This window comes from Companilactobacillus sp. HBUAS56275 (genome assembly GCF_036913655.1).
GTDB lineage: Bacteria > Bacillota > Bacilli > Lactobacillales > Lactobacillaceae > Companilactobacillus > Companilactobacillus pullicola.
Genome location: NZ_JAYKKK010000003.1, coordinates 1 through 230,686, shown reverse-complemented (window position 1 = coordinate 230,686; position 230,686 = coordinate 1). Strand labels below are relative to the sequence as shown.

Below are 230,686 nucleotides of genomic sequence, written 5' to 3'. Positions count from 1 at the left end.
TTTCGCGTGGCTTGAATATTGTTCAAATGACTATGAATGAGGCCTACGGACTAGATGTGAACAATTTGTTTGCGGAACAAACCTTTGTAAATTACGTAATCCGTCGTGCCTTAGCGTTTTTAATGACATTGATGTTATTGATGATTGGTGTGATGGCAATTGTAACGTTTACATTTGGACAAATATTTTTAAATTGGCTGATTCCATTGCTACGTATAAAGTCAACACTTTTAGATGTCTTTATGCGTTGGAAATGGCCCTTTGCTATTGTTATAATGTTGATGATCGTTTTTGCTTTGTATTATTTTTTACCTAATATTCATCTTAAATTTTATTACATAATAACGGGATCGATTATTACCAGTATTGGTTTGCTAGGCTTGTCGCAGTTATTCTCGTACTATTTGAAATATTTTGGATCAGCCTGGGATAACTATGGAACGATTGGTGCCATTATTGTGTTTTTGTTGTGGGTGAATATGTCAGTGACAATCTTTTTATTTGGGAATGCCGTTAACGTTGGTTTTGCCGAAGGATATGGCGGTCCATTTTTGAGGAGAAACACTGGTAAGTTAACTAGTTATCTGAAATCGCACGAAAAGGAGAATAATTGATGAAAGTAAGAAAAGCAATTATACCAGCAGCAGGATTGGGAACAAGATTTTTACCAGCAACAAAGGCTTTAGCTAAGGAAATGCTACCAATTGTTGATAAGCCAACAATTCAATTTATCGTTGAGGAAGCTAAGGCTTCAGGTATTGAGGATATTTTAATTATTACTGGTAAGAATAAGCGTTCTATTGAAGACCACTTTGATGCTGTACCAGAATTGGAACAAAACCTTGAGGCAAAGAACAAGACAGAACTATTGAAAGTTGTTCAAGACACTACTAACTTAGGTGTTAACTTGTACTATAGCCGTCAAGCACATCCAAATGGGTTAGGTGACGCTGTTGCTCAAGCACGCTCATTTATTGGTGACGAACCATTCGTTGTTATGCTAGGTGACGATTTGATGAAGGACAAGGTTCCTTTGACAAAGCAATTGATCAACGACTATGACAAGACACATGCTTCAACTCTAGCTGTCATGAGAGTGCCAGAAAAAGACGTTTCTAAGTATGGTGTTATTGATCCTGAAGGCGAAACAGCCCCAGGACTATACAATGTTAAGAAATTCGTTGAAAAGCCAAAAGTTGAAGATGCCCCAAGTAATTTAGCTATTATTGGACGTTATTTATTAACACCAGAAATTTTTGATCTATTAGCAACACAAACACCAGGTGCCGGTAACGAAATTCAATTGACTGATGCAATTGATCGTATGAATAAGACACAACGTGTATTTGCTCATGAATTCAAGGGTCAAAGATATGATGTTGGTAACAAGTTTGGCTATGTTAAGACAAATATTGAATACGGTTTGACTCACCCCGAAGTTGAGGGCGAATTGAAGCCATATATTTTGGAACTTGCTAAGAAGCTTCAAGCAGAAGACAAACCTAGCAAGAAATCAAGCAAATAAATTAACCAAGTAATAGACAGTCATTAGCGACTCTGAAACCAAAGAGTTGTTTGTGGCTGTTTTTGTTATGGTAAAAAATTGGGAATTCATAATAATCTTTTTTATTAAGTAAGACTAGAAACTCCCAGTTTTTAAGTCCATGTAATTTGTTGGATGTTTTCAAAACAATTGAATCATCAATTATTTCAATATCAACAACGGCTAAACGCTGATCACCATCTTCAACGAAAATACGATTGTTCTTTTTAAAATCATTTAATAATAAGATTAAATCAATAGTACGCATAAGAATTCTCCACTAAATAATTGTTTTTATTGTTCAATTAAATTATTATGTAAGCTTAAGGATATTTTGGTTCTTGCTTAGTTTGATTGTAGCTGATATCAACTGAATTGGTTGAGGATGCCCGTCGGTAGTAGAAAATCTGTGGGCCTCTGGAACGTGGTGGACACGGCTTGAAGCTAATAATTTTCCACTTCGTGAAAAATCATGGATCTCCAAGTCCGGTCTTCTACTAACCTTGCTTCGCAAGCTAAGTAGAATTTCACCACTTAGGGCCCACGGATTTTCTACTACCGACTGTATTTCTGTTTCTACTGATATTGGTTAAAACTGCAGTATTTAGACAGTTTTTAATTTAGTGTAATGGGAAAAAGATTATGAACTTTATTCTAAGAGACGAACTGTCAGATATATGAGAATATATGACGCTCTCAGTGAATACCAATTTTACTATCTAAAATTTTAAAAGTATATAAATGATAGAACAACACACTAGTCCGGAGCAGCAAGCTCGATTGGTCTCAGCCGTGAAATTATACTTAGCGATTTATCGCTTAGTATAAGACCTGTATTTGAGACAATTGTGGTTTTCAATTGGCTCAAATCAGTGTCCACAGCGTTCCAGACCAATCGAGCTTGTTGTGGAGGACGGCATCTTAAACAAGAACCGATATCTTACCAAGTTTGAAGGGAAATAAAATATGGATCCAATTGTAATTATAGACGCAAAGAGAACTGCTATTGGCAAGTTTCGTGGTCAATACGCCAAGATGACTGCAGTTCAATTAGGAACACAATTAGTTAAAAAATTATTGGATAGGAATCAAGTTGACCCTAAAAAAATCGATCAATTCATTTTTGGAAATGTATATCAAGCTGGTATGGGTCAAAATACTGCTAGACAGATTGGTTTGAACGTCGGTGGTCGAGTAGATTCAACGGCCATGACTGTCAATCAAGTTTGTGGTTCCGGAATGAAAGCTATCTATGAGGGCATTGCTGCAATCACAATGGGCAATGCTGAAATCGTTGTTGCTGGTGGCGTAGAAAGTATGTCTAATGCACCTTTCTATGCTCCACGAACGGGCAAGATGGAAGTTAGTCCAAAGCTTTCCGATACTCTATTCAATGATGGTTTAAATGATGCCTTCAATAATTTACCAATGGGTATTACCGCAGAAAACGTGGCCAAAAAATTCCATATTAGTCGTGAGCAACAAGATGAATTTGCTTACAATTCTCATCAAAAAGCTCATCAAGCAGAAAGTAAATTAGCTAAAGAGATTATTCCTATCGAAGTTGATGGTGAAGAAATAACAACTGACCAATCAATTCGTCCTACAACGACTCTCGAACAAATGGGACAATTAAGAACTGTTTTTGACAAGCAGGGGACTGTAACAGCGGGAAATTCTTCTCCAATCAATGATGGTGCTGCGGCAGTTATTTTGATGAAGCAAAGCCGCGCTGATGAATTAGGTTTGACGCCGGTAGCCGAGATTACTGGTTATACAGAAGTCGGAATCGATCCTAACTATATGGGCTATGCTCCATATTATGCTGTAAATAAGTATTTTGACCGTTACAAGACTGGTTTAGAAGATTTTGATCTATATGAAGTCAATGAAGCTTTTGCTTCTCAGGCAGTTGCTGTTAGTCGTGATTTGAACTTGCCAATGGATCGTTTGAACATTTATGGTGGTGCAATTGCCTTAGGACATCCATTAGGAGCTACAGGAGCACGTATGATTGCAACATTGATAAATTCCTTACAACAAGAGAAAAAACAAACAGGCCTAGCCTCACTATGTATTGGTGGCGGTATGGGTATGGCAATGGGTATAAAGTTAATATGAAAATCTATGAAATGACGAATGAAGAAAGAATTAAGCTATTAGTTCAAGAGGGTTATCTGACATCTGAACAAGCTGAATTGTTACAGAGTCGTCAGACAATTTCGGTAGATTTAGCTAACAGTTTGAGTGAAAATCAAATCGGTAGTTTTAGTTTGCCATATGGCTTTGCTACTGATTTTGTGGTTGACGGTCAAGATTACCTCGTACCAATGGTTATTGAGGAGCCTTCAGTGATTGCAGCTGCTTCTAATGCGGCAAAACGTGTTAAAAATAGCGGTGGTTTCAGAACTTTTCCTAGTTCTCGAGTAGTTTATGGTCAGATTGTTTTAGAGAATATTAAGACTAAAGATATTGAAATTTTGGAAGCAAAAGATTCAGAAATTTTTGAATTTGCTCAACGAGCTCACCCCAGTCTAATTAAACGTGGCGGTGGCGTGGTTTCTTTAAAATTTAATCGATATGACGATTTTTTTGAAATTGAACTAGGTATCGATACAGTTGATGCGATGGGGGCCAATATGGTCAATTCCATTTTGGAAAAAACGGCTCATAAGGTTTCAGAGTTAATCTCTGGTGATGTTTTGTGCAGTATTTTATCCAATAGTGGTCAAGGGCAAGTGATTACAGCTGAGGCGGAAATTGATTTTGAACAGTTGCAGACAAAATCCATGTCCGGATCTGAAGTGGCCAATAGAATTGTTAAATTAGCTAATTTTGCGAAACAATCTGTTAAACGAGCTGTGACTCACAATAAAGGTATCATGAATGGTATTGATGCAGTTTATTTAGCCACGGGTAATGACTTTCGGGCTCAAGAAGCAGCTGCACACAGTTTTGCTTTTGAGTCGGGTCAGTATCAACCATTTAGTGAATGGCAAATTAAAGATGACAAGTTATTAGGAACTTTGAAAATGCCGATCGAATTAGGAAGTGTCGGTGGAGCTATCAGTGCTTTACCAATGGCTCAAATGAGTTTAGCAATTATGAAGATCACCAATAGCAAACAATTACAGTCCGTAGTTGCTGCGGTTGGTTTGGCCAACAATTTGTCAGCTTTAAGAGCTTTAGTAACGACTGGTATTCAAGCGGGGCACATGGGATTACAGAGTAAGTCATTGGCTGTTTCCGCTGGGGCTAGTGGTATTGAGATTTCTGAAGTTTCAAAGCAACTTAATCAGACAAAAAATTATACAATTGAAAATGCAAAAAGTATTTTAATGAAATTAAGAGGTAAATAATGGATATAGGTATTGATAAGATAGGCGTTTACGTCCCTAAAAATTATATCGACATTGTGGAACTAGCTCAGGCTCGAGATGTTGATCCTAACAAATTTACAATTGGTATTGGTCAGGATAAGCAGGCTGTGCCACAACCTTATGAAGATGCTGTAACTATGGCTGCTAATGCTGCCGACAGTATTTTGAGTGCTGAAGATAAACAATCTTTAGGGTTACTAATTGTGGGTACAGAAAGTAGTATCGATGAATCCAAGTCATCAGCGGCTTTTTTGATGGATCTATTAGATTTGCCTGAAGACATTCGTGCCTTTGAAATTAAACAAGCTTGTTATGGAGCTACAGCTGGATTGCAGACAGCAGTTGATTTTGTTAGTCAACATCCTGGCAAAAAAGCTTTAGTTATCGCTAGTGATATTGCTCGCTACGGTATTAAGACCCCTGGTGAAGTCACTCAGGGAGCTGGTTCAGTGGCAATGCTTGTCGGTCAAGATCCACGAGTATTGAAATTGACTCAAAAGTCAGTTTACATGACACGTAATGTGGGTGATTTCTGGCGTCCAACATTCTCCAAGACTGCTTTTGCTCGTGGAAAATTTTCTAATCAAGTCTATGTCGATTTCTTCGATACCTTGTGGAAAAAATATCAGGAAAAATATTCAGCTACGATCGATGATTTTTCAACTTTGTTGTTCCATATTCCTTATACCAAGATGGGAACAAAGGCTTTGAGAACTTTAGAAGGTAAAATCGCCGATGACAAATATGCTGAATTGACTGACCACTATCAGGCTAGTATCAAATTCAGTCGAGAAGTGGGAAATCTTTATACAGGTTCACTATATCTAGGATTATTATCGTATTTGATCAATGCAGCTAAAGCTGATGAAGAATTATTATTATTCAGTTATGGATCAGGGGCTGTTGGTGAATTGTACAGTGGCGAAATTCAAACTGGTTTTGACCAAGTTATTGATCAAACAGGTATCTTAAAGATGCTTGCTGATCGTCAAAAAATGAGTATCGCAGATTATGAAAAAATGTATCAAATTGAGTATCAAGATGGTACGATTGTTGATCCGCAAACGGTTAACAGCAAGTTCTATTTAAGTGAAATTAAAGAGAATGAACGCCTCTATAAAAAGTTAAAGTAAAGTCTTGCAAGCGCTTACTTAAGATGTTATATTAAAGACGTGGTAAAGATGAAGTGTCAGGAACTGTAGCCCTAAAAGATTTTGATTGAGAAAGTTTTATCGTTTCTAGGAGATGGTAGGATTAGTCAAAAACAAAGGAAAATTAGAGTAGTACAGTTCAACGGCATTTTTGGAACTAGCGACAATAGTTAACATAAGATCGACCTTTCTAAGTAGTCGCGCAAGCTCAATACGTGGTTCGCTAGGATCCATCAGTTGAACAAAATATATTTATAGTAAGATATGTTTCAGGTAGTAAGATTCATTTATTTTAATAGATTCAATATAAAAGTTGATGAAACTGCAGTAAATTTCATCTTACCACTTATATCTAACTAGAGGGACTCTCCACAGGTGAGAGTCCTTTTTGTTTGGCAAAAATTAAAAGACGCAGCGTCTATAAAAAGTCAGAGTTATTTATTGTAACCGCTTACTGAATGATTTATACTATAGATGTGGTAAAGATGAAGTGTCAGGAACTGCAGCCCTAAAAGATTTTGATTTAGAAAGTTTTATCTGTTACAAGATAGGATCAGTAAAGAACAAAAGATAAAGTTAGAGTCAGTGCAGTTCAACGACATTCTTGGAACTAGTGACAAAGGTTAACATAAGATCGACCTAATTAGTTAGTCGCGCAAGCTCAAGACATGGTTCGCTAGGATCCATTAGTTGAACAAAATATATTTATAGTAAGATATGTTTTAAGTAGTAAGATTCATTCTCATTGATAAGTACAATGTTAAAGTTGATGAAACTGCAGTAAATTTCATCTTACCACTTATATCTAACTAGAGGGCTCTCCACAAGTGAGAGCTCTTTTTTTACGGTTTTGTCAAAGCGTCTATCGAAAAGTGGAGCTAATGTTTGTATCATTGACTGGAATGAATTATATTATGTCCATAGTTAAGATAAATTGTCAGTAAGTACAACGGTTAAAATATTTTGATCCGGCAGAAGCCATACTCTAGATATGGTTTCATAAAGGACAGGGTAAAGTTAACGTCGATGTATTTTAAGACATTTTTGGGACTAGAGGCAAGAGTTTATATAATAACAACCTAACTATTAGTTGTGTTGACACTTACAGATATGGTTCGCTAGGGTCCAATGATTTAACAAAATATATCCCAGAGTAAAGATATATTTTTAGGTAGTTGAATCAAGTATACTTGAGGATACGAAGAGAATTTTATCTTAGCTTAAAAACGTAGAACATGTTCATAAGTACGGGGAAGCGGCAGTAATCTTAATTGATTGCTGCCGCCTCTTTTTGTTTTGAATAGACAAATTGGTGATCGCGTGATGACAAAAGCTGAATTAATGGGAATCTAACTTTTTTCCTGTAGTCTAATTTCTTGTTAAATATATTTAAGATAATAAAATTGCCATAAACAATAAAAAAATAGAATTGTCAGTTCAATTATTGCTTTTGTATTTGGAATAATAATTCTTTTCAGTCGAGTTTTGGGCTCTTGAGAAGAGGCTAGGATCATGCTAAGAAATTTACATAATATTATCTTCAATCTTTTCTTAGGCGTTGATATTTATGTTGTCGCCACAGCTTCGTTGATTTATGCTATTTTGGCCTTTGTCGTTGGGATTGTTTTGTTGGTGCGTAAAGAATTTGTATTTGACGAGAAAATTCATCATGATAAAAAATAAAGTTGAAATATAAAAAGAAGCCTAAAGCTCTGACTATCTGGGATAGTTTTTGCTTTAGGCTTCTTTTGTGTTTTTGTTTAAATTTGTTAACCACTTTTTACATGTACTTAACCATTGTTCTATGCATTATAGTGGAAACGAGCTTCGCAAGGGTAACTCCTTCCGGTTAAGTCAACTATCTCTGCCGGCACTTCGTTGCCGACTGAGATAGTAGTCTTAATCCTCGGGAGCTGAACACCCTTGCTTCGCTCTCTAGCCTAGCCTAATACTTGAACGGTAACGTTTTGACGTCCGAATTGTAATGCTTGTGAATTAGGCATTGCAATATCAAGTTGGTTAGGGTTGCTGTAGGCGAAGAGACCTGTATCGTTAACTACACGATCGTAAGTCTTGCCATTAGCTGTAATTCTTAAATGTGTTCCACGTGGGAATTTTGATAGGTTAGCAGCGACACCGCTGTATCCCATATTTGAGCCTAGTACAACGGGATCATATGCTGTAGCTGACATTGTTAGTGTTTGTTTAACGTTGTCAGTTGACATGTATTTTCCGTTGATCCATTGGCTACGACCAACATCGTACCATGTATTACCAGTTGCATCTGTCTTACTTGCATAAACATGAACCATTGTATGTCCAGAAGCTACGTTGCCTGTAAAATTACCATTAGGAGCATCGTAAAGGTTAACGCCTCCTGCAACATTGATATACATATCTTTGTCTAGAGAGACTGCTGGAGCTTCTGTAGAGATATCACTAGCTGATACCCATTCATTAGAACCAACTTCGTAATAAATAGCTCCATTGAAGTTCATAGTCTTATCAATTCTCCAAGCAGTTTTGCTACCAAGTGCTGAAGCAATTCTAGCAACGCCATCTTGTGTTTGAGCATAAAGACTAGCGCCACTGGCATTTGTTACATAGATAGTTCCACTAGTGCTAGTAGTTGTTGTTGCGGCACTAACGTTTTGTGTTTGTGTACTGATACCGATTAATGCAAGTGTTGTAACTGTGAATACAGATGCTACGAATTTTTTGATCTTCATTATATAATATTTCCCCCGAATGAAACTTGTGTGTTTAAATGTGTACTATTTTCTCAACGGAATTAATAATATAACGTCTAGACCATCAAATGTTGAATATAACTTAACTGTAAATTAGTTATAATTTGACTGTAAAGTTAATGTAACTAAACTGAAATAATTATATGTCATTTTTATCTAAAAAAATTAGAGATATTTGCATATCTCATCTAACATACTGTCGACATTGTTAACCACGACACCATTCATTTTGATTAAACCAATAGTGTAATTGTTGATATAGGCAAAAGGATTTTCACCAATAGAGCCCACAGCTTTAAGCTTTTCAGGGTTTTCGACACCATGTTGACGTAAGTCAGTATAGACACCAACAATAGGAATTTCTTTTCCGTAGGCAAGACCGATTTCAGAGGCCACACCGTCGTCCATTGTGTCACCATCAAGAATTGCAACAATTAAGTCAGATGAAAGAAGTTCTTTGTTATCTTCTTGTGCAATCTTGATAGAATCGGCATAATTCATCTTGTCATTAATGTCACCATTTTCTTGAGGAAGGTAAACCTCAATATTAGAGTCCATCTTTCTGATCTTATCAACGACAAATTCGTTAAACATGCGATCGGCTAAAGCGAAGAGACCATTGGCAAAATATATTTTCATTAAAAAATCCTTCTTTCTATTATTATACGTTCTGTAATATCTTATCATTATGTCGGTTTAAGATAGAAGGAAACTGAAATTAAATGTTAGGGAATTCAATTGAAGAATTGTAACTAATATCAACTAATGCAGTATAAGTATTCCGTCGGCAGTAGAAAATCTGTGTGCTTGGAATGCGGTGGACACGGCTTGAAGCTAATAATTTTACACTTCGTGCAAAATTATGGATCTCCAAGTCCGGTCTTCTGGTAACCTTGCTTCGCAAGCTAACCAGAACTTCACCACTGAGGGCCCACAGATTTTCTACTGCCGACTATATTTCTGTTTCTATTATTATTTATTAAAATTGCAGCATTTAGATAGTTTTCAATCAGAGCACGATTTTAGTTCGGAATAACAAACTTAATTAGTTTCAGAGCGGATAGATATTTTTGACTCCTTGCTATTCAGAATTACTAATAATAAAAGAAAAGACATCCGTATCAATTAGCATATATCAGTTGATATGGATGTCCTTTTGATTTAAAGGTAATATTTGAAATAGAAAGTACACCGGATTAAATAATTTATCTCAAACTAAACAATCAAAGTACTCTTTAGTCCGGAGCAAAAATTGGGAATGCGTTCAGCTATGAGATTATTGTTATCGGCTTTGCCGATTACAATAAGGCCGACTTCGGAGATCCATTATTTTGCACGAAGTGAAAAATAATTAGTTCAAAATCGCGCCCATAGCGTTCCAACAGCATTCCCAATTTTTGTGGAGGACGGGAATTTAAGCACATCCCAACCCCACAAATAATAAGCAGAGAATCATAAACCAAAAATATACCATTATTTAGTTTGCTTTTTAATTCAATAATAGAAAAATTATTTTATAAATTTATGAACACCATATGAACAGCATAACTATACAATATAGATACATGCGAAAGAACAAAATAATTGTTCTAACTTCTGACTTATTATCACCCTCGGATAATTTGACTGAATAACATGTGTACTATCAAAACACTGTTTTCCCTAATTACCAGTAGTGTACTGATATACTCTAATATTAATGTTACAGTTCACCCTTCGATACTGCGCTTTAATATAGAGATTCTCAAACATACAATATTCCATTGAAAAAAGCCGTGACCTCATCAATCACGACTTTTTTTGCTATTCTACGGTTTGTACCCAACCTTCAGGGGCCTCAACAGTTCCGAATTGAATTCCTGTTAAAGTATCATAAAGTTTCTTTGTAACGGGGCCAACCTCTGTTTCACTATAGAAGACATGTAAGTTGCCTTTGTGTTCCAAACCACCAATTGGTGAAATAACAGCGGCTGTACCACAAGCTCCGGCTTCCTTAAATTTGTCTAACTGATCAATATAAACATCGCCTTCTTCAGCACCAAGACCAAGACGGTTCTTTGCTAACCAGAGTAGGGAGTACTTTGTAATACTTGGCAAAATTGATGGTGATTTAGGAGTTACGAAGACGTTATCCTTAGTGATACCAAAGAAATTGGCTGATCCCACTTCTTCAATTTTTTCATGGTTGATAGGGTCTAGATAGACACAGTCAGCAAATCCATTCTTATGAGCTTCGTCACCAGGATAAAGACTGGCAGCATAGTTTCCACCGACTTTACTTTGACCAGTACCTTTATGAGCAGCACGGTCATATTGTGAAGTTGTAAAGTTAACGGGTGTAAGTCCACCTTTAAAGTAGTTACCAACAGGCATGGCAAAGATAGTAAAGACGTACTCAGGTGCGGGATGAACGCCAATTTGAGCCCCTGTACCGATGATCAATGGACGTAGATAAAGAGTAGCACCAGTTCCATAAGGAGGGACAAAGTCAGCATTAGCCTTAACTACTTCTTTAACCGCTTCAACAAATTTATCTTCAGGAAAGACAGGCATTAGTAATCTTTCACAAGATTCCTTCATTCGACTAGCGTTACGATCAGGTCTGAATAGTTGGATGCTGCCATCTGGAGTACGATAGGCTTTCATTCCCTCAAAGGCTGCTTGGCCGTAATGTAAAACAGTAGAAGCTTCACTAATATGAAGAGTGCTGTCCTCAGTTAAACCAGCATCTTGCCAGGCACCATCCTTAAAGTGGGCGATGAAACGATAAGGTAAGTCCATATAATCAAATCCCAGATTATTCCAATCAATTGTTTTTGGATCTGCTTTTGCCATAATTAAAATCTCCTTACTCAAATTAAAATAATATTAAATAGATTAAATTTATCATAATTAATGATTCAAGAAGTGTCAATCAAGTTAAGACATTTATTTCGCATTATGGATAAGAATGACTACAATATAGGGGAGGTGAGAGGAGAAAACTCATGAATAAGAAAAAAATTACTCTTTCAACTGCAGTAGCGATAGTCCTAGTAATTTTAGGAGTATTTACCTACAGCTCTCATGTGCAAGCAGCTAAGTCCAAAAAGTATGTTCAGGAATCGATACCAACACTCTTTTTTCATGGCTACGGTAGTAGTTTTCGAGCAGAGACTCAAATGACAGGAGCTTCTAAAAAAGCTGGTGTAACAAAGACAATCGTCAGAGTTAATGTCAGTCCTAACGGCTACGCTAAGATAATTGGTTCAATTCCCAAAAAAGCCAAGAACCCAATTGTAGAAGTCAATTACGATAATAGTAAGATGACTAATTATCATACAGCCGGATTGTGGGCTAAGAACGTTATTGAAGCTTTGCAAAAAGATTACAAGTTTAAAAAAGTTAATTTTGTTGGTCACTCAATGGGAAATATGGCCATCAATTATTACATTTTGGACAATTACAACAATAAGAAATTGCCAAAGGTCAATAAAGTAGTCGATATTGCCGGACATTTTGACGGTATTATTGATGTAGATGATGAACCAGGAGATATTACTCTAGCTAAAAATGGTAAACCAACACCGATGAATCAGTTTTATCGAGAATTATTGAAGTTGAGAGAAGTTTATCCAACTAATACACGAGTGCTCAATATCTTTGGTGATAAAAACGATGGAACCCATTCAGATGGGGCTGTCTCTAATGCCTCATCACAATCTCTGAGATACCTAGTTTCAGGTCGTGCTAAATCTTACCGTGAAAAGAAGATTGTCGGTAAAATGGCACAACACAGCAAGTTACACGAGAACAAGCAAGTTGATAAAATTTTAATTAACTTCCTGTGGAAAAAATAGTATTTAATAAGAATTTGTACCAACCGATGTGGTTAAAATATGCCGTCGGTAGTAAAAAATCTGTGAGCCGCTGGAACGTGGTGGACACGGCTTGAAGCTAATAATTTTGTACTGCGTACAAAATCATGGATCTCCAAGTCCGGTCTTATACTAACCTTGCTTCGCAAGCTAAGTATAATGGCACCACTGAGGGCTCACAGTTTTTTTACTACCGACTAGATTCGTGGTTTTTCACTGTTTAGAATTGTTAACAATAAAAGAAGAAGCATCCATATCAACCAATGTATCCGGTTATATGGATGCTTCTTTCGATTTAAAAGTGATTTTTAGAATAGAAAGGATACTGGATTAAATAATTCATTGTAATTAAACAATAGAAGTACTCTTTAGTCCGGAGCAAAAATTGGGAATGCGTTCAGCTATGAGATTATTGTTATCGGCTTTGCCGATTACAATAAGGCCGACTTTTGAAATCCATTATTTTGCACGAAGTGAAAAATAATTAGTTCAAAATCGCGCCCATAGCGTTCCAACAGCATTCCCAATTTTTGTGGAGGACGGGAATTTAAATCTATCCCTATCCCGACCAAACTCCAATAAGAATTTCTAATAAGTTATTTAGTCAAATTTTCTTTTCGCTTTTCATAATCCGCATCGGAAACTTTACCCTGAGCATACTCACGATCCAGTACCTCTAAAGCACTGTTTTGTTTATGACCATTTTGTCTGCTGAAAAGGTAAACGGCTGCGATGATGATCAATAGGATGATGATTCCGTAGAAGAGAAATCCTCCACCCATGAAGCCCATACCACCAAAAAAGTGGCAACCAGATAATCCCATCATAATAAGGCATCTCCTTTAAATGGATTTACCTTAATTATAGATAGGGATGAGGGGACTAACAATTTAATTGCTTGCACATAAGAAGACTATATATCTTCAACAGTCGTATAAGTAGATTGTCTGAAAATTAACTTAGTAGCTAACTCTAAACGTTTAGCAACATGTTGTTGATTGGTTAATAAATCCTGCATCAAATCGACTGAAGCGGCGCCCATTTGCGTTGTAGCAACGTCGACTGAACTTAACTCTGGATTAACGTAACGAGAAAGTGCTGTGTTGTCAAAACTGAAAAGTTGAACTCGCTTGGGAACGTTTATATTGTTCTCTTGCAAAGCCTTCAAAGCTCCGGCAGCCATCAAATCATTCGTGATAAAGAAGGCATGTGGAAAATCTTCTTTGGCAACGGCTTTGGTCATCTGTTCGTAACCAGAATTCTTAGTGAAATCGCCTTTGAAACAATTCTGTGGATTAAATAGATTGTGTTCGTCCATGGCAGTTTTGAAGTTGTCAAAACGTAAATCGGGAATTACCCGTTGATTGTCAGTTGAGGTTTCCTCACCATAGATCAAACCGACATCCTCAATATTTTGATCGATGAAGTAGTTAACAACTTTTTGAATTCCGTATTTGAAATCAGTTAGAACGGAATCAAATCCCTTACCGAATTGGTCGTCGTCGATAAAAACAATATTAGGGCAGATTAAAGTCATCGTTTGAACTTGTTCCTGACTGAATTTACCTACAGCAATGATACCGTCAGTATCGTTAGGAATTTCTTCAATGTCATTGTGGAAGATACGACTAATTTGAAAACCATATTTAGGTGCTTGCTGTTCAATTCCTTCACGAACAGTCATGTAATAGAGATCATCTTGTTCCTTAGATTCGGAATACCATTGGACCAAAGCCAGATGTTTTTGATAATGACTGTTGGGATGATTAGCTTTTTTGTAGTTAAGTTCTGTCGCAATTTTTAAAATGTTGGCACGAGTGTCATCAGTAACAGACAAAGTCAAATCGTTGTTTAAAACTCGAGAAACCGTCGCTGGTGAGACGTTGGCTTTTTTAGCAATATCACGTAGAGTAGCCATTATTTTAAACTCCGAATGAATTTATCAAATGCAGCTTGTCCTTGTTGGTTCCATTTGAAGACACCAGCATCTTCAAGAACTCTGGCAAATACCAGACCAGTTTCTTTATCAACAATCTTTTGCACATTGTCATTAGTAAATTCATATTTTTGTTTCAATTGATCGGCCCAAGTCTTGTGATATTGAGCCATTTGATTAGGTTGATCTAGTAGGTAACGTTCGACTTCTTTTAACTCGGCTTTTAAACGAGCTGGCAAAATAGCACGCCCCATGACTTCGATCAGGCCGATATTTTCTTTCTTAATATGTTGAACATCTTGGTGGGGGTGGAAAATACCATCGGGGTATTTAGCTGAAGTTTGGTTATCACGCAAGACGATGTCCATTACATAGTTGTCATCCTTACGATAAGCGATAGGAGTAACAGTGTGATGACGAATCTCGCCGCTATGTGATCTGACATCAACGGATTCATCAGAATAGTTCATCCAATTCTCGTGGATCAAAGTAGCTGCTTTAACCAATTCGTCAGGATTTTTACTTGTTAAACGAATCGTAGAAAGAGGCCACTTGACGATACCAGCACTAACATTATCAACATCGATCTCAATCTGACGGTCGATAGGAGCCTTCATCATTGGGAAAGTGTGATGTCCACCTTGATAGTGATCATGACTAAGCATTGAACCACCAACAATTGGTAAATCAGCGTTACTACCAACAAAGTAATTTGGAAAAATCTTGATGATCTCGATTAGATTATTGAAAGTATGTTGGTTAATAATCATTGGTTTGTGAACTGTATTTAGGAAAATCGCATGTTCTTTGAAGTAGTCATAAGGTGAATATTGGAAGCCCCAAGTTTCGCCACCAAGAGTAAAACGAATAACTCGATGATTGCTACGAGCAGGATAACCTAAACGGCCTAAGTAACCTTCATTTTCTAGACAAAGTTGGCATTTAGGATAACCTGTTTGTTTAGCTTTACCAGCGGCTGCAATGGCTTTAGGGTCTTTTTCAGGTTTCGAGAGGTTAATAGTGATTTCCAAGTTGCCATAATCGGTTGCCACTTGATAAGAAATGTTCTTGGCAATCGCTTTGACCTTAATATAGTCATTATCCTGGCTCATTTGGTAGAAATAGTTGATAGCGTCACTAGGATTCTTTTGATAGAGATTCCAGAATGTATGATTAACTTTTGAAGGCAATGGTGTAATAAAATCCATCAGTTGATCATTGAGAATTTCTTTGGCAGTTTGACTGTCCTCAATTTTTTTATTTTGAACGGCTGTTTGAATCAAAGCTTCTTTAGTATCGTTGCCATCAAGATGATTGTCATCCCCAACTAAGGCACAGATACGGTTGTAAAGATAGACCCGATCCATTTCTTGATAGTCATTATCAGCATTGATTATTTGATCGACAAATTTATCGACACAAGACATTATTTTTCCACCTCTGTAATAGCAATTTCTCTAGGTCCGTCAGCAATTTCAGCAATGTAAAAGTCAGCGGCGTAACCAATTTCTTTTTGATAAATTTGGCCAACATTTTTCTTGAAGGCGTCAACTTTATCCTTATCGACAATGGCAATAGCACAGCCACCAAAACCAGCACCAACCATACGGGCACCGAGGACACCATCTTGTTCCCAAGCTGCGGCGACTAAAGTATCGAGTTCTTTACCGGTTACTTCGTAGTCGTAGTGCAATGAAATGTGAGAAGCATTGACTAACTTACCAAACTCTTCCAAGTTGTTTTCTTTAAGGTAGTTGATAGCCTTAAGGGTTCTTTGATTTTCAAAGACAGCGTGACGGGCACGACGAATCAAAATATCATCATTGATTAAGTATGAATTACGGTCGAAATCATCAATTGATAACTCACCAAGTGAATTGATAGCTAATTTAGTTTGAAGCAGTTTCAAAGCTTGCTCACATTGACTGCGACGTTCGTTATATTTGGAATCAGCCAAAGTACGATGTTTATTAGTGTTCATGATAACAATCACGTTGTTACCCAATTCAACAGGAGCGTAGTGATATTCCATAGTATTGGTATCAAGTAGAATAGCTTGATTTTCCTTACCCATACCAACAGCAAACTGGTCCATAATTCCAGAGTTAACGCCGATGAAGTCATTTTCGTCTTTTTGTCCCATCTTAACTAGGTCAAGTTGATCAATGTCGAGAGAAAAGACGTCTTTGAGAATTGTTCCCATTAATAATTCAATTGAAGCGGAAGAAGATAATCCGGCTCCGTCAGGTAAATTACCATGGATATAAAGATTAAAACCGTGGTCTAACTTGTAACCAGCTTTAGTAATAAAATAGATCATCCCTTTAGGATAATTGGCCCAATCATCATCTTTGTTAAATTTGAGGTCATCAAGTGAGAATGAAACAATTCCCTTATCGGGTAAATTTTCAGAGAACATTTGAACGGTATTGTCATCACGCTTTCCATAAGCAGCATAAGTTCCAAGACTGATAGCACAAGGGAAAACATTGCCGCCATTATAATCGGTATGTTCACCGATCAGATTGATGCGGCCTGGTGAAAAGAAGAGCTTTTCAGCAGTCTGATTGAATTTGTCAGCAAATCCTTCTAAAAGTGTATTGGTATTCATAATTAATCCTCCATTTAGTAAATGTTTACTTAACAAAAATGATAGCGCTTTCCGATAACTAAAACAAGCCTATCAATTTAAAAAATATAATAAAATGTTATTATTATATGCATGAATACAATGTCACGTTAGAAAGAGGAAAAATATGAAAACGGCAGTTGTAACTGACACAGCATCGTACTTAACACCTGAGCAAATCAAGCAATACAACATTACCGTCTTACCGATCACGGTTATTTTGGGGGACAAGCAATACAAAGAAACAGAAGAATTAACAGATCAAAAATTTTATGACTATTTACGTAATGAACCTGAATTACCAACGACCGCTCAAGTTTCAATGGGGCAAATCCAAGAAGCTTACGATCGTTTAGTAGCGGAAGGTTATGACACAATTATTTCGATTCACTTATCATTAGGAATTACTTCATTCATGGATAATTTAAGAATGTTTGTCAAAGACTATGACAAAGCTAAAGTTTATCCATTCGATTCAATGGCCGCTAGTGCTGCCGAAGCTGACTTAGTTATGTTGGCTGGTTCAATGGCACAAAAGGGCGAAGATCCTGAAAAAATTGTTGTGAAGATGGAAGAGTTACGTGACTCAACCGATATTTATTTTGCCGTTAATGACTTGAAACATTTGAGTCGTACAGGACGTTTAAGTAATCATTCAGCTATTATTGGTAGTTTATTAGATGTGAAGCCATTATTGACTTTTAAAGATGGTAAGATTTTTGCAATTGGTAAAGAAAGAACGATGCACCGTGCCTTTCGCGTGATTGCTTTAGAAATACAAAAATATGCAGACGCACATCCAGACTGGAAGTTACATATTACGATTGTTGATTCTAATAATCGTGAAATGTTGGAAAAGTGGAGTAATGATTTCCAAACTAATTTCCCTAATGCTCGCATTTCAACGAGTCATTTAGGCCCAGCCATCAGTGTTCATACTGGTGAAAAGACTATGGGTGTCGTTTGGGATAGGGACTTATTAAATGAAGACTAGAATTATGCTTTACGTTGATGACGTTGATATGAACGTTGAATTTTGGGTGGAAGAGTTTGGAGCAAAAGTTGTTGCTCGTCAAACTTTAAATGGTGGTTACCAAAATGTTATCTTGGGAATTTCTGCGGAAACTGAGTTATCGATTTTTCCTAAGGATTATATCAGAATTTATTCTCCCGAGGTGGATGAGAATGTGCCTTCATTGATGTTCTTCTCAAATCGTTTTAATGAGTTACATGATGATTTTTTGAGTGCTGGTGAGGTTTCTGAGGTTAATGGTGTTTTGACCTTTAACTTTCAGGATCCTGAGGGTAACTATTTTGTTGTTGCTCAGGGGGAATAGTGATTGATTGCCGTCCTCCGCAAAAATTGGGAATGCTGTTGGAGTGGACAATGATCTCGGTTCTTACTCAAACTTGGTTGTAACGTTAATACTAACTGATGTAGTTGAAATATTCCGTCGTCCGCAAAAAATCTGTGGGCCACTGGAACGTGGTGGACACGGCTTGAAGCTAATAATTTTTCACTTTGTGAAAAATCATGGATCTCCAAGTCCGGTCTTCTACTAACCTTGCTACGCAAGCTAAGTAGAATGGCACCACTGAGAGCCCACAGATTTTTTACTACCGACTAGACATTCGTTTCTAATATTATCGAAAAAAATACAGCAATTAGATATCATCTAATCTTACATGGTTAAAAAGAACCTTATTAGAATTCATACGTTTAGGGCGTATGGTTCTAATAAGGTTCTTTTTGTATTCAGAATAGGGGGAATTCTGTTTTTTAATAACCAATGTTCTATGTTTAATAGTGAAAACGAGTTGCACAGGCCAAACTCCTATGCTTTGCTACAGTCCTGAAATTGTACGCATAGTACGCGTACGATTCCAGGGCTTAGGCAAATGCTCAGAGTCTAAGCGGGCCTGCTTCGCTCTCTAAACATTGGCAACTGCTGCGTAGCCTTGGGTCAACTCTGTTAAAGCTACGATGTCATCGCCAGATTTAACGTCTGTTTTATTCAACTTATCTACATCGCCATAAGCGGTTGTGTTGGTTACAACGATCATTACGGTTGGGTCATAACCGGCAGCTTGAATTTTTTCAATATCGAAGGTGCCTAGTAGATCGCCTTTTTTAACTGTGTCGCCTTGTTTGACGTTAGATGTGAAATGTTGTCCTTTGAGGTCTACGGTGTCGATTCCTAAGTGAATTAGTACTTCGGCACCGTCATTGGTTTTGATTCCATAAGCATGTTTAGTAGCGTAGGCAACTGTAACAGTTCCGTCGGCTACGGCGTAAACGTTGTTGTCTGTGGGTTTGATGGCAGCGCCTTTGCCCATAATTTCTGCGGAGAAAACTTGGTCGTTAACATCTTTTAAGCTAATTAGTTCACCAGATACGGGGGCAGCGATTAATTCGTCAGCAACTTCTGAACTGTCTTCGTCACTGTCTTTGTTTTCAACTGGTTTGGCAGTTGTTACTTTGTCGAATTTCATACCGTAAACGTATGTCAAAGTGAATCCTAAAGCAATACTGATTAAAATACTGATGAAGAATGGTAGGTAATACTTAGGTGGGAAGGAAATGAATCCAATGATACCGGCAGCTCCTAGGGCACTAGATAGTACGTGGAAGATGCCGATGAAGATACAGGCAATTCCTGAAGCAATCATGGCACAGATGAATGGGTAACGTAATTTTAAGTTAACACCGAAAATAGCTGGTTCAGTGATTCCTAATAGGGCTGATAGTCCAGCTGATGAAGCTAAACCTTTTTGTTTCTTGTCTTTAGAGATGAAGAAGATTGCAAGACAGGCGGCACCTTGAGCAGCGTTGGCCATTGATGCGATTGGGAAGAAGAAATCGCCACCGGTTTTAGCAATATTAGTTAGTAATTGTGTTTCGATGGCAGGGAAACTTTGATGCAATCCGGTAATAACGATAGGTGAGTAGAAAGTACCGAAGATGGCTGTTCCAATGAAGCCTGTTGTGTTGTACATCCAAACGATACCGTTAGTTAGTCCGTCGGAAACAACTCTCATGATAGGTCCAACACCGATAAAAGTTAGAAGTCCAGTAACGATTACGGCTAGTAATGGGGTAAAAATAAAATCGAGGGTTGCTGGCATGTGTTTGTGGAGCCATTTTTCAATAGTAGCTAAGATCCAGGCAACAGCAAGCACTGGCAAAACTTGGCCTTGATATCCGGCTTGAGCAACCTTTAATCCAAAGACGTTCCAATAAGTCATTTTTCCAGCGGCCATGACGTTGGCTACATCGTAACCATTGACCAAGGCTGGCATAACCATTGCCATACCAATTGCGGCACCTAGATAAGGATTACCGCCAAAACGTTTGGTAGCTGAGAAACCAATTAATACGGGCATGAAAGTGAAAGGTGCTGAAGCCAAAAGATTAATCAGTTCAGCGACACCTTTCATACCAGGGTACATTTGAACAACTGATTGAGCACCGAAAAGATTTGGTGAAGTTAAAACGTTGTTCAAAGCCATCAATAGACCACCAGCAACTAAGGCCGGAATTAAAGGAACAAAAATATCAGAAAGAAGTTTTACAAAGGCCATGATGGGATTGGTTTTTTTACCGTCAGCGGCTAGATTTTTAAGATCATCTGGGGTAACTGTTTTGAGACCAGTCTTTTGGATCAAGAAATCATAGACTTTATCGACATCTCCAGGTCCAATGATGATTTGATACTGACCATTCATGCTAAAAGTACCTTTAACATCATCGTCGTTATCTAATCCTTTTTGATCGATTTTCTTTTCATCTTTAACAACTAATCTTAATCGAGTTGCACAGTGGGCGGCCGCAATTAAATTGTCACGTCCCACATAATTAAGCACTCGACCCGCAACTTGTTCATGATTCATAGTTATTTCCTCCTATAACGAATGTAAGCGTTTCGATAACTTAATAATACATGCATTTTTAAAATTGTCAAACGTTTAACAATTTTATTTTGAAATATTTATTGCAAACGATTAACATGTTGTTAAATATAGATTTATAAAAATGTCATACGTTTGACAATTATAGATAGAACAAGTTACAATGTAGCCAATCAAAGAAAGTATGAGTCGAAGTTATGATTACAAAATGGACAACTGAATTAAGATACAAACCATATCAAGAGTGGTCAGATCAAGAATTAATTGAGATCAAGAATAAAATTGCTCAGTCGCATTGGCGTTTGGGATATCATATTCAACCGTCAACTGGACTTTTGAATGATCCAAATGGTTTTTCTTACTTTAATAATCAGTGGTATTTGTTCTACCAATCATTTCCTTATGGTGCCGCACACGGATTAAAAAGCTGGGCTCACTTGACTTCAGATGATTTGGTTCATTGGCAAGATCATGGTCCAGCCTTATTGCCCGGCAACACTCAGGATAGCCACGGAGCTTATTCTGGTTCTGCCATTCCGGTCGATGACAAATTATTTTTAATGTATACCGGAAATGTCAGGGATGAAAACTGGATTCGCCATCCTATGCAAGATGGTGCTTGGATGGATAAGGATAATCATATTCAAAAAATTTCGACACCTTTGATTGCCGAACCTAAGAACGGATATACCGATCATTTTCGTGATCCCCAAATTATTAAGCATGAAGATACTTACTATTGTTTGATTGGTGGACGTCGAAAAGATGATACGGGGCATGTCCTAGTTTATCAAGCACCAGAAGTAACTGGACCATGGTCGTACAAAACGGAATTGAAGTTCACAGATGAGAATTGTGGCTACATGATTGAATGTCCTAATATACTATTTGTAAATAATCGTCCCGTTTTAATCTTTTGTCCTCAAGGAATTGGTCAAGATGTGTTACAATACTCGAATGTCTTTCCAAACGCTGTGGTCATCGGTGAGGACTTTGACTGGGAGACATTTAGTTTTATTAATCCAAGTGCAATCACAAACTTAGATGAGGGTTTTGATGTTTATGCAACACAAGGATTCAATGCGCCAGATGGACGAGCTTTGACAGTTAGTTGGATCGGGCTTCCTGATACTTCCTATCCTTCAGATGAAGAAGGATGGGCCAACTGTTTTAGCTTAGTCAAAGAATTACAAATTAAAAATAATCATTTGTATCAAATACCAGTAGTCGAAAATAACAAGTTAGTTAAGCAAACACTTAACTCAAAAGAAATTACGCCACAAACAAAAATTTCATTTAACATGGGGGCAAATTTAGCCGGATCATTAACTATCAAGACTGAACTTGAGGAAGAATTACAAATTATTCTGGATACAACTAATGGTAAGATATTAGTTGATCGAACTAATGCTGGGGTTAGTTTTGCGACGGACTTTGGAACGACGAGAAGTATCAAAGTCGACAGTGGCAAAACAATTCAAGCCGATTTGTATTTAGATAATACCGTTTTTGAACTATACGTTAACGGCGGTCAAGAAGTTATCACTGGTCGAATTTTTCCACAGGGTAAACGATTCTTTGTGGAGTCAGAAAATATTGCAGTAAAAAAAGTTAGTTTGAACAAGATTTATTAATGAGGTAGATTATGGCAACGTTAGATGATATTGCAAAATTAGCGGGAGTTTCAGCGACGACAGTTTCACGAGTTATCAATAACTATGGCTCGCTGTCGGAAAAAACTAAAACTAAGGTTTTTGATGCAATGAAAGAGCTTAATTACCAACCTAATAGTTTAGCAAGATCATTGAAGGGTAAGAAGACTCAGCTTATTGGTGTCATCTTGCCTGGTGTCAGTAATCCATTCTTTGGACAGATGGTTCAAGAGATTGAAGACCAATTGTTTAAAAAAGGTTTTCGGATGATCCTTTGTAATGCCGGTAGCGATGCCGAAAAAGAACGTGACTATCTGAGAATGTTGATAGCTAATCGAGTTGATGGAATCATTGCTGGTTCTCACAATTTGGGGATTGAGGAATACCAAAAAGTGGGCTTGCCAATTATTTCATTTGACCGCTACTTATCAGATAATATTCCGATAGTGAGTTCTGATAATTATCGTGGTGGACGACTTGCTGCCCAGGCACTGATAAGGTCAGGGAGTAAGAAGTTACAAATCATTACAGGAGCTAATCGTCCTAATAGTCCTACCAATGCTAGATTGACGGGATTTAAAGATGTATTGTCAAAGAGTGATTTGGATTTTAATCTAATGGAAATTAGTTTTTCTTCCACGCCTAATATCAAAGGGTTGAAAATCAGAGAATTATTATCTAAACGAGATGTTGACGGAATCTTCTGTACGGATGATTTGACGGCACTGTTAGTCATGCAGCAAGCTAAATCTTTGGGGATGAGGGTCCCTGAGGATGTGAAATTAGTTGGATATGATGGGACGAATTTTATTCAGTCTTATCATCCGGAATTGACAACAGTCATGCAGCCAATTTCTGATATTGTGACGATGATGATCGACTTGTTGCTAAAGCGGGTTGATGATCATGATTGTCAGTTAGAAAATAATTATGTTTTGCCGGTTAAATTAATTACTGGTGAAACGACCATATAAAAAAGTCGTAGATGTGAGGTCTACGACTTTTTTTGTCTCATGGTGGGATTGTTTAGTATAAAAAATATGTTAAATCGTTGAATATTTTTACTCGGTTTAACGTATTTTGTTTGTATGGGTTATTTTTGATAACCATGGTTCTATGCAGAATAGTGGAAACGAGCTTCACAGGGGAACCCATTCCGGTTTGCTACAGTATCAAAATCGCCCGCCAAATGCGCGTGCAATTCTGATACTTAGGCAAATCCTCGTGGGTTAAGCGCCCCTGTTCAGCTCTCTGCTGATATGATCAGCATCATTGGTCTTCTAAACTCGTCCTTCATTCCCGGAACGTCTAACAAGTGTTCAGGTGGTGTGGGTTCTTCTAATCCTTTTAATGTAAATCCATTTTCCAATAGGGTATTTACGTATGTCGTTAAGGTCTTATGATATTTAATAACTTTATGATTCAAGAAATCCGCTTCACGTTTGCCTTCTTCAAAATAGTGATCAACGGGCCAACACTTTATTTTGCCGTTTTCATCGTAAATCCATTCTTGATTGCCATAGGCTGTGAAGATTGGGTGTTCGACTGAAAATACGAAAGCCCCGTTTGGGGATAAGCTGTGTTTAACTTTTTGACAGATGAGGTTGAAATCGGGTGTGTAATGTAGGGCTAGGGAACTGATGACGATATCGAAACTATTCTTTGGAAAATCAATATTTTCCATTGCCATTTTTTGATAGTGGACGTTGTCATAATGATTTTTCTCTTGAGCTACTTTGAGCATGTTTTCGGATAGATCGATTCCTAAGACTGACTTAGCTCCATGCTGAGCAGCATAAATGTCGTGCCAACCGAAACCACAACCGATATCTAAAACTCGTTTGTTTTGAAAATCTGGTAGCATCTTTTGAAATGTTGGCCATTCTCCGGCTGCTTTTAATCCTTCAACGGAACGAGGGAATTTGCTGTAAGCTTCGAAAAAGCTTTTGTCGTCGTATTCGTTTTCTTCCATTGGAATTCATCTCTTTTTTTGTTTGGCAGTTAAAGAACCATGGTTCTATGTTTTGTTGAGGTGGTTCTTTAGTTTTAAAACCATTCTTCTATGCGAAATAGTGGAAACGAGCTTCGTAGGCCAGATTCCTGTGCTTTGCTACAGTACTGAAATTGCCCGCAAAAAACGCGTGCGATTCCAGTACTTAGGCAAATGCTCAGAATCTAAGCGGGCCTACTCCGCTCTCTGATTTTTATCTCTTAACAAGTTTAACAACTGTTTCAACATGTGGTGTTTGTGGGAACATATCGACTGGTTGTAAATAAACTACTTTATAACGTTCGGCTAATCTTACTAAATCCTTAGCTAAGGTTGATGGGTTACATGAAACGTAAACTAACTTATCAACTGGGTTGTGATTTAGGGTTGTGATCATGCTGCCTTCTAGTCCAGTTCTTGGTGGATCTACGACGATTGAATTGACGTTGATGCCATCTTTTAATAGTTCTGGATAGATCTTATCTGTTGATCCAACGTAATAGTCAGCATTTTCGACTTCGTTTAGTTTGGCGTTTGCTTTGGCATCTTCGATGGCTTCGGGAATGATTTCAATTCCGTAAATGTGCTTAACGGTTTCGGACATGGTGATACCGATTGTTCCAACTCCACAATAAGCGTCTAAGAGAATATCTCTTTGTGTTGGTTCTAGTGCTTGATTGACTAGGTCATATAACTTGTCGGTTTGAAGAGAATTCAACTGTAGGAAAGCACGTGGTGAGAAATTGAAGATGTAGCCATTGATGTCTTCTTGGAGATATTCGTCACCCCAGAGCAATTTAGTTTCGTCGCCCCAAACGGCACCTTGATCTTCTTTATTGATATTTTGAGAAATTGAGCTAACTTCGGGAATTTCTTTTTGAATTCTTTCGATCAACTGATGTTCTTTAATGAACTTAGGTGAACGGGTGATAAAGGTAACTTGTAATTGATTGAATTCGACTGATTCACGAATGACGATCATACTCAAGATTCCTGATTTTTGTTTAGGATTGAAAACAGGGATTTCTAAGTCTTTGATGATCTCAACGATTTTTCTCATAGCCGACATCGTTAAGTCCATTTGTGTTGGCATTTCAGTTAGATCAACTAATTCTTGGGTACCAGTCTTGTAAAGTCCACAGCGGATTTCGCCGTCGATTTCTTGGATTGGAAATTGAGCTTTGTTACGATATTTTTCCTGTTGAACTGAAGCCATAGTTGGACGGATATTGTACTTCTCATAAGCGTAAGGCTTATATTTTTCAAGGGATTCGCGGAGAATGTCAGCCTTGAATTTTAGTTGGTCTTTGTAATTGATGTGGGCAAAGTCTAAACCACCAACTTTATCAGCTAAAGCCGGTGTGTCAGGATTTCTGAAACGACTAGCTTGTCTGATCTTGTGAATGCGACCGTTTAGAAAGCGAGGATGTACGTCAGTGACTTCACAGACAATGACATCTTCGGGAACGGCTTTTGGTACGAAGACGATGACATGCTTGAAAAAGCCGATGCCTTCGCCGTTGATGCCGATTCTTTTGATAGTTAGCGGAAACTTGTCGCCAACTTTTAGTTCTTGAGTTATATTTGTATCCATAATTTTTCCTTTGAATGTTTTTGCGATAAACTTACACTTGAGTATAACATGTGAGGTAATGATATTTTGGCAAAAGTTACGAAAATTCAGGCCCAGAAACGTAAAGGGCGTTACAATATTTATCTTGACGGTAAATACGCTTTTCCAGTGGCAGAAGCAACTTTGATCGAATTTCGCTTAATGAAAGATGTGGAATTGACCGATCAAGAGGTTGCGAAAATCCAACATAGCGAAAACGTCAATAAGGCTTATGGTGATGCAGTAAATTATCTGAGCTACCAGTTACGGACAGAAAAAGAAATCAAAGAATATCTATATAAGAAGGAATACCACAAAGATGCCGTGGAATTTTCTTTGAAAAAATTACGTGAACTGCATTATTTAGATGACGATAATTATGCAAAGAGTTTCATCAATACGCAATTGCGGACGACAGCTAATGGTCCCAAGATCATTGAGCAGAAATTAGTTCAAAAGGGTGTCCCTAATAATATTATTCAAGATAAAATTGCTGAGATCGATCAGGATATTTTATTGGAGAATGCCGTTGAATTTGCGGGGAAGCAAGCTCGAAAACAGAAGAGAGCCTCATTTCAACAGATGTTGACGAAAATTCGTCAGAGTTTATATCAAAAAGGCTTTAACGGTGAAATTACTAATGAAGCTATTAAAAAATTAGATTTAGAAGTAGATGAAGATGAGGAACTTACGAAATTAAAGAAGATGATTGATAAGGTTCAACATCGCTATGATACACAAGCTAAATTGATTAATTATTTAATGACTAAAGGCTACCATTACGACGAGATCAAACGAGTTTTAGACACTAACAATTAACTCTTTATCTTTCAATCGTTTCACAGCTCTGTTATACTTTTTTTGGATAAGAATTAGGTTTTTAGAAAGCTGGGTAAGTTATGCAAGTTCCTAAAGAAGGGGATTACGTAGCAATCCAGAGTTATAAGCATGATGGTCATTTACATCGTACTTGGCGTGAAACAATGGTGCTAAAGACAAGTGAAAATGAGATTATCGGTTGTAATGAGAATACTCTTGTCACAGAGGCAGATGGACGTCGTTGGGTAACTAGAGAACCAGCATTAGTCTATTTTCATAGAAAGTACTGGTTCAATATCGTTACTATGATTCGGAATAGTGGAGTATCCTATTATTGCAATCTGGCAACACCGTTTGCTTTAGATAAAGAAGCCATTAAATATATTGATTATGATTTAGATGTTAAGGTTTTTCCGGATGGAGAAAAAAGACTGCTTGATGTGGACGAATATGCAGCACACAGTAAGATGTGGAATTATCCACCCGAAATAGATACAATTTTACATTATAATGTCGACGTTTTAATTGATTGGATCGATAAGAAAAAGGGCCCATTTTCACAGGCCTACGTTGATCTTTGGATGCAAAGATATGAAGAACTGTCACACCATTAGGATTGCTATATCCTAGTAAGATCACCTGTTGGTGGTCTTTTTTTAGTATTGGGGGAGAAAAATATGGAATTGCGGGTTTTGAATTATTTCTTGATGGTTGCACGTGAAGAAAACATTACTAGAGCAGCCAATTTGTTACATGTCAGTCAACCAACATTGTCACGTCAAATTGCGTCCTTAGAAGAGGAACTGGGAACAAAGTTGTTCATTCGCCAAAGCCACAAAATAACTTTGACCGAAGATGGATTGTTACTGAGACGTCGAGCCGAAGAGATGCGTCAATTAAGCGATAAAATCAAAGAAGAAATGTCTGAGGATAAAGGCGAGATAGCTGGTGAAATCTCAATCGGCGGTGGCGAACTTCAGAGTATGAACGAGTTGGCCTCGATCATGACAGCTTTTCGCCAAAAGTATCCTTTAGTAACATTTAAAATTCAAAGCGGTAATTCTAAAGATACTAAGTGGGGAATTGAGCAGGGACTGTTAGATTTAGGCTTGTTGATCGAACCAGTCAGCACTGAAAAATATGACTTTGCCAGAATGCATCCCATTGAACAGTGGGGCGTGATGGTTTCCGTCGATTCACCGCTAGCTCAATTGGATTACGTGGAGTCAAAGGACTTGAGAAATCAGACTTTGATTTTGTCCAGTAGTCGACCAATGGAGAGTGAGTTGAATTATTGGTTTGGAGCCGATTTGAAAAAAATTCACATTGCTGCCAACTATAATCTCCTTTACAATGCCGTTATCATGGCCAGATCTGGTTTAGGCAATGTTTTGTGTCTAAAATTAGATGCTAATTATGATGGAATGAAGTTTATTCCCTTGAAACCGGCACTAACTTATAATTCTGTTTTAGCTTGGAAGGCTGATCAGATTTCTGCACGAAATGTGTCGGTGTTTATCGATTTTGTTAAGAAATACTTAGAAAACATTTCAGATGATGAAGAATAAGCATTATACATTTCATATAAATGGCTCGATAATATAGATGTTCCGTTACGGGATGTCTATTTTTTTATAGGAAAGATAATTATGAATAAAAAAGAAGTCAGTCAAAAATATCGAATTCCGGTTGAGGTTCTTGATGAATATGAATCCTGGGGACTATGTAATGTTGTCAAATACGTGATGGGTGAGTGGCAATATGATAATCAGGATCTGGAGCGTCTAAGTACAATCATGGCTTTGCATGATGTCGGTTTCAGCAATAAAGAAGTTGAACAGTACATGCGTCTTTTATTGGAAACTAATGATTCCAAAAAGAGAATTATAGATTTATTAAATAATAGACGTGAAAAAAAGTTACAACAGATTCATTTACAAGAGAAACAACTGGAAAGAATCGATTATTTAAAATTTAAGATGAGAAAATCTAAGGAGAATGAGTAATGAATAATTTACCTAAAATTGCATTAGGAACTTGGGCTTGGGGTGAAGATAAATCAGAAGGTAATAAAGTATTTGGAAACAGCTTAACTGAGAAAGACTTGAAACCAGTATTTGAAACAGCTATGAATTTAGGGTTAAATCTTTGGGATACAGCGGCAGTTTATGGAATGGGAGCCTCAGAAGAAGTTCTAGGTCAATTTTTGAAAATGGTTGACCGTGATAAAGTGATTTTGTCTACTAAATTTACACCTCAATTGGCTGATGATACTGATCAACCAGTTGAAAATATGTTCAATAGTAGCATTAAACGATTGAATACTGATTATATTGATATTTATTGGATACATAATCCAGCTGATGTTTCGAAATGGACGAAAAAAATTATTCCGTTAGCAAAGAGTGGAAAGATCAAGAATATTGGTGTTTCTAACCATAGTCTAGCTGAAATCAAACAGGCCAATGAAATTTTGAATAAGGAGGGATTAAAGATTTCAGCCGTTCAAAATCACTATAGTTTATTAAATCGAACTTCTGAAACTTCGGGAATTATTGACTATTGTGATAAAAATAATATTACATTCTTTGCATATATGGTTTTAGAACAAGGTGCACTTTCGGGTAAATATAACAGTGAGCATCCTTTCCCAGCAGGTAGTGATCGTGCTAAATCATATAACTCCAAACTTGATGAACTAGAGGATTTGATTAATGGGATGAGTAAAATTGCTAAAAAACATAGTATTGATGTTGCTCAAATTGCAACTGCTTGGGCCGTTAATAAAGGAACAGTTCCAATTATTGGTGCTACGAAAGTTAAACATATTGAAGACGCAGCTAAAGCGGCAAGCGTAGTGTTGAATACAGAAGAGCTAGCTCAATTAGAAGAACTGGGAGATAAGACTGCTGTAAGTACCATTAGAGAATGGGAAAAACCTATGAAATAAGAGATCACTAAAGGAAATTGAGTAAAGGAGACAATAATGGATTATCGTAAATTGGGTAACACAGGATTAGATGTTTCACGAATATGTTTAGGAACTATGGGCTTTGGACGTCCAGAAACAGGGGTTTTCCCTTGGGCTGTCGACTATGATAAAAGTGAACAAGTGGTTAAAAGGGCTTTAGATTTAGGCATTAATTTCTTTGATACAGCCAATATTTATTCTTATGGTGACAGTGAGGAGTTCTTAGGGAAAGCACTGAAAAAGTATGCCAACCGTGATGAAGTGGTAGTCGCAACGAAGGTTTTCTTCAGTCAATCCGATAAACCAAATCAACATGGATTATCACGCAAAGCTATCATGACTCAGATCGATAAGAGTTTGAAACGTTTAGATATGGATTATGTCGATCTATATATCATTCATCGTTGGGACTACAACACACCAATTGAAGAAACGATGGAAGCCTTGCATGACGTAGTTAAATCAGGCAAAGCTAGATATATTGGGGCTTCAGCGATGTACTCTTGGCAATTTGAACGTGCTCAAGCTATTGCTAGAGAACACAATTGGACCGAATTCGTTTCGATGCAAGATCATTTGAATCTTTTGTACCGTGAGGAAGAACGAGAAATGTTGCCACTCTGTGAAGATGAAAATATTGCGGTAACTCCTTATAGTCCACTAGCTTCAGGACATTTAACACGTCCAACTTGGAATGGCGAGACCAAACGTGCCCAAACGGATAAGGTGGCCGAAAGCAAATACGACAATGCTGAACAAAATGATATGGAAATTGTTAAACGAGTTTCAGAAGTGGCTGCCAAACATCACGTCACAATGGCACAAGTTGCGATTGCTTGGTTATTGCAAAAGAAGCAAGTCGTTGCTCCAATCATTGGGGCAACTAATCCAGATCACTTGGCAAGTTCTGTTGATGCTTTGAAAGTGAAGCTAGATAATGAAGATGTGAAATATATGGAAGAACCATACTTGCCACATAAGTTAGTCGGTGCTTTTACTAAGGAAGAGAATGACTTTACTCGTTAGTAATAGATGGAGGAAATAATGAATCAAAAATTAGATGTTTTTGCACACGTTTTGCCAATCAATCTGTTAAAAAATATTAAGCAAGATGTCCCCAGTATTATTGAGGACAATCTTTTTTTACAAATTCCTTCTTTAACTGATTTAGAGTTACGTCATCAAAACTTTCCACAGGATGTTAAACAAATTATTTCAAATGTTAACTTGAATCCAGAAGACCATTTTGATGCCGAAAAATCTGCTCAAATGTGTTGGGATGCTAATGAAGAGATGTTACAGCTCCAAAAAGATAATGCTGATATTTTTGAATCAGTTGTAGCGATGATACCTATGAATAACTTGGATGAGTCGATTAAAATTATTCGTGAAGTATCTCAAAATCCGTCTTTAATAGGAATTCAGGTTTTCACGAGAGCTTTAGGAAAGTCGATTGCTGATCCAGAATTTGAAGAAGTATTTAAAACAGCCGCGGAGTCGAAAGTACCAATTTGGTTACATCCAGTGTTTGACGAAAGGAAACCAGATAATAATTTAACTTTTAGTTGGGAATATGAGTTGACTCAGGTAATGTATCAAATTGTGACAGCCGATTATTTTGAAAAGTATCCAGATTTAAAGATAATCGTCCATCATGCTGGAGCAATGGTGCCATTTTTTGCCGGTCGTATCAAATACACCTTACCTAAGTATTATGAGGACTTTAAGAAGTTTTACGTTGATACAGCGATTCTAGGTAATCCCAAAGCACTGGAATTAACGATGGATTTCTATGGTACAGATCATTTAGTTTTCGGGACAGATGCACCCTTTGCAGTGATGCCTAACGGAGCCACTAAGGAAATCACTCAAGCAATTGATGAAATGGATATTTCTGATACTCAAAGAAACGCTATTTATCACAATAATTTTATTAATTTATTGAAGGAGAAATAAGATGACTAAAAAACTTTATTTAATGCGCCATGGACAGACTCAGTTCAATAAATTGCATAAGATTCAAGGAGCTTGTGATTCACCGTTGACGCAAAAGGGAATTGATGATGCCAAAAAGGTTGGACAGTATTTTAAAGAACATCAATTAATATTTGATCATGCCTATTCATCGACTCAGGAACGGGCTTCTGATACGTTGGAATTGGTAACTGATCAGCCATATCAACGTCTGAAAGGTTTAAAGGAATGGAACTTTGGTGTTTTTGAGGGCGAAAGTGAAAATCTTAATCCTAAACCTGACGTTAAGGCGGGATCATATGGCGATTTCTTTGTACCTTACGAAGGTGAAGCTGCTAGCGAAGTTCAAGAAAGAATTAATCAGACTCTAACCGAGATCATGAGGCAAGCAAAGGATAATGAAAAAGTCTTAGCTGTCAGTCATGGTGGCGCAATTCACATGTTTGCTTTGAAGTGGATCACAGAAAGACTGCCACATATCACCAATTGTTCAGTAATTGAATTTGAATATGATCAAGGTATTTTTAAATATCAAAAAACGATTGAAGTGAATTAGAATGGTTAAAACTTTATATTTAATGCGTCACGGACAGACACAATTCAATGCTCTAGGCAAAATCCAAGGTGTTTGTGACTCACCGTTAACGCAAAAGGGAATTGCCGATGCTAAAAAGGTAGGGCAGTATTTTAAAGATAATCAAATAGAGTTCGATCACGCCTATTCGTCAACACAAGAGCGGGCCTCTGATACTTTGGAATTAGTAACTGATCAACCATATCAACGACTAAAAGGATTAAAAGAATGGAATTTTGGATTGTTTGAAGGTGAGAATCAACGCCTCAATCCTAAATACGACCCTAAAATTGGTTCAGTTGGAGATGCCTTTGTTCCATATGGTGGCGATTCAGCTGATGACGTTCAAGCACGAATGGTAAAGACTTTGACTGATATTATGAGTCGTGAAGATAATCAACAAGTTTTAGTTGTAGGACATGGGGCTTCAATTTATCTATTCTTGAAAAATTGGATTCCGTTAGAAGAAATTGTTAAGCATGTTGAGATGAAGAACTGTTCAGTTTTGAAATTTGAATTTGCGGATAATAAATTCAAATATCTTAAAACGATTAATGTTGTAGAATAAATTTTTCAAACTTTCGACCTAAATTTGTAGTCCCAAAATTGAAAATCACGTATCCTAGGCGTATATCAGATTTAGGGAGAAAATTTAAGAATGAAGACATTGTATTTAATGCGTCATGGTCAAACTTTATTTAACAAATTAGAAAAAACTCAAGGAGCATGCGATTCACCACTAACTGATGCGGGAATTGCTGATGCCAAAGCTACAGGTCAATTCTTTAAAGAACAAGGTTTATACTTTGATAGGTACTTTTCATCAACACAAGAACGTGCTTCCGATACTTTGGAGTTGGTAACCGATCAACCTTATCAACGAATGAAGGGCATCAAAGAATGGGACTTCGGTATTTTCGAAGGTGAGAGTGAAATGCTTTTGCCAAAGACTTATTATACTGATGGCTCTTATGGAGATTATTTCGTGGAATTTGGTGGCGAGTCAGCGACAGAATTTCAAAAACGTGTCATTAAAACTCTGAAAGAAATAATGTCACAACTTTTAGATGATCAAAATACTTTGGTTGTTTGTCATGGAGCAGTGATGTTGATGTTCATGCAGTCACTTTTATCAATGGAAGAAATTGCTAAAGAAATCAGTTTTCATAACTGTGCCGTTTTGAAATTAACGTTTGATGACGATAAGTTTGAGTTTATCGAACAAGTGAAATAACTGCTGTCAATTCGGGTGTGGTGTGAAATTGCCGTCCTCCGCAAAAACTGGGAATGCATTGGAACGCTATGGACACGATTTGAAGCTAATTATTTTACACTTTGTGCAAAATAATGGATCTTCAAAGTCGGTCTCATTGTAACTGGCAAAGCCAGTAACAATGATTTCATAGCTGAATGTATTCCCAGTTTTTGTTCCGGACTAAAGAGTACTTCTGTTGTTTGTTTTGAGATAAAATATTTAATCTTGTATTTTTTCTATTTTAAGAATGGCTTTTAAAACAAAAAAATATCCGTATAACCAACATATATTGGTGGAATTAGAATTAATTTTTAAAATGAATGATAGTAGATTAATATGGTGATTTCTGTCCTAGCTAAACTCAAATAAGAATACAAAAAAGCAGCCAGATTATAATATAGTGGCTGCTTTTTGTAATGTTTGTAACTCAATCTTATTTTCTGGAATCTACAAGAATTCAAGTTATCCTGTCTCAATTCAAACTATTTTTTCAAGAAAGCAAGTACGTTTTTCTTATCTGGTTTCATTCTTCCTGCTACGAATGAAATTATAACTGCAATAAGAGAGAACAAGAATTCCCATACTGACCATTTAAAAACTAGTGTTAAAACTAACATAATAATAGCTGCAATCAACAAGATTCCATCTCTAGGACCTAATTTCAAATATGGATACATCATCATCAGATGTCACTTCTTTCATTATTTGATAAATATTGAATAATCTCAACCAGGACTTGATTGTGTATGTAGAATTTTTAGGTAGCCTTTTTTCTTCTAATCGCGGCTTTATCGAAGCCTTGTGACAATTAAGCGCATAGGTTCATGGAACTATACTTAATTGTTTACGAAATTAGGGATACCTCCGAGAGGTAGCAAGTTGACCAAGTGTAGCGGATGGGAACAGGCAGATTCCGTAAAATCCTGGTAGCTGTACGTTTATCTCTGGTAGGAAGAAGTCTAGGAACAATTCAAACATCCATTTAAGTTCTAAGAATATTATAACACCGCTTTCATCTTTTGAAAAAATGACTTATTACCAAGCAATGTCACCGTGAAAAGAACAAAAAAAATTGGACCCAAACGGGCCCAATTTTTTTAAGGGTTATTATTTTTCTTCACTAAATGTGATACCAGATAGAAAATCTTTAATTCTAGTTGTTGGATGATTGAAGAACTCATCTGGAGATCCATCAAAGAGGATATCTCCATCTTCAACGAAGACAATCTTATCAGCAACTGAACGGGCAAAATCCATATTGTGAGTCACAATAATCATTGCCTGGCCCATCTTACTTAATTCTTCCAGAATCAAAAGAACTTGTGTCTCTAACTCTGGATCAAGGGCACTGGTTGGTTCGTCTAACAGGATGTATTCAGGGTCCATCGCTAAAGCACGGCAGATGGAAATACGTTGTTGTTGACCACCAGATAGTTGGCTAGGGTAACGATCAGCGTACTCAGACAAACCGACTTGTTCAAGCAATTTGTGGGCACGTTCTTCAGTTTCTTTCTTGGGTCTACCTAAGACCGTCTCCGGAGCAGTGGTGATATTTTGGAGAACAGTCAAATTAGGAAAGAGATTCCAATTTTGAAAGACCATACTAGTTTTTTTACGAACATCGAAACTAAGTTTCTTAGAAACAGGTTTGGCATAATCAAGTTGTAAATCAGAGAAGTTTAAGGTTCCACTCTCTGGTCTAACTAGAAGATCAAGCGATCTTAGAAGTGTTGACTTACCAGAACCAGAAGGTCCTAAGATAACGGTGGTTTTACCATCAGGAAAATCAACATTGAGATTCTTAAGAACTTGTTTGCCACCATAAGTTTTGACAATATTCTTTAATGAAATCATTAAGCTTCACTTCCTTTAACGTATTTTGAAGTTCTACGTTCGAGATAATGTTGCAATAGAGTAAGCAACGTGCAGACAACAGCATACAAGAAAGCAGCTAATGAGTACATTAACAATGGTTGGAAGTTCTTAGCCGTAATTTGTTGACTGACTTGGAACATTTCCAGAATTGTAATCGAACTAGCCAAAGATGTATCTTTCACTAAGCCAATAAATGAATTGGATAGTGGTGGTAGGGCAATTCTAACAGCTTGTGGCAACACGATCTTCATTAGTGTTTGTCTAGTCGTAAAGTTCAATGTAAAAGCTGCATCCCATTGATCTTGAGGAACTGATAACAAGGCTGAACGAATCGTTTCTGAAGCATAGGCTCCAGTATTCAATGAGAAACCAATTACGGCAGCAATGAATGGTGATAGTTGAACGCCAGCACTTGGAAGACCAAAGAAGATGATAAATAATTGAACTAACAGAGGAGTGGAACGGAATAACCAAACGTAGAAATCAGCAATCGCACGAAGTACGAGCCAAGGATATTTGATCATTTTGTTTTCACTCGGTTGGATAAACTTAATCAGAGCTGTTAAAACAGCTAAAATTAGGCCAAAGATAAAGGAAATGATGGCCAAGGGAATGGTGTACTGCAACATTGCAGAAATCATTTCCGGTAATGAAGTAACGATAGTGTGCCACATGAAGTGATAACCCCCTTAATGAGTTTTGAGTTTATTTCTTAGTAATATCTTCACCGAAGTACTTGTTTGAAAGTTTCTTCATTGTACCGTCTTTGTATAGGTCTTTGATAGCCTTGTTTACACGGTTACGTAGGTGAGTTGATTTCTTGTTGTAAATTGGAGCAATTTTTGATGGTTCAAGTTTGTTATCAGGAATGGTGATGTACTTCAAGTCAGTGTTCTTATGACTTTGTTTCCAGTATAAGAAGGCTTCCTTAGAGTTAATAGCACCAGCAACACGTCCTTGGTCGATCATTGACATGTCAGTTTGGAAATCAGCAGCAGGAACTACTTTAGCGCCAAACTTTTCAGCGTGGTTGTAGTTATCAGTACCAGTACCAGCTGAAATTCTCTTACCTTTAATATCATCTACTGAGTTGATGCCTGTACCATCTTTAGTGATGATAACTGATTTTGAGTAAATATAAGGTGTTGAGAAGATGTAATGTTTTTCACGTGATGGATTTTCAGCCACGTTGTTCAAAACAACATCGAAAGTATTTGAATTTAAACCAGCAATCAATGAATCCCATTTTGTTGGAACAAACTTAGCCTTTAGATCAAGTTTCTTAGCAACGGCTTTACCTAGGTCAACCTCAAATCCCTTAAGCTTGCCATCGTCACGGTATGAGTAAGGTGCATAAGTACCTTCCAAACCGATTGTTAAAGTACCATCAGTCTTAGTGTCACTGTTAGCACTTTTATTTGAGCAACCAGTTAATACTAAAACAAAGGCTGCAATCATTGTTAAAATTAAAGCTATACGCTTTTTCATTATTAAAAAATCCCCCTAATATAGAAAATCACTATTTTCTATTCTCTCATAAAATAAAAATTCTTAAAAAAGATTTGACTCCTAAAATTTAAATAAGTCAGTTGAAAGATATCTTTCGCCATTATCAGGTGCAACGGTTACGACAGTCTTGCCTTTACCGAGTTTCTTAGCGATTTCAATAGCACCATAGATGTTAGCGCCTGCAGAAATTCCTGGTAAAAAGCCTTCCTTATGACTTACTTCTTGAGCCATTTTAATAGCTTGATCACTAGTTACTTCTATTATATCTGAGTACGCATCTTTATCGAGCGTATCAGGAATGAATCCAGCACTGATACCTTGGATTTTGTGAGCTCCAGTTTTTCCTTCCTTTAATAGAGGAGATTCGGCTGCTTCAAGAGCCCAAACTTTAACGTTAGGATATTTCTTAGTTAGAGCATGACTGACACCAGAAAGGGTACCACCAGTACCAACATCAGCAACGAAGCCATCGACCGGAGTATCGCCAAAGGCATCAACAATTTCTTTACCAGTAGTAGCTTCGTGAATAGCAGGGTTAGCAGGATTTTGGAATTGCATTGGCATGAAATAACCATTTTCCTTGGATAAGTCAGTAGCTTTTTTGATTGCACCACCCATACCATCTTTACCAGGTGTCAAAATTAATTCCGTTCCGTAACCTTGCATCAATTTACGACGCTCGATACTCATAGTTTCAGGCATTGTGATGATTAAGTGATAACCCTTAGCAGCAGCAACTAGTGACAAACCGATACCAGTGTTACCAGAGGTTGGTTCAACTAATGTATCGCCAGGTTTGATCTTGCCAGCTTTTTCGGCAGCTTCGATCATTGAAAGAGCAATTCTATCCTTGATGGAACTACCAGGATTAAAGAATTCCAACTTTACGTAAACGTCGGCAGCGTCTTCGGGTACAACGTTATTTAATTTAACCAAAGGTGTGTTTCCAATAAGTTCTGTAATATTTTGAGCAATTTTTGTCATAATAATATTCTCCTTAGCAAGTTGTTAGTTTGTATTCTGAAACTGATTGAAGCCAATTGTGATAGAAATTCAGTTGTGTTTGTTTCCAAGCAAAAGTTGGTTTCCTATCTAGTGGTGAATAGTAATTCAAAGCTGGAAAAGGTTGTTTTACTTTAGGACTAGCAAGTTCGCGACGGTATTCATTATCCAGACTATCTTTTTGATATTCTAAATGTGAAAAAACAAAGGTTTGATTTCTGTCTACCGATTCAACTAGGGTTAACAAGCCATTTTCACTGATAGCTTTGATTGTTAAATGTGGGTTATTCTGAATTTCTTCATGATCCATTTCTGCATAACGAGCATGAGGTGCAGGAAAATTATCACTGATGTTATCCAGATATTTCGAGTCTTTCAAAATTTGGTTTTGGAAAATTCCAAATACTTTGTGTGGTAAAAGCTTTTTTTGAATGTCATATATACGATTAAGGGCAGCCATGGCGCCCCAACAGACATATAATTGTGGCATGTTGATATGATTCAATTGGTCAATTAAATCATTGATTTCGTCAAAGTAGGAAACTTGAGGAAAATCTAATTTTTCAACGGGACTGCCGCTAATGATGAAGCCATCCAGATTTTTAATTTCGTCTAGATCTAACGGTCTCATATTGTCGGTTATCTCTGGGGATAAAGTACGATCAACATAACGTGTAGCTGAATAATAGAAGATTAGTTCAACGCTGTCGAGCTTTAAGGCCCTTTGGAAGTTATACATTGTTTCAAGTTTATTCTGCATTAAATTTAAAATCCCAATTTTAATAGGTTCCACAAGTATCTCCTTTCTAAGTCAGGCAAACAAAAAAGAGGGGCTGACTAATGTCAACTCCTCTTGATATTTACAGTTTACACTACTTGTTTATCAATTGAGTGGTATTAGACATGTCGAAAAAGTATAGTAATTTTTGTCAATTACTACACAACAACATGATTTAGTGTTTTCTAAATTAAAATTCAACATGTCAAATTCCTCCTGCAATTAAGATGTCTCAAATTTACAATTAAAAAAATAATTAGTCAAGCTTTATTTCTTTTTTTCTGTATAAATCGAAAGTGATTCGAATTCCAAATATGACGCTAAAGTCAATGATATCATCAATAAGAAGACTAACCAGCCAAGCGTACGACCAAGAATTAAATTCAAGGGTAGGAAGCGTGCAATGAGATAAATGCTTAACATTGATAACCAAAAATCAACAAAAAGATTAGCACCGATTACTAATTTGTTACGCTCGAGAACAAAGAAACGAAGCAGATCCTTTAGGATTTTTCGAGTTGAGCTACGGTACATGATCAAAACAGGACGTTGAGCAATGACCTTAACAGCAAACATACCAAAAGCTCCCACGACTCCACCAACAACGATTCTCCAAGTCAAAGCATGTAGTACCAATGAGTTATACGATACGCCAATAATCGATAAGCAAAGGATATAAGGGATGATGAAAAAGAATAGATAGATGATGGAAATTTTTTTATTAGACATTTTTGATTTCTCCCTATATAATGATGTTCTTATTCTAACATGAAAAAGCTTTATTGTTGAATACATAAACACCTGTTATAATTGTTTTGTTTATGTTCAAGTTTAGAAATGAAAGTGAGTGCGAGTTAAATGAGTGGTGACTCTTCTGGAGCGTCGCTTTCCGGGCAGCTGATTTTAATAATAGTTTTGACATTATTAAATGCTTTTTTTGCAGCAGGCGAAATGGCGATAGTTTCTGTTAATAAGACCTCTGTTGAGGAAAAAGCAAAGAGCGATAATAAACGAGCTCAGAAAATATTACAGGCGATTAATAATCCCAATAAGTTCCTATCTACGATCCAAGTAGCTATTACTTTAGCAGGCTTCTTGTCATCAGCTAGTGCGGCAACTACTTTAAGTACAAGGGTAGAATCTTTGATTGGTACATTTCCAGGCAGTCACGAGATTTCAATTATCATTATAACGATAATTTTATCTTTTATTACTTTAGTTTTCGGAGAATTGTATCCGAAACGAGTAGCGTTACAAAAGCCTTACGAGGTAGCCAGTTTTACTGAACCTTTTATAAGATTTGTTGGAAAAATTTTACGTCCATTCGTATGGTTACTAGATAAAACCATCAATATGTTGACGAAAATTACTCCGATAGATTTCAGTCAAAAAGACGATCCTATCACTAGAAATGAAATGATTGCGACCTTACGTAAGTCACGTAATAGTGGAACGATTAATTCTGATGAGTATCAGATGTTACAAGGAATCATTCGTTTTGGCGATAAGACGGCGCGTGAAATCATGACGCCAAGAACAGATACATTCATGATTGATATCAATAATCCGGTCGATGAAAATATTGACGCAATTTTAAATCAACCTTATTCCCGAATTCCACTATACGGTGGCGACAAGGATAATGTTATCGGAATCGTTCACATCAAGGATCTTTTGAAAAGGTCGCGTGAAGTTGGTTTTGAGAATATTAATTTGAAATCACTTATGAAAGAACCACTGTTTGTTCCTGAAGCAACTAATATTGATGCTTTACTGTTAAAGATGCGTAGTACACAGACTCAGATTGCTATGGTAGTTGATGAATATGGAGGAATTGTTGGTTTAGCTACGATTGAAGATATCTTGGAAGAGATCGTTGGTGAAATTGATGATGAATATGATCCCGTAACAAAGAATTTCCAACGTCTAGGTGCCAATAAGTTCTCTGTTATTGGTTTAATGACAATTGAGGATTTTGACGAATTATTTGAAGAAGAAATTCAAGTAGAAGATGTTGATACGATTGCAGGTTATCTAATCATGAATATTGGTGAGATTCCTGATCCTAAACATCCCAAATCATTTGAGTTAAAAGATGGAACAGTTATTACATCTGGCGAACTAAGTGGTTCAAGAATTGAAAATGTTATTGTAACTGTGCCAGACAGTAAGTTGAAAGCCGTTACTACAAACATGTTCAAAAAGAAATACTAACTGTATTTCTTTTTTTTCGATGAAAAATTATAATTATAAGTATGTATGGAGGAAAAGGTACACAAGGCAGATTGTTTTGTGTGTTGATAAAATATGGATCAAAAACAATTAGAACAAGAAGTAAATAAACGTAGAACCTTTGCTATCATCTCTCACCCGGATGCTGGTAAGACAACTATTACTGAACAAATGCTTTATTTTGGTGGGGTTATCCGTTCAGCAGGTACTGTTAAAGCTAAGAAGTCTGGTCAATTTGCAACTAGTGACTGGATGGAAATTGAAAAGAAACGTGGAATCTCTGTTACCAGTTCCGTAATGCAATTTCATTATCACGATAAGGATATTAATATTCTGGATACACCAGGACATGAGGATTTCTCTGAAGATACTTATCGTACTTTGATGGCTGTTGATGCTGCTGTCATGGTAATTGACTCTGCCAAAGGTATCGAACCTCAAACTAAGAAATTGTTTAAGGTTGTTAAAAAACGTGGTATTCCTATCTTCACATTTATGAACAAGTTGGACCGTGATGGTCGTGATCCACTTGATCTGATTGCTGAACTAGAAGATCTTTTGAATATTGAAGGGGTCGCTATGAACTGGCCTATCGGTATGGGTAAGGAACTCAAGGGACTTTACGATATGCGTAACAGCCGTTTGGAACTCTACAGAAAAGACGGCGATGATCGTTTCTTGCCATTGAATGAAGAAGGTAAATTGGCTGAGCATAACCCAATTGAAGAAGAGGGCGTGTATGAACAAGCTCTTGGTGAAGTTGATTTGATCAAGGAAGCCGGTAATACATTCGATCTTGATAAGATTCTTGCCGGTGATCAAACTCCTGTCTTCTTTGGTTCAGCGTTGACTAATTTCGGTGTTGAAACATTTTTGAACACATTCTTAGATCTAGCTCCAGCTCCAAGTGTTCACAAAGAAAATGACAGTGATGAAGTCGTTAAACCAGATGACCCAGAGTTTTCTGGCTTTGTCTTCAAGATCCAAGCTAATATGAATCCTAATCACCGTGATAGAATTGCTTTCGTGAGAATTTGTTCTGGCGAATTCGTTCGTGGAATGGATGTTAAATTACAAAGAACTGGCAAAGTTATGCGTTTGAACAATGCTACTGAATTCATGTCAGATCAAAGAGAAACAGTTAAGACTGCCGTTGCTGGTGATATCGTTGGTTTGTACGATACCGGTAATTTCCAAATTGGCGATACAATTTACACTGGTAAGAAAGCAATTCAATTTGAAGATTTACCACAATTTACACCAGAAATGTTCATGGAAGTTCAAGCTAAGAACGTTATGAAACAGAAGTCATTCCATAAAGGGATGCAACAACTAGTTCAAGAAGGTGCTGTTCAGTTGTATAAGAAATATACGACTAACGATTATATCTTAGGTGCCGTTGGTCAACTTCAATTTGAAGTTTTCCAATTTAGAATGAAGAACGAGTATAATAGTGACGTAGTAATGAAGCCAATTGGTTCTAGAATTGCTAGATGGGTCGATCCAGAACAATTAGATCCATCAATGTCATCAACTAGAAATATGTTAGTGAGAGACATGGATGATCAACCACTATTCCTCTTTGAAAATAAGTTTGCTGAAAATTGGTTTGCTAATAAGTATCCAAATGTTAAGTTAACTTCAAAATTATAAGAAATCGCTGAATGGCGGTTTTTTTTATTGTAAAATTTTTATGGTAGTGTAAAAAATCACATATAAAGGAGGCCGGTGACAAAGCCTGGATAGCGTACAAACAGGGGATTACTCTCGTTATTTTTTTAAAAATTAATTTGGCTACCAATGAGTTTATTCAATTGAACATTTCATTTTTATGGAATTTGTTATCCAATTTCTTTTGGAAAAGATGTAATTGGTTTATTTGGCATAAAGAAGTCTTAAATTTCTTAAGATTTTCTTAATGTCAAGTGACAAAAAATTACAATTTATTTTCGAATGTTTAATTCTTGTTACAAAATCCGGGTTTTATTGAAACTAATTTTTGTAAATAGTAGTCTATAACTAGATTATTTATTAAGGGGAAACATTCTATGTCTAAAAAAAATCTAATTACAAGTGCCTTGGTACTTGGAACATTGGCTGCAACCGCTACACCTTCTGTAGTTTCAGCTGCTACAACCGATGCGGATTCTACAGCATCTGACACAAATACAGAACAAGTAAATAACAAATCACAAGATAATAAAGAAAACGTCATTGCTGGCGCTGACGTAAAAAAAGCTGATACAACTGTTGCTAACTCATCAATTGTGCAAGCTGCTAGTGAATCACCATATGCAGCAGCACGAGCAACTGCAATTGTACAAGCTGCTTCAGGTTTATCATCTTCACAACAACAAGCTTTCTTAAATGAAGCTGTTCCAATGGCTCAAAAAGCTGCTGCAAAGTATAACCTTTATACATCAGTAATGTTGGCACAAGCTATTCTAGAAAGTGGTTGGGGAGCTTCAACATTAGCTACTCAAGGTCATAACTTGTTTGGTATTAAGGGTGACTATAACGGCGCTTATGTAACAATGCCTACATCTGAATACAGTGTTTCAAAGGGTTGGTATACAATCTATGCTAACTTCAGAAAATATCCTAGTTACTATGAATCATTCTTAGACAATGGTGACAAACTTCGTAATGGTGTTTCATGGAACTCAAGTTATTACAAGGGTACATGGAAAGAAAATACAAGTTCATACAAAGATGCTACTGCATGGCTACAAGGTAGATATGCAACAGCTCCTAACTATGCATCTTCATTGAATAACATCATTGCAACTTACAACTTGACTAAGTATGATGGTTCTGCTGAAACAAACAGTGGTTCACAAAGTGATCAAAAGGGTGTTATTACTGTTAAGAATAGTGCCAGTCCTTATGTAAGATTACTTGCTTTACAAAGTGATGGTACATTCTCACTAATTACTAATCGTGCTTTGGGTAACAACACACCATGGCAAACAGATCAAACTAAAGTTCTTAATGGTCACACATATTATCGTGTTGCTACTAACGAATGGGTACAAGACACATACGTTGTTAAATAGATTTTTATTTTATAATTTCGGACATCCTTTTATGAGGGTGTCTTTTTTATTGGATGGATGGTGGGTGATGGATGTGCTTAAGGTGCCGTCCTCCACAACAAGAAAATTTGGCCGGAACGCCATGGGCACGACTTTAAGCTAATAATTTTGCACTTGGTGCAAAATCATGGATCTTAGAGTTCGGCCTTTACCTAGGCAATAAATTGCCAAGGTAAATTTCATGGCTGGGCCAATTTTCTTGTTGCTCCGGACTAAATCCAGCTTTGTTTTTTAGTTTGAGAAAAATGTTTGATTCATTATCTTTCCATTTGAAAATGGTTGTAATATCGTCAATGTCCATTTATTTCAGACCAATAAATATTTTTCCATCTTTCAAAATTATCAGTGATAAAGAGAAGCATCCATACTCATCAATATAATATTGGTTATGTCGACATTCCTTTTTGATTCAAAAGTAATTTTTAAACAGAAAAGATACTGGATTAAATACTTTTCAAGTCATACAACAGAAGAACTCTTTAGTCCGGAGCAAAAACTGGGAATGCGTTCAGCTATGAAATTATTGTTATCGGCTTTGCCGATTACAATAAGGCCGACTTTTGAAATCCATTATTTTGCACGAAGTGTAAAATAATTAGTTCAAAATCGCGCCCATAGCGTTCCAACAGCATTCCCAGTTTTTGTGGAGGACGGCAATTTTACACTATCCCAGCTTTCTTTGTGGAAAAGTTGTTTATATGATATGGTATATTATATTGATAATTATTTCACAAAAAGGAGGCTATTTTTATGCAAATTGGTATACCTAGAGAACTAAAGAATCGAGAGGAACGTGTGGGTGCTGATCCCAATGGAGTTTCTGAATTAGTTAATTCCGGTCACACGGTTATTGTTGAAGAGGACGCGGGACTGGGCTCGGGTTACACCAATCAGCAGTATATTAATGCAGGGGCACAAATTGGTGCAGTTGGAGACGTTTGGAATTCAGAAATGATCATTAAAGTTAAGGAACCGATTGAATCTGAATATCAATACTTTAAACCGGATCAAATAATTTATACGTATTTACATTTAGCCGCAAATGAGAGATTAACAGCTGAATTATTAAAGAAAAATGTTACTGGAGTTGCCTACGAGACTATGGTTGGACCCAAAGGTGATTTGCCATTACTATTTCCAATGAGTGAAATTGCTGGTCGAATGGCAGTACAAGTGGGAGCTCACTTTTTGGAAGAACCACATCAGGGTAAGGGATTACTTTTAAGTGGTGTTCCGGGTGTTAGAAAGGGTAAGGTCACTATTATCGGTGGTGGTACGGTAGGTATGAACGCCGCACAGATTGCTATCGGTATGGGCGCTGACGTTACGATTTTAGATATTAATGCCAATCGTTTAGCTGAGTTAGAAAGAATTTTTAATGGTAAGATTCATACCTTGATGTCGAACCAACAGAATATTGCTAAAAGTGTTAAGGAAGCTGATTTAGTGGTGGGAGCGGTACTTATTCCTGGTGCGGTCACTCCTAAATTGGTTACTGAGGACATGATAAAATCGATGGAACCGGGATCGGTTGTTGTTGATATTCCGATTGATCAGGGTGGATTGTTTGAAACTAGTATTAAAGCAACGACCCATGATGATCCGGTATATCTATCTTATGGCGTGGTTCACTACACGGTTGCTAATATTCCCGGTGCAGTACCACGAACAGCTACTGAAGCGTTATCCAGTCAAACGATGCCGTACGCAGTCAAGATTGCTAATGAAGGAATCGTAAACGCCTGTGCTAACAAGACAATTGCTACAGGAGTTAATACTTATCATGGTTCATTAACTGAAGCAGCGGTTGCCGACAGTTTGAAAATGCCATTTGCTGATTTAAGAGAAATATTATTAAAACCAGAGTTTAGTTAGTCAAAATTTAATCACTTCATGATTGTGGGAGGTTGTCCCAACAATTGTGAAGTGATTTTTTTTGCCAAAATTGATATTATTTATTGTGCCAAAAGGCCGATTTTATTATGATATTTAGATGAGTTTAATTAAGAGAGTGATTTGATGAAAACAAAATTAACTTGGAGAAATTTATTCTTCATTGGTTCAATGTTATTTGGACTGTTCTTTGGAGCTGGAAATCTGATTTTTCCAGTTTTTCTAGGCCAGCAAGCCGGGAGCAATGTTGGCTGGGCTATTATTGGCCTTTTGATCACAGGAGTGGGGTTACCGCTTTTAGGTGTTGCTAGTATGGGGATTACAGCCAGTAACAGTGTCTTTGATTTAGCAGGTAAAGTTAATCGGCCGTTTGCTTATATTTTTACAATTTTACTTTATATAACTATGGGACCGTTATTTGCGATTCCACGGTTGGCGACGATTTCATTTCAATTAGGAATTGCACCATTTGTTGATAAGGATCATCAGAGTTTAGTGTTGTTGATCTTTTCAGCAATATTCTTTGGAGTAACTTGGCTGTTGGCACGAAAACCTAGTAAGTTGATGACTTATGTCGGTAAGTGGTTAACACCAATTTTTCTAGTGTTATTAGGGATCTTGATCGTAACAGCGTTCGTAAAACCGATGGGAAATTTACATGCGATTCCTCAAAATGAGTACGCAGTAAGTCCAGTTCTGACAGGATTCACTGAAGGATACAATACGATGGATGCTTTGGCTTCGTTAGCTTTTGGAGTTGTGGTAATTGATACGATCAAGTCGCTTGGAATTACACATCCTGGACAAATTGCTAAAGATACAATCAAATCAGGTTTGATCAGTGTTGTGATCATGGGTGTAATCTATGGATTCTTAGCTTTGATTGGAACGATGAGTGTAGCTAAATTGCCATTGGCTTCTAATGGAGGCGTAACTCTGGCACAAGTCTTCAATTATTACTTCGGTTCTTTTGGTAGTTTGTTGTTGGCCTTAATTGCCATTATTGCATGTTTGAAAACCTCAATTGGATTGACAACTGCTTTTGGCGAAACTGCTGAAGAGATGTTTCCTAAATTTAAATATCAGATTACTTTAATTGTTGTTGGTGTGATTTCATTTTTGATTGCCAACATCGGTTTAACAAGGTTGATCAATTATTCGACACCTGTTTTGATGTTCCTTTATCCTCTAGCCATCGTTTTGATTATTGTGGCAGTTTTAACACCATTGATTGGTGAATCGAGATGGATCTTTGGTATGACAACTTTATTTACAATTATCCCATCGTTATTTGCGGGGGTGGATGCTTTACCAGAAACTTTGAAAAACGTTAGTTTTATTCAAACTGTATTACATTGGAATAGTTATTTACCACTAGCTTCATTAGGATTGGGTTGGGTAATTCCAGCTCTAGTTGGATTAATAATTGGCTTTATAGTGAATAAATATCAGGAGAAAAATTAATGAAATATATCTTTGACGTTGATGGAACTTTGAGTTTTGATGGTGAAACAATTGCTCCAGTGATCAATTCCGCTATTGACGATTTGATTGCGGCAGGGAATGAAGTTATTTTTGCTTCGGCACGACCAATCAGAGATCTTTTACCAATGATTCCTACCTTTACGAATCAAAAATTAATTGGCGCTAATGGTGCCATGATTTCAATAGATCAAAAAGTTAGAGTAATTTCCAAAATAGACCTTGAGTACTATGATTTCTTAAAAGAGTTGATTAATGAATTTCAGTTAGATTATATAGTCGATGGTAGTTGGAATTATTCATCTAGAATTACTCAAGAAAGTTTTATTGAAAAAATGATTGATCCCAAAAATTTAGCTAAACAGGTTGCTCTGGAGGAAATTGTTGAACCGATTAAAACAATTTTTGTTAATTTGGATAACTCTTTGCAGGAAAAGTTAATGACCCTTATTAAGGAAAAGACGACTCTGAATCCTATTGGTTTGGCTGGTGAGGGAACAGTTGATATTACATCACAGAATATTAACAAAGCCTATACTTTGGACTATTTACAAGTTGATAAATTCATAGCCTTTGGTAATGATCGCAATGATTTGGAAATGTTAGGTGAAGCTCAACAGAGTGTTTGGATTAATAGTAAGCCGTCACTGTTGAATTTTGGTAAAAAAGCAGACGTTATTTGTGAAGCTAATAGTGAAAAAGTAGCACAACTTATTAAAAGTTTTATTTAATTTACATTGATAATCAATATAGACATATTGTTTATCGATATGCAAAATGCTAAAATACCATTAATAATTGATGGGAGATTTTAGCATGAAGATTAAAACGATATTTTTAAAATTAGTTACAGCTATTATCGATTTGTTTGTCTTATTTTTTGTTTTTACTTTAACAATGGGAATCGTTTCGTCTATTAAAGAGAGCTCAATTTTTGGATTACAAATTTTAACAGCTAGTTCTTTGTTCTTAGGTTGTTTAGTAATTTTTGGTATTAGTTATTATTTATTTAGAATCTTCCTTTTAATTGATCAGCGGGCTTTCTTCAGTAAAATCGCTTTACATGCAGTTAAGATGATTCGTTATTTATTTATCGCTGAATTTGTGATCTTGTTAGGTATTATGCCGTTTGTCTACTATACAGCTGATCATGGAGATGCACCGGGGCTAATTATTATTGTGGGTGCAGTTGTATTCTTACCTCTAGCCATAGCTACTTTTGTTTATACGATGGAACAGATTTTGGATAATTCTATTAAAATGAAGGATGAAAATGATTTGACGATATGATAAAAGTTAATTTGGATTTTATGTTGTTAAAGAAGAAAATGACGGTCGTAGAATTGGCAGAAAAGGTGGGAATCACTCAAGCTAATATTTCTATCCTGAAGAACAATCGTGCTAAAGCGATTCGTTTTTCAACATTAGAAAAAATTTGTCAGGTTTTGGAATGTCAGCCAGGCGATATTTTGGAATATACTGTAGATGATGAATAGACAAAAAAACCTCTGGATTGCTTAATTGAAAGTAATTCAGAGATTTTTTATTTGGTTATAGGTTCTTAATTAAATGTTTAAGAATTAAGAATAGAGCTAGGAATGATCCCACAATTGCCATGAATAGACCACTGTCATTACCAGTTTGAGGGAATCTTCTTTGACCAGTTGCTGAACTTGATCCTTTAGAAGCAACAGTACCAATAGTACCTATGCTTCCACTATTATTACCACTGTTATTGGTATTAATTGGTGGGATAACTTCGTCAGGACTTGGTGCAGGAGTTATAGCACTAGGATTTTCAGGTTTAGTTGATGGTGTAGAGGTTCCAGGTATTTCTGGTTTAACAGGAACTGTGGTACCAGGTATTTCAGGAACTTCGGGTTTAACAGGAGGTTCTGTAGTGCCGGGTTTTTCAGGTTCTTCAGGTTTAACAGGAGGTTCTGTAGTACCGGGTTTTTCAGGTTCTTCAGGTTTAACAGGAGGTTCTGTAGTACCGGGTTTTTCAGGTTCTTCGGGTTTAACGGGAGGTTCTGTAGTACCAGGGTTCTCAGGTTCTTCAGGTTTAACAGGAGGATTTGTAGTGCCGGGGTTCTCAGTACCAGGATTTTCAGGTTCTTCAGGATTTGTGGTGCCAGGATTCTCAGTACCAGGGTTTTCAGTACCGGGTTCGCCAGGATTTGTAACAGGAGGTGTTTCTTCTTCAACATCTCTAGCACCTAGTTCTGTTGTTGCATTAGCAGTAATACTAAATTCTATTGGTTCTTCATTTAATTCATAGCCTTCAGGGGCTTTAGTTTCAACAAAATAATATGTTCCGACAGGTAAGCCAGTAACATTGATTTGACCATTTTCGTTAGTTGTCAAATCGCTTTGGATAACGTTTTTGTTTGCGTCTAGTAAATTATATACAGCACCAGGCAAAAGCTTATTACTTACTGAATCAACTTTGGTCAATGTTACGTTACCAGTGAATGGTTCGTCAGTCTCAGAAAGATCGATATTCAATGAACCATCAGAGGCTGAAGGAACTGTAACAACGATTGGTGTTGTATTCAATTCATAACCTTCAGGAGCTTTTACTTCAGTGAGAGTATATGTGCCGAGTGGCAAATTTTTAATATTAATTACACCATTTTCGTCTGTTGTAGCATTAGAAATGATGACATTGCCATTGCTATCCTTTAATTCGTATTCAGCACCAGCTAAAAGTTTTCCAGAAATGGAATCAGTCTTTGTAAGTTTAATGGTTCCGACTTCTTCACCATTACCGGTACCACTACCACCCCAAGATGTGCTGGAGTCGACGGAATAATTACCTTCGCTTGAACCCATTGTAGCGTGGTTAGTCCAAGTGTTAGTGCCATCAGGATTAGGTGTAACTTTGACTCTGTAATAAATATCAACAGCTGTTGTAACATTTCCAGGGAAGCTAATTTCAACAACATTTCCGTTAACAGTGACATTAGGTGTCAATTGTTGACCATTGCTTACGAAACCACCATTTTGGTAAGAACCACCGATAGCGGTTAGAGAGCCAGGGATATATTCTTCGTTAGGTCCAAGAGTATCTCGGATAACAACGTTGCTTAGATTGTGTTCATTAGGATTAAAGGCAATATTCCAAGTTAGTTCGTTAGGAACATTGTTTTGATCATAACCAGCAACCCAGCCAACTTTATTGAACATCCAATTCATACCTTCATTTTCATTACCAGTATTAGTACCTTTACCAATAAGGGTCAATGTACCTTTACGGTTGATTGAAGTATTAGATAAAGCATCATTGAAAGTGATTGTACCAGTAGTTTCACCATTTTTGATGGTACCAGTACCAATTTGAACGCTATTGGAATCGTAGATAGGGAATGATAAATCACCGGAAGCTACTATTCCGTTAGGGAGTTCAAAATCAGATGTATCGCCGGCATTGATTTGGACACCGTCGGGAATACTCCAATTATAGTTAACGTTGAAGTTCAACCAAGTATACAAATTATCGTTAGGTCCAACAGGATTACCATTGATATCAGTAACAACCGCATCTTCACCGTTTAATCCAGTAAGGCCTTCAATAAAACGGGGCGTAATGACTGGATCAGTGGAAGCTTTGGTCGTTGTTGAACTAACAGAAGGATCTGTAGTTTTCAAAGTTGAGGATGAATCAGCTTGTGAGGTTGTTGCAGCTCTTACAGTTTGCCCACTAGGCACAAAGATCAGCAAAAATGTTAAAACCAATCCGACTAAAGTTATATAAAGCAGCGATTTTTTCATTTTATACATCTCCATTGAAAGAGTATGTTAGATTTTCAGTCTGCACAAACTCATTAAACTATTGTAAAAAAGCAATAAGCCAGTATCCTTTCGCTTTTATTAGGCTTATTGTTTGAACGGTTAAAGCTATGTTCTTTTTTACGCCTAGAGTATAAATCGGTGCTTTATAATAGTAAAAAAATTAGACCACTTATTAGTGATTGTTTACATAATGGAATTATTGAAGTAGACCGATTCTTGAAACACAAGAAAAAAGTCTTCAAATCTTTAGACATATTATCTATGGATTTGAAGACTTTTTGCTATCTGTTTTAAACAATTGAGTGTTCAGCGGCTTCTTTAGTGTAGTCAATTTCTGAAATATGAGTTTTCCTTCTGATAAAGAAAAGAATGCTGAGAAGTGAAAATAGTAAGGTGATTGCCAAAAGGGTCAACATATCGGATGCAGCCGAATCACCAATCATTAGTGTCTGTCTTAAACCGTCGACACTGTAGGACATTGGTAGCCAAGGGTGAATCGTCTCAAAGAATTTATTTGATAACTCAATTGGATAGGTTCCGGCCGAGCCACCTAATTGGAAAACTAGAAGAATCATACTTAAAAATGATCCAACTTTTCCCAGTACTAGGTTGAGCCAATAAACAATCGACATGAAAGTCAGCCCCGTTAAAATGAGCATAACTAAAGTTGAGAAAGGACGAACTGGGGCTAATCCGTCGATGGCACTTAACAATAGAAAGACGGCAATAGCTTCTAAGAATACGAAAGCACCAGTGATTGTTGATTTGCTGGCCCACCAACTGACACCAGTACGTGGGAATTTTCTTGGAGTATAGATATCAAACATTAAGTTAAAGGCCAAAGCACCAACAAATAGTGAAACGGAAAGCATGTAAGGAGCCATTCCTGTACCATTATTTGGTGCGGTATCTCTTTCCTTATGTTTGGTAGTCGTCGGTTTAGCTAGTTGATCATAGGTTAGGTCAGTCGCTTTGATATTGGATTTTTTAGCACCAGCGACTAATTCCTTATTTAAGGTGTTATTACCATTAGTTACTTGTTGGATTCCGCTACCCATTTGTTCGGAGCCAGAAACTAGTTCTTGGGAGCCACTGTTTATCTGTTGTGCTCCAGAAGCTAGTTGAGTAGCACCGCTTGTTAAAGTTGTTCCGTTAGTAACTAATTGACTGATTCCAGAGTTAAGGGAATCAGTACCAGTTGCCAATTGACTAACGCCAGATGTCAAAGCTGGCATTTGATTATTTAGTGAGTTAATACCGTTACTCAAATTATTGGCACCAGTAGTTAAAGAGGAATTATTATTGACTAATTGAGTGACACCAGAATTCAATTGAGCAGTACCCTGAGTTAACTGAGTTGTATTGGCATTTAATTCATTAAGACCATTACTCAATTGACTCATACCAGATGATGCATTTTGCAGTTGTGTTGTTAACTGTTGAGAACCAGATGCTAGTTGTTCAATAACAGTTGTCAAATCATTATTACTATTTGAAAGACTATCTAATTGTGATATTGCACTTTCTTGGGTGGTCATAAGATTGGTTAAATCTTTAGACAGAGTATCAGTGATTTGACTCAAACTATTATCATTTGAAGTAGTGACAGCACTAAGGATAGCAGCCTTTTGAGCAGCAGTTAATCCTTGCTGATCAGCGACTTGAGAAACACTTTGGGTCATTTGATTATTTGAGTCAGCTTGAGATTCGATAGCCTTTTGTAAAGAACTCAAATCATTTTTGATAGTGTTGGCTTGTTGACTATTGTTGTCAGCAAGTTGTGCTTTGAGATTTTTAATGGAACTTTGAACCTGTGTGGTATTACTTAATCCATCGCTGACCTTTTGAAGATTGTCGGTTAATTCTTGACTAGATTGATGTAATTGACTTAATCCAGAGTTCAAAGTTTGCGAACTATTAGCCAAAGTATTAGTTCCGTTATTTAGGGCTTGTGATCCTGAATACAGACTATTGCTAGCAGTATTTAAACTGGTTACGCCATTTGTGTAATTTTGTAGGCCGGAAGTCAAGGTGTTACTGCCATTTGCTAGTTGATTAACTCCAGTAGATAAAGTTTGAGATTTGTCATTCAGTTGGTGGATGCCGTTTGAAAGTGTTTGTGAACCCGATGCAACTTGATTAACGCCTGAAATATATTGGCTTAAACCTTGATTTAAAGTGTTAGCACCGTTACTGAAAGTTAAAGTGCTGGCAGATAAAGTGTTGAGTCCAGTCGTTAATTGTGAGTTAGCACTCTCTAGTTTTTGACCACCGGTGGTTAATTTTTGACTGCCAGTGGCGGCTTTATTCATACCTTTTGAGACTTGCTTGAGAGCTTGGAACATAGTTTTTGAATAGGTCCTGGTTACTTGCTCAGAAACACCTTGAGCAGCTTGTTGGGCAGCCGAAGCAGTCATCTTAGAAGCTGTGAAGTTATGGCCGGCACTGGTTTCATAATGCAGGATCATCTTTTTAGGATTCGTATTCAATAATGTGGTAGCGTTTTGCGAAAAGTTCTTAGGGATAGTAATTACCATATAGTATTTGCCATCACTCAAACCTTTTTGCGCTTGTTGCTGAGAATTGAGGATGTGAAAGTCCATATCCTTTGAATTCTTTAGCTTTTTTGTAAGATCTTTTCCAACTTTTAAATCTGTTCCTTGATAATTCACCGACTTATCGTTGTTAACGACAGCAACTGGTAAATTTTTCAATTGTCCATAGGGGTCCCACATGGATTTAAGAAAGGTTACAGAATAGATGGATGGAATAAAGATCATAACTGCAAATACAATCACCATTAGCTTATGTTTTAACAGGTATTTCCATTCCTCTTTGATCATTTGTATTACTCCTTTAGAAAATATGTTATAGTTGGCGTGAATTAATACTCAACTGTGGCTTAAATGATAAACATATTGATATTTCATTTCCACAACATAAATACACAATGTGTGTATTATCTTAAAAGAGGCGAAAATAAATGGCTAAAATTGACCGAAGAGTACAGAAAACTAATCAAGCATTACAGTCGGCTTTTAGACAACTTGCAAGTGGCAGTAGCTATCGTGACATTACTGTCAAGAAATTGACTGAAACAGCGGGAATAAATCGTAAGACATTTTATCTACACTATGATTCAATCGATGATTTTTCCAATACTGTCGTTGATGAAATTGCCGATAAGTTATTAACATTGATTACAGGTCAACCATTAAAGGATAGTCTGGCCAAACCAGGCTATATTTTTGATCGGGTATTCAACTTTTTCCAACAATCACGAGAGTTTTATACTTTTATGATGACCTCAATGGACTACAGCTTTTTATCTCGGAAAGTGGAAGCTAAGGTAGTTGAAGGTTTTGCTCAAGCAATTCAAGATCAATATGGAACATCACAATTAGATTCATATATCTGCGCCAGTTTTTTTATTCGTAATACGATGATGATGTTTCGCTTATATAGTAGCGGTTTAGTTCAATTAGATAAGAGTGAGTTCAGGAATCGTTTGATTCGCTTAAATACTAGTGGCTTGAGCTCGTTCATTGATTTAAATCGCCAATCGGAAAAATAAAGTTGATGAGACTAAATACAAATATCTAAAAAAGCGCTATCATTATATTAGTTATTATATTTGACTAAAAACATTCTTATGAATTTTTGAATAAAATAACGGAGGGAGTGTGAATTTAATGGAATTAGAGCAAAAATTAAACCAAAAGCAAACTCAAGGTTTGTCTCTAACACAGGGAATGAGACAATCAATTTTAGTATTGCAATCAGATGCAATTGATTTAGCTGAATACTTAAATGAACAAAGTTTGGAAAACCCACTATTTGATGTACATGTTGATTTAGATATGCCATTTATTGAAAATAATAATCAAGCTTCATATCAAATTAAAGATGATCAACAATCACTATTTGAATATCTTTTGGATCAAGTTCAATTGACGATGCGAAAGACACCTTTACGTGATTTAGTCGTTTACTTAATTGAGCAATTAGATCCAAATGGCTATTTAACTATGTCAGATAAGGAAATATTGGCAGAATTAAAAGATGTCACGCCAATTATGTTATTAGATGCTAAGACACTTTTACATCAATTGGACCCACCGGGGATCGGTGCTAGAAATTTGCAGGAATGTCTGTATTTGCAAGCTGAGGCGGATAATGCTGACCCTGTAATAATGTCAATGTTGAGCGATAATTTTGAAATGTTAGCTAAACATGAATGGAAACAATTGAAACGTAAACTGAAATTATCAAATGAAGAGTTACAAAAAAATGTTGATTTCATTCAGTCATTAACAGCCAATCCAGGTCAAAGATATACCTCACAGAATGAACAATACGTTGTCCCTGAATTAAGAATCAAAAAAAATAAAGACAAATTAACTTTGTCAGTGACTAAATATGGGCAACCTCAGATTGTTTTTGCTGAAGAGACTTATGATCGTTTGTCGCAATCTACTGATGAAGATGTTAAAAAGTATATTTATGAGAAATATAATCAATATAAGTCGTTAAATTATAATTTGCAGCGTCGAATTGAAACAATTTCCATTATTGGTAAGTGTATTGTGAAAGCACAATATAAGTTCTTTATGCAGGAAACCAATGCATTGGAACCACTATTGATCAGGGATGTTGCTCAAAAACTTCAATTGAGTGAATCAACTGTAAGTAGAACTATTAACGGTAAATACATTCAAACTGATTTTGGTATTTTTGAATTGAAGAGATTCTTCTCACGTAGAAGTAAGGTAAACGTAGGCGAAGATGATAAGTCAGTTGATCAAGTTAAGGCTAAGATCAAGAATATTATTGATAATGAAGATAAAAAGAAGCCTTTGAGCGATCAGAAGATTTCTAATTTATTAGTCGAGGATAATTTGAAGATTGCTCGTAGAACTGTGGCTAAGTATCGTGAAGAGTTAGGATATCCAGCTACTGGCCGTCGAAGAAAGTAAGGACGTGTGTTTAAGTTTTTGCTCCGGACTAAATCCTACTTTGATTGTTTAATTCACTGCATTTCATTTCGAAAAATGTGGTTCATAGTGATTGTCTTAGGGATTTTTAGTCCTACGTGAGCAAATAAGAATTTTAAATTAAAAAAATAGCCTCTATTAGATATTCAAGATATATACCTGAGTATCTAATAGGGGCTATTCTTGTTTATTACTCAAAACCAAATTTAGGTGGCTACTGTTTGTTGTTTTGGCACAAAACTTTAGTTAAAGTATTACTAGAGGGAAAATAATGAATATTGGACAACTGATTAATCAAATTATTTTGATGTTCTGTTTAATGCTCGTGGGGGTTTTAATTAACAAATTAAAATTTATGCATGCACAGACGTCAAATGATTTAACAAATGTTTTACTGTATATTGTTTCACCATGTTTAATTATCAATGCATTCGAGCAACCTTATTCTAATGATCGAATCAAACAATTTTTGCTGGCCGCTGCGGGTGTAATTATTTTATATCTAGTCGAAATTGTGATTGCCAAACTCGTTTTTGGTCACTTGAAGAATCGTAATCTAAGTAGAATCGCTCAATACGGTAGTATTTATTCTAATGCCGGGTTTATGGGAATCCCGTTGATCAGTTCGCTGTTCGGCTCAAAAGGTGTTTTCTTTGCGGTTGTATCTCTAGCAGCTTTTAACATTTTTAGTTGGACGCAAGGGGTATCGTTATTTAAAAATAATGATAGTGGTACAACTGAGAGAACTAACTGGAAGCAAGTCTTGTTGAACCCTAACATTATCGCGATTGTAGTTGGAGCTTTGTTCTTTGTCTTTTCAATAAAGATTCCAAGTATTCCTAATCAAATTATTAAGGATATCGGTTCTGTAAATACGCCACTATCGATGATTGTAATTGGTAATAGTTTGGCTAATATCAAATTCACCAGAGAAATGTTGAATAAAGAAATTGGATTGACGATTCTATTTCGTAATTTACTATTTCCCATTTTGGGTATTGTGATTTTACGTTTAGTTGGAGTTACCGGAATTGCATTCTACACAACAATTGTTATGGCCGCCTGTCCGGTAGCGGGATTGGTAGTATTATTCACTTTACAAGTTCACGATGATACAGCACCAGCCATCTCAGCAATGAGTTTGTCGACCATTTTGTCGTTAGTTACGATACCATTGATTTTTGCCTTAGGTAATATTTTGTAGAGTAAAAAAAGATGAAATTTTGGTTCTTACTCAAACTTGGTTGTAACGTTAATACTAACTGATGTAGTTGAAATATTCCGTCGTCCGCAAAAAATCTGTGGGCCGCTGGAACGTGGTGGACACGGCTTGAAGCTAATAATTTTCCACTTCGTGAAAAATCATGGATCTCCAAGTCCGGTCTTCTACTAACCTTGCTACGCAAGCTAAGTAGAATTTCACCACTTAGGGCCCACAGATTTTTTACTACCGACTAGACATTCGTTTCTAATATTATCGAAAAAAATACAGCAATTAGATATCATCTAATCTTACATGGTTAAAATAGAAATTTTTAAATCCTAAACCAAAAACAGACCCATTAAGTATTTCAAGACATGCAAATATGCTTGAATCTCTTAATAGAGTCTGTTTTTTAGTATTTAAATTTTACAATGATTAATAAACAAAACTAGATTCAGCCATGGCGTTCTAGTCAAATTTTCTTGTTGTGAAGGACGGCAGGTTTACGCCACAACCAAGTTTGAGTAAGAACCGGAATTTTCCTAAGGAAAGTTCCATCTTTTTTGTTTAAAAATTATCGATTAAGGGCAGTAGCGTAATAATAGGAGATTACTTCAGCAAAACTATAGAGAATTGTTCGATTGTCGACACGATAAAGGGTATTGTCATTGTTTTGAATATTGGTAGAAGGCAAAACAATTTTGTTTGGAGTTAATTTTAATAAAGGAGATTCTTGGTTCATAGTTATCAAATAAGTTTTGACATTTTTCTTTTTGGCGGCCATCATTATTTTCTTATAAGTGTCGACCGAGCCAGTAACTGAAAAGATAATCAATAAATAGCTAGAGTCCATGGATGATTCTAGATAATCAATTTTTATTTTATCCTGAACGGCCTCAATGAACTTATCTTCAGAGTACATAGAATAAACTAATTGTTCCGCTGACAATGCTGTATTACCGATTCCCAAAGCTTTGATAGTAGAATAATCTTTAATATCATTTACCAATTGAAAAAGGATTTTATCCATATTGATATCTTTAAGAGTTTGGAAGGTTGAAATATAAGCGTTCATAATTTTCCAAAGGTTCGTTTTGTCAGATGAAGTATCGGTCTTGGATGAATTAGTGATATCTTCGACAGCTAGACGAAATTCAGTATAACCGCGATAACCAACCTTTTTAACAAATCTTTGAATAGAAGCCGCAGATACATTATAAGTTTTAGCGGCCTCTTGAATTGATTTATTGATAATACCTTTAGGATTAGCAAGAACAGCCTGATAAACGTCTTTTTCACTTTTAGTTAATGAAGTGTAGTATATTCCGATTCTCTCTTCTAAATTCATGTCATTCTCTTCTATTCTTTTTTCTTTAATTTTAACACGATAAAAAATCCTAGTATGAGTAAGCACATCTTATACTAGGATTTCTTTTATTATTTTTCGGTTGCTGTTTCATCTGAATTATCTTTTATCAATTGACGATCGTAGGCAATCATAAATGGAGCAATTATGGCAAAGTCAATGGCAAAAATTACTAGCCAAACAATTCCGGCACGCCAATCAAGTGTAGAAATAATGGCGTAAAGTGGAGCAGGTAATGTCCAAGGAACACTCATAGCTGTTTTACTCATTAAGCCCAAAGTGGTTGCATAATAAGCAATTGGCATATCGATTAGTAAACAGATAAAACTAGGAATAAATGTGAAGAGGTTCATAACTGTAGGAATACCGAAAACTTGTGGTTCGTTGATGTTGAACAAAGTGGCAGGCCAAGCAACATGTGATAATGATTTTAGCTGAGGTGATTTGGCAAAGACTAGCATGCTAACCATGATGGCAAAGTAAACAATTGCTTCTCCAAAGATAAATGTAAAATTACCAACATAGATATTTGTTAATGGTTTGTGTGCAGCATATTCTTGTAAGTTTTGAACTAATCCGGCTGTCCAGATAGGTGTTGTAACGGCACTGATCATATTGTCACCATGAATACCGAAGAACCAGAAAATTAAAGCTATCTCGACAAGAATAGTCATGGAAATTAGTGAAGCTCCGGCTTTCATCAATGGTTGGAAAATCACGAAAATGGCATCTGCTAAACCTGTATGTAGTGTGGCCATCATTATATTATTAAGTCCTAAGAAGATAATTAGATTGATCAATAAAGGTAATAAAACTTGGAATGGGGCAGCAACTGCCGGTGGAACACTTTTAGGCATTTTAATAGTTATATTGTGCTTTATCAGTACTCTGTTAATTTCGATAACGAGTAGGCCAATGATAATAGCAGCAAACATGGTATTAGAACCTAATTGTGTTGTGTCAATCATCAATTTTCCTTTAAAGGTCGTTGGTGGAGCAGCGACTGCAAAGAAGGTCATTAAAGCAACTAAAGAATTAGGAAATGCGGTCATATTGTAGTGTTGAGCTAAACGATATGAGACACCAAGAACAACATAAATAGAAATAATACCGATAGATAGATTATATGGTGTGGCTAGTAAATCATAATTTGCTTTAGCCCAATGCATCCACATCAAAAGAAAATCATTGAACCAATTTGTTGGTTTAACTAGTTGAGAATTTACAGGTGGGTTAGCGATCATTAAAGCAAGACCACCTATAACAGTGAATGGAACTAGGTTAGTTAAACCGTCACGCAATGCTGCCAAATGTCTTTGATTAGAAATTTTATTGGCAACAGGAACGATTTTGTCGTTCATTACTTTTTGAAAATTGTCAAAAAAAGCATTAGACGTTTTCATTATTTTTCCTCCTAAACAAACATGTAAGCCTTTACGATTTCAAGTATATACCGTTTGATATAAAAATCAATAATTAAATTATTTTAGATAAATATATCAAAAGAAGACATAAAAGTGCTATTCTATGGATAGTGATATTAGGAGGCCGTGTTATGTATATTGGTTATGATATGGATAAAATAACACCGAATGTTGGAGTTCAGATGGAAGGATATACTCCACGTTATTCCGATTCAGTTCATGATGATCTATTTGAATCGGTTCTTTATGTAGAAAATAAATTTAAATTATTACTTATTTCTTTAGACATTGTGGCTTTGCCAGGGTTTAGAGTAGACAGAATAAAAAGATTGATTACTGAAAAATATGATATTGATAGTTCTCAAGTAATTATTGCCGCGATACATACCCATTCAGGTCCAACAGTAACAGATTTATTAATAGATAATCCTAAAATTGATACTAACTATTGGCAATTGATTATGGATAAAGTTGTAGTGTCAGTGGGGAAAGCAATAGCAAAAAAAAGAGAAGCTTCTGCTACTATGTCAATTTCAAAAGTAAATCATTTAGCTTATGGCAATCGAAATATTAAAGACGCTCCATTCAATGATGAAATAATTGAATTAAAGTTTTGGAGAAATGGAAAAATAATTAATTCCTTACTATCAATTGCAACGCATCCGACGGTTATGAATGTTAATAATAAATCATTAACTTCAGATTTGATCGGGCAGATACGTCAAAATTATCAAAAAGAAACAGGTATAGTACCGATAATTTTCTTAGCTGATTGTGGGGATACTAGCACCAGATTTACGAGAAAGGAAAGTACTTTTGAAGAAGTTAGAAGGATTGCCAATCTAATTACGAGTTCATTAAATAACGATAAGTTTGTGGATGAAAAGTTGACAGATATTAGTATTAAGAGTGTTAAATATAGCTGCAATTACGATCCAATCACGTCTCCTGAAGCCAACAAATTATGGCTTAAGATAAAAAGTGATTTTGAAATAGATAAAAATAAAAAGGGAATTCTAGATACGTACAAGCATATAAGATATTATGGACATACGCATTTCACTACGAGTGCATATATATATGAATTCCCCGAGCTAAGAATTGTCACTTATCCAGGGGAGTTAGTACATGATTTAGGGCAGAGGATTCGCAATGTTGATTCTAAAAAGACAATTTTAATAACGTTAGCAAATGACTATCGAGGATATTCGGTGGACAAACAGGAATTCGGCAAGTATTTTGAAAGTTATAACAGTGTCTTTTTAAAAGGGATGGCTGATGAATTTGTTGATAAAATATGTCAAAAAATAAAAAATGATAAGTAGATAGTAAAAAGTTCATATTAACCTTATTGGTCGATATGAACTTTTTTGATTTGAGGAAGACGGGAAGTTTAAGCGTATCTCTAAAAGAAATTTCCTCTATCTTTTTACAGCAAAATAGGATCTTGATCGATATTTTCTTGCAAATTAGTTAAGAAAGAATCAACCAAATCTTGTTCAGCCTGATTCAGTGTTCTATCCGCTTGATAAGCAATGAAATAATCGAGTGAAATGATGCTCTGTGGCAAAGGATAAATATTGTATTCAGAGCTATTGGGAGCGATATAGACACTCTCAGGTAAAAGCGTTATTCCCAAACCACTAGTAGCGAGATTAGCAGTGGTAAAAACGTTGTTACTCTCTAACACAATGTTTGCCGTCACTTTATATTTTTGAAGTAAATAGTCGACTTGGCGCCTGATTGCAGAGCCATGTGTAGTCAGAACTAATTTTTCTTTTAAAAGATTTTTGATGGAAATCGAATTTGATTCCAATGATTTTTTGCCCTTTTGAAAGAAACGAGAAGTCTTAGGAATAATAGCAAAGTAGCCATGAGTTCCCCGATTGTAAACGTTGAGACGTGGTGAAATAGTTTCTGGATTTTGCCCTAGGAGAAAATCAATTTCACCGTTCAAGAGTTTTTTCTCATTGGCCTCCGGTATATCTTCATGTAATTCAATTTTAACTTCAGGATGGGTCGACAGATATTTTTCCATGAAAATTGGCAACAAGTAAGTACCCAAACTCGACAGTACACCCAAGTGAATAACCGTTTTATTGGGAGAAGAGTACTTGAGAATTTGTTTTTGAAAATTGCTTTTTTCTGTTTCCAAAGAGTTCAAATACTGATAGTAAATCCGTCCAGCATCAGTTAATTGTAATGGAGAAGATTTACGATTAATGATTTCAATTCCCAATTCTTTTTCGGCACTTTGAATGGTCTGTGTCAAATAAGGTTGTGAGATGTAGAGGTCCTTTGCGGCCTTCGTATAATTACCATGTTTTAACAAAGTATCTAAAAAACGAAGCATATTTAGAGAATCAGTTTTCGGCATCGACTGTCATTCCTAACTTATAGCTAAATACTTATAGCTTAATAATTAAATAAATATTTCACAAATTCATGAACCTACCATAGACTAATCTCATAGGAAAAAGATATTTACCCTGAAGTTAGTGGGTAGCTTTTACTATTAAATAGTAACATTTTGACTACTTATTAAATTGTTTTATTTAAAAAAATTAATTGTGTAGGCTTACACAATTGTGAGGAGATTTGCTATGAAATTAGTTGGAATCGTGGGAACTAATTCTTCAGAGTCCACCAATCGTCGTTTATTACAATATATGCAACAACATTACAGCAAACAAGCTGAAATTGAAATCTGTGAAATTGATGAGATTCCGGTTTTTGATGAACCAGAGGATAAGACAGCACCCAAAGCCGTTCAAACGTTATCAGATAAAATCGAAGCTAGTGATGGAGTGATTTTTGCTACGCCTGAGTATGATCATTCTATTCCAGCCGTTTTAAAAAATGCTATCGAGTGGTTATCTTACACGACACGTCCATTGATCAATAAACCAGTTATGATTATCGGTGCTTCACTAGGAGCTCTTGGTACATCACGAGCTCAAGCACATTTACGTCAGATCCTTGAAGCACCAGAACTAAAGGCTTTGATCATGCCTAACGTTGAGTACTTATTAGGAAGAGCTTTGGAAGCTTTTGATGACGATGGTCAATTGATTTATGAGGACAAAGCTAAAGAATTGGATAATGATTTTTCGGAATTTCTTTCATTCGTTAAATTAACGGAAAAATTAACATCTAACAGTAAATTCTTTGAAATCAACAAGCAATTCTCTTGGGACCAAGTCGCAAATGGGGAGGATATCTAATGAAATTTATCGGAATTGTTGGTACTAATGCCAAAAAGTCATATAATCGTATGCTTTTAGAATTTATGCAAAAGCATTTTGCTGATAAGGCAGAAATTGAAATTCTCGAATTAAAAGATGTTCCAATGTTCAACGAATCAAAGGATCAATCTGACAGTCCTATTATTCAAGAATTCAATCAAAAAATTGAAGCCAGTGATGGGGTCATTATCGCCACTCCGGAACATAATCACTCAATACCAGCCGCTTTGAAGAGCATCATTGAATGGCTATCATTTAACCTACATCCATTAGATGGCAAGGCTGTAATGATTGTCGGTGCTTCTTATAACATTCAAGGTTCATCCAGAGCACAATTACATTTGCGTCAAATTTTGGATGCACCAGGTGTTAATGCTAGCGTAATGCCAGGTTCAGAATTTTTGTTGGGTAAAGTTCAAGAAGCCTTCGATGACAACGGTGATCTGAAAGCTCAACGCACAATCGACTTTTTAGACAGCTGTTTTGCTAAGTTTATGAAGTTCTCCGATATTATTGCACAAATGAATATACCAGAAGACATCACTTATGAACCCGGAACATTTAAGGTTACAGCTGTTGGTCATAACGGTGATCTACCTATGGAAGTTACTCTATCTGATGACCGTATTGAAAAAATTGATATTGATACATCCAGTGAAACTCAAGGTATCGCTGATGTTGCTTTCAAACGTATTCCGCAACAAATTATCGATGGGCAAACGTTAAATGTCGATGTTGTTTCTGGAGCTTCGATCACAAGTAAAGGTGTGGTTGATGGGGTAGCTAAGGCGGTTAAAATGGCCGGTGCAAATCCTGATATCTTGAAGAAACGTAAGAAGTCTAGTGGTCCTAATAAACAAAACGTTGTCGAATATGACACCGATGTTGTTGTCGTTGGAGCTGGTGGTGCTGGTTTAACTGCTGCCGCTAGAACGATTCAACAAGGTAAAAAAGCCATTGTACTTGAAAAATTCCCAGCTATTGGTGGAAATACCGTTCGCGCCGGTGGTCCAATGAATGCGGCTGATCCAGAATGGCAAAATAAGTTTGATGAAATTACGGGTGAACGTCATACACTCAAAGAAATTATGGAAATCGATGAAAAGACGATTGATCCTGAATACTTAGCTGATTTTAAAGCACTTAAGAAACAAATTGCTGAGTATTTGAAAGAAAATGAAGATAAGAAAGCTTATCTCTTCGATTCTAAACTTTTGCACCGAATTCAAACTTATCTTGGTGGAAAGAGAACAGATCTGAATGGTAACAAGATTTATGGTCAATACGATTTAGTTAAAGAGTTAACTGATCATGCTCTAGAATCTGTTAAATGGCTAGAAGATATTGGAGTTAAATTTGACAAAACTCAAGTAACAATGCCAGTTGGTGCCCTTTGGAGACGTGGTCATAAACCACTTGGCAGTCAAGGATTTGCCTTTATTGAAGCTTTGAAGAAATATTTGGAAGATCATGATGGACAAATTATTACTGATACAGCTGCCAAACAGTTAATCATTGAAGATGGTCAAGTTAAGGGCGTTATCGCACGTAGTTCTGATGGCAAAAAGATTATTGTTCACGCTAAAGCAGTAGTTCTAGCTTCAGGTGGTTTCGGTGCCAATACGAAGATGTTGAAAAAGTATAACACTTATTGGTCAAATATTGATGACAATATTAAGACAACTAATTCTCCTGCAATTACGGGGGATGGTATTCGCTTAGGCCAAAGTGCTGGTGCTGAATTAGTCGGTATGGGCTTCTCACAAATGATGCCGGTATCTGATCCCGAAACTGGTGAACTCTTCAGTGGTCTACAAGTTCCACCACAGAATTTTGTTATGGTTAATCAAAAGGGAAAACGTTTTGTTAATGAATACGGTAGTCGTGACGAATTAACAAAAGCCGCCATTGATAATGGAAGTTTATTCTACTTGATAGCTGATGATGCAATTAAGGAAACAGCTTATAACACTAGTCAAGCTCAAATCGACAAACAAGTGGAACAAGGTACTTTGTATCGTGACGATACTTTGGAAGGTTTAGCCGAACAAGTTGGGATGGAGCCTGCTACTTTTGTTAAGACTATTAATGATTACAATTCTTACGTTGATAACGGAGAAGATCCAGAATTTCATAAGAGTGCTTTTGATCTAAAAGTTGAAAAAGCACCATTCTACGCTACACCTAGAAAACCAGCTGTTCACCATACGATGGGCGGTTTGAAGATTGATACTGATGCACATGTTATCAATGAAGATGAAAAAGTTATTCCTGGTTTATATGCTGCTGGAGAAGTTGCTGGTGGAATTCATGCTGGTAACCGTCTTGGCGGAAACTCATTGAGTGATATTTTTACATTTGGACGTATTGCTGCAAATAATGCTTTGAAAGATATGGAATCTTAAAAATACTGTAAAAGGTAGGTAAGCATCATGAGTAAGGAAATAAATCGTTGGCAAGTTTTAATCGCTTCAACTGCAATTCTGTTATGTACCGGAGCCGTTTATGCTTTTAGTGTTTTCGCTGGTCCATTGAGTGCTACTAAAGGCTGGAGTATGGATCAAATAATGTTAGCTTTTACCATTAATTCAGCTATCAGTCCGATTCCTATGATTTTGGGAGGATTTTTGACGGACAAAGGTTTATCTAAATGGTCCATTACAATTGGCGGAATTCTCTTTGGATTAGGATTCTTTCTAACTGGTTTAGTTACTAGTCCTGCAATGTTGTATTTATCATACGGACTAGTCGGTGGTTTAGGGCAAGGTTTAGCTTATTCAGGTTGTTTGAGCAATACGATCAAGTTATTCCCCGATAAAAAGGGCTTAGCTTCGGGTATTATCACAGCCGGAATGGGTGGTGCTGCTATTATTGCTGCTCCAATTGGTAATTACTTTATTGAAAATAATGATGTACTGTACGCTTTTAGAATGTTAGGAATTATTTATTTAGTAATTGTTTTAATTGCTAGTTTCTTCATTAAAGAAGCACCTATTAACTTTAAACCAGCCGGTTGGACACCAACAGCCCAATCTGGTGGAAAAGCTGTTAACAAGAATTGGCTAATGATGCTTCGTTCACCTTACTTTTATTTAATCTTCATGATGCTTTGTACCGGAGCTTTCTCAGGTTTGATGATAGCTTCTAATGCATCAGTTATTGGGCAACAAATGTTTAAATTATCTGCCGCTACTGCCGCATTTTATGTAAGTCTATATTCATTGAGTAATTGTGCCGGCCGAGTTATCTGGGGAACAGTTTCAGATAAACTAGGACGTAATTCAACATTGAATATTATTTTGAGTGTAATAATTCTAGCCTTTATCGCATTGGTAACAATTCACTCTCAAGTTGGTTTTGCATTAGGAATAATAGTTTTAGGACTATGTTTTGGAGGCGTCATGGGCGTCTTCCCACCATTGGTTATGGAAAATTATGGTCCTGCTAACCAAGGAACTAACTACGGGATCGTCTTTGTGGGCTATTCTGCAGCCGCATTCTTCGCTCCTAAAGTAGCTGTTAACATGGCCGCAAGTAATGGTGGAGATTTCACCAAAGCTTTTTATGTAGCAATTGTGGTGGCCTTAGTTGGTTTAGTAACAAACTTTGTTTATATTCAAATGAAAAAAAGAGCCACTAATCAACACGAGGTTGGAAAGATGGCTTAATTAAGTAATTTTTATCGAGTCTAGTTATAACTGGAAGAGATCGTAATTCTTAAATAAAAAATAACAGCTTCTATTAAGTATCCAAGACATGTATGTGCTTGAATCTCATAATAGAAGCTGTTTTTATTTGGATCTCTAGTTAAAAACATTTTTCACTTACTAAATCTTAAAGATTTAAATATTTGCTTTCAATGTAATAACCGTCGTCTAATTGGGCCCAAACACTGTAATTGTCCAATTGAACCAAAGTCTTAACAAAAACGGATTGACCGCCACGGAAATGTTGATTGTCCATATCTCCATAAGGCGTCTTCCAGGCAGTGACGAATTGATCAGAGTAATAAAGAATCTTGACCGAACGATTGATATTCATGCTGTCGATAACTGAATAAGTGTAGCTGATATTGCTAGCCGTTTCAGTTAAAGGACTTTTCAACATTTCTTGTTGAGAAGTAGGTTGTTGAAGAATCCTAGTCATTATGTGTTCGGTACTTGGAATCCAAGTGCTTCCACCTAGGTTGTACCAGATTGTACTATTATATGTCTCTTGAACGGCTCGATAAACTTTCCAGTCAGTACCGTAAGGCAAGTTCTTATCTAATGGAGTCTTACTAGTTGGCTCGTTGTAGACGTTGACGTTGTCTTTAGTTCTGATATACAAATTCTTTTTAACTTTGAATTCCCTAACAGGTAAAACATTATAAACGTATTCTTTTTCTTGGACTTTATCAGTAAATTGACCATGTGGATTCTTAGGTGAATGTACTAAAAAGTGATTAGCCTCTTGTAATGGATGTGAGTCGAATTGACGATTCAAGTCACCTACAAGATATTGTGGATCAGCGATGAGGTTACCGTAGATGTTACGGTGATAGACAATAACTGGAGCTGACAGTTGACTGGCATAAACTAAGTAGATCCCATCAGAATTAGGAATAAATGTCTGTTGGAAGTTAGTAACGGATGACAAAACATACCCAGGTATTTCTTGCCAAGGAATATCTAACTTATCTAGATAATGTCCCTTTATGGTAACTGGCTTAGAGATGTCTTTGCCTAAAGAATCAACATAGTGAACCTTGATCTCAACATCATCGCGAGCTATTTTTTTTACTTTAGGTGAGAGTACGTCATTTTCCATAGATCTTTCCCCGTTATGGGAAAAGTGATGATTATCATACTTTTTTCCCATAATAAATTCCCTTCTAACATTAGATTAGTGTAATTCTAACATTAAAAAAATGAGTAAATTCCCTTTATATAGGTATCTTAAAGATATTTAAAGGAATTTTTAAACTTTCTTAGAGAAATCATAGTGAACCATATTCTTAAAAATAAAGTTTCCTAAAATGAAATTATATATAACGCTCATATGATAATATTATATTGCTAATTACAGAAAGGGGTTTCATAATGCGGAAATTTAAGAAACGTTGGTTACTAATACTAGTGTTTATTTCCATATTGTCAGCCTCATCATTTAATAGACACTATAAAGAGGTCGGAGCGCAGGAAGAAGACACAACTGAGGTAGTGCCTTATAAAAAGCCTAGTGGTGATGCTACTAAATTCTTGGGTATTTGGTTAACAAGTGGATTTAACCTTCAGCCGGCATCAGAGACTTATCTCGAAGTTGGACAAACTAAAACTATTTCTGGTAACGCTGGACGTTCGATGGTAATGTATGCTCTTACTATTGGGTATACAAGTAAGAAATATCAGTGGTATAAATCTACTGATGGAAAGACCTGGAGTAAAGATACATCTAGTTCAGCCAAGAAAAAAACTTTAAGCATAACTCCAAGTGAAGTAGGCAAAACATATTATCAATTAGAAGTTTATTGGCAAATGCCAATAATTAATACAAAGGCCAGTTATTTATATTCCAATGTGGCGACTGTTAATGCAGTTCCTGAACCGGTAAATGCAACAGGGGTTGAAGTTACAGCTGATGATGATTATTTGTACAATTCATCAAATGATCTTGTCAACACTGAAACGACGGCCCATGCACATCCTGATCCCGCTAACTTTACAGGTACAGTTAGTTGGAGTGTTGATAATGAAAATTTAGCCACTATTGATAAAGAAACTGGGGAAATCGAAGCTAATACTTCCCGTTTATCTGGTGTAGTTAGAGTGACAGCCACTTTACATAATCCAAATGGTAGTACTATTTCTAATTTTAAGGACATCACAATTGGTGGTGGATTGGAAGATCAGACCGTGAATGCCGGTAAGACGGCTACATTTGATTTGCGTGGGAATATCGGTGATTTAGACGATAATGACGATGATGGAGAAAATAATAATAACTATACGGTCAAGTGGTATAAAGAGGATCCTATCACCCATACTCGTGAACAAATTCAAAAAGATGATCCTCAAGCATTATCTTACACAACGCCTAAGACAACACTGGATGATGACGGAACTTTGTTTTTAGCCATTATTCAAATCAAATATGCTGGTAAGACCTATTCATATACGACAAACGATGCTTTCTTACATGTGAAACCGGAAGGTGGACCAAATATATCTATCACTAATACTATGGAAAATAGTACATTTAATGATGGCACGAATACTGACAATATGTTATTTGGTGTAAACAATGGTGATCAAGTAGTTTACCACGATACTTTGAAAAATAATACAACAGGTGGACGTTTGAATGATGCTACTTATACATTACCTTTGAAAAATGGAACAACTGTTAAATCAGTTAAAATTGACGATGCTGAAACTGATAACTATAAGCTATCGAGTAATTCAACAACGAATGCAACGGATTTAGTTATTTCAGGATTGGCTTTCAATATCAATGAAAGTCATACTGTTGACGTTGAAACCGAAGTAGCGGGAATAGATAAAAAAGATAGTTCCGATTCGATTCCGTATATCACTGGTAAGGATGATGATGGAATTGCCTATCAAAAAATAGGGAACCAAAATATAATCAATTATACTTTGGATACCGTGGCAATTAAGAATGCCAATGACATTGATTATGGAACGTTGAATTCCGTCATGTCCGAAGGCACTTTGAACCGTCCAGACGAGCTAAATTTACCTAATAATCTTGTTGATATTGAAGATACAAGAAGAAATAAAAAGTCAGTGGTTTTAAATGTTGAACAAGTAGGTGAATTTAAGAATCAGAATAGTTCCGAAGTTTTGTCAGGTCATCTGAGGTTTTATAACGGTAAGACTTACTATGACTTGTTAAATAATCCGGTATCAGTCTATCAGACTGAAAATGATGAACCTTTGAATTCTCAAGGGTGGGGTCGTGATGAAGGAATCTTATTATATATGGATTCTAAAGTGAATACTGTTGGAACGTATTCGACGACTCTCAATTGGGAAATAAAAGATAGTGTATAAATGATTAAAAGAGCAAAATTTAGAAATGATTTTGCTCTTTTTTGTTGTTTCAATGGAAATGAATTCAGTATACTTATGGTACAAAGTAATCAAAAAAGTGAGGATACGATAATGAGGAAACGTTTTTTGCAAATTACTGTCGCCATATTCATGTTTGTTTTACTTGTAGGTTGTTCCACGAATAATACTAAGAATGCATCAGATAAAGTTAGCTCTTCAAAAGTTTTGAAGAATACAATAAAGGTTAGCGCTGATGATGCTATTAAGGTCTATCAAAAGAAATACCCTAAGACGGATATTACTTCGTTAGAGTTAGAAAAATCATTTAGAGGTCCTGTCTATAAAGTAGAAGGGATTGACGAATTAAGAGAATATCAAGTTACGATAAATGCTAAAAATAAAAATATAATTCAAAACTCTGAAGAGGAATTGGATGAAGAAGATCAAAATGAAACCACTCGTAAGAACGAGAGTCTTGATCTGGATAAGTTAATTAGTGTTAAGAAAGCTGCATCAATAGCTGAGAATGCTGCAAAGGGGGACAGTATCGAGTTTAATTTGGAAAAGGATTTAGGAACTACTTATTGGGAAGTTAAGGTTAAGAATGGTTCCCAAGAAAAAGAAGTTAAGATCGATGCTCAAAGTGGTAAGGTTTTGAAAGTTGAAAGTGATTAGATAGAAAAATGGCTATCAATTCTCGAAAGATAAAGAATTGATGGCCATTTTTACGTAGTTTATATATGTGAATGTAAAAAAGAAAGGAAAGGAACGTATGTGACCTATGGTCACATGCGTAAGATGCTTTAAGTGGCATAGCCACAAAGAAAAAAAGGAACGTATGTGACCCGTGGTCACATGCATAAGATGCTTTAAGTGGCATAGCCACAAAGAAAAAAAGGAACGTATGTGACCCGTGGTCACATGCATAAGACACTCTAAGTGGCGTAGCCACAAAGAGTGTCTAAAAAAATACAGACCCCGTTGGGATCTGTATTAGAAAGCACCACTATTATTCTTCGGTATCAGGTGCACTATACTTAGAAATTTTAATTTCACCTTTGACAATGCTTGCTTGTAGATCCTTATCCTTTGGATGATCAAGGAAGTAGTCAGCAACTTTGTCTTCAATTTGTTCTTCAATGACACGACGGAGTGGACGAGCACCCATCTTAGGGTTGTAACCTAAATCAACTAATTTATCTTTGGCATCCTTAGTTACATGGATACTTAGACCTTGGTCGGCAATCATCTTGTTAGTATCGTCGAGCATTAAGTCAACAATATTAAGTAGATTGTCCTTTGTTAGAGAGTTGAATTCTACGATACCATCAAATCTATTTAGAAATTCTGGTTTGAAGAATTCTGATAGTCTGTTCATAACTGAGTTTGTTGTACCACTAGCTTCAGCACCAAAACCAACATTTGCTTCTTGGAGCCCTTGTCCGGCGTTAGAAGTCATGATGATAATAGTATCCTTGAAACTAACTGTTCTACCTTGTGAGTCTGTTAAACGTCCATCATCGAGGATCTGCAAGAACATATGCATTACATCGGGATGAGCTTTTTCAATTTCGTCAAGTAGGACTAAGCTATATGGATTACGACGAACTTTTTCAGTCAATTGACCGGCTTCTTCGTAACCAACATACCCTGGAGGCGAACCGATCAACTTAGAAATTGAATGTTTCTCCATGTATTCAGACATATCGAATCTGATCATTGAATCCTCAGAACCGAATAGTTCACGTGCTAATTGCTTAGCAAGTTCAGTCTTACCAACACCGGTAGGACCAACGAATAGGAAGGAACCAATTGGACGACCTGATTTGTTAAAACCAACTCTATTACGACGAATAGCTCTGGCTACATCACCAACAGCCTTATCTTGGCCAATAATATGTGATTTCAAATCGGGTTCCAAATTCTTCAATTGAGCTTGTTCATTGGATTGAAGTTCACCAACAGGAATATTAGTTTTTTCTTCAACAACTTTTTGAATATCTTTTTCAGTAACAGTGTTATTGTCAGCTGGTTCGTTCTTAGCGCCATCTTTCATTTCTTGGAACTTTGTAACTTGATCACGATAGTAAGCGGCTTTTTCATAATCTTCATTACGAAGAGCGGCTTGCTTTTGAACTTCAGCATCGGAGATCTTGTTATCTAAGTCAGCCATATCGACATGATTGATTTGTAGATTCTTCTTAGAACCGGCTTCATCAATTAAATCGATAGCCTTATCAGGCAAGAAACGATCTTGAATGTAACGGGCTGATAATTCAGCAGCTGATTGAATAGCTTTACTTGAGAATTTTACATGATGATAATCTTCATATTTAGGTTGGATACCCTTCAAAATTTGAATGGTTTCATCAACACTTGGTTCATTTACTTGAACAGGTTGGAGACGACGTTCAAGAGCGGAATCTTTTTCAATTGTACGATACTCATTTAAAGTAGTAGCACCGACTAATTGCAGATCACCACGGGCTAGGGCAGGTTTCAAAACGTTACCTGCATCCATGCCGCCTTCAGCATTACCTGCACCAACAATCTCATGAATTTCATCAATGAATAGGATAATTTCCTTATTCTTTTGTAATTCATTGATTAGTTGTTGCATTCTTTGCTCAAATTGACCACGTACACCAGTACCTTGAACTAATGAAACTACATCCAAACGTACAACGTGTTTATTTTGCAACTTTTCAGGTACGTCACCGTCGACGATCTTTTGTGCAAGACCTTCGACAACAGCTGTTTTACCTACACCTGCTTCACCAATTAAAACAGGATTATTTTTAGTTCTTCTATTTAAAATTTCAATTACACGGTTTATTTCCTTGTCACGACCGATAACAGGATCAATTTGACCTTTTTTAGCAAGATCGGTTAAATCGACACCATATTGATCTAAGACTCCATTACCTCTAGGTCTACGGCCATTACCATTGCCGCCACCAGTTTGAGTTTGAGGACCTTGTTGCTCGAAAGCATTAGGTTGTTGAGCACCATTTAGGGCGTTAAACAAGTCTTCGAAACTAGAAAATCCACCAGATGGATTTTGTGCCATATTATTCATACCTTCGTTAGCTTGATTTCTTAATTTCTGATAACAGTCCTGACAGAGATTGATTTCTGTTCGTTGACCATTAACACTCGTGTACAAATGAATTGTCGCTTCATTTTTATGACAATTCTGACAAAGCATACGCACCCCACCTTTCCTTTTGCACAGGATACAACGGTAGTATATAATTAGCACTCGACTAATGCAAGTGCTAAGTCCTAAATTTTAGAAAATAACTTCTTCTATGGAAGAAAAAAATATTTTTTTCAAATTTGTTTGAAAAAGATTAATAATATAAACGCTTTCAGTGACGGGGGTTGTAAGCGTTAAACAGCTTATCACACTTGACTTATCTTGCTGTTTTTTAAGCAAAGCCCTTGTGAAAAATAAGAGATAATGGTAAATTAATTAGTGAATATTTGTAGTGTTACTACAGAATTTTATATTATATGGTGAGGTATTAATTATGGAAAAGAAAGATTTTCACATTATCGCAGAAACAGGTATCCACGCACGTCCAGCAACAATGCTAGTACAAGCAGCAAGCAAGTTCAGTTCAGATATCAACATTGAATTCTCAGGTAAATCAGTTAACTTGAAGTCAATCATGGGTGTTATGTCACTTGGTGTTGGCCAAGGTGCTGACGTTACAATCACTGCTGACGGTGACGATGCTGCTGAAGCAGTTGCAGCTATTACAGAAACAATGACAAAGGAAGGATTGGCAGAATAATGGTTAAAACTATTAAGGGAATTGCAGCTAGTGATGGTATCGCTACTGCAGAAGCATACCTTTTAGTTCAACCAGATTTGTCTTTCACTAAGAAAAGTATTTCAGATGCTGATGCAGAAATCAGCCGTCTTAAGGATGCTATTTCAACATCAGATGATGAGCTTACAAAGATCAGAGATATCGCTAAAGAATCTCTAGGTGAAGAAGAAGCTCAAGTTTTTGATGCTCATAAGGCGATTTTGGCTGATCCAGAATTTACGGGTGCAGTTGAACAAGAGGTTAAGGATCAAAAGGTTAATGTTGAACAAGCATTACATGATGTATCCGAAAACTTCATTTCTATCTTTGAAGGAATGACAGACAACCCATATATGCAAGAAAGAGCAGCCGATGTTCGTGATGTTACAAAGCGTGTCATGGCTCACTTACTAGGAGTTGATTTACCAAATCCAGCATTGATCGACCATGAAGTTGTTATCGTTGCTCATGATTTAACACCTAGTGATACAGCTCAATTAAACAAAAAGTATGTAAAAGGTTTTGTTACTGATATCGGTGGTCGTACAGCCCACTCAGCTATTATGGCACGTTCACTAGAATTGCCAGCTGTTGTTGGTACTGACACAATCACTAAAGATGTTAAAGCCGGAGATACAGTTATTATTGATGGTTTAAGTGGTGCAGCTATTGTTGATCCTTCTGATGAGGATATTAAGAAGTATCAACAAAAAGCTAAAGACTTTGCTGAAGAAAAAGCAGAATGGGAAAAATTAAAGGATGAAGCCACAGTTACTGCTGATGGCAAACACTTTGATATTGCTGCTAATATCGGTACTCCAGATGACCTACAAGGTGTTATTGAAAATGGTGCCGAAGGTATCGGTTTGTATCGTACAGAGTTCCTATACATGCAATCAGAAAGTCTTCCAACAGAAGAAGACCAATTCAAGGCTTACAAGAAGGTTCTTGAAGGAATGAAAGGTAAGGCTGTCGTTGTCCGTACTATGGATATCGGTGGTGACAAGCATTTGCCATACTTACCACTTCCTGAAGAAATGAACCCATTCTTAGGTTACCGTGCTATCCGTATCAGTTTGGATAGACAAGAAATCTTCAGAACTCAACTAAGAGCTTTGCTTCGTGCATCTGCTTTTGGTACATTGCGTATCATGTTCCCAATGATCGGTACATTGCAAGAGTTCAGAGATGCTAAGAAGGTCTTTGAAGAAGAAAAAGCTAAGTTAGTTAAAGATGGTGTAGAAGTTTCTGACGACATTCAATTAGGAATGATGATGGAAGTTCCAGCCGCTGCTGTTTTAGCAGATCAATTTGCTAAGGAAGTTGATTTCTTCAGTATTGGAACAAACGATTTGATTCAATACACAATGGCTGCTGATCGTGGTAATGAACATGTTTCATACCTATATCAACCATACAACCCTTCAATTTTGAGATTGATCAAGCATGTTATTGATTCAGCTCATAAAGAGGGCAAGTGGGCTGGTATGTGTGGTGAAGCTGCTGGTGACAACACAATGGTTCCATTGCTATTGAGCATGGGTCTTGATGAGTACTCAATGAGTGCCACATCAGTTCTTCGTGTAAGAAGTTTGATGAAGAAGTTGAGCACAAAAGATCTTGCTACATTGGCAGATCGTGCTGTTAACGAATCAATCACTAACGAAGATAACAAGAAACTTGTTGACGAATACGTTAATAAAAAATAGTTAATTAATAGAGTCCGCTTAGCGGGCTCTTTTTTTTGTCCAAATAAAAGCTATATCATGATACACTTTTAGTAATCAAAGAAATGGGTGTCCTAATTAATGAAACTAAAAGTTCTATTTGTAATGATAATGAGTGTCTTTTTAATGAGTGGCTGTCAAAATAAACCATCAACTCACAATCAACGGGTGAAGACAGAACAACGTAATAATACGATAAAGATTAACCAAAAAAATTGGAATAAAAAGTTAAAAGATGTAAAGGTATTAGATCAAAATGAATATAAAAATGCCTTTATTAAAATTCCAAAAGGTTATGATGATACGGCGACTACATTAAAGAGTTTAGAGAATGGCAATCAGTATTTAATTGAAGGACAATTAATTAATCTAACGTCAATGATAAGTCGTCCCATAGCTCCTGAGACGAAGGCAACGATATATGTTAGTAAAGTTATCAGTGGTGATAAAAGTCTTCAAGGTAAGACTATTAAAACGGTTTTTGCAGGAGGATTAACCAAAGGTAAGTATCTATATGGTGATTATGGAATAAAAAATTCTCAGAAAACTATTTACTATCCAAGTGCTACATTTCCTATGCCTAAAATTGGTAGTCAGCTGATTATGGGAATTGGAAATTATCATCCCGAGAATAACCAACAGCAGAAGATGTATCAAAAATTTAATTTGAATACGGGTAATTTTTATACCATCAATAATCCAGAGACGACTTTTTGGGTAAAAGTTAATGGTAATTATCAAATTAATAATCCGGCTTTCAATAATAGTGCCGCCAAACATAACTTTAAAAATATTTATAAATTGACCGATAAATTTAATCAAAAGTAGAATTTTTATAAATATGTTACGCTAGTAGAAGCACTATCCACAGGGAGGGGAAATAATGAAAAATAAAGTTATCAGAAATTTTTTGATTTTCATTGGAATCTGGATCGTCATTACCAGTGTTATCAACCTAAGTCAGCATCGAGGGATTTTCAGCAACTTTCCGTGGGAAATTTTATTGATTTTCTTATTAGCGTTAATTCAAGTAGTGTCGGAATTGAGCAAGCGAATTGTTTATGGTATATATTTCGTCGTTTATTTCATCTTTATGTTATTAACCGGTGGATATTACAATTGGACTTCATTGATCATTTTCGGATTGATGGCCATTTTTATGTCAGCAATTACGTATTTTGTGGGAACTCAATTTCGCTATGGTGAAGTTCTTAAAAAATGATTTTATCGGATTTAAAAATAAGGAAGTATTGAAATATCGGAAAAAAACGAAAAATAACAAAATCAAAATTTGGTTTTGTTATTTTTTTGTTTTTTAATTGCGATAATTTGAGTAAAAACTTATAATGTAATCGGTTTCAACTTATTAAAATAATAAAGAGGACAGAAAAATGGATGAGGATACTTCTAAGGTCGTTTCAGTGGAAATGTTGCCAGACCTTTCTTTGGTAGTTGAATATAGCGATGGCACTAAGGAATATACTAAGAGTATTTTTGGTGAAGATACAACCAGACCTGATGGTTCTTCAAATAATAAATAATATAAAATTTGATTTTTTTGAATTCCCTATCAATTTCACAATAATTAATTCGGCGTGATAGAATTGAAGAATGTTGAACGTCTTACAGTGAAGAGGGGGATTCAAATTCTTAAAATACAAAATGGCATCAGCAAATTTATTTTAGGCGTTTTAGCAATATTTACGACGTTAGTTTTAATCAAAATGTCAATGTTTTATGCTGAAAATTATGCGACCGTTAATCGAGCCTTTAATTGGGGAAGCTTGTTATTAGCCTTGATTTTGGTTGGAGCGGTTGGCTACTTTTTAGTTAAAGTCAATGACCGTAATAAGAAAATTAATATATCTATTCTATTGGGAATGTTGCTCATTTTCATGATTGTAGCAACGACTTGGATTTTAGTGGTACCGCAGACCCAGTTGAGTGATTTTGGTAATTTCTGGACTCGAGTGCCAGGAGTTTTCAATGGGGATAAGCTTTATAAAACCGATAATGATTATTTCTCGCGTTTTGCTTATCAATCGGGTTACATGGCCTATGTTTTAGGTGTTGTAAAGATTTTTGGTTATCATATTTTTGCAATTCAATTTTTGAATGTAATTTATCAAGCACTAATTTTACTTTTCACATATTTATTAGTTGTGAAAATTTTTGAAAATATTAAGATGGCACGTTTAGCAGTGTTACTTTTGATGATCGATTTAGATTGGTTTGCTCTAAATAGTCAGGCTAGCAACCAATACTTAGGGTCACTGTGTTACTTATTAACATTTTATTTGATTATGCAAGACAAATTGTGGGCTTACATTTTATCGGGCGTTACGTTGACAATTGGCTGTCTAATTAGACCTATTGGCCCTGTTATTGTGGCTGGAATCGTAGTCTTTGCGCTTCTTTATACAATGTTTGAAAATGGTAAATTTAATTATCGAAAACCATTGAAAATTTTGTTATCGTTAATGGTTTATTTAGTTCTATTTTCATTAGCAGGCTGGGGAATTAAAGCGTCAGGTCTGAATGCTTATGGATTGTCAAATTATGACCCTGAGTGGAAGTTTGTAACCGGCCTTAACTATCAGTCAAATGGGACCTATTCTCCGGATATGGACCGTTTAATTGATGCTAGTAAGCCTCGTAAAGTGATGAGTAAGAAAGAAAAAGCCGCTTTGCGTCAGGAAATAACTTATTTGAATAAAAATAATAAGTGGCTGAGTTTATTTATCAACAAGGTCGGTGGATTATGGTCACAACGGACAATGGCAACAAACTTTACCGGCTATAGTCAAAATCATTCCGCTAAAACTGTTGAGCGAGTCGATTATTTGGGTTACGTAGGTTCGATTATTTTGATAATCCTTTCTTGGATCGGTTCGTTTGTACTGTTTAAAACTAAATTCAGCAACAATCTTTACTTGTTGCTTTTGCCAATGTTGGCTTTTGCAGCAGCTCAGCTGTTGATTGAGGTTCAGGGAAGATATCGAATTGAATTTTTGCCGATTATTGCAATTTTGGCAAGTTTAGGATTGTATCGACTTATTAAAGAAAAAGATTTTTGATTTTTGACAACTATCCGTTGAAAATAGATTTTATCAGTAGTACTAGAAAACTTTCGTGTCGACTGTTTATGGTCGATGTGAAAGTTTTTTATTTAAAAGTATTCTTTGAAACAGGATACAGGACATTCTCGTTCTTATTAAATTTTTCAATAGGATTCCAAAAAAATTCTAGCTTCAATCGTTCGTCTGGCAATTGATTGACCAAGTCAAGGAAAAAATTTGAGTCGGGATACTTGAAATTTGTCCCAGAGTTTAAATTAAAAAAATCATTGCTAAGCAAAGTTGAGAGATATTAGAATAGTAATTGCGACTTTGAATTTTTAATTATAAATTAATATCCGAATTGGATATTTTAATTTTTTAAATTGCCTAAATATCAATACGCAAAAACTATTCCTAAAATGTCAATAGAAATAGTTGTTCACTATATATTGTTATCAGAAAAGATTAAGGGTACTATATATTGTGTTATTTCAAATGTGTGGAGTGAATATTAATGAATACGATTAATAAAATTATTTTATCAGACGACTTTATCGATGAAGTTAAAAAAACAATTAAACCCCACTGGGGCGAGTTAGGCTGGGTTACGTATAAGCGTACTTATGCCCGCTGGATTCCAGAACTTGGACGTACTGAGAATTGGTCAGAAACAGTTAAACGTGTGATTGAAGGTAACATCAACCTTGATCCACGTTTGAAAGATGGTTCATTAACTGAGGAACAATATGCCAGCTTAGTTAATGAGGCTCAAAATCTTTATAAGTTGGTTTACGGTTTAGCCGCAACACCATCAGGTAGAAATCTTTGGATTTCCGGAACGGAATATCAACACCGTAATGGTGATGCTTTGAACAATTGCTGGTTTGTTGCCATCAGACCACAAAAGTATGGTGACAGTCACATTGTGCCTTCTTACTTAAAGCAAGATCAATTAGCCGTTTCAATGCCATTTTCATTCATGTTTGATCAATTGATGAAGGGTGGCGGTGTTGGTTTCTCTGTTGTGCCAAGCAATATGAAACTAATGCCTATCGTAGACAATAAAGTTAACTTAACAGTCATTATCGGCAAAGAAAGTGCTTCATACGACGATTCAATCGCTGCCGGTGCTGTTGACCGTGATGATTGGTTAAAGAGCCATGAGCTTGAGAATACACGTCATTATGAACTTCCTGATACTCGTGAAGGTTGGGTTGTTGGAAATGCCAATATGATCGATGCTCACTTTAACGATACTAATGACGGTTTGAAAGATGTTGTTTTGGATATTACAAAGATCCGTGCTAAGGGTGAAAAGATCAAGGGCTTTGGTGGAACTGCTTCTGGTCCCGTTCCTTTGATCGAAATGTTCTTTGACATCAACGAAGTTTTAAATAATGCTGTTGGTAGAAAGTTAACTTCGGTTGATTGTACCGACATGGGTAATTTGATTGGTAAAACAGTTGTTGCTGGTAACGTTCGTCGTTCAGCTGAATTAGCTTTAGGCGGTGCTACTGATGATGACTTCATTACCATGAAACAAGATCAAAAGAAACTTTATCATCACCGTTGGGCTTCAAATAACAGTGTTGTCGTTGATTCGAAGTTCAATAAATATGCTCCAATTGCTGATTCCATCACTCATAATGGTGAACCAGGAATTGTGAACTTGGAATTGTCACGTAATTATGGCCGTGCTATTGATGGATACCAACCAGGTATCGATGATGGCGTTGAAGGAACTAATCCTTGTGGTGAGATTTCTCTAAGTAACGGTGAACCATGTAACCTATTTGAAGTTTTCCCATTGATTGCTCAAGAACAAGGTTGGTCATTGGAAGAAGCTTTTGAATTGGCTGCTAGATATACTAAGCGTGTTACATTTAGTAACTACGATTGGGAAGTTTCAAGAACTGTTATTCAAAAGAATCGTCGTATCGGAGTTTCAATGTCTGGTATTCAAGACTGGATTTTGACAACTTTCGGTAATCGTGTTGTGACTGGTTTTGAAACTGCCACAGATCCTGAAACAGGAGATACTATTCAAAAACCAATTTACGATCAACGTGTCGCTAAGAAATTTGATGATTTATATCATTCAGTTGTCGCAGCTGACAAGGAGTACTCAAAGGAATTAGGATGCAAAGCTTCAGTTAAGCACACAACAGTTAAACCATCTGGTACTGTTGCTAAATTAGCTGGTGTATCCGAAGGTATGCATTTCCACTATGCAGGTTACTTAATTCAAAGAATCAGATTCCAAGATAGTGATCCATTGTTGCCAGCTCTAAAGGCTTGTGGGTACAAGATCGAACCTGACGTTTACACAAAACACACAATGTGCGTAGAATTCCCAGTTAAGGCTGCCAATGCTGATGACCCTAACTTTGCTTCAGCTGGTTCAGTTTCAATTGCTGAACAATTTGCTACACAAGCCTTTCTACAAACATATTGGTCTGATAATGCGGTAAGTTGTACTATCACTTTCCAACCAAAAGAAGCAGATCAAATTGCACCATTGATGTATCAATACAGACACGTAACAAAGTCAACTTCACTATTGCCATACAGTGGTGCTGACTTCAAGCAAGCTCCTAAGGAACCAATTGATAAGAAAGTTTATCAAGAACGTGAATCAGAAGTTAATGAAAATGTTGCAGCAGTGTTTGCTGAACAAAATGATAATCACGACAAGAAAGACATCGAATTAGTCGATCAATCAGACTGTGCCGGTGGCGCTTGCCCAATTAGATAGAGCAGAGAGCGTAGCAGGGGCGTTCAGCTCCCGAGGATCAAGACTACTTTCTCAGTTGGCTGCGAAGCAGCCGACAGAGAAAGTTGACTTGACCGGAAGGAGTTGCCCCTGCGCAGCTCGTTTCTATTAGAGAGTGGAACTCGTTTCCACTACATAACAGAGAACCATGGTTATCTAAGAATAGAAAAACTAAAAAGATGCAAACTAAATTTAACAAGTTTGCATCTTTTTTTTGACTGTATAATTATCGTAAAACAATATCAAAATATCGATTAACAAATATAACTATCTGTATTAGAATACAAGTCAGGGGGTGCTTGAAATGAAAAAATTATCAAGCCTTATTTTAAAAGTATTATCAATTTTGACTGTTATCGCTCAAGTTTTCTGTGGGATTGCAGCGGTATCCGTAATCTTTGCAAACGTTGCTGTCTTCTTTGTTTCCGGAGAAGCTGCAACAGAATTAAAGAAGTATGTTTTACAGCCAACTAATTTAAGTAAAGGGATGTTGGAACTGAGTGGTTTAAATGCCTTATTGATTTTAGTAAGTATTATGTTTGCCTTGTATGCTTTACGTAAGATTATTAATAACATTGCTCAGAACGATTTCTTTGTAGAAGCAAACGTAGTTAATATGAAGTTGATGATGGGTTCTGTTGGAATTTTCATTTTAGGTAATGTGTTTAGTATGATTTTCTTCTCATACGGAAATGGTCGAAATTTGAGTTCGGTCTTTAGTAATTCATGGGGACAAGTAGGGAGTTATTTGATACTTTTGGCGATTATCTATATGCTATATTTAGTATTTAAGTACGGCTTTGAGTTACAACATGACTCAGATACCGTGATTTAGGTGATTGTTAATGATTAAAATAAATCTTGATTTAATAATGTTAAAGAAAAAAATTTCTTCAAAAGAATTGGCTCAAAAAATTGATATTACACCAGCCAATTTATCAATTCTTAAAACTGGTAAGGCAAAGGGGATTCGTTTTGCAACTTTAGAAAAAATTTGTGAAGTGTTGGATTGCCAACCAGGTGATATTTTAGAGTATCAAAAGGAAAAAGCAATTAGTCCGGAGAAAACAGTTTATCAACAGGTTTTTGAACTTGTTAATGCAATGTATAATTCCTTATCTGAACAAGCGGATTTTGATCCAGATGTTATTAAAACTTTGATGGCGGCTGGCAAGTATCTTAACGAAAAGAAAATGCCTCCACAGGTGATTGCCGCCAAAACGGTGGATGGAATTGTTTTGGCAAACATGTCTAACAAATCAAAACTAGACCAAACTAATTCGGATCGTTTGAACCAATTGTTGATCTTATCGAGATCTGAAGGATACAAGTGGTCGTCAGTTGGTCCAGATTCTTTCTAAATGCTTAAAAATAACAGTATCTATTTGGAATATATAATCTCTTTAATTAGAGGATTGTGGTTCGTTAATAGGTACTGTTTTTATATGTAAAAAATTATTTGAGCGTAATACTTTACACATGAGATTTACAGTTGTAAACTTATTTTGTTGAGAAGATTACAAATGTAAACCTAAAAGGAAGTGGCGATATGAAAGAAATAGAAGCTATGAGTAAAGCCGAATGGCAAGTAATGAGGATTATCTGGACATTGGGAGAGGCAACTAGTAAAGAAGTTATCGATATTCTTGAACGAAAGACTGATTGGAAATCTGCCACGATTAAAACTCTGATTGTTCGTTTACAGAAGAAAAACTTTTTGAAAGCTGATGAAACTAAACGTCCATATGTATATAAGCCATTGATAGATGAGGACTTGGCAATTCATCAGAGTGTTAATAATTTATTCGATAGTCTTTGTTGCATGCGTAAGGGAGAAGCAATTAAGGACTTAGTACAAAACTCTGAGATTTCTCAAAGCGATATTTCTGACATTGTTGAAGCCTTGAGTATTAAGGCCAAAACAGCTCCAGAGAAAGTCAAATGTAACTGTTTGGAGGCAAACTTATCATGAAAGATATGAATGGAATGAAAATGGATGATCACGATCATTCAAAGATGGATATGTCTGGAATGGACATGTCCAATAGCCACATGATGATGCACGGTGGTCACATGATGGATATGGGGGACTTGAGAAAGAAATTTTGGATCTCGCTTGTTTTGGCAATACCAGTATTTGTATTATCACCATTCATGGGTTTAAATTTACCTTTCCAAGTTCAATTTCCTGGATCTGATTGGATCGTGTTGGTTTTAGCAACAATTCTTTATTTCTACGGTGGGAAGCCATTTATTACTGGTGCTAAAGGAGAATTGCAAGAGAAGAAGCCAGCGATGATGACCTTGATCACAATGGGTATCAGCGTTGCTTATATTTATAGTTTGTATGCATTTGTGATGAACGATTTAATTCATTCGTCACAACATATAATGGATTTTTTCTGGGAACTTTCATCATTGATCGTGATCATGCTATTAGGTCACTGGATCGAAATGAAATCTACCATGAATGCAGGTAATGCTTTACAGAAAATTGCCTCATTAGTTCCCGATAAAGTTCATATGGTTCATGAGGAAAAAACAATGGATCACGATATTTCAATGGTTAAAGATGGAGACATCGTTGAAATTCGTGCCGGTGAATCAGTACCATTAGACGGCCATATCATTAGTGGTTCCAGTTATATCAATGAATCTCTAATTACTGGTGAATCAAAAGCTGTTAAAAAAGAAGTTGGTAGTAAAGTTGTCGGTGGCTCAATCAATGGAGAGGGTACAATTCGTGTAAAAGTTGATAAGGCCGCCAACGAGGGCTACTTGTCACAGATCAGTAAACTAGTATCGGATGCACAAAATAATCGTTCTAAGACGCAATTACTAGCCGACAGAGTATCAGGTTGGTTATTCTATGCAGCTTTGACAGTCGGAATTATTGCCTTCGTTTATTGGCTGATTTTTGGTGATATGAACACAGCCTTGAATAGATTAGTAACTGTTCTAGTTATTGCCTGTCCACATGCTTTGGGATTAGCAATTCCTCTAGTTATGTCACGTAGCACATCAATTGCTGCTACAAACGGTTTGATCATTCGTGACAATCAAGCAATGGAAAATAGTCGAAAGATTGATTACATTGCTATGGATAAAACAGGAACTCTGACTGAGGGTAAGTTTACTGTTAATGGATTAAAGAGTATTGATTCAACGATTGATGATGATAAATTACTTTCAATTATTGCAGGGATTGAAAGTGGATCTAGTCATCCTATTGCTAATAGTATTGTTCAATATGCTAAAGATAAAAAGATTGAGATAGCTAACTTTGACGATGTTCAAGCAATCAAGGGCTATGGTATGAGTGGAAATTTGGATAGTCACAAATATTATTTAGTCAATATGAAGTATCTAAAAAATGAAAATATTCCAGTTGATAACAAATTAGTTCAAACATATTTAGACAAGGGAAATACAATCAGTTACTTAGTGGCAGATAAAAAAGTTCTTGGATTTGTTGCCTTAGGTGATCGTATTAAGAAGAATACAATTGAATTCATCAAAGAATTGAAATCTAGAAATATTACACCAATTATGCTAACTGGTGATAATAAAAATGCAGCTGCAATTATGGCTAAGCAGATGGGCATCGATGAGTTCAGAGCTGAATTGTTGCCAGAAGATAAAAATAAAGTGATTAAACAATTAGAATTATCTGGTCACCATGTCATGATGGTCGGAGATGGAATTAATGATGCTCCAAGTCTTGCTGCAGCAACGATTGGTGTCGCTATTGGTGCCGGAACAGATGTAGCAATCGATTCTGCGGATGTGATTTTATACAATAGTGATCCGTTCGATATTATCAAATTCTTGAAACTTTCTCATCATACTTATAAAAAGACGGTTGAGAATCTCTGGTGGGGAGCTGGCTATAATATTGTCGCTATTCCACTTGCTGCCGGGATTTTAGCTGGAATTGGATTCATATTGAGCCCAGCAGTTGGAGCCATTGTTATGTCGCTTTCCACAGTAGTTGTTGCTGTCAATGCACTAACGTTAAAGATGTAATTTGAAATAGTTATAAGACATTTCGTCACTAATTCACAATATTTGAAATTCAAATTATGGAATAAAAATTATATAATATTGAATTACAAATAGCCAAAATATTGAAAATATTTGTATATGAAGCTACACTATGTGTGATATGAAATAGGTGGTGACGAAAGATGGCAACTATCTCTTTCCACTTGGATGATTTTGATGAAAAGGTGATTCGCAATTATGCTAAATCGAAAGATATGAGTCTTTCATCTTTTCTTCGCTCAGTAGCTATTGAAAAAATAGAAGATGACATTGACGATGAACTTTACGAGCAATCACTTCAAAATTCCAAGAATGAATGTCAAGATGTTACATTAGACGATTTGAAAAAAGCAATGAGTCGATATTACTAATAAAAAATTTAAATAGAATAATTCTGTATTAAAATAGGTAGCAAGTCCACATTTGTGGATTTGCTACCTATTTTTTATGGATAATAGTAGGATTATTATTTGTAATAAGGCAAATCAAGAAAGGTAATGATAAACTCAGTACCTTGACCAACTTGTGATTTTACATCAATTGTGTGACCGAGTTTATCGATCATCTTTTTAACTAAATATAGTCCCATACCGGTAGATTTACTACCTGATTGACGACCATTGCTACCAGTAAATCCTTTGTTGTAAACACGGCTGATATCTTGATTGGCAATACCAATACCATTGTCTTTGATATGCAATTCGATATTATTATTTTTATTCGTAGTGAAGATAGAGATTTTTCCACCACGATCGGTGTATTTCAAACTGTTGGCGACAATTTGGTTAATAATGAAGCTTAACCATTTTTCATCCGTTAAAATTTTCTTGTCGGTAATATCCAAATTGATACCGATACGTTTGTTGATGAAAAGGCGTTTATTGGTTCGAATAGAGGCTTTTACAATATTATTGAGGTCTTGTTCCTGAATCAAATAATCATTGGAAAAATTATTTAAACGAGCAAAGTAGAGCGCTTGATCTACCAAGTAATCAATCTGATCTATTTCTTCATCAATAAGGTTTTTGTCTAGCTCGTCATCCTGAGAAAGTTTTAAGGCAGCTAGGGGAACTTTGATATCGTGAACCCAGGATTCGGTGTATTCACGTTGGTCCTTTTGATTCTGATAGAGTTCGGTTAATTCGTTGCGGTATTCTAAAGAAATATTGTTGATCTTACTTTGAATGTATTTCTGCTCATTGTTACTTGCCCCAACGAGTTCTTTAGAAAGATCCTCTTGGTAGCTTTCTAATTGCTTATACCATGCCTTCTTATGGTTATAAGAAATTGATAAATTTACTACTAAAAAGACCATTGCCAAAATCCAAGTGTAGACTAATGTTCCCGGATAAAAGTCGACGTTAGGATCAAGAAAGAGAACTATTTCGACAAAGGTAACACCAATCAATACGATTAAAATTGAATAGATGTGATCTTTTAAATATTTAAAAAATGTCATAATTTACCTCATTAAGGAATAATGTAGCCTTGACCAACTTTAGTAACAATATAATTTTTGAGTCCGTATTTCTCGATTTTGCCACGGAGACGGTTAATATTAACCGTTAAAGTATTATCATCAACGAAACGTTCATCGTCCCACATGAAGTTCAATAATTGTTCACGTGTAACAATTTTACCCTGATCTTTTAATAGACGTTGAAGTAGTTTATATTCGTTTTTTGAAAGATCGATTTTGTTATCATCAATTTCTACGGAGCCACTGGAAAGATTCAGTTTCAAGCCATTATGTTCGATTACATCGCTAGTACTTTTAGTGAAGTCATAGGTACGACGTAATAGTGCATTTATTTTAGCTACTAAAATATCAACTGAAAAAGGCTTTTCCACAAAATCGTCGGCACCCATGTTCATTGCCATGATTTGGTCCATGTTGGAATTACGGGACGAGATAATAATAATTGGAATCTTGGAGATCTTTCTGATTTCTTGGTTCCAGTAATAGCCATCGTAAACGGGTAGGTTAATATCTAGAAGAACTAAATCAGGTTTGTATTCATTGAATTGATCAATGATGTTGTTGAAATCTTTTGTGATATAAGAATTAATTTGCCATTTGGCAAGGTTCTCACTGATTAACTTGGAGATGGATTGATCATCCTCAATAATCATAATTTTAGCCATGTTAAAATTCCCTCCGTGCTAGAATGAAGACACTATGTATATAATATGATAACAATAATTATTTAATTATGGAGAAATTAAGTTGCAAATAATTGTAAAGAATATTTCAAAAGACTTTGGAAAGAAGCGAAACGCTGTTCATGCTATCAAAGATATTAGCTTGAAAGTGGAACATGGTGAATTTTTGGGAATCATGGGACCCTCTGGTGCTGGTAAAACGACTCTGTTAAATATGATTTCCACCAACGAACGTCCTGATCATGGTCAGGTAATTGTTGATGGACAAGATCTAACTCAGTTGCATGATCGAGAGCAGACTAGATACCGTCGTAACAAGATGGGATTTATCTATCAAAGTTTCGAACTGTTGGACTCGTTGAATGTTAAGGAAAATGTTATTTTACCGTTAGCCTTAAATCGTTCGAATAAGAGATTAATTGAAGAACGTTTTAATTATATGATGAATCTACTTAACATTGAAAAATTAAGTAGTCGTAACATTGATGAATTGTCGCTGGGACAACGTCAAATTGTGGCTGCCGCTAGGGCTTTGATCAATAGTCCTGAGATTCTATTTGCAGATGAGCCAACAGGAAGCTTGGATTCTAAATCGGCGACGATTTTATTGAATTATATGCAACTGGTAAAGGAACGAGAGAAAACAACTATTTTAATGGCTACGCATGATGCTTTCACAGCCAGTTATTGTAGTCGCGTAATTTTTATTAAAGATGGCGTAGTCTTTTCTGAAGTTGTTAATCCAGGTGATCGTGATAAATTTTTTGAACAGATAATTAACATGCAGCGGACAATCGGAGGGGGTAGCTATTTCAATGTATCGCAAGATAATTAAACGCAGTTTGTACAATATGCGTGATAGCTATTTAATTTACATCCTGGCTTGTGCTTTTGCCATTGGAGTCTTTGGAATTCTGATTTCTTTGGGGGATAATCCTTCAGTTAGATTGTCGTTACGATCTTGGAATAGTTTTATCTCTGATATAACTGTCATGATGAGTGGATTATTCGCTTTCTGTGCATTTGTCTATATGGTCTATGTTGGTGGTTTCTTTATTAAGCAACAACGAAATGAGTTTCGAACGTTTGAAAAATTAGGGATGCAACGCTGGGTCATCGTGACGCTTAGTTTTATTCAAACAGCAATCGTTCAAGCTTTTGCTTGGATAATCGGATTGTCAGGAACATTGATTTTTCAGAAGTTCATGGGGATGTCCTTGTTTTATCTGATGCAGTTAAGATTCAATTTCATAATGCATATCAGTTGGAACGATGTCTTTTTGCTAGCAAAGATGTTTTTCTTTTCGACATTGGTTTTGAGTATTATTAATGCGATTAAGGCATTTCGTATCCTACAAAAAAAGTCCAATAATCGTAAAATAAGGACGCGCTGGTGGCTAAGAATACCAGCCGGTATCTTTGGACTACTGTTACTATTTAGTGCCCAGATCTGTACAATTTCGTTGTTCTACGATATGCATACGATCAGTTACTCTTCAAAACCATTTACGGAAATTCTTTTCGTTATGATAGCTGATATTTTTGGAACTTATTTGGTTTATTTTGGATTCTTGCCAACAATTTTGAATACTCTGCAACGGATTCACTCGGTTTCTTATTCCGGAATCAATATGTTCTCATTTAAATATTTGAAGGAAAGACTTTTTCAAAATATTTCGATTCTGTGGTTTGTAACGGAGTTATCGGCGTTAGCTTTAATGTTATTAACTTTTTGTTACTTTGGTTATCAAGCAGTCCATCGTAACTATAATAGTGCTTATCCTTTTGAACTGGCAGCTGATGAAAATACGGTTGGCGTGATCAAGCAGGAATTAAAAGAGAGTAAAGCGCATATTAGAGGAGAGTATAAGACTGAAGTTAAAATCAATTTAGTTTCATACTATCGGAAAAGTAATCAAGAATATGTTCGACAGCCGATGACATTCATGTCATATAGCGACTATATGTCTTTGCCCAAGCGGATGAGAAAATGGAATAGTAAAATCAATTCGCGTGAATTCCTAAAAATTGATTATAACGGATCAATTTTTGATAATCGGCATTTTAAAGAACACGACATTGAGGTAAAGGATTCACCAATTATTTCCACTGTTAAAACGGGGAGTTCATTCCCATATGGTAGTTCGATGCATTTTGGACCGATGATGGTGGTGCCTGATAAGTATTATCAAAAGATGCCTGCTGAGGTCGAAGATACATTTTACGGCTGGGACTTTAAAAAGGGTGACCGTTTAAGTACTAAGCAATTACAAAAACTAGATAATTACCGTGATGCTTATTATATGAAAGTTGATTTCAAGAAAGCCTTGAATGATTCGACGATTGAAGTTTTGAAAAAGGATCCTCGAAATGGGGATTCCATTTATACTCAATCAGGCTTTCTAAGACAGGGTAATCTTAAGAAGAACTTTGTCCAAGGTGGCGGTTTTTATCTGTTCATTGTTTCTTTATTCAGTATCGCCTTATTGATTGCTTTGGGAAGTGTATTAACCTTGAGAATACTTTTACGGGATGATTATCAATCAAGGCAATTGCGGACCTTACAAAAAATCGGTGTCGAGGAAAGTGAAGTTAAACGAATTGTTCGTCGTGAAAATACCTTAACTTTCTTGATACCGTTGGTTTTTGCTTTAGCACAATCGGTTGCTGCAATTGCGATGTCTAATACTGGAAGGCATATTTCAAAGAATATTATTTTGATCTACGCCGGTTATGTCGTTTTATATGGGCTCTTCGGTTTAGTTAGTTTCAAAGTTTCCTGGCATGGGATCAAGCACAAATTTAGTCTTTGACGAGGAGATAACTTTTGGTGAAGAAACCGAAATCTTCTTCATTTGTTCCCTGAATTTGTGATTGAATCTCCAATTGCAAGTGCTTATTCCATTGTTTTATTTGATGAGTTTGGGTAAAAGTCTTAAGAATTAAATATTCTCTGGGACTATCCCTTTTTTGAAAGACAGCTGTTGAGGTAGAATTAAAGGAGTATTCATTGAGACTGAATAATTTATTTTCGAAGAGTTTGGCTTGATCTGGATTGAATTTCAGATATGTCAAGGAATAAAACTTGTTAAATTCTTCATAGTCTCCATTGATACTACGGTATTGCGCAAAAGTGGACAATTTTTTTATTAAAAGATGGTCTGCGTTCAGACTAAATAAGGGTTTTAATAAAGTATCAGCAGAAGTTTGCTGACTCTTTAAAAAATTATATGTGCCTAGCTTTAATGTTATGTTCATAATTATTGAAATCCTTTCAATTAAAATTTTTGGAGGTTTTCTATGTTAGTTACAGTTTTAGGTTTTTACGGAGGGTATCCTTATAAAGGAGTTGGTACTTCTGGATACTTATTGCAAAACGACGGCAAGAGTATGTTGATCGATTGTGGTAGCGGTGTTCTTAATGCACTAGCTAGCTACATGAAACCAACCGATTTAGACGCTGTTGTCTTATCCCATTATCACCATGATCATACAGCAGATGTAGGTGTCTTGCAGTATAATTGGCTCGCTGCTAAAAAAGAAAATCCACTACCTATTTATGGTCATACACAGGATTTTGTCAACTTTGCTCAATTGACAGAACCTAATGCAACTAAAGGAATCGCCTATAACGACTATGAGCCAACTGAGATTGGAAGCTTGAAGTTTGAATTTCTCAGAACAGTTCATCCAGTTCCAGCTTATGCGATGAGAATTACCGATAGTGATGGTAAGGTTATCGTTTATACAGCTGACACCACATATTTTGACGGTTTAGTCGACTTTAGTAAAGACGCAGATTTATTAATTGCGGATACTAATTTCCCAGATGATGTAACTGGACGTAAATGGCATCTGAATACTAAAGAGGCTGGTACGCTAGCTAAAGATGCAAACGTAAAACGTCTTATGATCAGTCATTTGCCTCAAACAGTTGATGTCGAGACAATGTTAACTCAATCACAAAAGTATGCAGGTGAAATCCCAGTTGTAAATGCTTTCCAAGGTCTAGAAATTGAAGTTTAATCGCATAGCAATAGGATTTGATTTTCAATGAAAGTACTATAAATTATAACTAATACAATAAATTAATCCACATTTATGTATTTTGTGAAAAAAATACGTAAAGGGCTATTTATCGGGTGCATGTTTTCACAATTTGGCAAAATTCGAACAAATATTCGTAAATTTTTATTGAAAAACTATGGATTTTATTAATGCAATAAGTTACAATATTATTGTGTTTAAAGAGTTTGATACTACACAGGAAAGGAGAGATTATATATGGTAACCATTTATACATCTCCAAGTTGCACATCATGTCGTAAGGCCAAGGCTTGGCTCGAAGAACATGACATTCCTTACAAAGAAAGAAACATTTACTCAGAACCTTTAAATAAGCAAGAAATTAAACAAGTTTTACAAATGACTGAGAACGGTACAGAAGAAATCATTTCAACACGTTCAAAGGCATTCCAAAACCTTAAAGTTAATTTGGACGATTTAACAATTGATCAATTGTTAGATTTAGTTCAAACAAACCCAGGTTTGTTAAAACGTCCTATTATTATGGATGATAAGCGTCTTCAAGTTGGTTTTAACGAGGACGAAATCAGAAGATTCTTGCCTAGAAGTGTTAGAACTATGGAACTTCAAAAGGCTCAATTAATGGCTGGATTATAAAATATAAGCAGATCACTTTCTTTTGGGGAGTGATCTTTTTTTGTAAGTAAAACCTTATAAAAGATTGATGGAACAGGTATTCACTTTTAGTGGATATCTGTTTTTTGTTTGTATTTATATTAACTAGCGTAGGTTAAGTATGCCCGTCGGTAGTAGAAAATCTGTGGGCCTGGAATGCGGTGGACACGGCTTGAAGCTAATAATTTTGCACTTCGCGCAAAATCATGGATCTCCAAGTCCGGTCTTCTACTAACCTTGCTTCGCAAGCTAAGTAGAATTTCACCGCTTAGGGCCCACAGATTTTCTACTACCGACTATATTTCTGGTTCTATTGTTATTGGTTAAGATTGCAGTATTTAAATATTTTTTGGTTCCATATAACAACAGGAGAAATTATGGAAAGAAATATATAAATATGTGGATATATGGGTATATCTGAGTCCATTCATTGGAATACTATTTTACTGTCTAACATATTAAGAAAGATATAAATAGAACAACACACTAGTTCGGAGCAACAGACTCGATTGGTCTCAGCGTCCAAAGCGTTCCAGACCAATCGGGGTTGTTGTGGAGGACGGAATCTTAGGTAAAATATTCACAACTAAAAAAATAAATTTATGTAAATTGAAAAAATATTTTAATAAGACTTGATATAATTTCTTGATAAAGAAATCGCTTTCAAGAAAGGCAAGACTATGTTGATTCTAAGGGGAATTTTAAACCGAAACCGAAATAGGACCTTTTGTATATTATCTTCAGCAGGAATATTTTTAGCGTGTAATTTGTGTGCGTTTAATGTGAATAATGTGCAGGCTGCGACTGATAATGATATGCAGAATCTTTTGAATCAAAATACTAATGTTTTATTAAATGAAAAAATTGCTACGCAAACTAATACGATAATGCCTATTGCAGCAACGTTTAGTTACAGTGGAGTTAATGGTACGGCTAGTTGGGATATTGATGATGAAGGAAAGTTAACGATTCATCCAGGTACTTTGGCCAATGGTCAGGGAAATTGGAAACCATATGCTGATTCTATTAAAAGTATTTATGTGGAACCGGGAGTGACTTCTACTAGTGATTACACCACTGGTAATGGTGGACTTTTTGCAGGATTAAAAAATGTCACTAAGATTGATGTTACCAATCTAGATGTATCAAGGGCACGTTCTCTGAGTAATTTTTTTTACGGAGATAGATCATTAATTGAAATTATCGGGCTAGATACATGGGATACGTCATCAGTTGGTGCAATGAATAATATGTTTGAAAGTGACAGCTCACTGAAAAATTTGGATTTGTCTAACTTTGATACTAGTTCTACATCAAACTTTGATCGTATGTTTTGGGGATGTAGCTCATTAGAGTATTTAAACATAACCGGATTTAATACTAGCAAGGCTACATCGTTGAATAGTACTTTCGTTAGTGTTTCGGGAAAAATAATTGGTTTGAAGGACCTGGATTTGGGGAAGGTTACTTCCATGAATAGTGCTCTTTCAGGCGTAGATTTTACGAAGACTGATCCGAATGATATCTGTGATTGGGATGTTTCTAACGTCGAGGATATGTCGGGCTTGTTTAGAAGTAGTAATTTAAACGGACTTGATTTGAGTCAGTGGAATGTTAAAAGCGTCAAGAACATGTCAAATTTATTTTATCAGGCCCAAGGTGCTGTCTCACAGGTTAAAGGACTAAGTAATTGGGATGTCTCTGGTGTAACCGATATGAATTCAATGTTCTTTTCCGTAAATGATAGTGATTTGTCGATGATTGAAAATTGGGATGTTTCTAATGTGACGGGAATGTCTATGATGTTTTATAACTGTAAAAATTTAACTGGATTAGATTTATCACATTGGAGTACTGACAGTTTAAGTGGTGTGAATCAAATGTTTTATAACGATGCGTTGCTTAGTGAAGATAATTTAAAAGGGTATCAGACATTGGTTACTAAGAAAGTTGAATCTATGAATGGGATGTTTTCTGGAACCGGATTTAAAGTGATAGATTTATCGAAATATGATACTTCTAATGTAAAAGATTTTAGTTATCTATTTAGCAGTACTCGTAAATTAGAAAAAATTATTGGAAATTTCGATACCAGTTCATTAACCAATATGAACAATATGTTTGCTAATTCAGCGATTACTAATTTTGATGAGCTAAATATTGCTGATTGGAATACATCCAAAGTCACGGATATGGCAAGTACTTTTTTGGGAACGAAAATACTTGATTTTAATTTTCTTAAAGATTGGAATACCTCATCTGTAACTACTTTAAATTCGACATTTAGATCTGCTAAAGCAAAGACTATTCCCTTGGAAAAATGGGATGTTTCCAAAGTGGAAATATTTTACACGACTTTTCAGGGTGCTAGTGGATTAGAAAGTTTACCTATTGAGAATTGGGATGTTTCCAGTGCGACGACGATGTATGAAATGTTTTTTGAGGCGTCTTCTTTGAAAAAATTAGATTTTTCTAAATGGAATACCTCTAAGGTGACAAATTTTTATGCAATGCTGAATAAAATGTCTAATTTGGAAACTGTTGATCTCTCAGGATTAGATACTACTAATGCAACAAATATGGATTATTTCTTTGGACTAAACTATAATTTGTGGAAAATCACGCTTGGACCTAAATCTGTTATGAAGAATCTTCAAGGGGAGCCGACCGATGTCAGATTTCCAACTCCCGTTGCGGGCACACAAATTAATGATGCATCAACTTCAGAAACTTATAGTGCAATTAGTAACAAATGGCAAATAGTAGATTATGCCAGTGGTGGTTCTGATCATGAGCCGGTAGGGGATTTAATGTCAGCAAAAGAGATCGTTGAACAATTCTCTAATGTGGGCAATCCAGTTACGACTTATGTTTGGCAGCAACAGCCAATTATCAATATCAAAATGCAAGTACCTGATATCGATTTTGGATCGATTAATCTTTCCTCACAGGTATTTCATCGGAAAAATAAGAATTTTGCTATAGCGATTGATAATAATAATTATCCCTCCGGTGGTGTAAAATCAACGATTGCAGTGTCCATGGATAAACCTCTAACCACTAGTAGTGGAGATATTTTGAATAACACTTTAATTTATCGTGAAAAGGGTCAAGGAAAACAGATCTTATCTGAAAAGCCAACTCAAATTTATGATGATGTGCTTCCTGATGGTACTAGCTCAATTAATTGGGATGAGGATAGTGGAATATTATTAGATATGGGGAATGAACTGTATGCAAAGAGTGGAAGTTACTCTACGACCTTAAATTGGACCTTGACCAACAGTATCTAAGTCATTATTTTTGACTAGTATTTCGAGGTTTAGTATATTATTTTAATGACTAAATTATCGGTATATGATAGTTGAAATAGTTTATAAGACTGTTAGAATGTAGATACAGAATTGAGGTGACTATGATGGAGATGGATCGACTTAATGAGAATACAATCAGAGTCATTCTTAGTACGGAAGATTTACAAGAACGTGGCGTAACTGTTTTAGATTTGTTAGGCAACAAGAAGCAAATCGAATCGTTCTTTTACAGTATTTTGGATGAAGTTGATAAGGATCATGTTTTTACAAATAATGAACCGGTTACTTTCCAAATAATGCCAAACAAAGAAGGTTTGGAGTTACTGATCAGTAAGAGTGATGATTCTGAAGGTACAGATTCATTGCCATTAGATGGGCTACAAGGTTCAGTCGTTAATAATGATGATGATACTAACGAGGCAAAGATGGGCACTGAAGAATATGATAGTGAAACAGCACCATATTTGAATGACCCAGACACACCTACGAAGACGATTATTGTTGAATTTAAGGACTTTGAGGACTATGTCCAATTGGCTGATTTGTTACACTTAGAAAGCGGAATTTCAAATCTTTGGGAATATGACAATAAATATTACTTGCAATTGATTCTGTTTACAGATGAGATGCATGAAATGACTTATAGTGATGTTTTGGCTTTACTTAGTGAGTATAGCTTTAAGACAAAGGTTACAGCAGCTGTCTTGTCAGAATATGGTAAGGAAATCATGTCGAAGACGGCACTGGAGTTAACTAGATATTATTTTGATAAATAAAACCAATCCGTGAAGGATTGGCTTTTTTTTGCGTAATTTTTACTAGAGGTGATGAAATTGTATGCTGCTTTAGACAAATCAGGCCTACTAGTATATGCACTGAAAGCCGATAAGAATAATGAGTATTATTGTTGTCGCTGTAAACAAAAAGTTAAATTGATCACCACAGCGTCCAGAGTTTATTTTCGGCATAAAAATAAATGTGATAATTCAATAAATGAGCGCTTGATTCATCAAAAAGGTAAAAAATTAATCTTGGATGAATTGAGTAAACTGAAGCCGCAATTTTTAGAAGAGGAAACTTACTTATCGAGAATAAAACAACGCCCAGATATTCTAGTGAATAAGAATTTTGCAGTTGAATATCAATGTGCAAAAATAAACATCAATCTTTTGAGTAAACGAGTTAAAGGATATCGAATAGCAGGAATAAAAAATATTTGGATTTTAGGTGGTCACTACTTAAAGAGACGGTTGGGGCGAGAACACCTTAAATTCATCACTTATAATAAAACTTGGAAATTTTATTTATTAATGCTAGATTCACAACAGGAAAGATTGACACTCTTTTATAATATTGAATTCATTGGACCGTTCAACACTTTGACATATCAAAAAAAGATATTTGCGAGGGATGAATTTTGGAAAATATTCATATTTCGTCCTAAAGAAATATCGAAATTGGAAGTTACTCTCAGTGAACGTTGGTTAAATAAAATTAGAAGAAAAAGTGATTCAGATTCACAGAAACTTAAATTGAATTTTTATAATACTTATAAGATCACAGTAGAAGACTACCTCAAAGAGGCAATTTTTGAAGCCGAATTTCCTATTTTTGCTACACCGGCTTGGCAGAGATATTGTGGTCAAGTCCCTAAAAGATTAAAGCAACCGTTGCTAAAAAAATAGCTACTAGAAACCAATCGGCATCTAGTAGCTATTTTTATGTAAAGTTATTTTCTAAATCTATCTAAGCTGATAACGGTTCCTGAAGTGGAAACATTACTAACGACATCTTGTTGGGGAAGTTCACGTTCTAACATCATATTGATGTTGTTGGTGATATCTTCCTGAGAAGTGGATTCTCCGAAGTTGTTGATCATTACGCCGGGTTTTTCTTCATCTTCACAATCAAAAATTACCGCAGTTGGGGCCTTTTGAATGTGCATTTCCATCGACAATTGTTGATCACGTTTTAATCCTTGGATGACACATTGACTTTCTTTGTCAGTCATGATGGATTTATAATCAAGCCCACTATTGTTAATTACACGTCTGATAGTGTTATCATCAAAGGGATTATTTAAAATATTTACTTGTTCTTGAAGATTCATTAAAAAGTTACGTGCTTTTTTATTACCTTGACAAGAAGCTGCCTTGTAAAGTTTGGCTGCCTCGATGACATCTTGGGACGCACAAGTGCGCTCTTTCATATCGGTAATCTTGAAACCTTTTAATTGAACATAATCATTAATTGTTGCCATATTATAGTTCGTTACAAAGTGATATTGTGTGTCAATATCGTGTTTTCTGGTGAAATCAATAATTGCTTGCTCCACTTTTAAACAATACGAACATAATGGATTAATATATAAGAATACTTCCCACATTATGTTTCCCTCCATCTCTATTGCAATGTCATTCTACCAACATTTTTAAAAAAGGTAAAATTTTAAACTCAAAGATTGGTAATATTTATAATTAGATGAATCTTTTACGAAACTACGATATATTTATATTAAAGCGAGGTTACTATGTCAGAAATCAAATGGAATGAATTTTTGATACCTTATTCACAGGCAGTTGATGAACTAAAAATAAAATTTAGAAATTTACGTAAAGAATTTCTCGAAAAAAATGAGCATTCACCTATTGAATTTGTAACGGGACGTGTTAAAACAGTCGATAGTATTAAAGAAAAAATGCGTCGCCGGTTTATTTCAGAGGAATTATTGAAACAAGATATGCAGGATATCGCAGGAATAAGAATCCAGTGTCAGTTTGTAGAAGATATTTATGACGTGGCCAAATTGCTTCATATTCGTGAGGATATGCGAGTGGTCGAAGAACGTGACTATATTGCAAACAGTAAGCCAAGCGGGTATCGCTCATACCATGTAGTAATTGAGTATCCTATTCAAACAGCTAATGGTCAAATTAATATTCTTGCTGAAATTCAGATCAGAACATTGGCGATGAATTTCTGGTCAACAATTGAGCATTCGTTAAATTACAAATACAAAGGCGATTTCCCAGAAGAGATCAATGAACGATTGAAACGAGCAGCTGAGGCTTCCTTCATGTTGGATGAGGAAATGTCTAAGATACGTGAAGAAATTCAGGATGCTCAGCAATACTTTACAGATCGAAAACGGGATTTGAATGGCCCAACGGAGCAAAATAAAAAATGAAATTATGGATTAATAATAACAATAAAGAACAGTCAGTTGAAGCCGCCAATAAGTTACGTAGCAAATTGCTAGATGCCGGCTTAATCTTGGATCGTCGAAATCCGCAGTTGGTTATCAGTGTGGGTGGGGATGGAACTCTTTTGAGTACCTTTCACGCTTATGCAGCACATTTAGATCGAGTGAAATTCCTAGCGCTACATACTGGTCATTTAGGCTTTTATTCCGATTGGACTGATACGGAAATTGATGAGTTGGCTAAACGGATCATTGAATGTCAGGATAATATTCCATCAACTAGCTACCCGGTTTTGGATGTCGTAGTCGAAAACAAAGAGGGCTCACTCTTTCATGGAATAGCTATTAACGAGACCGTTGTCAGACGACTTTCTTCTTTAACGATGAAAGCCAGAGTTGATCTAGATAAGGAATTTTTTGAAAGTTTTCGTGGGGATGGACTCTGCTTTTCCACTCCAACTGGATCAACAGCTTATTCTAAATCGGTTGGTGGGGCCTTGATTCACCCTAAAATCAGTGTTTTTCAAATGATTGAAATAGCCTCGATCAATAACCGTGTCTATCGGACAATCTCTTCACCAATTATCATTCCTCATAATCAGCAAGTTGACCTTTATCCACAGACAGCTGATGATTATGTTATCAGTTGTGACGGGATTACAACTAAGCTCAAAAATGTTAAGAAGATAACAATTAAACTTAACTATCAACGAGCTCAATTTGCCCAATATCGTCATCGACACTTCTGGACTAGAGTAGAGACTGCCTTTTTAGCACAGAATGAAAAAAAATAATCGTTTCTTAAAATTTGTGATTAATCATCATGACAAGAAAACCATCCGTAAATTTCTCGTGCAACATAAATTCTCCTCTAGTCAGTTGCATAATTTGAAGAATAAAGGTGGACAAATTTTTGTTAATCACAAGCAACGTCATTTTAATTTCCAATTGCATGATGGAGATGAAATGTTGATCGTCCTCAATTCTGAAGAACCATCTGATTTGATAAAACCAATGACTGGTCCTGTGGATATTATATTTGAGGACGATTATTTATTAGTAGTCAATAAGCCACCAGGGATAGCTAGTCTTCCTGCTAAAGCTCGTGATAGTAAAACTATGGCCAATTTGGTTAAGGCTTACCTGATCTCTAAAAAGGAGAACAGTACGATTCATTTGGTGACACGTCTAGATCGTGATACTTCGGGACTAATGGTTTTTGCTAAAACATCGTACGCTCATTCACTGTTAGACCAAATTCTTCACACCGAGAATTTTCAAAAGTTTTATTTAGCGATGATTTATGGACACGTCGAGCCCAAAGAAGGATTAATCGACTTACCAATAGGAATCGATCCCAAAGCCTTTTATAAACGAGCAATTGATCATCGAACAGGGAAGAATTCACAGACAATTTATAAAACGGTGGAAGATTATGCCACGGGTAGTTTATTGGAATTAAAGCTATTAACAGGTCGGACTCATCAAATCCGTGTACATCTATCCGCAATTGGTCATCCTATTATTGGCGATGATATGTATAGCCAAAAAATTGATCCCCGAATCAATCGTCAGGCGTTACATTGTTATAATTTGCAAATCGTCCATCCAGTAACCAAAGAGTTATTAAATTTAAAGGCGCCTTTACCTCAGGATATGGTAATCTTAAAGAGTGTGTTAAGGGGTGAGAGAAATGGATGAAAATGAAAAGAGACTGCAAGAAAGATTTGAACAGTTAAAACGGTACCTCGATAGTAATGATAAGAAAAGGTTTCGAAAAACCTATCTTGATATGCATTTTTACGATCAAAGTACGTTCTATCTCACTTTAAATAAGGAAGAACGAACAACACTCTATTCCATCTTGGAACCAGATGAAATGGGGGATATGTTCGATACCATTGAAGATGACAATCCAGCCATTCCAGAATTGTTGAAAGAAATGGATTTAGATTATGCTTCTAAGATGCTAAACGACATGTATGATGATAATGCTGCCGATGTCTTGGAGCATTTAGATAAAGTTGATGTTGACCGATTCTTAGAACAAATGCCTAAGAATGATGCCAATAATCTACGTGGCTTGTTGCATTATGATACTGAAACTGCCGGTGGTATTATGACCACAGACTACGTTCAGTTCCATGAAGAAGAAACAGCTGCCAGTGCAATTAGGGCATTGAAAAAATTTGCGGAAACGGCGGAGACAATTTATTATCTATATATTTTAGATAGTCACGATGACTTAGTCGGTGTAATGTCGTTACGTGATTTAATTATGTTAAATGATAACGACACTTTGGGTAATCACATGAATAGTGACGTTATAACGGTCAATGTCGATGCAGAACAGGCTGAAGTAGCCCAAGTCTTCAGAGATTATGAATTTCTAGCTGTTCCAGTTGTCGATCATTCAAATAAGTTGGTTGGTATCGTTACGGTTGATGATGTAATTGAAGTTATTGATGATGAAGCTCAACAAGACTACTCTGGTTTGGCCGGTGTTAGTATGGATGAAGCTAATAATGATGGACCTTTCAAGGCTGCTTTCAAACGTTTGCCTTGGTTGATCACTTTGTTATTACTGAGTATGATCACGGCTACTTTAATCAACCATTTTGAAGGTTTGTTGGCAGAAGCTAGTATTTTGGCTGTCTTTATTTCTACTATTACAGGTACTGCCGGTAACGCCGGTACACAAAGTTTGGCTGTGGCAGTTAGAAGATTAGCGGTTGAAGAAATTAATCGTCATGAATTTTTGAAATTGATTGGTAAGGAATTGATCACCGGTTTTGTTACGGGATTAGTAACAGGGATATCGGTTTGCTTACTAGTAGGAATTTGGAAACATAATTTTGTTTTAGGAATGGTAATTGGTTTAGCCATGTGTGCCGCTATAACGGTTGCTAACTTGGCAGGTAGTTTGATACCAATGCTGATGTCCAGCTTTGGATTTGATCCAGCTGTTGCCAGTGGACCATTTATCTCAACTTTGAGTGATTTGACCAGTGTATTGATTTACTTCAGTATTGCTGGAATGTTTATGCAATATTTCGTCAAAGCTTGAATAATTCAATACTTTGAAATAAATTATTTTTTAGCTTCAAATCAAAAAGGGTGTTCATATCAACTGAGCTTAATCAGTTGGTATGAACACCCTTTTTACTAGTTATAAAATTTTTATTTGAGCTTAGTTATTAACTCCGTCAATAACCTTTGTTCCATGAACTTCTTTGACACCTAATTTTTTAGCAATATCGTCACAATTTTGATAATTAACGCCACCACCAGGTAAAATAGCAATTCTACCAGCAGCGTAGTCAACGTATTCTTTAATCTTGTCGACTGTTTGGTCAATTGGTGTAGTCAAGGGTCCACCGTGAGTGAGGATACGGTCAACGTCATGTTCAACTAGCCAATCAATAACAGGTTTCTTGTTATCTTCTGCTAAAGCGTCAAAGGCCATGTGGAAAACAATTTGCATACCTGATGAGGCAGCAATTAATTGCTCCATTGCTTCTTCATCTAAATCGCCATCCTCAGTTAATGCACCAAAAGTTACAGCGTCAACGCCAAGTTTTTGAGCTTGGAAGAGGTCAGCTTCCATCATTTTAATTTCTAGGTCGTTATAAACGAAATTTCCGCCACGAGGACGAATCATTTCTACGACGGGAATAGATTTTTCTTGAAGATATTTTGTGCTTTCTTGTAGAACACCTAAACTTACTGTGGTTCCACCAACAGCTAAATTGTCATTCAATTCAATTCTGTTAGCACCTTTTAACACAGCTTTAGGAATATTGGTAAAATTTTCAACAGCAACTTCTTTATAAATAATAATCAACTCCCTTATTTTTTTAAAATAAAATCCCGATCAATTATAATACAATCGATCGAGATTAAACTAGTATGTAAAATTAAGCCATCAATGCTTTAGAACCAAAGTAAGCAATTACGATAATAGCTAAGATGATTCTGTACCAACCAAAGGCCTTGAAGTCATTACGTTTGATGTAATCGAGCAAGAATTTGATTGAAGCATAAGCAACGATAAATGATACTAAAGTACCAACAAGAAGAATTATCGTTTGATCACCAGTAAAGGTATTACCATGTTTGAAATACTTAAATATTTTCAAAAGACTGGCACCAAACATTGTTGGAATAGCTAAGAAGAAAGAAAATTCTGTAGCGACGAATCTAGAAGTACCAACGGTCATACCACCCAAAATAGTTGCACCGGAACGTGAAGTACCAGGAACTAATGAAAGAACTTGGAAGAGTCCAATTTCAAGAGCGGTTTTGTAAGATAGACTGTCCAGATCGGCCGTTTGTGGATCTTTGTTTTTAAGCCAATTCTCAACAACGATGAATAAAATACCATAAATTAGTAGGGTAGCTGAGATAACTTGCCAGCTAGTAAGATGTTTATCCATCCAGTCGTTTAGTGGAAGTCCGATAATTACGGAAGGTAAGATAGCGACAATAACTTTAAACCAGATACTCCAAGTTTGTTTCTTTTCTACAGTGTTTTTCTTAGGTGAGAAAGGATTCAACTTGTGGAAGTAGATGAGGATAACGGCTAAGATCGCCCCGAATTGAATAACTACCATGAACATGTTGATGAAAGCTGTGGGTTCGTTTAACTTAACGAATTCATCAGCCAAGTACAAATGTCCGGTTGAACTGATAGGTAGAAATTCAGTGAAACCTTCAATAATACCAAGGATAACGGTTTTAATGATTTCAATGAACATAATAATTAATTATTCTCCTGACTAAATTTGGAACTAAATAAAGTGTACACATACACACTCAGGAATGGAAATATTATTTTCCAAACTAGTCAAAATTCCTTTTTTCTCATTTCTCTTAAAGATAGTGATGTTATCTGAATCTTGGTTGGCAGCAATCAAGTATTTTTCAGAAGGATCTAGATCAAAGTCTCTTGGTCCTTTACCATCTGATGAAGTTGTGTTGATCTTCTTGAGGCGGTCACCTTTTTCGTTAACAGCAAATAGGGCGATAGTGTCTGCTCCACGTGTAGATGCATAAAGGAACTCGCCATCTTTAGTGATGCGGATAGCTGCAGTAGTATTCTTTTGTTCATCCTTAGCAGCTTCAACTTCGTCAACTAAAGTTAAACCAGCAGTTTCGGCATCATATTCCATGACAAGAACTTTTGAGGATAATTCGCAAGCTACATAAACGTATGGTTTTGTTGGATTGAAGACTAAATGTCTTGGTGCATATCCAGCTGGTGCGATGTAATTATTCATCAATTTTGGATTTTTAGCATCAGAAATATCATAAATATAAATACGGTCAGCACCGTAATCACAAATAATCAATTTGCCATCAGGTGTAAGGCTACTGAAATGAGGCTTAGATTGATCTTGTTCAACACGAGGACCATGGCCTTCAAATTTAACCTCAGAATAGTGTTCAATCTTGCCATCGGCAGTTAGATGATCAATCTTAACTTTGCTCAAGTGGAAGTAAGCACTAAAAATCAAATTACGACTGGCATCGAATTTAACATATGATGGAGAAGTTTCTTCTGAGAAGTCTTCATCCAATAATTTAGGTTCGTCACCTTTGATATCGTAAACAACGATACCGCCACGATCGTCTTTTTTAGCTAGAGCAATCAATTTTAAGTCATTTGTTACATCAATATATGTGGGACCATTTAATTCAACTAGGACTTTAGGTGTGGATAATTCACCGTTATCGGAATTGAATTCGGCTGAGTAAACACCTTTACCAGCTTTTTTTGTATAACCACTAAAGAGAACCTTTTCAAACATTACAAAAACCTCCAAACATTGTATAGTATATAGTATATTCTTAATAGAAAAGTTTTGGGGAGTACTTTATGAAAGAAACGCCGGAAAAAAGAAAAAGTTGGTTCTACCAATGGTTTTTGAATAACCAATTGACGGTGATTTTGCTTAATATTTTCTTAGTATTTTTGATAATTTATTTTTTTTCAAAAATAAGGTTTGTTTTCAATCCGCTTAGTCAAATTCTAGGAATTACAATGCCACCAGTTATATTAGCATTGGTATTGTATTATTTGATCAATCCTTTGATCAATGTTTTAGAGAGCAAGTTTCATGTTAATCGAATTATTTCGATCACCTTTGTTTTTATCATTATTTTGGCATTATTGATTTGGGGCGTTATGTCCCTGATTCCATTTGTTCAAGATCAAATTGATTCTTTGGTTAAGAATTGGCCACAGTATTGGGATTCACTTAATAAAAGTTTGCAGAATCTGTTTTCTGATCCTAAATTACATATAGTTAGGGAACGATTAGTACAGACGAATGCTAGCATTACTAAGAGTTTTGAAAAATCAATGGATCAAATTCTACCACAGACTGTTAACAATATCGGTTCAGCCGTTAGTGTTTTGACGAATGTCGTTGTTATCATAATGACAGCACCATTCATCTTGTTCTTTATGTTAAAGGACAATCGTAAGTTTAAAGAGTCAATTGTGAAAGTCATGCCTAATCGTATTAAAAAGTCAGTTGGCGATATGCTTTCGGAGATCAGTCAATCACTAAGTTCTTATATAACTGGTCAATTGACAGTTGCCTTTTGGGTAGCGGTAATGTTCTTTGTTGGTTATCTGATCATTGGTCAACGATATGCTTTGGTACTAGGTATTGTTGCCGGTATTTTGAATTTAATTCCTTATATCGGTTCAACGTTGGCTTTAGTTCCTTCGTTGGTTATTGCGGCATTTATCGCACCGTCAATGGTTTTAAAAGTTTTAATTGTCTTTGTAGTGGAACAGACTATTGAAACACGTGTCATTTCGCCAATAATTGTTGGTAATAAGATGCAGATGCATCCTGTCACAACTATCTTAGTTTTATTAGTATCCGCTGGGATGTACGGTTTAGTGGGAATGGTTGCCGGTATTCCTATTTTTGCCATTTTAAAAATTATTTTTACACGTTTCTTTAATTGGTTTAAACGTAATTCGAGTTGGTATGACGATGATGATCTTGTGGAGAACAACAAGGTCGTTGAAGCAAATAATGAAAAAGAATCTCAAAAAGATCACAAATAATTCATTTTTTTGTTGTCTAGACCGGACATGTCGTATATAATAACTAATGAGTTTGAAGTTATTTGTTTTTCTCAGAAGCAATTTTGACAAAAGCAAGTAAACATAAGGCTTTACTAGCGCATGTCCTTGCTGTGGTGTTCACCGAGGGTATGCGCTTTTTTGTTTTTAAAAAAGGGGAAGAAATAAATGACTAATCACATTGCTTTATATGAACCATTAATGCCAGCCAATACAGGTAATATTGCAAGAACCTGTGCTGGTACTAACACTAAACTACATTTGATCCGTCCACTAGGTTTTAGTACGGATGATGCACATATGAAACGTGCTGGTTTAGATTATTGGGATAAAGTCGATATCACTTATCATGATAATTTAAACGACTTTTTGGAATCTATTCCTGATGATAAGTATCTATATTTAATTACGAAATTCTCAGATAAAGTTTACAGTGATCAAGATTTTTCTGATACATCAAAAGACCACTACTTCTTGTTTGGTAAAGAAACAACTGGTCTTCCAGAAGATTTCATGCGTCGTAATCCTGAAAAATGCTTAAGAATTCCAATGAGTGATAATATCAGAGCGCTAAATCTTTCTAACAGTGCCGCTTTAGTAATTTATGAAGCAGTTCGTCAACAGAATTTTGCCGGCTTGGAATTAAGCCACCATTATGAAAATGATAAATTAGACTAAGAGGACAAAGTTGATGAAAAAACAATTGCTTTACGCGACATTGTTTGCATCTAGCTGCCTTTTGTCGACCACAGTAGTTAAGGCCGATGAGGATACTACTGATCAACAACAAACAGTCACAACACAAACACAGACAGAAACAACAAATAATGTTTCCAATAACGATAAAAATTCAAACTGGGTTTTTATTCCAGATGCTTCTAAGCAAAGTACTACTCAGCAAAATAATATGTCTAGTCAGACTGAGGGTAGTGTCGCTACTGCAGCGACTGATAATTCAAACGTTAATCAAACGACTACGCAAAACAATCAATCTACACAGGCTGTTCAAGAGTCGCAACCAACTTTTCATGACGAGGCAGTTAATGGTGTTTTCACCATTGGTAGTAACATTGCAAACCTTCATGATAATAACGACAAATCAATTACAAATCGTTATTTAGGACCAAATACAGCTTGGCGTGCCGATTATCGTCGTACCTTTGAGGATAAGGTTTATTATCGAGTTGCTACAACTGAGTATGTAGACTCAGCACTGGGAACTTATCGGGATTATGCACAGCCATATAACGGTGTTGTAACGGTTGCTTATAAAGATGGTGCCAGTGTTCATAATTTTCAAGGCTTCGGTGATAAGGCAGTTTATCTAGGAAATAATTTACCAACTGGTAGTAGTTGGAAAGTTAACAGCCGTGCACAATTTGGAGGCAAAGATTGGTATCAAATTGGTAATAATACGTGGGTACCACAAGATTATGTTGTCCTCAGTCAAGGCCAATACCAAGATGCCAAATGGATTTCTGGTGTACCTTTGATTGCACAAAGACCAGAATTGCCAAACGGTTGTGAAATCACTGCTGTGACAATGATGTTGCAATACGCTGGAGCCAAGGTCAATAAGATGCAAATGGCAAAAGAGATGCCCCGTAGTAGCGACCCTAACTACGGTTATATCGGTCAGCCTTGGGATGGAACTGGAATAACAATTTTTCCACCAGCTTTAATGAACTTAGTTGAGAAATATACAGGCACTGCTAAAGATTTAACTGGTCAAGGATTCAATGCTATCAAGTATCAAATCAATATCGGTCATCCAGTTGTAACTTGGAATACCTTATATGGATTCCCATATCATGCGTTAGTTGTGACAGGATATGACAAAAATTACGTCTATTACAATGATTGTTGGACTGATCAGACTCTCCAAATGGGGATTAATCAGTTTATCAACAATTGGAATACACAAAAAAGACGTGCAATAAGTTATTAAATAGGTTTCAATTCGAGTATGACTAATGTCGACTATGGCAGTTTTATACTATAGGGAGGAACTAATATGAAAATAAATAAAGGTGAAGTTAACGTACAATCTTTTCACTATGATGTAGAGGCACCTAGTGCAGATGTAAAAACAGAATTGAATATTAATATTGAACATCCAGAATTTAAAGATGAGAATGGTGAACCTTTAAATGAGGATGAAGGCAAGATCTTACAAGTCGTTGTACCATTTGAAATTCATCCACAAGGTGCACCGTTCAAAGTGTCAGGCTTGATTGGACAAGTTGTTCAACCAATCGGTTTCCACGGTGAAATTCAAGATTTAGAAGCTAAAGATGTTCAACAGTTGTCACGACCAGTTGTTGAGTATATTGAAACTTTAACTTATCAAGTGACAAGCGTTGCGTTGAATCGTGGTTTTTCTTTGAATTTTAATAAAGATATTGAGATTGAACCTAACCAAGCACTAAAGGATTTGAAAAATAAAGAATCTGATAAATAAAAAACAGTCCATATGGGCTGTTTTTTTTAAGTATCAAAAAAGGTATAATTTTAGTTGATTATTTAAGAAATGTGTGAGGTATTTATGGCAAGAAAAAAGGCAACTACAAAGCCTAGAAAGAGAAAAACAACTACAGATAATTCGCGATTGATTAGATCGTTGATCAGTTTGATTTGGATAATATTGTCAATTTTAGGTTTATTTAAATTTGGAATTGTTGGTAAAACGTTTGATAACCTTTATCGAATGTTAGTAGGAGACAGCTATCCAGTCTTATTGATCATTAGTATTTTTGTGGCGACATTTGTTATCGCAACGGGTAGAATACCGATGATGACACCTAAGCGAAACTTTGGATTATTGTTTGTATATTTAGGATCGTTGATTATTTTGCATGGTATATTTTTCTCCAATATGTCGTTATACCATAATTATAATTTAGTAACATGGAACACTTTGGCAGCTGATATGACTCAAGTTTCAGTTGATAATTCAGTCGGTGGCGGTATGATTGGTTCATATTTATACAGTTTCTTTATGCCTATGTTTTCTACCGTTGGGACTTATTTTGTAACGGCTTTAATTATTTTTATTGGAATATTAATGCTATTTAATGTAACGATGAAACAAGTATCGATCGTAACAACTAACGTTTTGGTTTACTTTAAGCACTTAGTCATTAAAATGAAAGATTCTGCCACTGGTAAGTACGGGGACTATGTTGATCAAAGAGCAGTAGAAAAGAAAAAAGCATCACAGGCTATTAAACCAGAACCTGTAGTAGAACGAGATGATAGTAAGTTTAAGGATGTTAATAGTTTTGCTAAAAAGGAACCAGAAACAACAAGTGATGATTCTGATTTCCACATTGATTTACCTAAGACGCCAGAATTACAACCTGATTTAGCTAATACTAGTTCAGAAAGTACGGCTGAGGTTGTTTCTAAGCCATATGGAATTGATGGAACTAAGGATAAGGATTTACCTGAACCAGTGAGTTCCAAGTCAACTGAGACTGATGACAGTGATTATAAATTACCTGGTCCCGATTTACTTAAGCAAATTCCTCAGACTGATCAGAGTGCTGAAGTAAAATTAATTGATGACAACAAGGATAAGTTAAAACAGACCTTTAAGAGTTTCGGTGTTGATGTTGAAGTTAAGAAAGCTAGTTTAGGACCAACTATTACCAAGTACGAAGTTCAACCGGCTGTCGGCGTCAAGGTAAGTAAGATCGTTAATTTAGCGGATGATCTTGCTTTGGCACTTGCCGCAAAGGATATTCGTATTGAAGCGCCGATTCCTGGTAAATCCTTTGTTGGTATTGAAGTACCTAATCAGACAATTTCGACCGTTTCATTCCGTGATATAACAGAGAACCAAAAGGATAAGACACATCCATTGGTCGTTCCGCTGGGAAAAGAAGTTTCAGGTAACATTATTGAAGCTAATATTACCAAGATGCCGCATTTATTGATTGCAGGTTCAACCGGTAGTGGTAAGTCTGTAGCTATCAATACAATTATCACTGGTATTCTGATGAAAGCTAAACCTAGTGAAGTTAAGTTGATTCTGATTGATCCAAAGATGGTTGAATTGAATGTTTATAACGGAATTCCTCATCTTTTGATTCCGGTTGTTACTGATGCGAGAAGAGCGGCTGGTGCGTTACAAAAGGCTGTTCAAGAAATGGAACGCCGTTATAAATTGTTTGCAGAAACCAGTCACCGTAATATTGGTGAATATAATGCTGATGTTGACAAGTTCAATAAAACGGCAGCAGACGAGGATAAGATGGAACGCCTTCCTTATATCGTCGTTATAGTTGATGAGCTATCAGATTTGATGATGGTTGCCGGACACGAAGTTGAAGCAGCTATTGTACGTTTAGCTCAGATGGCTCGTGCAGCTGGTTTACATATTATTATCGCGACGCAACGTCCATCAGTTGATGTTATTACTGGTTTGATTAAGGCTAATATTCCTTCACGTATGGCTTTTGCTGTTTCTAGTGGGGTCGATTCGAGAACTATCCTGGATTCTGTGGGTGCTGAGAAGCTCTTAGGACGTGGAGATATGTTATTCCAGCCAATTGGTAAGAGTAAACCAATTCGTCTACAAGGAGCTTATATCTCTGAATCAGAGGTAGAAAATGTAGTTAATTTCGTAAGTAGCCAACAATCAGCAGATTACGATGAAGATATGATACCCACTGACGTTGATGATGGTTCTGCAAGTGACGATAAACCAAATGATGAATATTGGGACGATGCTGTCGACTTGATAGTTAAACAACAATCTGCCAGCGTTTCAATGCTTCAAAGACGATTCCAAATTGGTTATAATCGTGCAGCCAGAATGGTTGATGAGATGGAAAATAAAGGTATAGTTGGACCATCAGAGGGTAGTAAACCAAGAAAAGTTTTAATTACTGAAGAACAGTTAGAAACAATTAGGAAAAATCAGGTGAAAAATTGAAAAAAAAATTAGCAAAGAATATTTTTTTGAATATTAATCCAATAAAGAAATTTCGAACTATTAAGATTCAAGTAGACTTTTTACGTCCATTAAATAAAGATGAGACAACCAGTCGACGCTTATTGGCCAATGTTTTGTCTAATTCGACGAAGGATTATCCCAGTTTTCAAGCGATAAATGACCGTGAAATGGATCTCTACGGGTCGGAGATAAACGTCTATACACGTAATTTGCTTAATTTTAACGATTTGGCTTTTAGTGTGGAGTTCGCTGATCCTAACTTCTTGATTGATGGACAGACACAAATCAAAGACAATTTAGATTTATTAGGAGAAATTATTTTTAAACCCAATTTGAATGGTGGAGTTTTTGATGATGAGGCCTATTCAACTGAGAAACGTAATTTGATGTCTAATTTGTCATCAATTCAAGATAATCAAGATTTAGTCAGTTCACTCGGATTGATTAAATTGATCTATCGTGATGATCCTAATCGTCAGGTGCCAATTTTTGGGAGTATTGATCAACTAGAAAAACTTCAAAATGATGAACTTTTGAAGACTTATCAAGACGTTATTGATAATGATCTAGTAATTATCAATGTAGTGGGAAATATTGACGAGACGGAATTTCTGGAATATTTGAATGAAAGTATTTTTGCTGAAAAGTTGAAGAGTGATCGCAATGATTTGACTATCTCTTTTAGTAATTTTGATGATTTAATTAAACATCCAGCTAATCAGATCGAACATAAAAATTTGAATCAGAGTCGTATCGGTTTGGCTTATGCGACTGAAGGTGTAACTAAAGATTTCAATCGTATGGCGCCGCAAGTTATGAACTTGATTTTGGGTGGCGATGATCAGTCACAATTATTTTTACAAGTACGTGAAAAGAACAGTTTAGCTTATTCAGTTTCTAGTACTTATCAACCAATCAGTCACTTAGTAACAATCCAAGCAGGATTGGATGCTGACTCAATTGAAGAGGCACTGTCATTAATCAATGATCAAATTGCTTATATCAAAGACGGAAAAGTTACTGATGATCAGATAAAACATGCTCAGAAGGTAATGCTCACACGTCGAAAAATATCTACCGATTCAATTCAGTATTATATTATGCGCAGTATTTGGGAAACGATTTATCCAAAGACTTTGTTGAGCAATCAACAATTTGAAGATGAATTGAACAATTTAGATAAAAAGCATGTAGCAAGCGTTGCCGCACACATGCATGCTATCGCGCAGTATCAATTGATTGGAGATTATAAATGACACAGAGATTACAAAAATATAGTAAAAAATTGGCAAACGGTTTTGAAATTGAAGTTGTGCCATTGCCTGGTTTTAACCAAGTTTATAGTGTTGTTATGGCTAACTTTGGCTCAGTCGATACTAAACAAGGCGTAAAGACTCTACCAGCAGGGATCGCACATTTTATTGAACATAAGTTATTTGCTAAACCCGGATACGATATATCAGAGAAATTTGCTAAATATGGCGCTAATTCAAATGCTTATACGAGTTACACGAAAACAGCTTATTTATTTCAAACCTTAGAAAATCCATATGATAATTTAAAAATATTATTGGATTTAGTACAGAATCCTCATTTCACTGAAGAAAATGTCGCTTCAGAACGAGGAATTATTAATCAAGAGATACAAATGTATTTGGATATGCCCGAATTTGTTCTAGAACAAAGAATCTTGGAGCAACTCTATCCAAATGACCCCATTGCTGAAGATATTGCTGGAACAAGCGATAATTTACAACAAATTAATCAAAAGAATTTATTACAAGCGTATCAAGACAATTATCGTCCAAGTAATATGGATTTGGTTATTGTTGGTGATGTGGATCCTGAAAAAATTGAAAATATTGTAGAGAAATCTGATTTTCAAACTTTAGGTCAACCACAAGAAAAAACTTTTAATAAATTGATGCCTATTGGTTTAGGTGGTCAAGAAGAAATGGATATCAGTCAAGGTAGATCCGCCTATGGTATTAGAATTGATACTGATATGACGGGCTATGAGTTAGTTAAGAAACAATTTGAGATGAACATGGTAATGGAGACTCTAATTGGTGAATCATCCAGTAATTATCAAGAAATGAACCGTTTAGGAATAATTGATGATAGTTTTTCTTATAATGTGGTTGCAGAAAACAACTATTGTTTTATCATTATTAGTGGGTCAACTAATAATCCCGAACAATTTCAGGATTATCTTCAAAAACACTTGTCATACGAAGGGCTGAAAAAAGTCTTAACAGATGTTAAATTTGAACGTATCAAGCGTGATGCAATTGGTGCATATTTGTTTGCGCAGAATTCGCCGGAGGCAATCGCCAATCAAATGGCTGAATTGTATTTTTATGATGTAGATTATCTCGAATTAATTCATATGATCAATTCAATTCATCGTGATGACTTATTAGCAGTTTCAAAACAGTTTTTAGAAGACAAGAATTGCACCTACTATAATCTATTACCAAATAGGAAGTAAGCTATGTATGCATTGATCATGGGTAGTTCAGGGGATATTGGAGCAAGTAGTGCTAAAAATCTAGCCGCTAAGGGTTGGTCACTATACTTGCATTACAATAAAAACGCTGAACGTATTGAGAAATTACGAGCACAACTCGTTGAAAAGTATCCAAAACAGGATTTCATACCAATCAAATTCGATATGGAACACGATCAAGTTGAGGATTTGACGAAGCAAATCTTTGGATTGGATGCAGTCGTTTTTGCACAGGGAAATACGTACTATAAATTATTAGTTGATATTTCGGAATCAGAAATTGATTCATTGTGGAACATTCATGTTAAATTACCAATTTTAATTTTGAAACAACTGCAAGATAAGTTGGCCAAGACCCATCATGGGAGAATTGTCTTTATTGGTTCAATTTATGGCAAAGTTGGTTCAGCTATGGAAGTCGTTTACAGTACTGTTAAAGGTGCCATGTCCTCTTTTGCGGATGCGTACGCCAAAGAGGTTGCTTCGTTAGGAATTTCAGTAAACGTTGTGGCTCCCGGAGCTGTGAATACGAAGATGAATACACAAGAGTTTTCAAGTGAAGATTTGGAAAATGTTAAAGAAGAAATTCCGGCTGATAGGCTGGCAAACCCTGATGAGATAGCTGATTTAGTCAGTTATCTTGTCAATATCAAGTCGAATTATCTAACTGGACAGACGATTTATTTTGCGGGTGGTTGGTTGTTATAAGCTCGTTAGTAGTTAGATAATAATTTATGTTATACTTAGAAAAATTAGTTAATCGGTGGTAAAAAATGGATGAAATTGGCCAAAAATTAAGAAATGCACGTATCAAAAAAGGCTACACAATTGATGATTTACAACAAATCACAAAAATTCAAAAACGTTATTTAATTGCTATTGAAGAAGGTCAATTCGATCATCTTCCCGGTGATTTTTACGTTAGAGCTTTTATAAAACAATATTCTGATGCTGTTGGGATCTCTAGTGATGATTTGCTAGAGGAATATAAAGCTGATATTCCTAATTCTCAACCGTCACAAGAGGTAACACCGCAAGAAACAAAAACACGTTCTATCAAAGAAGAATCAAATTCATTCTTTTCTAATTTAGGAAACTATATTCCTCAAATTATTGTAGGTATCGTCGTTATTGTTATCATCGCGGTAATTGCTTTTGGAATGGTACATCGTAATCAAAATGCATCAAGTGTAACAATTCCAAAGGACAATACTACTCAAACGACTAAGAAGACGGCTAAGAAATCAACCAAAACAACTAAGAAGGCTACTGCTAAAAAGAAAACAGCAACTAAGACGGTTAGTGTTAAGTCATCAGGTGATAACACATATACTGTTACAAACATGCCTTCAGCTGGTTTAAAAGTCGTTGTAACTGGTAAAGGTGGTCAAGCCTGGATTCAATTTACTGAGGGTTCAAACACAACTTGGCAACAAGCATTGAGCGACGGTGAAAAGAAAGAAACAACAGTGCCTGCTGATACAACTAGTTTCAAGATTCAAACTGGTAATATCAACAATACAGAAATTACTATTGATGGTAACAAGCTTGATTTAGGAACTACTGACAGTGAGAGTTCAATTGTCAAAACACTTACATTTAATGTTGAAAAATAAAGTAATGGTGTCTAATCTAATAAGAGTGGACACCATTATTTTGTAAAAAAGAGTTATTATTGGAGGATATTTTAATGGTATGGAATTTGCCTAACAAATTAACTATGATTCGAATTATTTTAATTCCGGTATTTATTATTCTATTGGCTTTTGGTTGGTCAGATTTGGGAGATCTTTACGTTCTAGACAATTTGATTCCGATGAATCGCGTTTTAGCAACAGTGGTTTTCATCGTAGCCTCATTGACAGACTTAGCTGATGGTAAAATTGCTCGTAAGCATCATTTAGTAACTAATTTTGGTAAATTTGCGGATACTTTGGCAGATAAAATGTTAGTTATGACTGCTTTTATTTTCTTAGTAAGTTTTAATATGGCACCGGCATGGGTTGTCGCAATTATTGTTTGTCGTGAATTAGCTGTTACAGGTCTTAGAACAATCGTTCTTGAACAAGGTGGTAAAGTCATGGCTGCTCAAATGCCTGGTAAGATTAAAACCACTACACAAATGATTGCTATTATTTTCTTATTAATGAACAATATTTTCTTCTCAGCAATCAATATTCCTATCGGACAAATTTTCTTATATATTTGTTTAATTTTTACTATTTATTCCGGTGCTGATTATTTCTATCAAGCAAGAGATATTTTTAAAAGTTAATACGTAATTTGAAAGAGAGAGCAATGAATAAATCAATCGAAATTTTAAAAGAAGTTGAACAGACTAATTTTGAAAAAGGATTGCCACAAAAATGGTCTGATTTTTCTACGGAAACAGTTGAAAAACTTAAACAAAATGGATTAAAAGTAACAGCTGCTGAAAGTTTAACAGCCGGATTGTTTCAAGCGACAATTGCCTCAGTTCCTGGAGCTTCGAATGTTTTTGATGGTGGTTTTGTTACTTATGCTGATGAAGTTAAGGTCCAACTGTTAGGGATGGATCCCAAATTGATTGAACAATATACGGTAGTCAGTAATCCTGTAGCTAAAGCTATGGCTGAATTGTCGGCTAAAAAGTTAAATGCTGATATTGGCCTTGGTTTTACAGGGGTAGCTGGACCGGATCCTTTAGAAGGAAATCCTGTGGGGACTGTTTTTATAGGAGCATGCAATCGTCAAAATCATCAAGAAGTTATTAAAAAATTTCATTTTGAAGGTACAAGGCAAGCAATTCGTTTGAAGTCAGTTTTGTGTGGATTTGCTCTCATTCAAGAAATAATATAACGAACAAACATTTGTTCGCTTTTTTCTTGCTTTTTTCGTCGATTACTAATAATATACTTAATGATGAATGCATTAGGAGGAAAGCAATTTGGCTAAAGATGAACGACAAAAGGCTTTAGATGTAGCCTTAAAGAAGATTGAAAAGGACTTTGGTAAAGGTGCCATTATGAGAATGGGTGATGACCTTAACACTCAAATCTCGACTGTTTCCACTGGTTCTTTGGCTCTTGACAATGCTTTAGGTGTTGGTGGATTTCCAAGAGGAAGAATCGTTGAAATTTATGGACCTGAAAGTTCTGGTAAAACAACTGTAGCTTTACACGCCGTTGCTGAAGTACAAAAGCAAGGCGGAACAGCCGCTTATATTGATGCTGAAAATGCCATGGATCCAGAATATGCTAAGGCTTTAGGCGTTAATATTGATGATTTATTGCTATCCCAACCTGATACTGGTGAACAAGGACTAGAAATTGCTGATGCATTGGTAAGTAGTGGGGCAGTCGACATTGTTGTTGTCGATTCTGTTGCCGCTTTAGTACCACGTGCTGAAATTGAAGGTGAGATGGGTGATTCTCACGTTGGTTTGCAAGCAAGATTGATGTCACAAGCATTACGTAAGCTTTCTGGTTCTATCAACAAAACTAAAACAATTGCACTTTTCATTAATCAAATTCGTGAAAAAGTTGGTATTATGTTCGGTAACCCTGAAACAACACCTGGTGGCCGTGCTTTGAAGTTCTATGCAACAATTAGACTAGAAGTTCGTCGTGCAGAACAAATCAAAGACGGTACAGATGTAATTGGTAACCGTACAAAAATCAAAGTTGTTAAGAACAAAGTTGCGCCACCATTTAAGGTTGCTTTAGTTGATATCATGTATGGTAAGGGGATTTCTCAAACCGGTGAATTGGTCGACATGGCGGTTGATAAAGATATCATCGACAAGAGTGGATCATGGTACTCATATGGCGATGAAAGGATTGGTCAAGGTCGTGAGAATGCTAAGACCTACTTGGCTGAGAACCCTGAAAAAATGGACGAGATTAAACAAAAAGTTCGTACAGCATATGGTATGGATGGAGTTGCTAAAGATGAAGCTGAATCAGAAGATGATAAGGATGATTCCAAGGCAAAAAAAGATACTAAAGATTCTTCAAAAAAGAACGAAAGTATCGATTTAATTCCTGATTCAAATAAAAAAGAGACTGAATAAGTCTCTTTTTTTCTTTTTATTTGGTTGACAGGCCATATTTATTCTATAATATTAAGTTGTATGTAAATAATTTGTAACAATACATTTTACAAACAAATCTTTTAAAAAAAGCAAATATGGAGGTGATAGCATGTATCCAGCTATCATAACCTTCTCTTTCGCTCTAGTAACATTGATCGTAGGTATACTCTTCGGATATGCTCTCTGTAAGGATGCTTACGAAAAGAAACTTTCACAAGCTAAACAAACTGCTGAAGATATTGTTTCAGATGCAAAAAAAGCTGCTAAATCCTTGCAAAAGGAAAAGCTTCTTGAAGCTAAAGATGAGATTCATCAATATCGTGAGAAACAAGAAGATGAATTGAAGGAACGTCGTAAAGATGTTCAGAGACAAGAAAATCGTATTCTCGAACGACAAGACATTTTGGATAAAAAAGACCAATCGCTTGAAAAGCGTGAGGAAAATATCGAAAATAACGAGAACGATATTTCGGCACGACAACAGAAACTTAGTGAAAAAGATAAACAATTGACTGAAACTCTTAATGAACAGCAAGCGGAGCTGGTAAGAGTAAGTAACTTAACACGTGAACAAGCAAGAAAGATTATTCTTGGTAAGTTGAACAAGGAATTGGTACATGAACGTGCCAAAATGATTAAGGAAAGTAACGAACAGGCCAAACAACATGTTGAAAAAGATGCTAAGGCCTTGATTGTTGCTGCCATTCAAAGAAGTGCAGCTGATACAGTATCTGAATCAACTGTTACTACCGTTACATTGCCTAATGAGGACATGAAGGGAAGAATCATTGGACGTGAAGGTAGAAATATTCGTACAATTGAATCTCTAACTGGAGTCGATTTGATTATTGATGATACACCTGAAGCGGTTGCTTTAAGTGCTTATGATCCTGTCAGAAGAGAAATTGCAAGAATGGCTTTGGAAAAATTAATTGAAGATGGTAGAATTCATCCAGCTCGTATCGAAGAAATGGTCGATAAGGCTAGAAAAGAAATGGATGATCATATTCGTGAGATTGGTGAACAAACAATTTATAGTTTAGGCATCAGTTCCATTAATCCAGATTTGATTAAGATCATTGGACGTATGCAATATCGTACAAGTTACGGTCAAAATGTTTTGAGTCACTCAATCGAGGTAGCCAAGTTATCCGCTGTAATGGCTGCTGAAATGGGTGAAGATGTTATGTTAGCAAAACGAGCAGGTTTATTACACGATATCGGTAAATCCATCGACCGCGAAGTTGATGGATCACACGTAGAAATAGGTGTTGATATCGCAACTAAGTATAAAGAACCAGAAGTAGTTATTAATACAATTGCTTCACATCATGGGGATGTTGAACCAACATCATTTATTGCAACAATCGTTGCAACTGCTGATGCAATTTCTGCAGCACGTCCTGGTGCTAGATCAGAATCGATGGAGAATTATATTCATCGTCTCGAGAAACTTGAAGAAATTGCTAATAAGCATGATGGTGTTGATCATTGTTATGCAATTCAAGCAGGTCATGAAATCCGTGTTATGGTTAAACCAGAAGAGATTTCAGATGACCAAGCAGCAATTCTAGCTCGTGATATTAAGGGCGAGATTGAGCAAAATCTTGAATATCCCGGTCACATTAAAGTTACAGTGGTCCGTGAAGTTAGAAAAGTAGAATTAGCTAAATAAAATGGGGGTGTATCGTTTGATACGCTCTTTTTTAATTTGTTTTTTGTTTAGGCTATAGGTATTGTATAATTGTTTTATTAACGGAAAGTGAGTTTTTCAAAAATGTCGGGTATGTTTAGTGTAATAGTAAAATTATTTTTAACGATGATTCTGTCGGCTATAATAACTCCTTTCGTAGTGAAATTAGCCTATATTTTGGGTGCTGTTGATAAACCAAATGCACGGCGTGTGAATATAAAGCCAATGCCTACGATGGGTGGGCTAGCCATTTTTATCGCATTTAATTTTGCTACGTTTGCTTTGTTGCGAGAACAATTCCCAACCCATGAGTTATTCAGTGTTTTCTTAGCGGAATGTATTATTGTCTTAACAGGAATTATTGATGATATACGGGAATTATCACCTAAAGCTAAATTAGCGGGTATTTTTGCAGCTTCTCTAGTTATTTATTTCTTAGCTGGTATCAGAATGAATGAAGTAACTTTACCAATTATTGGTTCATTTGAACTTGGTTGGTGGAGTTTACCAATAACGATCATTTGGATCATTGCCATTACTAATGCCGTCAATTTAATTGATGGGTTAGATGGATTGGCGACTGGTGTTTCGATTATTGCCTTATTTACCATGGGAGTTATGGCTTACTTCTTCTTAAATCTAACCAATGTCTATGTGGCTATTTGGATTTTTGCTTTGGTATTTGCTCTAGTAGGTTTTCTACCGCATAATTTTCATCCAGCTAGCATCTTTTTGGGTGATACGGGATCACTTTTTATTGGCTTTATGATGGCAGTCTTCTCATTGAAGGGTTTAAAAAATGTGACTTTCATTACTTTATTAATGCCAGTTGTTATCATGGGTGTTCCAATTACTGATACAGTTTATGCAATTTTAAGAAGACTTTTGAACAAGAAGCCAATCATGCAGGCTGATAAACATCACTTGCACCATAGACTAATGCAACTAGGATTATCACATCGTCAAACTGTGTTGGTCATCTATGGATTATCTTTGGTCTTTGCCTTTATTTCCATGCTCTATCCATTATCGACTCTCTGGGGCAGTGTTTTGTTAACAATCGGAGTTCTGATTGGTTTGGAACTGTTTATTGAGTCAATAGGATTACTTGGTGATAATCGTCAACCATTACTACATGCAATTCAAAAATTTATTAAACGATTAGAAAAAAAAGATTAGCAGACGCCGTTATAGCGCCTGTTTTTTTTGTATCTAATAACGACTCTACAATTGCTAGATACCGATAGACTGGATTCAACAGTATGTAGGTAGTATAAATAGATGACACCCCTTTTAATGGAAATTGAGGAGATATGAAAAATGAAATTAAGTGAGCAATTGAAGAAGTATCGAAAAGCAGAAAATTTAACGCAAAAAGAATTAGCGCAGAAGTTGAATGTTTCTGATAAAACAATTTCGAGCTGGGAAACAGGAAGAACTTATCCTGATATTTCTTTATTGATTAATTTAAGTTCCATTTTGCAGATATCCTTGGATGAATTTTTAAAGGGAGATGTAACAACGGTGGAAAAAATTGATAAAGATTTGAAAATGAAAAATGTTTATAAATATTGGTTGATAGGGGTCGTAGCAATTTTTCTGGTTGTTGTTGGACTGGGAACCTTTCTTACAAACTACCAATATGAGAATCAGTGGGTAGATCGGTTTAATCCATTTATAAAGACTGAAATAGGATATGCTCCCTTACCTGAGAATAAAACTTTAAAAGCAGGCGCCCCATATAAAGATATTGTTGTGGTTGACGATGAATGGGGTAATTCAACCTTATTAGACTTTTATGGTGGCTTACATCCAAAGGACAAAGATTATGTGATGGTGCAACATAGAGGCTTGTACGTCTCTAGAATCAGTTTTATATCACGGGATGTAATTCCTAAGATCTATCGAAATTATATGTACAAGGATTATGATGAAATGGCTAAAAATGTCAAAGTTATGAAGAAGTATGGTGATGGAGGGATTCCAGGTTCTGATAAGCACTTTGGTTTAAGTAATGGGGACTATGAATAATAAAAACTCTCAATCAATTCGTTTTTTAGAATTGATTGAGAGTTTTTAATTTGCTTCAATGGGCACCTGTTTGTAAGTTTTTTCAGTTTCTTTTAACGTAATTTGATTTTGAAAGAGATCCTTAATATTTTGAACGGTTTGCTCAGCACTATCTAAGTCTAAGAAAATCTGACATTTAACGTCGGTTGAGAATTGTTTATCTTCTAAATTAATTTTTTCTTTCTGAGCGTAATTATCAAATTTATCGAACATATGATAAGGAATTGCCAATTCATATCCCTGTTGAATACGATTTTCGACTAAGCCGATTTCTTTAACCGCTTCAGCAGTTGTTGAAGAGTAAGCCCTGATTAGCCCACCAGCACCTAACTTAATCCCCCCAAAGTAACGAGTTACAACAACAGTCACATTTAAAAGATCTTGCTGTTGAAGGACATTTAAGATTGGAGGACCTGCTGTACCACTGGGTTCGCCATCGTCAGACATACGTTCAATTTTGACATTTTCCATAACGATGTAGGCCGTACAATTGTGGGTTGCTCCAGATTCCTGTTCTCTGATCTTTTGAATAAAGGCTTTAGCCTCATCTTCAGAGAAAGTTTGAGCAATGTGAGCAATAAAGCGTGATTTTTTAATATCTTTTTCGTGACTACCAGCTTCGGCAATCGTTTTATAATTTTGCAAAAAAATATTCTCCTTTACGTAATTTTAATTATGACTAATTTAGATGAGTATCTCGGTGGCAGAATTTTTAATGCCAAAGAATTAGATTTGAATTTACAACAAGAGTTAATTAACTTAGGAGCGTTGAAGACTAAGAGTATCTGTCAGGTCAAAGGTGAAAGACTCTGCCGTCGTTGCTTGATGAAATTGTCTTTAAAACCCAAGAAATATGATTATTGTCGTTATTGTATCAATCTAGGAAAAATCAATACAAGTGATGACTTACTAATTACTAGCTCAGACACTATATTTCCAGCTCAAGAAGTGTATTTAAATTGGAATGGTAAACTGACAGCCAACCAACAAAGAGGCGTCCACGAGCTTTTAAATGCCTTTGAGCATCATCAAGATCATTTGGTTTGGGCAGTAACGGGTGCTGGTAAAACTGAAATGATCTTTCCATTGATTGAACGAGCATTGATCAATCGACAACGAATTGCCATTTGTTCTCCGAGAGTCGATGTCTGTATTGAGCTTTTTCCGAGATTGCAAAAAGTATTTCCTACAACGACGATAGGACTCTTTCATGGTAAAAGTCTGGAAAGATATCACCTTACTCAAATTTCTGTCATGACAGTTCACCAATTGGTGAGATTCGAAAAGGCCTTTGACGTTTTGATTATTGATGAAGTCGATTCTTATCCTTTAGCCGGCAATCAAATGTTGCATCAGGCAATTAAAAAATCCCGAAAAGAAATTGGAATGACCGTTTATTTATCAGCAACGCCACCTAAAGAAATTTTGAAAAAAGTCGAACTAGGTCAAATAACACTTTCTAAATTATATCAAAGATTTCATGGTCATCCATTACCGGAACCGCACTGTCATTTGTTGTTTAAGGAGATTGATTTCCTTGGTATTAATCCAAGATTGCGTTTGAGATTTGAACAGGTTATGAACAATCAGCTACGTTTGATGATCTTTTTTCCATCAATACCAGTTATGGAAAGATTTGCTAAGAAATTGAAACAATATTATCCAAATTTATCGTTTGTAAGTGTCAGTTCTTTAGATAAACGACGATTAGAAAAGGTTCAACAATTCCGTGAAAAGCAGGTCCAGGTTATTTTAACGACCACAATTTTGGAACGAGGGGTGACCTTTAAAAGGGTGATGGTGTTAGTTTTAAATGCTGATGCTAAAGAATTTTCTAAAACATCCCTAATTCAAATTGCCGGTCGTGCGGGACGGGATAAAAAATATTTTGATGATGAAGTACATTTTTATTATCACTATTACAATCAACAGATTTACCAAGCTTGTAAGGAAATAAAATATTTAAATCGACAGGTAAAGAAATGAAATGTCTAAACTGTGGAGCCGAAATAACGAATAATTTAAAAATATCTGAAATACTTTTTTTAAAAGAAATTATACCGAATTATATTTGTGATTTATGTCGGAAACAATTGGTGCCTTTGGCAAATCGTAATAATTGTCCACGATGTTTTAAACCGAATAGTGAGGGAATCTGCTCAGATTGTCTCATTTGGGAACAAAAATATGGCAAAATCAATTGTCATCAGGCTTTGTTTGAGTATAATCAGTTCATACACAGCTATTTCAAGCTGTATAAACGATATGGAGATATCTTGTTATCAAAATTATTTTATCAAGATATAAAGAGTTGGTCTTTAAAACATAACTTTGATGTGGTTACATACGTTCCTGCAAGTCAGAGTCATTTTGAAAAGCGTGGTTTTGATCCTGTTTATGAATTGTACGCTGATATCTTTGATCTGAAGAAGCTTTTGTTTAAAATTGATGCCGACAAACCGCAAGCTCAAAAAAATCGTTTGGAAAGAATGCAGACACCCCAAACTTTTTCCGCTTTGCCAGAAATTAATAAAATACAAAAGGATCAAAAGATTTTGATATTAGACGATATTTACACGACAGGACGGACTTTGATGTATGCCCATGATATATTTTTAACCCATGGATTTAAAAATATTTACACGTTTTCATTATCAAGGTAGTGAAAACGTTGTCATATGGGCGTAAGAATATTATAATTGCATTAAAGAGATGTAAAGATGCTCTTTAATTTCCTACTCGTCGGAAGGAGAGATTATTATGTTAACTATTAATGTACGTGGTGAAAATATTGAGGTAACTTCATCAATTCGTGAATACGTTGAAAAAAGAATTTCTAAAATGGAAAAATACTTTAGCGATGACAGTAATCCCATTGCACATGTAAATTTGAAGACATATCCATCAAAGGGTACAAAGGTCGAGGTTACAATTCCTCTATCATATATCACATTGAGAGCTGAAGAAGTCAATGATGATTTGTACGCTGGAATCGATCTAGTAATTGATAAGCTTGAAAGACAAATCAAGAAGTTCAAGACACGTGTAAATCGTAAGAGCCGTGAAGGTGCTAGTTTAAAGGATATTCCTTTGGATGACGTAACACCTGAAGAAGCTGAAGAAGATAAATCAGAAATTGTTAGAACAAAGCGTCTTTCATTGAAGCCAATGGATGCACAAGAAGCTGTTCTACAAATGGAAATGCTTGGACATGAATTCTTCATTTTCGAAGATTCAGAAACAAATGGTGCAAGTATTGTTTACAAACGTAATGACGGCAGATATGGCCTAATTGAAACTAATGAATAAAATTATAATTTAATGAAATAACAAATTGGTCTGGAGCACGTGCTTCAGGCTTTTTTGCTGTCCTTAAATCTTTGTAAAGGTTTCTTAATACCATTGAGAGCCAAAATAGTGTATCATTGTAAAACTGAAAACGATATTAAGTTTAAAAGTTTAAAAATTAATGCTACTATTAAGAGTATGTTTATTACACTTAGGAGAGATATATAAATATGGCAAATCCGCTAAGAAGATGGGTCGAAAGCGATAAAAGAGAAGTCAAACGTATGGGCAAGATTGCCGATAAGGTTGAAAGCTATGCTGATGCTTATAGCAAGCTTTCCGACGACGAACTAAAAGCTAAGACTCCTGAATTTAAAGAAAGACTAGCAAAGGGTGAAACATTAGATGATATTTTGCCAGAAGCCTTTGCTACTGCTCGTGAAGGAGCTAAAAGAGTTCTTGGACTTTATCCATTTAGAGTTCAAATAATTGGTGGTATTACTTTGCACGAAGGTAATATTGCTGAAATGAAAACAGGTGAAGGTAAAACTTTAACTGCTACATTGCCAGTTTACTTAAATGCTTTAGCAGGCAAGGGTGTTCACGTTGTTACTGTTAACGAATACCTATCTGGACGTGATGCTAAGGAAATGGGCGAGTTGTATAAGTGGCTTGGCCTAACCGTTGGTTTGAATATAAATAGCATGGATTCTGAAGAAAAGCGTGCTGCTTATAACTGTGATGTTACATATTCAACAAACAGTGAACTTGGTTTTGATTACTTGCGTGATAATATGGTCGTTTACAAGGAACAAATGGTACAACGTCCACTTCACTACGCTATCGTCGATGAGGTTGACTCAATTTTGATCGATGAGGCTAGAACTCCTTTGATCATTTCTGGTGCGGCTGAGAAATCAACTGCTATGTATGTACGTGCGGACCGTTTTGCTAAGACTCTTGAAAAAGACGACTACAAGATTGATTGGCCAACAAAATCAATCAGTTTAACAGAAACAGGAATTAGAAAAGCTGAAGATTACTTTGGCCTTGATAATCTTTATGATATTGATAACACAGTTTTGAATCACCATTTGGATCAAGCTCTACGTGCTAACTTCATCATGAGTCTTGATATTGATTATGTGGTTCAAGAAGGCGAAGTAAAGATTGTTGATCAATTTACTGGTCGTGTTATGGATGGTCGTCGTTATTCTGATGGACTACACCAAGCTATTGAAGCTAAGGAAGGTGTAGAAATCCAAGACGAAACTAAGACTATGGCTAACATCACTTATCAAAACTTCTTCCGTATGTATGATAAGTTAGCTGGTATGACTGGTACTGCTAAGACTGAAGCTGAAGAATTTAGAGAAATCTATAACATGGAAGTTATTTCTATTCCAACAAATAAACCAGTTATTCGTGACGATAAAGATGATCTTCTTTACCCAACATTGAAGAGTAAGTTTGCTGCCGTTGTTGAAGATATCAAGAGACGTCATGCAAAAGGACAACCTATCTTGGTTGGTACTGTTGCGGTTGAGTCTTCTGAATACCTATCTAAATTACTTGATAATGAAGGAATTCCTCATGCTGTCTTGAACGCTAAAAACCATGCTAAGGAGGCTGAAATTATCATGAATGCTGGTCAACGTGGCGCCGTTACAATCGCTACTAATATGGCTGGTCGTGGTACCGATATTAAACTTGGACCTGGCGTTGTTGAGTTAGGTGGTTTGGCTGTTCTTGGTACTGAACGTCATGAATCACGTCGTATTGATAATCAACTTCGTGGACGTTCAGGTCGTCAAGGTGATCCTGGTGTTACACAATTCTATATGTCACTAGAAGATGACTTGATGAGACGTTTTGGTTCAGAACGTATCAAGCGTGTGCTTAAGACTTTGAAGATTGAAGACGATGATGCCGTTATCCAAAGTAAGATGATGACTCGTCAAGTTGAATCAGCCCAAAAACGTGTTGAAGGTAATAACTACGATACACGTAAGAACACGCTTCAATATGATGATGTTATGCGTGAACAACGTGAAGTTATCTATAAAGAAAGAATGCAAGTCATTACCGAAGATAAAGATCTTGATAGTGTATTGCTTCCAATGATCAAACGTACAATTCAAGCTCAAGTAAATGTACATACACAAGGTAAGCAAGAAGAATGGGAATTAGAAGCCATTGTTGACTTTGCTAAATCTGCCTTGGTTAATGAAAATCAAATTTCAGTTGTCGATTTACAAATGAAGAGTGCTGAAGAAATCGTTAGTTATTTGATGGACTTCGTTAATAAGAATTACGAAGAGAAGAAAGAACAACTTGGTGATCCTGCTCAAATGCTAGAATTTGAAAAGGTTGTTATTTTGAGAGTTGTTGATGAACACTGGACAGATCATATCGATGCCATGGATCAATTACGTCAATCAATTGGATTACGTGGTTACGGACAATTAAATCCTTTAGTTGAGTATCAAGAAGAAGGATACCGTATGTTTGAAGAAATGGTTTCTGATATTGAATATGATGTAACTAGATTATTCATGAAGGCCGAAATTAGACAAAATATGGAAAGATAAAAGCGGGCCTTGGGCCTGCTTTTTTTATAAGGGTGATTATATGGAATTCGGTGAGATCAAAAATAAGATTTCTGAGATGGAAAACAAAATAAGTCAGTTCAGGGGGTCTCTTTGACTTAGATGCCCTTGAAGAAAATATTGCTGAGAATGAACATAAAATGACTGAAGCCGGTTTTTGGGATGATCATGATAAGGCTCAAAAAGTTATTGATGAAACTAAAGCTATGAAAGATAAGTATGATAACTTCAAAGAATTGAGCCAGGGACTAGAAGATATCAAAGTTTCAGCAGAATTGTATCAAGAAGATCCAGAAGACGAATTGTTACAACAGATGATAGACGATTCGTCTAATTTGGCCCAAAAATTGCGTTCATATGAGTTAATGATGTTGTTGTCAGAACCTTATGACTCTCATAACGCCATTATGGAAATTCATCCTGGTGCTGGTGGAACGGAATCTCAGGATTGGGGATCAATGTTATTGAGAATGTATCAAAGATGGGCTGATCAACATAATTTTTCTGTTGAGATCGAAGATTACCAACCTGGTGATGAGGCTGGAATTAAGAGTGTTACGATGATGATCCGTGGAAAAAATGCATATGGACTATTACGTTCAGAAAGAGGAGTACATCGACTAGTTAGAATTTCGCCTTTTGATTCGGCAGGTCGTCGTCACACTTCTTTTGCTTCTGTTGATGTGATGCCTGAATTAGATGATAGTATTCACGTTGAAATCAATGATGATGATTTGAGAGTTGATGTCTTTAGATCATCAGGTGCTGGTGGTCAACATATCAACAAGACTTCTTCAGCGGTTAGAATTACTCATTTACCTACAGGTATCGTAGTTAGTTCACAGGCTCAACGTTCACAATTACAAAATAGACAGACAGCCATGAATATGTTGAAGGCTAAACTTTTCCAAAGAGAAGAGGAAGAGCGGGCTAAGAAACATGCTGAAATTCAAGGTGAACAAAAGGATATAGGCTGGGGTTCACAAATTAGGTCATATGTATTCCATCCATATACCATGGTTAAGGATCATCGTTCTAACTATGAAACTGGGAATGGTCAAGCGGTAATGGATGGCGATTTAGATCCATTTATTTACGCCTATCTCCAATGGAAACTACAAGGGGCCAAAACAAATGAAAAGTAAAATCTTAGTTGTTGACGATGAACCTGCGATTTTAGAGTTAATCGAATATAATTTGGAAAGTAACGATTACCAAGTAACGACTGCAACTGATGGTGAGATGGCATTTGAAAAAGTAAGTAATGGCGATTTTGATTTAATGTTGCTGGATCAAATGTTACCTAAAATGAATGGCTTGGAAGTTTTGAAAAAGATGCGTGAGTCTGATAATTTAACGCCTGTTATTTTTTTAACAGCAGTGGATTCTGAAGATACTAAAATTAAGGGCTTGATCAGTGGTGCCGATGATTATGTAACGAAGCCTTTCAGTATTAAAGAACTTTTAGCTAGGATTGAAGTTGTGTTGAGAAGGACCTCGCATGAGCATAAAAAAAGTAGTTTTAAACTGAATACCGATGTTAAAAGTTTAATTATTGACGGCCGAGAAATTAGTTTGACGAAAAAAGAATATGAATTACTGGAGTTTTTGATTAGAAACAAAGGGATTGTCGTTTCGCGTGAACAAATTTTTGATAATGTTTGGGGAATTAATTCTAATTCACAAATGAGGATGGTTGATATCCAAATTAGCCACCTCCGTGATAAAATTGAAAAGGACACCAAAGATCCACAAATAATAAAAACCGTGCATGGGTTCGGTTATATTTTAGAGGTATAAAGGAATAACGATGAAAAGAAGAATAGGACCTATAATTGCTATTTTAATTTCAGTAGTTATCTTTCTTGTGTTGGTGATTTTTTCCGATACTATTTTGGGGGACTCTCAAAAGGATATGTTTACTGAAGAGACTGTTTCGTACCAAGAGTTGAAAAAGAATCATGATCCGTCAGATGCGGCTAAAATTGCTGGTTTGGATTATGTCGATTCCAGTAAGGAAGATACGTATCTACAAAAAAAGGCTTATGATATGTTTCATCGTGGCCGAATAGCTCCGGGTAAAAATTACGTGACAGATGTTAGTTTTGGCGAAAGAATCATGTATTATTTGCCGGGATCAAGTCGCTATGTCGTTGCTAAAAGATACAATCGTCTTTGGAGTCAGGCGCCATTGACGTTTGCGTTAGTAGCTTTGATGTACTTTGTTATTACTGATTCAGTTATTTTATTCTATTATCGTAAGCGTCAGCTTCTCAGTAACGATATTAAGAGCGTAACGGAGAATCTGAGACGAGTACGTAAGAATAAAGAGATGGCTTCACTTATCTTGTCGCCTGATGATGAGCTATATGGATTAGTTGAGCAAACTAACAAAATCAGTATGGATATTAATGATTTACGTGACGATGTTCGTTTGCGTGAAAGACGTTTTAGAGGATTAGTTGGACATTTGCCTATTGGTGTTATGTTATTGAACTCCCAAGGGGATGTTCTAATGCATAATCAGGCCATGGCTGGTCTTTTGGATGTGAATATTTCTAATGATATTCATCCATTCATCGAGGATGTTAAAACTTATAGTTTAAGTAGAATGATTGAACATACTTTGCGTAAAAATAAAAATCATCATCGTGAAATCCAACTAGTTGGTAACTCACAAAAGTTTGTGGATGCAAATGTTATCCGTTTGGTTCACACACGTGAGGATTTCGATCAACAAGTTTTAGTTATTTTATATGATTTAACTGAGAGCCGTCAGATTGAACGTATGCAAGTTGATTTTGTAAACAACGTCAGTCACGAATTAAAGACGCCAGTAACTTCGATTGAAGGTTTCTCAGAGACCTTATTGGATGGTGCTAAAGATGATCCTGAAAAACTTGATCATTTCTTAAAGATAATTCATAGCGAAAGTATTCGCTTAACGGAATTGATTCAAGATATCTTGTCATTGTCCCGCGTTAAGAAGGATAATAATCAGGCTGAGGTTGTCAACTTGCAAGAAGATATAGATCAAATACTCGAACGTCAAGAGTTGACGATTAAAGAGCACGGTTTAAAAGTTAATAAAAAGTTCTCTGGTAATGAAGATGTAACTATCAACAAAGAGAAATTTAATTTGATTATTCGCAATTTAATCAAGAACGCCATTTCATATAATAAAGAAAATGGTGAAATTAACATTGAAGTTCATCATGACGAGATTGAAAATCGTCTTAAAGTTGTTATTCAGGATACAGGTATTGGAATTTCTGAAGCAGATCAAGGTAGAATCTTTGAGAGATTTTATCGAGTCGATCGTTCTAGAAGCTTGGAAACTGGTGGTACCGGCTTAGGATTAGCGATTGTTAAAGAAACTCTAGATACCTTAGATGGAGATATTCGTCTAGAATCAAACAAGGGGTTAGGAACGACATTTACAGTTAATATCCCTTTATAAAATAGAAAAAATTGTCGCGATAAAATAATTTATTTTATCGCGTCTTTTTTTTATACAAAAAATATACATTGTTGTACTATCCTAAGTGGATAGAGGTGAGAACATTGAAAAAAAGACTTGTCGCATTATTTGCAATTATTTTTTCCAGCATTCTTGTTTTGAGTGGTTGCAAAGGCAGCGGAAGCCAAGAAACTATTACAGCAGTTGGATCTTCAGCTGCTCAACCATTAGTTGAACTTGCCGGGGAAGAGTTTACAAAGAGTAACCCTAATCAGTACGTAAATGTACAGGGTGGAGGAACTGGTACAGGACTGAGTCAGATTCAACAAGGTGCGGTTAATATTGGTAATTCTGATTTGTACGCTGAACAGAAAAAAGATATTAATGCTAGTAAACTTGTTGATCATAGAATAGCTGCAGTAGGTATGGTTCCAGTTGTTAATAAAGATGTAAAAGTTAAATCCCTGACAATTAAGCAATTAAGACAGATTTTTTCTGGTCAGGTAAAGAATTGGAAACAGGTTGGTGGTCAAGATTTACCTATTACGATCATTAATCGTGCTGATGGAAGTGGTACTCGAGCATCGTTTGAAAGTGATGTTATGAACGGTACACCTTTCGTTCGTTCTCAGGAGCAAGACTCCAGTGGGATGGTCAGACAAATCGTCTACAATACAGATGGTGCAATCAGTTATTTGGCTATGCCATACTTGAACGATACCGTGAAGACCATTGCGGTTAATAACGTAGAGCCAACCATTGAAAATATTGAAAATAATAAATGGAAGATTTGGTCATATGAACATTTGTATACGAATGGTAAGCCTGAAGGCATGACTAAAGACTTTTTGGACTTTATTATGACTAAACATGTTCAACAAAATGTAGTTAAAAAAATGAATTATGTTCCCATTAATGAAATGAAGTATGAAAAGGATTATAAGGGCAATGTTACGCCCGTTTCCAAGGGGGTAAAATAATTGAAAGATCCGATTAGAGAAAGTTTAACTAAGAAGTCTGTGTCCGCTAAGAGAGAAACTCGCGGTAAGATTATTTCTTTCAGTTTTACTGCCATCATTGTTCTATTAGTTGTAACAATTATCGGTTTTATAGCATCAAGGGGTGTCATTATTTTTATTAAGGATGGAGTTAATCCAATTGATTTCTTAACTCATTCTGTCTGGGCACCAAATAAATTAGATAGTGCGGGTCATCCAATCGTAGGTGCTGCGCCAATGATTATTGGTTCATTTTCGGTTACGTTGATTGCGGCATTGATTGGAACACCATTCGCTATTGCTGCGGCAATTTTTATGACGGAGATTTCTCCAAGTTGGGGACGTAAGATTTTACAACCTGTAATAGAATTGCTTGTAGGTATTCCTTCAGTTGTTTACGGATTCATCGGTTTAACAATTGTCGTACCGTTTGTTAGAAGAATAGCAGGTGGTAGTGGTTTCGGTATTCTGGCAGGATCATTTGTTTTGTTTGTTATGATTTTACCTACGATCACTTCAATGTCAGTCGATGCTTTGAAGGCTGTACCACGTTATTATCGTGAAGCCTCATTAGCCTTAGGTGCCACTAGATGGCAAACTATCAAAAAAGTAGTATTGAGAGCCGCAACTCCAGGACTCTTGACAGCCGTCGTATTTGGGATGGCTCGTGCATTTGGTGAAGCTTTGGCTGTTCAAATGGTTATTGGTAACGCCATGTTATTACCACAAAACTTAGTATCACCATCGTCAACGTTAACTAGTGTTTTAACTATGAATATGGGAAATACTATTATGGGGTCAACTGCTAATAATGCACTTTGGTCATTAGCATTGTTACTTCTATTGATGTCCTTACTATTTAATTTCGTCATTAGAACTATCGCCAAGAGAGGTGAATTCTAATGTTTAATGAAAAAACTAAAGATAAAATTGCCACGGGCGTGATCTACCTTATGTCAGGGATAATCGTTTTAATCCTGATAGGATTACTAGTTTACATTTTAGGTAGTGGATTACGTTACATTAATTGGCATTTCTTAACTTCTGGATCGAAAGCATTTCAAGCTGGTAGTGGTGTGGGAGTTCAATTATTTAACTCATTCTTCTTGTTAATTCTATCAATGTTAATTTCGATTCCTATTTCTATTGCGGCAGGTATTTACTTATCTGAATACGCGGGAAAAAACAAATTTGTTGAATTGATCAGAGTTTCTATTGAAGTATTGAGTTCATTACCATCAATCGTTGTTGGTTTGTTTGGATTCTTGATATTTGTTATTAGTTTTAAATTTGGTTTCTCTATTTTATCAGGTGCATTGACGTTGACTGTATTCAATTTGCCAATCTTAACAAGAAATGTTGAAGATTCACTTAAATCAGTCTCCCAGTCTCAACGAGAAGCTGGCTTGGCTTTAGGATTGTCAAAATGGGAAACTGTGATTCACGTTATCATTCCAGATGGGTTACCAGGTATTATTACTGGGATGATTATTGGTGCTGGTAGAGTCTTTGGTGAAGCTGCTGCCTTGATTTATACAGCAGGTCAAAGTGCTCCGCCACTAGATTTTACTAATTTCAATATCTTCAGTATTACTAGTCCTTTGAATTTGATGAGACCAGCTGAAACTTTGGCTGTTCATATTTGGAAAGTTAATTCTGAAGGTTTGATACCAGATGCTGTTCAAGTATCAGCTGGTGCTTCAGCAGTGTTAATTATTGCCGTATTGATTTTTAATCTTCTAGCTAGATACATTGGCAATTTAGTTTACAAAAAGATGACGGGTGAATAAGATATGACTGAACAAAACGATCAACAATACATCCTTCATTTGGATGAAGACAAGCACGAAATCGCCATGAAGACAGAAGATCTACAGGTCTTTTATGGCGAAAAAGAAGCAATGCACAAAGCTTCATTACAATTTGAGAGATATAAGATAACTTCTTTGATCGGTGCCTCCGGTTCTGGTAAATCAACATTCTTGAGATCTTTGAACCGAATGAACGATAATGTGGAAGGTGCCAGCGTCAAAGGAAAAATTATGTATCGTGGTTTAGATATCAATAAAGATAATGTTGATATTTATGAAGTAAGAAAACATATTGGAATGGTCTTTCAACGACCAAATCCATTCTCTAAATCAATCTATGATAATATTACTTTTGCCTTAAAGCGCCATGGATTGCATGACAAGAAAAAATTGGATGAAATAGTTGAGACAACGTTAAAACAAGCCTCACTTTGGGATCAAGTAAAAGATGATCTTCATAAAAGTGCTTTGGCACTTTCAGGTGGGCAACAACAACGTCTCTGTATTGCTAGAGCAATCGCCATGAAACCAGATATTCTTTTGATGGATGAACCGGCAAGTGCGCTAGATCCAATTTCGACTTCGAATGTTGAAGAAACAATGATGAATTTAAAAGATAATTTTACGATTATTATCGTTACGCACAATATGCAACAGGCCGCTAGAATAAGCGACTATACAGCATTTTTCCACTTAGGACATGCTGTGGAATTTAATGAGACGAGAAAGATCTTTACTCGTCCAAAAATTGAAATTACAGAAGATTATGTTTCGGGACACTTTGGATAGGAGCGTTTAGATTTGGCAGAAAAAATTTTAACATCTTCCGATGTACATTTATTTTATGGAAAAAAAGAAGCATTAAAGGGTATTAACTTAGATTTTAATAAAAATGAAATTACAGCTTTGATTGGCCCTTCTGGGTGTGGTAAGTCAACATATTTAAGATGTTTGAATCGTATGAATGATTTGATTCCCGACGTAACTATCACAGGAACTATTTCATTAGATGGCAAGAATATTTATTCACCTAATGTCGATACCGTTGCACTGAGAAAACAAGTTGGTATGGTTTTTCAGCAACCTAATCCATTTCCATTCTCAATTTATGATAATGTAGTGTATGGATTAAGATTAGCTGGTGTTAAAGATAAGGCCGTTTTGGATGAAGCGGTGGAAACTAGTTTGAAAAATGCTGCTGTTTGGGATGATGTGAAGGATAAGCTACATCAAAGTGCATTATCACTTTCAGGTGGTCAACAACAAAGAGTTTGTATTGCTAGAGTTTTAGCAGTGAAACCTGATATTATTTTATTAGACGAACCAACTTCAGCTTTGGATCCTATTTCATCAGCTAAGGTTGAAGATACTATGTTGGCATTGCGTGAGGATTATACAATTATTACTGTTACACATAACATGCAACAGGCTTCAAGAATATCTGATCAGACCGCCTTCTTCCTAAATGGAGAGTTAATTGAAGTAGATAAGACAAAAAATATTTTCTTAAATCCAAAACAAAAACAGACTGAAGATTATATTTCAGGAAAATTCGGTTAGGAGAAAAAACGATGCGCACTACTTTCGAAGAACAATTAAATAACTTACATTTACGATTCTCAGAAATGGGTATGATGGCAAGTGAAGCCATTATGAAATCTGTTAAAGCATACATTGATCACGATAAATCTTTAGCTAAAGAAGTTATTCGTAATGATCATGTAATCAATAAGCGAGAGATGGATCTGGAAAAAGAATCTTTTGAGATGATTGCTTTGCAACAACCTGTTACATCTGACTTGAGAATGATTGTAACGGTTTTAAAAGCAAGTTCTGATTTAGAAAGAATGGGCGATCATGCGGTAAGTATTGCTCAAGAAACAATTAGAGTTAAAGGTGAAACGAGAATACCTGAAATTGAAAAACTAATTGCGGAAATGGGTGAAATGAGCACAAGCATCGTTGAAGATTCATTGGAAGCCTACTTGAAAAAAGATAGTAAGATGGCTGAAGAAGTAGCTCATCGCGATATTGAGATAGATGCTAAAAGTACATTGATCAATGAACTATGTATCAAAGATATGCAAAAAACTGTAGAGAACGTTTTAAGTGGTTCATCATATATGCTTGTGGCCAGTTATTTGGAACGTGTTGGTGACTATGCAACCAATATTTGTGAATGGGTTGTTTACTTAAACACTGGACATGTGGTAGAACTGAATCGGAAGCATATTCCTGATGTTGATGAGTAAAATTGATATTTTTGTGAATATGTAGTATATTTTTTGGACAAGTTGAGGTGAGATTCTATGAAAGAAAGACTTACAAGATCTACTACAGATCGAATGTTGGCAGGTGTCTGCGGTGGATTAGGTGCTTATTTTGGTATCGATTCAACTTGGATACGTTTGGCATTTATCTTTCTATTGCCTTTTACTTATTTTCTGCCAGTCTTGGTTTATATAATTCTTGTCTTCTCATTACCTGAGAAGCGTAATATCCAAGAGACAGATTTTAATAAAAAGAAGCGTAGCACTACAGCTGCCAAGAAATATTACTGATTCAAAAAGAATGAGGGTATGAAATGAAGTTACTTATAAAAGTGGCAATACAAACGCTCTTGTTTCTAGCAATTGCTAGATTATTGCCCGGTATGTTTCGAGTGGATACATTAGGTACGGCTATTATAGCTAGTTTGGTATTAGCTATCTTGAATTGGACTATAAAACCACTTTTACATATTATTTCTTTACCGATTACGTTTATTACATTTGGCTTATTTTCATTTGTGATCAATGCGATTACTTTGGAACTGACGTCAGCTCTAGTTGGATCAAATAGCTTTTATTTTAATGGCTTTGGCTCAGCCTTAGTAGTTGCTGTTATATTGGCCATTTGTAATTCGATTATTAATAGTTACACAATGAATAATTTTCAAAGACGCGTCTAGAACGCGTTTTTTTGTTTCTAAAATGATAAAATTGTTATAAATAAAGAATCTGTGGGGGTTAACAATGACAAATTTTGTTACAGTGTCTCAAATGGTGAAGGATAATGAATTGAAGGTTTATTCTGGAGAAGAGTTATTAAAAGATAAAAAAGTCATAACTACCGATATTTCTCGTCCCGGAATTGAATTAACAGGTTATTTTGATTATTATCCAAGTGAACGAATTCAATTGTTCGGCCAAACAGAGACTTCGTATTCTCGTTCAATGACATCTAACAACCGTTATAAAGTGATGTTGGAATTATGCCGTGAGGATACGCCAGTATTATTGATTTCTAGAAATATTCAACCAAGCAAAGAACTTTTAAGAGCTGCCAAAGAACATCATGTTCCCGTCATTGGATCAGAATTGCCAACAACAAGACTATCAAGTATGATTACCGAGTATTTGGATGAAAAGTTGGCTCCTAGAGAGTCGATCCACGGTGTTCTAGTGGATGTTTATGGTATTGGAATTCTGTTAACGGGACATTCTGGTATTGGTAAAAGTGAAACAGCTTTGGAACTAATTAAGCGTGGTCACCGTTTGATTGCCGACGATCGAGTAGACGTTTATCAACGTGATGAAAAAACTATTGTAGGTGAAGCACCTAAGATCCTAAATCATTTGTTGGAAATTCGTGGTATTGGTATTATTGACGTCATGAATCTCTTTGGTGCTGGGGCTGTTCGTTCACAAAGTGAAATTCAATTGATCATTAATTTGGAAAATTGGTCAGCCGATAAGAATTATGATCGAATTGGTACTTTGGAAGATAGTCGTGCCTTCTTTGATGTCGATGTACCACAAATCACTGTTCCTGTTAAAGTTGGTCGTAATATCTCTATCATCATCGAAGTAGCTGCAATGAACTATCGTGCTAAGACGATGGGATATGACGCTACCAAGAAATTTGAGGACAATCTTGGATTGTTGATCAAAGAAAATGAACAAAAAACAAAGAATGAAAACAATGGAGAAGGTAAGTAATGAATTTTGATTTGTTAGCATTGAACCCAATTGCTTTAAATCTAGGTGGCATAGAAATTCATTGGTATGGCGTTATCATTGCTCTGGGAGCTTTGGTCGGAGTTATTATGGCAATGCGTGAAGCCAAAAGAAGACACTTGGATCCTGATAACATTTTAGATTTAGTCTTGTATGGTGTTCCAATTGCTCTAGTGGGAGCACGTATATACTATGTTATCTTTGAATTGCCATATTATTTGGCTAATCCAGGTGAAATAATTAAGATTTGGCATGGTGGTATTGCAATTTATGGTGGTTTAATTGCTGCATTTATTGTTCTATTAGTTCTGTGTAAGAAACGTAATATTTCTCCTTGGTTAATGCTAGATATTGCAGCACCATCAGTCCTTTTAGGACAGATAGTAGGTCGCTGGGGTAACTTTATGAACCAAGAGGCTTTTGGTGCTAAAACATCACTAGATTTCCTACAATCATTACATCTACCACATTTTATTGTTGAACAGATGTTTATTAATGGGGCTTATCGTCAACCCACCTTTTTGTATGAATCAGTTGGTAATTTAATAGGATTGATTTTAATCTTAGTTTTGAGGAATCGTAAGCATCTCTTAAAACGTGGTGAAGTCTTTTTAACATATTTGATATGGTATCCAGCAGTTAGATTTTTCGTTGAAGGTATGCGAACAGATAGTTTATATATTTTGCCTGGTGTCAGAGTTTCACAGGTATTGTCATTAGTACTATTTGTCGTTGCCATTGGAATTTTCATTTATCGTCGAAAGAAAGAAAATGATCCTTGGTATAATGAGTTGTGAGCAATCTAATTGATAATTAAAAAATAAATGGTAATATTTGTTGAGTAATAGGAGGTAATTCGACGATGAAAACATACGATGTAGTAATTATTGGGGCAGGCCCTGGTGGTTTAACTGCCGCTTTATACGCTTCACGTGCTAACCTTTCAGTAATGATTCTTGATCGTGGTATCTATGGTGGTCAAATGAATAACACCGCTGCGATTGAAAATTATCCTGGATTTAAATCAATCTTGGGCCCAGATTTGAGTGAAAGAATGTATAAATCTTCAATTCAATTTGGTGCTGATTTTGGTTACGGTGCCGTTCAATCAGTTGAAGACAAGGGTAATGTCAAAATTATTCATACTGATGATGGTGACTATGAAGCTAAAGCATTGATCATTGCAACTGGTTCACAATATAAGAAGATTGGGGTTCCTGGTGAAGAAGAGTTATCAGGACGTGGTGTTTCTTATTGTGCCGTCTGTGATGGTGCTTTCTTCAAGGATCAAGACGTTGCCGTTGTTGGTGGTGGAGATTCCGCTGTTGAAGAAGGAATTTACCTCACACAACTAGCTAAGTCAGTAACAATTATTCACCGTCGTGACCAATTGCGTGCTCAAAAGATTTTGCAAGACCGTGCATTTAAGAACAAGAAGATCAAATTTGTTTGGAATGCTGATGTTAAGGAAATCACGAGTGACGATGACAAGGTTTCAGGCGTTAAATACGTTGATAAAGAAACTGGCGAGGAACATATCGTTCCAGCTAAAGGTGCTTTTATTTATGTAGGTATTCAACCAATGACAGAACCATTCAAAGGTTTAGGCGTTTTGGATGAAGATGGTTGGATCAATACAGATGAAGAAATGCATACAAATATCCCTGGTATCTTTGCCGTTGGTGATGTTCGTAAGAAAGATCTTCGTCAAGTGGCTACAGCCGTTGGTGAGGGCGGTATAGCTGGTCAACAAGCATATAGTTATATTCAAGATCTTGCCGATTCTAAGGTAACGACAAAATAATGTAAATTTATTTTAATAATGAGGATTATGAAATGGAAAATATCCATTTTGTAATTCTCTTTTTTTCTACCTTGGCCTAATAATAAATGACTAAATATTGAAAAAAATATTATTAGCATTTGATTTGAATATAGACATGTTTAAACATATACTATTAGTAAAAGACAGGAAGTGATTCTTATGCGTGACGTAGTAGACAATAAAATAAATCAATTGATGAACGAATCAGGTTTCAATATTGCCAGAAACCTTAAAATTTTAAGAAAAGAAAAAAATGTAACTCAAAAAGAAGTTGCAAGACATTTAAATATTGACGTAACGACTCTCTCTCACTATGAGACAGGTATTAGAATGCCAGATATCGATACACTAATTGCATTAGCAAGATACTATGATACGGATATCAACAGAATCATCAGCAATAATCTCGAATAGTTTGGCTTCTGCTTTTTCCACATTTGTAGTGCTTAGCTACCAAATAAATAATTTTATAACCGAAACAGTATCTATAAGGGAATTAAAGTAGATACTGTTATTTTTATTTGGAGAGGGTATTTTTAAGGATATTTTAAAAAAAATAGATTAAAGTGTCGTAATCAAATATAAATAGTACCCTGTGATTGATATAATGGTTGTAAGTACTTACAAATTAGGAGGACAAGTTAATGTCTTGGCAAGATAATATGCAACAATGGCTCGACTATAAGGATTTAGATCCAGATATGAAAGAGCAACTCAATGAGATGAAAAAAGACGATAAGGTCGCTGAAGAGGCTTTCTATGAACCAATGGAATTTGGTACTGCCGGAATGCGTGGCCTTATTGGACCTGGTATCAATAGAATGAATATTTATACTGTTCGTCAAGCAGCTGAAGGTTTGGCTTCTTTCATGGATACTTTGGATGATGAGTTGAAGTCACAAGGTGTAGCTATTAGTTATGATTCACGTTATTATTCACAAGATTTTGCTTATGAATCAGCAAAAGTTTTGGGAGCTCATGGAATTCACAGTTACGTGTTCGATAGTTTGAGACCTACACCGGAATTATCTTTTGCGGTAAGAAGTATACCTACTTATGCCGGTATTATGATTACTGCTAGCCATAATCCTAAACAATATAATGGATTCAAGATCTATGGACCAGATGGTGGTCAAATGCCACCAGTTGAATCTGATAATATTACAAGTTTTGCTAGAAAAGCTAGTGACCTATTTGCTATCAAAGTAAAGCCTGTTACAAAATTAAGAGAAGAAAAATTATTGACACTTATTGGTGAAGATGTCGATCTTAACTACATGAAGAATTTGGAAACAGTAATTGTTAACCGTGATTTGATCAATAATATCGGTGACAAGATGAAGTTTGTTTATTCACCACTTCATGGTACTGGTAAGATGATCGCTCCACGTATTTTCCAAAAATTAGGTTTCAAGAATTTTAATATGGTTACAGAACAAGCAATTTTGGATCCAGAATTTGCCACAACACCTTTCCCTAATCCAGAATTTGCTCAAACTTTTGACTTAGCTATTGAACGTGGTAAAAAGATTGGTGCCAATATCTTGATAGCTACTGATCCTGATGCTGATCGTTTAGGAGCTGCCGTAAGACAACCTGATGGTTCTTACAAATTGATGACTGGTAATCAAATTGCTTCAGTACTTTTGAATTACTTGCTACAAGCTAAGAAAAATCTTGATGAATTGCCTGACAATGGTGCAGTTGTAAAATCAATTGTTTCATCTGAATTGGCAACGGCTATTGCTAACAAGTACGATATTAAGATGCTTAACGTGTTGACTGGTTTTAAGTATATTGCTGAAAAGATTGAGCAATTCGAACAAACTGGTAGCAATGAATTCCTCTTTGGATTTGAAGAGAGCTATGGTTATCTAGTAAAACCATTTGTTCGTGATAAAGATGCAATGCAATCAACATTATTGTTGGCTGAAGCTGCCGCTTATTATGAATCAAAAGGCAAAACTATTTACGATGCGCTAGAAGATCTTTATAAAGAATTTGGTTACTATCGTGAAAAGACTATCTCCAAGACCTTTGAAGGTATCTCTGGTAAAGATAAGATGGCTCAAATTATGAAGACCCTTCGTGAGGAAGGAATTGATGCAATTAACGGCGTTAAAGTCGTTGAATCAATCGATTATTTGAAGGATACTGATACAACAGAAGCTGGAGTTAAATCCACTGGATTACCAAAGGCCGATGTTTTGAAGTATGTTTTGGCTGATGATACTTGGGTAGCTGCTAGACCTTCAGGAACTGAACCAAAATTGAAATTCTATATTGGTGTTAAGGCTGATACAGAAGCAAATGCCGCACAAAAATTAGCTGATTTCTCTAAAGAAATCGAAGGCTGGGAATAAAATAAGAGATAGAGACAAAATTAATTTTTTGTCTCTATCTTTTTGTTTCGTTACAAGTATTTCTTAACTGCGATATAATATTTTCATGTAGTTTGTGAAAAGAGGAGAGAGAATTGTCAACAAATCAACATTTAATTATTATTTCGCTTGATTCTCTAGGATTTAGAGATATTGATGAACATCTCGATGAATTACCAACATTGAGCAAGTTAGTACATGGAGGTACTTGGGTAAAAAAAGTTCAGGGAATTTATCCAACGTTAACTTATCCTTCACATACGACTATTATCACAGGTCAATATCCAAGTGTTCATGGAATTGTAAATAATACTAAGATTCAATCTAATCGTCGATCACCAGATTGGTACTGGTATCAAAAGGACGTTAGGTCCACAACACTTTACGATTTGGCGAGAAAGAAAGGATTTAAAACATCGGCTTTTTTGTGGCCAGTCACAGCTGGCAGTAAGATTGATTACAATTTAGCTGAAATCTTTCCTAATCGTATTTGGACTAATCAAGTTTTAGTTTCTTTAAAGGCTAGTTCGCCATTATTCATTTTGGAAATGGACAAAAAATACGGTAAATTGCGTAATGGTATCAAGCAGCCTGCCTTAGATGAGTTCATTACAGCTTGCGCAGTTGATACGGTTAAGAATAAGCGTCCTAATTTAATGTTGTTGCATTTGGTTGATATGGATAGCATGCGTCATCGATATGGGGTTCGTTCTGAAGATGCTATGAAGGCCTTGCATCGTTTGGATCGTCACGTAAAACAAGTGATTGATGCTACTAAGGAAGCGGGTACTTTTGACGATACCAACTTTGTAATCTTAGGTGATCATTATCAAATCAACGTTGATAAGATGATCCATTTAAACACTTTATTTGCTAAGAGAGGCTGGTTGAAGCCACTTAAAGATCAAACCTTTAAGAAGGACTGGTCAGTTATGGCAAAGACATGTGATGGTTCAACCTATATTTACACAAGAAATTTTGATCAGATCCAACGTTTGAAAGAGTTGATTTCCAGCGTCGAAGGTGTAGAAAAAATTTATTCGTCGCAAGAGGCTGCATCAATGGGAGCAGATCCTAATTGTACATTGATGGTTGAAGCTAAAGCAGGATATTACTTCACTGATGAAAGTGATCGTCCTAATGTCGTGGAACAAGTTCTTCCTGAAATGATGGGCGATACTGATCGATATCGTGGTGTTCATGGCTATCATCCTCAAAAACCAGGCTACAAAACAACCTTAATTTTTAACGGTCCAATGATTGAAAAAAATCATACGGTCGAACAGGCTAATTTAGTAGATGAAGCACCAACATTTGCCAGATTATTAGGTTTGAAATTTGATAAGCCGATAGCCGGAAATAGTATTGAGGATGTATTTATCGATTAGAATAGAGGAATCTTATGAGGTTTAATAAAAAACAGTGGAGTTGGATCTTCTACGACTGGGCTAATTCTGGTTATGGCATAATCGTAACAACGGCGGTTTTACCAGTTTACTTTAAGTCAGTAGCACAAAGCTCTGGAGTTTCAGCCGCAAATGCGACAGCTTTCTGGGGGTATGCCAATAGTTTTGGAACATTATTGGTTTCGATATTAGCACCTGTTTTAGGCGCTTTGGCAGATTATCCACATCACAAAAAACGTTTAATGAATTATTTTTCATTTTTAGGAATTATTATGACATTTGGTTTGGCCTTAGTGCCATCGAATCAATGGCAATTACTGTTAGGTGTGTATATCCTGTCGATAATTGGGTATTCAGCGGGAAACTTATTTTACGATAGTTTCTTGACCGATGTTGCTAGTAATGAAGAAATGGATGTTCTTTCTTCAAATGGATATGCTTATGGTTATCTAGGTGGAGTTGTAGCTTTCATTTTATTCTTAGTTTTACAGTTGACTAGTGGTTTTGGGATGTTATCTAGTTATGGCGTAGCCCGTTGGAGTTTTCTGTTGGCGGCCATTTGGTGGATTATCTTTTTCATTCCACTTTTGAAGAATGTTCAACAGGTATACTCGTTACCAGAAAATCCACATCCAGTTACATCGAGTTTTAAGCGAGTTTGGAAAACAGTTACTCACTTGAGAAAATATAAGGCCGCAGCTTGGTTCTTAGTTGCATATTTCTTCTATATTGATGGAGTTGACACGATCTTTACAATGGCAACTTCGATCGGTATGGATATGGGAATCAACACGACAACTTTGATGTTGGTTTTGTTAGTAGTTCAGTTGGTAGCATTTCCATTTTCTATTCTGTATGGATGGTTTGCTAACAAAGTTTCTACTAGAGCCGGAATTCTTTTAGGGATTGTTTTATATTTAGGTATTTGTTTGTACGCTTTGAAACTAACAAGCACAAAAGACTTTTGGATCCTGGCCGTCTTAGTCGGAACTAGTCAAGGTGGTATTCAGGCTCTAAGCCGTTCTTACTTTGGAAAATTAATTCCTAAGAAATCGGGAAGTGAATTTTTCGGATTTTATAATATTTTAGGGAAATTCTCAGCAGTAATGGGACCAATCTTGGTTGGTATCGTTACACAGATTACTGGAAAGTCCACTATTGGTGCCGCTTCATTGAGTATTTTATTCTTCATTGGATTGATAATTTTCTTAATGTTGCCCCGTTTAGTCAATGAAAATTAAATTATGGCGAAAATATGTTCGCTATGGTAATATAGAGCCAGCGTAATAAGCCTGACATTAATTACATCTAATTCGTGTGCGAGAGTTAGATGTTTTTTTTAGTTCAAAGGGGGTAAATTAATCCGTGATAGATAGAGTTAACGATAATAAATTTGATTTGGTTTCCAAGTATTCACCTGCTGGGGATCAAGCTCAAGCGATAGATAAAATCACTAAGGATTTTGAAGCTGGTGACAAAGAGGTCATTCTTGAGGGTGCTACTGGTACTGGTAAGACATTTACAATGGCTAATGTTATCAAGAATTTGAATAAGCCAACATTGATTATTTCTCACAACAAGACTTTGGCGGGACAATTGTACGGTGAATTCAAAGAGTTTTTCCCAAATAATGCGGTTGAATATTTTGTCAGTTATTATGACTACTATCAACCGGAAGCTTATGTTCCTTCTAGCGATACTTATATTGAGAAGGATTCAAGTATCAACGATGAAATCGATAAGTTACGTCATTCGGCTACAAGCTCACTTTTGGAACGTAATGACGTTATTGTAGTTGCTTCAGTTTCGTGTATCTTCGGTTTAGGTGATCCTAGAGAATATGCGGACAGTATTATTTCTTTGCGAGTGGGACAACAGATTGCTCGTGATTCTTTGTTAGAAGAATTAGTTGATAATCAGTTTGAACGAAACGATATTGACTTTCAACGTGGAAGATTTCGTGTACGTGGGGATGTTGTAGATATTTTCCCAGCTTCACGTGATGATAATGCTATTCGTGTTGAATTTTTTGGTGATGAGATTGATCGAATTATTGAAATGGATGCTTTAACTGGTGAGATAAAGGGTTCAATGGATCATATTGGTATCTTCCCAGCAACTCACTTTATGATCAGTGATTCCAAAATGGATGAAGCTTTAAAGCGTATTAAGGATGAAATGGATCAACAAGTCGACAAGTTTACTAAAGAAGGTAAATTGTTGGAAGCTCAGCGTATTAAACAAAGAACGGAATACGATATTGAAATGATGCGAGAGATGGGTTACACCTCTGGTATTGAAAATTACTCTCGGCACATGGAAGGTAGAGCTGAAGGTGAACCACCATTTACACTTTTGGATTTCTTCCCTAAGGATTTTAATATCATGATTGATGAGTCACATGTTACCATGCCGCAGATTCGTGGTATGTATAATGGCGATCGTGCCAGAAAACAACAGTTGGTTGATTATGGTTTCCGTTTACCAAGTGCTTTGGATAACCGTCCTTTGAAGTTGGAAGAGTTTGAAAAACATGTTAACCGAATTCTATATGTTTCAGCTACACCTGGGCCTTATGAATTGGATCGAACTGATAACAAGGCGGAACAAATTATTCGTCCTACTGGTTTGCTAGATCCTAAGATTGAAGTACGTCCAATTATGGGACAGATTGATGATTTAGTTGGTGAGATCAACGACCGTGTTGCAAAACATGAAAGAGTCTTTGTAACCACGTTAACGAAGAAGATGGCTGAAGATCTGACTGATTACTTTAAAGATTTAGGAATTAAAGTTAGATATTTGCATAGTGATATTAAAACTTTGGAACGAACTAAGATAATTCGTGATTTACGATTAGGTAAATTTGACGTCTTGATTGGAATCAATTTGCTTCGTGAGGGTATTGATGTTCCTGAAGTTTCCTTAATCGCAATTTTGGATGCTGATAAGGAAGGCTTCTTGAGAGCTGAACGTTCATTAGTTCAGATTATTGGTCGTGCTTCGCGTAATGAACATGGTAAAGTTATCATGTATGCTGATTCAATCACCGATTCAATGCGTGGTGCAATTGATGCAACGGCACGTCGTCGTAAATTACAGATGAAGTTCAATGAGGAACACAATATAACACCTAAGACGATTGTTAAACCAATTCGGGATGCTATTTCAATGTTCCAGAAAGTCGATAATTCGTCATCAGAGACAGAGAAAATCGATGATGATATTGACTTTAAGGATATGAGTAAGAAGGAACGTGAGGAACTTCTTGCTAACCTAAATGATCAAATGGAAGCTGCTGCTAAGAAGCTCGATTTTGAAGCTGCTGCCAATTTGCGTGACACGATTTTAGAATTAAAGGCGGAAATGAAATAGTATGTTAAATGATAAAATTGTTATTCATGGTGCACGTGCACATAATTTAAAGAATATTGATGTAACGATACCTAGAGATAAACTTGTCGTAATGACTGGTTTATCAGGTTCAGGTAAGAGTTCATTAGCTTTTGATACGCTTTATGCTGAGGGCCAAAGACGTTATGTTGAAAGTTTATCTTCTTATGCTCGTCAATTTTTAGGCCAGATGGATAAGCCGGATGTTGATTCAATCGATGGGTTGAGTCCAGCTATTTCGATTGACCAAAAAACGACATCTAAAAATCCTCGATCAACTGTAGGTACAGTTACCGAGATCAATGATTATTTACGATTGTTGTGGGCTCGTGTAGGGACACCTATTTGTCCTAATGATGGAACTAAAATTACTAGTCAATCAGCTCAACAAATGGTTGATGCCATTTTGAAATTGGATGACGGAACTAAATTACAGATTCTTTCACCAGTTGTTCGTGCTAAACGTGGTCAACATAAAAAAGCCTTGAATCAAATTAAGAAACAAGGTTACGTTCGTATTCGTGTTGATGGCGAGATTCATGATGTTGGCGAAGATATTGAACTAGATAAGAATAAGAAGCATGATATCGATGTCGTTGTCGATCGTATTGTTATTAATGATCATATTAAGTCACGTTTATTTGATTCAGTAGAAGCAGCTTTACGACTTTCTGATGGCTATATGAATGTTGACGTCATCGGTTCGGATATGATGGTTTTCTCAGAAAAGAATGCTTGTCCAATTTGTGGATTTACAGTCGGCGAACTAGAACCTCGTTTATTCTCATTCAATGCTCCTTTTGGTGCTTGTGAGAATTGTGATGGTTTAGGTATCAAACTAGAAGTTGATATGGATCTAGTTATTCCTGATAGGACTAAGACTTTGGCTGAAGGGGCAATTGAACCTTGGAATCCAATCAGTTCCCAATACTATCCAGAAATGTTAGCTCAAGCTGCTAAAGAATTTGGTATTGATATGAATACACCATTCGAAAAATTGCCTAAAAAGGATCAAGATATTATTCTAAATGGTTCTGATGGTAAAACATTCCATTTCCATTATGAGAATGACTTTGGTGGTGTTCGTGATGTCGATGTTCCATTTGAAGGGGTTATTCCTAATATTAATCGTCGCTATCATGAGACTAACAGTGACTTTACTCGTGAAGTTATGAGAAAGTATATGACTGAATTGAAGTGTCCAGTTTGCCATGGTAAGAGATTGAATCGCCAGGCATTGGCCGTAAAGGTTGAGGGCAAGGATATTGCTGAAGTTTCTGATATGTCGGTCAAAGATGAACTACCATTCTTTAAGTCAGTTAAGTTTGGTGAACAAAATACCGTTATTGCTCAACCAATCTTGAAAGAAGTTAAGGACCGTCTTAGCTTCTTGATCAATGTAGGTTTGGAATATTTGTCATTATCACGAGCCGCTGGAACGCTTTCTGGTGGTGAAGCTCAAAGAATTCGTTTGGCAACTCAAATTGGTTCGAATCTATCTGGAGTTATGTATATTTTGGATGAGCCTTCAATTGGTCTACATCAACGTGATAATGATCGTCTGATCAGTTCTTTGAAGAAGATGCGTGATCTAGGCAATACATTGATTGTCGTTGAACACGATGAGGATACAATGCGTGCAGCTGATTATTTGATTGATGTTGGACCTGGAGCGGGTGAAAATGGTGGTCAGATTGTAGCTGCCGGAACTCCAGCTGAAGTAGAAAAAAACGCTAAATCTTTAACTGGTCAGTACTTAGCTGGTAAAAAGTTCATTCCAGTTCCTTTGGAAAGACGTGCCGGTAATGGTCAGTCTGTTGAAGTTTTTGGTGCTCAAGAAAACAATCTAAAGAAGTTAAATGTTAAGTTTCCATTAGGTAAATTTACCGTTGTGACTGGAGTTTCTGGTTCAGGTAAATCTACGTTGGTTAACATGATTTTGAAGCGAGCTTTGGCTCAAAAGATGAATCATAATTCTGAAAAACCTGGTAAATATAAGAAGATTACTGGTTACGAGAATTTGGAAAAAGTGATTGCAATTGATCAAAGTCCAATTGGTCGTACACCAAGAAGTAATCCAGCTACTTATACGGGTGTCTTTGATGATGTCCGTGATTTATTTGCTCAAACAAATGAAGCAAAATTACGTGGTTATAAGAAGGGGAGATTCTCCTTTAACATTAAAGGTGGACGTTGCGAAAATTGTCGTGGTGACGGAATCATCAAGATTGAGATGAATTTCTTACCTGACGTTTACGTGCCATGTGAAGTTTGTCATGGAACACGTTATAATTCAGAAACTTTGGAAGTTACTTATAAGGGCAAGAATATTGCACAAGTACTCGATATGAAGGTTTCTGAAGCCTTGGACTTCTTTAGCAATATTCCAAAGATCAAGCGTAAGTTGCAAACAATTCAAGATGTAGGATTGGGTTATGTCTCATTAGGACAATCAGCTACACAGTTATCTGGTGGTGAGGCTCAAAGAATGAAGTTGGCTTCAGAACTTTATAAGAAGTCTAATGGTAAAAACTTCTACATTTTAGATGAACCTACAACAGGATTGCATACTGATGATATCAAACGTCTCTTAGGAGTCTTACAACGTTTAGTAGATGAAGGTAATACGGTCTTAGTTATTGAGCATAATTTAGACGTTATTAAATCTGCTGATTGGTTGATTGATCTTGGGCCTGAAGGTGGCGAAGGTGGAGGTACTATTGTTGGTACTGGTACACCTGAAGATCTAGTTAAGGTAAAAGATAGTTATACCGGTCAGTATTTGAAACCAGTTTTAAAACGAGATACTGAACGTACAAAAGATGCGAGTAAAGAACAAAGTGAAATTGAATAGATAATTTAACTAAAAATAAAAAGCAACATCTATTAAGGATTCACAGCGCACATAAATCTGTGTATTGTGAAATCCCAATAGATGTTGCTTTTTTACTTTCAGATTATTCTTCATTTAAAGATTGTAGATAAACTAATTGATCGGTAGAAATTTGTTCATAGAGAGCTCCACCTAACTCACGGCTAATTTCTTTAGTAGAAATCAAATGTTGGATATAGGTGTTTTCTTGTTGAAAGGCCTCGATTAAAAGTTCATTTTGATCGTTTTCGTAATGATCACGACCGACTAAACGACGATGTCTCTCATCATAAGCTCGACGAGCAATACCGATTTCTCGATTATTTGCACTGTCGTTAACTAAACTTTGATTGAGATAGCTGGTAATTTTTGCATAAGGTTTCTTTTCGACTTCAGCAATTTTATCCCATAGCTTTCGATTTTGATCTAATAGCTGTTGACGGTTGATGTTCTTACGTTTTAATTTCATTTTATGATACATTTTACGACGTTTTCGAGCAGTTTTAGTCAAAGAGATTTTTTCCACAAGATGGAATCTTAAGAAAAGTGAAATTCTCTGACGAAAACTACTCTGATATTGTAAGACAGTTCTACGAGCTACTCTCATATAGAGATCAGCACTTTGCTCTGAGATTTCACCATTACCCAACATTTCATCGATAGTCTGTTGTTCAAGTTCGAAACAGTTATCAAAGATAATTGCTAATTTATTTTTGTCCACATGCCCATCCACAGTTCGTTGACCATCGAGAATGTTAATTACGCGACCAATACTAGTAGAATTGTCGTGATGTGTCTGTAAGGTAACGATAGCGTTGTCGACCATCTGGCCTTTAATATTGGCTAATTCATCTTCTGTGTATTTGGAAACTTGATGTGGCAATAATTTGGGTAAAACTAACGTAGGGACTAATAGACTAGTTAAGATAACAACGGCGGCAACAAAGATAATGTCATTTCGATATGGAAAGGCCTGACCATTGAGTTTTAATGGAAGTGAAAAGGCCATTGCTAGAGTGATAGTTCCATGAACGCCACTATATGCCATAACGATGCTATTAGCGTGTTTTTCCTTTTTATCCCAAGCACGAATGTGAGCAAAATCCCAGTTAGTCCAACAATACCGTAAAACAGTCATAACGATATAAAGTAGAATTCCTACTCCAAACAGGATGCCAACGGAACTAGCGTCGTGTTGATGTAAGTTTTGAATAACGCTTGGTAAGGACATCCCTAATAGAACAAAGACGATTCCATTAAGAATACTGGAGAAGACATTCCAAGTACTGTTCATCACGATTTGGAGACGAGAACTAGTTAAACGCAGACGGTTTTGTTGAATACCGTGCATTAATCCAGTTACAACCACTGCCAAAATTCCTGAAACTCCCACAGCTTCAGATATCAAGTAAACGACAAAAGGTGTTAAAAGGGTAAAAGGAACCATGACTGAAGGTGCATCAACGTGCATGTTGATCAGACGCAAACGAATAGAAACGATAATAACACCTAGAATTCCTCCTAGAATGATGCCACCAAAGAAGACATAGAAGAAGTTACCAATTCCGTTCAATAAAGAAAATTGACCAGTGACAGCAGCACTGATAGCTAGATTTAAAGCCACGATACCGGAAGCGTCATTGAAAAGTGACTCGTTTTCAAGTGTACCCATAACTTCGGTGGGGACTAACATATTATTTGTAATAGAACCAACGGCCACTGCGTCGGTCGGTGTAATGATTGCTCCTAAAGCAAAAGCTAGAGCTAACGGCATGCTAGGAATAATCAGGTGAGTCACAAAGCCGACAGCTAGGATAGAAATAATTGCTAATTCAACCGCCAGAGAAAAGGTGGTACCGACTTGATGGGTTAGTCTTGATAAACTGGTGTGTTGCCCGTCATTGAACATTAGTGCCGAAATAATAACAAGTAAAAAGATTTCCGGCTCCAACTCAAAATGTTTGTAAAAAGGCAAGAATGACAATAGTAGTCCAGCCCCAATCTGGATAAATGCGATTGGAATATTATTGAATTTCCATTGAACAATGTTGGCAAGTACCACGGCCGCGACTAATAAAAGTACTAAGAAAACTGTATTCATAAATTTCCCCCTCTAATTGGTTTAATTTTATCGCAAATCGGCTATAAAAAATATTTTTATCTTTCCATTGCCAAAAGTGACACGCCTGGCTTGTTATGGTATGCTTATATAGAATGTGAGGTGAAAAATGGCAAAAGATACACTTAGTTTAGTTATAGTAACCGGGATGAGTGGGGCAGGTAAGACTGTTGCCATGCAGTCCTTTGAAGATCTAGGTTATTTTTGTATTGATAATATGCCACCTAATCTGCTTCCTAAGTTTTGGGAATTAGTTCATGAATCAGGAACAATTAAAAAAGTAGCTTTAGTTGTCGACATTAGATCACGTGCTTTTTATGACGAAATTTTCTCAATGTTGTCACAAGTTGACGAAGATGAACAAGAAAAGCACCAAAAAGTTGATATGAAGATTCTCTTCTTAAATGCATCAGATGAAGAGTTAGTTTCTCGCTACAAAGAGACTCGTCGTAGTCATCCTCTTGCAATGGAGGGTCGATTACTTGATGGCATTGAAAAAGAACGAGAACTCCTTTCAGAGATCAGAGGTCGTGCATCTGTTGAGATCGATACGACCGATTTGACGCCACGTCAACTACGTGAAGAAATTTTTGATAATTTTCAAGAGTCAACGGGAGTACCAACTTTCCATATTGAAGTAATGTCATTTGGCTTTAAGTATGGTTTGCCAATTGATGCCGATATTGTAATGGATGTCAGATTTTTAAGAAATCCATTTTATATTAAAGAATTAAAAACACAAACAGGGATAGATAAGCCTGTTTATGATTATGTTATGGATGATCCAGATACGAAGAATTTCTACGATAAGTTTTCTAGCTTGTTGAAGGATATTATTCCTGGATATGAAAAAGAAGGTAAAACTAGCTTAACAATTGCAATTGGCTGTACTGGTGGTCAACATCGATCAGTTGCGATTGCTCAACGTCTTGGTACTGATCTGAAAAAGAAGTACTACGTTGATATAACTCATCGTGACATGGAAAAATCTCAAAAGAAGGTAATCGAAGATGGCCGAAAATAGGATAGTTCGAGTTGTTAAAGGACGTCGTCCAAAAGTTGTTGTTATAGGTGGGGGAACTGGTTTACCAGTTGTACTAAGTAGTTTAAGAAAAATGGATGCTGATATTACTGCAATCGTTACTGTAGCCGATGATGGGGGATCATCTGGTATTATTCGTGACTACATTAATGTTGTCCCTCCTGGGGATATTCGAAATGTTTTAGCATCGTTGTCTGATTTACCTAAAGTAGACATGGATGTTTTCCAATATCGCTTTAAGAGTAATGATGATTTCTTCTCAGGTCATGCGATCGGTAATCTAATCATTGCCGCTTTAACTGAGATGTCGCCTAATATTTTTGACGCTGTTCAAGAACTATCTAAGATGATGAAAGTTGATGGTCATGTCTTCCCAGCAAGCAATACTAAATTGACATTGCACGCTGAATTTACTGATGGAACTAAATTGGCTGGTGAACATGAAATTACTCATTCAGGTAAACATGTTAAACGTGTCTGGGTTACTGATTCTGATGATCCGCAAGAAGAACCAAAGTCAGTTATTTCAGTCATCGCTTCTATTATGCAAGCTGATGTGGTTGTTTTAGGACCTGGTAGTTTATTTACAAGTATTCTACCTAACTTGATGATTAAAGATATCGGTGAAGCTGTTAAACAGACTTCGGCCGAAGTTGTTTATATTTGTAATATCATGACACAGATTGGTGAAACTGAAGGCTTTACTGATGCTGATCACGTAAGAGTTTTAAACCGCCATTTAGGTGGAAACTTTATTGATACTGTATTGGTTAATACGAGAAAGATTCCTGAAGGTTATATGGATCACAAAAAGTATGACGAGTATGTCAATCAGGTGGAAACTGATTTTCCAAGTTTAAGAGAAATGGGATGCAAGGTTATTCAAGATGACTTCTTATCACTGCATGATAAGGGAGCATTCCATGATGGTGAAAAGGTTGCTGAGGAGATTATTAATTTATCCTTACAATCTGGTAATAGAAAAAATGAGGTGAGACGTTAGTGGTTTCATATGCAAGTGAGGTCAAGCAAGAACTCACAAAATTAGTTGTCCATCCTGAGCATGCTCGAGTAGAATTGTCAGCATTATTAAGAATGAATGGCTCATTAAGTTTACAGAATCATCATTTCGTCTTAACCGCACAAACTGAAAACGCCGCTATTGCAAGAAGAATTTTTTCTTTGATTAAGCAAAAGTATGGAATTGAATCAGAGCTACTTGTGCGTAAAAAGATGAAATTGAAGAAAAATAATCAATATCTTGTACGTCTAAAATATGATACTAATCGTGTTCTCACAGATTTGGATATTTTAGATGAATCAGGTTTATCAATCAATACTGATGTACCTGAGGAAGTGTTAAATGAGGATCAACGGATGCGTTCATATTTACGAGGAGCTTTTTTGGCTACCGGAAGTGTGAATAATCCTGAGACTTCTCGATATCATTTGGAAATTTATTCATTATATGAAACACATAATGAAGGAATCGCTCAAATGATGAACTATTTTCATTTAAATGCTCGTACAACTAAACGTCGTAATGGCTATATTGTTTATCTCAAGGAAGCTGAGAAGATTGCTGATTTTCTCCAATTGATTGGAGCAACTAATTCAATGCTTAAATTTGAAGACATTCGAATTGTTCGAGATATGAGAAATTCAGTTAACCGTTTGGTTAATTGCGAAAATGCCAATATTAATAAAACAGTTGCAGCAGCTGAACGTCAGATCGACAATATTAAACATTTACAAGCAACGGTAGGATTGGATTCCTTACCTGATAAATTACGTGAAATCGCAGTTTTACGTTTAGAAAACCCTGAAGTTTCTTTAAAGGAATTGGGAGAAATGGTCCCAAGCGGTCCTATTTCAAAGTCAGGAATCAATCACCGTCTGCGTAAATTAAATGAATTGGCTGAGACGGCCAGAGTATAAAAAAAGACACTAATTCTCAGAATTAGTGTCTTTTTTTATGCGTTACGTTTTTTATTATTTTTAATTAATAATGCAAAAATAAAGCCAAGCACTGCCATGCCAAAGAAGAAAGCAAAAACATTTTGGAAGCCAATTAGTCCATTGTTAGCAGGTAAGTGGTGCTTTTGGTTGGTAGTAACCAGAATCAAGGTGGCAAGACTAACACCTAATGAACCAAGTAATTGTCTGACAGTTGTAATAATAGCTGTTCCATGAGGAATTAATTCTTCTGATAATGAATTACCACCTAAAGTTGTAGCAGGCATCATAACGAAGGCATTTCCGCCCTCAATCAAGATAGCAATCAAAATCATTGGAAGCATTCCGAGTTTGGTGTGGAGAATGAAGAGTAGGAACCAACCAACGACGATCATTGACATTCCTGAAATCAAAGTAGCTTTAAAACCGATTTTATCAGCTAATTGACCAGTTAGTGGATTGAGAATACTTAAAACAATAGCTGGTGGAACTAATGCTAAACCAGACATTAGAACAGAAACGTGTAAAATATTTTGATAATAGAGTGGATAGATGATTGTTACAACAATCAAAGAAATATATGAAAAACCAGTTAACAAAACAGCTAAATCAAAATTGAAATTTTTCATAACTTTTAAGTCTAATAGAGGCTTCTCTTTGGTTAATTGACGATGTATGAAGAGAATCGTCAAAATAATACTGATAACCAATAAGATAATTAGATTAGTTGAAAAGCTTCTAGTGCTACCAGCTTGGTTAACGACGTATAGTAAGCCGATTAAACCAAGTAAATAAATTGTTGAAATAAGATCAAGATTAGCTTTGTGACGTGGCATAACGTCCTTAATATTGAATAGTGCACTGATGAAGATCACAATCATGATCAACAAGAAGATAACGAATAATCCTTGCCACTGTAAAAAGTTTAGAACAATACCAGAAATAATTGGACCTGAAGCTAAAGCTGATCCCATAACTAGACCAGCGTATCCCATTGTCGCTCCACGTTTATTTTCCGGTGTAATAGTCATTAGAACTGACTGGAATGATGGGAATAAAACACCAACACCGATAGCTTCTAAAGCTCTTCCTAGCATTGCCATCGGGAAGTTTGGTGCAACGATAATTATTAGAGTACCAATTGCAAAGATACTAACGACGCTGAGAAAAATTTTTTTAAACGAAAAATTATTTAATAACCATGGACTGATCGGCATCATGATACACATGATCAACATAAAACCGGTTGTTAACCACTGAATCGTTGGTGCTGTTACGCCAAAGAATTTCATCAATGTCGGATAAGCCGTTGAAAGTGAAGATTGACTGATCGACATTGTAAAGGTCCCGGATAATAAAGTTATGATGAATAACTTCCGAGCCAGGCTATTTTTGATTTCGCCCTTATTCATAAAAAAGACCCCTTTTGTTTAATCTAAGAACAATTTAAGGATAGACTAAAATAAAATTGGTGTCCAATGGAATGGCTGGTGTAGAGCGCTTTCAACGGTGATTAAATAAAAAAAGACCAGGACGTTTTGTCCAGGTCTTTTTTGGTGATCATGTTCTATGCTGAATAGTGAAAATGAGCCGCGCAAGGATAACCTGCGATTTGCTACAATCTCTACTTGCCAGCTTTGTTTGTCATGATTTCGTCAATCAAACCATAATCCTTAGCTTCTTGGGCTGTCATGTAGTTATCGCGATCAGTATCCTTTTGAAGTTTTTCGAATGTTTGACCAGAGTTGTCAGCCAAAATGTGGTTCAATCTCTTTCTTGTCTTCAAGATCTCTTGAGCAGCAATTTCGATTTCTGTTTGTTGTCCTTGAGCGCCACCTAATGGTTGGTGAATAAGAACAGTTGAATTTGGAAGAGCAAATCTCTTACCCTTTGTACCTGATGACAATAGTACACTGGCCATTGATGCAGCCATACCTGTAGCAATTGTTTGAACATCAGACTTAACGAAATTCATTGTGTCCATGATAGCTAATCCGTCAGTAACTGAACCACCAGGTGAGTTGATGTACATGGAAATATCCTTATCTGAATCTTGAGCATCGAGGAATAGCAATTCGGCGATAACTGTATTAGCCATTTGGCTGTTAACTTCACCAGATAACATAATGATTCTATCTTTTAATAATCTTGAGTAAATATCGTAGGCACGTTCGCCACGAGAACTTTGTTCAATAACTGTAGGAACTAACATTAAAATGCCTCCTGTTTTTAATTAGCACTCTTAATAGCACAGTGCTAATTTAGCATACTATTAATATTGGGTCAACAAACAAAGCTCAAGAAATAAAAATAATTATTTAGTTTCGACTTGACCAGCAGGTTTAGCAATCATATTTTTGATTTTTGACCAGATAATATGGAAAGTATATGCAGAAGTAAATGATAAGATCCAAGTCAACAAATAGCAAATAATAATGGTTGCGATAGGATTAATTTGAGGTAGAAAATTATTGCCTAGACGCCAGATGATTTGAAGCCAGAAGACGTTAGATAAGTAGGCCCGATAAGCATAAGTAGCTAAGAAGTGGAAAACAGGTAAAGCCTTCGAGTCAGTATTGATGTGACGAATGGCTAAAGCTGCCACCAATCCAATAACCAATAAAGCATATAGAGTCATTGATGGTTTGTAATATGGAGCATTGCTTAATTTAACTGGATAACCAAAAGCAAACAATTCGCGGTTGGTCCAATAAAAGACAGCAATAATTAAAATTACTAAGATAGGAAAAGCTTTTTTGATAAACTTTTCAAATTTATCACGAAACATCCAAGCTAGAACACCGAAGATACCATAAATTACGAAACTAATGAAGATTCGATCTAATAAATACCAACTTTGTTCATGTGGACCGTGGAAGACTTGAACATCATAGAAGAGAATCCAAGCACCAAAGAGAACAACAGTCAAAGCAATTGTGATAATACCACGAATATTATTGTTTTTAACCCAATGAGCTAAAGCCCAAAATATTGGCATTAAGATAATGAATTGCAGCATCATCGTGTTATACCACAAATGAGGTGCAGCATTACCATTGATAAAGTGCCAACAGAACGATCCAAAACTATTGAACTTATTAACTTGTTGAACATTTGGAAAAATCAGTAGGTAAGCTAGAGTCCACCAAATTGTAGGTACAAAAAGAGCAGACCATTGCTTTCTCATGTATCCACCATAATCTCCCCAAGTATTTTCGTTAGTAGTTCTCGTTGTGGTATATAAAATACCAAAGATAAAGGCTGGAGCTGTAAACTTCACCAAATTGTAAATAATTCCGATTGGAGTTTGATAACTAAAACTGGGATTGGTTGATAAAACTAAACTGAGTACAGTCTGCATCATAACGGCAGTACAAGCAAAAACCTTCATATAGTCACCTATGTCGGCTTTGAGCGTAGTGTCTTTTTTTATTTTCATGTGATAAATCTCCCCTTGTAAAATTGTGAGATCAACAAAAGGAAATCGTTAGATTCAATATATTCTCATATTCAAATAATTGCAACTAAATTTTGGGTTGTTATTCAGATATAAATACGAATCGTGTCAACTGATGTAAGTTAAGTATGTCCGTTGGTAGTAGAAAATCTGTGGGCCGCTGGAACGTAGTGGACACGGCTTGAAGTTAATCATTTTGCACGAAGTGCAAAATGATTAACTTCAAGCCGTGCCCATAGCGTTCCAACAGCATTCCCAATTTTTGTGGAGGACGGTAAGTCTCCACTATTCAAAAACTAGATTTTTAATTCTGATCTTTGGAAAGATAAGAAAATTAAAATAAGTTCATTGCTTATTTCCCGTTGAATGTTGGTTAAATTTTTATGTGGTGAACAGAGATAAATTGTTCGTTGCAATGGATCAGGCGTTAAACGTGCCAGTTGTATTTTAGAACTAATGGTTTGCCAAGTGACTGAAGGGATGAAACTCAAACCAACACCGGCTTCAACAATTCCTCGAACAGTGGCAGGGTCGTCAGCCTCATATTTGTAATTTAATGTAATATCCCGTTTTAAAAAGTATTTATCAACAGTAATACGTAAAGGATTATTAGATGAAAGACCGATCAATTTTTCTGAAACAAGTTCTTCAGGTTTAACAAAATGTTGGCTGTAACCGTAATTGATATTCCAGCCAACGAAGATTTCCTCTTTCAAAACTGGAACATTAGTTAATCCCTGTAAAGGTGTACTGGTAATAATAAAATCAAATTGTTTAAAATCAGTTTCCCTGACGTTATGTTGAGCAATATTCAATCTGACGTTGGGGAATTTTTCTTGAATATTGGTAACAATCGTGGGGATAAAAGGCGAGGCAACTTCCATTAATAGGGAAATCGGATACTGGGTTTGATCGAGACCACCTTTAACGGCTGAAATGCCACGGTTTAATTCCTCTAGACTATCGTTGACGTAACTATAAAACAGTTTTCCGGCTCGATTCAATTTTAAAGTCCGACCAGTTCGATCAAAGAGTTTTGTACTCAATTCATCCTCTAATTGCTTGATAGTCTTGCTGACAGCGGGTTGCGAAACGTAGAGGATTTTAGCTGCCTTAGTAATACTCTCCTGGTTAGCAACAACCACAAAATAAGTTAATTGATTCAGATTCATACTTTTCACTCCATTCATAACCAAATGGTTAAGTATCTTGCTTTTTATATATTATACATGTTATGAATCCACACTTATACTGAATCTGTGAGATCAATAAGAAGGATTGTTGGAGGTGATTAGTTATCAAAACCTTGTGGATATTTCCAGGCCAAGGCGGCCAAAGAAGTGGGATGTTAAGTGAAATTCCATCGGAAATGATTCAACGAGTAAAGGATCTAACTGGAGTTGAATTGAAAGATACTGCAGAGAGTTATCAAGATTCGATTCAGATCCAGTTAGGGATTTTATTATTGCAACTGTTTAATATTCGACAATTAAAAGCAATCAAACAAAAACCTGATGCTGTTGCCGGACATTCATTAGGAATCTTTGCAGCTGCTGTGGCGGCAGGAGTTATTAGTGAAGATGATGCAATCAAGATTGTTTATATTCGCTCAACTGAGATGCAAAACTCCTATCCATCTGGATATGGTATGGGTGCTATTGTTGGCTTAACGAGAAAAGAAGTTTCCACGTTGGTGGCCCAAATCAATAATGATCAGCAACCAGTCTTTACTTCTAATCAAAATTCGGAATTGCAAACAGTTATTTCGGGTTCTTTGGTTGGAATTAATAAAGTTTTGGACCTGGCTAAGGGAAATGGGGCCCAGAAGACCGTTCTATTGAAAGTTCCGGTGCCATCACACTCTCCGTTAATGCAAAAAGTTGCTGATGTGTTGGAGAAAGAATTGGCAAAAGTAGAATTGCATGATCCGCAGTGTACCTATTTGGCTAACTATAATGGCCACTCAAGTCGCAAAGTTACCGAAGTTAAATACGATATGATCAACAATCTTGTTCATCCCGTTTACTGGGACACGATGATGGACGTAGCGTCAGAATTAGGTATTGATACGACACTAGAGGTTCAACCCGGACAAACCTTTACTAAATTGGTCAAAAGTAAGTTCCCAGATTTTAGAACTATCACCATGAAAAATATGAGTCTCGATGATATTGAATTTTTGTTAGAAAAATGGAAAAGAGGATAATCAATGGCTAATAGAAGTTGGACCCAAAACCGTGATAACAAAGCTGCCAAGATGGCAAGTATTTCATCACTTTTGGATGGTAAATTAGTTAAAACAGAAAATGCTAAAGAATTATTGGAAAGCATTATTAAACCAGGCGACAAGGTCGTTTTGGAAGGGGACAATCAAAAGCAAGCTAGTTTCTTATCTGAAACTTTGGCTTCAGTTGATCCTGAAAAAGTTCATGATCTACATATGATCATGTCAAGTGTGTCACGTCCAGAACATTTGGATATCTTTGAAACGGGTATTGCTAAGAAATTGGATTTCTCGTTTGCTGGACCACAAAGTACTAGAATTTCACAAATGATTGCTGACGGAACAATGGAGGTCGGCGATATTCATACTTACTTGGAATTGTATGCTCGTCTATACGTTGATTTGATTCCTAATGTCGTTTTAGTTGCCGCCGATAAAGTTGATCGTGAAGGTAATCTTTACACTGGTGCTAATACAGAAGAGACGCCGGTTATCGTTGAATCAGCTGCCTTCAAAGACGGAATTGTTATCGTTCAAGCTAATGAAATTGTTGATAAAGTTCCTCGTGTCGATATTCCTGGAGATTGGGTCGATATCGTTGTGCCTGCTGACGAACCTTATCAATTGGAGCCATTGTTTACAAGAGATCCACAAAATGTCACAGAGTTACAAATCCTTATGGGAATGATGGCAATTCGTGGAATTTATGAAAAACACAATGTTCAAACAGTTAACCATGGTGTTGGCTTTAACACTGCTGCGATTGAACTCTTGTTGCCAACTTATGGTGAACAACTTGGTTTGAAAGGCAAGATTGTACCTAACTGGGAAGTTAACCCTACACCTACTTTGATCCCTGCAATTGAAAGTGGCTGGGTCAAGACAATCCACAGTTTCGGTGGCGAAGTTGGTATGGAAAACTATATTGCTCATCGTCCTGATATTTTCTTTGTTGGTAAAGACGGTAGTATGCGTTCCAACCGTGCCTTTGGTCAAATGGCTGGTCAATATGCTTTGGACATGTTTGTTGGTTCAACATTGCAAATTGATAAATATGGTAATTCATCAACTGTAACTAATGGTCGTCTATCTGGTTTCGGTGGTGCTCCTAATATGGGAAGTAATCCGCATGGCCGTCGTCATTCAACACCAGCTTGGCAAAGTTTGCGTCCAGACAATGATCCGTTAGGTAAGGGTCAAAAATTAGTTGTACAAATGGTTGAAACATTTGGTTCCAATAAGAAACCCGTTTTTGTTGATCATTTGGATGCTGAAGAAGTCCAAAAAGAAGCTAAATTAGCTAATGTGCCAATCATGATTTATAGCGAAGATACAACACATATCGTTACTGAAGAAGGAATTGCTTACCTGTACAAGACTGACAGTATGGCCGAAAGACAAGCCGCCATTGAAGCTATTGCCGGTGTCACACCAGTTGGTTTGAGAAGTAACCCTAAACAATTAAAGGAATTACGTGCTAAAGGTATCGTTGCTCTTCCAGAAGATTTAGGTGTTCATCGTAGTGAAGCCAAGAGATCACTATTAGCAGCTCAAAATATGGATGACTTAGTTAAGTGGTCTGACGGACTCTACAATCCACCTGCAAAATTCAGAAGTTGGTCATAATTAATGATTGAAACTAAATATTTAAAATTGGCTCAAAAAGCGATAACAGCTTTGAAATGGGAAGTATCATTCTCACCTAAGCCTGGTTTGGTTGATGCACAATCTAACGGTTCTCATACCGATATGGATATTGACTTATTTTATAAATCCGCAGATAGCTTGTTAGCTGGTTTTGAAGAGATGATTCGAGTTTCCTATCAACATCCCTTAGATATATCTTTACGTGAAGAAATTGGTCGTATCGGTCGTTTGACAGAAAAAGATATGTTTGCAGCTACTAATGGCGTCAACACTCACAAAGGGGCTATTTGGAGTATGGGACTTTTGGTTAGTGTGATCAGTAGTTTGCAGACAGATGATTTGGAAACCATTTTTGCCGGCGTTAAGAAGTTGTCGAGAATGCCTGATAAATATGTCCAGACAACTAGGAAAACACATGGGATGATCACCAAGCAGAAGTACGCTTTAAATGGTGCTAAAGGTGAGGCTCAAAGTGGTTTTGCCAATGTTTCAAAAATCTTAAGTTTCCAACCAGAAGCAGACGATTATGATACGTGGCTTAAACGATTATTGCTTTTATACAGTAATGTCAATGATACCAACGTTGTTTATCGAAGCAATTTACAAGTTTTACAAAGATTTCAAACGTTGTCTTCACAGATCGTGGTTTCTAAACAAGCTGTGTTAGATAATCCTGAATTTCAAACCCTTCAAAAATTTACTAAAAAATACAATATTTCACCCGGTGGCTGTGCAGATCTATTCGCTGCAAGTTACTTCTTAAAACATTTAAATTAGAAACGGAGCATAAAATGGAAAAATTACATTTTAATTTCGATACAACTGATGCAATTGCTAAACCAGTTCATGTCGGTGTAGTTGCATCTGGTGATCTCGAAGTTATTTTTAGACCAACAGACAAGAAAACAGAAGTTAATATCGTAACTGGTAGTGATGGTTTCAAAGAAGTTTGGGCAAATGTCTTGAAACGTTTCTTTGATAGATATCCAATTCAAGCCAATATTGAAATTAATGACTTTGGTTCAACTCCAGGAGTTGTTAATCTTCGTTTAACTCAAGCATTGGAGGAACTAAAAGATGAAAAATAGTTTTGTTGAATTACATGCACGTGAACGTGCGCTTTCATTATTAGATGCAGGTACTTCCAAAGAAATAGTTGGACCACTTGATGACATGATCTCACCACATTTGGAGCCTCAAAACATTGTTCCTGAAAGTGATGACGGAATTGTTTTGATGAAAGGTAAGATTGATGGCAATAACGTATTGGTTGTTTCTATCGAAGGTAAATTCCAAGGTGGTGGTATTGGTGAAGTCAGCGGTGCCAAGATCGTTGCAGCTTTGGAAAAAGCCTTAGAAGATAATAAAAATGGTCAAACAATTTATCCAATTATTGTTTTGGATACTGGTGGTGTTCGTCTACAAGAAGCCAACTATGGATTATTATCTATTTCTGAAATTCAAAATGTGGTTATTGCTTTGAAGAAATACGTTCCGGTAATTGGCTTAGTACCAGGACGTGTTGGTTCCTTTGGTGGTATGTCAATCACAGCTTCGATTTTGTCATACTTGATTGCTACTAATAAGGCCAGAATTGCTTTGAATGGACCTGAAGTTATCGAACAAGAAGCTGGTGTACGTGAATTTGATTCTAGCGATAAAGATTTGATTTGGAATACTTTGGGTACTAAACAAAGATTAGCCACGGGATTAGTTGATGAAGTTGTTGAAGATACAGTTGACAGTATTAAGGCTTCAATCGTTAATGAAATCAAGACTAAAAAGGATGCTCATCGTACTGAAAATGTTGATTTCTATCTCAGTTTGTTAGATCAACTAGATTTGAGCAAGAAGTTGGATATTGAAACTTACGATAAACTTTACAAGAACGTTGAAGTAACAAAACATGACATTCCCGAAGCCGTAGCTGGTTCTAAAGAAGGTACTAAGAGTCGTGGGCGTGCTTGGTTTGAAAAGATGACTGGTATCAAGAATGCTACAAGCCCAGTACCTACAGTTTTGCATGCTCAAAAAGATGGTAAGGAATATGTTGCAATTGTCCCTGATGCTGATAACAAGTTCCCACGTGTTAGAAATGGTGAAGTAGGTTTGCAAGAAGGCTTTGCCGTTGCCAGTGTTATCAATAAAGTGGTTGCTGAGGACCAGGATAAAGATGTTAAACGTCCAATTATTCTAATCGTCGATGTTCCTAGTCAAGCTTACGGTTATCAAGAAGAATTGATTGGTATTCACGTTGCATTAGGTTCTAGTGCTGCAGCTTATGCTAAGGCTAGACAAGCAGGACATCCTGTCATTGACTTTATACCTGGTGATGCAGTTTCCGGTGGCTTCTTAGCTCACGGTTTACAATCCAATCGGATGATTGCTTTGGATGATGATTCAATTACTATTCAAGCTATGTCAAAAGCTAGTGCTGCCCGTATTACGCAAAGAACAATTGCTGAACTTGAAGAAGCTACAAAACATGTTCCAGCCATGGCTTATGATATTGATAACTATGAAAAACTTGGTGCTTTGTACAAATTAGTTAAAGATATCGGTTCATGGGAAGCAACTGATGAAAATGTTGCAAAAATCAATGAAATCATTGATGGTGCTATCGATAGTTTAAATGGTGATGAAACACTTCACTTCCGTTATGAAACACCAATTGCTAAAGAAAGTGGACGTAAGGCAACCTTAAAGGTTCGTAAACTAGTTGATGAACAATGGTAGAAATTAATCCACATGACTTGTTAAAAATCAACACTGTTTCAGCTTTGTCAGATGGATTGCCAAGCTGGGCTAACTCTATTTTTCCAAATTCTTTAACAGTGGTTGTCAGACGCAGTCCTATGAAAGCGGGGCTGATTCCTGTTGGCATACGAGGGATGAAACGGGAACATCGTTTTGCGACTTACGTTGATCCTAAAGACGTGCTGGAAATTATTACACCTTATGAGTTAGTCGAAAAGAAAGCTTGGGAAAGTGTTGCTTTAGAACGGCAAGTACTGCCAGCTATTGAGGCGTTACCAAAAATTAATGAAGTTTTGCAAGATTATCACTGGGGGATCAGTGGCAGTGTTGGTTTTGAATTGGCAACCAAAACGCCATCGGCTAAAATGACGAGTGATTTAGATTTAGTCTGGATACCAAAACATTCTATTAATAAACAAAAAGCAAAAGAATTACTGAAAAGATTAAATCAATTTGGTGTTCATGCTGATTTACAAGTTATTCAGGGAAATAATGGCTTTTCATTGGAAGAGTACGCTAATAGCACTTCAACTATTATGATGAAGACTTTAGGTGATCCAATTTTAGTGAAAACCCCTTGGTTAGAATAAAAAAATCCATCAATCTGAGAGTGGTTGGTGGATTTTTTGTTCTTGATTGAAATAGCTATGTTTTATAGTGGAAACGAGCAAAGTATAAATGGAATTCATTACAAATGACGGTATAAAATTAAATTATCAGGACTATGGAAAAGGGCAACCGGTTATTTTAGTTGAAGGATTTGGCGGCTACCAAGAGATTTGGAAATTACAAGTTGAATACCTACTGGGGATGCATTGTCGTGTAATCACCTACGATCATCGTAATCATGGAAGGTCACAACGAACAGATAAAAATCTGACATTGAAACAATTGACGGATGACTTGGAAACTTTGATAAACATTTTGAAACTTGATGATCCAATTCTGATTGGTCATTCAATGGGAGCTAGTGTCTGCTATGCTTATTTGCAAAGAAGCAATAATGTCAGAGCGGTCATGGGTATCGATCAATCTCCTAAAATGTTGAATGATAAAACTTGGCCATATGGCTTTGAAGATATTACTACCGATAATTTTCAAACTAAATTGGTTCAAAAAAATAATATTCATGAAACTTTACATGGTTTGGATAATCGAATTTTTGGTGATTTGAATCAGGCTAAAAGTATTTGTCCGTTTGATAGAGAAGGAAATTTATCTCTATTGTTTGATCACGTTCAAAAAGATTGGCGGAAAGTGCTAATTAACACGCAAATACCTGTGACCTTGCTAGTTGCTAAGCAAAGCCCTTACTTTGATTATCATTTTGCTAAGGTGATAGAGGATGAAAATCCCAAAATCAAAAGTTTTGTCATGAATAATACAGGACACGACATTATGGCTGAAATTCCTGATGAGTTTAATCAGGTTTTACGGCATTTTGTCTTCAGTAGTCGTAGAAAATAAAAAAGCAAGATAATCTAGGATGTAAAACCCGAAAGATTATCTTGCTTTTGTCTGAAATAATTCTTGTTATAGAGAAAAAACAGACTAAATGTTGAATTATCAACACTTGTAGTTAAGACTTTGTGAAACAATTTATGCGCCACGTGGGAGTTCATACCTATAGCCTGTGAAACACTTGAAACGGTTGCGTTTCTAGGTTCACAAAGTACTAAAATTTCCTGTGACTCATCTCGTGACTCATTTTTTTAAAAGCCAGTATATTGGCTAAATTCTTGTATTGTATTCTTACTTGCTTGTTTGGTAACATGCGAGTAGGTGTTAAGAACAATAGAAGCGTCGCTATCACCAAGTTGCTCTTGAATCTGTTTAACAGTCAATTTATTAGTTTCTAAGGCGATTGTTGCCCAAGTATGTCTAATTCCATGTGGAGTAATTCTTTTGAGCTTAGAGCTACCTTTTTTGCCCTTATTGTAAGAATCAATGACGGCATCCATCCATTTGTTTGGTCTCATAAGTGAAAGAAGTCTGTTATCCCTATTTGGAAATATCAATTGATTATCTCTAATGTGGTTAAAACCTAAAACCGATAACTCAAGCTTTAATTCTTTTATCCAATCGTTCAAAACATTTGCGGTGTCTTGATCTAAGTATAGTTTTCTATTGCCTTTAGAAGTCTTAGGCAAACCGACCACTTGCTTATTATCCACAGCTCGTGTCACAGTTTTATTGATAATAATTGAACATTCTTGATAATCAAAATCATTAATTCGCAAAGCCAGCAATTCACCTTTTCTAGCACCAGTTAAAGCCATCAGTCTAAACAGGGCAATGGCTTTTTTATTTTTGCCAGAATAATATTTGTTGACTTGTCCCAAGAAAGTACCTAATTCTTCTTTATCCCAGAACTTGTCATTTTCAGCCTTGTGCCTGTTTGGGTCATCTTTTGGAAATGTGGTTAAAGCCATCGGATTAGAATAGATTATCTCTAACTTCATAGCGGTTTTAAAAACTAAGCCGGCATAGTTAGCCACTTTCTTAAAATCTACAAGTTCTTTTGACCAATTATTGACTGCTGCTTGACACATCGGCAGAGTAATATCTTTAATAGATTTTTTCCCAAAAACAGGAAGAATGTGATATTTAAACAGTCCTTTAACACGATTGAGCGTGCTTTCTCTAACTGTATTTTTGTAAGAATCAAGAAAGTAATCATAAACTTTAGAATACTTTACATCCTTATCCTCGCTGTAACCATGTTCATCAATCTCAACAATTTGTTTTGAAAGCCAAAGCTTTGCTTCAGTTTTCTTCTTGAAACCACGTTTTGATTTTCTGATTGGTTTGCCACTCAATGGATCGTGGCCAACAGTGTACTGAACGCGGTAAAGCGTTTTTCCAGATTTTAATTCATATTTTGTTATTGAACTCATTTTATTTCTCCTAATTTCGCGTGGGAGCAAAATTGAGAAAGTAATTCAGGCATCACCTCCTTAAATTTTTGAAAAATAAATAAGCCTACAGTTTAGACTCATTTATTTTTCGGATTATTCCAATCCAGTTTGACTTTCACCACTAACAGCACCGTTAGTTAATGTAACTGTTGCATTAGCACCCAAACTTCCTTTAACGCCAGATGTATAGGTAAGAATAGTAATTGTAGTTCCAGCTAATGTGGAAATATTAATACCATTAGGATCTCCAAGAGTATTCTTTACATCATCCTCAGATTGTCCGTTTTGGATTTGACCAAATGAATCCAAGGTGATTTTATTTTTTCTATTAACTTTTAAACTACTAATATGCTTACTAATTGCGTGTCCATTTGAGAAGCCAACTGCTAAAGAACTTCCTAAACCTTTTGACCAGGTATTTAAATCAACAGTTTGTGTTTGTACAGTACTTGTTGAAGTAGAAGATGGTTTGCCTAATTCCTTTTTCAAGTCATCAAGAGAAGTACCGCTATTTTCATCAAGAGTAATCTTATTGAATTGATCTAATGTGATACCAGTTTCTTTCTTTGAAGATGCACTTGAATTACTATTCGAACTATTTCCTGATGAAGAACCACCACCTGAGCATCCCACAGCCGTTGTGGATAATAAAATTGTAATTAATCCTAAAACTACACTTCTTTTCTTCATTTTGAATCTCCTCCTATAACATAAATCCCCAGCTTTTTATGTCTATCAGTATTTGGACATTAAACTACCCAGCAATTATTTTTCTAACTGAATTTTCATATCTTTGAGGGATATTAAATTGTGTTAGGAAAGTCATGGAATTGTTAAATTCAATATCGTTATCTGAACAGTATTTCATTAATAGATTAATAGCAATAAGATTTGCGCTGTTTTCGGATTTCAATCGTGAGATTGTAGATTGATCATATAAATAACAGGAATCACCGTCAATCATATGACCAATCTCATGAGCTATTATCATGGGAACTTCCTCTTGCTTGTACCAATTCGTATTAATAAACATCATGTTACGTTCTGGAATAGCCACGGAGGGCCAGTCTGAATCTAGACCGTTTAGAAATTCAAATCCTATGTGATGATCTAGTGCGTAATTCAATAAATAAGTTGTAACATCGCTCATACATTATTTTCCCCCATCTAAGATACGTCTAATCATTTCTAATTCTTCGGGCGGTATTTCCCTACCACCATAGCTCATAACAGTGTAGTCGTCTTGCATAGCATCTTTGATATCTACTTTCTTAGACTTATTGTTAATATCCGGATCATCCGTTTTACCCAATAGGTAGTCTACAGATACGTGCAAAACATTAGCAACGGCCTTAAGATTATTAATTCCAGGTTCTTTATGTTTCCATGAATATATAGTGTTGGTACCCAAATTAGCCATATCGTTCACTTTTGTAAGGCTAAAACCTCTTTGCTTTGAAATTTTTTTAATTCTATCTAACGTTGTCATAATAGGCTTTCTCCAATATATGACGACTAATAATTAGACTTAGACTAAAAATATACTTGCATTATTTTAGACTTAGTCTTATTATTAATTCATCAAGTAATTGAGCAACAAAAACACACGACCACCGATACAATGCTTTGGCGAGAATTGCGGTAGTAATAGGGTTTAAATTGCTTATTTGATATGCCTTTATATTAGACTCAGTCTAATAATTTGTCAATAACTTGATGAAAAAATAACAGTAAAGGAGGTAGAAAATATGGATATTAGAAAAGCGGTTAAAGGATATCAGAGCAAACAAAAAGGTATCACACGTATGAAGTGGATGCCCTATGCAGCAACGATAATTCCAACTAATACTTCATCATGTTTCATTTTGGTTCCATTTGATGAAGACAATCGGATTGGTCGAAGATGGAACCCAACGATCAATGAACTTAAAGATATTTGAAATAAAAGAACGTACCTACAGCAACCCGGATGGTTCTGTAAGAGTGACTAAAACTCCTAAAGTTACTGGAAAAGGTCAAACATATTTTGTTAATAAATTTTTAAAGGAGATATAGCCTTGGAAAATCATGAGTACGTTTACTTTTATAAGGATGGTAATGACAGAATACCTATTCTTACTGGTGGAACAAGTAGTTTTAGTATGATTTTTTTCATTGATGAGGCAGAAAAAAAATCCTTGTCGAAGCTGTTACCTTCGAACAAGAATCTTTATGTAATGGTTGATGGACATATATTTAAAATACTATAGTCCAAGTTTTTGTTTAGCAATTGCGGTTGCCAAAGCAGTTATTACAGAGAATGAGGCAGTGACACCTTTATCGATGAGTTTTTGTTTGGTTTCTTTCCAAATGGATGGATTTCTTATGGAATTCAAATATTGATTACCATCCCAGGTTAAATTACCTATAAGGATGACATATGGACCCTCACCACTATAGGTCACTTTACCTGTGATGAATCCAGCTTCCTCCATTTTGTCAATTGTAAATGCTAGTTCATTTAAGGAAACATGATTTTCATCAGCAAAATTACGGATTTCCTTATTAGTTGGTCCCTGTAAATGTTCACTTTCTGCACATTCAATTAAAGTTTTTCTAACAAAATCGTAGTCTAGTTCCATTATTATCACCTCGAATATATATGAATTAATCAAATTATAACAATAGAAAGGAGCTGATTACATGCCAGAACAACAATTCGCAAAGGTAGCACATGACATTGAGCGATCAATTAAGATCGCATTGCTTAATCGAGATATGACTCAAAAAGAGTTAGCTGAATTGATTCATGCTAATCCACAACAACTTAACAGGGCCATTAAAGGCGACATGACACCTAAGTCACGCGAATTACGTGAACAAGTTGCACGAGTTTTAAACCTATAAAAAAAGAAGGTAAGAAATAATGAACGATTTAGTAATTATGAAAGATCAACAGGCGGTAACAAGTAGCTTACAAGTTGCAGAAACGTTTAATAAAAATCATAGAGACGTACTTAAGGCTATTGATGAAATGAGGCCAGGGGTTGCGCAAAACTTCGCAGACCTATTCAGTGAAGATACGTATACACATCCTCAAAATAAACAGCAATATCGAATGTATTACATGAATCGTGATGGTTTTACTTTATTAGCTATGGGATTCACGGGTAATGACGCTATGAAATTTAAGCTTCAATATATTAATGCATTTAATAAGTTAGAAGAAGAACATAAGAAAAATCAAATCGATGTTAATAAACTAAGCCCAGAACTAAAAATGTTCAATCAAATTTTCCAAACGGTGGCAGCTAATGAATTAGAAAATAAGAAACTTAACCATAAAGTTGATAATATCGCTGAAATTGTTTCATTAAATACAACCGATTGGCGTAAGACATCTCAATCAATTATTAGAAAGATTGCTTTAGCTCAAGGCGGTTATGGAGCTTACAAAGAAGTTGCTAGTGATGCCTACGCTGAAACTGATAGACGTGCTGGAGCTAATTTGAAAATTCGACTTACAAATTTGAAGAAAAACCGATTAGCAAACGGGATGTCAAGAAGTAAAGTCGATAAGACTAATAGGCTGGATGTAATTGATGGTGACAAGCGACTTAAAGAAATTTATATGTCTGTAGTTAAAGATTTCGCTATTAAAAATAAAGTTTGGGAGAACGAATACTAATGGAATCCACACAAACAAGACAGCCAGGGCTAAACGATGAACAATTTAGCGAGCTAAAGAAAATCGTCGTTCAAGTTGTATCACGTAAATGGCTAAGAACTAAAGACTTACCAGGCTATTTAAATATGGCTGATAGCACAATTAGAGAAGTCTTGCCAGGATTACCATTTCATCTGGTAGGCACAATAAAACTTTATGATCCGAACGAAATTGACGAATACATCAAAAACTTAAATTAAAAAAACTAGCGTGGGAGTATAAATTTTATGAGAAGTATTCCAGTACCAATGATTATATGGCTACCAATCTTAGTCTGGTTCGTGACTTACCAGCTTACTAAGGCTGGTGGATTAAAAAAGTGGCTAAAAAAATATACAGACTTTTATATGTAAGGAGAGATGTTATGAGTGCATTAAAAAAAGCCATCTCATGTGGTGATGAGATAACTTTATTGAATTGTGGAAGATACCAGCCCTATGAACTGGTTAGTAAGTATGGAACTAAGCTAGATTTACCAGATAGCTATACGGTTATTGTTCTGAAGAATAGTCAGGTGGCAAATGACTTGCTTCGGCGGTTTCAATAGCTGTGAAGAAAAATTATATCAGAGGAGGTGTCTTATGAATATTGATGGAACTTTATTTTTACTAATATTAATAATCAATATATTAACGCTAATTACTCTTATTAAAATTAGTAGAAAATGATTTGAATTTTGAAAAACAATTAATATGTTGCTTTGCTGTTACCTTAATTGTACTAGGAAAAGTGTCGACAAAATATGAAAAATATTCTGAGTCGTCAGATTTCAAGTACGTAGATTCGTCGAATGGACAACTTTCATCATTGTTTAAACTATTGGATAAATTCATATTGTTTATCGGCGATGTATAAGGGTTTAGTCCGGGGATAAAATCCTTAGCATGTTCCATTTCCCATTTTTTTGCATTTAGTGAATTCTGATATTTTCTAAACTGTTTAGGGCTGAAACCATTATCTACAATTTTTTTGCCAGCATTATCAAATAAGGTAATATCTGTGATTTTTATTGGCTTGGTAGATATATTCACTATTTCAAATGATATATTGTTGTGTTCACAAATCTGATCAACTTTTAGGTTTATAAGGTCAATTGCGTAGTGATTAAACCGCCAAGTATAAATGTATGAACCAATAGCTACAAGTAATGCAAGTACCCCGATGATGGTATCCCAAGATATTGTGAAATCCATTTTTCACCTCTTTCCGTCAAAAATTATATCAAAGGAGCAAACATATGAATAACAATATTCGAATTAAAACAGATGATGACTACAATCCAATCGGTGATACTGAACCATATGACACTTATGTGGACGATAAATTAACAGGAGATGAACCACGTGGATTCTAAAGAGTTTAGTGAATTACTATCCGAACACAAAAAGATAAATAGAACTATTGAATACACTGAAACCTTAATCGATGAACAAAGACAACTCCAGGCAAATGCTGAGAGTCGAGACGATGAGGAGGCATACAGCAATTGTATTTTAAGACTGCAAGTCACGAACAGCCGTTATAAATCTGAGAATGATGATATTGAAAGCAAGTTAATTAAAGCATTCCAGGAGGCAGCTAATGGCAATAAATAAAGACGTGACAGCGATTGAGAATGCCTTAGATGAGTTCGTTCGAATTGGCGAAGAGATTGGACGAACAACTGAACAAATTGAATCATATGAAGCTGATCACTACGTGGAAAGTATTCAAGGAATTAATAACGAGTCACTTCACTACCATATCGAGCGTTTAAAACATCATAGGGATGACTTGATGATTGATAAGGCTAGAGCTGAAACAGTAGTTAGAGAAGCGTTTGAACACTACTACGCTTGAGAGGAGGGATAGGGATGAACCGAATAAAAGAATTAAGGCTAAACAAGCATTTGACCCTGGATGATATTTCTAAAGAAGTCGGCATAAAGCGTGGAACTTTTAATAATTATGAGAATGGTAATACAGAACCAACTTTAGAAAACTGGTTCAAACTAGCAAGATATTTTTGTGTTTCTCTAGATTACTTAACTGGTTTCAGTGATGAGAGGAGGTGAGAGCATGGTAACAATCAGTGAACACGTCAACAGGGTGATTATGGCTTCAATCCACTACCGAAATAGACAACTACTGTTTCATTGGATTATGTCAGATCGTAATCGTGAGAAATATCATGAAGCTGCTAGAAAATTAGAGCAACAAAAAAACGCCTGTCTGACGGCAATCAGTAAAGGCGCATACATTAACTAGTTATTAGTTAAATTATACCACGAAGGAGTACGAAGCAAAATGGCAACATTATATGAATTAACAGGAAAATACCACCAGTTATTAGATCTCGCAGAAGACACAGACCCAACGCTTTTCAGTGACACGATGGATTCTATTACAGACGCTATCGAGGATAAGGCTGTTGGTTACGCAAAGGTAAGAAAAGAAATTGTTGGAGATATTAACAAAATTGATGATGAATTAAAGATTCTAAAAATTCGAAAGAAATCATTAGTCAGAAGTCAGGAACATCTTGAAACAACATTAGGAAATGCAATGGCAGAGTTAGGAATTGATAAAATTAAAACTCCTTTGGTCACAGTTAAGGTAGCAAAGACCCCTAAATATGATGTCAACGTTAACAAAGATGAGTTACCAGCTTCTTATTATCGTCAAAAGGAAGAACCAGATAAGCCACGCATTAAGGAAGATCTAAAAAATGGCAAAGAAATCAAAGGCGCAACCTTAATTGTTACTCCATCTATGAGGTTTAGCTAAATATGAAAGAAATGTGGAAAACAATCCCAGGATACGAAGGTAGATATGAAGCATCAATATTTGGAATGGTTAGAAGCATTGATCGTATTGTTTTAAAAGGAAGAAAACATGTACCAACTAGAGTGCGAGGGCAAATAATTAGTCCCTATAAACAGTATGATGGTTATTTGAGAGTAGATATGTCTAAGCATGGTATTAGAAGACATGAAAAATTGCATTCAATTATCGCTAGGACATTTATACCAAATCCGGAGCATAAATTAACTGTGAATCATATTGATGAAAATAAATTAAACAATACTATTGAGAATCTTGAGTGGATGACCAATGAAGAAAATGTAAATTATGGGACTCGGATTCAAAGGGTTAAAGAAAAATATGGACATTCTATTATTAGAATTTCTCCATCACATCATATAGAAATTTTTTCAACATTACATGATGCTGAAAATAAGACAGGAATTCATAGACAAAGTATTGCATATGCAATAAAAAACAAAACCTTATTAAAAGGTTATAGATGGGAGCGTGTTTCATAGATTGTTTCAATTAAGAGATTACCAATTAGATGAACTACAAAAAATCTATAACTCATTTGATCATGGACATCGTTCAATAATTGTACAGTCTCCTCCCTAGAACTGGGAAAACAGTTTTAATGGCTGAAATAGCAAGACGGGCAACGGCTAAGGGCAATCGTATTTTGTTCATTGTCCACCGCAAAGAGATCGTTGATCAAGTTGTTTCGACATTTAAAGCACAAGGCGTTGATATGTCGCTTGCAAAAATAGGAATGGTTCAAACAATTACTAGACACGTGGACACATTAGAACCACCAGCAATTATATTTGTCGACGAGGCGCACCATGTGCTTGCTAAGAGCTATAGACGAATACTTGATAACTTTCCTAACGCACTGAAATTATTGTTCACAGCAACGCCATATCGCTTGAATGGAGAAGGGTTTGAAGAAGTAGCAGACGATTTGATATTAGGAAACTCAATAAAACAATTAATTAAGGATAGATTCCTAGCACCAGTTGACTACTACGCGCCAGTCCAATTAGACGTTTCACAACTTAAAACTAAGAGAAATGGTGAGTTTGATGAAAAATCTATTGAGGAAGCATTCAAACCTAAGGTTTATGGCAATGCTGTCAATACGTTTAAGAAGTTAGGTGGAAGCAAACAGGCTATTGCTTATACATACAATGTTGCAAGTGCTGAACGTCTGGCAAGTGAGCTAAATGCTAATGGAGTAGTAGCAAAAGCCGTTAGTGGGAACACTCCTAAAGATGAACGGGATTCAATAATTAATGATTATCGAAATGGAAAGATTCAAGTAGTTACCAACGCTGAACTTTTTACAGAGGGTTTAGACCTACCGAATGTAGATGTAGTAATTATGCTACGTCCTACGCAGTCACTATCACTCTATTTACAGTTCGCTATGCGTTGTATGAACCCACGCATAGGTAAGACAGCAATCATTATTGACCACGTTGGAAATGTTAATAGGTTTGGACTACCGACTGAACCACATCATTGGAAATTAGAAGGAAATAAAAAAGGAAAGTCTGATCACTCCAGGGATGAAATCAAACCGGTAACGACATGTCCTAAATGTTTCGCTACATTCTATCGTAAGGGTGATAAATGCCCGTTCTGTGGAGCTAACTTAGTAGAAGAAAAAGAATTAGAAGTAGTTGAGGACGCCAAGCTTGAAAAGGTTAAAGAAGAACGTCTACGTAAAGTCAAATTAATAATGGAAGATAACGTTATTAATAATGTGGCTGACAAGCGGCCAAATGAATTAAATAACTATGAGGAAATTAAAGCATTTGGCAAGCTTAATCATTACAAACCAGGTTGGGTTTACTTTTATGCAAAGAAAAGAGGATTTATTAAATGAGTATTTTACCAGAGAATAAGCCACACAAACCAATTGATACTCCCCATAATTTCTTTATTTATGGAGCTACCATGTCTGGAAAGAGTTACTTAGCTGAAAGGTTTCCGAGTCCATTATTTCTAAATACAGATGGTAATTCATTGGCTCAATCCGCACCAGCCATTCAAATTAGAAATGTTAAAAACGCTAATGGGCGGGGATTAAAACAAAGTGTTATTAATCAACTAGATGAAATTATAAGAGCATTACAGAACGAAAATCATTCATATAAAACGGTAGTTGTCGATGTTATTGATGATGTCTGTGTGATGTTAGAACAAGCAATATGTGCAGGAGAAGGGGTTCAAACACTTGCTGATATTGGCTATGGAAAAGGCTTTTCAATGTTCAATACAGTTCTTCAAGAACTAGTAATGGATTTAAAGGCATTGCCACTAAATGTGGTGTATATCAGCCGTGCGGTAACTGAGGGAGAAGGTATTCAAGCACACGAAGTACCTAGCCTTAGAACTAAGTATTACAACATTGTAAATGGAAATGCTGACCTAGTAATTTACACACAGCGAATTGGAAAACGCTATATCCGCAAGGTTACTGATAGACGAAAGGAATACATTCGTGAACAAATTAATGATTCTAAAATTTTACATATTTTAGATAATATTCCAGGAGTTTACGACAAGCCTGTCAAAACTTCAATTGAAGAACAAAAAAAAATTATTAAAGAACAAGAAGACAAACAAACTGAGGGAGATAAATAAATATGAGTTTACTAGATGCAAAGAACAATGCTTTAAAAGGATTTGATCCAAAGAAGGACGATCCAAATGCAATGGATCAAATTCCATCTGGAAAATATAAAGTTATTTTTAAAGGACTTGAACACAAAGCATCGGCTAAAGGCTGGGAACATTTAATGATTACGGTTCAAGTTTTAGAAGGAGAACACGCTGGAAAGATGGACTTTAATAGATTTTCACTTGAATCACCAACACCCGATAACATCGTCTCTGCCAGTATTAAATTGATTGCTAAATTAGCAGTGGCTTTGGGGATTACTTTAAAAGATGAAGATTGGACTGACTATGATACTTTGGCTGCCGCTTTCATTGATGGCAAAGGACAAGCAGTCGAAATGGAATTAAGTGTTCGTGAGAATAAGAAAAAACCTGATTTTCCTTATAAGACATACAATTTCAGTGGCATTCCTAATGATCCATTCAATTCAAACAATGCACCAGAAGTTGATGATTTAGAATTACCATTTTAATTAATAATTCAGTGCAGTAACACTTTAAATAATGCCAAATAGGGTGGAATGCCCGATAGGAGGAAGGACATGAAGAATTTAGTTAATTATGCAGTGGCTTACGCTGAAAAAGGCTTGAGCGTCCTTCCTATGTTTGATAAACAGCCATTAATAAAGTTTGCAGATAAACCAGCCTTAACACCTGATGAAGTTCGAAAAGTATGGGAAAAATTTCCATACGCACAGATTGCAATTAGAACAGTAAATATATTTGTAATCGATATTGATACTAAAGAAGCACATGGTCATGACGGTTTTAAGTCAATTGATGAGTATGCACATAAGGATTTGTTGATACCAACACTTGAACAGGAAACTGCTTCAGGTGGTAGACAGATGATTTACTTCAAACGTTCGGATATGGATATGACTCAACACATCGGTTGGATGCCAGGTGTTGACGTTAAAGCTCATGTTAATAATTATTTCATGATTGCACCAAGCGAGCGAAAAGGTAAGCAATACAAATGGCTTAACCATAACCCAATAGTCACTCCTAGCAAGGAATTAATTGAATTAATTAGTAAAAAAACGATTAGTCAGTCTTCATATAATCACAGCAATTATAAATTTAGTGATGAGAAGACAGCCACATCTGAATTGTTTGAATCAATTGTAAATGGATTGGGCGAAACAGGTGGCAGAAACAATGCCTTAGCAAGTTTTGTGGGTGGACTATTGTTCCGTAACGTTGAGGTTAAAACAGCCTATGAACTGGCTAAACAAGCTAATAATAATACACCCAAGTCTTTACCATCTAATGAGTTTGAAAAAACTTTCGAGTCAATGGTTAAAAAAGAAATCAGAAGGAGAGGAGGAAACAAATGAGTTTAGAAGAATCAATGAATATTCTTTCAGAAATGCAAAAAAAAGATAAGCCTAAAAAAATAGTTAATATGCCTATTCCATTTGAATTGAATGCAAAAGATGCTATAAAGACTAACAGCTTAAAAAATATCGGGTTAATCCTTGAAAGAGATCCAATATTAAAGAATGTTTTTGCATTTAATGATTTCACTCATGAAATAGGAGTTGTTAAAGATATTCCTGATTTAAATATAAAAAAAGGTCAAATGTTAGATGATTATGATCCAGCAATTCTAAGGTATGTTGAAGATAAATATGGCGTATTTTTTAATAGAAATTTACTTCAAATGGCAGTTACTAATGATGCACGAAAGAGAGAATATAATCCGGTTACAGATTACTTTGATTTTGTGTATATGAATTGGGACGGTAAAAAACGTGTAGCTGACTTTCTACCCACATTCCTAGGAGCTGAAAAATCAGATATAACAACACTTATAACCAAATTGTTTTTTACAGGAGCTGTTTCTAAAGCTTATGAACCTGATACTAAGTTTGACTTTGTATTAGACCTAGTAGGAGGACAAGGAGCTGGTAAAACAACGTTCTTAATCAAAATGGCTAAAGATTGGTATACAGATCAGTTCTCAGACTTCAAGGATAAGGATAGTTACTCAGTAATGCTCAGAAATTTAATCGTTAATGATGATGAAATGACGGCAACTAATAATAGTAGCTTTGAGAGTTTGAAGAAATTCGTATCAGCACAAGAGTTAGAATTTAGACCACCTTATGGAAAGAAGTCAATTAGATATGATAAGAACTTTGTTTTAGCTAGGACAACTAATGAAATGACTTATTTAAAGGATAGAACTGGTGAACGGAGATTTTTACCTATCAAAGTAGATAGTAGTAAACAGCTTATGAGTCCGTTTACAGACTTAACTGATGAGGTTATTGATCAAATGTGGGGAGAATTTACAAGTTATTATCAACATAGTTTTAGTTTTGGCCTTACTAAAGAACAAGAAAATTTATTAACTGAACATCGTGAAGACTTCATGTATATAGATGAAGTAGAAACGAAAATTGATGAATGCTTAAATGATTGGCCAGATGATTTTATTAGTAGCAGTCAAGTAGCTAAATATTTAGGTGAAGAAAACTTAGTTAAAAATAGAAGATTAGCAAAGAAGATTAAATACGTAATGGATAACAAATTTGGATGGACATACGTTAATCATCCTAAACGAGGTTATAAAAAAGATTAGTACACTGGATTGACACTTTAGGACACTAATATTGGATTTAGTGTCCAAGCTGAACTCTTAGAGCGCCAAAGCTTATATAAATATAAGGACACTAAGTACATTAATAAGTAGTATAGGTTATATATATTATATATATTAGGTATATATAGGGGGTAGCGGGCTTTAGTGTCCTAGTGTAAAAACGAAGCAAATCCGTTGTGGGAGTAAGAGAGTTAGTGTACGGCCTTAGTGTCCCAAGTGTACGGAGAGAAAGGGGAATATACCATGCAGGGCATTAGCAATACTGATTGGAATATGTTAATGAGAAAGATTAATGCAGTAAATAGTAAATACAGAGATGTTGGATACGTACAAGTAAGAGACGATGTTTTTGTAGAACTTGATTTTAACAAAAGTAAAAATTATTTCGGTATCGATATTCTTGGAGGTGTTTACCACGATCACGGTCAGTCAACCGAAAGTGGTGTTTTAGGATATTCACACGGTTATACACCGAATATATTACCAACCGCAATCAAATTGGTTAAGAAATATATTGGTGATAAAGATTTTTACGAAGTATTAAAAAATGAATACAAAACAAACAAGAACTTTTCTAACTATTTTTCCGAGAAAACTGGAATTGATTATCATGATTTGGTGGATTATTGATTTTGAACAAACGAGAGCAAGAAATTCAAAATGATATTCGTGTCGCCGTGAGTTTAGATAATTGCAGAATATTTAGGGCAAATGTCGGTAGTGTGAGATTACCAAACGGTAAGTTTTTTCAAACAGGATTACCAAATGGCTATCCAGATTTACACGGATATAAAATTTCAAACGGTAAGATATTTTACCTTGAGATTAAAACACCAACAGGTAGACCACGACCAGACCAAATACAATTTCATAATCAATTGATGTCTGATCATATCATTCACGGTATAGCACGAAGTCCAGAAGAAGCATTAAAAATTATTGATGAGGAGCTGGTTGGTTATGGATTCAAATCATAATGAGTGTGGAGGAAAAAGAAAATGACTAATTCAGTAATAAATACAGTACTAGACATCGAAGCCGAATATGGAACAGTACTCAAGTGTCCGATTAATGATAGCCGTTTAGTAGCAATCAGAAAATCCTTAAATGATGGGAAGGATCCTATTGAAAAAAGGCCTCCCGTTGGGATTGATTTAAAAATCGCGCAGAAGCTTTTAAATTCAAAACTGACTAAGCAAGAAATTGCCGACATTTTAGAAATTAAAGAATACAGGCTGCAAGGATACATCAGGGACGGATATCTTGATGATACTATCTGGCACACCTTCGATTCTAAGAGAAATAAAAGTAGGAATTCTAAATACAGAATGTTCAAAAACGGTGATTACATCGGGGTGGGAACAATCAAAGAACTTGCTGAATTAACACACAAAACAGCCCAAGCAATTAGATACTATCATACTGAAAGATACAAGCTTAGAAAACACACAGACCGCTTTAGACTTGTGAAGGTTGAGTAACATGGATGAATGATTAAATATCCCAATAGATGACGGGGTCAATGATCCATTGGATAAAATATTAGATAAATGGTTGAATAGTAGGTCAAGTGAAATGAGACTTATAAAATTGGAGGATAAAGATATGAGAATTTTAGAAGGATATAGCAAGGCAGAACAAAAGGAATTAGAATATGCTAAAGACAATGGTTTCTTATCAGCTATTACCCTAATTCGTGGTATTAGTAATGGTGATTGCCATTGTCATGAATTGTCTAAAAAATATTGCCGTGAAGATATTAATGACAACAATCAATTGGCTAAGGACATTGTAGATTTCTACTGTGGTAATGCTAAGTTTCCTGAGCAGAAATATTATGTACAACTGATTAAAAATAATAATAGTAGTTATCTAAACAAATGTTCGCCTAATGGTTTCTATATGCCAGACAGTTGCAGACAAGACAAACTGACGCAAACACAATTTACTGAACAAGAAATTAAAGATATTGACCCAAGATATATGGCATTTGCTGTCCCAGTGGAGGAAGACAATGAATAAAGTAGGGGAATAAAAAAATGTGGGTTAGCAAACATACAGAAGATTTTCCAAAATCGCCATTTGAAGATAAGCCAAGTATTAATGATGAAACAAAAAAAGTAGTATTTCAAATTGAATTTAAAGATTTAACGTTGGAACTTCGCAAACTTGACGATCCTCATATAACTTTTTATAGAAGCACTGGAATAATTGAGGTTGAAACAAATAAAAGAAATTTCATTTTTAATTTAAACAGTATTTTATTCATAAAGTATGATCCAGAAGAATGTGTTATTTACTATGAATAGGGAAGGGTGAGCATTATTAGATCAGGAACTAAGAAACGTATCGAAGAAATCTTACGTGACTATCCTAAAATGGATAGATATATCAGTGATCGAAAACAAGAACTAATGTATCCGATTCAAGAAGTTGATGAAAATGTAGGAGGTGGCAAAAGTTCTAAAGTCTCACGCCCACAAGAAACATATGTGGTGACACTTGACCAAGACATGAGATTAAGAATGTTAGAACGTCAAAAAAGTGCAGTGACAGACTGTTATTTAGCTACCGATAAAGATACCAGGACTATCATTGATGAACTATACTTTAAGGAACATCCAACGTATACAATCAGTGGCTTATCAACTCAGCATAAGATTAATGTTTCAATTGCGACTGCTAAGCGTATGCGTACTAAATTCCTATTAGATTTGTCGCAAAGACTAGGAATGTTCGAACCATAATATCGTAATATTGAGCTTTTATTGAGCTTTTTAACGGTACTTTTAGTGGTAAATTAGTAGTATAGATGATTGGCAGAGATACTAACTATCTAAATAAAACAAAAATTGTTTCCCTCAAACTATATTTTTAAATAGCGTTGTGGCGCTGTTTAATCGACATTACGGAGAGTATGGAAAGCTCTCTGTATTCTGTAAGAACGCATGGGCGAATTGGTAGAGATCAAATAATACAGAACGATACTAATAAATTATACCGTTGCTCACACCGATGTTAGGTTCGATTCCTATTTCTTGCATTGTGGAAATAGCAGTTTCCACATTAAAAGCATACTTAAAGTCCTCCTTTCTAATTTAAAATTTATTATTAAGACTGGTTAATTCCAGTCTTATGCTTCGATAGCTCAACGGTAGAGCATTTGGCTGTTAACCAAAAGGTTGTAGGTTCAAACCCTATTCGGAGCTTTGATTGCCAAAGAGCAATCATAAAATTAAAAGAAAGAGCTTTTATTTCTTTTTGATTTGTAAATACAACAACGGTAGTGTGGTGAATCCTTAAGTGGGTTTAGTTCTTTAAGTAGGACGGGTGAAATCGTAGGTTCGAATCCTACGCACACTATAAGGTGGGGAATGGCACTGAGCCTATAAAATGGCAAAGAGGTTTTCGTAGTAGATAGCTACTACTGGGGTGCTAACGGCAGTGTGAGCAGAGGTAGCGTTGATATACTAGTCAATTTCATTTGTGGGTCCGATTCCCACTCACACTATTAATTTGAGATCAGTCTAAGGACTGGTCTTTTTATTTTGGAGGAAAAGAATATGTTTAAACTATTTAGATATTTAGTTAATAACTATATTGAAATGTCTAAAGATAGTGATAAGTGGATGTCTGATAGTGAACGTGATAGACAAGCCATGAAAGAAGATTATGAAAAAATGAAACAAGATAATGAACGGTGGTTTGGTAAATTATGAAAATGATACACACATCATACGGTTATATGACTTCAATAGAAGCAAGCATCATTGGCCGTATTAATAAGCAAGCTAAAAAGAGGGACAAACATATGAAGTCAATTGGAGTGGCAGTTTGACAGGATAGTTAGCTTTAGTTATAGCTATGTTACGAGAGATTCAAAAAAGCATAGGCAAGAACGAGATGAATGTGAATTACTACTCATCTCAAAGCGGAGTGGTAATGTACAAAGGATGGAAGTTAAATGAATAACAACAGCTCGCGCTTTCTCCAACTACTCACTCTCATCCTCGTGGTGGCTAGCAGTATTAGTAATCATCAGCTTATAGATTTATCGGTTGGAAGGTTGGTATCTCATTAGTTTCCTTAGCTAAGAAAGCTGGTTCGATTCCAGCAACCGAAATAGATTGGAGGTGTGTCATATGAATAGATTCCAGAAGAAACACATCAAGGAATACCTTGATGATAATAAGATGAGCTTAGATGAGATACAACAAGCGTTCTTAGATTCGTTCACGATGAACCAGGTATCTAACGAAGAGGCTGCCGCATTGTTCGTATCATTGATTCGCAACATGATGGTGATGCCACACAACGCACAACAGTTAAAGGACTTGGGTATTGATCCTACTAAGCTGAGCATTGATACAGCTACAGAGCTAATCAACGTGTGGGCAAAGCAATACGTCAAGGACATGCCTAAGGATAGTGATAAGTAATCATGAATCTAATGACTGATAGCATGTTGCATAAGCTAAGAGATTGGATAGCTAATGATGGTGTGATTAAGTTCTATCACACGAATGAATGGCGTAAGGTCAGAGCCAAGCGACTCAAGCTAGACCACTACGAGTGTCAGGTATGCAAGGCACAAGGCAAGCATACTCACGCTACTACTGTGCACCACATCAAACATGTTAGAGACTATCCAATGCAAGCATTAAATTTAAATAATACTGAGACTATATGCAGGGTACACCATAATACGGAACATCCAGAAAAGCTGGAACAATTTCATAAAGATAAATTCGAAAACAAAGAACGCTGGTGAGCAATCCCCCCCGGTCAAACCAAATGGACAATCCCTTAGGGAACCGAACAACGGGGAAGGATGAAGACTCAACAAAAATATCAATTCTTACATGAGAGGGGGTTTTACAAAAATATGGCAAGAAAGAAGACGATAACAGCCAAGAACCTAAAGGAATCACTATTAAAGCAATTGAAGACCATGGGTGCCGATACACCGCAATTTGAAGATTTAGTTAACGATTATGTGAGTTTTTATGAAATTAAGAACAAACTAATTCTTGATATTGCGGATCGTGGCGTAAGTATTGAGTGGCGAAACGGTGAGAAGTCTCACGGATACAAGAAGAATGATTCTATCGCTGAATTAGTTAAAGTTAACGCTCAAATGCTTAAGATTCTGCAACAGTTGCATATTGAAACGATTGAAGGTGAAGTTGAAGACGATGACGATTTCTAAAGTTAAATATCATCCAGCAATTGATGAGTATATGAATGGTGTTTTATCTGGGAAAATCATCGCTTGCAACGAACAAGTTCAATTGATGCACTTTCTAATCGATAAGTTAAACGATCCGCACGCCGTATTAAGAACCGACTTAATAGATGAGGCTTTGGAAAATATCCAAAAGCACTTCGTGTGGAAGTTGCTACCCTGGGAGAAATTCATCCTGGCTTTTGTCCATGGAGCCTTCTACGACGATGGCAGTTTGATGTTTGACGAGTTCTTAGTTCTCTTAGGTCGTGGAGGTGGTAAGACTGGTTTCATGTCAGCTGAAGAGTGGCTACTAGCTAGTAAACAAGGAATCAGAGATTATGATATTGATATTGTAGCCACATCAGAAGAGCAAGCCACTACTTCATTCAACGAAATTCACGATTTACTTGATAGTAAAGAGAAATATTATAAGAAATACTTTCAATGGACTAAGAAATTGATTCGATACAAGAAAACTAATTCTAAAATTAGATACCGCACAAGCAATGCCAACACAAAAGATGGTGGCAGACCTGGTGCAGTATTTTTCGATGAAATTCACGCTTACAAGAACGAAGAAACTATTAACGTATTCACATCTGGATTAGGTAAGAAACCACTCCCAAGACGTTTCTACATGACCACAGACGGATATAATCGTGAGGGTTTCTTGGATAATCTAAAAGAGGAAAGCAAGATGGTACTTGCTGGCGAGAGACCTAAGCGCCGAATGTTTCCATTTATTTGTAAGTTGGATAGTCCCAATGAGTGGGAAGACGAGCAAATGTGGGAGAAAGCTAATCCATCATTGATTTATTTTCCAAATTTAAGACATGAAATGGAATCAGAGTTTGAGAAGGCACACGATCGTGACCAAGCACGTATTGAATTCATGACCAAACGAATGAACATTCCGGCAACTAAAGCACAATCACCAGTTGCAAAATGGGAAGATATCAAGGCTACTAACCAACCCACTCCCTCGCTACTTGGTAGAAGCTGCGTGGTCGGAATTGATTTCTCGGACACAATGGACTTTTGTGGAATTGGATTATTGTTCAAAATCGATGATAAATATTATTGGAAACATCATTCGCTCATCAATTACAAAGCGTTGCAACATAGAAAGTACAAAGTTCCTTTAGATGTCGCGAAAGAACGCGGATTAATTAAAATTATCGACGATGAAACCAACCAACCTAAATATGTTGTTGATTGGATTCTAGAACAAGCCAAGAAATACGACATTAAAGGCGTTGCAGCCGATACTTTTAGACGTAATTACCTGGAACAGGAATTCAAAAATAACGGTTTTGATGACTTGCTACAAGCTAGAACGGGTATCAAGACACATACAGAACTAGAGAATACCATCGATGATTTATTCGCCTATCACAAGCTCGTATATACAGACGATGATTTCATGATGCGTTGGTATACAAATAACGTTTATAAAGATCGTGATGAGCGTGGGAATATTGAATACAAAAAAATTGAGCCTAAGTTGCGAAAGACTGATGGCTTTTTTGCTTTCCTGAATGCTTTCCAATTTAGAGAATTGCTAGATATTCCAGTTGCGACATATCACAGAACTTTGAGAACACACACTTACTAGAAAGGAGGTGAGCGGTTGGGATTTCTTAATATTTTTAAAAGTAACGAACCGGTAAGAGTCACAGAATCAGAACAAGCTAAAGAGCTAAGAAAAAAGCAGTATCAGTTGTTTGAGAATTACATCCAGTCCTCAACTACCAATACTGCTTTTAAACTATATGCGATTCAGTTATGTATCAATCGAATTTCTAATGCCTTAACTAAATGCGATTTTCAAACATTGAAAAAAGGCGAGAAATTCCAGGGAGATACATGGTACCAATTGAACGTTGAACCTAATCAAAATCAGAACGCTGCTGATTTCTGGAACAAAGTTATCTATCAAATGGTTATGAATGAAGATGGAGCTTTAATTATTCAATCAAGAGTTACAGGCGAATTGCTAGTTGCTGATGACTTTATTATTCACGAATTTGCTTTTAAACCGAATGTGTATTCAAACATCATGATTAGTAACTACTCAATGAATACTAGCTTTATTGAAAGCGAAGTGCTTCATTTAAAACTCAACAATTCAAAGGTTAAGTCTTTATTTGATGGAATATTCGAACAGTATGGATCACTGTTGAAAGGTGCAATTAAAAACTACAACCGTAGCAATGCTATTAAGTACGCATTGAATATCGATTCAACATTCGACCAATTAAAATCACGTCCAGTTGTTGATGAAAATGGTAATCAAGTGACTGATGAGAACGGTATTCCATTAACTGAATACGATACAGTCATTGATGACTTATTCGGAGAACGATTGAAGGGTGTGTTTAGTGATAAAGATTCAGTCACTCCACTCGAATCTGGATTAACTTTGAATGATTTGAACGCTACCGGTAATAGTAAGTCATCCGGGAGTGCTGCTAATAAGACTACTAGAGATATTTCAGCAATGGTCAGCGATATCGTGGATATGTCAGCAGATGCATTTATGATTCCACGAGGCTTATTGAAGGGCGATACAGCCGATATTGACGGTATGACCGATAACTTTATTTCATTTTGTATCAATCCAATTGCTGAACAAATTGAAGACGAAATTAATCGCAAAATGTTTGGTAAGAACAATGTTATCAAACATACATATTGCAAAATCAGAACTGATAAGATTCGAAACTACGATCTAACTAAGATTGCTAATTCAGCTGAGTTAATCAGTCGTATTGGTGTCTGGTCAATCAATGATATTTTGGACTTTATGGATTATGAACCAATCGATGAGGACTGGGCGGACAAACACGTGATTAGCAAAAATTACAGCCTTGTGGAAGATCAGGACAATGACAATTTGAAGGGTGGTGAGAATGACAATGGAGATGGAGAACATGAAGAAAATAAAAACAGTATTTAACGTAGTTGATGCTACCGATGATAAACCGGCAAGAATGAACTTGTATGGATTTATTGGTTCATCAGCATCATTCTGGGATACCGATGCTCAAGACATTACTACTAAAGGTGTTACCAAATCGCTAGACGAAATTGAAGGCGACACGTTAGATGTACATATCAATTCAACTGGTGGAGATGCCTTTGAAGGTATTGGGATTTACAATGCTTTAAAACAATCGGATAAAACAATCAATGTTTATATTGATGCGTTAGCAGCTAGTGCCGCATCCGTCATAGCTATGGCAGGCGACACTATTTTTATGCCAAAAAATGCACAAATGATGGTTCATCATGCTGCAACATTTGAGTATGGGAATGTTCAAGACTTTGAACAAGTCATCAAAATGCTTAATAAGATGGATAATTCTTTGATTGCATCTTATGAAAGCCGATTTAAAGGAACTAGCCAAGAATTAACAGACTTGCTAGACGCTGAAACATTCTTAAATGCTGACGAGGCAGTAGCATTCGGGTTTGCGGACAAGATTCTTGATTACTCTGACGATAAAGACGAGGACAAGGAACAAGATAATATCAAATCCTCATTATTCGCTAAATACGGAGATAACAAGATTGTTGCTAATGCTAACAATCCCGAACCGGGTAAAGAACCAATCAATAAATCAACAAACCTAGCTGATAGATTAGCTAATTTAATTGCGAAAGAAGGAAATTAATAGATGAAAAATTTAGATTTAGATAATGAAAAACTAAAAGACTCACGTGTGGCTATGTTCAATGCACTACGTGATGGAGATGAAAAGGCTCAAGAAGAGGCATTTGGAAACTTCGCTCAATCATTGCAAGACACAATCAGTGCTGATGCATTCAAACAAGTTAAAGAAATGAATACTGAAATGAATGATGAAAAGGTGCTTGAAGCCCGTGGAATTCGTAGACCGATGACATCATCTGAAAGAAAATTCTTCGCAGATGCGGCTAAGAAACAATCTTTCGAAAACTTAGATGAAGTTCTACCCGAAACAGTCATTGAAGACGTTCTATCACGTATCACAGAGGAACATCCATTGCTTGCTGCTATCGATACTCAACCAGTAACAGCATTGATGAAACTTATTTACGCTGATCCAACTAAGAAGACTGCTTTCTGGGGTAAAGTTCCAGATGATATCAAGCAAATCGTTGAAGATGGTTTCAAGCCACTCTCACTAGAATCAAGCAAACTATCTGGATTCATGGCAGTTCCAAAAGGTTTCTTTAAATTAGGCCCATCATATTTGGCACAATATGTAATTACATTCCTTGAAGAAACTATGAGTGCAACACTTGAAACTGCTGTTGTTTCTGGTGATGGTAACTTGCAACCAATCGGTATGACTAAGAAGCTTTCTGGTTCTACTGATGGTGTATATCCTGACAAACCAGCTATTAAATTGAATGATTTGAAACCATTGTCATTAGCTGGAATCCACGCAGCTTTGACTAAAGCTAAGACTGCTAATGGTCCAATCAGTGCCATCGTTAACCCTATGTCCTACTGGGCTAAGTTGTTCCCACAACTAGCTGTTAACGACGCTGACAACAACTGGCACTTAATTGCATTGCCAACTGGCGATACTATCATCCAATCTTATGCCGTTCCAGAAGATAAAATCGTGTTCGGTTTCACTAAGAACTACATTCTGGGCGTATCTGGTGCCGTGGAACTTAAGGAATATGATCAAACACTAGCAATCGAAGATATGGACTTATATATTGCTAAATTCTTCGGTATGGGTGTTGCTAAGAATCAAAACGCATTCTTCGTGGCTGACATCTCTGGTATGGAAGGTGCAACTATTCCTGAACTTGAAGGCGCTCCTGACGTTAAGAGAGCCGGCAAGATTGACGATGTAAGTGAAGCCGCTGACAGTGAAGAGTCAAAATAGAAACGCCGTCTGAGAATGATGGCGCCTTTGATACGGCTGGAACTGTTAAGCCAACAGCTAAACAAACAGTAGCCGAAATTAAAGCTTGGTTAGATAATCAAAAAATTGATTACACCGGCAAGACTACTAAAGACGACCTATTAGCATTAGTACCTACAGAATAGAGGTTAATAAATGAAATATGAAGTTAGTGATGAGCTGCTAACACAAGTTAAAAGTGAGCTTCAAATTTCTTTTAACGAACGTGACAACAGTTTGAAAAAAGCTATCAAACGTGGCATGGCATTCATCACCAGTAGAGCAGGACCAATCAACTTTGCTGGCGAATCAGAAGCATCGATAGTCGCTAACGATTTACTTATGAACTACTGTCGCTACTACTGGGACGGCTACAGGCAGATGTTTCCCATGGACTATCAAAGTGACATCTTACATTTACAAATTGTTAACGGAGTAGCTAGGAGGTCAATTGATGAAAAAACGACTGACTAACTATACTGACGGTGTTTTAAGATATGGAACGATTAAAACTAAACGTAATGAATTTAAAGAGAAAATCGGGTTTGAATTAAATGAATCCGGCTTTCTCTTTTTTGATTACAAACAAATTCGACAACAGGATGAGGACATTTTCAGTAGTGGTAAAGATCAATCATCTAATTTAAAAGTTGAAACTTATTACGTTCCAGGAATCGACAAGCAGATTCACAAAGCTGTCATTAATGGTAACTACTACGAGATTGAATATATCGACTTATCGACCGATAGGAAAAATATGTTTTGGTATCTCACTAAAGAAGGTGTATTGAATGAAGTTTAAAGATTCTTTAAAGCTCGATAAGTTCATCGAAATCATGGACGGAGAAGATTATCCACTGTTTGATACGTCAATTGAAAAGGATGAAATTATGGCTAACAAGTCGTTTTTTATTTATTCAAAAGACGGTGAGATTACACCAGTCCAGGAGAATCATAATCAATTTTTACAAAAGTTCGTTCTGTCTTTTATTACTCGCAACAACTCTCAAATCGATGTTTTACAGCTTGCAGACAAGCTGACTAAGGCACGCCTTAGATTCACAGGCTCAGAGATTGATGACGGTAAATTCACTGATACAAACGAAGATGCCAAGATGATTACTTTGAACTTCGTTCATGTGATTAAAGCAGGTGACTGGTAATGGCTGAATTCTTTTTAAACTATGACAGTTCAAAAGCCATTCAAAATGAAATGGCTAAGGTTCCTGATCGTGCCGAAGATGCTGTTAATAAAGTTTTACATACATATGGCGCTAAACAAGCAATTCAACAAATCGTTAAGTTTATGCCTATGTCAAATAGAAACAAAAAACACGCTAAGAATTCTAATCCACTTAAATCAGACATGATGAACTTGGGATTTAGAGTTTATGCACGCGGTGGAGCAGCGAAGAACAAGGGTAGTTTCGGTTACCTGGTGTTTCCAAATGATGGTATTGGACCACATAACCTTATTGATCAAAGGTTCTTTGAACAAGGTGGGGAAGCTGCTTCAAATCCAATTTTTAGAAAAGTTATGGAAGCGTTAGAAGACGCAATGAAATTATAAAAGGAGAAATATATATGGCTGAAGAATTTACAACGTTTGACGAATACAAAGTTACAGATGCCGGTATTAAATGGTTTGAAAATGGTGCTTATGTCACTCCCTCAGTGAAGTTAGGGTGTACAGGAAAGCTTGAAATTGAAACTACATTAAAGACAGTAATTAAGAAATGTGAAGGCGATACAGTTCGTTCTGTGGATATTCCTACACAACTAAAATGTAAATTTACTGGACATATGCCAGTTGAAAATTTGCGTAAAGTCTGGGGATTGAAAACAGATGGTTTAAAGAAGGGCGTATACGCTTATGGAACCGATTCACGTCAAGGACGTGGAATTATGTCGTTCAAAGTTCTTGATTTAGACGAAGCAATGGCAATGTTACGTGCGTTTCCTAATATGCAATTCTCTGGTGGTATGACTTGGGAACTAGAAAATGGTGGTGAAGAAATCGCCGAAATTGAGCAAGAATTTATTGCCATGAAAGACGATAATAACAAATTCTTCTACGAAGCACTTCAAAGTGAAGTTGATACAGACTTAGCAGATAAGTGGTTGACAGACTTTACACCGGACTTAGTAAAGGCCGTAGCACCAGCATCTTCTACAACAACATCAAAATAATAAAGAGGTTTTAAGATGATTGATGAAATTACACTAAATAATGGCGAAAAAGTAAGAATTAAACCAAAAATTTCAATTAAAGCATTAAGAGTTTTTCAGGATAAGGGGCTCTTGCCAGAATCCTTATTACAAGCCTTTGTTGGTGCAGATAAGGAACCTAAAAAAATGGAGCCTTATCTTATTAATTCAACTTGGATTGCTTATTTGAATGCCAATCCTGATACGAAGATGAGCCAAGATGATTTTGAAGATAAATTGGATTTGGACTTTGAACAATCAGGTAAGATTCTAACCGAGATGATTAGCGGTTCGACCAAAGCAGATGCTAGATTTGCTAATGGATTTAAGCGTTCAACAAAAAAAGAAAACGGCAAGGACAGGAAAAGAAAGCACCGAAAATAATTATCGACGACGTAGAAGACCTATTTAGCTTCTACGTTTTTTTTATAGGAATTGAGCCTGAAATTGCCGAAAATTGGCCAATTAGCAGTTTGAACAAATTAGCAATTAATAAAGTTGAAGTTGAAAATTATTTAAATTCATAAATTAGAAGGGAGGTTATTTAAGGGCAAACGGAAAAGAGATTCAACTTGAATATAAGGTAATTAATCAGCAATTCAAATCTGCTATTAAAGAAAATAGTAATGCTATGACTTCTTTAAATAAACAATTTGCATTGCAAAAAGAACAAATGCGGAATACTTCCAGTGAATCTGAAAAGCTTGATGCTAGTTTAACCAAACTGAATAACCAGTACGAACTAGCCAAGAGTAAGACTCAAATTACATCTGAAGCTTTAGAAAATGTTAAGCGGGTTACAGGTGAGAATTCAGAGGAAACCCGTCTTTGGACAAATAAATTATTAACTGCCGAGAAACAAGAAGAATCTTTAAAAAATAGAATTACCGCAACAAATGAAAAACTGAATGAAGCCAAGAAGGCTGAGAGTGAAGCAGCTCAAGCATCTCAAAAGAGACAAGCTACTTTAAAATCACTTGCTTCAGAACAAAAGTCACTTGAAACATCTTCTAGTAATCTTTCAAAAGAGTATCAACTGGAAGTGGCACAGCTTGGCAACAACGCCAAGGCCAGTGATAAAGCTAGATTAGCAAAGCAATATTATGCAAAACAGGAACAAGCCACAGCCGAACAAGTTAAGAATTTAGAGAAGCAACTTGAATTGGCCAAGAAGGAATATGGCGAGAATTCTCAACAAGTTCAGGATTTAAATGGAAAATTATTAGAGGCTAAAAAGGCTAACCAGGACTTTGCTAATTCCTATGCTGATTCTACTAACAAAATGAAAAACTTTGGATCAGCAATGACTAACGCCGGAGATAAATTGAAATCTGTCGGTAAGGGTATGACAGTTGGTGTAACTGCACCTATTGTTGCTGGTGTTGCTGCTTCAGTCAAAGCAGCTAGTGATTTCGATAGTGCTTTTACAGGAGTCAAAAAGACAGTTGATGAAGTAAAAGATTCCAACGGCAAGGTTAAAATTTCGTACAAAGATTTAGAGACCGGTATTAGAAACATGGCCAAAACAATCCCGGCTACTACAACGGAAATTTCTCATGTTGCTGAAGCGGCTGGACAACTAGGAATCAAAACACCTAATGTTTTAGGCTTTACCAGAACAATGATTGATATGGGACAAGCAACAAACATGTCATCGGAAGATGCTGCCACTGCATTGGCCAAACTGGCTAATATCACCGGTATGCCACAAAAGAATTTCAATCGTTTAGGTTCGGCAATCGTTAACCTTGGTAATAATATGGCGACTACTGAGTCAGATATCGTTGATATGTCACTGAGACTTGCTGGTACTGGTCATCAGGTTGGATTAACTGAATCGCAAATCACTGGTTTGGCAGCCGCAATGTCATCAGTTGGTATTCAAGCTGAAGCCGGTGGTGGTGCGATGTCTCGTGTTATGCAAAAGATTAATACCTCTGTAGCTAGTGGCGATAAGACTTTAGGACAATTCGCCAAAGTCTCAGGAATGTCATCATCGCAATTCAAGCAACATTGGAAGGATGATGCTTCCGGAGCAATTGTTTCATTTGTTAAAGGACTTGGTAAAGCCAAAGCTAGTGGTAAAGATGTTACCTCAATGCTAAAAGATATGGGAATTAATTCGACACAAGAAATCGATACTATGTTACGTCTTTCTGGTGCCGGGGATACTTTATCTAAAGCTTTGAAAATCTCAGGTGATGGTTGGAAGCAGAACACTGCTTTAACTCAAGAAGCTGAGAAACGTTATTCAACCTTCAGCTCCAAGTTAAAAATTGTTAAAAATAAGGTTTCTGATTTAGGTATTGAATTCGGTGGTCCTTTGATGGATGCACTAAGTGATGTGCTTGATGCTTTACAACCCGTATTTAAGGTTCTTGAAAACGTGGCGAAAGCATTCAGTAATGCAAGTCCTGAAACACAGAAATTTGTAGTGGCACTTGCCGCAATTGCGGCAGCAGTGGGGCCAGTAATAGCAATTGTTGGTTCACTACTAGGAGCGCTAGGGTCGATTGCTACAGCTTTAGGTTTGGCAGCCACATGGCCGGTTGTTTTGGTGGCAGCGATAGTTGCGGCCGTCACAGTCATTGTTACCTATATAGTTACTCATTGGGATCAAATCAAAGCCAAGACTGAAGAGGTCTGGAATGCAATTTCTACGACAATTTCAAATGTCTGGAATTCGATAGCTACAGCAACATCTAATATATGGAACTCAATTACCTCATACCTATCAAGTTTATGGACAAGCACCGTTTCAACAGCAAGTAGTATATGGAACGGATTGGGTAACTTCTTTAGTGGACTTTGGACATCAATAAGTACGGCAGCAAGTAGTATTTGGAATTCAATTACTACTTATTTATCTGGATTATGGACAAATATTGTATCAATCGCATCGAGTATATGGAATGGATTAGTTAGCGTAATTACTGTTATTTTTATGACCATTCAATCTGTCATTCAAGGTGTATGGCTATTTATAACTTCTTGGTTACAGTGGGCTTGGCAAGCAATCGTTGCTTTAACAGCACCAATATGGCAACCATTAGTAGAATTCTTTAGTCAAATGTGGCAAATTATTTCTACCACAGCCCAAAGTGTATGGACATTCATAACTAATACCTTGAGTATTATTTGGACAACCATAGTTACCACGGCACAAACGATTTTTAACGCATTAAGTAGTTTCTTCACCACGATTTGGAATGCTATTTCTACTGTATTTATAACGGTAACTTCTGCAATAGAAAGTAGAGTTGTGACTATCTGGCAAGCAATTGTTAGTGTTACAACGAGCGTTTTTAACAGCATAAAAAATATTATTACAAGCATTTGGCAAGCCATTGTTTCGGTAACGACTTCGGTACTTAATTCTATTAGGTCAGCAGTCTCAGCCGGATGGAATGCAGTCAAATCAGTAACAGTTTTGGTGATGAATGCTATCAAATCAGCAGTTTCAGCAGCTTGGAATGGAATCAAATCCGTAACAACTTCGGTGATGAATGGAATCAAATCGGCGGTTTCAGCTGGATGGAATGCCGTTAAATCTGTAACATCGTCTGTCTTAAATGGAGTTAAATCGACAGTATCCAGCATTTGGAATGGAATCAAATCAGCAATTTCAAGTGTCGTTAATGCAATTAAATCATTAGTAAGTAACGCCTGGAACAATATCAAATCAGTAACATCAAGCGTTTGGAATGGAATCAAGTCAGCAATGGTTGGTCCAGTTCAAGCAGCTAAATCAACGATTTCAGGGATTGTTAGTGCGATTAAAGGATTCTTTAGTTCAATGCATCTAAGAATTCCTAGAATCAGTTTGCCACCATTGCCACAATTTCATTTAAAAGGTAAATTCAGTTTCAAACCACCGTCAGTACCGCATCTATCTGTAAAGTGGAATGCAATTGGTGGAATCATGAAAGCACCAACTATTTTCGGGATGAATGGTGGTAACTTGCAAGGCGGTGGCGAAGCTGGACCTGAAGCAATACTTCCATTAAATTATAAAAATCTATCTGCAATTGGTAATCAAATTGTGCAAGCTACAAATGAAAGAATTAACAGACCCGTCACACAGAATGTTCAAATGACTTTCTATAACACAGTTAGAGATAACGATGATGTAGATAGGATTTTTGAACGTGCTGACGATTGGATTGGCCAAAGAAGCAATAAATCAAGTTTTGGAGTTAGGGGGTATTAAATGACACTGCACATGGTGATTGATGGAGTCTATGATTCAGACATGCTGTTAGCTGTCGAAGACCGACCAGCTCTATCAAATCCTAATTATGAGTTTGAATCTAACTATGTAGACGGAAGAAACGGAAGTTTGAACCGTTTGAAATATATCAAGGATGTAACTCAGAAAGTAAAATTCAACATGTTGGAAGATTTCAACGTAAAAGAAAAGCTACGACACATTAAGTCGTGGCTTTTTAACTGTAAAAAAATAAGATTCGATGACGACATCATTTATCGCAAAGTTAAGTATGTCGAGATTGGAGATATCGATAATGAGATCGCCGAGTATGGATCGTTCGAAGTCTCATTCGTGTGCGACCCGTTCGAATATCATGTCGGTAATGATGAGGTAACCATTGTCAAAGATGGAACCATTTTCAATCGTGGAACTATCTACTCCCTCCCGAAACTCGAAATTATGGGCAGCGGTGAGGGAGTCGTTACGATTAATGACCAAGCTATTGAACTGAACTTGACCGTAGAACACGCCTATATAGACTCTGAAATTCAAGAGATTTATAGGGATGATACGAATCTAGGTTTATCAATGGTTGGCGATTTTCCTCGCTTAATGCCTGGTCAAAATGACATCGAAATTAGTGGCGACTTCGATACCGTTAAATTTAACGTAAGGGAGAGATATCTATGATCAGACTATTTCCCGAAGATGCCACAGAAGAACAGTTCAAGACTAATGGTATTGCCGTCTTAGATAGTGGCATTAAAGACAATTCCGTAGAGTGGACTAAAAACGGCATGTACAGTTTTGACTTTGATTATTTTAGCGAAGAGAAATACAGCGGAATAATCAAAGGCGATATGATCGTGGTCGCTCCCACACCACTAGGCGAGCAACCTTTTCGAATTCATAAAGTTACCGAACAAATAGGGTTCTTGAAAGTCGAGTGCTATCACCTATTTTACGATTTAGCATCTAACTTAATCGAGGATTCTAACTTCGTTAATTTGACTGGAACCGCATTGATGGATAGATTTAATGCGGCTTTTCAATATCCAACGAAGTTTAGGTTTACATCCGATATTGATAAAGTTGCAAATTGCCGAATGGTCAGAATGAATCCAGTTCAAGCGCTACTAGATACATCTAAAGATAATACATTTCTAAATCGCTGGGGTGGCGTTATCTCACGTGATGGCTACGATGTGAAAATGCTAAGGACGATGGGTGAGGATAGAGGTTTTAAAATTACTCACGGCAAAAACCTAACAGGATATACGTATCAAATTGACTGGGAGCCGATGGCAACTAGAATCATGCCGATTGGATTCGATGGCTTGATGTTGCCTGAGAAATATGTGGACAGTCCACTAATTGATAAGTACAAAAATATCAAAATCAAAACAGTTAACTATCAGGACGTCAAGGCTGAAAATTCTAACTCTCAATTTAATCAAGAGGGTGCCATCCCTGTCGATCAAGCTTATGAGAAACTAAGAAGTTTGGCAAAAGAAGAATACAGTAAGAACGAAGCTGATAAGCCTAGTATCAATATCAAAATTCAATTCAAGAATTTGGGAGATACAAAGGAATACAGCCAGTTCAAGAAGCTGGTTGATGTTAAACCGTTAGATATTGTCCACATTCAAGTGAGTGATTTTGATATTAAAGACAGCATCATTAGTTACAAATACGATGCCTTAGCCAGAGAATACACAGAAGTAGAATTAGGCACGATTGCTAGAACTGGTATCTCAGACAAGACCGTCAGTACCGAAAACAAAGTAACTAACGTTGAAACCAAAGTCGATGAAACCAACACAAACCTGAATGAAACGAACGTCAATTTAACCGAGACAAATAAAGATGTTTCTGATTTGAAAGCCAGCGATAAAGAAAAACAGCGGTTGATGGACGAATTGAAGAAGAATGTTAACGATACTAGGGATGACATGCTGGGTTATATCAACGGAAGCGGTCGTGATGTAATAAGATTCCTTCCCAATAGAGAAAACCCAACGGATATTGTTGCCAGCAAATCGGGTGGTAACTATGGGATGCGTTGGAACTCTAAAGGTATCTATTATGATGGTAAAGGTACGGTATCTATTGATAACCGTGGTAGCGTCTATGCTGATAATTTTGTGGGTCAAAGTATCACTGGCGTTCATATTCGTGGTGGAGAAATTAGTGGTGTAACCATTAGTGGCGATACAGACATATCAATGGGTACTGGATCGAATAGAACATCCATTACAAGCTATGGTATTTCGACAAATAATATGACGGTTCATCAAATTGATGGAATTAGAGCAATGAACATAGAGTCGGGATATCTAATGATTAATGGGGCTAAATTAACCGGTGATGGCTCTGGAAAACTTTACATGGGTGGACTAAGAATTTTAAATGAAAGTGACTTGAAATAATCATGGAGAATAAAGGAAATGCGAACGAAGTAATTAAAGATTTAGCTGGTAAATTAGCTAATACACAGGTTGAGAATTCTATTCTTTTTATCGAAAATAAACATCTCAAAGAAGAAAATGAAGAATTGAAGGTGAAGTCGAATGGCAATGATTTACATAAAAACAAATGATATTGGAGCCGTCACAGATTATTTAAAATCAGATGACGATTCCGAATATAGTTTCAAGCAGTTTAATGATTTTAAGCCAGATGAATCGTTAATTAATGATGGTTATATTTATGTCCATTTGATTGATTCAGAATATCCATTATTTGAAAAGTTACATGATTACTATACATATTTTGATGGTCAACTTCACAGACCTTATAACTTTGATAGAAAAATAATTGAAAATATATTGAATGGAGGTGATTAAATGAGTTTACAACCAATTGTTTTAGATACAGACAAGACAACCCCAATCTACGAGTTGCCTTTGAAGATTAGACAAGGCGATACAGGTGACGAGCTGCAAGTAACGCTTGGGAAGTCATTCGAAAAATATACTGATTTATCTACAGTTGACATTGAACTCATCGCCAAAACGCCCGACCAACGACTAATTAAGCAGGCTGTGACTGATAAGTCGGGAAACACGTTCAAGGTTAAGTTTCCAGATGAAATGTACACAAATGTCGGCGTGTTCAGAAACATGTATTTCAAAATCGGAGATGATTCCACATCAGATATTAAATTAGTCGTGCTGCAAGGGATCGGATCAATCAAAGAAGCCGGAAGCTATATTGATGACTTTGAAACATTAATCAAGGAAGGTCAATCTTATGTTTTAGCCTTAAAAGATTTTGCCAATACTGGAAATGCGAAGATTGATAGCAAAGTTGCAGAATTAACTGGCAAGATGCAGAGTTTCGTGGATAAGTCAAAGGAAGACTTAGATGCTGCTAAAACAGCGTGGAGTGCATTCCAAAGTAGTTCACAGACAGCATTCACAGACGCTCAAGACAAACGAGCAAGTGATTTTAACAGCCAAAAAGCAGGCTTTGAAACTGATTTTAATAAGCAAAAAGCAGACTTCGAAAACAGATTTAAAGCACTGTTGGCAACACTACAAGGCGACTATGACAGCTTCAAAGCATTAATTAATAAAGACGTTGCAGATTTTAATACATCTTTAGACAGCTTAAATAGACAAGCAACAGACGTTAAAAATAAATTTGATGCTTTGAAAGCTCAATTGGATTTAGCTGCTCAAAATATTAGTGGTGTCAGGACTAACTTGCTTACGGGAACAAGCAATCAGGTAGTTCAGGCTACAAATTGGTATATGCAAGCTGCTGATATTAAGTATGACAAGAGTTTAGGCGACAATTTATGTGCGTCTGCAATGATTAATAATGCGGCCCATGCAAGTAGTTTATTAAGAGGGTCTGCAAGCCTTGTTTTAAAGACTTATGACTCCAGCGGAAATGAATTAGCAAAAGCCACAGGAAATGCTGTTAGTTATAATGAGAATGGCCTAAGTCAATGCTCTATAAGTATTAATGATGGTGTTGCAGATATTAAAGCACATATCTGGACTAATAACATGAATCAAAACGCATTTTATTCGTGCCTAAAAATTGAAAAAGGCTTCGTAGCAACTGATTGGTGCCCTAATCCATTAGATATTGCGACTGATGGAAGTGTTCAAACAGCTATCACAAATGCTTTAGACAAAGCCGACTATCCCACATCTTCCGAGGTCGACAAGAAAATTTCTACAGGTGTTGGACAAGCCAAGACTTACGCCGAGCAAAGCATCAAGGATATTATCGGTGCTGCTCCCGCTACATTAGACACTATCGGAGAGCTAGCCGATGCCGTGACTAAAAATAAAGATGGTGTTCAAGCCATCAATGACGGAATAACGAAGAAAGCAGATAAGACTGAGCTGGCTAACTATGAATCAAAAGCAGAAGTGATTAGTAAAACTGACTATGAAGCCAAGAAAACAGCCGGAACCTTGGAAAATAAGTTTTATATAGTAATTGATGATACGGAGGCAAGCTAATGTCGGAATTAAAAATTGGAGGTAATGACGTGGTTAAAATTATGTATGGCGACCGAGAAATTGGTGGTGGTCACAAAAGCGGCGATATCGTGTTTTCAGCATCGAGCAATTATGACACAATACGTCAATATACAGCTCCCTACAAGCCTTCAAAAGATGATGAATATACAATACGCATTATTTATAAGAATGGCTACCAAACGTATGTATTGAAAGATGTTGATGCTACCCCTGATAATATTTCGAATTTAGAGTTTGTTAGTAGCAATTTTAAATTTGCTATTAATTCAAACGGCGAACTTTCGGTGAGAATCAGCGATTCAACTAGTTTTATTGTCGTTGTCATTCTCAAATGAAATTGGTATAGGAGATATAAAAATAACTAAAATCACAGCCTTATAGGCTTATTTTTTTACGAAAAATTAGGGAGATGAATATATGTATGCACCATTACCAAATGTCGGCCTAATGAATTGGGTCGATGCAATGGAACACTTAGACAAAAATCCGTTGCTTTTCACACTGGCAGTTTTAATTTTGGCCGATGTAATTACAGGCATTTCAAAATCATTAGTAACATCTACGACCGATAGCAGTATCGGTAAGAAGGGATTTGCTATTCATATCACGATCATACTTTTAGTGTGGCTACTTTATCCGTGGTCAATCGCTATCGGATATAAATGGGTAGGCGATGCGGTTCTCTGGTTGTGGATATTTATGTATGCAACGTCAATCACAGAAAATGTCGGACAAATGGGATTGCCACTTCCACACTTTTTCAAGGATAGATTGAACAAGCTTAGCGATTACGCTGAAAATGGCGAACCTAAGAAAGAAAATAAGGAGGACAAATAAATGAACATTGATAAGAGTTATTTTAGACAAGATACACCATTAGTGGGAGTTCCACCATTTGGACAAGTCCATGCACATTCAACTGGAAACAATAAATCCATGGCTAAAGAAGATGCTGGATATATGTCGTGGAAAGATTTACGTTCTGGTTTCTTTACTCATGTAGTAGGCAACGGTAAAATCTATCAAACCGCTGCTACTAATCAAGGTGCTTGGGACGTAGGCGGTGGCTGGAACTCGTGGGGATATGCTAGTGTCGAACTAATCGAATCACACAAGACCAAAGCTGAATTTATGACTGATTATAAATTATATGTCAATTTATTGCGTGAATTAGCTGTTGAAGCAGGCGTCCCACTAACGTTGGATACTTCGAAGTATGGCGTGGTCACACATCAATACTGCACAAATAATCAGCCAAATAACCAAAGTGATCATGTTGACCCTTATCCATATTTGGCTAAATGGGGAATCAGTAAAGCACAATTTAAAGCTGATGTTAAGAACGGTATTAATACCGTAGAAAAGCCAAAATCCACAGTTAATAATGTGGTTCAAGTACTAGATAGTAAAGCGTTTAAGACGTTCACTACATATAATAAGAATGGACAAGCTAATGAAGGTTCATGGATTACACCAAGTTCAAAATGGGTATCTAATTCAATCCAAGTAATTGATAGCAAACCTTATTTTGTGATTGGAAGTAACATCTATCTACCGCAGTCATCCACGACCTTTAAAGACAAATTAGTTATTAATGGAGATCAAGCTGAATCTGTCGATGGTAAGGGCGCTGCCATTTCTGGCAGTAACAAGAAATTCAAAGCCGGTAGTGAATGGAAGACGACTGATAAGTTAGTTAACATCCCTGGAATTGGTTACTGTTACAAAGTGGCTACAGACGAATATGTTCCTATTAAATATGCGCAAGGTTCAGGATTTAAAGGATAAATTTTAAACGGTAAATGCTAGACAAATATAATAATATGCGTTAATTTAAAGGTGTTCATTGACGTGGACAATACTGTAAATTACCTTAGTTCTGAATTAACTTTGATAGCATTAAAAGAGTCCATCATCTATTAATTTAGGTGGTGGGCTTTTTTATTTGTCTAAAAATAATTAAAAAAATAATATATAATAGAACTTGTAAATAAATAAAGAAATAAAAGAAAATCATAACAATGTCAGAAAAACTAACTGTTTGCTGTCAATAAAATAAATCCAACAAGAGTTGGTGGCGTTTTGGTAAATAGTTACAACTAAAAAAGAAAAGAAGACTAGTTAAATGGCGGAAGATAAATTTGAACAAGCTGTAATTGACAAGCTAAAGAGTGAAGGTTGGGAATATCTAACAGATTATTCTGGTGTAACAGTTGATCGGTTATATGATCACTGGCGAGATATTCTGAATGCCAACAATCGTAAACGACTAGAAGATACTCCGTTGGGGGGCAATCATGAGTAATAAAGTGCCTCAAATTCGCTTTAATGGTTATAGTGATGATTGGGTACAGCATAAGTTAGAAAACATTTTCAATATCATTGATGGCGACAGGGGAAGTAACTATCCTCACAACTCTGATTTTCTAGAGAATGGAACCAACGTCTTTTTGGACACAGGTAACGTGCGGCCATCCGGATTTTTGTTCAACACGATCAAATACATCAGTGATGAAAAAGACTCTCAGTTGCGTGCTGGAAAAATGGAACCGAATGATATTGTCATGACATCTCGGGGGACGTTAGGAAATATTGCCTGGTATACCGGTGATATCGTCGATCGTTACCCTAGCGTTCGAATTAATTCGGCCATGCTAATCTTGCGAAATGTAATTCCAAATGAAGTTTCGACTCCGTTTATGATTTCGATTTTACGAGGGAATTTGATTGATACGTTCATGCGTAGGATGAAGGTTGGGTCGGCTCAACCTCACATTACGAAAAAAGATTTCTCCAAAACAGAGGTATCAATCCCATCAAATTTCAAGGAACAAGAGTCATTGGGTATGTTTTTTGAAACACTAGACAATCTTATCGCTGCTAACCAGCGTAAGTTAGATTTGCTCAAGGAACAGAAAAAAGGCTACTTGCAAAAAATGTTCCCCCAAAATGGGAGCAAGTTCCCGCAATTAAGATTTGCAGGGTTTGCTGACGATTGGGAACAGCGTAAGGTAGGTGAGTTGTATAAAGTTACAAGAGGCCAAGTCCTTGCAACAAGCAAGACAACTCCTGAGAAAGTTGGAAAGAATCAGTATCCCGTATATTCCTCGCAAACAAAGAATGATGGATTGATGGGGTATTACTCGGACTATCTTTTTGATACCGCAATAACTTGGACTACAGATGGTGCTAACGCAGGGACTGTTAACTTTAGACCCGGAAAATTTTATAGTACAAACGTCAATGGCGTTCTTCTATCCGCTGATGGTCTGGCTAATAAAGCAATGGCCGAAAATCTCAACAGATCTGCATGGAAATGGGTTTCACACGTTGGAAATCCCAAGTTGATGAATAACGTTATGAGTCAAATATCAGTCATGATCCCCGTAAATTTGTCTGAACAAGAGAAAATTTCTGAGTTTTTGATGATGATTGACAACACTATTGCTCTTCATCAACGTAAGTTAGATTTGTTGAAAGAACAGAAAAAAGGCTTTTTACAAAAGATGTTTGTATAGGGACTATAAATATCAAATCGCCCCTCGAAAACATTGAAAGAATAACTCCTAATATCTATAAAAGTGCTGAGGAAAGGCACAATCCTATTTTATTTATTATCAGAGCAATTAGTCCACACTTAATATTGGGTGGGGCTTTTTTATTTTGATTATTTTATAAAGTATACTTTACATTTTATAAAGTATGCTTTATAATGTACTTGTAATCAAGGAAAGGAAGTCATCAAAATGACTGATTTAAAATATGATGTTTTAAACTTAAAAAATGAAGAATTAGTTGATAGTAAGAAAGATGTTATTGATTCAGTTAACGGTTATATTGATACGGCTGTTGAAGAAGGCTTTGAACCTTTAAGATCAGCATTTGAAGATGGAGAAGTTTCCAAAGCTTTAGATTATGATGAGGCTGTTGATTTGTATCACGATTATATTGATGATGGCATGCAAGATGAAATCGCTGACACAATTAGTGACGTTGATAAACAATCTAATGAAATAGATGAACTGGAAAATAAAATTGATGAAATTCAAGACATCATTTATACAATCAGTAAGGATTTTGAGATTTTAAACATTGAAGTTTCTCACAAGACAATTTCAACATATCTAACAATTAAACGTTCTGATGATTTCATCAAAAAATACGAAAAATACTTTGATACTTCGTTTAATGGAAATTTAAAGAGTAATGAAATATCAATTAGAATTTCTGATCATAACGTTGGTGGTAACGAATTTTATGATTATTCACACAGTGAATATGAGTGGCTGGTTTAATTAAAAAGTGGAGGATTCAAAAATGAAAAACGTTGAAAAGATTCAAGAATTTTTAGACAACAAGAGACGTGGTGACTACATTAATTTAAAGGGAAACACTAACCAAATTTTAAACGCCAATGTTTTTGATAAAGATGACTATGATTATTTCTATAACAACGAAGATGAATGGGTTAAAGGCGGGAACATGGTAAGCCCCGAAGATGTCAAAGATAATGATATTGTTGTGACTTATTATGGTTTGAACAATGACGGAGCCGAAGACAGTTTTATAGTTGGTAATCCTAACCAGGAAAAACAACAACAGGCTTTAAATAAATTTGTTGAATACTGGAGAGATTTCCTTACGGTTGAGCCAATCGACAAAGCACGGTTGATTTTAGGCAACAAGTCCATTAAAGACAAAGAGTTGGCTCAAAAAGTTGGCGTTAGTCGAATGATGATCAATAATTATAGAAATGGTGTTTATGATCTAGACAAGGCCAAATACGAAATAGTAAAAGCACTAGCCGATTTTTATGATGAAACAAATTAGATAAGTAGCCTACAAATTTATGTGGACTTTTTTTGCACAAAAAAATCGCTAGTCATTTGACTGGCGATAATCAACTTTGTTCCCACTGTATTTTTTTTGTGACTCATCCGTGACTCATTTTTTTAAAAGCTTATCGAAAGTCATCAAAGTTTTATCAGCTAAAAAGCTATATATAATAGTAAATTCGGGACTATGTGAAATATATCGGTGTTTAATTATGCGCCACGTGGGAGTCGAACCCACATCCCAGGAACCGGAATCCTGTGTGCTATCCATTACACTAGCAGCGCAAGCACAATATAATTTTAGCTCATCATAGGGTGAAATGTAAATCTCTAAAAAAATTAATATAACTTGGACTTTTTATCGCATATCACTTGAAATATTCACAAGAGAGTTTATACTATTAGTTGTGCTTAGGAGATGAGAATAAATCATCTGGGCTTTTATTTTTTGAGTACATGGGTCGTAAATAGACATACAGGGACAGGACTTGCCCCATGGAGTATATCAAATGACTAATAATGAAGATTTAGAATTGCTGGATTTAGTCGCCCCAGACTTCATTAAAACTCTGGAAAAGCGATTTAGAATACTTCAGAGTATCTCATTAATGGAGCCTATCGGGCGCAGAGTGTTAGCCGATGATCTTAACATTACTGAACGTGTATTGAGAACTGAAACCGACTTATTACGGAAACAAGGTTTGATTATTTCTTCGAAATCTGGAATGTCTTTGACAAAGACAGGTAGCGACGTAGTAATTAAATTGACGGACGTGTTAGCCGATTATCAAGGAACTGCTTTATTGGAAAAACAATTGAGTAGCAGATTGGGAATCAGTAGATGTATTGTTTTACCAGGTAATGCTGATAAGCAACATCGAGTAGTCGATTCGTTTGGTAGGAGACTTAATCAACTTTTAGGAACACTGTTACCGACAGGACAGTCAATGATTTCTGTCACAGGCGGTAGTACTTTGGCAAGAGTTGCAAGAAATCTTTCATCTGATTTATCGAAAAACCGTCAACTGGTATTTTTACCAGCACGTGGTGGGGTCGGTGAATCAGTAGCAATTCAAGCTAACAGTGTTTGTGCGGAAATGGCTTCTAGAACACAGGGTCAGTACCGGGCATTGTATCTTCCAGAAGATATTTCTGAAAAAAGTTTTGAATCTTTGCAAAAAGAGACTTCAATTAAGTCGGTTCTTGATTTAATATATAGAAGTAATGTTGTTATTCACAGCATTGGCACTGCAAGCGTCATGGCTGAGAGAAGAAACCTTTCTTCTAAGGAACAGGATGTGGTTGACAGCGGAAGAGCTGTTTCAGAAGCATTCGGTGATTTCTTCGATCAGAACGGTAAGCTTGTTTATAAGGTACCTAGGATTGGACTTCATGTCCGGGACCTTGCTAGAATAGAATATGTGATTGCGATTGCCGGTGGCGAAAGTAAAGCTAACGCTATTCAATCATATATGAAAAACGCACCTCATCATACGATTTTGATCACTGATGAAGGTGCCTCAAAACTGATTTTAAGGGATAACCCTTTAAAATAATATTTTTTTTATTTCCTGAAGGAGGAATTTTTGTATGACTACAAAAGTTGGTATTAATGGATTTGGCCGTATCGGTCGTTTGGCATTCCGCCGTATCGCTGCACTTCAAGCAGCTGGCAAGACAGATTTGGAAGTTGTTGCTATTAACGATTTAACTTCACCTGCTATGCTTGCTCACCTATTGAAGTATGATACAGCTCATGGTAACTTCGAAATTGACAAGATCACTGCTGAAGATGCAGCTATCGTTGTTGATGGTAAGAAGATCCCTGTATATGCTGAAATGAACGCTGCAGACCTTAAATGGGTTGCTAACGACGGTGTTGATATCGTTCTTGAATGTACTGGTTTCTACACATCAGAAGAAAAAGCACAAGCTCATATCGATGCCGGTGCAAAACGTGTATTGATCTCAGCTCCATCAGGTGCTATGCCTACAGTTGTTTATGGTGTTAACGATGACATCCTAACAAACGACGTTAAGATTGCTTCAGCTGGTTCATGTACAACTAACTGTCTTGCACCTCTAGCAAATGCCGTAAACAAAGAATTCGGTATTAAAGCTGGTACAATGACAACTATCCATGCTTACACGGCTACACAAAAACTTCAAGATGGTCCAGAACGTAAAGGTAATGTTCGTGCTGCACGTGCTGCTGCTGCAAACATCATCCCTCATTCAACTGGTGCTGCTAAGGCTCTTGGTCTAGTTGTTCCTGACTTGAAAGGTAAGCTTGATGGACATGCACAACGTGTACCTGTTATCACAGGTTCAGTTACAGAATTAGTTGCAACTCTTAACAAAGAAGTTACAGTTGACGAAGTAAACGCTGCAATCAAGAAGTATACAGAAAACAACCCTTCATTCGGTTACAACGATGATGAAATCGTATCTTCAGATGTTATCGGTACATCATTTGGTTCAATCTTTGACCCAACACAAACACAAATTGTTGGTTCAGGTGATGGCCAAGTTGTAAAGACTGTTGCATGGTACGATAACGAATCAGGATTTACTGCACAAATGGTTCGTACACTTGAAAAATTTGCTAGCTTAGACTAATTATTAGTTTAAATTAGTAACTAATTTAAGATAAAACCTAATTTAGTATGATTTAAATTGGCGGAGGGAGGATAACTCCTTCCGCCTTTTTTTAAGGAAAATATTGGAGGAATTATTTACAATGGCTAAACTTATCGTTTCTGACGTTGACGTAAAGGGCAAAAAAGTCCTAATGCGTGTAGATTTCAACGTTCCTATTAAAGATGGTGTTGTCGGCGATACAAACCGTATCGTTGGTGCTATCCCAACAATCAAGTATGTTTCAGAACATGGTGGAAAGGTTATCTTGCTATCTCACTTGGGTCGTATTAAGAGTGATGAAGACAAGTTAGCTTTGTCATTAAAACCAGTTGCTGCTAAACTTCAAGAATTAAGCGGTATGCCAGTTAAGTTCGTACCAACTAACGAAGGTAAAGAACTTGAAGATGCTATCAATGATCTTAAAGACGGTGAAATCCTATTGATGGAAAACACTCGTTTCCAAGATATCGATAATGACTTCGGCAAACGTGAAAGCAAGAACGATCCTAAACTTGGCGAATACTGGGCATCACTTGGTGACGTATTTATCAACGATGCATTCGGTACAGCCCACAGAAGCCATGCTTCAAACGTTGGTATCTCAACAGCTATGAAGGCTGCTGGCAAACCCGTTGCTGCTGGTTTCTTAATGGAAAAGGAAATCAAGTTCTTAGGTAACGCTGTTGACAATCCTGTACACCCATTTGTAACAATTCTTGGTGGTGCAAAGGTTTCAGATAAGATCGGTGTTATTGAAAACTTAATTCCAAAATCAGACCACATCTTAATCGGTGGTGGTATGGCCTATACATTCTTAGCTGCCCAAGGCCACAAGATCGGTAAGTCACTATTCGAAGAAGACAAAGTTGAACTAGCTAAGGACCTCCTTCAAAAAGCTGGCGACAAGATTGTTCTTCCTGTAGACCACATCGTTGCTAAAGAATTCTCAAATGATGCTGATGCAACAACTACTGATGGTGTTGATATTCCTGATGACGAAATGGCTCTTGATATCGGACCTAAGACAGTTAAATTGTTCCAAGATAAATTAAATGGTGCAAAGACTGTTGTATGGAATGGACCAATGGGTGCATTCGAAATGAGCAAGTTTGCTGAAGGTACACTAGAAGTTGGACGTGCTATGGGTAACTTAACAGATGCTATTACTATTGTTGGTGGTGGTGACTCAACTGCTGCTGCTAAGAGTCTTGGTATTGCTGATAAGCTAACACACATCTCAACTGGTGGTGGTGCTTCACTAGAATACCTTGAAGGTAAAGTATTACCTGGTATCGACTCAATTTCAGATAAATAATTATTATTTTTCAGAGGAGAATTAATTTTATGCGTACACCTATTATTGCGGGTAACTGGAAGATGAACAAAAATCCTAAAGAAACCCAAGAATTCTTAGACGGTATCAAAGGTAAGTTGCCAGAATCTGGCGTAGAAACTATCATTGGTGCTCCAGCCATCGACCTTACAACACTTGTTGCAGGTGCAGAAGGCACACCATTGAAGACAGCTGCTGAAAACTCATATTTCGAAGATGCTGGTGCATTTACTGGTGAAACTTCACCTAAGGCCCTTGACGAAATGGGTATTGACTATGTAATTATCGGTCACTCAGAAAGAAGACAATACTTCGGTGAAACTGATGAAGACATCAACAAGAAAGCTATTGCTATCTTGAAGAACAACATGCTACCTATCATTTGCTGTGGTGAAACTCTAGAACAACGTGAAGCCGGCAAAGCTGAATCATGGGTAACTGGTCAAATCGAAAATGCTGTTAAAGGCATTTCAGCTGCTGACTTAGCTAAGTCAGTTATCGCTTACGAACCAATCTGGGCTATCGGTACTGGTAAGACTGCTACTGCTGATCAAGCACAAGAAATGGTTCACGTAATCCGTGAAAAGATTGCTAGCTTGTACGATGCTGATACAGCTGACAAAGTACGTATTCTTTACGGTGGTTCTGTAAAACCTGCTAACGTTAAAGAATTAATGGCTAAAGAAGATATTGATGGTGGACTTGTTGGTGGTGCATCAATGGATCCAGAATCATATATCGCTTTGGCTAACTTCAATAAATAATTAGTTTTATATAAGTTATTTATTTTAAGTGCCAAAAAGGTTAAAATTATGTTGTATTAAAATCATAAAGGAGATTTTTAAAATATGTCTGTAATTACTGATATTTTAGGCCGTGAAGTTCTTGATTCACGTGGTAACCCAACTGTTGAAGTTGAACTATATACTGAACTAGGTGGCTTTGGCCGCGCACTTGTTCCATCAGGTGCTTCAACTGGTGAACACGAAGCTGTTGAATTACGTGATGGCGACAAATCACGTTTTGGTGGCAAGGGTGTTCTTAAAGCCGTTGCTAACGTAAACGACAAGATTGCTAAAAAGGTTATCGGCATGGACGTTACTGACCAACGTGCCATTGACCAAGCTATGATCGACCTTGACGGTACACCAAACAAGGGTACTTTAGGTGCTAACGCTATTCTTGGTGTTTCACTTGCTGCTGCTCGTGCTGCTGCTGACGAATTAGGTCTTCCATTGTACGAATACCTTGGTGGTCCTAATGCTCACGTATTGCCAACACCTATGATGAACGTTATCAATGGTGGTAAGCATGCTGACAACAACGTTGACTTCCAAGAATTCATGATTGTACCTGTTGGTGCAAAATCAATGCGTGAAGCCGTACGTATGGGTTCAGAAACTTTCCAATCATTGAAGAAGGTTCTTGAAGGCCGTGGCTTGAACACAGCTGTTGGTGATGAAGGTGGTTTCGCTCCTGATCTAGAAAACAACGAAGCACCATTCAAGATTTTGGTTGAAGCTATTGAAAAAGCTGGTTACAAGCCTGGCGACGACGTTGCTATTGGTTTTGACTGTGCTTCATCAGAATTCTACAACAAAGACACTCACAAGTACGAACTAAAGGGTGAAGGCGAAAACGGTGCTGTTCTTTCAACAGACGAATTTATCGACTTGCTTGATGGTATCGTTGACAAGTACCCAGTTGTTACAATCGAAGATCCTATCGATGAAAACGAATGGGAAGACTGGCAAAAAGTTACTGCTAAACTTGGTAAGAAAGTACAACTTGTTGGTGATGACTTGTTCGTTACAAACACAGACTACTTGAAGAAGGGTATTGAAATGGGAGTTTCAAACTCAATCCTTATCAAGCTTAACCAAATCGGTACACTTACAGAAACATTCGAAGCTATCGAAATGGCTAAAGAAGCTGGCTTCACAGCCGTTGTTTCACACCGTTCTGGTGAAACAGAAGATACAACAATTGCTGACCTTGTTGTTGCTACAAACGCAGGTCAAATCAAGACTGGTTCAATGAGCCGTACAGACCGTATTGCTAAGTACAACCAATTGATGAGAATTGAAGATCAACTTGGTGACCAAGCTGAATACAAGGGTATCAAGAGTTTCTACAACTTGAACAAATAATTACTTTTAAGTAATTGATTAAAACAGCCTTAGGGCTGTTTTTTTTGTGCAATTTTTTTGTACAATGTATAAGTGGAGTTTTTACTTATGTTTGATTGGGAAAGATATCAACTGATTTGATGGAAGTACGCCCGTCGGTAGTAGAAGATCAGTGAGCTGCTGGGATATGGTGGGCTGAGTGTATGAGGCATTGGATATTTCAGTAAACGGTGCTTGTATTAGCTGATATTTTAAAGATATAAATAATAGAATAAGAAACTAGTCCGGAGCAATAAGAAAATTGGCTCAGCCATGAAATTTACCTTAGCGATTTATCGCTTAGGTAAAGGTCGAACTTGAAAATCCATGAATTTGCACAAAGTGCAAATTTATTAGCTTCCAGTCGGCCCATGGCGTTCCGGCCAAATTTTCTTGTTGCGGAGGATGGCAAAACAAACATATTCCCATTCCCACTATAATCAAATTTAAGTAAAAACCATAAGCAGAAATAGTTGGAGGAGAATGAAATGACGTTAAAAGTTGCATTTATTGGATTTGGTAAATCGGCCAATCGCTATCATTTACCATATTTGAATATTCGAAAAGATTTTCAAGTGAAAACAGTTTACACACGCAGGGCAGTCAATGAAGATTTAGCTAAGCCTTATCGTGACAAAGGTGTTAATTTCACTAATGATTTAAATGATATTTTGAATGATCCGGAAATTGATTTAGTAACAATTTGTACTCCAGCTCAAACACATTATGAATTGGCTAAAAGTGTAATTGAGGCTAAAAAATCAGTTATTGTTGAAAAGCCATTTGTTGATACCTTGGATCATGCTCGTGAATTGATCCAATTAGGTAAGGATAATAATGTTTTAGTTATGCCATATCAAAATCGTCGCTTTGATGGTGACTATTTGGCAGCTAAACAAGTAATAGATCAAGGTTTCTTAGGCGATATTGTGGAAGTTGAATCACATATTGACTATTACCGTCCCAATACAGTCAACGGCAAGGGAACAAAAGAACAGGGTGAATTTTATGGTTTAGGAATTCATTTGATGGATCGTATGGTAGCTATCTTTGGCCGTCCGGATAAGGTTGTTTATGATATTAGAAACACTGAAGTAAGTGATGCTGTGGATAACTACTTCGATGTTGACTTGCATTATGGCACAAAAATGAAGGTTAAGGTCAAGGTAAGTACTGACGTTGCCAAAGAGTATCCTCGTTTTATTATTCATGGAATGAATGGTTCATTCATTAAGTATGGTGCCGACCAACAAGAAAATGATTTAAAAGCTGGAATTATGCCAGGAACAGCTGGTTTTGGTGAGGACAGTCCAATGTATTATGGTATTGCTAAGTATCGTAATGCTAATGGGGATTGGATTGAAAAACAAATTAAGACACCATTAGGCGACTATGGTTTGTATTATGATTCGGTTTATCAAACTTTGGTCAATAATCAACCAAGATTGGTAACCGACGAGCAGATTTTGACTGATATGGAATTGTTGGAAGCTGGATTCTATCAACCATCACCATCAGTCTATGATGTACCAAAATTAAACTTTTAATGCAGGGGATAAAAATGAAAATAGCAATTACTGATAATGAGAAGTTAAAACTGACTTTAGAGGGTGTTCTGGTCGGAGTAATTTCAGGAATTGTTGTAAGTATGTTTAGATGGTCAATAGCTCATTCATTAAAAGTTTTTCAAGGACTTTATGTAACTGCTAGAAGCAATTTGAGTTTATTAATTGGTTTATTGATTGCGATGATCGTAATTGCAGTCTTTGTTGGCTATTTGCTTAAGAAAGAACCTAATATCTCTGGTTCTGGTATTCCGCAAGTTGAAGCTCAATTGGGTGGAGAAATGCACCTGAAGTGGTGGTCAATTTTGTGGCGTAAATTTGTCGGAGGTATTTTGAGTATTGGTCCTGGACTATTCTTAGGTCGTGAGGGACCTTCAATTCAATTAGGTTCAGCTATTGGACAAGGTGTTGGCGATTTAACGCATGATAATCGTGGCGTCAATCAACGTGTTTTGATAGCTAGTGGTGCGGCAGCCGGATTGGCAGCAGCATTCAGTGCACCAATTGCAGGGGCAATGTTTGTCTTGGAGGAAGTTTATCATAATTTTTCACCTTTAGTTTGGGTGACTTCCTTAGCTAGTGCAGTTAGCGCCAATGTTGTCGCACTCTACGTCTTTGGCTTACAACCTGTTTTACAAGTACCATATCAATACAGTTTGCCAGTAAAATATTATTGGCATTTAGTTATTTTAGGAATTGTTTTAGGATTAATGGGACGTCTTTATCAAATTGTTCTGTTGTCGATGCCGGCAATTTATGAGAAGACTAGGTTGCCTCGATTTATTCAAGGTATTGTCCCGCTAATTTTAATCGTTCCTATTGGAATGGCTTTTCCACAATTCATTGGCGGTGGTAATGGTATTATCATCAACCTAGATAAATATGGAACTAGTCTTACGTTATTATTAGGTTTATTGGTTTTAAGATTTGTCTATTCAATGATTTCGTATGGATCAGGATTACCTGGGGGTATTTTTCTTCCTATTTTAAATTTGGGTGCCATTATTGGTGCTATTTATGCGGTAGTGATGAACCAGTTAGGTTTGTTGCCGATTGCTTTTGAGAGTAATCTGATTATCTTTGCAATGGCCGGATACTTTGCTTGTATTGGTAAAGCACCATTTACGGCTATTATTCTGGTTACAGAAATGGTTGGTTCTTTGAAACATTTGATGCCATTAGCAGTGTTGTCTTTAGTAGCGTATATTGTAGTGGATCTTTTGAATGGAGCACCAATCTATGAATCATTGAAAGAAAGATTAAACTTAAATTCTAATTATTTGAATCGTGTCAGCAAGTTTACTGACCGCTTGGAAGTACCAATTTATGAGGGTAGTTCAATTGATGGTAAATACATTCGAGACATTCCATTTCCTAAAGATATTTTAGTCGTGGGAGTCTATCGAGGAGAGCGTCAATTAATACCAAATGGTGATACTTTAATTAAAGCCGGCGATAGAATTGTTGTTATGGTAAATGCTGGTCAGAGAGCTAAAATATCACGGAAATTAAAGAATATGATTAATGGAATAAACTAGAAATTTGACTCATTTTATGTTATTGTTTTAGAAGTGATTTCAGCTTTCGACACCATGAACGGAGGTTTTACAGGTGTATAACGTTATTGAAACAGTGTTGATAATCGTTTCCATTTTGATAATAATTGCCGTCTTAATGCAACCTACAAAGCAACAAGATGCTTTGAATGCATTATCTGGTGGTGGTGGCGACTTATTCAGCAACCAAAAGAAACGTGGATTCGAAGCCTTTATGGTTAAGGTTACCTACGTTTTACTAGTGTTATTTTTCGTTTGTTCATTGATACTAGTATACTTATCATCTCACTAAGCAATTTATTCCTCCTGAAAGTTACTCAGGAGGTTTTTTGTTATAAGGAGCATTTGTGATATGAAAATTTTAACGCCCAAACCATTTTATTTTGATAAGGGTTCAAGTGCAGTTCTTCTTTTACATTCTTTCTCAGGCACGGCTAATGACATGCGTTTATTAGGTAGATTTTTGGAACGAAGCGGCTATTCTGCTTATGCGCCAATGTTTGCCGGTCATGGAACTTCTGAACCATTAGATATCTTAAATCTTGGTGGACCTGATCAATGGTGGAGACAGACACTTGAAGCAGTGGAATTTTTGAAATCTCAAGGGAAAATGCAAATTTCGGTTTTCGGGTTGTCCTTGGGAGCAATCTTTGCCACTAAAGCCTTAGAAGAGATTCCGGAAGTAGTTTCAGGTGGTGTTTTTGGATCACCACTAGGTACGACTAACTTTCAGGAAATAAGAAATGCCTTTATGACTTATGCTAAAAAGGTGTATTCTTTTCAACAGGGCTTAACAGAAGTTGAAATTGATTCTAAAATTAGAATTGTAGATTCTAAGATTGACTCAATGTTAACAGAGATAAACAAAACTACCGCTGGTGTAACTGAAAATTTGGCTGAAATAAACCGACCATATTTTATTGGTCAAGGTACGAGAGATAAATTAGTAAATCCGGATGCCGCAAAATTTGTGGCTCAAAAGGTTGGAACATCACAATTGTATTGGTATGATGCAGGGCATGTCCTAACCATCAACAGTGCTCACCACCAATTGGAGAGTGCCGTGTTAAACTTTTTAGAAAATAATTGAGGATAGAAATGCCAGATAAAGAAAATAAATTAATTGCAGATATATTAGAGGTCTTCAGAAGTAACCCTGATCGTCGCTATAAATCTGAACAAATTGAAGATATACTACGAATGCATGGGGCTTCGGCCTTTAAGCGTGTCGTAAAGGCTTTGGCTGTTTTGGAAGGCGAAAGCAAAATTAGTCTAACTAACAAGGATGAATTTAAGATGGCTGCACCTGAAACAACAGTTGAAGGTGAATTTAAGGGTAATGACAAGGGATTTGGTTTTGTTCGTTATGACGAAGTAGAACCTGATGCTTTTATTGCTAGAAGCAACACTTTACATGCTGTTAATGGTGATGTCGTTGACGTCAAGATTACTAAGCCATCAAATCCTTGGATCGACAAAGGACCTGAAGGTGAGATCACTAAAATTGTGGAAAGATCATTGACTAAAGTCGTCGGTGAATTCCATCCATATAGTGACTCACAAGTCGAAAAAACTGGTTTTTACGGTTATATTCAAAGTCATGAAAAGAAAATTGCTTCATATATGATTTTCATTTCTGACAAGGGACTTCATCCACAGATGGGCGATATGGTTCAAGTTTCGATTGATGAGTATCCTAATGATAAGCATCCCCAAAGTATGGAAGGTACTGCTTTAGAGATCATTGGTAATAAAAATGATCCCGGTGTTGATATTATGTCAATTGTTGTTGATAACGATATCAATCCAGAATTTCCAAGTGAAGTCCTTAAAGCTGCTGAAGAAATTCCTGATCATGTCCTAGATAGTGAGAGAGAAGGTCGTAAAGACTTAACTGATAATATGGTTATCACTATTGATGGGGACGACTCAAAAGACTTTGATGACGCTGTCGGCGTTGATATGTTGCCAAATGGCAATTTCCATTTGGAAGTTCATATTGCTGATGTTACACACTATGTCACAGAAGGTTCTCCAATTGATCAAGAGGCTTATGCCCGTGGAACAAGTACTTACTTGGTTGACCGAGTAATTCCAATGTTGCCATTCAGATTATCAAACGGAATCTGTTCTTTGAATCCGAATGAAGATCGTTTAGCTTTGACATGTGATATGGAAATTAATCATCAAGGGGATGTCGTCAAGTATGACATCTATCCTAGTGTGATCAGATCTAAATATCGTATGACTTATAACAATGTTAATGAAATTTTGAAGGGTGACGAGCTTCTTACTGAAGAGTACGCTCCACTAGTTCCAATGTTGAAAAACATGGCTGACCTTCATGAAATTTTATTCAACAAACGTCATGAACGTGGTGCTATTGACTTTGAAGAAACAGAAGCACAAATTATTGTCGATGAAAATGGTAAGCCAATCGACATTAAATTAAGAGAACGTGGAACATCCGAAAAGATGATCGAATCATTCATGTTGGCTGCTAACGAAACAGTAGCGATGAATTACAACTTGAAGCACGTACCATTCTTATATCGTGTCCATGAAAAACCAGATGATGAAAAAGTTAAGAACTTCTTCGAATTTGTTGCTGCAATGGGTGTACCAGTTCACGGTAATTTGAAAGAAATTACACCAAAAATGTTCCAAGATGTTTTAGCCAAGGTTGTGGATACACCAGAAGAACCAGTTGTTACAATTATGTTATTGCGTAGTATGCAACAAGCTAGATATTCTGACAATCCATTGGGTCACTTTGGTTTGGCTGCTAAGTATTACACTCACTTTACTTCACCAATCAGACGTTATCCTGATTTGATGGTACATCGTATGATTCACAGTTATGCTGTTAATGGCTTTACTGATGATGAGCAGGCTAAGTGGAAAGCTAAATTGCCAGATGTTGCTGAACATACTTCTGGCCGTGAAAGAATTTCTATCAATGCTGAACGTGCCGTTGATGACTTGAAGAAGACTGAATATATGGCTGATCAAGTTGGTAGCGAGTTCGACGCTGTTGTTAGTTCCGTAACAAGCTTTGGGATGTTCATTCAATTGGATAATACCGTTGAAGGTTTGATTCATATTTCTAACATGAAGGATGACTTCTATGAATATGATGAAAAGAGTATGTCCATGCATGGTCGTGGTACAGGTAAGACCTTCAAGGTTGGACAAGCAATCAAAGTTAAATTGATCAGAGCTGATGTTGAGCATCGTCAAATTGACTTTGAACGTGTTCTAACTCCTGAAGAGCAAGAACAAGCTGACAAACGTGAAGCTGAATTTAAGAAGAAACGTTCAATGCAACATGGTCGTGGCCGTGGTGGACATGGACGTCATAATGATAAACGTGGCAATGGTAATAGTAATAACAAGAGCCACAACAATAATAACCATAAGAGACGTGGTAAATACGAAAGTCGGTGATGAATGATGAAGAAACATCACACAAAGGCTGCTAATGAGGTAGCTAATAATCGTAAAGCTCGTCATGACTACAATATTTTAGATACGTATGAGGCGGGTATCTCTTTGACAGGAACTGAGATCAAATCAGTCCGTGCAAGCAAAATCAATATTAAAGATGGTTTCGTTCAACCTAGAAATGGGGAGCTCTGGTTAGAAAACGTTAATATCAGCGTTTATGACCAAGGAAATCAATTTAATCACGATCCATTGAGAAATCGTAAGTTGCTTTTACATAAAAAAGAAATCCGCAAAATAAGTTCAACCGTTCAAGAGAAGGGAATTACTGTAATTCCTTTGAAAGTTTACTTGAAACATGGCTTTGCTAAAGTATTGATTGGCGTAGCTGAAGGTAAGAGAAAGTACGACAAACGTGAGACAATTAAAAAACGTGATCAAGAAAGAGAAATTCAACGTATTGTTAAGAATGCGTATTAATCTTTCGATTGATCGCTTTTTTTTTACCTAAAATTTTAAAATGTTAAAATATGATAAAATTAGTTTATTAATGATTCAATGGGGGATCAAATGAAAAAACTAGTAGGGCTGTTATTTGCTTTTTTAGCAATGTTTCTAGCGTTTCAAACTACTACTGTTGTAAAAGCCGATAAGTTCACGGTAAAAAAGTATGATGTTGTCGTCGATATTAAAAAAGATGGTAACGCTGACTTAACTCAGAATATTACCTATGATTTTCAAGGTGATTATCACGGGGTCTACTACGATCAGGACCTAAGAGGTATCAAGGGTGCCAGTGATCCGGTAGTCAGCTACAATGACGGATCTGGAATTAAGACATTAGCCAATAATGATTCTGGTCAAAACGATACTGTCAAAGTGACTAGAACTGATAAGTCGATGGACATGAAAGTTTATCACGCGGTCGATTCAGAGATGGTGACCTATACCTATAAATATCAGCTCTATGGTGTTATTACCAATTATTTGGATACAGCAGAGTTGAATTGGAAGATCATTGGTAATGGTTGGGATAACGATTTAAACAATATTAAATTAACTTTGAATTTCCCACAGAAGAATATTTCTCAATTGCAAGCGTGGACACACGGACCGCTTTCTGGTCATACAGAAGTGGACAAGAAAAATGGACGAGTAGTGATGACTTTGGATGAATTGTCAGCCAATAAATCAGTTGAAAGTCATGTCATTTTTCCAACAGCTGTGACGTCAGCTAATAAGAACGTAGTTAATGAAAAGGCTAAGTCGAGGATTCTAGCAAATGAAAAATCTCTGGCAGAGCAGGCCAATGCTCAAAGACAGCGAGAAAAGACTTTCTATTGGATAATGATGGCAATCGCTGCGGCAGTTATTGTTATTATTTACCTCTATCAATTTATTAAATTGCGTAAGAATCCAGGTCAAAAGCATCAGATACCAACGCCTTTATATCATATATTTGATGAACCTGAATTTATTCCTAGTTTTACTGAAATAATTTTGGATCGTCAATCGGAGGCTAACAGCAATTCTTTGACAGCTGATTTGTTGAATGAAGTTGGTTACCGCCGTATGAAGATTGATAAAATTGGTAAGGATTATGAAATTACAGCTTTAGTCCCACCGACCAATGAATTCTTTAAGTATTTGATCGAAAAAATCGGTGATGGAAAGTCAGTCCGGTTGAAGCAAATTCGTAAGTCTGCTAGGGGTAATGATGATAAGATGACTGATGAGTTCAATAAGTGGTCTAAGGATGCAGCTAAAGGCCGCGAGAAATATTTGGATATCGGTAATATGAATTTGGTCGATAGTTTCAAAGTTTCGACGATTGCTGTTGATATTATTTTATTCATCATGTTGATAATAACTTTCGTCCTCAGCAGTACTATTTTAGCTGTTAGCACAATCTTGATTGCCCTTGGACTTGCAGTCTGGATTCCATATTTTATCGTTAAAAAGAGAATTACACCTTATACAGACTTAGGTGAAGAAGAGGTTAATAAAATCAGAGCCTTTAAACGGATGCTACAAGATATCGATGATATCAAAATGGCTGAAGTGGGTGACATTATTTTGTGGGAACGCTTCTTGCCATATGCAGTAGTATTTGGCGTTTCTGATAGAGTGATTAATGCATTGAAAGTCAACTTTGGAGCCGATGTGGTTAACAATTCGCCTATTGCTTATTACTACATTGGGACTGCCAGTTTTCTTAATAGCAGTACAGGCTTCCAAACAGCCTTTACAGGAGCAATTTCAGCTGGGGGTTCATCAAGTATCTCAGGTGGATCTGGTGGCTTCTCAGGTGGCGGATCTGGAGGTTTCGGGGGAGGTTCCGGTGGTGGAGCTTTCTAAAAATAGATTGAGACAAAAAAATGGACTGAGAATATTTTCTCAGTCCATTTTTAATTATCTAATTAAGCATGACGACGATTAATATATGCAATGCTAATTAGAAGAACGAATCCTAGAAGACTTGCTAACAAACCGGATTCAGCACCAGTTTGAGGAAGCGTGTCACCATTAGATTCTGAAGTAGAACTATTGCCATTGTTTGAAGTACCAGGGTTCAATGGGTTAGTGATAAGTCCACCTTCATTATTGTTATTGTCTGTAGCAGGATGTTCAGGATCAACGATTAAACCACCGTTGTTATCATCCTTATCACCATTGCCATTTTCATCAGGCTTAGAAGTATTACCTTCGTTACCATTGTTATCTCCAGGTTCTTCAGTACTTGGCTCTTCGGTACCAGGTTTGTCAGTATCTGGTTCTTCAGTGCCGGGTTCTTCAGTACTTGGTTCTTCGGTACCAGGTTCTCCAGTACCGGGCTCTCCAGTACCAGGTTCTTCAGTTTCTTTCTTTGGATCGGATGTTATTTGTGGTTTACTACCATTTTCAGGTGATTCTTCAGTAATAGAAAATTCGATCTTATCAGGATTTAGTTCATATCCATCTGGAGCTTTAGTTTCTACGAAGTAATAATCTCCGAGTGGAAGATTATCAACTTTGATAATGCCGAGTTCGTTTGTGACGCTGGTTGTCAAAGCCTTACCATCTTTAGTATAAAGTGTGTATTCAGCACCAGGGACACCAGTAGTCATATCATCACGATCAAATTTTTGTAATAGAGTGCTGTACAAATCCTCGAAGGCAACTTCTTTTTCATTTTCTACAGAAAGAAGCGCAGGTGTTAAATCATCAGCCGTGATATCAAATTCGATATCTTCACCTTTGAGATAACCCTCAGGAGCTTTAGTTTCAACTAACTTATAATGACCAACTGGCAGGTTGTAGAAGTGACCAAGACCTAAACGGTCAGTAGTGATTGTTCCAACAACTTCGCCTTTATCGTTAACAATATTGAATTCAGCACCAGCTAATTTATAGCCAGTTTCAGCATCAATTTTTTTGATAACGATTGAACCCAATTCTTCTTTTTCAGGTTCGTCGACACCTGTTACTTCAACAGGAGTTGTAGTTTGTCCTGTGACAGTAAATGGAATTTCATTCTCATTTAGTTGATAGCCACTAGGAGCTGTAACTTCTTTAAAGTAGTAATCACCAGCACTAAGACCAGTCAATTTGATCTGACCGTTTTCATCAGTTGTCAAATTAGTTTTAACTGGAGTATCTGAACCGACTTTATAAAGGTCGTAAACAGCACCTGCTAATGGTTCATTGATGTTTTGCTCATTAAGTTTAGTTAATGTAACACCACCAAGTTTGTCTCCACTACCATTACCTGAATTAGTTCCGCTAGAAACTTTTCCAGAAGCAGTTTCTTCGATTTGTTTAGAATCATTACCACTGCCTGGGAAAGTTCCTATCATGTTGGCATCATTTTTAAAAGATGTTCCAGCGGATATTTGACTAGGATCGGTAACCTTAGTCTGAAAAGTAATAGCATACATTTGAGTTCCAGAGTTTGGAATTTCTAGTGAAAATCCCTTGTCAGTCTCGTTTAGTGTGTATTTATCTGAAGAAACAGTGTCCCCACGCTTGTAAGTGCCACTATTCTTATCTTTCCAAGTTGCTTCTTGAACTACAACTGTACCAGGAACATACGCTAGGTTAGGATCAGTAATCGTATCATAGACACTTAACGTACCGAAGTTCAATTCATTACGGTTAGCTATAATAGTCCATGTAACAATTTCATTTCCCTCAGCGTCGGTACCTAAAACACCCTTTTTTGAGATGTTTTTATCATTAGATTTGACGTTAATGGTATCATTTTGGTTCTGATTATCCTTGATACCGAAGATGACATCGTTTTCACCAACTTGTGCATGGTTACGATCAACAGTAACACCGGTATCGATGTTAAGTGTTCCCTTAACATTGTGAAGGTCTTCAATATTGTCATTAAAAGTAACGATGATATTATTACCCTCACCTAAAACAGCCGTACCAATAACTTCACCATTTTCTCCGATAACATCAAACGGAGTACTATTTGGTATAACTTCTAGTGGAGTAGGTACAGAGATGGTCAAAGTATCTCCACTGTGAAGATCATATCCCGTTGAGTCATAATCGTACTGTAATTTTACAGTTCCGCCCATACTATACTCTTTACCAGGAGTATTATTAGTAATAACGGTATTCGTGATCATATCTGTATTAGTATAATTTGTAGCAGCTTTAGCATCGTTACTATTAAAAGTAAAGGCCAAAACTACAACAGCTAGTCCAGCTATGAGAGCACTGAAAATATTTCGTAATTTATTCCCCATGTTTTTCCCCTTTCTTAAACATTACATCCCAATTATAGGATTATTGAAGTAAATACGATAGGGGCTAAAGATAAATATTATTTTATTATTTAAAAACATTATTAATAAGGAAATAACTACTTGTGATAAATACCACATATGGTGAAATTGTAAAAAAATATACAACATATATGGACTAAGTGGTATCATAGTGAATGTTGTTTTTTTACAAATTAACAAAGCAAATATAGAAATAAAACCTACGGAGGAGAATAATGATGATCGTATTGAGCGGCGCAATTGGAGCCGGAAAGAGTTCATTGGCGACTATTTTATCAGAACACTTAGGAACTGAGGCTTTCTATGAACAAGTTGATAATAATCCGGTTTTGCCATTATTTTATAAAGACCCTAAAAAATATGCATTTTTACTACAAATTTACTTTTTGAACAAACGTTTTGATTCAATTAAGAAAGCTATGGTACAAGACAATAATGTTTTGGACCGTTCAATCTACGAAGATTCATTATTCTTCCACATGAATGCCGATATGGGCAGAGCTACTCCACAAGAAGTAAAAGTTTATGACGAACTTTTGGCTAATATGATGCAAGAACTACCATATGCTGCTGCTAAGAAAGCACCTGACCTATTAGTACATTTGGACATTTCTTATGATACGATGATTCACCGTATTGAAAAACGTGGTCGTTCATATGAACAACCAGAACAAGATCCAACTTTACCAGAATACTATCATCAACTACTAGACCGCTACGATGGTTGGTATGACGATTATGATTACAGTCCTAAGATGAAGATCGATGGCGACAAGTATGACTTCGTTGAAAATTCTGATGACCGTAAGAAGGTTCTTGAATTGATCGATGAACAATTACGTAACCGTGGTACTTTAAAATAATAGATAAGACTAGACAAGGCCAATAGTTGGCTTTGTCTTTTTTATTGGCTTGATACCGAGTTGAAAATAAGATAACCTATTAAGAGCAGTTTACACTGATGAACCTGCAGAATTAATTAAAACAGTGGAGGGTTTTATTTTGAGTAATTTAAAAGTAAGAGATATCACACAATTGGCCTTGGTAGCAGCGCTTTATGTAGCAATAACCATTGCACCGGTTATTTCAGCGTTTTCCTACGGTCAGATCCAATTTCGTGTTTCAGAGATCTTGATGTTATTGCCATTTTTTAATCATAAATATAGTTGGTCTTTGATTATTGGATGTTTTATCTCGAATATTTTCAGTGCATCATTAGGGGCTTACGATTTGGTTCTAGGAACATTAGCAACAGCTATTGCTTGCTACTTGATTACTAGAGTACCAGCTAAGACAAAGAACTTATGGTTGGTTCCTGTGATCTGTGCCGTCGTGAACGGTTTGATTGTTGGAGCTGAGCTACATTTTGTTTTGAAACTACCATTCGCATTGAACTTCGTTACAGTTGGTTTAGGTGAATTGGTTGTCGTAGCAATTGGTGCAGTGATTTTCTATTTCTTGATGCAAAATAAGAGTTTTAGTAAATTAATAAAGTAAGGCAGAGATGAGGGAAGTTCTTCCCTCATTTTTTTGTTATAATCTACTTTATAGAGTTTGCAAGGAGATGTGATTTTATGAACATCGGAATTTTTACTGATACGTACTTTCCTCAAGTGAGTGGGGTAGCAACATCAATTCAAACATTAAAGAACGATTTGGAGAGAAAAGGACATTCAGTTTATATTTTTACGACAACAGATCCTAATGTGCCTAAGAATACGATTGAGCCTAATATCTTTCGTCTGACTAGTGTGCCTTTTATTTCTTTTACAGACAGAAGAATCGCTATCAGAGGAATGTTCCATGCCGTTGAATTAGCTAAGGAATTAAAGCTAGATATTGTGCATACCCAGACAGAATTCTCTTTGGGGATGATTGGAAAATTTGTTGCTAAGCAATTGAAGATTCCATTTGTTCATACATACCACACAATGTATGAGGATTATTTGCATTACGTCTTAAATGGTCACTTGTTGAAACCATATCATGTTAAGCAAATGACAAAATTATTTTTGAAAAATGCTTCAGGTGTAGTTGCACCAAGTAAGCAAGTGAAAGAAACTATGGATCGTTATGGTATCAAGACTCCCATCTCGATAATTCCAACAGGTGTTGACTTGTCTGAATATACAAAGCCTGTCAATGCATCTGTGATTCGTGAAAAATTGGGTATAGCTGAAGATACGCCAGTTATTTTAATGCTTAGTCGAATTGCTTTGGAGAAAAAAATTGACCATATGCTCAGATCCATGCCAGAATTATTAAAGTATAATCCTAAGATTATGTTAGTAATTGTTGGTGACGGACCAGATATGGACGAACTAGTTCAAATGAGTAAGGATTTGCATATCAGTGATAATGTTATTTTCACTGGTGAAGTAGCGCACGATGAGATTTCGCCTTACTACCATATGGCTAATCTTTTTGTGTCTTCTAGTGATACGGAATCTCAAGGTCTGACTTATATTGAAGCAATTGCTTCTGGCCTTAAGATTGTAGTTAGAAGTGCACCATATACTGATGCCTTGTTGACTGATCCTTCAGTTGGTGTAACATTCAGTCAAGATGACCAATTAGTACCTAAGATCAAGACATATCTTGATCATCCTAACTCATTCGATGATCGTGAAGCCCGTCAAAAGGTATTATATGGTATTTCATCAGATGGATTTGGTAACTCGATTCTTGATTTTTATCGTCATGCCGAGGATTACTTCGTCAGAGAGAAACTTTCAGATTCATCAATCGATCCAGAGGAGTATTCTAATGATTAAAATAAACATGTTTTCATCCGCAGATAAAGTTGCAGGTCAAGGTGTAGGTAGTGCTTATACTGAATTAATTAATTTGCTAAAAGATCGTTTTAGTGATGAATTCGATATTAAGATAAATGATTATCACCGCAGTGATTTAAGTCACTATCACACAATTGATCCACAGTTCTATTTATCTACATTTTCTAAAAAAAGAGGCCGCAAGATAGGTTATGTTCACTTCTTACCAGAGACACTGGAGGGAAGTATCAAATTACCTCAACCAGCACGTGGCGTCTTCTATAACTATGTGATCAGTTTTTACAAACGCATGGACCAAATTGTGGTTGTTAATCCAACTTTCATTGATAAGTTAGTAGCACATGGTTTGGACCGTAAGAAAATCAAATATATTCCTAATTTTGTTTCAACCGATAACTTTTACGAAAAGAGTGCTGAAGAAAAGGCCGCATTCCGTAAGAAGATTGGTGTTCCTGAAGATAAATTTGTTGTTTTTGGTGACGGACAAGTGCAGGAACGTAAAGGTATCGATGATTTTTACAAGTTAGCTCAAGTTAATCCAGATATTCAATTTATTTGGGCAGGTGGATTTTCATTTGGCAAGATTACTGATGGTTACGACCGCTATAAAGATATGATCGATAATGCACCCGATAATATGACGTTTACAGGTATAGTCGACCGCAATGATTTAGTTAACTACTATAATATTTGTGACTTATTCTTGTTGCCTTCATACGATGAGTTGTTCCCAATGTCAGTTTTAGAGGCATTTAGTTGTGGGGCACCTGTTTTGTTGAGAGACTTGGAATTGTATCGTGCCATTATTGATGGCTACTATCAAAAAGCAGATGGTTTTTCAGACATGAATGTTTTCATTAATCATGCCAATCAAGATCGTTCTATCTTAGAGGACTTCAAGAAGAAATCTAAAGAAGCAGCAAATCAGTACTCAGAGGATAATTTGAGTAAGATTTGGTATGACTTTTATACAGAACAATATAATATTGCTAAACGGGATAAATAATGGATAGAAAACATATAGCAGCAATTTTTGTAATGTTGGGATTAGGTGTTGGTATTTTTGGCTGGGAAGCTAGAAATATCGACTTTAATTCCTTGGTTTCAACTTTTAAAAGTTTGAACTACTTTTGGCTAGCAGTGGCGTTCTTATCAATTCTCTTATCGTATGGGGTCGAAGCAATGGTCTTGCATACGTTATTGAAGAAGAAAGAAGATCGTAAATTTGGCTGGTGGGAAATGTATCGTATTCCTTTGATCCAGGCACTGTTTAATGCAATTACACCTTTCTCTTCAGGTGGTCAACCAGCACAATTGATTGGTTTGATGCAGTCAAAGATTGACGGTGGTCGCGCTAGTTCCGTCTTATTAATGAAGTTTGTCATTTACCAGGCGATGGTATTGGTCAATTTTATCGTGGCAATGTTAGTTAGTTTCAGTAGTGTTGCTAAGCATTTTTCTGGATTAGCGACCTTAATCGTCTTCGGAATGGTAATTCACGTTGTAACGATTTCGTTCCTACTTATGATCATGTATTACTACGATTTTACAAAAAAAATGGTACAAATTGTTTTGAAACCGGTTTTATTTTTTCTAAAAGAAGAAAAACGTGATAAAATTTTACAGTCAGCTATAGACAGTATTGATAGTTTTTACAAAGAGAGTTTAGTTTTAAAGCAAGAGAAGAAAAAAGTGATCAAAGCATCACTATTAACAATCTTGCAATTATTCCTATACTACTTTGTAGTTTATTTTGTTTTATTGGCTTTGAATTGTGACCACGTAAATATAATCGATGTATTAGTTATGCATATTATGATTGTTATGATTGTTTCAATCTTTCCTATTCCTGGTGGATCAGGTGGGGCAGAATTCAGTTTCAAGACATTGTTTGCTGGATTTATACCTTCTTCATCAGGCTTGATTTTAGGTATGTTTTTATGGAGATTTATTACGTATTATTTGGGGATGTTCTTAGGGATTATCGCAGTTTCAAAGAAACCAAAAATTGAACAACAAGTTGCTAATAAATCTATGGAGCGAAAACAATGAAGCGTATTACTAAAGGTATTTCCAATTTTTTAAACACTAGGCTAGGATTTGTACTTCTAGCTGTGTTTTTATATACTCTGAAAACGATTTATGCTTATACGACTAAGTTTAACTTAGGTGTAAAAGGATCGATTCAGACATTTTTAATGATTATTAATCCAATTCCAATCATGTTGTTGCTGTTTGGGATTGCTTTATACATGAAAGGAAGAAAGTCTTATATTTTTCTTCTGATCATTGATTTTTTAGATTCGGTTTGGCTATTCTCGAATATTTTGTATTATCGAGAATTTTCGGATTTCCTTACAATGGTGCTTATTAAAGGATCAGGCTCAGTAACCAATAATCTTGGTAAGAGTATCATGGGAATCTTAAAACCAACTGATTTTCTAGTTTTTCTTGATGTTATTGTTCTGATATTATTATTAGCTTTCCACGTTATAAAGATGGATGTTAAACGTCTAAATTGGCGTATTCCTGTTTTAATCAGTTCATTAGCTGTTTTGTTATTTGGTGCTAATTTAACTTTAGCTGAAAGTGATCGTTCTCAATTATTAACAAGAACATTTGATAATAATTATATTGTTAAGTACTTGGGACTCAACGTCTTTAACATTTACGATTTGGTCAAGACGACAAAGACTAATGCTGTTAAGTCACAAGCTAAAAGTTCTGATATCGATTCAATTGAGAAATATATGAAGGATAACTATGTTCAGCCCAATGTTGAATATACTGGTGTTGCCAAGGGTAAAAATGTCTTCATTATTCATTTGGAGAGTTTGCAACAATTCATGATCGACTATAAATGGGATGATGAAGAAGTAACACCTAATCTAAATAAGATTTATCACGAAAGCAATACGTTGAGTTTTGACAACTTCTTTAACCAAGTTGGACAAGGTAAGACAGCTGATGCGGAATTGATGCTTGAAAACTCATTGTTTGGTTTGCCTGAAGGTTCAGCAATGGTTACCGATGGTACGTCAAATACTTTCCAAGCAGCACCTGCTATTTTGGATCAGGAGGGCGGCTATACTAGTGCCTCCTTCCATGGGGATGTTCCAAGTTTCTGGAATCGTGATAATGCTTATAAGTCATGGGGCTATGATTACTTCTTTAGTTCTAACTACTACAAGCAAAAGAAGAGCTACAATGTTGGCTATGGTATGAAGGATAAGATCTTCCTTAAGGATTCAACTCAATACATAGAACAATTGCCACAACCTTTCTATGCTAAATTGATTACTGTTACAAATCACTATCCATATACCTTGGATAAAAAGAATCAAACTATTTCTAAAACTGATACCGGCGATAAGACTGTTGATGGTTACGTTCAAACAGCTAGATACTTGGATGAGTCTATCGGTGAGTTCATGGATTGGCTAAAGGCCACTGGGCTAGATAAGAAGAGTATGGTCGTCTTCTATGGTGATCACTATGGTATTTCAGATAATCATAAGAAGGCCATGGCTAAGCTTACTGGGATCAAAGGATTCAATGATTTTGATAATGCTCAATATCAACGTGTACCATTTATGATTCATATGGATGGGCTAAAAGGTGGAATCAATCACACTTATGGTGGTGAAATTGATGTCTTGCCAACAATCTTGAATCTTCTAGGTATTGATAATAAGAATATGGTTCAATTTGGTAGTGATTTGCTATCAAGTGAACATTCACAGGTAGTGGCCTTTAGAAATGGTGACTTTGTTTCACCAACAATTACGAAGGTCGGTAGTACTTATTACAATACCAAGACTGGTAAAGTAGATAAGAAAGTACCTAAGTCAGAGAAAGAAAAACTATCTAATAAAGTAACCACAGAGTTATCTCTATCGGATAGAGTTATTAATGGAGATCTTTTGAGATTCCATAAGTTACCTGGATTTGAAGCTGTTAATAAGAAGGATTACTCATATAAGAAGAGTACAGCCTTGAAGAAATTGAAAGCAGCAGAGAAGAAGAAGGGGACTAGTTTACTTGAGCAGAATGATAATAAGTCGATGGTAGACTTGTATCAAACAGATGCTCCTGAATTAAGCAGCAACAAGTAAATGAGTGCTAGAGGCTAGAATAAGCTTCTAGCGCTTTTTGTTTGTCTTTAAAAAGGACATCTGAACTGTTTTTGGTTGGAAAATTGATAGCTCCTGAAAAAAAATCAACTTTTTTTGTAAAAAAGGGTTGCAACTCCTTTATACGATTGGTAATATATATCTTGTTGTTGCGACAGAGCAACGGCGTCAACGCTTTGAAGCTTAATTGCTTCTCCGTTGATTCCAAATTATTTTAAAGAAGTGCTTGACATGTTCTTGTTACTTCGATATGATAATTAAGTTGTCTGTT

General features: G+C 36.2%; 222 protein-coding genes, 2 tRNA genes and 2 pseudogenes (1 of these 226 cut by a window edge). 180 read left to right on the top strand and 46 right to left on the bottom strand.

The genetic code is table 11. From position 1 onward, the window contains the following. Both U8526_RS07580 and galU read left to right on the top strand, forming a co-directional pair. Positions 1-614, top strand: partial view of a YihY/virulence factor BrkB family protein gene (locus U8526_RS07580; protein WP_334341352.1) — the 3' portion only. 346 nt of this gene lie to the left of the window's left edge; 614 of the gene's 960 nt are visible here — the last part of the coding sequence; its start codon lies off the left edge, out of view; its stop codon occupies positions 612-614. Next, entirely contained in the window at positions 614-1,525 is a 912-nt protein-coding gene (gene galU / locus U8526_RS07575) for a UTP--glucose-1-phosphate uridylyltransferase GalU (protein ID WP_334341351.1), read from the top strand. Before U8526_RS07580 ends, galU begins: the two co-directional genes overlap by 1 nt. A 1-nt stretch (position 1,526) precedes the next feature. Here the strand turns inward: galU and U8526_RS07570 are convergent, their stop codons facing one another. Continuing rightward, complete coding sequence (locus tag U8526_RS07570) at positions 1,527-1,811, bottom strand: hypothetical protein (RefSeq protein WP_334341350.1); 285 nt, start codon at positions 1,809-1,811, stop codon at positions 1,527-1,529. 698 nt (positions 1,812-2,509) lie between these two features. Here U8526_RS07570 and U8526_RS07565 point away from each other — a divergent pair. The 4 genes from U8526_RS07565 to U8526_RS07550 all read left to right on the top strand — a co-directional run bounded on the left by U8526_RS07565 (position 2,510) and on the right by U8526_RS07550 (position 7,757). Further along, positions 2,510-3,664: a thiolase family protein gene (locus U8526_RS07565; protein ID WP_334341349.1), complete on the top strand. Its 1,155-nt coding sequence runs from the start codon at positions 2,510-2,512 to the stop codon at positions 3,662-3,664. Then, positions 3,661-4,902, top strand: a complete 1,242-nt coding sequence (locus tag U8526_RS07560; protein WP_334341348.1) for a hydroxymethylglutaryl-CoA reductase, degradative — start codon at positions 3,661-3,663, stop codon at positions 4,900-4,902. Before U8526_RS07565 ends, U8526_RS07560 begins: the two co-directional genes overlap by 4 nt. Continuing rightward, positions 4,902-6,056 (top strand): hydroxymethylglutaryl-CoA synthase, encoded by a 1,155-nt coding sequence (locus U8526_RS07555; RefSeq protein ID WP_334341347.1) that lies wholly within the window; start codon positions 4,902-4,904, stop codon positions 6,054-6,056. Before U8526_RS07560 ends, U8526_RS07555 begins: the two co-directional genes overlap by 1 nt. A gap of 1,530 nt (positions 6,057-7,586) precedes the next feature. Continuing rightward, the gene (locus U8526_RS07550; RefSeq protein WP_334341346.1) at positions 7,587-7,757 is read left to right on the top strand and encodes a hypothetical protein; all 171 of its coding nucleotides are present in this window, start codon (positions 7,587-7,589) and stop codon (positions 7,755-7,757) included. A 257-nt stretch (positions 7,758-8,014) separates the two neighbouring features. Here U8526_RS07550 and U8526_RS07545 read toward each other — a convergent pair whose 3' ends face one another. The 3 genes from U8526_RS07545 to U8526_RS07535 all read right to left on the bottom strand — a co-directional run bounded on the left by U8526_RS07545 (position 8,015) and on the right by U8526_RS07535 (position 11,659). Beyond that, positions 8,015-8,803: a hypothetical protein gene (locus U8526_RS07545; protein ID WP_334341345.1), complete on the bottom strand. Its 789-nt coding sequence runs from the start codon at positions 8,801-8,803 to the stop codon at positions 8,015-8,017. Between the two features lie 186 nt (positions 8,804-8,989). After that, positions 8,990-9,463, bottom strand: coding sequence for a nucleoside 2-deoxyribosyltransferase (locus tag U8526_RS07540; protein WP_334341344.1), 474 nt, complete (start codon positions 9,461-9,463; stop codon positions 8,990-8,992). Positions 9,464-10,627: 1,164 nt separating this feature from the next. Further along, entirely contained in the window at positions 10,628-11,659 is a 1,032-nt protein-coding gene (locus U8526_RS07535; RefSeq protein ID WP_334341343.1) for a branched-chain amino acid aminotransferase, read from the bottom strand. A gap of 152 nt (positions 11,660-11,811) precedes the next feature. Here U8526_RS07535 and U8526_RS07530 point away from each other — a divergent pair, with 152 nt between their 5' ends. Beyond that, entirely contained in the window at positions 11,812-12,663 is an 852-nt protein-coding gene (locus U8526_RS07530) for an alpha/beta hydrolase (RefSeq protein WP_334341342.1), read from the top strand. 614 nt (positions 12,664-13,277) lie between these two features. Here the strand turns inward: U8526_RS07530 and U8526_RS07525 are convergent. The 4 genes from U8526_RS07525 to U8526_RS07510 form a co-directional block, all read right to left on the bottom strand. Continuing rightward, positions 13,278-13,508: a hypothetical protein gene (locus U8526_RS07525; RefSeq protein ID WP_334341341.1), complete on the bottom strand. Its 231-nt coding sequence runs from the start codon at positions 13,506-13,508 to the stop codon at positions 13,278-13,280. An 86-nt stretch (positions 13,509-13,594) separates the two neighbouring features. Further along, positions 13,595-14,602, bottom strand: coding sequence for a LacI family DNA-binding transcriptional regulator (locus tag U8526_RS07520; RefSeq protein ID WP_334341538.1), 1,008 nt, complete (start codon positions 14,600-14,602; stop codon positions 13,595-13,597). Further along, positions 14,599-16,044 carry a UDP-glucose--hexose-1-phosphate uridylyltransferase gene (locus tag U8526_RS07515; RefSeq protein WP_334341340.1) on the bottom strand — a complete coding sequence of 482 codons (1,446 nt, stop codon included), beginning with the start codon at positions 16,042-16,044 and terminating at the stop codon, positions 14,599-14,601. The genes U8526_RS07520 and U8526_RS07515 overlap by 4 nt, the downstream gene beginning before the upstream one ends. Further along, positions 16,044-17,228 (bottom strand): galactokinase, encoded by a 1,185-nt coding sequence (locus U8526_RS07510; protein WP_334341339.1) that lies wholly within the window; start codon positions 17,226-17,228, stop codon positions 16,044-16,046. Before U8526_RS07510 ends, U8526_RS07515 begins: the two co-directional genes overlap by 1 nt. A gap of 145 nt (positions 17,229-17,373) precedes the next feature. Here U8526_RS07510 and U8526_RS07505 point away from each other — a divergent pair, with 145 nt between their 5' ends. Next, entirely contained in the window at positions 17,374-18,240 is an 867-nt protein-coding gene (locus tag U8526_RS07505) for a DegV family protein (RefSeq protein ID WP_334341338.1), read from the top strand. Then, the gene (locus U8526_RS07500) at positions 18,230-18,583 is read left to right on the top strand and encodes a VOC family protein (RefSeq protein WP_334341337.1); all 354 of its coding nucleotides are present in this window, start codon (positions 18,230-18,232) and stop codon (positions 18,581-18,583) included. Before U8526_RS07505 ends, U8526_RS07500 begins: the two co-directional genes overlap by 11 nt. A gap of 595 nt (positions 18,584-19,178) precedes the next feature. On the opposite strand, the gene U8526_RS07495 is transcribed toward U8526_RS07500, so the two are convergent. Next, a complete protein-coding gene (locus U8526_RS07495; protein ID WP_334341336.1) occupies positions 19,179-21,137 on the bottom strand; it encodes a sucrose-specific PTS transporter subunit IIBC in 1,959 nt (652 codons plus the stop codon). A 215-nt stretch (positions 21,138-21,352) separates the two neighbouring features. Here U8526_RS07495 and U8526_RS07490 point away from each other — a divergent pair, with 215 nt between their 5' ends. Then, the gene (locus U8526_RS07490; protein ID WP_334341335.1) at positions 21,353-22,789 is read left to right on the top strand and encodes a sucrose-6-phosphate hydrolase; all 1,437 of its coding nucleotides are present in this window, start codon (positions 21,353-21,355) and stop codon (positions 22,787-22,789) included. 8 nt (positions 22,790-22,797) lie between these two features. Further along, a complete protein-coding gene (locus U8526_RS07485) occupies positions 22,798-23,781 on the top strand; it encodes a LacI family DNA-binding transcriptional regulator (protein WP_334341537.1) in 984 nt (327 codons plus the stop codon). A gap of 269 nt (positions 23,782-24,050) precedes the next feature. Here the strand turns inward: U8526_RS07485 and U8526_RS07480 are convergent, their stop codons facing one another. After that, entirely contained in the window at positions 24,051-24,779 is a 729-nt protein-coding gene (locus tag U8526_RS07480; RefSeq protein ID WP_334341334.1) for a class I SAM-dependent methyltransferase, read from the bottom strand. A 232-nt stretch (positions 24,780-25,011) separates the two neighbouring features. Then, positions 25,012-26,391 (bottom strand): 23S rRNA (uracil(1939)-C(5))-methyltransferase RlmD, encoded by a 1,380-nt coding sequence (gene rlmD, locus U8526_RS07475; RefSeq protein WP_334341333.1) that lies wholly within the window; start codon positions 26,389-26,391, stop codon positions 25,012-25,014. A gap of 66 nt (positions 26,392-26,457) precedes the next feature. On the opposite strand from rlmD, the gene recX reads away from it, so the two are divergent. From recX to U8526_RS07425, 10 genes are all read left to right on the top strand, one after another. Then, a complete protein-coding gene (gene recX, locus U8526_RS07470) occupies positions 26,458-27,228 on the top strand; it encodes a recombination regulator RecX (RefSeq protein WP_334341332.1) in 771 nt (256 codons plus the stop codon). 80 nt (positions 27,229-27,308) lie between these two features. Further along, complete coding sequence (ntdP, locus tag U8526_RS07465) at positions 27,309-27,842, top strand: nucleoside tri-diphosphate phosphatase (RefSeq protein ID WP_334341331.1); 534 nt, start codon at positions 27,309-27,311, stop codon at positions 27,840-27,842. Positions 27,843-27,905: 63 nt separating this feature from the next. Continuing rightward, a complete protein-coding gene (locus tag U8526_RS07460) occupies positions 27,906-28,796 on the top strand; it encodes a LysR family transcriptional regulator (protein ID WP_334341330.1) in 891 nt (296 codons plus the stop codon). Positions 28,797-28,877: 81 nt separating this feature from the next. Then, a complete protein-coding gene (locus tag U8526_RS07455) occupies positions 28,878-29,234 on the top strand; it encodes a MerR family transcriptional regulator (RefSeq protein ID WP_334341329.1) in 357 nt (118 codons plus the stop codon). Continuing rightward, on the top strand, positions 29,234-30,178 hold the full coding sequence (locus U8526_RS07450) for an aldo/keto reductase (RefSeq protein ID WP_334341328.1): 945 nt from the start codon (positions 29,234-29,236) through the stop codon (positions 30,176-30,178). The genes U8526_RS07455 and U8526_RS07450 overlap by 1 nt, the downstream gene beginning before the upstream one ends. 36 nt (positions 30,179-30,214) lie before the next feature. Further along, positions 30,215-31,225: an aldo/keto reductase gene (locus U8526_RS07445; protein WP_334341327.1), complete on the top strand. Its 1,011-nt coding sequence runs from the start codon at positions 30,215-30,217 to the stop codon at positions 31,223-31,225. Between the two features lie 18 nt (positions 31,226-31,243). Then, the gene (locus U8526_RS07440) at positions 31,244-32,155 is read left to right on the top strand and encodes an amidohydrolase family protein (RefSeq protein ID WP_334341326.1); all 912 of its coding nucleotides are present in this window, start codon (positions 31,244-31,246) and stop codon (positions 32,153-32,155) included. 1 nt (position 32,156) lies between these two features. Next, complete coding sequence (locus U8526_RS07435) at positions 32,157-32,729, top strand: histidine phosphatase family protein (protein ID WP_334341325.1); 573 nt, start codon at positions 32,157-32,159, stop codon at positions 32,727-32,729. A 1-nt stretch (position 32,730) separates the two neighbouring features. Further along, entirely contained in the window at positions 32,731-33,315 is a 585-nt protein-coding gene (locus U8526_RS07430) for a histidine phosphatase family protein (protein WP_334341324.1), read from the top strand. A gap of 90 nt (positions 33,316-33,405) precedes the next feature. Continuing rightward, entirely contained in the window at positions 33,406-33,981 is a 576-nt protein-coding gene (locus tag U8526_RS07425) for a histidine phosphatase family protein (RefSeq protein ID WP_334341323.1), read from the top strand. Between the two features lie 503 nt (positions 33,982-34,484). Here U8526_RS07425 and U8526_RS07420 read toward each other — a convergent pair. From U8526_RS07420 to U8526_RS07390, 7 genes are all read right to left on the bottom strand, one after another. Further along, the gene (locus U8526_RS07420) at positions 34,485-34,685 is read right to left on the bottom strand and encodes a hypothetical protein (protein WP_334341322.1); all 201 of its coding nucleotides are present in this window, start codon (positions 34,683-34,685) and stop codon (positions 34,485-34,487) included. Positions 34,686-35,109: 424 nt separating this feature from the next. Then, positions 35,110-35,856, bottom strand: coding sequence for an amino acid ABC transporter ATP-binding protein (locus tag U8526_RS07415; protein WP_334341321.1), 747 nt, complete (start codon positions 35,854-35,856; stop codon positions 35,110-35,112). After that, positions 35,856-36,551, bottom strand: coding sequence for an amino acid ABC transporter permease (locus U8526_RS07410; protein WP_334341320.1), 696 nt, complete (start codon positions 36,549-36,551; stop codon positions 35,856-35,858). Before U8526_RS07410 ends, U8526_RS07415 begins: the two co-directional genes overlap by 1 nt. Before the next feature lie 31 nt (positions 36,552-36,582). Then, the gene (locus U8526_RS07405) at positions 36,583-37,365 is read right to left on the bottom strand and encodes a transporter substrate-binding domain-containing protein (RefSeq protein WP_334341319.1); all 783 of its coding nucleotides are present in this window, start codon (positions 37,363-37,365) and stop codon (positions 36,583-36,585) included. Between the two features lie 81 nt (positions 37,366-37,446). Continuing rightward, positions 37,447-38,370, bottom strand: a complete 924-nt coding sequence (gene cysK, locus U8526_RS07400; protein WP_334341318.1) for a cysteine synthase A — start codon at positions 38,368-38,370, stop codon at positions 37,447-37,449. 13 nt (positions 38,371-38,383) lie between these two features. After that, positions 38,384-39,181 carry a homoserine O-acetyltransferase/O-succinyltransferase family protein gene (locus U8526_RS07395; RefSeq protein WP_334341317.1) on the bottom strand — a complete coding sequence of 266 codons (798 nt, stop codon included), beginning with the start codon at positions 39,179-39,181 and terminating at the stop codon, positions 38,384-38,386. A gap of 252 nt (positions 39,182-39,433) precedes the next feature. Next, positions 39,434-39,895: a hypothetical protein gene (locus tag U8526_RS07390; RefSeq protein ID WP_334341316.1), complete on the bottom strand. Its 462-nt coding sequence runs from the start codon at positions 39,893-39,895 to the stop codon at positions 39,434-39,436. Between the two features lie 129 nt (positions 39,896-40,024). Between U8526_RS07390 and U8526_RS07385 the strand changes: the two genes are divergently transcribed. The 8 genes from U8526_RS07385 (at position 40,025) to U8526_RS07350 (ending at position 49,364) form a co-directional block, all read left to right on the top strand. Further along, positions 40,025-41,380 carry a hemolysin family protein gene (locus U8526_RS07385; RefSeq protein WP_334341315.1) on the top strand — a complete coding sequence of 452 codons (1,356 nt, stop codon included), beginning with the start codon at positions 40,025-40,027 and terminating at the stop codon, positions 41,378-41,380. A 93-nt stretch (positions 41,381-41,473) separates the two neighbouring features. Continuing rightward, entirely contained in the window at positions 41,474-43,051 is a 1,578-nt protein-coding gene (locus tag U8526_RS07380; protein ID WP_334341314.1) for a peptide chain release factor 3, read from the top strand. Positions 43,052-43,446: 395 nt separating this feature from the next. Further along, on the top strand, positions 43,447-44,454 hold the full coding sequence (locus U8526_RS07375; protein WP_334341313.1) for a glycoside hydrolase family 73 protein: 1,008 nt from the start codon (positions 43,447-43,449) through the stop codon (positions 44,452-44,454). Positions 44,455-45,243: 789 nt separating this feature from the next. After that, on the top strand, positions 45,244-46,368 hold the full coding sequence (ald, locus tag U8526_RS07370; RefSeq protein ID WP_334341312.1) for an alanine dehydrogenase: 1,125 nt from the start codon (positions 45,244-45,246) through the stop codon (positions 46,366-46,368). A 144-nt stretch (positions 46,369-46,512) separates the two neighbouring features. Then, entirely contained in the window at positions 46,513-47,850 is a 1,338-nt protein-coding gene (brnQ, locus tag U8526_RS07365) for a branched-chain amino acid transport system II carrier protein (protein WP_334341311.1), read from the top strand. Continuing rightward, positions 47,850-48,599 carry an HAD-IIB family hydrolase gene (locus tag U8526_RS07360; protein WP_334341310.1) on the top strand — a complete coding sequence of 250 codons (750 nt, stop codon included), beginning with the start codon at positions 47,850-47,852 and terminating at the stop codon, positions 48,597-48,599. The genes brnQ and U8526_RS07360 overlap by 1 nt, the downstream gene beginning before the upstream one ends. Before the next feature lie 85 nt (positions 48,600-48,684). Then, positions 48,685-49,158 carry a DUF2975 domain-containing protein gene (locus tag U8526_RS07355; protein ID WP_334341309.1) on the top strand — a complete coding sequence of 158 codons (474 nt, stop codon included), beginning with the start codon at positions 48,685-48,687 and terminating at the stop codon, positions 49,156-49,158. Beyond that, complete coding sequence (locus tag U8526_RS07350; protein ID WP_334341308.1) at positions 49,155-49,364, top strand: helix-turn-helix domain-containing protein; 210 nt, start codon at positions 49,155-49,157, stop codon at positions 49,362-49,364. The genes U8526_RS07355 and U8526_RS07350 overlap by 4 nt, the downstream gene beginning before the upstream one ends. A 55-nt stretch (positions 49,365-49,419) precedes the next feature. Here U8526_RS07350 and U8526_RS07345 read toward each other — a convergent pair whose 3' ends face one another. After that, a complete protein-coding gene (locus tag U8526_RS07345; RefSeq protein ID WP_334341307.1) occupies positions 49,420-51,639 on the bottom strand; it encodes a SpaA isopeptide-forming pilin-related protein in 2,220 nt (739 codons plus the stop codon). 311 nt (positions 51,640-51,950) lie between these two features. Next, positions 51,951-54,503: a YhgE/Pip domain-containing protein gene (locus U8526_RS07340; protein WP_334341306.1), complete on the bottom strand. Its 2,553-nt coding sequence runs from the start codon at positions 54,501-54,503 to the stop codon at positions 51,951-51,953. Between the two features lie 140 nt (positions 54,504-54,643). Here U8526_RS07340 and U8526_RS07335 point away from each other — a divergent pair, with 140 nt between their 5' ends. From U8526_RS07335 to U8526_RS07325, 3 genes are all read left to right on the top strand, one after another. Continuing rightward, positions 54,644-55,234: a TetR/AcrR family transcriptional regulator gene (locus U8526_RS07335; RefSeq protein WP_334341305.1), complete on the top strand. Its 591-nt coding sequence runs from the start codon at positions 54,644-54,646 to the stop codon at positions 55,232-55,234. A 118-nt stretch (positions 55,235-55,352) separates the two neighbouring features. After that, positions 55,353-56,636 carry an RNA polymerase factor sigma-54 gene (gene rpoN / locus U8526_RS07330; protein WP_334341304.1) on the top strand — a complete coding sequence of 428 codons (1,284 nt, stop codon included), beginning with the start codon at positions 55,353-55,355 and terminating at the stop codon, positions 56,634-56,636. 289 nt (positions 56,637-56,925) lie between these two features. Further along, the gene (locus tag U8526_RS07325; protein ID WP_334341303.1) at positions 56,926-57,858 is read left to right on the top strand and encodes an AEC family transporter; all 933 of its coding nucleotides are present in this window, start codon (positions 56,926-56,928) and stop codon (positions 57,856-57,858) included. Between the two features lie 574 nt (positions 57,859-58,432). Here the strand turns inward: U8526_RS07325 and U8526_RS07320 are convergent. Beyond that, a complete protein-coding gene (locus U8526_RS07320; RefSeq protein WP_334341302.1) occupies positions 58,433-59,206 on the bottom strand; it encodes a MurR/RpiR family transcriptional regulator in 774 nt (257 codons plus the stop codon). 89 nt (positions 59,207-59,295) lie between these two features. Further along, complete coding sequence (locus U8526_RS07315) at positions 59,296-60,627, bottom strand: PTS sugar transporter subunit IIC (RefSeq protein WP_334341301.1); 1,332 nt, start codon at positions 60,625-60,627, stop codon at positions 59,296-59,298. Positions 60,628-60,779: 152 nt separating this feature from the next. Here U8526_RS07315 and U8526_RS07310 point away from each other — a divergent pair, with 152 nt between their 5' ends. Further along, positions 60,780-61,973 carry a hypothetical protein gene (locus tag U8526_RS07310; protein WP_334341300.1) on the top strand — a complete coding sequence of 398 codons (1,194 nt, stop codon included), beginning with the start codon at positions 60,780-60,782 and terminating at the stop codon, positions 61,971-61,973. Between the two features lie 104 nt (positions 61,974-62,077). Here U8526_RS07310 and U8526_RS07305 read toward each other — a convergent pair whose 3' ends face one another. Continuing rightward, positions 62,078-63,025, bottom strand: a complete 948-nt coding sequence (locus U8526_RS07305; protein ID WP_334341299.1) for a LysR family transcriptional regulator — start codon at positions 63,023-63,025, stop codon at positions 62,078-62,080. 226 nt (positions 63,026-63,251) lie between these two features. Between U8526_RS07305 and U8526_RS07300 the strand changes: the two genes are divergently transcribed. Genes U8526_RS07300 through U8526_RS07290 form a run of 3 tightly spaced genes read left to right on the top strand, consistent with a single transcriptional unit; the run spans position 63,252 to position 67,561 of the window. After that, the gene (locus U8526_RS07300) at positions 63,252-63,872 is read left to right on the top strand and encodes an NADPH-dependent FMN reductase (RefSeq protein WP_334341298.1); all 621 of its coding nucleotides are present in this window, start codon (positions 63,252-63,254) and stop codon (positions 63,870-63,872) included. Then, complete coding sequence (locus U8526_RS07295; protein WP_334341297.1) at positions 63,872-66,298, top strand: flavocytochrome c; 2,427 nt, start codon at positions 63,872-63,874, stop codon at positions 66,296-66,298. Before U8526_RS07300 ends, U8526_RS07295 begins: the two co-directional genes overlap by 1 nt. Before the next feature lie 27 nt (positions 66,299-66,325). Beyond that, positions 66,326-67,561 (top strand): L-lactate MFS transporter, encoded by a 1,236-nt coding sequence (locus U8526_RS07290; protein ID WP_334341296.1) that lies wholly within the window; start codon positions 66,326-66,328, stop codon positions 67,559-67,561. 166 nt (positions 67,562-67,727) lie between these two features. On the opposite strand, the gene U8526_RS07285 is transcribed toward U8526_RS07290, so the two are convergent. Continuing rightward, positions 67,728-68,702, bottom strand: a complete 975-nt coding sequence (locus U8526_RS07285) for a MucBP domain-containing protein (RefSeq protein ID WP_334341295.1) — start codon at positions 68,700-68,702, stop codon at positions 67,728-67,730. A gap of 272 nt (positions 68,703-68,974) precedes the next feature. On the opposite strand from U8526_RS07285, the gene U8526_RS07280 reads away from it, so the two are divergent. Together U8526_RS07280 and U8526_RS07275 are read left to right on the top strand one after the other, a co-directional pair. After that, on the top strand, positions 68,975-70,948 hold the full coding sequence (locus tag U8526_RS07280; RefSeq protein ID WP_334341294.1) for a hypothetical protein: 1,974 nt from the start codon (positions 68,975-68,977) through the stop codon (positions 70,946-70,948). A gap of 111 nt (positions 70,949-71,059) precedes the next feature. Next, complete coding sequence (locus U8526_RS07275) at positions 71,060-71,623, top strand: PepSY domain-containing protein (RefSeq protein ID WP_334341293.1); 564 nt, start codon at positions 71,060-71,062, stop codon at positions 71,621-71,623. A 334-nt stretch (positions 71,624-71,957) separates the two neighbouring features. Here U8526_RS07275 and U8526_RS07270 read toward each other — a convergent pair whose 3' ends face one another. After that, a complete protein-coding gene (locus U8526_RS07270; RefSeq protein ID WP_334341292.1) occupies positions 71,958-74,156 on the bottom strand; it encodes an ATP-dependent Clp protease ATP-binding subunit in 2,199 nt (732 codons plus the stop codon). 325 nt (positions 74,157-74,481) lie between these two features. Here U8526_RS07270 and U8526_RS07265 point away from each other — a divergent pair, with 325 nt between their 5' ends. The 12 genes and pseudogenes from U8526_RS07265 (at position 74,482) to relB (ending at position 86,740) form a co-directional block, all read left to right on the top strand. Beyond that, positions 74,482-74,748, top strand: a complete 267-nt coding sequence (locus tag U8526_RS07265) for a phosphocarrier protein HPr (protein WP_334341291.1) — start codon at positions 74,482-74,484, stop codon at positions 74,746-74,748. Further along, complete coding sequence (gene ptsP, locus U8526_RS07260; RefSeq protein ID WP_334341290.1) at positions 74,748-76,475, top strand: phosphoenolpyruvate--protein phosphotransferase; 1,728 nt, start codon at positions 74,748-74,750, stop codon at positions 76,473-76,475. The genes U8526_RS07265 and ptsP overlap by 1 nt, the downstream gene beginning before the upstream one ends. A 99-nt stretch (positions 76,476-76,574) precedes the next feature. Next, on the top strand, positions 76,575-77,321 hold the full coding sequence (locus tag U8526_RS07255; RefSeq protein WP_334341289.1) for a hypothetical protein: 747 nt from the start codon (positions 76,575-76,577) through the stop codon (positions 77,319-77,321). A gap of 55 nt (positions 77,322-77,376) precedes the next feature. Further along, positions 77,377-77,715 carry a hypothetical protein gene (locus tag U8526_RS07250; RefSeq protein WP_334341288.1) on the top strand — a complete coding sequence of 113 codons (339 nt, stop codon included), beginning with the start codon at positions 77,377-77,379 and terminating at the stop codon, positions 77,713-77,715. Positions 77,716-77,884: 169 nt separating this feature from the next. Continuing rightward, the gene (locus U8526_RS07245) at positions 77,885-78,034 is read left to right on the top strand and encodes a hypothetical protein (RefSeq protein ID WP_334341287.1); all 150 of its coding nucleotides are present in this window, start codon (positions 77,885-77,887) and stop codon (positions 78,032-78,034) included. Positions 78,035-78,097: 63 nt separating this feature from the next. Continuing rightward, positions 78,098-79,570, top strand: a complete 1,473-nt coding sequence (locus tag U8526_RS07240) for an ArnT family glycosyltransferase (protein WP_334341286.1) — start codon at positions 78,098-78,100, stop codon at positions 79,568-79,570. A gap of 496 nt (positions 79,571-80,066) precedes the next feature. Further along, positions 80,067-82,307, top strand: coding sequence for a ribonucleoside-triphosphate reductase, adenosylcobalamin-dependent (gene nrdJ, locus U8526_RS07235; protein WP_334341285.1), 2,241 nt, complete (start codon positions 80,067-80,069; stop codon positions 82,305-82,307). 322 nt (positions 82,308-82,629) lie between these two features. Then, the gene (locus U8526_RS07230; protein WP_334341284.1) at positions 82,630-83,160 is read left to right on the top strand and encodes a DUF2975 domain-containing protein; all 531 of its coding nucleotides are present in this window, start codon (positions 82,630-82,632) and stop codon (positions 83,158-83,160) included. A gap of 10 nt (positions 83,161-83,170) precedes the next feature. Beyond that, a pseudogene (locus U8526_RS07225) lies at positions 83,171-83,371 on the top strand (helix-turn-helix domain-containing protein); the annotation flags it as partial. A 503-nt stretch (positions 83,372-83,874) separates the two neighbouring features. Next, positions 83,875-84,297 (top strand): CopY/TcrY family copper transport repressor, encoded by a 423-nt coding sequence (locus U8526_RS07220; RefSeq protein ID WP_334341283.1) that lies wholly within the window; start codon positions 83,875-83,877, stop codon positions 84,295-84,297. After that, complete coding sequence (locus tag U8526_RS07215) at positions 84,294-86,351, top strand: heavy metal translocating P-type ATPase (RefSeq protein WP_334341282.1); 2,058 nt, start codon at positions 84,294-84,296, stop codon at positions 86,349-86,351. The genes U8526_RS07220 and U8526_RS07215 overlap by 4 nt, the downstream gene beginning before the upstream one ends. Positions 86,352-86,512: 161 nt before the next feature. After that, the gene (gene relB, locus U8526_RS07210; RefSeq protein ID WP_334341281.1) at positions 86,513-86,740 is read left to right on the top strand and encodes a type II toxin-antitoxin system RelB family antitoxin; all 228 of its coding nucleotides are present in this window, start codon (positions 86,513-86,515) and stop codon (positions 86,738-86,740) included. Positions 86,741-86,835: 95 nt separating this feature from the next. Here the strand turns inward: relB and U8526_RS07205 are convergent, their stop codons facing one another. Together U8526_RS07205 and U8526_RS07200 are read right to left on the bottom strand one after the other, a co-directional pair. Then, positions 86,836-87,828, bottom strand: a complete 993-nt coding sequence (locus U8526_RS07205) for a sensor histidine kinase (protein WP_334341280.1) — start codon at positions 87,826-87,828, stop codon at positions 86,836-86,838. Positions 87,829-87,839: 11 nt separating this feature from the next. Next, on the bottom strand, positions 87,840-88,514 hold the full coding sequence (locus tag U8526_RS07200; protein ID WP_334341279.1) for a response regulator transcription factor: 675 nt from the start codon (positions 88,512-88,514) through the stop codon (positions 87,840-87,842). Positions 88,515-88,590: 76 nt separating this feature from the next. Here U8526_RS07200 and U8526_RS07195 point away from each other — a divergent pair, with 76 nt between their 5' ends. Together U8526_RS07195 and U8526_RS07190 are read left to right on the top strand one after the other, a co-directional pair. Then, positions 88,591-89,367, top strand: coding sequence for an ABC transporter ATP-binding protein (locus tag U8526_RS07195; protein WP_334341536.1), 777 nt, complete (start codon positions 88,591-88,593; stop codon positions 89,365-89,367). After that, positions 89,348-91,345 carry an ABC transporter permease gene (locus U8526_RS07190; RefSeq protein WP_334341278.1) on the top strand — a complete coding sequence of 666 codons (1,998 nt, stop codon included), beginning with the start codon at positions 89,348-89,350 and terminating at the stop codon, positions 91,343-91,345. The genes U8526_RS07195 and U8526_RS07190 overlap by 20 nt, the downstream gene beginning before the upstream one ends. On the opposite strand, the gene U8526_RS07185 is transcribed toward U8526_RS07190, so the two are convergent. After that, complete coding sequence (locus tag U8526_RS07185) at positions 91,335-91,790, bottom strand: hypothetical protein (RefSeq protein WP_334341277.1); 456 nt, start codon at positions 91,788-91,790, stop codon at positions 91,335-91,337. The genes U8526_RS07190 and U8526_RS07185 overlap by 11 nt on opposite strands. A gap of 42 nt (positions 91,791-91,832) precedes the next feature. On the opposite strand from U8526_RS07185, the gene U8526_RS07180 reads away from it, so the two are divergent. From U8526_RS07180 to U8526_RS07160, 5 genes are all read left to right on the top strand, one after another. Beyond that, a complete protein-coding gene (locus U8526_RS07180) occupies positions 91,833-92,558 on the top strand; it encodes an MBL fold metallo-hydrolase (RefSeq protein WP_334341276.1) in 726 nt (241 codons plus the stop codon). 258 nt (positions 92,559-92,816) lie between these two features. Continuing rightward, a complete protein-coding gene (spxA, locus tag U8526_RS07175) occupies positions 92,817-93,215 on the top strand; it encodes a transcriptional regulator SpxA (protein ID WP_334341275.1) in 399 nt (132 codons plus the stop codon). Positions 93,216-94,015: 800 nt separating this feature from the next. Beyond that, positions 94,016-96,526 (top strand): BspA family leucine-rich repeat surface protein, encoded by a 2,511-nt coding sequence (locus U8526_RS07170; protein ID WP_334341274.1) that lies wholly within the window; start codon positions 94,016-94,018, stop codon positions 96,524-96,526. 125 nt (positions 96,527-96,651) lie between these two features. Next, positions 96,652-97,323: an adaptor protein MecA gene (locus U8526_RS07165; protein WP_334341535.1), complete on the top strand. Its 672-nt coding sequence runs from the start codon at positions 96,652-96,654 to the stop codon at positions 97,321-97,323. A 51-nt stretch (positions 97,324-97,374) separates the two neighbouring features. After that, positions 97,375-98,232: a competence protein CoiA family protein gene (locus U8526_RS07160; protein ID WP_334341273.1), complete on the top strand. Its 858-nt coding sequence runs from the start codon at positions 97,375-97,377 to the stop codon at positions 98,230-98,232. Between the two features lie 44 nt (positions 98,233-98,276). Here the strand turns inward: U8526_RS07160 and U8526_RS07155 are convergent, their stop codons facing one another. Further along, positions 98,277-98,933, bottom strand: a complete 657-nt coding sequence (locus U8526_RS07155; RefSeq protein ID WP_334341272.1) for a DsbA family protein — start codon at positions 98,931-98,933, stop codon at positions 98,277-98,279. A gap of 144 nt (positions 98,934-99,077) precedes the next feature. Between U8526_RS07155 and U8526_RS07150 the strand changes: the two genes are divergently transcribed. The 4 genes from U8526_RS07150 to mgtE are packed head-to-tail and all read left to right on the top strand — an operon-like array spanning position 99,078 to position 102,816. Next, on the top strand, positions 99,078-99,734 hold the full coding sequence (locus U8526_RS07150) for a GTP pyrophosphokinase (RefSeq protein ID WP_334341271.1): 657 nt from the start codon (positions 99,078-99,080) through the stop codon (positions 99,732-99,734). After that, complete coding sequence (locus U8526_RS07145) at positions 99,731-100,543, top strand: NAD kinase (RefSeq protein WP_334341270.1); 813 nt, start codon at positions 99,731-99,733, stop codon at positions 100,541-100,543. Before U8526_RS07150 ends, U8526_RS07145 begins: the two co-directional genes overlap by 4 nt. Next, a complete protein-coding gene (locus U8526_RS07140; protein WP_334341269.1) occupies positions 100,530-101,450 on the top strand; it encodes an RluA family pseudouridine synthase in 921 nt (306 codons plus the stop codon). Before U8526_RS07145 ends, U8526_RS07140 begins: the two co-directional genes overlap by 14 nt. Then, positions 101,443-102,816, top strand: coding sequence for a magnesium transporter (mgtE, locus tag U8526_RS07135; RefSeq protein WP_334341268.1), 1,374 nt, complete (start codon positions 101,443-101,445; stop codon positions 102,814-102,816). The genes U8526_RS07140 and mgtE overlap by 8 nt, the downstream gene beginning before the upstream one ends. A 123-nt stretch (positions 102,817-102,939) precedes the next feature. Here mgtE and U8526_RS07130 read toward each other — a convergent pair whose 3' ends face one another. The 3 genes from U8526_RS07130 to U8526_RS07120 form a co-directional block, all read right to left on the bottom strand. Next, positions 102,940-103,584, bottom strand: coding sequence for a copper homeostasis protein CutC (locus tag U8526_RS07130; protein ID WP_334341534.1), 645 nt, complete (start codon positions 103,582-103,584; stop codon positions 102,940-102,942). 82 nt (positions 103,585-103,666) lie between these two features. Further along, positions 103,667-104,506, bottom strand: a complete 840-nt coding sequence (locus U8526_RS07125; protein ID WP_334341267.1) for an undecaprenyl-diphosphate phosphatase — start codon at positions 104,504-104,506, stop codon at positions 103,667-103,669. A gap of 33 nt (positions 104,507-104,539) precedes the next feature. Then, a complete protein-coding gene (locus tag U8526_RS07120) occupies positions 104,540-105,559 on the bottom strand; it encodes a lactonase family protein (protein ID WP_334341266.1) in 1,020 nt (339 codons plus the stop codon). Between the two features lie 68 nt (positions 105,560-105,627). Between U8526_RS07120 and U8526_RS07115 the strand changes: the two genes are divergently transcribed. The 15 genes from U8526_RS07115 (at position 105,628) to U8526_RS07045 (ending at position 122,119) form a co-directional block, all read left to right on the top strand. Beyond that, positions 105,628-106,836, top strand: a complete 1,209-nt coding sequence (locus U8526_RS07115) for an AI-2E family transporter (RefSeq protein WP_334341265.1) — start codon at positions 105,628-105,630, stop codon at positions 106,834-106,836. Positions 106,837-107,022: 186 nt separating this feature from the next. Beyond that, positions 107,023-107,532 carry a tRNA (uridine(34)/cytosine(34)/5-carboxymethylaminomethyluridine(34)-2'-O)-methyltransferase TrmL gene (trmL, locus tag U8526_RS07110; protein WP_334341264.1) on the top strand — a complete coding sequence of 170 codons (510 nt, stop codon included), beginning with the start codon at positions 107,023-107,025 and terminating at the stop codon, positions 107,530-107,532. 13 nt (positions 107,533-107,545) lie between these two features. Continuing rightward, a complete protein-coding gene (locus U8526_RS07105; protein ID WP_334341263.1) occupies positions 107,546-108,802 on the top strand; it encodes a C39 family peptidase in 1,257 nt (418 codons plus the stop codon). Between the two features lie 66 nt (positions 108,803-108,868). Then, the gene (locus tag U8526_RS07100; protein WP_334341262.1) at positions 108,869-109,315 is read left to right on the top strand and encodes a DUF1149 family protein; all 447 of its coding nucleotides are present in this window, start codon (positions 108,869-108,871) and stop codon (positions 109,313-109,315) included. A gap of 84 nt (positions 109,316-109,399) precedes the next feature. Beyond that, positions 109,400-111,793 carry a DNA translocase FtsK gene (locus tag U8526_RS07095; RefSeq protein ID WP_334341261.1) on the top strand — a complete coding sequence of 798 codons (2,394 nt, stop codon included), beginning with the start codon at positions 109,400-109,402 and terminating at the stop codon, positions 111,791-111,793. Then, complete coding sequence (yfmF, locus tag U8526_RS07090; RefSeq protein ID WP_334341260.1) at positions 111,790-113,070, top strand: EF-P 5-aminopentanol modification-associated protein YfmF; 1,281 nt, start codon at positions 111,790-111,792, stop codon at positions 113,068-113,070. The genes U8526_RS07095 and yfmF overlap by 4 nt, the downstream gene beginning before the upstream one ends. Beyond that, the gene (gene yfmH / locus U8526_RS07085) at positions 113,067-114,305 is read left to right on the top strand and encodes an EF-P 5-aminopentanol modification-associated protein YfmH (protein WP_334341259.1); all 1,239 of its coding nucleotides are present in this window, start codon (positions 113,067-113,069) and stop codon (positions 114,303-114,305) included. The genes yfmF and yfmH overlap by 4 nt, the downstream gene beginning before the upstream one ends. Positions 114,306-114,308: 3 nt before the next feature. Beyond that, positions 114,309-115,031, top strand: a complete 723-nt coding sequence (gene ymfI / locus U8526_RS07080; protein ID WP_334341258.1) for an elongation factor P 5-aminopentanone reductase — start codon at positions 114,309-114,311, stop codon at positions 115,029-115,031. Between the two features lie 65 nt (positions 115,032-115,096). After that, positions 115,097-115,939 carry a helix-turn-helix domain-containing protein gene (locus U8526_RS07075; RefSeq protein WP_334341257.1) on the top strand — a complete coding sequence of 281 codons (843 nt, stop codon included), beginning with the start codon at positions 115,097-115,099 and terminating at the stop codon, positions 115,937-115,939. Positions 115,940-116,013: 74 nt separating this feature from the next. After that, complete coding sequence (pgsA, locus tag U8526_RS07070) at positions 116,014-116,598, top strand: CDP-diacylglycerol--glycerol-3-phosphate 3-phosphatidyltransferase (protein WP_334341256.1); 585 nt, start codon at positions 116,014-116,016, stop codon at positions 116,596-116,598. 23 nt (positions 116,599-116,621) lie between these two features. Further along, positions 116,622-117,161, top strand: coding sequence for a CinA family protein (locus tag U8526_RS07065; RefSeq protein WP_334341255.1), 540 nt, complete (start codon positions 116,622-116,624; stop codon positions 117,159-117,161). A gap of 88 nt (positions 117,162-117,249) precedes the next feature. Then, positions 117,250-118,374 (top strand): recombinase RecA, encoded by a 1,125-nt coding sequence (gene recA / locus U8526_RS07060; protein WP_334341254.1) that lies wholly within the window; start codon positions 117,250-117,252, stop codon positions 118,372-118,374. Between the two features lie 130 nt (positions 118,375-118,504). Continuing rightward, a complete protein-coding gene (gene rny, locus U8526_RS07055) occupies positions 118,505-120,070 on the top strand; it encodes a ribonuclease Y (protein ID WP_334341253.1) in 1,566 nt (521 codons plus the stop codon). Positions 120,071-120,181: 111 nt separating this feature from the next. After that, on the top strand, positions 120,182-121,267 hold the full coding sequence (locus U8526_RS07050) for a glycosyltransferase family 4 protein (RefSeq protein ID WP_054643132.1): 1,086 nt from the start codon (positions 120,182-120,184) through the stop codon (positions 121,265-121,267). A 141-nt stretch (positions 121,268-121,408) separates the two neighbouring features. Next, complete coding sequence (locus U8526_RS07045; RefSeq protein ID WP_334341252.1) at positions 121,409-122,119, top strand: YxeA family protein; 711 nt, start codon at positions 121,409-121,411, stop codon at positions 122,117-122,119. A gap of 45 nt (positions 122,120-122,164) precedes the next feature. Here the strand turns inward: U8526_RS07045 and U8526_RS07040 are convergent, their stop codons facing one another. Further along, positions 122,165-122,803 (bottom strand): YigZ family protein, encoded by a 639-nt coding sequence (locus tag U8526_RS07040; RefSeq protein WP_334341251.1) that lies wholly within the window; start codon positions 122,801-122,803, stop codon positions 122,165-122,167. Between the two features lie 30 nt (positions 122,804-122,833). Between U8526_RS07040 and U8526_RS07035 the strand changes: the two genes are divergently transcribed. From U8526_RS07035 to uvrA, 24 genes are all read left to right on the top strand, one after another. Further along, on the top strand, positions 122,834-124,144 hold the full coding sequence (locus tag U8526_RS07035; protein ID WP_334341250.1) for a DEAD/DEAH box helicase family protein: 1,311 nt from the start codon (positions 122,834-122,836) through the stop codon (positions 124,142-124,144). Between the two features lie 290 nt (positions 124,145-124,434). After that, entirely contained in the window at positions 124,435-124,821 is a 387-nt protein-coding gene (locus U8526_RS07030) for a ComF family protein (protein WP_334341249.1), read from the top strand. Positions 124,822-124,918: 97 nt separating this feature from the next. Further along, positions 124,919-125,467 (top strand): ribosome hibernation-promoting factor, HPF/YfiA family, encoded by a 549-nt coding sequence (hpf, locus tag U8526_RS07025; protein ID WP_334341248.1) that lies wholly within the window; start codon positions 124,919-124,921, stop codon positions 125,465-125,467. A gap of 209 nt (positions 125,468-125,676) precedes the next feature. Beyond that, entirely contained in the window at positions 125,677-128,037 is a 2,361-nt protein-coding gene (secA, locus tag U8526_RS07020) for a preprotein translocase subunit SecA (RefSeq protein ID WP_334341247.1), read from the top strand. Positions 128,038-128,077: 40 nt separating this feature from the next. Further along, positions 128,078-129,200, top strand: a protein-coding gene (gene prfB, locus U8526_RS07015; RefSeq protein WP_334341246.1) for a peptide chain release factor 2 whose coding sequence is annotated in 2 segments (ribosomal slippage) — positions 128,078-128,149 and positions 128,151-129,200 — 1,122 coding nt in all. Because the reading frame shifts where the segments join, the coding sequence is not laid out codon by codon here. After that, the gene (locus tag U8526_RS07010; protein ID WP_334341245.1) at positions 129,190-129,855 is read left to right on the top strand and encodes a response regulator transcription factor; all 666 of its coding nucleotides are present in this window, start codon (positions 129,190-129,192) and stop codon (positions 129,853-129,855) included. Before prfB ends, U8526_RS07010 begins: the two co-directional genes overlap by 11 nt. Before the next feature lie 10 nt (positions 129,856-129,865). Next, positions 129,866-131,515, top strand: a complete 1,650-nt coding sequence (locus tag U8526_RS07005; protein ID WP_334341244.1) for a sensor histidine kinase — start codon at positions 129,866-129,868, stop codon at positions 131,513-131,515. A 104-nt stretch (positions 131,516-131,619) separates the two neighbouring features. Next, the gene (locus tag U8526_RS07000; protein ID WP_334341243.1) at positions 131,620-132,495 is read left to right on the top strand and encodes a phosphate ABC transporter substrate-binding protein PstS family protein; all 876 of its coding nucleotides are present in this window, start codon (positions 131,620-131,622) and stop codon (positions 132,493-132,495) included. Beyond that, complete coding sequence (pstC, locus tag U8526_RS06995) at positions 132,496-133,416, top strand: phosphate ABC transporter permease subunit PstC (RefSeq protein WP_334341242.1); 921 nt, start codon at positions 132,496-132,498, stop codon at positions 133,414-133,416. Next, on the top strand, positions 133,416-134,303 hold the full coding sequence (pstA, locus tag U8526_RS06990) for a phosphate ABC transporter permease PstA (protein ID WP_334341241.1): 888 nt from the start codon (positions 133,416-133,418) through the stop codon (positions 134,301-134,303). Before pstC ends, pstA begins: the two co-directional genes overlap by 1 nt. A 3-nt stretch (positions 134,304-134,306) precedes the next feature. Next, on the top strand, positions 134,307-135,113 hold the full coding sequence (pstB, locus tag U8526_RS06985; RefSeq protein WP_334341240.1) for a phosphate ABC transporter ATP-binding protein PstB: 807 nt from the start codon (positions 134,307-134,309) through the stop codon (positions 135,111-135,113). A 12-nt stretch (positions 135,114-135,125) separates the two neighbouring features. Next, on the top strand, positions 135,126-135,884 hold the full coding sequence (gene pstB, locus U8526_RS06980; protein ID WP_334341239.1) for a phosphate ABC transporter ATP-binding protein PstB: 759 nt from the start codon (positions 135,126-135,128) through the stop codon (positions 135,882-135,884). Between the two features lie 11 nt (positions 135,885-135,895). Continuing rightward, positions 135,896-136,576, top strand: coding sequence for a phosphate signaling complex protein PhoU (gene phoU, locus U8526_RS06975; protein WP_334341238.1), 681 nt, complete (start codon positions 135,896-135,898; stop codon positions 136,574-136,576). 57 nt (positions 136,577-136,633) lie between these two features. Then, the gene (locus U8526_RS06970) at positions 136,634-136,885 is read left to right on the top strand and encodes a PspC domain-containing protein (protein ID WP_334341237.1); all 252 of its coding nucleotides are present in this window, start codon (positions 136,634-136,636) and stop codon (positions 136,883-136,885) included. Positions 136,886-136,908: 23 nt separating this feature from the next. After that, positions 136,909-137,274 carry a phage holin family protein gene (locus U8526_RS06965; protein ID WP_334341236.1) on the top strand — a complete coding sequence of 122 codons (366 nt, stop codon included), beginning with the start codon at positions 136,909-136,911 and terminating at the stop codon, positions 137,272-137,274. Positions 137,275-137,338: 64 nt separating this feature from the next. Further along, positions 137,339-138,304 carry an HPr(Ser) kinase/phosphatase gene (gene hprK / locus U8526_RS06960; RefSeq protein WP_334341235.1) on the top strand — a complete coding sequence of 322 codons (966 nt, stop codon included), beginning with the start codon at positions 137,339-137,341 and terminating at the stop codon, positions 138,302-138,304. Further along, the gene (gene lgt, locus U8526_RS06955; protein ID WP_334341234.1) at positions 138,304-139,119 is read left to right on the top strand and encodes a prolipoprotein diacylglyceryl transferase; all 816 of its coding nucleotides are present in this window, start codon (positions 138,304-138,306) and stop codon (positions 139,117-139,119) included. Before hprK ends, lgt begins: the two co-directional genes overlap by 1 nt. 65 nt (positions 139,120-139,184) lie before the next feature. Then, complete coding sequence (trxB, locus tag U8526_RS06950) at positions 139,185-140,126, top strand: thioredoxin-disulfide reductase (RefSeq protein ID WP_334341233.1); 942 nt, start codon at positions 139,185-139,187, stop codon at positions 140,124-140,126. A 180-nt stretch (positions 140,127-140,306) separates the two neighbouring features. Next, complete coding sequence (locus U8526_RS06945) at positions 140,307-140,561, top strand: helix-turn-helix domain-containing protein (RefSeq protein ID WP_334341232.1); 255 nt, start codon at positions 140,307-140,309, stop codon at positions 140,559-140,561. 230 nt (positions 140,562-140,791) lie between these two features. Next, on the top strand, positions 140,792-142,510 hold the full coding sequence (locus U8526_RS06940) for a phospho-sugar mutase (RefSeq protein ID WP_334341231.1): 1,719 nt from the start codon (positions 140,792-140,794) through the stop codon (positions 142,508-142,510). Between the two features lie 113 nt (positions 142,511-142,623). Then, entirely contained in the window at positions 142,624-143,916 is a 1,293-nt protein-coding gene (locus tag U8526_RS06935; protein ID WP_334341230.1) for an alkaline phosphatase family protein, read from the top strand. Between the two features lie 14 nt (positions 143,917-143,930). Then, positions 143,931-145,175 carry an MFS transporter gene (locus U8526_RS06930; protein ID WP_334341229.1) on the top strand — a complete coding sequence of 415 codons (1,245 nt, stop codon included), beginning with the start codon at positions 143,931-143,933 and terminating at the stop codon, positions 145,173-145,175. Positions 145,176-145,299: 124 nt separating this feature from the next. Then, on the top strand, positions 145,300-147,309 hold the full coding sequence (gene uvrB / locus U8526_RS06925) for an excinuclease ABC subunit UvrB (RefSeq protein WP_334341228.1): 2,010 nt from the start codon (positions 145,300-145,302) through the stop codon (positions 147,307-147,309). A 1-nt stretch (position 147,310) separates the two neighbouring features. Further along, positions 147,311-150,181 (top strand): excinuclease ABC subunit UvrA, encoded by a 2,871-nt coding sequence (gene uvrA, locus U8526_RS06920; protein WP_334341227.1) that lies wholly within the window; start codon positions 147,311-147,313, stop codon positions 150,179-150,181. Between the two features lie 103 nt (positions 150,182-150,284). Here uvrA and U8526_RS06915 read toward each other — a convergent pair whose 3' ends face one another. Then, on the bottom strand, positions 150,285-152,300 hold the full coding sequence (locus U8526_RS06915) for a cation:proton antiporter (RefSeq protein WP_334341226.1): 2,016 nt from the start codon (positions 152,298-152,300) through the stop codon (positions 150,285-150,287). Between the two features lie 127 nt (positions 152,301-152,427). Here U8526_RS06915 and rapZ point away from each other — a divergent pair, with 127 nt between their 5' ends. From rapZ to whiA, 3 genes are read left to right on the top strand one after another with little or no spacing between them, the layout of a single operon-like run. Further along, positions 152,428-153,342, top strand: coding sequence for an RNase adapter RapZ (rapZ, locus tag U8526_RS06910; protein WP_334341225.1), 915 nt, complete (start codon positions 152,428-152,430; stop codon positions 153,340-153,342). Beyond that, complete coding sequence (locus tag U8526_RS06905) at positions 153,329-154,363, top strand: gluconeogenesis factor YvcK family protein (RefSeq protein ID WP_334341224.1); 1,035 nt, start codon at positions 153,329-153,331, stop codon at positions 154,361-154,363. The genes rapZ and U8526_RS06905 overlap by 14 nt, the downstream gene beginning before the upstream one ends. Beyond that, a complete protein-coding gene (gene whiA, locus U8526_RS06900; protein WP_025085089.1) occupies positions 154,363-155,298 on the top strand; it encodes a DNA-binding protein WhiA in 936 nt (311 codons plus the stop codon). The genes U8526_RS06905 and whiA overlap by 1 nt, the downstream gene beginning before the upstream one ends. A gap of 35 nt (positions 155,299-155,333) precedes the next feature. Here whiA and U8526_RS06895 read toward each other — a convergent pair whose 3' ends face one another. The 4 genes from U8526_RS06895 to U8526_RS06880 all read right to left on the bottom strand — a co-directional run bounded on the left by U8526_RS06895 (position 155,334) and on the right by U8526_RS06880 (position 159,945). Beyond that, positions 155,334-156,728 carry a DHA2 family efflux MFS transporter permease subunit gene (locus U8526_RS06895; RefSeq protein WP_334341223.1) on the bottom strand — a complete coding sequence of 465 codons (1,395 nt, stop codon included), beginning with the start codon at positions 156,726-156,728 and terminating at the stop codon, positions 155,334-155,336. 212 nt (positions 156,729-156,940) lie between these two features. Beyond that, entirely contained in the window at positions 156,941-157,528 is a 588-nt protein-coding gene (locus tag U8526_RS06890; RefSeq protein WP_334341222.1) for an ATP-dependent Clp protease proteolytic subunit, read from the bottom strand. 102 nt (positions 157,529-157,630) lie between these two features. Further along, the gene (locus tag U8526_RS06885; protein ID WP_334341221.1) at positions 157,631-158,755 is read right to left on the bottom strand and encodes an acyltransferase; all 1,125 of its coding nucleotides are present in this window, start codon (positions 158,753-158,755) and stop codon (positions 157,631-157,633) included. A gap of 314 nt (positions 158,756-159,069) precedes the next feature. Continuing rightward, a complete protein-coding gene (locus tag U8526_RS06880; protein WP_334341220.1) occupies positions 159,070-159,945 on the bottom strand; it encodes a LysR family transcriptional regulator in 876 nt (291 codons plus the stop codon). Between the two features lie 134 nt (positions 159,946-160,079). Here U8526_RS06880 and U8526_RS06875 point away from each other — a divergent pair, with 134 nt between their 5' ends. From U8526_RS06875 to U8526_RS06845, 7 genes are all read left to right on the top strand, one after another. Beyond that, positions 160,080-160,979 carry an ACP S-malonyltransferase gene (locus U8526_RS06875; RefSeq protein WP_334341219.1) on the top strand — a complete coding sequence of 300 codons (900 nt, stop codon included), beginning with the start codon at positions 160,080-160,082 and terminating at the stop codon, positions 160,977-160,979. Positions 160,980-160,982: 3 nt separating this feature from the next. After that, positions 160,983-162,623 carry a malonate decarboxylase subunit alpha gene (mdcA, locus tag U8526_RS06870; protein WP_334341218.1) on the top strand — a complete coding sequence of 547 codons (1,641 nt, stop codon included), beginning with the start codon at positions 160,983-160,985 and terminating at the stop codon, positions 162,621-162,623. A gap of 3 nt (positions 162,624-162,626) precedes the next feature. Beyond that, positions 162,627-163,421: a triphosphoribosyl-dephospho-CoA synthase gene (locus tag U8526_RS06865; RefSeq protein WP_334341217.1), complete on the top strand. Its 795-nt coding sequence runs from the start codon at positions 162,627-162,629 to the stop codon at positions 163,419-163,421. Positions 163,422-163,435: 14 nt separating this feature from the next. Then, complete coding sequence (locus tag U8526_RS06860; protein ID WP_025085080.1) at positions 163,436-163,732, top strand: malonate decarboxylase subunit delta; 297 nt, start codon at positions 163,436-163,438, stop codon at positions 163,730-163,732. Beyond that, the gene (gene mdcD, locus U8526_RS06855) at positions 163,722-165,380 is read left to right on the top strand and encodes a biotin-independent malonate decarboxylase subunit beta (protein ID WP_334341216.1); all 1,659 of its coding nucleotides are present in this window, start codon (positions 163,722-163,724) and stop codon (positions 165,378-165,380) included. Before U8526_RS06860 ends, mdcD begins: the two co-directional genes overlap by 11 nt. Further along, a complete protein-coding gene (locus tag U8526_RS06850) occupies positions 165,374-165,991 on the top strand; it encodes a malonate decarboxylase holo-ACP synthase (protein WP_334341215.1) in 618 nt (205 codons plus the stop codon). Before mdcD ends, U8526_RS06850 begins: the two co-directional genes overlap by 7 nt. A gap of 88 nt (positions 165,992-166,079) precedes the next feature. Next, positions 166,080-166,868: an alpha/beta fold hydrolase gene (locus U8526_RS06845; RefSeq protein WP_334341214.1), complete on the top strand. Its 789-nt coding sequence runs from the start codon at positions 166,080-166,082 to the stop codon at positions 166,866-166,868. 245 nt (positions 166,869-167,113) lie between these two features. Here the strand turns inward: U8526_RS06845 and U8526_RS06840 are convergent, their stop codons facing one another. The 4 genes from U8526_RS06840 to U8526_RS06825 all read right to left on the bottom strand — a co-directional run bounded on the left by U8526_RS06840 (position 167,114) and on the right by U8526_RS06825 (position 169,808). Next, positions 167,114-168,298, bottom strand: coding sequence for a site-specific integrase (locus tag U8526_RS06840; RefSeq protein ID WP_334341213.1), 1,185 nt, complete (start codon positions 168,296-168,298; stop codon positions 167,114-167,116). Positions 168,299-168,412: 114 nt separating this feature from the next. Continuing rightward, positions 168,413-169,009: a DUF3862 domain-containing protein gene (locus U8526_RS06835; RefSeq protein WP_334341212.1), complete on the bottom strand. Its 597-nt coding sequence runs from the start codon at positions 169,007-169,009 to the stop codon at positions 168,413-168,415. A gap of 64 nt (positions 169,010-169,073) precedes the next feature. Further along, complete coding sequence (locus tag U8526_RS06830; RefSeq protein WP_334341211.1) at positions 169,074-169,469, bottom strand: ImmA/IrrE family metallo-endopeptidase; 396 nt, start codon at positions 169,467-169,469, stop codon at positions 169,074-169,076. A 3-nt stretch (positions 169,470-169,472) separates the two neighbouring features. Then, entirely contained in the window at positions 169,473-169,808 is a 336-nt protein-coding gene (locus U8526_RS06825; RefSeq protein ID WP_334341210.1) for a helix-turn-helix domain-containing protein, read from the bottom strand. Positions 169,809-170,067: 259 nt separating this feature from the next. Here U8526_RS06825 and U8526_RS06820 point away from each other — a divergent pair, with 259 nt between their 5' ends. The 3 genes and pseudogenes from U8526_RS06820 to U8526_RS06810 all read left to right on the top strand — a co-directional run bounded on the left by U8526_RS06820 (position 170,068) and on the right by U8526_RS06810 (position 170,568). After that, positions 170,068-170,259 carry a DUF2829 domain-containing protein gene (locus U8526_RS06820; protein WP_334341209.1) on the top strand — a complete coding sequence of 64 codons (192 nt, stop codon included), beginning with the start codon at positions 170,068-170,070 and terminating at the stop codon, positions 170,257-170,259. Beyond that, positions 170,228-170,374 (top strand): annotated as a pseudogene (locus U8526_RS06815) (phage antirepressor KilAC domain-containing protein); the annotation flags it as partial. The gene U8526_RS06820 and the pseudogene U8526_RS06815, both read left to right, overlap by 32 nt. A gap of 2 nt (positions 170,375-170,376) precedes the next feature. Beyond that, positions 170,377-170,568, top strand: coding sequence for a hypothetical protein (locus tag U8526_RS06810; RefSeq protein ID WP_334341208.1), 192 nt, complete (start codon positions 170,377-170,379; stop codon positions 170,566-170,568). On the opposite strand, the gene U8526_RS06805 is transcribed toward U8526_RS06810, so the two are convergent. Then, positions 170,563-170,940 carry a DUF2513 domain-containing protein gene (locus tag U8526_RS06805; protein WP_271794014.1) on the bottom strand — a complete coding sequence of 126 codons (378 nt, stop codon included), beginning with the start codon at positions 170,938-170,940 and terminating at the stop codon, positions 170,563-170,565. The genes U8526_RS06810 and U8526_RS06805 overlap by 6 nt on opposite strands. A gap of 61 nt (positions 170,941-171,001) precedes the next feature. On the opposite strand from U8526_RS06805, the gene U8526_RS06800 reads away from it, so the two are divergent. From U8526_RS06800 to U8526_RS06780, 5 genes are read left to right on the top strand one after another with little or no spacing between them, the layout of a single operon-like run. Next, positions 171,002-171,205, top strand: coding sequence for a helix-turn-helix domain-containing protein (locus U8526_RS06800; RefSeq protein WP_054642070.1), 204 nt, complete (start codon positions 171,002-171,004; stop codon positions 171,203-171,205). 19 nt (positions 171,206-171,224) lie between these two features. Beyond that, positions 171,225-171,986: a Rha family transcriptional regulator gene (locus U8526_RS06795; protein ID WP_334341207.1), complete on the top strand. Its 762-nt coding sequence runs from the start codon at positions 171,225-171,227 to the stop codon at positions 171,984-171,986. Further along, positions 171,986-172,225 (top strand): hypothetical protein, encoded by a 240-nt coding sequence (locus U8526_RS06790; RefSeq protein ID WP_135371635.1) that lies wholly within the window; start codon positions 171,986-171,988, stop codon positions 172,223-172,225. The genes U8526_RS06795 and U8526_RS06790 overlap by 1 nt, the downstream gene beginning before the upstream one ends. 27 nt (positions 172,226-172,252) lie before the next feature. After that, positions 172,253-172,378, top strand: coding sequence for a hypothetical protein (locus U8526_RS06785; protein WP_274596047.1), 126 nt, complete (start codon positions 172,253-172,255; stop codon positions 172,376-172,378). A gap of 11 nt (positions 172,379-172,389) precedes the next feature. Further along, a complete protein-coding gene (locus U8526_RS06780) occupies positions 172,390-172,572 on the top strand; it encodes a hypothetical protein (protein WP_334341206.1) in 183 nt (60 codons plus the stop codon). An 88-nt stretch (positions 172,573-172,660) separates the two neighbouring features. Here U8526_RS06780 and U8526_RS06775 read toward each other — a convergent pair whose 3' ends face one another. After that, positions 172,661-173,218: a hypothetical protein gene (locus tag U8526_RS06775; RefSeq protein WP_334341205.1), complete on the bottom strand. Its 558-nt coding sequence runs from the start codon at positions 173,216-173,218 to the stop codon at positions 172,661-172,663. Between the two features lie 150 nt (positions 173,219-173,368). Between U8526_RS06775 and U8526_RS06770 the strand changes: the two genes are divergently transcribed. The 44 genes from U8526_RS06770 (at position 173,369) to U8526_RS06555 (ending at position 205,995) form a co-directional block, all read left to right on the top strand. Further along, entirely contained in the window at positions 173,369-173,620 is a 252-nt protein-coding gene (locus tag U8526_RS06770) for a hypothetical protein (RefSeq protein WP_334341204.1), read from the top strand. After that, on the top strand, positions 173,607-173,864 hold the full coding sequence (locus U8526_RS06765; protein WP_334341203.1) for a hypothetical protein: 258 nt from the start codon (positions 173,607-173,609) through the stop codon (positions 173,862-173,864). Before U8526_RS06770 ends, U8526_RS06765 begins: the two co-directional genes overlap by 14 nt. Before the next feature lie 14 nt (positions 173,865-173,878). Next, positions 173,879-174,079, top strand: a complete 201-nt coding sequence (locus U8526_RS06760) for a helix-turn-helix domain-containing protein (protein WP_334341202.1) — start codon at positions 173,879-173,881, stop codon at positions 174,077-174,079. Between the two features lie 4 nt (positions 174,080-174,083). Further along, positions 174,084-174,272: a hypothetical protein gene (locus U8526_RS06755; RefSeq protein WP_334341201.1), complete on the top strand. Its 189-nt coding sequence runs from the start codon at positions 174,084-174,086 to the stop codon at positions 174,270-174,272. A gap of 39 nt (positions 174,273-174,311) precedes the next feature. Next, the gene (locus tag U8526_RS06750; protein ID WP_334341200.1) at positions 174,312-174,791 is read left to right on the top strand and encodes a siphovirus Gp157 family protein; all 480 of its coding nucleotides are present in this window, start codon (positions 174,312-174,314) and stop codon (positions 174,789-174,791) included. 2 nt (positions 174,792-174,793) lie between these two features. Then, a complete protein-coding gene (locus tag U8526_RS06745; RefSeq protein ID WP_334341199.1) occupies positions 174,794-175,330 on the top strand; it encodes an NUMOD4 domain-containing protein in 537 nt (178 codons plus the stop codon). Between the two features lie 119 nt (positions 175,331-175,449). Next, positions 175,450-176,703 (top strand): DEAD/DEAH box helicase, encoded by a 1,254-nt coding sequence (locus tag U8526_RS06740; protein WP_334341198.1) that lies wholly within the window; start codon positions 175,450-175,452, stop codon positions 176,701-176,703. After that, positions 176,700-177,464, top strand: a complete 765-nt coding sequence (locus U8526_RS06735; protein ID WP_120142942.1) for an AAA family ATPase — start codon at positions 176,700-176,702, stop codon at positions 177,462-177,464. The genes U8526_RS06740 and U8526_RS06735 overlap by 4 nt, the downstream gene beginning before the upstream one ends. Before the next feature lie 2 nt (positions 177,465-177,466). Continuing rightward, complete coding sequence (locus U8526_RS06730) at positions 177,467-177,973, top strand: DUF669 domain-containing protein (protein WP_334341197.1); 507 nt, start codon at positions 177,467-177,469, stop codon at positions 177,971-177,973. 69 nt (positions 177,974-178,042) lie between these two features. Then, positions 178,043-178,840: a bifunctional DNA primase/polymerase gene (locus U8526_RS06725; RefSeq protein ID WP_334341196.1), complete on the top strand. Its 798-nt coding sequence runs from the start codon at positions 178,043-178,045 to the stop codon at positions 178,838-178,840. Beyond that, complete coding sequence (locus U8526_RS06720) at positions 178,837-180,090, top strand: virulence-associated E family protein (RefSeq protein WP_334341195.1); 1,254 nt, start codon at positions 178,837-178,839, stop codon at positions 180,088-180,090. Before U8526_RS06725 ends, U8526_RS06720 begins: the two co-directional genes overlap by 4 nt. A gap of 264 nt (positions 180,091-180,354) precedes the next feature. Further along, complete coding sequence (locus tag U8526_RS06715; protein WP_334341194.1) at positions 180,355-180,741, top strand: hypothetical protein; 387 nt, start codon at positions 180,355-180,357, stop codon at positions 180,739-180,741. 2 nt (positions 180,742-180,743) lie between these two features. Beyond that, the gene (locus U8526_RS06710; protein ID WP_442886215.1) at positions 180,744-181,088 is read left to right on the top strand and encodes a VRR-NUC domain-containing protein; all 345 of its coding nucleotides are present in this window, start codon (positions 180,744-180,746) and stop codon (positions 181,086-181,088) included. A 21-nt stretch (positions 181,089-181,109) separates the two neighbouring features. Next, positions 181,110-181,592 (top strand): hypothetical protein, encoded by a 483-nt coding sequence (locus U8526_RS06705; RefSeq protein ID WP_334341192.1) that lies wholly within the window; start codon positions 181,110-181,112, stop codon positions 181,590-181,592. Positions 181,593-181,716: 124 nt separating this feature from the next. Then, on the top strand, positions 181,717-182,133 hold the full coding sequence (locus U8526_RS06700; RefSeq protein WP_334341191.1) for a DUF1642 domain-containing protein: 417 nt from the start codon (positions 181,717-181,719) through the stop codon (positions 182,131-182,133). Positions 182,134-182,150: 17 nt separating this feature from the next. Further along, the gene (locus U8526_RS06695; protein ID WP_334341190.1) at positions 182,151-182,420 is read left to right on the top strand and encodes a hypothetical protein; all 270 of its coding nucleotides are present in this window, start codon (positions 182,151-182,153) and stop codon (positions 182,418-182,420) included. A 6-nt stretch (positions 182,421-182,426) separates the two neighbouring features. Next, positions 182,427-182,858 carry a transcriptional regulator gene (locus tag U8526_RS06690; RefSeq protein WP_334341189.1) on the top strand — a complete coding sequence of 144 codons (432 nt, stop codon included), beginning with the start codon at positions 182,427-182,429 and terminating at the stop codon, positions 182,856-182,858. Positions 182,859-183,248: 390 nt separating this feature from the next. Then, a tRNA-Asn gene (locus U8526_RS06685) sits at positions 183,249-183,320 on the top strand. A gap of 354 nt (positions 183,321-183,674) precedes the next feature. Further along, a complete protein-coding gene (locus U8526_RS06680; RefSeq protein ID WP_334341188.1) occupies positions 183,675-183,830 on the top strand; it encodes a hypothetical protein in 156 nt (51 codons plus the stop codon). A 423-nt stretch (positions 183,831-184,253) separates the two neighbouring features. Next, positions 184,254-184,550 carry a hypothetical protein gene (locus U8526_RS06675; protein ID WP_334341187.1) on the top strand — a complete coding sequence of 99 codons (297 nt, stop codon included), beginning with the start codon at positions 184,254-184,256 and terminating at the stop codon, positions 184,548-184,550. Between the two features lie 2 nt (positions 184,551-184,552). Further along, complete coding sequence (locus tag U8526_RS06670; RefSeq protein ID WP_334341186.1) at positions 184,553-184,882, top strand: HNH endonuclease; 330 nt, start codon at positions 184,553-184,555, stop codon at positions 184,880-184,882. A 114-nt stretch (positions 184,883-184,996) separates the two neighbouring features. Beyond that, positions 184,997-185,320, top strand: coding sequence for a P27 family phage terminase small subunit (locus tag U8526_RS06665; RefSeq protein ID WP_334341185.1), 324 nt, complete (start codon positions 184,997-184,999; stop codon positions 185,318-185,320). Further along, a complete protein-coding gene (locus U8526_RS06660; RefSeq protein WP_334341184.1) occupies positions 185,307-186,953 on the top strand; it encodes a terminase TerL endonuclease subunit in 1,647 nt (548 codons plus the stop codon). The genes U8526_RS06665 and U8526_RS06660 overlap by 14 nt, the downstream gene beginning before the upstream one ends. 15 nt (positions 186,954-186,968) lie before the next feature. Then, a complete protein-coding gene (locus tag U8526_RS06655) occupies positions 186,969-188,297 on the top strand; it encodes a phage portal protein (protein WP_334341183.1) in 1,329 nt (442 codons plus the stop codon). Further along, positions 188,272-189,015 carry a head maturation protease, ClpP-related gene (locus U8526_RS06650; RefSeq protein ID WP_334341182.1) on the top strand — a complete coding sequence of 248 codons (744 nt, stop codon included), beginning with the start codon at positions 188,272-188,274 and terminating at the stop codon, positions 189,013-189,015. Before U8526_RS06655 ends, U8526_RS06650 begins: the two co-directional genes overlap by 26 nt. A 3-nt stretch (positions 189,016-189,018) precedes the next feature. Further along, a complete protein-coding gene (locus tag U8526_RS06645) occupies positions 189,019-190,227 on the top strand; it encodes a phage major capsid protein (protein ID WP_334341181.1) in 1,209 nt (402 codons plus the stop codon). A 174-nt stretch (positions 190,228-190,401) separates the two neighbouring features. After that, positions 190,402-190,719, top strand: coding sequence for a hypothetical protein (locus tag U8526_RS06640; RefSeq protein WP_334341180.1), 318 nt, complete (start codon positions 190,402-190,404; stop codon positions 190,717-190,719). After that, positions 190,700-191,047: a hypothetical protein gene (locus U8526_RS06635; RefSeq protein ID WP_334341179.1), complete on the top strand. Its 348-nt coding sequence runs from the start codon at positions 190,700-190,702 to the stop codon at positions 191,045-191,047. The genes U8526_RS06640 and U8526_RS06635 overlap by 20 nt, the downstream gene beginning before the upstream one ends. Further along, a complete protein-coding gene (locus tag U8526_RS06630; RefSeq protein WP_334341178.1) occupies positions 191,037-191,408 on the top strand; it encodes a hypothetical protein in 372 nt (123 codons plus the stop codon). The genes U8526_RS06635 and U8526_RS06630 overlap by 11 nt, the downstream gene beginning before the upstream one ends. After that, entirely contained in the window at positions 191,408-191,815 is a 408-nt protein-coding gene (locus U8526_RS06625) for a hypothetical protein (protein ID WP_010019290.1), read from the top strand. The genes U8526_RS06630 and U8526_RS06625 overlap by 1 nt, the downstream gene beginning before the upstream one ends. A gap of 14 nt (positions 191,816-191,829) precedes the next feature. Continuing rightward, complete coding sequence (locus U8526_RS06620) at positions 191,830-192,435, top strand: phage tail protein (protein ID WP_334341177.1); 606 nt, start codon at positions 191,830-191,832, stop codon at positions 192,433-192,435. A gap of 15 nt (positions 192,436-192,450) precedes the next feature. Beyond that, positions 192,451-192,837, top strand: coding sequence for a hypothetical protein (locus U8526_RS06615; RefSeq protein ID WP_334341176.1), 387 nt, complete (start codon positions 192,451-192,453; stop codon positions 192,835-192,837). Positions 192,838-193,084: 247 nt separating this feature from the next. Continuing rightward, positions 193,085-196,663 (top strand): phage tail tape measure protein, encoded by a 3,579-nt coding sequence (locus U8526_RS06610; RefSeq protein WP_334341175.1) that lies wholly within the window; start codon positions 193,085-193,087, stop codon positions 196,661-196,663. Then, entirely contained in the window at positions 196,664-197,353 is a 690-nt protein-coding gene (locus U8526_RS06605; RefSeq protein WP_334341174.1) for a distal tail protein Dit, read from the top strand. Then, a complete protein-coding gene (locus U8526_RS06600; RefSeq protein WP_334341173.1) occupies positions 197,350-199,092 on the top strand; it encodes a phage tail spike protein in 1,743 nt (580 codons plus the stop codon). Before U8526_RS06605 ends, U8526_RS06600 begins: the two co-directional genes overlap by 4 nt. 141 nt (positions 199,093-199,233) lie before the next feature. Next, a complete protein-coding gene (locus U8526_RS06595; protein ID WP_334341172.1) occupies positions 199,234-199,509 on the top strand; it encodes a hypothetical protein in 276 nt (91 codons plus the stop codon). Beyond that, the gene (locus U8526_RS06590; protein WP_334341171.1) at positions 199,510-201,144 is read left to right on the top strand and encodes a phage tail protein; all 1,635 of its coding nucleotides are present in this window, start codon (positions 199,510-199,512) and stop codon (positions 201,142-201,144) included. Further along, complete coding sequence (locus tag U8526_RS06585) at positions 201,144-201,500, top strand: hypothetical protein (RefSeq protein WP_334341170.1); 357 nt, start codon at positions 201,144-201,146, stop codon at positions 201,498-201,500. The genes U8526_RS06590 and U8526_RS06585 overlap by 1 nt, the downstream gene beginning before the upstream one ends. An 82-nt stretch (positions 201,501-201,582) precedes the next feature. Beyond that, positions 201,583-202,002: a phage holin family protein gene (locus U8526_RS06580; protein WP_334341169.1), complete on the top strand. Its 420-nt coding sequence runs from the start codon at positions 201,583-201,585 to the stop codon at positions 202,000-202,002. Then, positions 202,003-202,953 carry a peptidoglycan recognition family protein gene (locus tag U8526_RS06575; protein ID WP_334341168.1) on the top strand — a complete coding sequence of 317 codons (951 nt, stop codon included), beginning with the start codon at positions 202,003-202,005 and terminating at the stop codon, positions 202,951-202,953. A 337-nt stretch (positions 202,954-203,290) separates the two neighbouring features. After that, positions 203,291-203,470 (top strand): restriction endonuclease subunit R, encoded by a 180-nt coding sequence (locus tag U8526_RS06570; RefSeq protein ID WP_085013068.1) that lies wholly within the window; start codon positions 203,291-203,293, stop codon positions 203,468-203,470. Next, positions 203,463-204,683 carry a restriction endonuclease subunit S gene (locus U8526_RS06565; protein ID WP_334341167.1) on the top strand — a complete coding sequence of 407 codons (1,221 nt, stop codon included), beginning with the start codon at positions 203,463-203,465 and terminating at the stop codon, positions 204,681-204,683. The genes U8526_RS06570 and U8526_RS06565 overlap by 8 nt, the downstream gene beginning before the upstream one ends. 228 nt (positions 204,684-204,911) lie before the next feature. Beyond that, on the top strand, positions 204,912-205,460 hold the full coding sequence (locus tag U8526_RS06560; protein WP_334341166.1) for a hypothetical protein: 549 nt from the start codon (positions 204,912-204,914) through the stop codon (positions 205,458-205,460). A gap of 22 nt (positions 205,461-205,482) precedes the next feature. Beyond that, complete coding sequence (locus U8526_RS06555; RefSeq protein WP_334333043.1) at positions 205,483-205,995, top strand: helix-turn-helix domain-containing protein; 513 nt, start codon at positions 205,483-205,485, stop codon at positions 205,993-205,995. Positions 205,996-206,213: 218 nt separating this feature from the next. On the opposite strand, the gene U8526_RS06550 is transcribed toward U8526_RS06555, so the two are convergent. Continuing rightward, positions 206,214-206,285, bottom strand: a tRNA-Arg gene (locus tag U8526_RS06550). 224 nt (positions 206,286-206,509) lie between these two features. On the opposite strand from U8526_RS06550, the gene U8526_RS06545 reads away from it, so the two are divergent. The 12 genes from U8526_RS06545 (at position 206,510) to U8526_RS06490 (ending at position 221,064) form a co-directional block, all read left to right on the top strand. Continuing rightward, positions 206,510-207,556 carry a sugar-binding transcriptional regulator gene (locus tag U8526_RS06545; protein ID WP_334341533.1) on the top strand — a complete coding sequence of 349 codons (1,047 nt, stop codon included), beginning with the start codon at positions 206,510-206,512 and terminating at the stop codon, positions 207,554-207,556. A 34-nt stretch (positions 207,557-207,590) separates the two neighbouring features. Then, positions 207,591-208,619 carry a type I glyceraldehyde-3-phosphate dehydrogenase gene (gene gap, locus U8526_RS06540; RefSeq protein WP_334341165.1) on the top strand — a complete coding sequence of 343 codons (1,029 nt, stop codon included), beginning with the start codon at positions 207,591-207,593 and terminating at the stop codon, positions 208,617-208,619. 121 nt (positions 208,620-208,740) lie between these two features. Then, complete coding sequence (locus tag U8526_RS06535) at positions 208,741-209,955, top strand: phosphoglycerate kinase (protein WP_334341164.1); 1,215 nt, start codon at positions 208,741-208,743, stop codon at positions 209,953-209,955. A 29-nt stretch (positions 209,956-209,984) separates the two neighbouring features. Further along, a complete protein-coding gene (gene tpiA, locus U8526_RS06530; protein ID WP_334341163.1) occupies positions 209,985-210,737 on the top strand; it encodes a triose-phosphate isomerase in 753 nt (250 codons plus the stop codon). An 84-nt stretch (positions 210,738-210,821) separates the two neighbouring features. After that, a complete protein-coding gene (gene eno / locus U8526_RS06525; RefSeq protein WP_334341162.1) occupies positions 210,822-212,123 on the top strand; it encodes a phosphopyruvate hydratase in 1,302 nt (433 codons plus the stop codon). A gap of 506 nt (positions 212,124-212,629) precedes the next feature. Next, positions 212,630-213,688, top strand: coding sequence for an oxidoreductase (locus U8526_RS06520; protein WP_334341161.1), 1,059 nt, complete (start codon positions 212,630-212,632; stop codon positions 213,686-213,688). A 14-nt stretch (positions 213,689-213,702) separates the two neighbouring features. Continuing rightward, complete coding sequence (locus U8526_RS06515) at positions 213,703-215,244, top strand: ClC family H(+)/Cl(-) exchange transporter (protein WP_334341160.1); 1,542 nt, start codon at positions 213,703-213,705, stop codon at positions 215,242-215,244. Positions 215,245-215,317: 73 nt separating this feature from the next. After that, positions 215,318-215,554: a preprotein translocase subunit SecG gene (gene secG / locus U8526_RS06510; RefSeq protein ID WP_025085070.1), complete on the top strand. Its 237-nt coding sequence runs from the start codon at positions 215,318-215,320 to the stop codon at positions 215,552-215,554. A gap of 60 nt (positions 215,555-215,614) precedes the next feature. Continuing rightward, a complete protein-coding gene (locus tag U8526_RS06505) occupies positions 215,615-216,352 on the top strand; it encodes an alpha/beta hydrolase (protein WP_334341159.1) in 738 nt (245 codons plus the stop codon). Positions 216,353-216,360: 8 nt separating this feature from the next. Further along, positions 216,361-218,709 (top strand): ribonuclease R, encoded by a 2,349-nt coding sequence (gene rnr / locus U8526_RS06500; protein WP_334341158.1) that lies wholly within the window; start codon positions 216,361-216,363, stop codon positions 218,707-218,709. A gap of 6 nt (positions 218,710-218,715) precedes the next feature. Further along, positions 218,716-219,186: an SsrA-binding protein SmpB gene (gene smpB / locus U8526_RS06495; protein ID WP_057736937.1), complete on the top strand. Its 471-nt coding sequence runs from the start codon at positions 218,716-218,718 to the stop codon at positions 219,184-219,186. 90 nt (positions 219,187-219,276) lie between these two features. Beyond that, positions 219,277-221,064, top strand: coding sequence for a DUF2207 domain-containing protein (locus tag U8526_RS06490; RefSeq protein WP_334341156.1), 1,788 nt, complete (start codon positions 219,277-219,279; stop codon positions 221,062-221,064). 62 nt (positions 221,065-221,126) lie between these two features. On the opposite strand, the gene U8526_RS06485 is transcribed toward U8526_RS06490, so the two are convergent. Next, positions 221,127-223,448, bottom strand: a complete 2,322-nt coding sequence (locus tag U8526_RS06485; protein WP_334341155.1) for a SpaA isopeptide-forming pilin-related protein — start codon at positions 223,446-223,448, stop codon at positions 221,127-221,129. Positions 223,449-223,705: 257 nt separating this feature from the next. On the opposite strand from U8526_RS06485, the gene U8526_RS06480 reads away from it, so the two are divergent. The 6 genes from U8526_RS06480 (at position 223,706) to U8526_RS06455 (ending at position 230,397) form a co-directional block, all read left to right on the top strand. Beyond that, entirely contained in the window at positions 223,706-224,350 is a 645-nt protein-coding gene (locus U8526_RS06480) for a deoxynucleoside kinase (protein ID WP_334341532.1), read from the top strand. A gap of 139 nt (positions 224,351-224,489) precedes the next feature. Beyond that, positions 224,490-224,984 (top strand): QueT transporter family protein, encoded by a 495-nt coding sequence (locus U8526_RS06475; RefSeq protein WP_334341154.1) that lies wholly within the window; start codon positions 224,490-224,492, stop codon positions 224,982-224,984. A gap of 77 nt (positions 224,985-225,061) precedes the next feature. Further along, positions 225,062-226,261: a glycosyltransferase family 4 protein gene (locus tag U8526_RS06470; protein ID WP_334341153.1), complete on the top strand. Its 1,200-nt coding sequence runs from the start codon at positions 225,062-225,064 to the stop codon at positions 226,259-226,261. Then, on the top strand, positions 226,254-227,288 hold the full coding sequence (locus U8526_RS06465; RefSeq protein WP_334341152.1) for a glycosyltransferase family 4 protein: 1,035 nt from the start codon (positions 226,254-226,256) through the stop codon (positions 227,286-227,288). Before U8526_RS06470 ends, U8526_RS06465 begins: the two co-directional genes overlap by 8 nt. Next, positions 227,288-228,334, top strand: a complete 1,047-nt coding sequence (locus tag U8526_RS06460) for a lysylphosphatidylglycerol synthase transmembrane domain-containing protein (protein ID WP_334341151.1) — start codon at positions 227,288-227,290, stop codon at positions 228,332-228,334. The genes U8526_RS06465 and U8526_RS06460 overlap by 1 nt, the downstream gene beginning before the upstream one ends. Next, a complete protein-coding gene (locus tag U8526_RS06455; protein WP_334341150.1) occupies positions 228,331-230,397 on the top strand; it encodes an LTA synthase family protein in 2,067 nt (688 codons plus the stop codon). Before U8526_RS06460 ends, U8526_RS06455 begins: the two co-directional genes overlap by 4 nt. The last annotated feature ends 289 nt before the right edge of the window (positions 230,398-230,686 follow it).

Coding starts and splice junctions, on each gene's coding strand:
- galU (WP_334341351.1), top strand. CDS start 614: ATGAAAGTAAGAAAAGCAATTATACCAGCAGCAGGATTGGGAACAAGA.
- U8526_RS07570 (WP_334341350.1), bottom strand. CDS start 1,811: ATGCGTACTATTGATTTAATCTTATTATTAAATGATTTTAAAAAGAAC.
- U8526_RS07565 (WP_334341349.1), top strand. CDS start 2,510: ATGGATCCAATTGTAATTATAGACGCAAAGAGAACTGCTATTGGCAAG.
- U8526_RS07560 (WP_334341348.1), top strand. CDS start 3,661: ATGAAAATCTATGAAATGACGAATGAAGAAAGAATTAAGCTATTAGTT.
- U8526_RS07555 (WP_334341347.1), top strand. CDS start 4,902: ATGGATATAGGTATTGATAAGATAGGCGTTTACGTCCCTAAAAATTAT.
- U8526_RS07550 (WP_334341346.1), top strand. CDS start 7,587: ATGCTAAGAAATTTACATAATATTATCTTCAATCTTTTCTTAGGCGTT.
- U8526_RS07545 (WP_334341345.1), bottom strand. CDS start 8,803: ATGAAGATCAAAAAATTCGTAGCATCTGTATTCACAGTTACAACACTT.
- U8526_RS07540 (WP_334341344.1), bottom strand. CDS start 9,463: ATGAAAATATATTTTGCCAATGGTCTCTTCGCTTTAGCCGATCGCATG.
- U8526_RS07535 (WP_334341343.1), bottom strand. CDS start 11,659: ATGGCAAAAGCAGATCCAAAAACAATTGATTGGAATAATCTGGGATTT.
- U8526_RS07530 (WP_334341342.1), top strand. CDS start 11,812: ATGAATAAGAAAAAAATTACTCTTTCAACTGCAGTAGCGATAGTCCTA.
- U8526_RS07525 (WP_334341341.1), bottom strand. CDS start 13,508: ATGATGGGATTATCTGGTTGCCACTTTTTTGGTGGTATGGGCTTCATG.
- U8526_RS07515 (WP_334341340.1), bottom strand. CDS start 16,044: ATGTCTTGTGTCGATAAATTTGTCGATCAAATAATCAATGCTGATAAT.
- U8526_RS07510 (WP_334341339.1), bottom strand. CDS start 17,228: ATGAATACCAATACACTTTTAGAAGGATTTGCTGACAAATTCAATCAG.
- U8526_RS07505 (WP_334341338.1), top strand. CDS start 17,374: ATGAAAACGGCAGTTGTAACTGACACAGCATCGTACTTAACACCTGAG.
- U8526_RS07500 (WP_334341337.1), top strand. CDS start 18,230: ATGAAGACTAGAATTATGCTTTACGTTGATGACGTTGATATGAACGTT.
- U8526_RS07495 (WP_334341336.1), bottom strand. CDS start 21,137: ATGAATCATGAACAAGTTGCGGGTCGAGTGCTTAATTATGTGGGACGT.
- U8526_RS07490 (WP_334341335.1), top strand. CDS start 21,353: ATGATTACAAAATGGACAACTGAATTAAGATACAAACCATATCAAGAG.
- U8526_RS07480 (WP_334341334.1), bottom strand. CDS start 24,779: ATGGAAGAAAACGAATACGACGACAAAAGCTTTTTCGAAGCTTACAGC.
- rlmD (WP_334341333.1), bottom strand. CDS start 26,391: ATGGATACAAATATAACTCAAGAACTAAAAGTTGGCGACAAGTTTCCG.
- ntdP (WP_334341331.1), top strand. CDS start 27,309: ATGCAAGTTCCTAAAGAAGGGGATTACGTAGCAATCCAGAGTTATAAG.
- U8526_RS07460 (WP_334341330.1), top strand. CDS start 27,906: ATGGAATTGCGGGTTTTGAATTATTTCTTGATGGTTGCACGTGAAGAA.
- U8526_RS07455 (WP_334341329.1), top strand. CDS start 28,878: ATGAATAAAAAAGAAGTCAGTCAAAAATATCGAATTCCGGTTGAGGTT.
- U8526_RS07450 (WP_334341328.1), top strand. CDS start 29,234: ATGAATAATTTACCTAAAATTGCATTAGGAACTTGGGCTTGGGGTGAA.
- U8526_RS07445 (WP_334341327.1), top strand. CDS start 30,215: ATGGATTATCGTAAATTGGGTAACACAGGATTAGATGTTTCACGAATA.
- U8526_RS07440 (WP_334341326.1), top strand. CDS start 31,244: ATGAATCAAAAATTAGATGTTTTTGCACACGTTTTGCCAATCAATCTG.
- U8526_RS07435 (WP_334341325.1), top strand. CDS start 32,157: ATGACTAAAAAACTTTATTTAATGCGCCATGGACAGACTCAGTTCAAT.
- U8526_RS07430 (WP_334341324.1), top strand. CDS start 32,731: ATGGTTAAAACTTTATATTTAATGCGTCACGGACAGACACAATTCAAT.
- U8526_RS07425 (WP_334341323.1), top strand. CDS start 33,406: ATGAAGACATTGTATTTAATGCGTCATGGTCAAACTTTATTTAACAAA.
- U8526_RS07420 (WP_334341322.1), bottom strand. CDS start 34,685: ATGATGATGTATCCATATTTGAAATTAGGTCCTAGAGATGGAATCTTG.
- U8526_RS07415 (WP_334341321.1), bottom strand. CDS start 35,856: ATGATTTCATTAAAGAATATTGTCAAAACTTATGGTGGCAAACAAGTT.
- U8526_RS07410 (WP_334341320.1), bottom strand. CDS start 36,551: ATGTGGCACACTATCGTTACTTCATTACCGGAAATGATTTCTGCAATG.
- U8526_RS07405 (WP_334341319.1), bottom strand. CDS start 37,365: ATGAAAAAGCGTATAGCTTTAATTTTAACAATGATTGCAGCCTTTGTT.
- cysK (WP_334341318.1), bottom strand. CDS start 38,370: ATGACAAAAATTGCTCAAAATATTACAGAACTTATTGGAAACACACCT.
- U8526_RS07390 (WP_334341316.1), bottom strand. CDS start 39,895: ATGTCTAATAAAAAAATTTCCATCATCTATCTATTCTTTTTCATCATC.
- U8526_RS07385 (WP_334341315.1), top strand. CDS start 40,025: ATGAGTGGTGACTCTTCTGGAGCGTCGCTTTCCGGGCAGCTGATTTTA.
- U8526_RS07380 (WP_334341314.1), top strand. CDS start 41,474: ATGGATCAAAAACAATTAGAACAAGAAGTAAATAAACGTAGAACCTTT.
- U8526_RS07375 (WP_334341313.1), top strand. CDS start 43,447: ATGTCTAAAAAAAATCTAATTACAAGTGCCTTGGTACTTGGAACATTG.
- ald (WP_334341312.1), top strand. CDS start 45,244: ATGCAAATTGGTATACCTAGAGAACTAAAGAATCGAGAGGAACGTGTG.
- brnQ (WP_334341311.1), top strand. CDS start 46,513: ATGAAAACAAAATTAACTTGGAGAAATTTATTCTTCATTGGTTCAATG.
- U8526_RS07360 (WP_334341310.1), top strand. CDS start 47,850: ATGAAATATATCTTTGACGTTGATGGAACTTTGAGTTTTGATGGTGAA.
- U8526_RS07355 (WP_334341309.1), top strand. CDS start 48,685: ATGAAGATTAAAACGATATTTTTAAAATTAGTTACAGCTATTATCGAT.
- U8526_RS07350 (WP_334341308.1), top strand. CDS start 49,155: ATGATAAAAGTTAATTTGGATTTTATGTTGTTAAAGAAGAAAATGACG.
- U8526_RS07345 (WP_334341307.1), bottom strand. CDS start 51,639: ATGAAAAAATCGCTGCTTTATATAACTTTAGTCGGATTGGTTTTAACA.
- U8526_RS07340 (WP_334341306.1), bottom strand. CDS start 54,503: ATGATCAAAGAGGAATGGAAATACCTGTTAAAACATAAGCTAATGGTG.
- U8526_RS07335 (WP_334341305.1), top strand. CDS start 54,644: ATGGCTAAAATTGACCGAAGAGTACAGAAAACTAATCAAGCATTACAG.
- rpoN (WP_334341304.1), top strand. CDS start 55,353: ATGGAATTAGAGCAAAAATTAAACCAAAAGCAAACTCAAGGTTTGTCT.
- U8526_RS07325 (WP_334341303.1), top strand. CDS start 56,926: ATGAATATTGGACAACTGATTAATCAAATTATTTTGATGTTCTGTTTA.
- U8526_RS07320 (WP_334341302.1), bottom strand. CDS start 59,206: ATGAATTTAGAAGAGAGAATCGGAATATACTACACTTCATTAACTAAA.
- U8526_RS07315 (WP_334341301.1), bottom strand. CDS start 60,627: ATGAAAACGTCTAATGCTTTTTTTGACAATTTTCAAAAAGTAATGAAC.
- U8526_RS07310 (WP_334341300.1), top strand. CDS start 60,780: ATGTATATTGGTTATGATATGGATAAAATAACACCGAATGTTGGAGTT.
- U8526_RS07305 (WP_334341299.1), bottom strand. CDS start 63,025: ATGCCGAAAACTGATTCTCTAAATATGCTTCGTTTTTTAGATACTTTG.
- U8526_RS07300 (WP_334341298.1), top strand. CDS start 63,252: ATGAAATTAGTTGGAATCGTGGGAACTAATTCTTCAGAGTCCACCAAT.
- U8526_RS07295 (WP_334341297.1), top strand. CDS start 63,872: ATGAAATTTATCGGAATTGTTGGTACTAATGCCAAAAAGTCATATAAT.
- U8526_RS07290 (WP_334341296.1), top strand. CDS start 66,326: ATGAGTAAGGAAATAAATCGTTGGCAAGTTTTAATCGCTTCAACTGCA.
- U8526_RS07285 (WP_334341295.1), bottom strand. CDS start 68,702: ATGGAAAATGACGTACTCTCACCTAAAGTAAAAAAAATAGCTCGCGAT.
- U8526_RS07280 (WP_334341294.1), top strand. CDS start 68,975: ATGCGGAAATTTAAGAAACGTTGGTTACTAATACTAGTGTTTATTTCC.
- U8526_RS07275 (WP_334341293.1), top strand. CDS start 71,060: ATGAGGAAACGTTTTTTGCAAATTACTGTCGCCATATTCATGTTTGTT.
- U8526_RS07270 (WP_334341292.1), bottom strand. CDS start 74,156: ATGCTTTGTCAGAATTGTCATAAAAATGAAGCGACAATTCATTTGTAC.
- U8526_RS07265 (WP_334341291.1), top strand. CDS start 74,482: ATGGAAAAGAAAGATTTTCACATTATCGCAGAAACAGGTATCCACGCA.
- ptsP (WP_334341290.1), top strand. CDS start 74,748: ATGGTTAAAACTATTAAGGGAATTGCAGCTAGTGATGGTATCGCTACT.
- U8526_RS07255 (WP_334341289.1), top strand. CDS start 76,575: ATGAAACTAAAAGTTCTATTTGTAATGATAATGAGTGTCTTTTTAATG.
- U8526_RS07250 (WP_334341288.1), top strand. CDS start 77,377: ATGAAAAATAAAGTTATCAGAAATTTTTTGATTTTCATTGGAATCTGG.
- U8526_RS07245 (WP_334341287.1), top strand. CDS start 77,885: ATGGATGAGGATACTTCTAAGGTCGTTTCAGTGGAAATGTTGCCAGAC.
- nrdJ (WP_334341285.1), top strand. CDS start 80,067: ATGAATACGATTAATAAAATTATTTTATCAGACGACTTTATCGATGAA.
- U8526_RS07230 (WP_334341284.1), top strand. CDS start 82,630: ATGAAAAAATTATCAAGCCTTATTTTAAAAGTATTATCAATTTTGACT.
- U8526_RS07220 (WP_334341283.1), top strand. CDS start 83,875: ATGAAAGAAATAGAAGCTATGAGTAAAGCCGAATGGCAAGTAATGAGG.
- U8526_RS07215 (WP_334341282.1), top strand. CDS start 84,294: ATGAAAGATATGAATGGAATGAAAATGGATGATCACGATCATTCAAAG.
- relB (WP_334341281.1), top strand. CDS start 86,513: ATGGCAACTATCTCTTTCCACTTGGATGATTTTGATGAAAAGGTGATT.
- U8526_RS07205 (WP_334341280.1), bottom strand. CDS start 87,828: ATGACATTTTTTAAATATTTAAAAGATCACATCTATTCAATTTTAATC.
- U8526_RS07200 (WP_334341279.1), bottom strand. CDS start 88,514: ATGGCTAAAATTATGATTATTGAGGATGATCAATCCATCTCCAAGTTA.
- U8526_RS07190 (WP_334341278.1), top strand. CDS start 89,348: ATGTATCGCAAGATAATTAAACGCAGTTTGTACAATATGCGTGATAGC.
- U8526_RS07185 (WP_334341277.1), bottom strand. CDS start 91,790: ATGAACATAACATTAAAGCTAGGCACATATAATTTTTTAAAGAGTCAG.
- U8526_RS07180 (WP_334341276.1), top strand. CDS start 91,833: ATGTTAGTTACAGTTTTAGGTTTTTACGGAGGGTATCCTTATAAAGGA.
- spxA (WP_334341275.1), top strand. CDS start 92,817: ATGGTAACCATTTATACATCTCCAAGTTGCACATCATGTCGTAAGGCC.
- U8526_RS07165 (WP_334341535.1), top strand. CDS start 96,652: ATGGAGATGGATCGACTTAATGAGAATACAATCAGAGTCATTCTTAGT.
- U8526_RS07160 (WP_334341273.1), top strand. CDS start 97,375: ATGAAATTGTATGCTGCTTTAGACAAATCAGGCCTACTAGTATATGCA.
- U8526_RS07155 (WP_334341272.1), bottom strand. CDS start 98,933: ATGTGGGAAGTATTCTTATATATTAATCCATTATGTTCGTATTGTTTA.
- U8526_RS07150 (WP_334341271.1), top strand. CDS start 99,078: ATGTCAGAAATCAAATGGAATGAATTTTTGATACCTTATTCACAGGCA.
- U8526_RS07145 (WP_334341270.1), top strand. CDS start 99,731: ATGAAATTATGGATTAATAATAACAATAAAGAACAGTCAGTTGAAGCC.
- U8526_RS07140 (WP_334341269.1), top strand. CDS start 100,530: ATGAAAAAAAATAATCGTTTCTTAAAATTTGTGATTAATCATCATGAC.
- mgtE (WP_334341268.1), top strand. CDS start 101,443: ATGGATGAAAATGAAAAGAGACTGCAAGAAAGATTTGAACAGTTAAAA.
- U8526_RS07125 (WP_334341267.1), bottom strand. CDS start 104,506: ATGTTCATTGAAATCATTAAAACCGTTATCCTTGGTATTATTGAAGGT.
- U8526_RS07120 (WP_334341266.1), bottom strand. CDS start 105,559: ATGTTTGAAAAGGTTCTCTTTAGTGGTTATACAAAAAAAGCTGGTAAA.
- U8526_RS07115 (WP_334341265.1), top strand. CDS start 105,628: ATGAAAGAAACGCCGGAAAAAAGAAAAAGTTGGTTCTACCAATGGTTT.
- trmL (WP_334341264.1), top strand. CDS start 107,023: ATGACTAATCACATTGCTTTATATGAACCATTAATGCCAGCCAATACA.
- U8526_RS07105 (WP_334341263.1), top strand. CDS start 107,546: ATGAAAAAACAATTGCTTTACGCGACATTGTTTGCATCTAGCTGCCTT.
- U8526_RS07100 (WP_334341262.1), top strand. CDS start 108,869: ATGAAAATAAATAAAGGTGAAGTTAACGTACAATCTTTTCACTATGAT.
- U8526_RS07095 (WP_334341261.1), top strand. CDS start 109,400: ATGGCAAGAAAAAAGGCAACTACAAAGCCTAGAAAGAGAAAAACAACT.
- yfmH (WP_334341259.1), top strand. CDS start 113,067: ATGACACAGAGATTACAAAAATATAGTAAAAAATTGGCAAACGGTTTT.
- ymfI (WP_334341258.1), top strand. CDS start 114,309: ATGTATGCATTGATCATGGGTAGTTCAGGGGATATTGGAGCAAGTAGT.
- U8526_RS07075 (WP_334341257.1), top strand. CDS start 115,097: ATGGATGAAATTGGCCAAAAATTAAGAAATGCACGTATCAAAAAAGGC.
- pgsA (WP_334341256.1), top strand. CDS start 116,014: ATGGTATGGAATTTGCCTAACAAATTAACTATGATTCGAATTATTTTA.
- U8526_RS07065 (WP_334341255.1), top strand. CDS start 116,622: ATGAATAAATCAATCGAAATTTTAAAAGAAGTTGAACAGACTAATTTT.
- rny (WP_334341253.1), top strand. CDS start 118,505: ATGTATCCAGCTATCATAACCTTCTCTTTCGCTCTAGTAACATTGATC.
- U8526_RS07050 (WP_054643132.1), top strand. CDS start 120,182: ATGTTTAGTGTAATAGTAAAATTATTTTTAACGATGATTCTGTCGGCT.
- U8526_RS07045 (WP_334341252.1), top strand. CDS start 121,409: ATGAAATTAAGTGAGCAATTGAAGAAGTATCGAAAAGCAGAAAATTTA.
- U8526_RS07035 (WP_334341250.1), top strand. CDS start 122,834: ATGACTAATTTAGATGAGTATCTCGGTGGCAGAATTTTTAATGCCAAA.
- hpf (WP_334341248.1), top strand. CDS start 124,919: ATGTTAACTATTAATGTACGTGGTGAAAATATTGAGGTAACTTCATCA.
- secA (WP_334341247.1), top strand. CDS start 125,677: ATGGCAAATCCGCTAAGAAGATGGGTCGAAAGCGATAAAAGAGAAGTC.
- U8526_RS07010 (WP_334341245.1), top strand. CDS start 129,190: ATGAAAAGTAAAATCTTAGTTGTTGACGATGAACCTGCGATTTTAGAG.
- U8526_RS07005 (WP_334341244.1), top strand. CDS start 129,866: ATGAAAAGAAGAATAGGACCTATAATTGCTATTTTAATTTCAGTAGTT.
- pstA (WP_334341241.1), top strand. CDS start 133,416: ATGTTTAATGAAAAAACTAAAGATAAAATTGCCACGGGCGTGATCTAC.
- pstB (WP_334341240.1), top strand. CDS start 134,307: ATGACTGAACAAAACGATCAACAATACATCCTTCATTTGGATGAAGAC.
- phoU (WP_334341238.1), top strand. CDS start 135,896: ATGCGCACTACTTTCGAAGAACAATTAAATAACTTACATTTACGATTC.
- U8526_RS06970 (WP_334341237.1), top strand. CDS start 136,634: ATGAAAGAAAGACTTACAAGATCTACTACAGATCGAATGTTGGCAGGT.
- U8526_RS06965 (WP_334341236.1), top strand. CDS start 136,909: ATGAAGTTACTTATAAAAGTGGCAATACAAACGCTCTTGTTTCTAGCA.
- hprK (WP_334341235.1), top strand. CDS start 137,339: ATGACAAATTTTGTTACAGTGTCTCAAATGGTGAAGGATAATGAATTG.
- lgt (WP_334341234.1), top strand. CDS start 138,304: ATGAATTTTGATTTGTTAGCATTGAACCCAATTGCTTTAAATCTAGGT.
- trxB (WP_334341233.1), top strand. CDS start 139,185: ATGAAAACATACGATGTAGTAATTATTGGGGCAGGCCCTGGTGGTTTA.
- U8526_RS06945 (WP_334341232.1), top strand. CDS start 140,307: ATGCGTGACGTAGTAGACAATAAAATAAATCAATTGATGAACGAATCA.
- U8526_RS06940 (WP_334341231.1), top strand. CDS start 140,792: ATGTCTTGGCAAGATAATATGCAACAATGGCTCGACTATAAGGATTTA.
- U8526_RS06930 (WP_334341229.1), top strand. CDS start 143,931: ATGAGGTTTAATAAAAAACAGTGGAGTTGGATCTTCTACGACTGGGCT.
- uvrA (WP_334341227.1), top strand. CDS start 147,311: ATGTTAAATGATAAAATTGTTATTCATGGTGCACGTGCACATAATTTA.
- U8526_RS06915 (WP_334341226.1), bottom strand. CDS start 152,300: ATGAATACAGTTTTCTTAGTACTTTTATTAGTCGCGGCCGTGGTACTT.
- rapZ (WP_334341225.1), top strand. CDS start 152,428: ATGGCAAAAGATACACTTAGTTTAGTTATAGTAACCGGGATGAGTGGG.
- U8526_RS06905 (WP_334341224.1), top strand. CDS start 153,329: ATGGCCGAAAATAGGATAGTTCGAGTTGTTAAAGGACGTCGTCCAAAA.
- U8526_RS06895 (WP_334341223.1), bottom strand. CDS start 156,728: ATGAATAAGGGCGAAATCAAAAATAGCCTGGCTCGGAAGTTATTCATC.
- U8526_RS06890 (WP_334341222.1), bottom strand. CDS start 157,528: ATGTTAGTTCCTACAGTTATTGAACAAAGTTCTCGTGGCGAACGTGCC.
- U8526_RS06885 (WP_334341221.1), bottom strand. CDS start 158,755: ATGAAAATAAAAAAAGACACTACGCTCAAAGCCGACATAGGTGACTAT.
- U8526_RS06880 (WP_334341220.1), bottom strand. CDS start 159,945: ATGAATCTGAATCAATTAACTTATTTTGTGGTTGTTGCTAACCAGGAG.
- mdcA (WP_334341218.1), top strand. CDS start 160,983: ATGGCTAATAGAAGTTGGACCCAAAACCGTGATAACAAAGCTGCCAAG.
- U8526_RS06865 (WP_334341217.1), top strand. CDS start 162,627: ATGATTGAAACTAAATATTTAAAATTGGCTCAAAAAGCGATAACAGCT.
- U8526_RS06860 (WP_025085080.1), top strand. CDS start 163,436: ATGGAAAAATTACATTTTAATTTCGATACAACTGATGCAATTGCTAAA.
- mdcD (WP_334341216.1), top strand. CDS start 163,722: ATGAAAAATAGTTTTGTTGAATTACATGCACGTGAACGTGCGCTTTCA.
- U8526_RS06850 (WP_334341215.1), top strand. CDS start 165,374: ATGGTAGAAATTAATCCACATGACTTGTTAAAAATCAACACTGTTTCA.
- U8526_RS06845 (WP_334341214.1), top strand. CDS start 166,080: ATGGAATTCATTACAAATGACGGTATAAAATTAAATTATCAGGACTAT.
- U8526_RS06840 (WP_334341213.1), bottom strand. CDS start 168,298: ATGAGTTCAATAACAAAATATGAATTAAAATCTGGAAAAACGCTTTAC.
- U8526_RS06835 (WP_334341212.1), bottom strand. CDS start 169,009: ATGAAGAAAAGAAGTGTAGTTTTAGGATTAATTACAATTTTATTATCC.
- U8526_RS06830 (WP_334341211.1), bottom strand. CDS start 169,469: ATGAGCGATGTTACAACTTATTTATTGAATTACGCACTAGATCATCAC.
- U8526_RS06825 (WP_334341210.1), bottom strand. CDS start 169,808: ATGACAACGTTAGATAGAATTAAAAAAATTTCAAAGCAAAGAGGTTTT.
- U8526_RS06820 (WP_334341209.1), top strand. CDS start 170,068: ATGGATATTAGAAAAGCGGTTAAAGGATATCAGAGCAAACAAAAAGGT.
- U8526_RS06805 (WP_271794014.1), bottom strand. CDS start 170,940: ATGGAACTAGACTACGATTTTGTTAGAAAAACTTTAATTGAATGTGCA.
- U8526_RS06800 (WP_054642070.1), top strand. CDS start 171,002: ATGCCAGAACAACAATTCGCAAAGGTAGCACATGACATTGAGCGATCA.
- U8526_RS06795 (WP_334341207.1), top strand. CDS start 171,225: ATGAACGATTTAGTAATTATGAAAGATCAACAGGCGGTAACAAGTAGC.
- U8526_RS06790 (WP_135371635.1), top strand. CDS start 171,986: ATGGAATCCACACAAACAAGACAGCCAGGGCTAAACGATGAACAATTT.
- U8526_RS06785 (WP_274596047.1), top strand. CDS start 172,253: ATGAGAAGTATTCCAGTACCAATGATTATATGGCTACCAATCTTAGTC.
- U8526_RS06780 (WP_334341206.1), top strand. CDS start 172,390: ATGAGTGCATTAAAAAAAGCCATCTCATGTGGTGATGAGATAACTTTA.
- U8526_RS06775 (WP_334341205.1), bottom strand. CDS start 173,218: ATGGATTTCACAATATCTTGGGATACCATCATCGGGGTACTTGCATTA.
- U8526_RS06765 (WP_334341203.1), top strand. CDS start 173,607: ATGGCAATAAATAAAGACGTGACAGCGATTGAGAATGCCTTAGATGAG.
- U8526_RS06760 (WP_334341202.1), top strand. CDS start 173,879: ATGAACCGAATAAAAGAATTAAGGCTAAACAAGCATTTGACCCTGGAT.
- U8526_RS06755 (WP_334341201.1), top strand. CDS start 174,084: ATGGTAACAATCAGTGAACACGTCAACAGGGTGATTATGGCTTCAATC.
- U8526_RS06750 (WP_334341200.1), top strand. CDS start 174,312: ATGGCAACATTATATGAATTAACAGGAAAATACCACCAGTTATTAGAT.
- U8526_RS06745 (WP_334341199.1), top strand. CDS start 174,794: ATGAAAGAAATGTGGAAAACAATCCCAGGATACGAAGGTAGATATGAA.
- U8526_RS06740 (WP_334341198.1), top strand. CDS start 175,450: ATGGCTGAAATAGCAAGACGGGCAACGGCTAAGGGCAATCGTATTTTG.
- U8526_RS06735 (WP_120142942.1), top strand. CDS start 176,700: ATGAGTATTTTACCAGAGAATAAGCCACACAAACCAATTGATACTCCC.
- U8526_RS06730 (WP_334341197.1), top strand. CDS start 177,467: ATGAGTTTACTAGATGCAAAGAACAATGCTTTAAAAGGATTTGATCCA.
- U8526_RS06725 (WP_334341196.1), top strand. CDS start 178,043: ATGAAGAATTTAGTTAATTATGCAGTGGCTTACGCTGAAAAAGGCTTG.
- U8526_RS06720 (WP_334341195.1), top strand. CDS start 178,837: ATGAGTTTAGAAGAATCAATGAATATTCTTTCAGAAATGCAAAAAAAA.
- U8526_RS06715 (WP_334341194.1), top strand. CDS start 180,355: ATGCAGGGCATTAGCAATACTGATTGGAATATGTTAATGAGAAAGATT.
- U8526_RS06705 (WP_334341192.1), top strand. CDS start 181,110: ATGACTAATTCAGTAATAAATACAGTACTAGACATCGAAGCCGAATAT.
- U8526_RS06700 (WP_334341191.1), top strand. CDS start 181,717: ATGAGAATTTTAGAAGGATATAGCAAGGCAGAACAAAAGGAATTAGAA.
- U8526_RS06695 (WP_334341190.1), top strand. CDS start 182,151: ATGTGGGTTAGCAAACATACAGAAGATTTTCCAAAATCGCCATTTGAA.
- U8526_RS06680 (WP_334341188.1), top strand. CDS start 183,675: ATGTTTAAACTATTTAGATATTTAGTTAATAACTATATTGAAATGTCT.
- U8526_RS06675 (WP_334341187.1), top strand. CDS start 184,254: ATGAATAGATTCCAGAAGAAACACATCAAGGAATACCTTGATGATAAT.
- U8526_RS06670 (WP_334341186.1), top strand. CDS start 184,553: ATGAATCTAATGACTGATAGCATGTTGCATAAGCTAAGAGATTGGATA.
- U8526_RS06665 (WP_334341185.1), top strand. CDS start 184,997: ATGGCAAGAAAGAAGACGATAACAGCCAAGAACCTAAAGGAATCACTA.
- U8526_RS06660 (WP_334341184.1), top strand. CDS start 185,307: ATGACGATTTCTAAAGTTAAATATCATCCAGCAATTGATGAGTATATG.
- U8526_RS06650 (WP_334341182.1), top strand. CDS start 188,272: ATGAAGAAAATAAAAACAGTATTTAACGTAGTTGATGCTACCGATGAT.
- U8526_RS06645 (WP_334341181.1), top strand. CDS start 189,019: ATGAAAAATTTAGATTTAGATAATGAAAAACTAAAAGACTCACGTGTG.
- U8526_RS06640 (WP_334341180.1), top strand. CDS start 190,402: ATGAAATATGAAGTTAGTGATGAGCTGCTAACACAAGTTAAAAGTGAG.
- U8526_RS06635 (WP_334341179.1), top strand. CDS start 190,700: ATGAAAAAACGACTGACTAACTATACTGACGGTGTTTTAAGATATGGA.
- U8526_RS06630 (WP_334341178.1), top strand. CDS start 191,037: ATGAAGTTTAAAGATTCTTTAAAGCTCGATAAGTTCATCGAAATCATG.
- U8526_RS06625 (WP_010019290.1), top strand. CDS start 191,408: ATGGCTGAATTCTTTTTAAACTATGACAGTTCAAAAGCCATTCAAAAT.
- U8526_RS06620 (WP_334341177.1), top strand. CDS start 191,830: ATGGCTGAAGAATTTACAACGTTTGACGAATACAAAGTTACAGATGCC.
- U8526_RS06615 (WP_334341176.1), top strand. CDS start 192,451: ATGATTGATGAAATTACACTAAATAATGGCGAAAAAGTAAGAATTAAA.
- U8526_RS06610 (WP_334341175.1), top strand. CDS start 193,085: ATGACTTCTTTAAATAAACAATTTGCATTGCAAAAAGAACAAATGCGG.
- U8526_RS06605 (WP_334341174.1), top strand. CDS start 196,664: ATGACACTGCACATGGTGATTGATGGAGTCTATGATTCAGACATGCTG.
- U8526_RS06600 (WP_334341173.1), top strand. CDS start 197,350: ATGATCAGACTATTTCCCGAAGATGCCACAGAAGAACAGTTCAAGACT.
- U8526_RS06595 (WP_334341172.1), top strand. CDS start 199,234: ATGGCAATGATTTACATAAAAACAAATGATATTGGAGCCGTCACAGAT.
- U8526_RS06590 (WP_334341171.1), top strand. CDS start 199,510: ATGAGTTTACAACCAATTGTTTTAGATACAGACAAGACAACCCCAATC.
- U8526_RS06585 (WP_334341170.1), top strand. CDS start 201,144: ATGTCGGAATTAAAAATTGGAGGTAATGACGTGGTTAAAATTATGTAT.
- U8526_RS06580 (WP_334341169.1), top strand. CDS start 201,583: ATGTATGCACCATTACCAAATGTCGGCCTAATGAATTGGGTCGATGCA.
- U8526_RS06575 (WP_334341168.1), top strand. CDS start 202,003: ATGAACATTGATAAGAGTTATTTTAGACAAGATACACCATTAGTGGGA.
- U8526_RS06570 (WP_085013068.1), top strand. CDS start 203,291: ATGGCGGAAGATAAATTTGAACAAGCTGTAATTGACAAGCTAAAGAGT.
- U8526_RS06565 (WP_334341167.1), top strand. CDS start 203,463: ATGAGTAATAAAGTGCCTCAAATTCGCTTTAATGGTTATAGTGATGAT.
- U8526_RS06560 (WP_334341166.1), top strand. CDS start 204,912: ATGACTGATTTAAAATATGATGTTTTAAACTTAAAAAATGAAGAATTA.
- U8526_RS06555 (WP_334333043.1), top strand. CDS start 205,483: ATGAAAAACGTTGAAAAGATTCAAGAATTTTTAGACAACAAGAGACGT.
- U8526_RS06545 (WP_334341533.1), top strand. CDS start 206,510: ATGACTAATAATGAAGATTTAGAATTGCTGGATTTAGTCGCCCCAGAC.
- gap (WP_334341165.1), top strand. CDS start 207,591: ATGACTACAAAAGTTGGTATTAATGGATTTGGCCGTATCGGTCGTTTG.
- U8526_RS06535 (WP_334341164.1), top strand. CDS start 208,741: ATGGCTAAACTTATCGTTTCTGACGTTGACGTAAAGGGCAAAAAAGTC.
- tpiA (WP_334341163.1), top strand. CDS start 209,985: ATGCGTACACCTATTATTGCGGGTAACTGGAAGATGAACAAAAATCCT.
- eno (WP_334341162.1), top strand. CDS start 210,822: ATGTCTGTAATTACTGATATTTTAGGCCGTGAAGTTCTTGATTCACGT.
- U8526_RS06520 (WP_334341161.1), top strand. CDS start 212,630: ATGACGTTAAAAGTTGCATTTATTGGATTTGGTAAATCGGCCAATCGC.
- U8526_RS06515 (WP_334341160.1), top strand. CDS start 213,703: ATGAAAATAGCAATTACTGATAATGAGAAGTTAAAACTGACTTTAGAG.
- U8526_RS06505 (WP_334341159.1), top strand. CDS start 215,615: ATGAAAATTTTAACGCCCAAACCATTTTATTTTGATAAGGGTTCAAGT.
- rnr (WP_334341158.1), top strand. CDS start 216,361: ATGCCAGATAAAGAAAATAAATTAATTGCAGATATATTAGAGGTCTTC.
- smpB (WP_057736937.1), top strand. CDS start 218,716: ATGAAGAAACATCACACAAAGGCTGCTAATGAGGTAGCTAATAATCGT.
- U8526_RS06490 (WP_334341156.1), top strand. CDS start 219,277: ATGAAAAAACTAGTAGGGCTGTTATTTGCTTTTTTAGCAATGTTTCTA.
- U8526_RS06485 (WP_334341155.1), bottom strand. CDS start 223,448: ATGGGGAATAAATTACGAAATATTTTCAGTGCTCTCATAGCTGGACTA.
- U8526_RS06480 (WP_334341532.1), top strand. CDS start 223,706: ATGATCGTATTGAGCGGCGCAATTGGAGCCGGAAAGAGTTCATTGGCG.
- U8526_RS06470 (WP_334341153.1), top strand. CDS start 225,062: ATGAACATCGGAATTTTTACTGATACGTACTTTCCTCAAGTGAGTGGG.
- U8526_RS06465 (WP_334341152.1), top strand. CDS start 226,254: ATGATTAAAATAAACATGTTTTCATCCGCAGATAAAGTTGCAGGTCAA.
- U8526_RS06460 (WP_334341151.1), top strand. CDS start 227,288: ATGGATAGAAAACATATAGCAGCAATTTTTGTAATGTTGGGATTAGGT.
- U8526_RS06455 (WP_334341150.1), top strand. CDS start 228,331: ATGAAGCGTATTACTAAAGGTATTTCCAATTTTTTAAACACTAGGCTA.